This window comes from Streptomyces sp. NPDC020299, from assembly GCF_044387825.1.
Classification (GTDB): Bacteria; Actinomycetota; Actinomycetes; order Streptomycetales; family Streptomycetaceae; genus Streptomyces.
In genome coordinates, this window is the sequence record NZ_JBIRWL010000008.1 from 1 (window position 1) to 227,886 (window position 227,886).

202 protein-coding genes, 1 pseudogene and 1 riboswitch (1 of these 204 only partly in view) are annotated in these 227,886 nt (G+C 72.9%); of the genes and pseudogenes, 99 read left to right on the forward strand and 104 right to left on the reverse strand.

Annotation, left to right across the window (positions count from 1 at the left end; all coding sequences use genetic code 11):
• Positions 1-358: 358 nt before the first annotated feature.
• The 3 genes from ACH45E_RS21070 (at position 359) to ACH45E_RS21080 (ending at position 6,573) form a co-directional block, all read left to right on the forward strand.
• Positions 359-1,837, forward strand: a complete 1,479-nt coding sequence (locus ACH45E_RS21070; protein WP_361444980.1) for a glutamate--cysteine ligase — start codon at positions 359-361, stop codon at positions 1,835-1,837.
• A gap of 145 nt (positions 1,838-1,982) precedes the next feature.
• Entirely contained in the window at positions 1,983-5,453 is a 3,471-nt protein-coding gene (locus ACH45E_RS21075; protein WP_361444983.1) for a hypothetical protein, read from the forward strand.
• A 7-nt stretch (positions 5,454-5,460) separates the two neighbouring features.
• Complete coding sequence (locus ACH45E_RS21080) at positions 5,461-6,573, forward strand: HEAT repeat domain-containing protein (protein ID WP_361444986.1); 1,113 nt, start codon at positions 5,461-5,463, stop codon at positions 6,571-6,573.
• A 311-nt stretch (positions 6,574-6,884) separates the two neighbouring features.
• Here the strand turns inward: ACH45E_RS21080 and ACH45E_RS21085 are convergent, their stop codons facing one another.
• From ACH45E_RS21085 to ACH45E_RS21180, 20 genes are all read right to left on the reverse strand, one after another.
• Complete coding sequence (locus tag ACH45E_RS21085; RefSeq protein ID WP_361444989.1) at positions 6,885-9,017, reverse strand: ATP-binding protein; 2,133 nt, start codon at positions 9,015-9,017, stop codon at positions 6,885-6,887.
• 5 nt (positions 9,018-9,022) lie between these two features.
• Positions 9,023-10,744: a hypothetical protein gene (locus tag ACH45E_RS21090; RefSeq protein ID WP_361444992.1), complete on the reverse strand. Its 1,722-nt coding sequence runs from the start codon at positions 10,742-10,744 to the stop codon at positions 9,023-9,025.
• Positions 10,741-11,274, reverse strand: a complete 534-nt coding sequence (locus tag ACH45E_RS21095; RefSeq protein WP_361444995.1) for a hypothetical protein — start codon at positions 11,272-11,274, stop codon at positions 10,741-10,743. The genes ACH45E_RS21090 and ACH45E_RS21095 overlap by 4 nt, the downstream gene beginning before the upstream one ends.
• A gap of 2 nt (positions 11,275-11,276) precedes the next feature.
• Positions 11,277-12,416, reverse strand: a complete 1,140-nt coding sequence (locus ACH45E_RS21100; protein WP_361444998.1) for a hypothetical protein — start codon at positions 12,414-12,416, stop codon at positions 11,277-11,279.
• On the reverse strand, positions 12,413-14,416 hold the full coding sequence (locus ACH45E_RS21105) for a hypothetical protein (RefSeq protein ID WP_361445001.1): 2,004 nt from the start codon (positions 14,414-14,416) through the stop codon (positions 12,413-12,415). Before ACH45E_RS21105 ends, ACH45E_RS21100 begins: the two co-directional genes overlap by 4 nt.
• Positions 14,416-15,660, reverse strand: a complete 1,245-nt coding sequence (locus tag ACH45E_RS21110) for a hypothetical protein (protein ID WP_361445004.1) — start codon at positions 15,658-15,660, stop codon at positions 14,416-14,418. The genes ACH45E_RS21105 and ACH45E_RS21110 overlap by 1 nt, the downstream gene beginning before the upstream one ends.
• A gap of 11 nt (positions 15,661-15,671) precedes the next feature.
• Entirely contained in the window at positions 15,672-17,642 is a 1,971-nt protein-coding gene (locus ACH45E_RS21115; protein WP_361445007.1) for a phage tail protein I, read from the reverse strand.
• Positions 17,639-19,711 carry a putative baseplate assembly protein gene (locus ACH45E_RS21120; protein WP_361445010.1) on the reverse strand — a complete coding sequence of 691 codons (2,073 nt, stop codon included), beginning with the start codon at positions 19,709-19,711 and terminating at the stop codon, positions 17,639-17,641. The genes ACH45E_RS21115 and ACH45E_RS21120 overlap by 4 nt, the downstream gene beginning before the upstream one ends.
• Positions 19,708-21,666: a baseplate J/gp47 family protein gene (locus ACH45E_RS21125; protein WP_361445013.1), complete on the reverse strand. Its 1,959-nt coding sequence runs from the start codon at positions 21,664-21,666 to the stop codon at positions 19,708-19,710. Before ACH45E_RS21125 ends, ACH45E_RS21120 begins: the two co-directional genes overlap by 4 nt.
• Positions 21,663-22,076 carry a GPW/gp25 family protein gene (locus ACH45E_RS21130; RefSeq protein WP_361445016.1) on the reverse strand — a complete coding sequence of 138 codons (414 nt, stop codon included), beginning with the start codon at positions 22,074-22,076 and terminating at the stop codon, positions 21,663-21,665. Before ACH45E_RS21130 ends, ACH45E_RS21125 begins: the two co-directional genes overlap by 4 nt.
• Positions 22,073-22,774, reverse strand: a complete 702-nt coding sequence (locus ACH45E_RS21135) for a phage baseplate assembly protein V (RefSeq protein WP_361445019.1) — start codon at positions 22,772-22,774, stop codon at positions 22,073-22,075. The genes ACH45E_RS21130 and ACH45E_RS21135 overlap by 4 nt, the downstream gene beginning before the upstream one ends.
• A complete protein-coding gene (locus tag ACH45E_RS21140) occupies positions 22,771-23,952 on the reverse strand; it encodes a type IV secretion protein Rhs (RefSeq protein ID WP_361445022.1) in 1,182 nt (393 codons plus the stop codon). The genes ACH45E_RS21135 and ACH45E_RS21140 overlap by 4 nt, the downstream gene beginning before the upstream one ends.
• A gap of 10 nt (positions 23,953-23,962) precedes the next feature.
• Positions 23,963-24,634, reverse strand: a complete 672-nt coding sequence (locus ACH45E_RS21145) for a LysM peptidoglycan-binding domain-containing protein (protein WP_361445025.1) — start codon at positions 24,632-24,634, stop codon at positions 23,963-23,965.
• Entirely contained in the window at positions 24,631-24,816 is a 186-nt protein-coding gene (locus ACH45E_RS21150) for a putative phage tail protein (RefSeq protein WP_361445028.1), read from the reverse strand. The genes ACH45E_RS21145 and ACH45E_RS21150 overlap by 4 nt, the downstream gene beginning before the upstream one ends.
• A gap of 5 nt (positions 24,817-24,821) precedes the next feature.
• Entirely contained in the window at positions 24,822-25,340 is a 519-nt protein-coding gene (locus ACH45E_RS21155) for a phage tail protein (protein ID WP_361445031.1), read from the reverse strand.
• Complete coding sequence (locus tag ACH45E_RS21160; RefSeq protein ID WP_361445034.1) at positions 25,337-26,830, reverse strand: phage tail protein; 1,494 nt, start codon at positions 26,828-26,830, stop codon at positions 25,337-25,339. Before ACH45E_RS21160 ends, ACH45E_RS21155 begins: the two co-directional genes overlap by 4 nt.
• Position 26,831: 1 nt before the next feature.
• Complete coding sequence (locus tag ACH45E_RS21165; protein ID WP_361445037.1) at positions 26,832-27,290, reverse strand: phage tail protein; 459 nt, start codon at positions 27,288-27,290, stop codon at positions 26,832-26,834.
• Positions 27,291-27,352: 62 nt separating this feature from the next.
• Positions 27,353-29,617: a phage tail sheath C-terminal domain-containing protein gene (locus ACH45E_RS21170; RefSeq protein ID WP_361445040.1), complete on the reverse strand. Its 2,265-nt coding sequence runs from the start codon at positions 29,615-29,617 to the stop codon at positions 27,353-27,355.
• A gap of 11 nt (positions 29,618-29,628) precedes the next feature.
• On the reverse strand, positions 29,629-30,357 hold the full coding sequence (locus ACH45E_RS21175) for a carboxypeptidase regulatory-like domain-containing protein (RefSeq protein ID WP_361445043.1): 729 nt from the start codon (positions 30,355-30,357) through the stop codon (positions 29,629-29,631).
• On the reverse strand, positions 30,354-30,932 hold the full coding sequence (locus ACH45E_RS21180) for a DUF4255 domain-containing protein (RefSeq protein ID WP_361445046.1): 579 nt from the start codon (positions 30,930-30,932) through the stop codon (positions 30,354-30,356). Before ACH45E_RS21180 ends, ACH45E_RS21175 begins: the two co-directional genes overlap by 4 nt.
• Before the next feature lie 186 nt (positions 30,933-31,118).
• Here ACH45E_RS21180 and ACH45E_RS21185 point away from each other — a divergent pair, with 186 nt between their 5' ends.
• Positions 31,119-31,316, forward strand: coding sequence for a hypothetical protein (locus ACH45E_RS21185; protein WP_361445049.1), 198 nt, complete (start codon positions 31,119-31,121; stop codon positions 31,314-31,316).
• Between the two features lie 388 nt (positions 31,317-31,704).
• On the forward strand, positions 31,705-32,256 hold the full coding sequence (locus ACH45E_RS21190; RefSeq protein WP_361445052.1) for a bacterial transcriptional activator domain-containing protein: 552 nt from the start codon (positions 31,705-31,707) through the stop codon (positions 32,254-32,256).
• Here the strand turns inward: ACH45E_RS21190 and ACH45E_RS21195 are convergent.
• From ACH45E_RS21195 to ACH45E_RS21215, 5 genes are all read right to left on the reverse strand, one after another.
• Positions 32,225-32,941, reverse strand: a complete 717-nt coding sequence (locus tag ACH45E_RS21195; protein ID WP_361445055.1) for a hypothetical protein — start codon at positions 32,939-32,941, stop codon at positions 32,225-32,227. The genes ACH45E_RS21190 and ACH45E_RS21195 overlap by 32 nt on opposite strands.
• Positions 32,942-33,090: 149 nt before the next feature.
• Positions 33,091-34,443 carry a protein kinase gene (locus tag ACH45E_RS21200; protein WP_361445058.1) on the reverse strand — a complete coding sequence of 451 codons (1,353 nt, stop codon included), beginning with the start codon at positions 34,441-34,443 and terminating at the stop codon, positions 33,091-33,093.
• Positions 34,444-34,566: 123 nt separating this feature from the next.
• Complete coding sequence (locus ACH45E_RS21205; protein WP_399041203.1) at positions 34,567-35,406, reverse strand: cytochrome c oxidase assembly protein; 840 nt, start codon at positions 35,404-35,406, stop codon at positions 34,567-34,569.
• Positions 35,406-35,924, reverse strand: a complete 519-nt coding sequence (locus tag ACH45E_RS21210; RefSeq protein WP_361445064.1) for a DUF2243 domain-containing protein — start codon at positions 35,922-35,924, stop codon at positions 35,406-35,408. Before ACH45E_RS21210 ends, ACH45E_RS21205 begins: the two co-directional genes overlap by 1 nt.
• 165 nt (positions 35,925-36,089) lie before the next feature.
• Complete coding sequence (locus ACH45E_RS21215; RefSeq protein ID WP_361445067.1) at positions 36,090-36,845, reverse strand: hypothetical protein; 756 nt, start codon at positions 36,843-36,845, stop codon at positions 36,090-36,092.
• 137 nt (positions 36,846-36,982) lie between these two features.
• On the opposite strand from ACH45E_RS21215, the gene ACH45E_RS21220 reads away from it, so the two are divergent.
• Complete coding sequence (locus tag ACH45E_RS21220) at positions 36,983-38,158, forward strand: AI-2E family transporter (protein WP_361445070.1); 1,176 nt, start codon at positions 36,983-36,985, stop codon at positions 38,156-38,158.
• A gap of 69 nt (positions 38,159-38,227) precedes the next feature.
• Positions 38,228-38,623, forward strand: a complete 396-nt coding sequence (locus ACH45E_RS21225; protein ID WP_361445072.1) for an SRPBCC family protein — start codon at positions 38,228-38,230, stop codon at positions 38,621-38,623.
• On the opposite strand, the gene ACH45E_RS21230 is transcribed toward ACH45E_RS21225, so the two are convergent.
• The 3 genes from ACH45E_RS21230 to ACH45E_RS21240 form a co-directional block, all read right to left on the reverse strand.
• Positions 38,620-40,686: a SpoIIE family protein phosphatase gene (locus ACH45E_RS21230; protein WP_361445075.1), complete on the reverse strand. Its 2,067-nt coding sequence runs from the start codon at positions 40,684-40,686 to the stop codon at positions 38,620-38,622. The two genes, ACH45E_RS21225 and ACH45E_RS21230, sit on opposite strands and share 4 nt — an antisense overlap.
• 39 nt (positions 40,687-40,725) lie before the next feature.
• Complete coding sequence (locus ACH45E_RS21235; protein WP_361445078.1) at positions 40,726-43,167, reverse strand: SpoIIE family protein phosphatase; 2,442 nt, start codon at positions 43,165-43,167, stop codon at positions 40,726-40,728.
• 102 nt (positions 43,168-43,269) lie between these two features.
• Complete coding sequence (locus ACH45E_RS21240) at positions 43,270-45,663, reverse strand: glycosyl hydrolase family 65 protein (protein WP_361445081.1); 2,394 nt, start codon at positions 45,661-45,663, stop codon at positions 43,270-43,272.
• An 84-nt stretch (positions 45,664-45,747) separates the two neighbouring features.
• Here ACH45E_RS21240 and ACH45E_RS21245 point away from each other — a divergent pair, with 84 nt between their 5' ends.
• Positions 45,748-46,200, forward strand: a complete 453-nt coding sequence (locus tag ACH45E_RS21245; RefSeq protein WP_361445084.1) for a universal stress protein — start codon at positions 45,748-45,750, stop codon at positions 46,198-46,200.
• A gap of 206 nt (positions 46,201-46,406) precedes the next feature.
• Here ACH45E_RS21245 and ACH45E_RS21250 read toward each other — a convergent pair whose 3' ends face one another.
• Together ACH45E_RS21250 and ACH45E_RS21255 are read right to left on the reverse strand one after the other, a co-directional pair.
• Positions 46,407-47,054, reverse strand: a complete 648-nt coding sequence (locus ACH45E_RS21250) for a pyridoxamine 5'-phosphate oxidase family protein (RefSeq protein ID WP_361445087.1) — start codon at positions 47,052-47,054, stop codon at positions 46,407-46,409.
• 65 nt (positions 47,055-47,119) lie between these two features.
• A complete protein-coding gene (locus ACH45E_RS21255; RefSeq protein ID WP_361445090.1) occupies positions 47,120-48,049 on the reverse strand; it encodes a universal stress protein in 930 nt (309 codons plus the stop codon).
• Positions 48,050-48,357: 308 nt separating this feature from the next.
• On the opposite strand from ACH45E_RS21255, the gene ACH45E_RS21260 reads away from it, so the two are divergent.
• The 5 genes from ACH45E_RS21260 (at position 48,358) to ACH45E_RS21280 (ending at position 54,226) form a co-directional block, all read left to right on the forward strand.
• Positions 48,358-48,816 (forward strand): cyclic nucleotide-binding domain-containing protein, encoded by a 459-nt coding sequence (locus tag ACH45E_RS21260; protein ID WP_361445093.1) that lies wholly within the window; start codon positions 48,358-48,360, stop codon positions 48,814-48,816.
• A gap of 40 nt (positions 48,817-48,856) precedes the next feature.
• Positions 48,857-49,522: a CBS domain-containing protein gene (locus tag ACH45E_RS21265; RefSeq protein ID WP_361445096.1), complete on the forward strand. Its 666-nt coding sequence runs from the start codon at positions 48,857-48,859 to the stop codon at positions 49,520-49,522.
• Between the two features lie 37 nt (positions 49,523-49,559).
• A complete protein-coding gene (ppk2, locus tag ACH45E_RS21270; protein ID WP_361445099.1) occupies positions 49,560-50,363 on the forward strand; it encodes a polyphosphate kinase 2 in 804 nt (267 codons plus the stop codon).
• 29 nt (positions 50,364-50,392) lie between these two features.
• Positions 50,393-52,117, forward strand: a complete 1,725-nt coding sequence (locus tag ACH45E_RS21275) for a sulfate permease (RefSeq protein WP_361445102.1) — start codon at positions 50,393-50,395, stop codon at positions 52,115-52,117.
• 156 nt (positions 52,118-52,273) lie between these two features.
• Complete coding sequence (locus ACH45E_RS21280) at positions 52,274-54,226, forward strand: PAS domain S-box protein (RefSeq protein ID WP_361445105.1); 1,953 nt, start codon at positions 52,274-52,276, stop codon at positions 54,224-54,226.
• Between the two features lie 4 nt (positions 54,227-54,230).
• Here the strand turns inward: ACH45E_RS21280 and ACH45E_RS21285 are convergent, their stop codons facing one another.
• Positions 54,231-56,615, reverse strand: coding sequence for a phosphoketolase family protein (locus ACH45E_RS21285; RefSeq protein WP_361445108.1), 2,385 nt, complete (start codon positions 56,613-56,615; stop codon positions 54,231-54,233).
• A 206-nt stretch (positions 56,616-56,821) separates the two neighbouring features.
• Complete coding sequence (locus ACH45E_RS21290) at positions 56,822-57,262, reverse strand: pyridoxamine 5'-phosphate oxidase family protein (RefSeq protein ID WP_361445111.1); 441 nt, start codon at positions 57,260-57,262, stop codon at positions 56,822-56,824.
• Between the two features lie 329 nt (positions 57,263-57,591).
• Here ACH45E_RS21290 and ACH45E_RS21295 point away from each other — a divergent pair, with 329 nt between their 5' ends.
• The 3 genes from ACH45E_RS21295 to ACH45E_RS21305 are packed head-to-tail and all read left to right on the forward strand — an operon-like array spanning position 57,592 to position 60,438.
• On the forward strand, positions 57,592-58,353 hold the full coding sequence (locus ACH45E_RS21295; protein WP_361445114.1) for a hypothetical protein: 762 nt from the start codon (positions 57,592-57,594) through the stop codon (positions 58,351-58,353).
• Positions 58,337-59,056: a hypothetical protein gene (locus tag ACH45E_RS21300; RefSeq protein ID WP_361445117.1), complete on the forward strand. Its 720-nt coding sequence runs from the start codon at positions 58,337-58,339 to the stop codon at positions 59,054-59,056. Before ACH45E_RS21295 ends, ACH45E_RS21300 begins: the two co-directional genes overlap by 17 nt.
• On the forward strand, positions 59,053-60,438 hold the full coding sequence (locus tag ACH45E_RS21305; RefSeq protein WP_361445120.1) for a M48 family metalloprotease: 1,386 nt from the start codon (positions 59,053-59,055) through the stop codon (positions 60,436-60,438). Before ACH45E_RS21300 ends, ACH45E_RS21305 begins: the two co-directional genes overlap by 4 nt.
• 6 nt (positions 60,439-60,444) lie before the next feature.
• Here ACH45E_RS21305 and ACH45E_RS21310 read toward each other — a convergent pair whose 3' ends face one another.
• Both ACH45E_RS21310 and ACH45E_RS21315 read right to left on the reverse strand, forming a co-directional pair.
• Positions 60,445-60,900, reverse strand: a complete 456-nt coding sequence (locus tag ACH45E_RS21310; protein WP_361445123.1) for a hypothetical protein — start codon at positions 60,898-60,900, stop codon at positions 60,445-60,447.
• 23 nt (positions 60,901-60,923) lie between these two features.
• Positions 60,924-61,256, reverse strand: a complete 333-nt coding sequence (locus ACH45E_RS21315) for a hypothetical protein (protein WP_361445126.1) — start codon at positions 61,254-61,256, stop codon at positions 60,924-60,926.
• A gap of 233 nt (positions 61,257-61,489) precedes the next feature.
• Here ACH45E_RS21315 and ACH45E_RS21320 point away from each other — a divergent pair, with 233 nt between their 5' ends.
• Together ACH45E_RS21320 and ACH45E_RS21325 are read left to right on the forward strand one after the other, a co-directional pair.
• Positions 61,490-62,431 (forward strand): DUF389 domain-containing protein, encoded by a 942-nt coding sequence (locus ACH45E_RS21320; protein ID WP_361445129.1) that lies wholly within the window; start codon positions 61,490-61,492, stop codon positions 62,429-62,431.
• A gap of 47 nt (positions 62,432-62,478) precedes the next feature.
• Positions 62,479-64,317 (forward strand): glycoside hydrolase family 15 protein, encoded by a 1,839-nt coding sequence (locus ACH45E_RS21325; RefSeq protein WP_361445132.1) that lies wholly within the window; start codon positions 62,479-62,481, stop codon positions 64,315-64,317.
• A gap of 3 nt (positions 64,318-64,320) precedes the next feature.
• Here ACH45E_RS21325 and ACH45E_RS21330 read toward each other — a convergent pair whose 3' ends face one another.
• The 8 genes from ACH45E_RS21330 to ACH45E_RS21365 all read right to left on the reverse strand — a co-directional run bounded on the left by ACH45E_RS21330 (position 64,321) and on the right by ACH45E_RS21365 (position 73,032).
• Complete coding sequence (locus ACH45E_RS21330) at positions 64,321-65,370, reverse strand: cytochrome d ubiquinol oxidase subunit II (RefSeq protein ID WP_361445134.1); 1,050 nt, start codon at positions 65,368-65,370, stop codon at positions 64,321-64,323.
• Positions 65,367-66,797 (reverse strand): cytochrome ubiquinol oxidase subunit I, encoded by a 1,431-nt coding sequence (locus tag ACH45E_RS21335; protein WP_361445137.1) that lies wholly within the window; start codon positions 66,795-66,797, stop codon positions 65,367-65,369. Before ACH45E_RS21335 ends, ACH45E_RS21330 begins: the two co-directional genes overlap by 4 nt.
• 7 nt (positions 66,798-66,804) lie before the next feature.
• On the reverse strand, positions 66,805-67,644 hold the full coding sequence (locus ACH45E_RS21340; protein ID WP_361445140.1) for an SDR family oxidoreductase: 840 nt from the start codon (positions 67,642-67,644) through the stop codon (positions 66,805-66,807).
• 142 nt (positions 67,645-67,786) lie between these two features.
• On the reverse strand, positions 67,787-69,367 hold the full coding sequence (locus ACH45E_RS21345; protein ID WP_361445143.1) for a GMC family oxidoreductase: 1,581 nt from the start codon (positions 69,365-69,367) through the stop codon (positions 67,787-67,789).
• 93 nt (positions 69,368-69,460) lie between these two features.
• Positions 69,461-70,378 (reverse strand): cyclase family protein, encoded by a 918-nt coding sequence (locus ACH45E_RS21350; RefSeq protein WP_361445146.1) that lies wholly within the window; start codon positions 70,376-70,378, stop codon positions 69,461-69,463.
• 30 nt (positions 70,379-70,408) lie between these two features.
• Positions 70,409-70,711 (reverse strand): SHOCT domain-containing protein, encoded by a 303-nt coding sequence (locus ACH45E_RS21355; protein ID WP_361445149.1) that lies wholly within the window; start codon positions 70,709-70,711, stop codon positions 70,409-70,411.
• Between the two features lie 16 nt (positions 70,712-70,727).
• On the reverse strand, positions 70,728-71,189 hold the full coding sequence (locus ACH45E_RS21360) for a DUF6325 family protein (RefSeq protein ID WP_361445152.1): 462 nt from the start codon (positions 71,187-71,189) through the stop codon (positions 70,728-70,730).
• 136 nt (positions 71,190-71,325) lie between these two features.
• Entirely contained in the window at positions 71,326-73,032 is a 1,707-nt protein-coding gene (locus tag ACH45E_RS21365; RefSeq protein WP_361445155.1) for a multicopper oxidase family protein, read from the reverse strand.
• A 99-nt stretch (positions 73,033-73,131) separates the two neighbouring features.
• Here ACH45E_RS21365 and ACH45E_RS21370 point away from each other — a divergent pair, with 99 nt between their 5' ends.
• The 3 genes from ACH45E_RS21370 (at position 73,132) to ACH45E_RS21380 (ending at position 77,480) form a co-directional block, all read left to right on the forward strand.
• Entirely contained in the window at positions 73,132-74,664 is a 1,533-nt protein-coding gene (locus ACH45E_RS21370; RefSeq protein WP_361445158.1) for a M1 family metallopeptidase, read from the forward strand.
• Positions 74,665-74,889: 225 nt separating this feature from the next.
• Positions 74,890-76,824, forward strand: a complete 1,935-nt coding sequence (locus ACH45E_RS21375) for a peptidoglycan recognition family protein (protein WP_361445161.1) — start codon at positions 74,890-74,892, stop codon at positions 76,822-76,824.
• Positions 76,825-76,841: 17 nt separating this feature from the next.
• On the forward strand, positions 76,842-77,480 hold the full coding sequence (locus ACH45E_RS21380) for a hypothetical protein (protein ID WP_361445164.1): 639 nt from the start codon (positions 76,842-76,844) through the stop codon (positions 77,478-77,480).
• 3 nt (positions 77,481-77,483) lie between these two features.
• On the opposite strand, the gene ACH45E_RS21385 is transcribed toward ACH45E_RS21380, so the two are convergent.
• Positions 77,484-79,778, reverse strand: a complete 2,295-nt coding sequence (locus tag ACH45E_RS21385) for an FUSC family protein (protein WP_361445167.1) — start codon at positions 79,776-79,778, stop codon at positions 77,484-77,486.
• A gap of 78 nt (positions 79,779-79,856) precedes the next feature.
• Entirely contained in the window at positions 79,857-80,102 is a 246-nt protein-coding gene (locus ACH45E_RS21390; protein ID WP_361445170.1) for a WhiB family transcriptional regulator, read from the reverse strand.
• 77 nt (positions 80,103-80,179) lie between these two features.
• On the opposite strand from ACH45E_RS21390, the gene ACH45E_RS21395 reads away from it, so the two are divergent.
• The gene (locus tag ACH45E_RS21395) at positions 80,180-81,313 is read left to right on the forward strand and encodes an acyltransferase family protein (protein WP_361445173.1); all 1,134 of its coding nucleotides are present in this window, start codon (positions 80,180-80,182) and stop codon (positions 81,311-81,313) included.
• Positions 81,314-81,340: 27 nt separating this feature from the next.
• Entirely contained in the window at positions 81,341-81,766 is a 426-nt protein-coding gene (locus tag ACH45E_RS21400) for an ATP-binding protein (RefSeq protein ID WP_361445176.1), read from the forward strand.
• A 15-nt stretch (positions 81,767-81,781) separates the two neighbouring features.
• On the opposite strand, the gene ACH45E_RS21405 is transcribed toward ACH45E_RS21400, so the two are convergent.
• Both ACH45E_RS21405 and ACH45E_RS21410 read right to left on the reverse strand, forming a co-directional pair.
• Entirely contained in the window at positions 81,782-82,360 is a 579-nt protein-coding gene (locus ACH45E_RS21405) for a hypothetical protein (protein WP_361445179.1), read from the reverse strand.
• A gap of 121 nt (positions 82,361-82,481) precedes the next feature.
• Positions 82,482-82,658 carry a hypothetical protein gene (locus ACH45E_RS21410; RefSeq protein WP_361445182.1) on the reverse strand — a complete coding sequence of 59 codons (177 nt, stop codon included), beginning with the start codon at positions 82,656-82,658 and terminating at the stop codon, positions 82,482-82,484.
• 134 nt (positions 82,659-82,792) lie between these two features.
• Here ACH45E_RS21410 and ACH45E_RS21415 point away from each other — a divergent pair, with 134 nt between their 5' ends.
• Positions 82,793-83,695, forward strand: a complete 903-nt coding sequence (locus ACH45E_RS21415; protein WP_361445185.1) for a PhzF family phenazine biosynthesis isomerase — start codon at positions 82,793-82,795, stop codon at positions 83,693-83,695.
• Positions 83,696-83,697: 2 nt separating this feature from the next.
• Here the strand turns inward: ACH45E_RS21415 and ACH45E_RS21420 are convergent, their stop codons facing one another.
• Both ACH45E_RS21420 and ACH45E_RS21425 read right to left on the reverse strand, forming a co-directional pair.
• A complete protein-coding gene (locus ACH45E_RS21420; RefSeq protein WP_361445187.1) occupies positions 83,698-83,913 on the reverse strand; it encodes a hypothetical protein in 216 nt (71 codons plus the stop codon).
• 141 nt (positions 83,914-84,054) lie between these two features.
• The gene (locus tag ACH45E_RS21425; protein ID WP_399041218.1) at positions 84,055-85,233 is read right to left on the reverse strand and encodes a PucR family transcriptional regulator; all 1,179 of its coding nucleotides are present in this window, start codon (positions 85,231-85,233) and stop codon (positions 84,055-84,057) included.
• A 150-nt stretch (positions 85,234-85,383) separates the two neighbouring features.
• Here ACH45E_RS21425 and ACH45E_RS21430 point away from each other — a divergent pair, with 150 nt between their 5' ends.
• Positions 85,384-86,871 (forward strand): long-chain fatty acid--CoA ligase, encoded by a 1,488-nt coding sequence (locus ACH45E_RS21430; protein WP_361445190.1) that lies wholly within the window; start codon positions 85,384-85,386, stop codon positions 86,869-86,871.
• Positions 86,872-86,881: 10 nt separating this feature from the next.
• Here ACH45E_RS21430 and ACH45E_RS21435 read toward each other — a convergent pair whose 3' ends face one another.
• Both ACH45E_RS21435 and ACH45E_RS21440 read right to left on the reverse strand, forming a co-directional pair.
• A complete protein-coding gene (locus ACH45E_RS21435; protein ID WP_361445193.1) occupies positions 86,882-87,964 on the reverse strand; it encodes a substrate-binding domain-containing protein in 1,083 nt (360 codons plus the stop codon).
• Positions 87,961-90,480, reverse strand: a complete 2,520-nt coding sequence (locus ACH45E_RS21440) for a SpoIIE family protein phosphatase (protein ID WP_361445196.1) — start codon at positions 90,478-90,480, stop codon at positions 87,961-87,963. The genes ACH45E_RS21435 and ACH45E_RS21440 overlap by 4 nt, the downstream gene beginning before the upstream one ends.
• A 270-nt stretch (positions 90,481-90,750) precedes the next feature.
• On the opposite strand from ACH45E_RS21440, the gene ACH45E_RS21445 reads away from it, so the two are divergent.
• Complete coding sequence (locus ACH45E_RS21445; RefSeq protein WP_361445199.1) at positions 90,751-91,839, forward strand: substrate-binding domain-containing protein; 1,089 nt, start codon at positions 90,751-90,753, stop codon at positions 91,837-91,839.
• A 37-nt stretch (positions 91,840-91,876) separates the two neighbouring features.
• The gene (locus ACH45E_RS21450) at positions 91,877-93,139 is read left to right on the forward strand and encodes a sugar ABC transporter permease (protein ID WP_361445202.1); all 1,263 of its coding nucleotides are present in this window, start codon (positions 91,877-91,879) and stop codon (positions 93,137-93,139) included.
• Between the two features lie 37 nt (positions 93,140-93,176).
• Here ACH45E_RS21450 and ACH45E_RS21455 read toward each other — a convergent pair whose 3' ends face one another.
• Together ACH45E_RS21455 and ACH45E_RS21460 are read right to left on the reverse strand one after the other, a co-directional pair.
• Positions 93,177-94,754: a serine/threonine-protein kinase gene (locus ACH45E_RS21455; protein ID WP_361445205.1), complete on the reverse strand. Its 1,578-nt coding sequence runs from the start codon at positions 94,752-94,754 to the stop codon at positions 93,177-93,179.
• 131 nt (positions 94,755-94,885) lie between these two features.
• Complete coding sequence (locus tag ACH45E_RS21460) at positions 94,886-95,338, reverse strand: ATP-binding protein (RefSeq protein ID WP_361445208.1); 453 nt, start codon at positions 95,336-95,338, stop codon at positions 94,886-94,888.
• A gap of 166 nt (positions 95,339-95,504) precedes the next feature.
• On the opposite strand from ACH45E_RS21460, the gene ACH45E_RS21465 reads away from it, so the two are divergent.
• The 5 genes from ACH45E_RS21465 (at position 95,505) to grpE (ending at position 99,794) form a co-directional block, all read left to right on the forward strand.
• Positions 95,505-95,870 (forward strand): STAS domain-containing protein, encoded by a 366-nt coding sequence (locus ACH45E_RS21465; protein WP_361445211.1) that lies wholly within the window; start codon positions 95,505-95,507, stop codon positions 95,868-95,870.
• 55 nt (positions 95,871-95,925) lie between these two features.
• Positions 95,926-96,216 (forward strand): zinc-ribbon domain-containing protein, encoded by a 291-nt coding sequence (locus ACH45E_RS21470; protein WP_361445214.1) that lies wholly within the window; start codon positions 95,926-95,928, stop codon positions 96,214-96,216.
• A gap of 120 nt (positions 96,217-96,336) precedes the next feature.
• Positions 96,337-97,254, forward strand: coding sequence for a UTP--glucose-1-phosphate uridylyltransferase (locus tag ACH45E_RS21475; protein WP_361445217.1), 918 nt, complete (start codon positions 96,337-96,339; stop codon positions 97,252-97,254).
• Positions 97,255-97,375: 121 nt separating this feature from the next.
• A complete protein-coding gene (gene dnaK / locus ACH45E_RS21480; RefSeq protein ID WP_361445220.1) occupies positions 97,376-99,283 on the forward strand; it encodes a molecular chaperone DnaK in 1,908 nt (635 codons plus the stop codon).
• Between the two features lies 1 nt (position 99,284).
• Complete coding sequence (grpE, locus tag ACH45E_RS21485) at positions 99,285-99,794, forward strand: nucleotide exchange factor GrpE (protein WP_361445223.1); 510 nt, start codon at positions 99,285-99,287, stop codon at positions 99,792-99,794.
• Here grpE and ACH45E_RS21490 read toward each other — a convergent pair.
• Both ACH45E_RS21490 and ACH45E_RS21495 read right to left on the reverse strand, forming a co-directional pair.
• Complete coding sequence (locus ACH45E_RS21490) at positions 99,781-100,596, reverse strand: TIGR03943 family putative permease subunit (protein ID WP_361445226.1); 816 nt, start codon at positions 100,594-100,596, stop codon at positions 99,781-99,783. The two genes, grpE and ACH45E_RS21490, sit on opposite strands and share 14 nt — an antisense overlap.
• The gene (locus ACH45E_RS21495; protein WP_361445229.1) at positions 100,593-101,624 is read right to left on the reverse strand and encodes a permease; all 1,032 of its coding nucleotides are present in this window, start codon (positions 101,622-101,624) and stop codon (positions 100,593-100,595) included. The genes ACH45E_RS21490 and ACH45E_RS21495 overlap by 4 nt, the downstream gene beginning before the upstream one ends.
• Before the next feature lie 105 nt (positions 101,625-101,729).
• On the opposite strand from ACH45E_RS21495, the gene ACH45E_RS21500 reads away from it, so the two are divergent.
• Positions 101,730-104,090, forward strand: coding sequence for a helix-turn-helix domain-containing protein (locus ACH45E_RS21500; protein ID WP_361445232.1), 2,361 nt, complete (start codon positions 101,730-101,732; stop codon positions 104,088-104,090).
• Here the strand turns inward: ACH45E_RS21500 and ACH45E_RS21505 are convergent.
• The 5 genes from ACH45E_RS21505 to ACH45E_RS21525 all read right to left on the reverse strand — a co-directional run bounded on the left by ACH45E_RS21505 (position 103,978) and on the right by ACH45E_RS21525 (position 108,747).
• Entirely contained in the window at positions 103,978-104,976 is a 999-nt protein-coding gene (locus ACH45E_RS21505; protein WP_399041224.1) for a helix-turn-helix domain-containing protein, read from the reverse strand. The genes ACH45E_RS21500 and ACH45E_RS21505 overlap by 113 nt on opposite strands.
• 73 nt (positions 104,977-105,049) lie before the next feature.
• On the reverse strand, positions 105,050-106,228 hold the full coding sequence (locus ACH45E_RS21510) for a hypothetical protein (RefSeq protein ID WP_361445835.1): 1,179 nt from the start codon (positions 106,226-106,228) through the stop codon (positions 105,050-105,052).
• A 92-nt stretch (positions 106,229-106,320) separates the two neighbouring features.
• The gene (locus tag ACH45E_RS21515; protein ID WP_361445838.1) at positions 106,321-107,532 is read right to left on the reverse strand and encodes a bifunctional glycosyltransferase family 2/GtrA family protein; all 1,212 of its coding nucleotides are present in this window, start codon (positions 107,530-107,532) and stop codon (positions 106,321-106,323) included.
• A gap of 175 nt (positions 107,533-107,707) precedes the next feature.
• On the reverse strand, positions 107,708-108,232 hold the full coding sequence (locus tag ACH45E_RS21520) for a hypothetical protein (protein ID WP_361445238.1): 525 nt from the start codon (positions 108,230-108,232) through the stop codon (positions 107,708-107,710).
• Positions 108,233-108,240: 8 nt separating this feature from the next.
• Positions 108,241-108,747: a SigE family RNA polymerase sigma factor gene (locus ACH45E_RS21525; RefSeq protein WP_361445241.1), complete on the reverse strand. Its 507-nt coding sequence runs from the start codon at positions 108,745-108,747 to the stop codon at positions 108,241-108,243.
• Positions 108,748-108,986: 239 nt separating this feature from the next.
• Here ACH45E_RS21525 and ACH45E_RS21530 point away from each other — a divergent pair, with 239 nt between their 5' ends.
• From ACH45E_RS21530 to katG, 5 genes are all read left to right on the forward strand, one after another.
• The gene (locus tag ACH45E_RS21530) at positions 108,987-109,334 is read left to right on the forward strand and encodes a DUF1330 domain-containing protein (protein ID WP_361445244.1); all 348 of its coding nucleotides are present in this window, start codon (positions 108,987-108,989) and stop codon (positions 109,332-109,334) included.
• Positions 109,335-109,432: 98 nt separating this feature from the next.
• Positions 109,433-110,986, forward strand: coding sequence for a N,N-dimethylformamidase beta subunit family domain-containing protein (locus ACH45E_RS21535; RefSeq protein ID WP_361445248.1), 1,554 nt, complete (start codon positions 109,433-109,435; stop codon positions 110,984-110,986).
• Positions 110,987-111,027: 41 nt separating this feature from the next.
• Positions 111,028-111,489 (forward strand): hypothetical protein, encoded by a 462-nt coding sequence (locus ACH45E_RS21540; protein ID WP_361445251.1) that lies wholly within the window; start codon positions 111,028-111,030, stop codon positions 111,487-111,489.
• A gap of 75 nt (positions 111,490-111,564) precedes the next feature.
• The gene (locus ACH45E_RS21545) at positions 111,565-112,002 is read left to right on the forward strand and encodes a Fur family transcriptional regulator (protein ID WP_361445254.1); all 438 of its coding nucleotides are present in this window, start codon (positions 111,565-111,567) and stop codon (positions 112,000-112,002) included.
• Positions 112,003-112,035: 33 nt separating this feature from the next.
• Positions 112,036-114,258 carry a catalase/peroxidase HPI gene (gene katG / locus ACH45E_RS21550; RefSeq protein WP_361445257.1) on the forward strand — a complete coding sequence of 741 codons (2,223 nt, stop codon included), beginning with the start codon at positions 112,036-112,038 and terminating at the stop codon, positions 114,256-114,258.
• A gap of 224 nt (positions 114,259-114,482) precedes the next feature.
• On the opposite strand, the gene ACH45E_RS21555 is transcribed toward katG, so the two are convergent.
• Positions 114,483-115,340, reverse strand: coding sequence for a DMT family transporter (locus tag ACH45E_RS21555; RefSeq protein WP_361445260.1), 858 nt, complete (start codon positions 115,338-115,340; stop codon positions 114,483-114,485).
• Between the two features lie 174 nt (positions 115,341-115,514).
• On the opposite strand from ACH45E_RS21555, the gene ACH45E_RS21560 reads away from it, so the two are divergent.
• The 15 genes from ACH45E_RS21560 (at position 115,515) to ACH45E_RS21630 (ending at position 137,897) form a co-directional block, all read left to right on the forward strand.
• Entirely contained in the window at positions 115,515-116,237 is a 723-nt protein-coding gene (locus tag ACH45E_RS21560; protein ID WP_361445263.1) for an FAD binding domain-containing protein, read from the forward strand.
• A gap of 130 nt (positions 116,238-116,367) precedes the next feature.
• Positions 116,368-117,804, forward strand: coding sequence for a WGR domain-containing protein (locus ACH45E_RS21565; RefSeq protein WP_399041229.1), 1,437 nt, complete (start codon positions 116,368-116,370; stop codon positions 117,802-117,804).
• A 65-nt stretch (positions 117,805-117,869) separates the two neighbouring features.
• Positions 117,870-118,292, forward strand: a complete 423-nt coding sequence (locus ACH45E_RS21570) for a DUF6003 family protein (RefSeq protein WP_361445269.1) — start codon at positions 117,870-117,872, stop codon at positions 118,290-118,292.
• A 117-nt stretch (positions 118,293-118,409) separates the two neighbouring features.
• Positions 118,410-118,871, forward strand: coding sequence for a hypothetical protein (locus tag ACH45E_RS21575; RefSeq protein WP_361445272.1), 462 nt, complete (start codon positions 118,410-118,412; stop codon positions 118,869-118,871).
• Between the two features lie 208 nt (positions 118,872-119,079).
• The gene (locus ACH45E_RS21580; protein WP_361445275.1) at positions 119,080-120,951 is read left to right on the forward strand and encodes a M1 family aminopeptidase; all 1,872 of its coding nucleotides are present in this window, start codon (positions 119,080-119,082) and stop codon (positions 120,949-120,951) included.
• A gap of 104 nt (positions 120,952-121,055) precedes the next feature.
• Complete coding sequence (locus tag ACH45E_RS21585) at positions 121,056-121,466, forward strand: hypothetical protein (protein WP_361445278.1); 411 nt, start codon at positions 121,056-121,058, stop codon at positions 121,464-121,466.
• Entirely contained in the window at positions 121,463-123,379 is a 1,917-nt protein-coding gene (locus ACH45E_RS21590; protein ID WP_361445281.1) for a GMC oxidoreductase, read from the forward strand. Before ACH45E_RS21585 ends, ACH45E_RS21590 begins: the two co-directional genes overlap by 4 nt.
• A complete protein-coding gene (locus tag ACH45E_RS21595; RefSeq protein ID WP_361445284.1) occupies positions 123,376-125,208 on the forward strand; it encodes a peroxidase family protein in 1,833 nt (610 codons plus the stop codon). Before ACH45E_RS21590 ends, ACH45E_RS21595 begins: the two co-directional genes overlap by 4 nt.
• Position 125,209: 1 nt before the next feature.
• Positions 125,210-127,240 (forward strand): serine protease, encoded by a 2,031-nt coding sequence (locus ACH45E_RS21600; RefSeq protein WP_361445287.1) that lies wholly within the window; start codon positions 125,210-125,212, stop codon positions 127,238-127,240.
• Between the two features lie 208 nt (positions 127,241-127,448).
• On the forward strand, positions 127,449-128,975 hold the full coding sequence (locus tag ACH45E_RS21605) for an acyl-CoA carboxylase subunit beta (protein ID WP_361445290.1): 1,527 nt from the start codon (positions 127,449-127,451) through the stop codon (positions 128,973-128,975).
• An 84-nt stretch (positions 128,976-129,059) separates the two neighbouring features.
• Positions 129,060-130,808 carry a fatty acyl-AMP ligase gene (locus ACH45E_RS21610; protein WP_361445293.1) on the forward strand — a complete coding sequence of 583 codons (1,749 nt, stop codon included), beginning with the start codon at positions 129,060-129,062 and terminating at the stop codon, positions 130,806-130,808.
• Positions 130,805-134,824 carry a type I polyketide synthase gene (locus tag ACH45E_RS21615; protein ID WP_361445296.1) on the forward strand — a complete coding sequence of 1,340 codons (4,020 nt, stop codon included), beginning with the start codon at positions 130,805-130,807 and terminating at the stop codon, positions 134,822-134,824. Before ACH45E_RS21610 ends, ACH45E_RS21615 begins: the two co-directional genes overlap by 4 nt.
• 19 nt (positions 134,825-134,843) lie before the next feature.
• Positions 134,844-135,785 carry an alpha/beta hydrolase family protein gene (locus ACH45E_RS21620; RefSeq protein WP_361445299.1) on the forward strand — a complete coding sequence of 314 codons (942 nt, stop codon included), beginning with the start codon at positions 134,844-134,846 and terminating at the stop codon, positions 135,783-135,785.
• A gap of 122 nt (positions 135,786-135,907) precedes the next feature.
• Positions 135,908-137,173 carry a helix-turn-helix domain-containing protein gene (locus ACH45E_RS21625; RefSeq protein ID WP_361445302.1) on the forward strand — a complete coding sequence of 422 codons (1,266 nt, stop codon included), beginning with the start codon at positions 135,908-135,910 and terminating at the stop codon, positions 137,171-137,173.
• A gap of 82 nt (positions 137,174-137,255) precedes the next feature.
• Complete coding sequence (locus tag ACH45E_RS21630) at positions 137,256-137,897, forward strand: cutinase family protein (protein WP_361445305.1); 642 nt, start codon at positions 137,256-137,258, stop codon at positions 137,895-137,897.
• 60 nt (positions 137,898-137,957) lie between these two features.
• Here the strand turns inward: ACH45E_RS21630 and ACH45E_RS21635 are convergent, their stop codons facing one another.
• From ACH45E_RS21635 to ACH45E_RS21655, 5 genes and pseudogenes are all read right to left on the reverse strand, one after another.
• Entirely contained in the window at positions 137,958-139,628 is a 1,671-nt protein-coding gene (locus ACH45E_RS21635) for a hypothetical protein (protein WP_361445841.1), read from the reverse strand.
• Positions 139,629-139,814: 186 nt separating this feature from the next.
• Positions 139,815-140,612, reverse strand: coding sequence for a HEAT repeat domain-containing protein (locus ACH45E_RS21640; RefSeq protein ID WP_361445308.1), 798 nt, complete (start codon positions 140,610-140,612; stop codon positions 139,815-139,817).
• Between the two features lie 96 nt (positions 140,613-140,708).
• Positions 140,709-140,844 (reverse strand): annotated as a pseudogene (locus ACH45E_RS21645) (DNA gyrase subunit B); the annotation flags it as partial.
• Between the two features lie 233 nt (positions 140,845-141,077).
• The gene (locus ACH45E_RS21650; RefSeq protein WP_361445311.1) at positions 141,078-141,959 is read right to left on the reverse strand and encodes a YegS/Rv2252/BmrU family lipid kinase; all 882 of its coding nucleotides are present in this window, start codon (positions 141,957-141,959) and stop codon (positions 141,078-141,080) included.
• Positions 141,960-142,010: 51 nt separating this feature from the next.
• Positions 142,011-143,606, reverse strand: coding sequence for an FAD-binding oxidoreductase (locus ACH45E_RS21655; RefSeq protein WP_361445314.1), 1,596 nt, complete (start codon positions 143,604-143,606; stop codon positions 142,011-142,013).
• A 48-nt stretch (positions 143,607-143,654) separates the two neighbouring features.
• Here ACH45E_RS21655 and ACH45E_RS21660 point away from each other — a divergent pair, with 48 nt between their 5' ends.
• The 6 genes from ACH45E_RS21660 (at position 143,655) to ACH45E_RS21685 (ending at position 148,459) form a co-directional block, all read left to right on the forward strand.
• Positions 143,655-144,254 carry a TetR/AcrR family transcriptional regulator gene (locus tag ACH45E_RS21660; protein ID WP_361445317.1) on the forward strand — a complete coding sequence of 200 codons (600 nt, stop codon included), beginning with the start codon at positions 143,655-143,657 and terminating at the stop codon, positions 144,252-144,254.
• Positions 144,251-145,843, forward strand: coding sequence for a glycerol-3-phosphate dehydrogenase/oxidase (locus ACH45E_RS21665; RefSeq protein ID WP_361445320.1), 1,593 nt, complete (start codon positions 144,251-144,253; stop codon positions 145,841-145,843). The genes ACH45E_RS21660 and ACH45E_RS21665 overlap by 4 nt, the downstream gene beginning before the upstream one ends.
• Positions 145,844-145,926: 83 nt before the next feature.
• Positions 145,927-146,088 (forward strand): hypothetical protein, encoded by a 162-nt coding sequence (locus tag ACH45E_RS21670; protein ID WP_361445323.1) that lies wholly within the window; start codon positions 145,927-145,929, stop codon positions 146,086-146,088.
• Positions 146,089-146,091: 3 nt separating this feature from the next.
• Positions 146,092-146,367 (forward strand): DUF4190 domain-containing protein, encoded by a 276-nt coding sequence (locus ACH45E_RS21675; protein WP_361445326.1) that lies wholly within the window; start codon positions 146,092-146,094, stop codon positions 146,365-146,367.
• Positions 146,368-146,479: 112 nt separating this feature from the next.
• Positions 146,480-146,977, forward strand: a complete 498-nt coding sequence (locus ACH45E_RS21680) for a MarR family transcriptional regulator (RefSeq protein WP_361445329.1) — start codon at positions 146,480-146,482, stop codon at positions 146,975-146,977.
• Between the two features lie 195 nt (positions 146,978-147,172).
• Positions 147,173-148,459, forward strand: coding sequence for a M48 family metallopeptidase (locus ACH45E_RS21685; RefSeq protein ID WP_361445331.1), 1,287 nt, complete (start codon positions 147,173-147,175; stop codon positions 148,457-148,459).
• A 36-nt stretch (positions 148,460-148,495) separates the two neighbouring features.
• Here ACH45E_RS21685 and ACH45E_RS21690 read toward each other — a convergent pair whose 3' ends face one another.
• From ACH45E_RS21690 to ACH45E_RS21715, 6 genes are all read right to left on the reverse strand, one after another.
• Entirely contained in the window at positions 148,496-150,229 is a 1,734-nt protein-coding gene (locus tag ACH45E_RS21690; RefSeq protein ID WP_361445334.1) for a SpoIIE family protein phosphatase, read from the reverse strand.
• Positions 150,226-151,287 carry a SpoIIE family protein phosphatase gene (locus ACH45E_RS21695; protein WP_361445337.1) on the reverse strand — a complete coding sequence of 354 codons (1,062 nt, stop codon included), beginning with the start codon at positions 151,285-151,287 and terminating at the stop codon, positions 150,226-150,228. Before ACH45E_RS21695 ends, ACH45E_RS21690 begins: the two co-directional genes overlap by 4 nt.
• Positions 151,284-151,703: an ATP-binding protein gene (locus ACH45E_RS21700; RefSeq protein ID WP_361445844.1), complete on the reverse strand. Its 420-nt coding sequence runs from the start codon at positions 151,701-151,703 to the stop codon at positions 151,284-151,286. The genes ACH45E_RS21695 and ACH45E_RS21700 overlap by 4 nt, the downstream gene beginning before the upstream one ends.
• 26 nt (positions 151,704-151,729) lie before the next feature.
• Positions 151,730-152,143: an STAS domain-containing protein gene (locus tag ACH45E_RS21705; RefSeq protein WP_361445340.1), complete on the reverse strand. Its 414-nt coding sequence runs from the start codon at positions 152,141-152,143 to the stop codon at positions 151,730-151,732.
• Positions 152,140-153,033, reverse strand: a complete 894-nt coding sequence (locus ACH45E_RS21710) for an STAS domain-containing protein (RefSeq protein ID WP_361445343.1) — start codon at positions 153,031-153,033, stop codon at positions 152,140-152,142. Before ACH45E_RS21710 ends, ACH45E_RS21705 begins: the two co-directional genes overlap by 4 nt.
• A 156-nt stretch (positions 153,034-153,189) precedes the next feature.
• Complete coding sequence (locus tag ACH45E_RS21715; RefSeq protein WP_361445346.1) at positions 153,190-154,350, reverse strand: PP2C family protein-serine/threonine phosphatase; 1,161 nt, start codon at positions 154,348-154,350, stop codon at positions 153,190-153,192.
• A gap of 144 nt (positions 154,351-154,494) precedes the next feature.
• Here ACH45E_RS21715 and ACH45E_RS21720 point away from each other — a divergent pair, with 144 nt between their 5' ends.
• Positions 154,495-154,980, forward strand: coding sequence for a MarR family transcriptional regulator (locus tag ACH45E_RS21720; RefSeq protein ID WP_361445349.1), 486 nt, complete (start codon positions 154,495-154,497; stop codon positions 154,978-154,980).
• A 162-nt stretch (positions 154,981-155,142) separates the two neighbouring features.
• Here the strand turns inward: ACH45E_RS21720 and ACH45E_RS21725 are convergent, their stop codons facing one another.
• Positions 155,143-155,715, reverse strand: coding sequence for a 3'-5' exonuclease (locus tag ACH45E_RS21725; protein WP_361445352.1), 573 nt, complete (start codon positions 155,713-155,715; stop codon positions 155,143-155,145).
• A 105-nt stretch (positions 155,716-155,820) separates the two neighbouring features.
• On the opposite strand from ACH45E_RS21725, the gene ACH45E_RS21730 reads away from it, so the two are divergent.
• From ACH45E_RS21730 to ACH45E_RS21740, 3 genes are all read left to right on the forward strand, one after another.
• On the forward strand, positions 155,821-156,552 hold the full coding sequence (locus ACH45E_RS21730; protein WP_361445355.1) for a response regulator transcription factor: 732 nt from the start codon (positions 155,821-155,823) through the stop codon (positions 156,550-156,552).
• Positions 156,549-158,066: an ATP-binding protein gene (locus tag ACH45E_RS21735; RefSeq protein ID WP_361445358.1), complete on the forward strand. Its 1,518-nt coding sequence runs from the start codon at positions 156,549-156,551 to the stop codon at positions 158,064-158,066. The genes ACH45E_RS21730 and ACH45E_RS21735 overlap by 4 nt, the downstream gene beginning before the upstream one ends.
• Positions 158,067-158,298: 232 nt before the next feature.
• Positions 158,299-159,657, forward strand: a complete 1,359-nt coding sequence (locus ACH45E_RS21740; RefSeq protein WP_361445361.1) for a DUF3500 domain-containing protein — start codon at positions 158,299-158,301, stop codon at positions 159,655-159,657.
• Between the two features lie 24 nt (positions 159,658-159,681).
• On the opposite strand, the gene ACH45E_RS21745 is transcribed toward ACH45E_RS21740, so the two are convergent.
• On the reverse strand, positions 159,682-161,469 hold the full coding sequence (locus ACH45E_RS21745) for an SMI1/KNR4 family protein (protein ID WP_361445364.1): 1,788 nt from the start codon (positions 161,467-161,469) through the stop codon (positions 159,682-159,684).
• Between the two features lie 28 nt (positions 161,470-161,497).
• Positions 161,498-162,436, reverse strand: coding sequence for a helix-turn-helix domain-containing protein (locus ACH45E_RS21750; RefSeq protein WP_361445367.1), 939 nt, complete (start codon positions 162,434-162,436; stop codon positions 161,498-161,500).
• 220 nt (positions 162,437-162,656) lie between these two features.
• Here ACH45E_RS21750 and ACH45E_RS21755 point away from each other — a divergent pair, with 220 nt between their 5' ends.
• The gene (locus ACH45E_RS21755) at positions 162,657-163,073 is read left to right on the forward strand and encodes a DUF6010 family protein (RefSeq protein WP_361445370.1); all 417 of its coding nucleotides are present in this window, start codon (positions 162,657-162,659) and stop codon (positions 163,071-163,073) included.
• Here ACH45E_RS21755 and ACH45E_RS21760 read toward each other — a convergent pair.
• The 4 genes from ACH45E_RS21760 to ACH45E_RS21775 form a co-directional block, all read right to left on the reverse strand.
• Positions 163,067-164,623, reverse strand: a complete 1,557-nt coding sequence (locus tag ACH45E_RS21760) for a hypothetical protein (RefSeq protein ID WP_361445372.1) — start codon at positions 164,621-164,623, stop codon at positions 163,067-163,069. The genes ACH45E_RS21755 and ACH45E_RS21760 overlap by 7 nt on opposite strands.
• A gap of 118 nt (positions 164,624-164,741) precedes the next feature.
• Positions 164,742-165,443 (reverse strand): ferritin-like domain-containing protein, encoded by a 702-nt coding sequence (locus tag ACH45E_RS21765; RefSeq protein WP_361445375.1) that lies wholly within the window; start codon positions 165,441-165,443, stop codon positions 164,742-164,744.
• A 206-nt stretch (positions 165,444-165,649) separates the two neighbouring features.
• Positions 165,650-165,970 carry a hypothetical protein gene (locus ACH45E_RS21770; RefSeq protein ID WP_361445378.1) on the reverse strand — a complete coding sequence of 107 codons (321 nt, stop codon included), beginning with the start codon at positions 165,968-165,970 and terminating at the stop codon, positions 165,650-165,652.
• A 29-nt stretch (positions 165,971-165,999) separates the two neighbouring features.
• Positions 166,000-166,905: an NAD(P)H-binding protein gene (locus ACH45E_RS21775; protein WP_361445381.1), complete on the reverse strand. Its 906-nt coding sequence runs from the start codon at positions 166,903-166,905 to the stop codon at positions 166,000-166,002.
• A gap of 154 nt (positions 166,906-167,059) precedes the next feature.
• Between ACH45E_RS21775 and ACH45E_RS21780 the strand changes: the two genes are divergently transcribed.
• The gene (locus ACH45E_RS21780; RefSeq protein WP_361445384.1) at positions 167,060-167,932 is read left to right on the forward strand and encodes a LysR family transcriptional regulator; all 873 of its coding nucleotides are present in this window, start codon (positions 167,060-167,062) and stop codon (positions 167,930-167,932) included.
• Here the strand turns inward: ACH45E_RS21780 and ACH45E_RS21785 are convergent.
• The 3 genes from ACH45E_RS21785 to ACH45E_RS21795 form a co-directional block, all read right to left on the reverse strand.
• Positions 167,908-168,636: a VCBS repeat-containing protein gene (locus ACH45E_RS21785; RefSeq protein WP_361445387.1), complete on the reverse strand. Its 729-nt coding sequence runs from the start codon at positions 168,634-168,636 to the stop codon at positions 167,908-167,910. The two genes, ACH45E_RS21780 and ACH45E_RS21785, sit on opposite strands and share 25 nt — an antisense overlap.
• A 17-nt stretch (positions 168,637-168,653) precedes the next feature.
• Positions 168,654-169,493 carry a lysozyme gene (locus ACH45E_RS21790; protein WP_399041244.1) on the reverse strand — a complete coding sequence of 280 codons (840 nt, stop codon included), beginning with the start codon at positions 169,491-169,493 and terminating at the stop codon, positions 168,654-168,656.
• Positions 169,494-169,576: 83 nt separating this feature from the next.
• Complete coding sequence (locus ACH45E_RS21795) at positions 169,577-171,103, reverse strand: MFS transporter (RefSeq protein WP_399041247.1); 1,527 nt, start codon at positions 171,101-171,103, stop codon at positions 169,577-169,579.
• Positions 171,104-171,240: 137 nt separating this feature from the next.
• Here ACH45E_RS21795 and ACH45E_RS21800 point away from each other — a divergent pair, with 137 nt between their 5' ends.
• Genes ACH45E_RS21800 through ACH45E_RS21825 form a run of 6 tightly spaced genes read left to right on the forward strand, consistent with a single transcriptional unit; the run spans position 171,241 to position 176,666 of the window.
• A complete protein-coding gene (locus ACH45E_RS21800) occupies positions 171,241-172,821 on the forward strand; it encodes an ATP-binding protein (protein ID WP_361445392.1) in 1,581 nt (526 codons plus the stop codon).
• Positions 172,818-173,225, forward strand: a complete 408-nt coding sequence (locus ACH45E_RS21805; RefSeq protein ID WP_361445394.1) for a roadblock/LC7 domain-containing protein — start codon at positions 172,818-172,820, stop codon at positions 173,223-173,225. Before ACH45E_RS21800 ends, ACH45E_RS21805 begins: the two co-directional genes overlap by 4 nt.
• A complete protein-coding gene (locus ACH45E_RS21810; protein WP_361445396.1) occupies positions 173,222-173,569 on the forward strand; it encodes a DUF742 domain-containing protein in 348 nt (115 codons plus the stop codon). The genes ACH45E_RS21805 and ACH45E_RS21810 overlap by 4 nt, the downstream gene beginning before the upstream one ends.
• Positions 173,550-174,206: a GTP-binding protein gene (locus tag ACH45E_RS21815; protein ID WP_399041250.1), complete on the forward strand. Its 657-nt coding sequence runs from the start codon at positions 173,550-173,552 to the stop codon at positions 174,204-174,206. The genes ACH45E_RS21810 and ACH45E_RS21815 overlap by 20 nt, the downstream gene beginning before the upstream one ends.
• A complete protein-coding gene (locus ACH45E_RS21820) occupies positions 174,203-175,411 on the forward strand; it encodes a cytochrome P450 (protein WP_361445398.1) in 1,209 nt (402 codons plus the stop codon). Before ACH45E_RS21815 ends, ACH45E_RS21820 begins: the two co-directional genes overlap by 4 nt.
• A 28-nt stretch (positions 175,412-175,439) precedes the next feature.
• Entirely contained in the window at positions 175,440-176,666 is a 1,227-nt protein-coding gene (locus ACH45E_RS21825) for a cytochrome P450 (RefSeq protein WP_361445401.1), read from the forward strand.
• On the opposite strand, the gene ACH45E_RS21830 is transcribed toward ACH45E_RS21825, so the two are convergent.
• The 3 genes from ACH45E_RS21830 to pgm all read right to left on the reverse strand — a co-directional run bounded on the left by ACH45E_RS21830 (position 176,663) and on the right by pgm (position 180,693).
• The gene (locus tag ACH45E_RS21830; RefSeq protein WP_361445404.1) at positions 176,663-178,339 is read right to left on the reverse strand and encodes an FAD-dependent monooxygenase; all 1,677 of its coding nucleotides are present in this window, start codon (positions 178,337-178,339) and stop codon (positions 176,663-176,665) included. The two genes, ACH45E_RS21825 and ACH45E_RS21830, sit on opposite strands and share 4 nt — an antisense overlap.
• 215 nt (positions 178,340-178,554) lie before the next feature.
• The gene (locus ACH45E_RS21835; RefSeq protein ID WP_361445407.1) at positions 178,555-179,001 is read right to left on the reverse strand and encodes a hypothetical protein; all 447 of its coding nucleotides are present in this window, start codon (positions 178,999-179,001) and stop codon (positions 178,555-178,557) included.
• Between the two features lie 51 nt (positions 179,002-179,052).
• On the reverse strand, positions 179,053-180,693 hold the full coding sequence (pgm, locus tag ACH45E_RS21840) for a phosphoglucomutase (alpha-D-glucose-1,6-bisphosphate-dependent) (RefSeq protein WP_361445410.1): 1,641 nt from the start codon (positions 180,691-180,693) through the stop codon (positions 179,053-179,055).
• A 120-nt stretch (positions 180,694-180,813) separates the two neighbouring features.
• On the opposite strand from pgm, the gene ACH45E_RS21845 reads away from it, so the two are divergent.
• Positions 180,814-181,788 (forward strand): MerR family transcriptional regulator, encoded by a 975-nt coding sequence (locus tag ACH45E_RS21845; protein ID WP_361445413.1) that lies wholly within the window; start codon positions 180,814-180,816, stop codon positions 181,786-181,788.
• On the opposite strand, the gene ACH45E_RS21850 is transcribed toward ACH45E_RS21845, so the two are convergent.
• Complete coding sequence (locus ACH45E_RS21850; protein ID WP_361445416.1) at positions 181,730-182,521, reverse strand: hypothetical protein; 792 nt, start codon at positions 182,519-182,521, stop codon at positions 181,730-181,732. The two genes, ACH45E_RS21845 and ACH45E_RS21850, sit on opposite strands and share 59 nt — an antisense overlap.
• A gap of 131 nt (positions 182,522-182,652) precedes the next feature.
• Positions 182,653-183,534, reverse strand: a complete 882-nt coding sequence (locus tag ACH45E_RS21855; protein WP_361445419.1) for a helix-turn-helix transcriptional regulator — start codon at positions 183,532-183,534, stop codon at positions 182,653-182,655.
• A gap of 134 nt (positions 183,535-183,668) precedes the next feature.
• Between ACH45E_RS21855 and ACH45E_RS21860 the strand changes: the two genes are divergently transcribed.
• From ACH45E_RS21860 to ACH45E_RS21905, 10 genes are all read left to right on the forward strand, one after another.
• Positions 183,669-184,451: an SDR family oxidoreductase gene (locus tag ACH45E_RS21860; RefSeq protein ID WP_361445421.1), complete on the forward strand. Its 783-nt coding sequence runs from the start codon at positions 183,669-183,671 to the stop codon at positions 184,449-184,451.
• 52 nt (positions 184,452-184,503) lie between these two features.
• A complete protein-coding gene (locus ACH45E_RS21865; protein WP_361445424.1) occupies positions 184,504-184,719 on the forward strand; it encodes a tautomerase family protein in 216 nt (71 codons plus the stop codon).
• A gap of 64 nt (positions 184,720-184,783) precedes the next feature.
• The gene (locus ACH45E_RS21870) at positions 184,784-185,677 is read left to right on the forward strand and encodes a hypothetical protein (protein ID WP_361445427.1); all 894 of its coding nucleotides are present in this window, start codon (positions 184,784-184,786) and stop codon (positions 185,675-185,677) included.
• A gap of 219 nt (positions 185,678-185,896) precedes the next feature.
• The gene (locus ACH45E_RS21875) at positions 185,897-187,033 is read left to right on the forward strand and encodes a SchA/CurD-like domain-containing protein (protein WP_361445430.1); all 1,137 of its coding nucleotides are present in this window, start codon (positions 185,897-185,899) and stop codon (positions 187,031-187,033) included.
• A gap of 30 nt (positions 187,034-187,063) precedes the next feature.
• Positions 187,064-187,501, forward strand: coding sequence for a cupin domain-containing protein (locus ACH45E_RS21880; RefSeq protein ID WP_361445433.1), 438 nt, complete (start codon positions 187,064-187,066; stop codon positions 187,499-187,501).
• Positions 187,498-188,766, forward strand: coding sequence for a beta-ketoacyl-[acyl-carrier-protein] synthase family protein (locus ACH45E_RS21885; protein WP_361445436.1), 1,269 nt, complete (start codon positions 187,498-187,500; stop codon positions 188,764-188,766). Before ACH45E_RS21880 ends, ACH45E_RS21885 begins: the two co-directional genes overlap by 4 nt.
• Complete coding sequence (locus tag ACH45E_RS21890) at positions 188,763-190,013, forward strand: ketosynthase chain-length factor (RefSeq protein WP_361445438.1); 1,251 nt, start codon at positions 188,763-188,765, stop codon at positions 190,011-190,013. Before ACH45E_RS21885 ends, ACH45E_RS21890 begins: the two co-directional genes overlap by 4 nt.
• A gap of 44 nt (positions 190,014-190,057) precedes the next feature.
• Positions 190,058-190,315, forward strand: coding sequence for an acyl carrier protein (locus ACH45E_RS21895; protein ID WP_361445441.1), 258 nt, complete (start codon positions 190,058-190,060; stop codon positions 190,313-190,315).
• A gap of 1 nt (position 190,316) precedes the next feature.
• Positions 190,317-190,796, forward strand: a complete 480-nt coding sequence (locus ACH45E_RS21900; protein ID WP_361445444.1) for an SRPBCC family protein — start codon at positions 190,317-190,319, stop codon at positions 190,794-190,796.
• Between the two features lie 19 nt (positions 190,797-190,815).
• Positions 190,816-191,148, forward strand: a complete 333-nt coding sequence (locus ACH45E_RS21905; protein WP_361445447.1) for a TcmI family type II polyketide cyclase — start codon at positions 190,816-190,818, stop codon at positions 191,146-191,148.
• A 90-nt stretch (positions 191,149-191,238) separates the two neighbouring features.
• On the opposite strand, the gene ACH45E_RS21910 is transcribed toward ACH45E_RS21905, so the two are convergent.
• The 6 genes from ACH45E_RS21910 to ACH45E_RS21935 all read right to left on the reverse strand — a co-directional run bounded on the left by ACH45E_RS21910 (position 191,239) and on the right by ACH45E_RS21935 (position 197,423).
• The gene (locus ACH45E_RS21910) at positions 191,239-192,267 is read right to left on the reverse strand and encodes a methyltransferase (RefSeq protein WP_361445450.1); all 1,029 of its coding nucleotides are present in this window, start codon (positions 192,265-192,267) and stop codon (positions 191,239-191,241) included.
• A gap of 71 nt (positions 192,268-192,338) precedes the next feature.
• On the reverse strand, positions 192,339-193,403 hold the full coding sequence (locus tag ACH45E_RS21915; protein ID WP_361445453.1) for a right-handed parallel beta-helix repeat-containing protein: 1,065 nt from the start codon (positions 193,401-193,403) through the stop codon (positions 192,339-192,341).
• Between the two features lie 73 nt (positions 193,404-193,476).
• Positions 193,477-194,550: a LacI family DNA-binding transcriptional regulator gene (locus ACH45E_RS21920; protein ID WP_361445456.1), complete on the reverse strand. Its 1,074-nt coding sequence runs from the start codon at positions 194,548-194,550 to the stop codon at positions 193,477-193,479.
• 75 nt (positions 194,551-194,625) lie between these two features.
• Entirely contained in the window at positions 194,626-195,942 is a 1,317-nt protein-coding gene (locus tag ACH45E_RS21925; protein WP_361445459.1) for an MFS transporter, read from the reverse strand.
• Positions 195,943-196,025: 83 nt separating this feature from the next.
• Positions 196,026-196,235 carry a DUF6417 family protein gene (locus ACH45E_RS21930; protein ID WP_361445462.1) on the reverse strand — a complete coding sequence of 70 codons (210 nt, stop codon included), beginning with the start codon at positions 196,233-196,235 and terminating at the stop codon, positions 196,026-196,028.
• 30 nt (positions 196,236-196,265) lie between these two features.
• Positions 196,266-197,423, reverse strand: a complete 1,158-nt coding sequence (locus ACH45E_RS21935; RefSeq protein WP_361445465.1) for a low temperature requirement protein A — start codon at positions 197,421-197,423, stop codon at positions 196,266-196,268.
• 243 nt (positions 197,424-197,666) lie between these two features.
• On the opposite strand from ACH45E_RS21935, the gene ACH45E_RS21940 reads away from it, so the two are divergent.
• On the forward strand, positions 197,667-198,245 hold the full coding sequence (locus tag ACH45E_RS21940; RefSeq protein ID WP_361445468.1) for a DNA starvation/stationary phase protection protein: 579 nt from the start codon (positions 197,667-197,669) through the stop codon (positions 198,243-198,245).
• Positions 198,246-198,283: 38 nt separating this feature from the next.
• Here the strand turns inward: ACH45E_RS21940 and ACH45E_RS21945 are convergent, their stop codons facing one another.
• Positions 198,284-198,652, reverse strand: coding sequence for a MerR family transcriptional regulator (locus ACH45E_RS21945; protein WP_361445471.1), 369 nt, complete (start codon positions 198,650-198,652; stop codon positions 198,284-198,286).
• Between the two features lie 99 nt (positions 198,653-198,751).
• Here ACH45E_RS21945 and ACH45E_RS21950 point away from each other — a divergent pair, with 99 nt between their 5' ends.
• From ACH45E_RS21950 to ACH45E_RS21960, 3 genes are all read left to right on the forward strand, one after another.
• Positions 198,752-199,186 (forward strand): hypothetical protein, encoded by a 435-nt coding sequence (locus ACH45E_RS21950; protein WP_361445474.1) that lies wholly within the window; start codon positions 198,752-198,754, stop codon positions 199,184-199,186.
• Between the two features lie 132 nt (positions 199,187-199,318).
• The gene (locus tag ACH45E_RS21955) at positions 199,319-199,609 is read left to right on the forward strand and encodes a DUF3040 domain-containing protein (protein ID WP_361445477.1); all 291 of its coding nucleotides are present in this window, start codon (positions 199,319-199,321) and stop codon (positions 199,607-199,609) included.
• A 77-nt stretch (positions 199,610-199,686) separates the two neighbouring features.
• The gene (locus ACH45E_RS21960; protein WP_361445480.1) at positions 199,687-200,154 is read left to right on the forward strand and encodes a pyridoxamine 5'-phosphate oxidase family protein; all 468 of its coding nucleotides are present in this window, start codon (positions 199,687-199,689) and stop codon (positions 200,152-200,154) included.
• A 2-nt stretch (positions 200,155-200,156) separates the two neighbouring features.
• On the opposite strand, the gene ACH45E_RS21965 is transcribed toward ACH45E_RS21960, so the two are convergent.
• Positions 200,157-201,104, reverse strand: coding sequence for a DUF1731 domain-containing protein (locus ACH45E_RS21965; RefSeq protein WP_361445483.1), 948 nt, complete (start codon positions 201,102-201,104; stop codon positions 200,157-200,159).
• Positions 201,105-201,215: 111 nt separating this feature from the next.
• Between ACH45E_RS21965 and ACH45E_RS21970 the strand changes: the two genes are divergently transcribed.
• Positions 201,216-201,857: a GNAT family N-acetyltransferase gene (locus tag ACH45E_RS21970; protein ID WP_361445486.1), complete on the forward strand. Its 642-nt coding sequence runs from the start codon at positions 201,216-201,218 to the stop codon at positions 201,855-201,857.
• 45 nt (positions 201,858-201,902) lie between these two features.
• Here ACH45E_RS21970 and ACH45E_RS21975 read toward each other — a convergent pair whose 3' ends face one another.
• The 3 genes from ACH45E_RS21975 to ACH45E_RS21985 all read right to left on the reverse strand — a co-directional run bounded on the left by ACH45E_RS21975 (position 201,903) and on the right by ACH45E_RS21985 (position 203,950).
• On the reverse strand, positions 201,903-202,718 hold the full coding sequence (locus ACH45E_RS21975) for an SAM-dependent methyltransferase (RefSeq protein WP_361445489.1): 816 nt from the start codon (positions 202,716-202,718) through the stop codon (positions 201,903-201,905).
• A gap of 96 nt (positions 202,719-202,814) precedes the next feature.
• Positions 202,815-203,063 (reverse strand): DUF397 domain-containing protein, encoded by a 249-nt coding sequence (locus ACH45E_RS21980; RefSeq protein WP_361445492.1) that lies wholly within the window; start codon positions 203,061-203,063, stop codon positions 202,815-202,817.
• Positions 203,064-203,074: 11 nt separating this feature from the next.
• Positions 203,075-203,950 (reverse strand): helix-turn-helix transcriptional regulator, encoded by an 876-nt coding sequence (locus ACH45E_RS21985; RefSeq protein WP_361445495.1) that lies wholly within the window; start codon positions 203,948-203,950, stop codon positions 203,075-203,077.
• Positions 203,951-204,270: 320 nt separating this feature from the next.
• Here ACH45E_RS21985 and ACH45E_RS21990 point away from each other — a divergent pair, with 320 nt between their 5' ends.
• The 3 genes from ACH45E_RS21990 (at position 204,271) to ACH45E_RS22000 (ending at position 208,782) form a co-directional block, all read left to right on the forward strand.
• Entirely contained in the window at positions 204,271-204,867 is a 597-nt protein-coding gene (locus tag ACH45E_RS21990; protein ID WP_361445498.1) for an ATP-binding protein, read from the forward strand.
• Positions 204,868-205,084: 217 nt separating this feature from the next.
• Positions 205,085-205,705, forward strand: a complete 621-nt coding sequence (locus ACH45E_RS21995) for a DedA family protein (RefSeq protein WP_361445501.1) — start codon at positions 205,085-205,087, stop codon at positions 205,703-205,705.
• Positions 205,706-206,328: 623 nt separating this feature from the next.
• Positions 206,329-208,782, forward strand: coding sequence for a Helicase associated domain protein (locus tag ACH45E_RS22000; RefSeq protein ID WP_361445504.1), 2,454 nt, complete (start codon positions 206,329-206,331; stop codon positions 208,780-208,782).
• Between the two features lie 295 nt (positions 208,783-209,077).
• On the opposite strand, the gene ACH45E_RS22005 is transcribed toward ACH45E_RS22000, so the two are convergent.
• Both ACH45E_RS22005 and ACH45E_RS22010 read right to left on the reverse strand, forming a co-directional pair.
• Entirely contained in the window at positions 209,078-209,533 is a 456-nt protein-coding gene (locus ACH45E_RS22005) for an NAD(P)H-dependent oxidoreductase (protein WP_361445507.1), read from the reverse strand.
• A gap of 49 nt (positions 209,534-209,582) precedes the next feature.
• On the reverse strand, positions 209,583-210,908 hold the full coding sequence (locus ACH45E_RS22010; RefSeq protein ID WP_361445509.1) for a lipase family protein: 1,326 nt from the start codon (positions 210,906-210,908) through the stop codon (positions 209,583-209,585).
• 223 nt (positions 210,909-211,131) lie between these two features.
• Here ACH45E_RS22010 and ACH45E_RS22015 point away from each other — a divergent pair, with 223 nt between their 5' ends.
• Entirely contained in the window at positions 211,132-211,833 is a 702-nt protein-coding gene (locus ACH45E_RS22015) for a lipoprotein (RefSeq protein WP_399041319.1), read from the forward strand.
• Between the two features lie 16 nt (positions 211,834-211,849).
• On the opposite strand, the gene ACH45E_RS22020 is transcribed toward ACH45E_RS22015, so the two are convergent.
• The 3 genes from ACH45E_RS22020 to ACH45E_RS22030 all read right to left on the reverse strand — a co-directional run bounded on the left by ACH45E_RS22020 (position 211,850) and on the right by ACH45E_RS22030 (position 215,902).
• On the reverse strand, positions 211,850-212,473 hold the full coding sequence (locus ACH45E_RS22020) for a GNAT family N-acetyltransferase (RefSeq protein WP_361445512.1): 624 nt from the start codon (positions 212,471-212,473) through the stop codon (positions 211,850-211,852).
• Positions 212,474-212,588: 115 nt separating this feature from the next.
• Complete coding sequence (locus ACH45E_RS22025; RefSeq protein WP_361445856.1) at positions 212,589-214,604, reverse strand: DUF1996 domain-containing protein; 2,016 nt, start codon at positions 214,602-214,604, stop codon at positions 212,589-212,591.
• Between the two features lie 230 nt (positions 214,605-214,834).
• Positions 214,835-215,902, reverse strand: a complete 1,068-nt coding sequence (locus tag ACH45E_RS22030; protein WP_361445515.1) for a hypothetical protein — start codon at positions 215,900-215,902, stop codon at positions 214,835-214,837.
• A gap of 140 nt (positions 215,903-216,042) precedes the next feature.
• Between ACH45E_RS22030 and ACH45E_RS22035 the strand changes: the two genes are divergently transcribed.
• The gene (locus tag ACH45E_RS22035) at positions 216,043-217,272 is read left to right on the forward strand and encodes a SpoIIE family protein phosphatase (protein WP_361445518.1); all 1,230 of its coding nucleotides are present in this window, start codon (positions 216,043-216,045) and stop codon (positions 217,270-217,272) included.
• Positions 217,273-217,475: 203 nt separating this feature from the next.
• Positions 217,476-217,646: riboswitch (cyclic di-AMP (ydaO/yuaA leader) on the forward strand.
• 8 nt (positions 217,647-217,654) lie between these two features.
• Positions 217,655-219,733, forward strand: coding sequence for an NlpC/P60 family protein (locus ACH45E_RS22040; protein WP_361445520.1), 2,079 nt, complete (start codon positions 217,655-217,657; stop codon positions 219,731-219,733).
• Here ACH45E_RS22040 and ACH45E_RS22045 read toward each other — a convergent pair.
• Positions 219,709-220,794: an NAD-dependent epimerase/dehydratase family protein gene (locus tag ACH45E_RS22045; RefSeq protein WP_361445523.1), complete on the reverse strand. Its 1,086-nt coding sequence runs from the start codon at positions 220,792-220,794 to the stop codon at positions 219,709-219,711. The two genes, ACH45E_RS22040 and ACH45E_RS22045, sit on opposite strands and share 25 nt — an antisense overlap.
• A gap of 160 nt (positions 220,795-220,954) precedes the next feature.
• Between ACH45E_RS22045 and ACH45E_RS22050 the strand changes: the two genes are divergently transcribed.
• Together ACH45E_RS22050 and ACH45E_RS22055 are read left to right on the forward strand one after the other, a co-directional pair.
• Entirely contained in the window at positions 220,955-222,319 is a 1,365-nt protein-coding gene (locus ACH45E_RS22050) for an FAD-dependent oxidoreductase (RefSeq protein WP_361445526.1), read from the forward strand.
• A gap of 66 nt (positions 222,320-222,385) precedes the next feature.
• On the forward strand, positions 222,386-223,351 hold the full coding sequence (locus ACH45E_RS22055; RefSeq protein WP_361445529.1) for a DUF1152 domain-containing protein: 966 nt from the start codon (positions 222,386-222,388) through the stop codon (positions 223,349-223,351).
• 24 nt (positions 223,352-223,375) lie between these two features.
• Here the strand turns inward: ACH45E_RS22055 and ACH45E_RS22060 are convergent, their stop codons facing one another.
• Positions 223,376-224,137, reverse strand: a complete 762-nt coding sequence (locus tag ACH45E_RS22060; protein ID WP_361445532.1) for a DUF4097 family beta strand repeat-containing protein — start codon at positions 224,135-224,137, stop codon at positions 223,376-223,378.
• 327 nt (positions 224,138-224,464) lie between these two features.
• Here ACH45E_RS22060 and ACH45E_RS22065 point away from each other — a divergent pair, with 327 nt between their 5' ends.
• The 4 genes from ACH45E_RS22065 to ACH45E_RS22080 form a co-directional block, all read left to right on the forward strand.
• Positions 224,465-225,643 (forward strand): hypothetical protein, encoded by a 1,179-nt coding sequence (locus tag ACH45E_RS22065; protein ID WP_361445535.1) that lies wholly within the window; start codon positions 224,465-224,467, stop codon positions 225,641-225,643.
• Between the two features lie 56 nt (positions 225,644-225,699).
• A complete protein-coding gene (locus ACH45E_RS22070; protein WP_361445859.1) occupies positions 225,700-225,987 on the forward strand; it encodes a YkvA family protein in 288 nt (95 codons plus the stop codon).
• A 44-nt stretch (positions 225,988-226,031) separates the two neighbouring features.
• Positions 226,032-226,718, forward strand: a complete 687-nt coding sequence (locus ACH45E_RS22075) for a 2-phosphosulfolactate phosphatase (protein ID WP_361445538.1) — start codon at positions 226,032-226,034, stop codon at positions 226,716-226,718.
• A gap of 129 nt (positions 226,719-226,847) precedes the next feature.
• On the forward strand, positions 226,848-227,886 hold the 5' end (the start) of the coding sequence (locus ACH45E_RS22080) for a SpoIIE family protein phosphatase (RefSeq protein ID WP_361445541.1). It continues 1,472 nt past the right edge of the window; only the first 1,039 of its 2,511 coding nucleotides appear in the window; it begins with the start codon at positions 226,848-226,850; its stop codon lies beyond the right edge, outside the window.

Sequence of the window (227,886 nt, forward strand, 5' to 3'; positions counted from 1 at the left end):
GCTCCGCCCCAGACCCCGGCGGGGACTGCGTCCCCTGCACCCCTCGCGGGGCTCCGCCCCCGCACCCCGGCGGGGGCTTCGCCCCCTGCACCCCCAGGGTGCTCGCCCCTCCACCCCGGAGGGGGGCACGTCCCTCCACCCCGGAGGGGGGCACGTCCCTCCACCCCGTGGACCTCTTCAGCCCCGGCCGGCATCACTCAGCCCGTCCGGCGTTTGAGGACGAGGCCCCTTCAGGGCCGACGCGGGGGTCCGGGGGCGGCAGCCGCCGGCGGCGGTGAGCGACCTCCGCCCCGAATCCCGCCTGGTAGGGGGCGTCAGGTGGTGCGACGCTGGGGGGAGAGGTGTTCGAGGAGGACCAATGGGACGGGACGTCCCGGCGCTGGTCTTCACGCGCGAGGACCGCCGCCGGTACCGGGTCAAGATGCAGGAGTGCCTCGACGCGTTCGCGCAGATGCTGCGCGAGTCACGGTTCGAGTCCGAGCGGCCCCAGGTGGGGCTGGAGATCGAGCTGAACCTGGTCGACGACCGGGCGGAACCGGCGATGCGGAACATCGACGTGCTCGAGGCGATCGCGGATCCCGCCTGGTCCACCGAGCTGGGCCGGTTCAACCTCGAGATCAACATTCCGCCCCGCCGTCTGACGGCGGGCGGCCCCGACTCCTGGGAGTCCGAGATCCGCGCCGCGCTGAACCACGCGGAGGAACGCGCCAGGTCGGTCGGCGCCCATCTGATCATGATCGGCATCCTGCCCACCCTCGAGCACGCGGACGTGGGCGAGGCGGCCCTGTCGGAGAACCCGCGCTACCGGCTCCTCAACGACCAGATCTTCGCGGCCCGGGGCGAGGACCTGCTGATCGAGGTGGACGGCGCCGACCGGCTGCGGACCTACGCGGACACGATCACCCCCGAGGCCGCGTGCACCAGCACCCAGTTCCACCTCCAGGTCTCCCCGGAGGAGTTCGCCGGCTACTGGAACGCGGCACAGGCGATCGCCGGTATCCAGGTCGCGCTGGCGGCCAACGCGCCGTTCCTGTTCGGCAGGGAGCTGTGGCACGAGACCCGTATCCCGCTGTTCGAGCAGGCCACCGACACCCGTCCGCAGGAGATCAAGGTGCAGGGGGTACGGCCCCGGGTGTGGTTCGGCGAAGGGTGGATCAACAGCGTCTTCGACCTCTTCGAGGAGAATCTTCGCTACTTCCCGGCGCTGCTGCCCCTGTGCGACGAGCAGGACCCCGCCGAGACCCTGGACCGCGGCGACATCCCCCAACTGGCCGAGCTCACGCTGCACAACGGCACCATCTACCGCTGGAACCGACCGGTCTACGCCGTCGCCCACGACAAGCCGCACCTGAGGGTGGAGAACCGTGTACTGCCGGCCGGCCCGACCGTCGCCGACACCCTGGCCAACGGCGCCTTCTACTACGGGCTCACCCGCGCCCTGGTGGAGGAGGAGCGGCCGGTGTGGTCGCGGATGTCCTTCTCGGCCGCGGAGGACAACCTGCACGCGGCGGCCCGGCACGGCATCGAGGCGCGCCTGTACTGGCCCGGGATGGGCGAGGTCCCGGCGTCCGAACTCGTCCTGCGGCGTCTGCTGCCGCTGGCACACCGGGGACTGATGCACTCCGGCATGGACGAGGCCTGGCGGGAGCCGCTGCTCGGCGTCATCGAGCAGCGGTGCGTCACCGCCCGCAACGGAGCGGTCTGGCAGAAGGAGATGTTCCACCAGATCGACGACACCGCCCACGCCGGCCGCCACGAGGCCCTGCGGCGGATGACACGGCAGTACATCGACTACATGCACCTCAACGCCCCTGCACACACCTGGCCGGTCGACTGACTCGGGCCGCCCGCTGTGGCGGCGCAAGCATCGGGTGACACGGGGGTGACGGTCTCGTCACGGCCGTGCTGGCACCCTGCGTCAGGGTGTTCCCGGGCACCGGGTTCCCGTCGTCACCGGCGTGCCGTGGGAGGGATCGCGTCCGATGCCAGCACCGAAGGCTCTGGCACCGCGGCCGACGGTGTCGACGGCGACGGCCGGCACCGCGGCGAAGCACCGGCCGGAGGCACCCGGGCGCACGGGCGCCCAGCCGCAGTCGTCCAACGCGGCGGTGACGGCCCTGCTGGCGAGCGGACGCGTACCGGCGGTGAGCCCGCCCGTCCCGGGGCGGCCGGCATCCGCCGCGCAGGACATGTTCGGCAACGGCGCCGTCGCGGCGGCCGGCCAGGCTCAGAGCGGCCCCGCCGGACCGGTGGCCGCCGCACCGGCGACCGAAACACCGGCCCCCGCCTCGGCCGGTGGCGCGCAGGGCGCACCGGCTCGGCCCGGACCGGACGCGGCTCCGAAGTTCGCGCGGCTGAAGAAGGACGTGGGGCACAAGAAGCGGGCGCTGGCCGCCTCGCACCCGCCGCCGCGGACCGAGGCGACGGCGGCCCAGAGCGCCGCCCGGCCGCCGAAGGACGACGCCGAGGCACAGGGCAAGACCGCCAACGCCGAGAAGATGAACGAGGCCGAGCCCAAGGAGTTCGACAAGGAGGCGTTCATCAGGGCGGTCGAGAAGGCGATCGCCGACAAGGCGCCCAAGAACCTCGACGAGGCGGACAAGTTCGCCGGTTCCGGCAAGGCCGACGAGGTCCGCGCGGAGGTGCACGGCAGGGTCGGCGAGGGCAAGTCGGAGTCGGCGCAGCAGATCGCGACGACGACCGCCGCCCCGCCGGACATCGCCGCGGCCGTGCCCAAACAGGTCGTACCGATGACCGCGGACCGGCCGCCCGCGCCCCCCGGCGCACCGGACGCGGCGAACGCCGTGCCGGACCGGCTGCCGCCGTCGGCCACCGATCTGTCCGCCGGTCCGGCCGAGGTCAGCCGGCGGATGGCGGACGCACAGGTCACCGAGGCGCAGTTGCAGCGGTCCAACGAGCCCACGTTCAACCAGGCACTGGGCGAGAAGAAGGCCGTCGAGCGGCACTCCGAGGCGGCCCCCGGGCGGATGCGCGGTCACGAGAAGCAGGTGCTGAACTCCGCGACCGCGCAGGCGCGGCGGCTCGGCACCGCGGCGATGGGCGCGATGGGCGTACAGCGGGCGCTGACCGGACAGCGGGTCGACACGGGCAAGAGCGGCGCCAAGGGCCGGGACGAGGAGAAGCGGGCTCAGGTCACGACACTCCTGCAAGGTGTCTTCGACACGATGCAGAAGGACGTGCAGGGCATTCTCGGCGGTCTCGACAAGCTGGTCGACGACCAGTTCGGCAGGGGCGAGAAGCAGGCGCGCGACGCGTTCACCGCCGAGCACGGACAGAAGATGGAGGAGTACAAGGACCGCCGGTACTCGGGCGCGACAGGCAAACTGCGCTGGGTGCGCGACCTGTTCGCGGGCCTGCCGGCCGAGGCCGACAAGATCTTCGAAGAGGCCCGCGACCACTATGTCCGGCGGATGCGGCAGGTCATCTCCGATGTCGCCACCACGATCGGCGCGGAGCTGAACAGGGCGAAACGGCGTATCGCGCAGGGCCGTTCCGAGATGCGGGCGGCCGTGGACAGGCTCCCGGCCGACCTGCGGGCCATCGGGCGGGAGGCGGCCGCCGAGTTCTCCGACAGGTTCGACCAGCTCACGCAGTCCGTGGACGACAAGGGCACCCAGCTCGTCGACACGCTGGCCACGAAGTACACCGACGCGCTGAAGTCCGTCGACGACGAGATCGCCGCGGAGAAGGAGAAGAACAAGGGGCTCGTGGCCAAGGCCGTGGACGCGGTCAAGGGCGTGATCGACACGATCATCGAGCTCAAGAACCTGTTGCTGGCGGTGCTGGCCAAGGCCGCGCAGGCGGTGATGCTGATCCTCCAGGACCCGATCGGCTTCCTGCGCCACCTGGTGACGGCTGTCGGCGCGGGTCTCCGGCAGTTCCTGCGGAACATCGGCAAGCATCTGCAACAGGGCATCATGTCCTGGCTGCTGGGCAAGGCGAGCGAGGCGGGGCTCGAACTCCCCGCGAAGTTCGACGCGCAGGGCGTCGTGCGGATGCTGGCCTCGCTGCTCGGGCTGACCTGGCAGAACATCCGCGGCCGGATCGTCCGCAAGGTCCCGAGGATGGAACCGGTGATCACGACGGCGGAGACCGCGCTGCCGCTGGTCGCGGAGGTCCGCAAGCGGGGCGTCGCCGGGATGTGGGAGGACCTCAGGGCCCGGGTCGGGGACCTGAAGAAGGAGCTGCTGGACAAGGTCATCGCCTATGTGACGCCCACGGTCGTCGAGGCCGGGATCATGTGGGTGCTCTCGCTGCTCAACCCCGCGTCCGCGTTCGTCCGCGCGGTGAAGCTGATCATCGATGTCGTGCGCTTCGTGGTGACCCAGGCCCGGCAGATCTTCGAGTTCGTCAACGCCGTTCTCGACTCGGTCATCGCCATCGCCCGGGGAGGCAGCGGCGGCGTTCCCTCCCTCGTCGAAAACGCCCTCGCCCGCTCCGTCCCCGTCCTGCTCGGCTTCCTCGCCTCGCTCCTGGGCCTCGGCGGCATCGCCGCCAAGGTCAAACAGATCGTCCAGGCCCTGTCCAAGCCGGTGAACCGGGCGGTGGACTGGGTGATCGACAAGATCATCGGCCTGATCAAGAAGCTCGGCTCCAAGCTGGCGTCGAAGTTCGAGAAGAAGGACAAGCGCACCCCGCAAGAGCAGGAACAGGCTTTGGACGCCGCCCTCCGCGACGCGCACGGACTGGTGAAACCGGATTCGACCGTCGACGGCGTGCGCAAGGGACTGCCTCCGATCCGCCGCCGCCACAAGCTGGCGTCCCTCACCCTCGTCGTCGAGGGAGACCAGGGCGCCGGGGCCGGCCAGGCGGGCCGGACCACGACCATCCACTTCGAAGCAGTGATCAACCCCAGGAAGAAGAGCCCTCCGGACAAGATCAAGGGTGGTGGCCTTGGCCTCTACAAGGCGAAGAAGACCGGGCCCAACGCCTTCACGGGGGAGTACGCGAACCTCGTCCCCGCGGCCTGGAGCAGGTACGACGCCCTGCGCCCCATCGACAAGCATCCCGGCAACGCCTTCCTCGATCGGGCCGACGGCAACGTCCCGCGTCCGAAGGGCACGTACACAGTCCCGAGCGGCGGCACCAAGGGCGCCCAGTTCACGAACACCTGGCGCGCGGAGCTGACCCGCCTCAAGGAGATCGAGAAGGACGCCCTCATCGCGAAGAACCCCACGTGGATGTTGCCGGGAAAGCGGAACCTGGCGGAGAACGGCGCCAAGAACGAGGTGGCCCGGCAGTATGGAATGCATTGGATGGAGCTGTGGCTGGACGTCAGCCGCCGCTGGGAGGAGCACCACATCAACCCGGTCAACTGGGGCGGCTCCAACGACGTCCACAACCTGATCTTCATCAGGAACCAGCAGCACAGCCCGATCACGAACTACTTCGAGAACTGGCTCAAGCCCGAGATCATGAAGGACATCCCCTAGGTATCACATGAGCGGATACGAGGATCTCGTCCACGAAGCCCTCGCCGCCGAGGCGGCGGAGGACACAGCCCGCGCCGAGCGGGCCGTCCGCGCCCTGCTCGCCGCCGGCCCGGGGGCGCTGCGCCGCGTCCTCACCGTCGCCGAGGAGCGCGCGAACCGCTATCACCCCCTGCTGTACGAGGCCGTCCGCCGCAGCACCACCCCAGAGGCGGTCCCGGTGCTGCTCGCGCACACCGGCGCGGGACCCTTCGCCCTGGTCGCGGCCGTCCTGTACGCGCTGGCCCGCAGCGGCGGGGACGAGGGACCGGACCGGGTCGAGGCCGCCCTCGCCGACCGCACGGCGCCGTACAGCACCCGGGCGGCGGCGGCCGAAGCCCTCCAGGGGGCGGCCCGTCCGGCGACGGCCGAGGTCCTCCGCGCGGTCCTCGCGGAACAGCGCCGCGAGCCGGCCAACCCGGAGTGGCCCCTGCTGCTGGTCAACACGGTCGTCGCCCTCGCCACGACCGGCGACCACAGCGGAGCGGCGGCCCTGCGCCCCCTCCTCACCGACCGCCCCGAATCGGGCCGGGCCCTCGCCGTCGGCGCCTTCCAGGGAGTCCTCGACGAGGACACCCTGCACCAGCTGACGCGGGCGCTCGCCGACCCGGGCGCCGAGGTCCGCCGGGCGGCCGTCGACCCCGTCTTCCTCATCGGGTCGCCCGCAGCCGCCGCCTTGCTGCTGCGGAGCGCCCGGGAGGACCCGGACGACCAGGTCCGGTACAACGCCCTCATCCGCTTCGGCGACATCACGGGCCTCGCCCTGAGCGGCGCCCCGGAGGAGCTCATGTTCGCGGAGGAGCAGTGGCGGGAACTGCGGGACGCCCTGGACCCGGCGGTCTGCCACCGCTTCGGCGTACCCGTCGCCCTCGCCGATCTGCTGGAGGAGTTCACCGACGAGGAGTCCCTGCGCACCTCCGTCGCCGCGGAACTACGCTTCCTCACCGGCGTCGACGTGCCCACCACGTACATCCGGCACGGCCTTGACGCGGCCCTGCGCTCCGTACGCGATGTCCCGTTCGCCCCCGGCCGGATCCACAAATGGGGCCACCCCCGGCCGATGCCGGCACCGGACCGGGAGTGAGGCCCGGTGCACCCCCACCGGCCGTGTCTGCCGTCAAGGTCGACCGACCGACGGCACGACCGGTACCGTGCGCAACACCGCCTTGGCCACGGCAGCGTTACCCGTCTGATCGTGGCTCGCCAGTAGCACGGGCCCTACCGGCGCATGAGAATGCGCGGCCTGGGCCATCACGGCGTTGCTCACCGGCACAGGAGCCACGGCCGGTGTCGTCCCCCGGTGTGCGGCCGCCGCCGCTTCCGAGGCCCGCGTCGGCGGCACAGGCGTCACCAACCGGTGAAGTGAGAGCGCCGGTTCGGTAGGCAGCATCCCTGTCACCCCTGGGATCCGTCGTCGAGCAGATGGGCGTGGGGGCCGAGTTCGGCCGGACGGAGCAAGCGTGCCTCGCGTTGATACTGGCGCGCTGCACCACGGACGACATGGCGCATGCCGATCGCGGCGCTGTCGGTGTCCGCTGCCGCCAGAGCGGCCGTGCGGGCCGCGGCGGCGATGGCCGCGCCCGTCATGTCCAGGCGGGCCAGGACGTCCAGGTCGACGTCGGGGGCGAGCGGGGCTTCCGGGGGGAAGGCGAGGCGCCACAGGCGGCGGCGCTCCGGGGCTGCCGGGCGGGGGAAGTGGACGACGAAGTGGAAGCGCCGGGTGAACGCGGGGTCGATGTTGTCCTTGAGGTTGCTGGTGAGGATCACCAGGCCGTCGCTGGCCTCGAGGCGTTGCAGGAGGTAGCCGACCTCGAGGTTGGCGTAGCGGTCGGTGCCGTGTTTCACCTCGCCGCGCTTGCCGAAGAGGGAGTCGGCCTCGTCGAAGAGGAGTACCGCGTGGCTCTCCTCCGCCTGCCGGAACGCCGCTTCCATGTTCTTCTCCGTCTCCCCCACCCACTTGGAGACGACCTGGGCGAGGTCCACCTTCAGCAGTTCCAGGCCGAGCATGCCGGTGACGATCTCGGCGGACAGCGTCTTCCCGGTGCCGGGTTCGCCGGTGAAGAGCGCCTTGACCCCGCCGTGTGCCGCGCGCCGGGCGAAGCCCCAGCTCTCGGCGATCCTGGGCCAGGCGCGGAAGGCGGAGGCGATCTCCAGGATCTGGCCCAGCTGTACGGCGGGCAGGACCAGGTCCTCGACGGTGCGCCGGGGCAGGATGGAGCGGACGGAGCTGCCGCTGCGCCCCCGGGTGACGGTCGCGATGGCGGGTTCGACGTGGCCGGAGACCGGTTCGGGGCGGCCGTTGCCGGCCAGGCGTGCTCCGGCCCCGGCGACGGACGCCACGGCGCGCAGTTCGCCACCGCTCATCCGGTACCGGACGGCGAGGTCCTCCAGCAGGGGGCCGTCCAGGTCCGGGAGCGCGGCGGACCACATCGCCCGCCGGTCCCCCAGGCCCGGTACGGGCACGGTGAGTTCGGCGTACACGCGGGCGGCGAGCAGGCCCGCGGGGCGCCAGGGCTTGAGGCCGGTCAGGCACACCGGTGCACGGGAGCGCAGCAGTGCCGCGGACACCGCCTCGGCTTGCCGTCCGTGCGGCTCGCCGTGCGGGTGGTCGTGCAGGTCGTCGGTGGGGATCCACAGCACCGCGCCCAGTGCGGCGGCGGTCCGCAGGTCGGCGGCGGGGTCGGTGGTCAACCGCCGTAGCGGCGCCCCGGCGGCGCGGGCCAGGGCCTGTGCGGCGTCGAGCTGGGCGTCCGGCGGGCATCCCCACAGTCCGGCGAGGTCGATGTCGCCGGCGCCCAGTGCGCCGCCGAGCCGGGTGAGGCGGTCGCTGGACAGGTGCGGGGCGGCGACGCGTGGTTCCGGCTCCGCGACCTCGCCGGGGTCGTGGCCGAGCAGGCCGACGTCTCCGCCCCAGCCGAGCAGGAACTCCAGGACGCCCGGGCCCAGGACGAGTTCCTGGGCGAGGTCGACCGGGGCCTCGCCGTGCGGGCGCAGCAGACCGTACCGGCGCAGCGGCCCGGCCGGTTGGAGGGCGCGCCGCAGGGCGAGGCGGCTGGCCGCCCCCGGCTCGGCCTCTTCCGTCCCCGCGCACACGGTGACCAGGAGTTCCACGCTGGGCAGCCGTCGGTTCAGGTTGTCGACGATGTAGGCGTAGATCCGCTCGTATCCGCGGTCGAGTTCGGGCGCGGCGACGAGGAGCAGGGCGTCCTGTTCGGCGCGGGTCAGGGTGAACCGGGCGGCGAGCGCGTCCAGCGGCAGGGTGCCGCCGCCGGCGGAGGCGCGCCGCCTGAGCAGCCGTTCGGCCTCGGGCTCCGGGCAGTTGGGGGTGTACGGCTGTGTCATGGCCTCGGTGAAGCCGTGCACCTCGTCGAGGATGACGGCGACCTGTTCGTCGGTCACGCAGTACGGTGTGAGGTCCGGCCGGGTCAGCCTGGCGGCGATCCGCGCCTGCCGGTCGACGGCGGCGCGCAGCGCGGAGTGCAGGCCGGCCAGCCGCGTCCGCAGGTGCTCGACGGCGGGCTCGCCCATGCCGCTCACCCGCCCGAGAAGGTCAGGGTCCGGCCCCGCAGCCAGACCACGTCGTGGACGTCGGCGAGCAGCCCGCCGCGCAGCAGGTCGGCGTGGCGGCGCCCGAGCGGGACGCGCACCCGTACGGCGTCGGACTCGAACCGGACCGTGGCCTCCAGGTCAGCGAACCGGCTCAGGGCGAGCAGTGGATCCGGTGTCTCGCGCTCGCGCCAGAGCGTCCAGGCGATCGTGGACAGTCCCAGGGTCGCTGCGAGGGTCACGGTGTGCTCCAGGTCGGCGTGGGATGCGAGCGGTACCGCCCTGCGTTCTCCGGTCAGGGCGGTGACCAGGTCGGCGAGGCGTGCCGCGTGGCCGGGCAGGGCGGCGGCGAGCCGTGGGTCAGGGCGTCCCTCCCCCGCCGTCCACAGCGGGGTGCGCCAGGGCAGCCGGGTGGCGGGGTCGCCGCGCAGCGGTCGCACGGCGGTCATGAACGGCACGTCCGCGGCGGCGAGTACGCCCAGGGCGCCGGGTGGGAGCGGACCGTCGCAGACCAGGACGGGCGGCCTTCCGCAGGCCTGCCAGTGCGGCAGCAGCCGGGCGGTGTCCCGGGTCCAGGCGACGGGGAACATGCCCTGGGCGTCGACGAGGAGCAGCCCGTCGTCCGTGCCGGTGAGCAGGAGCGGGTCGGCGGGGTCGTGTCCCCGGCACACCGCGAGCGCCAGGACGCCGTCGAGGAGCGGGAGCGCGGGGCGCACGCGGTCGGCGAAGGCGGTGAGCCGTTCCTCGGGAAGGGGCGGTTCGAGACCGGCGAAGACCGCCGCGGCCTCGCCGTCCTGTCTGCCTCGACGCCAGCCGCGTACGGTCGGGCCCAGCACCTTGTACGCCAGTGCCGCCGCGAACAGCGGTGCGTCATCGGGGAGTTCGACGCCGGCCAGGGCGGGTCCGATCGCGTCCAGATAGCCGATCCGGGCCAGCGGTCCGGCGAGCAGGAAGGGCAGCGCGGAGCACACCTGTGCCTCGCCGGTCGTACGAGGCACGGCTGAGCCGCCCGCCGCCGGGGCGGGTACGGCGTCCTCGCGGGCCGTCGACGCGGCGTACTCCGAGCGGTGCCGGGACAGTTCTGCGTCCGGCGGGCTGCCGTGCTGGGGCTCGGGCGGTGCCTCGTCCGGTCCGGCCTCCAGGGCCGCGCGCCGGGCGAGTTCGGCGGACAGCTGCCCGGCCGACGGGTCGTCGGCGTCGAGCAGCGCGCGCAGGAAGACGCGGAGCGAGTCGTCCGGGAGCAGTTCGAGGAGCGCGTCCAGTTCGTTCCGCTCGGCCAGTTCGGCGAAGAGCGCGCCGGTGCCGGGCGCGGACCACGGCGCCCGGGCCGTCGCGAAGGACTCGAAGGGCTCGAAGAACTCGAAGGACTCTGCGAACGACTCGGGTTCGGCGTCCGGCGCACCCGTGGGGACCTCCACCACGGACGCCGGTACGACATGGACGTCGAAGGACACCTGGTCGTGCCCGGACCGGCCGGACGAGCCCGGCCGGACGACGATGATCACCGGCTCGGTGATCTCCACGTCCGGGCCGTCGCCCGCGAGTTGCCCGGCGAAGTGCTCCTCCAGCGCCTGCGGGACGGCGTCGACGGCCCGGCGGACCAGGCCGCGAGGGTCGGGCCCCCAGCTCCAGCCGCCGCGCCGGACCAGCGTCACGGTGCACCGGTGCACCGTGATCTCCCCGGTGGATCCGGCGGCGGGCGCGGTCACGGCACGTCCCTCCTCTCCAGGCGGCCCGCCCAGCCGGCCACCAGCGCCAGCACGCCGTACGGGGTCGCCGCGGCGAGGGGGACCGGCAGTTTCACCTGGGTGTGCCGGGCGGGCATCTCCCCGGCCAGCACATGCGTGTCCTGGTCGCCGGAGACCAGCGCGACCACTTTGAGGGGGCTGTTGGAGGCCTGTGGCACGGTGACGGTGAGGCTGTCCTTCGCCAGGGTGATTCCGCCGCTGGTCCACGACGGGAGGCGCAGCAGCGTCGGCTCGGGCTTGCCGTCGGAGCCGCGGTCGACGCCGTAGGCCAACGGCTCGGCCAGCACGCCGGGTTCGTCGTCCACGCCGGCCACGGCGAGGTTCCGGGCGTCGACCGGAAGGGTCGCTGTGCCGTGCGCGCCGAGGGAGACCCTGAACGGCAGGGCGCGCCCGACGAGCGCCGCCGGATCGGCCGGGGCGGCTTTGCCGGTCAGGGCCAGCGCCCCGACGACATGGCCGGTGCCGAGCGCGTACACCACGGAGAGAGCCATGGTCAGCCACCGCCGTTCGTCGCCGCGACCGTCGCCACGACGAGGAAGTCCGCCGCGCCGGGCCGCTCGACGACCTGGCCCGGTGCCGCCACGGGGTCGTACAGGCGGGCCCGGCACCGCACCCGCAGGTCCTCGTCCACCGTGGCCTCCACCGGGCTGTACAGGGTCGACTCCCCCAGTGCGGGTGGGGTGCGCGGGGTCAGGTGGACGTGTGCCACCACCCGGCCGTCCGCGACCTGTTGCGCGGTGATGCCGGACGGCAGCGGCAGCAGCATGCCGTCGGTGGCCGTCCCCGAGGTCACCAGGGTGCTGCCGACGGGCAGGAGGCCGTTGAAGCTGCCCGTGATCCGCAGGTTGCCGTTGGCTTCCACGGTCATCAGCGGGTCGATGGCGCCGCCGCCCTGGTAGAGGCCGAAGACCAGGCTGGGCTTGTCGCCGCCGGACAGCACGATGGCCGGTTTGCCCTCCTGGGTCGCCGGGGCCGTGCGCAGGGTCAGCGAGCCGGACTGGGCGGACACGGTGTCCGCGCGGACTCCGGAGTACCGCACCGGGACTCCGCGCGCCGTGGTCGCGACGCCGGTGAAGTGACCCTCGGTCCATTGGACGTACCCGAGCAGGATGTGCCAGAGGGCGGGTGGGTCCGCGGGGGCCGCGCCGATCGCGGGCGGTTGCGGGTCCGCGTACGCGCGTTCGTCGCCGAGCCGCCCGAAGATGATCTGGTACGACTCCTCCACGCGGGTCTTGGCGGCGCTGCCCGCGCACGACGCCGGCTGCGGGGACGTGGCCGGTTCGCGGTCGGCCGCGGCGAGGAACACCGGATAGGGCTCGGACGTCTTCCGGTCCGCGCCGTTGACCTCCTCGAAGTCGCTCTCGCGCAGTACGACCGGCTCGGTGAGGAGCACCTCACGGCCGGTCCCGTCGACGGCGAACCCCGCCGACACGCTCACCTCGACGTAACGGGCGTTGGTCAGCGGGTCGGTTCGCGGCTCGGTGACGAGGCCGAGCCCTTCGGCGACGCCCCAGTCGTGCAGGTGCCGCGCGTGCCGTGCGGAGACACCGCGCGCGTACTCCACCGTGGCCGAGAGGTCGGCGGCGGCGAGTACCTGGCCCTCGTGGAAGGCGGGACGCATCGGGCCCGTCATGGGGTCTCACCGGGCTTCCGGGAACGGGAGGGGCGGGTCCGCTTCACCGGGGGTTTCGCGGGGGCGGCCGGGTCGGCGGGATCGGTGGGCTCGGGGTCCGCGGCCCGCGGTCGCCCCTCCAGCTGTTCGAGGCGCGGTCCGAGCCGCTCCGGGAACTGGTCCGCCATCCGGCTCATCTGTTCCTGCGCACCGCCGAGTTGCGCTCGCAGCCCCTCCAACACGGCTGTCAGATCGGCCACTCGGTTTCTGAGCATGGCCAGCTCCTGCATGCTGTCGGTCACTTCGCTGGGGGTCGTGCAGACCTGCTCGTGCAGCGCCTTGGGCGGTGTCTCGCCGGGTGCCGGGGTGAGCAGCAGGGACAGCATCTCCTCCAGGTCGCCGGTGCGCGGCCAGTCGTCGAGCAGCCCCTCGGCGTACGGGCGTGCGACGGGCCCCTCGGACGGCATCTCCGGCCTCCGGTACCGCGGCAGGGGCCGGCAGCAGATCCGCTCGGCCAGTTCCCGCAGCCGGTAGAGCTTGGGCAGCCACTCGCCGTACGCCGATCCGCCCGGCAGCACCTGCTCCCTGGTGGCGGAGCAGACACGTACGACGTCACAGCCGTCCGTCTCCACGTACGCGAGCAGGACGTCGGTGTCGGCGCAGTCGCCGCACGGCGGGTTCAGCGTGGCGCACGCCGCGTCGGTGACGAACCGGCGCACCGCTGAGGCCAGAGCCGCGGCGGCCTCCGCGATCCGCCGGAGGTCGGCGACGGTCGTGCGTTCCGTGCTCCGGTCGGGCGGGGGCGGCAGCAGCGGCGGTACGTCGACGGCGGCGACCTCTGTGCGCAGCGCGCAGTCGGCGAGGCCGGCGCTCTGCTCCAGGCGGCCGAGGAGCCACTCCCGGATCAGGGCGAGGTCGGCGCGGAACTCGGTCTGCAGGGCGTGGCTGAGCGGTGTGCCCTGGGCGACCAGGCGTACTTCCAACGGCGCGTCCGGGTCGCCTCGTTCGGGTACGACCCGGGCCGCGGTCTCGGTGAGCACCGCGCGGGCGATGGTGCGGTGCAGCGGGTCCGGCCAGGCCGCTTCCATGTCGGTGCCGTTCAGCCGGTCGCAGGCCGAGCCCAGTACGCGGCGGGCCATTTGTACGGACGCGAGGTCCGGGTACTCCCTCGCGAGCTGCTCCTGCCCGGCCGGATCGTAGGTGTCGAACCGGGCGACGGCGCTCGCCAGCGCGCGGACCTGCTCGGTCATCTCGCGTGCCGTGGGCGGGGGCGGCGGTCCCTCGCCGCCCGAATTCTGCTCCAGCCAGGCGAGTCCGCCCGCGTAGCGCTTGGCGTCGGCGGCATCGAAGCGGAAGGTCAGGCCCGTGCCGAGGGCCGCGGCGAACAGGGCGTCGAGGTGGTGAGCGAGCCGCTGGTCGCGGCTGCGGGCCTGGTCGGCCCGGACCGGATCGCCGAGGGCTGCCAGCAGTCGGGTGCCGGGATTGTGGCGGTGGTCCTCGAATTCGCCGCACTTGACGAGGAACCGGTAGCCCTCCTGGACCCGGGAGGGGACGCATCCCGTGGCGGGGCAGGGTTCTTCCGTGGCGTACGGGGCGACCGGCTCGACGGGGAGTTCCCGGTAGCTCACGAAGAGGCCGTAGCGGCGTGTGCCGTCGTCCTCGCAGGGCTCCTGGCAGTCCACGCCGCGGGCGCCGACGCGTCGCTCCCGCACCAGGGCCCGTACGTCGACCCGTTCGGTGCAGGACAGCACGATGTCGTTGCCCGCGCAGTCGAGCGCGTGCCCCGGATGCACCATCACGGTGCCGCCGCCGCAGGGTTCGCAGCTGACGCCGAGTCCGCAGACGACTCCCGGCCCGGACAGGGAGCGGTTGTGGAGTCTGTTCTTGGCCGTCAGGTAGTCGACCAGCAGGCTGAGGTCGTCCTCGGTCAGCAGTTGGCCTGCGAAGAAGCGAGGACGCACGAAGGCGGAGGTGCGGGTGGCGTCGCCACCGCAGCCGCATCCGCAGTCTGTTCGCATCATCAGCGCTCCTTCACGAAGAACCAGCTCTCGAAGACGTCCCCGCCCGCGCCGGTGCCGGACGTCCACGGCCCGATGCCGGACGGCGGGAGGTCGCAGCCGCCGTGCGTGGGGACTGTCCCGGCCGTGTCGGCCGTGTCGGTGTGGGTTCGGATCAGCGGTACGCGTCCGCCGACATGGGTGCCGTCGACCGGGCGGCAGCAGCGGTCGAGGACGAACGCCGTACGGACGGTGATCAGCACCCGGTCGCCGTCCTGCAGCGTCTCCCGGGTCGTCTGCCGGTACCGGAACTCCTCGGTGAACTCGCACGGATCGCCGTCGGGCCGGGCGAAGGTGCCGCCCATGTACCAGGTGGAGGCGTTGCGGCCGCTGCCGCCCTCGATCACCTGGATCTCGACCACGCCGGGCTGGAGCGAGTCGGTCCGCACCCCGGCGGAGAACCGCACCACCAGCCCGCCGTCCTCGTGCTGGGTGCCGAGCAGGGCCTTGGCCTCGTCGATGGTGTAGGTGTGGCCGTGGATCCAGTTCACGCCGGTGATGACCGTGGGCAGGTGCCGGCCGAAGGGGCGGCGCACGTTCATGTGGATCCGGTCCTCGCGCACCGGTTCGCGGAAGTCGACGCAGTCGATCCGGGCCAGCCACAGCACCTTGTGCCCACACGGGGAGCAGCAGGTGTCGCAGCGCTCGTCCGCGGGCGGTTCGCACCCGGTGACGCGGACCGACCAGCACTCCTCCGTCCAGCCGTACTCGCAGTCGGAGGTATCGGCGCAGGCGTCGTTGTAGACGGCGCGGGTGGCCTCCACGGCCCGCTCGGCGTACTGGACGCCGACCCAGACCGTGCCGGTGTCGCGTTCGTCCGGGGGCAGCGCCTTCCACAGGTCGACGACACCGCCGCCGCGGACCACGATCTCGTTGCCGTCGGCGTCCACCGCGAGCCCGGGCGTGATCCGCACCCTGGCCCGGTGCCGGGTGCGCTCCGGCTCCTCGGCCGGGGCCGCCCCGCCGGCCGGCGGGCAGTCGTCGTCGCCCTGCGGCCCCGGTTCCACGAACAGGCCGCACACCACGCCGTAGCCGAGCAGGCAGCGCATGCGCAGCTTCAGCTTCTCGCGGTGGTACTCCTGTTCACGCTGGAAGTCCCGGGCGCCCAGCATCTGGCCGTGGAAATACCGCAGCCTGCGCAGGGGCGGCGCGTCGAACTCCGCGCACCTCTCCGTCTCCGGCTCTGCCTCTGTCTCTGTCTCCGTCATCGCCTGTCCTCTCACACAGCTCGCGTATGCACACCGACGGCGGAGACGACTCCCACGCCCACCCCTCGGCGCGCCCCTCTCGGTCCTGCCCTGAGCACCCCGTCGCGGCCCAGCCGCAGGGGACGTTCGCCGCCCAGCACGGGAGGCGGCAGCGGTACGAACGCGGTGTCCACGCCGACCGTGGACCGCGTACCGACCACGAAACCCGCGTCGCCGGTCCGCACCGACCCCACCGTGTGGGCCGGGGCCTGCCGTTCCACCAGCCGCCGCAGCGCCGTCCCGTCCGCCGGCCCCGCGGGCAGCAGCACCCGGAACCGGTGCGCGTGCGCGGTGAGCGGGTCACTGTCCGGGGCCCCGAACGCCCGCAGCGGGGCGGAGCCGAGCGCCGAGCCGCCGACCCGGAAACGGCTCGCCGACCGGCCGAACAGCCGCACGGCACCCAGGCCCGGACCGCTCCCGTGCCCGGCGGCCTCGCGCAGCCACGCCCAGCGCCGGTCCGACGCCGACTCCTCGACGACCGGGCTCACCCCGAACACGATGCGCACCGCCTCCCGCAGCGCCCACGGTGTGCCCCTGCGCCGGTACAGCGCCGGGGCCGCCGCCAGCAGCGCGCGCCGGGTCGCGGCGTCCCAGCCGGCCTCGAAGGACAGGCCGAGCAGCCCGGCCAGCCACGGCAGCACCCGCTCCGGGACACCGGCCGGGTCGAGCAGCGCCGGATAGCGCTCGACGACCCGGTCGAGGTCGGCGAGCGAGGCGTCGAACAGCGACAGGAAGCGCTCGGTGAAGTCGTCGGCCGCGGGGTCCGTGCGGTAGGCGGGCGGCAGGAGTTCGGCGCTGGTGACGCGGGGGAAGTCGAGGCGGATCCGGCGTACGACGGGTGTCGCGCCGCCGTCGCCGGAGAGCCGCAGCCGGAGCCTCAGCCGGCGGCCGGGAGGCTGGTCGACGAGGAAGTCCGTGACTCCGGGGGGCGCCGCCTGCCAGTCGGTCTCCTCGTACCGGCCGTCCTCGGTCACCACGATGTCCACCGCGACCGCCGTGCCGGCGGGCACATCGGCGTCCACGCGTACCCGGTGCCAGCGGCAGCGGGAGATGCCGCTGTCGATCAGCCCGGTGAGCAGGGTCCCGCCGGTGACGTACGGGGCGGTCGCGGCGGGCGGGGTCTGCCGCGGCCCGCCCTGCCAGGCGCGGCAGGTCGTCACCGCGCCGTCCGGGCCGTCCTCCCGCAGGCAGAACCCGTCCTCGTCGGCCGAGACGAGCGCGGACGGCGGCAGGGCCGCGGCGAGTTCGTCCAGGGTGACGACGTGGAAGCGCGCGGGCCGGCCGCTGGCGGCGCCCCGGTGGATGCTCAGCCGGCCGTCGTCCTCGGTGAGCAGCCAGACCGTCCGGTCCCCGCCGGTGCGCAGCCCGACGACCTCTCCCCGCACTCCGGTGCGCAGCACCCCGTGGGAGGCGCCCGTGGAGTCGAACCGGCGCAGGTCCGTGCTCCCCTGGCAGGCCACGAGCACCTCGTCGCCGGGTGCGAGCGCGGCCCACCGGGGCCGCTCGGCCCTGATCACACCGGCGAGCTGTTCGCCCTCGCGGCGCCACACCAGGACCCGGTCGTGGTCCACCACGGCCAGCCGGTGTCCCCGCGCGGCCACGGAGAGGGGCTCGCTCAGCTCGGCGGGGCCGCATCCGGACGGCCACACGGACGTCCAGGTCCCGGTGCAGGCGTCGCGGCGCAGCAGCCGCGGTCCGTCCGGGACGAGCAGGTACCAGGCGCACGGGCCGCACCCCGGGGCGAGGCGGGCGTCGGGGAACCACGGCAGCAGCTGCTCCCTGGTGGGACCGTCCGGCGCGGGGCCGCGGTGGGCCAGCCGGATTCCGGCCGGGTCGTCGAACCCGACGACGCCGTCCGTCCCCGGCTCGCCGCCGACGGGCTCCTCCCAGCCGACATAGGCGTCGAGGAGGCGGAAGGTGGCGGGGTGCGGGATGCACGTCATGACCGGTCTCCTACCGGGATCAGCAGCGGGCGCTCCGGCCACACGAGGGTGTGCGGCGGGATCGCGTGGTCGGTGCACGGCGGCCGGCGCATCCCGTCGACGACGAGTGAGAGCCGCGAGACGGCGAGGACACCGTCGGCCGCGAGGAGGCGCCGGACCAGCGCCGTGTGCCTGAGCGCGCCGCCGAACGGCCAGCCCGCGCCGTCCTCCCCGCCGTGCACCGGATCCAGGTAGGCGCGGACCGCGTCACCCGCCCGCGCCAGGACGGTCGCCCTGTCCTGGTCCTCGTCGAAGGTCACCCATGCCTCCACGGCGACCCTGCGGTACGTGGCCGGGGCGGCCACCACCGTGACCCCGGCGGGCGCGACCTCGCGGGTCAGGAAGCCGGTGACGGCCCGCAGCGTCGCGTCGGTGGGGACCGGCGGCTCTCCGCTGTCGTCGCCAGGCGGTACGACGAGCACCCCCACCACACCGGGGATGGGCACTCCGGGGAACCCCGGGTGCAGGCCGGCCACGCCCTGGGCGCGGGCCACCGAGGCGCCGGGCGCGTCGGGGGCGAGGAGGCCGTAGTCTGCGGGTGCCACGGCCCGGCCCCGGACCCGCAGCTGTCCCACGCCCCGGCGCATCGCGCCGGCGTCCGGCTCGGCGTCCGTTCCCCCGGCGGCCGGGAAGGGGTTGTTGACGCCGGTGACGAACGGCAGCGCGGTCACCACTGCCTTGACGGCGCCGGCCTTCACGGCGCCGGCGCTGCCACCGCCGACCCGGTAGCGCACGGCCCGGACGTTGCGGAAGCCGGGTGGTACGGCCGCGCCGTCGACGCCGTCGCCGAAGGTGACCTCTCCGGTGGCGTGGTCCACGGTGAACACCCGGTCGTCGGCGCCGTACCCGGCCAGGCTCTCCACCTCCCGCCAGCGCGAGGAGGACCGGGCGGTGGTGCCGAAGACGTCGCCGCCGGTGTCGTCGTCGACCTCGATGACGAGGGATCCGGCGAGGATGGGAACCTGACTGAGCGTCATGTGCCTTCGGCCGTCCGCTCCCGGGGTCCGCACCGGTTGCAGCGGCTCGTCCCGGACCGTTCGGGCGGCCGTGGCCGGGACCGTGTTCAGCCGCAGCCCCGAGAGCACCGGCGCGGCCCCGGTGAAGGCGCCCTGGGCGATCCGCAGGCGCAGCCAGCGCAGTCGGGGCCTCGGCCGGGGGCCGGGCGGGCTGCCGGGCTCCCAGGAGCGCGGAACCCTGAGCTCTATGGTCCCGCCGGCGCTCAGCCCGGCCGTGGAGTCGCGCATCAGCTCGGCGGGCACGAGCCGGGTGCCGTCGAGGACGTCCCAGCGCAGCAGGGGCGCGGCCGGCAGCGGCAGGGGGGTGAGGCCGCCGGAGGCGACGGGGGCGGGGGTGGCGGCGGTGACCACCAGGCCCAGGGTGAGCCGCGGGTAGGGGGCGGCGGTTCCGGCGAGACCGATCCACAGGCCGTCGCCGGGCTGGGGGTCCCGGCCGAACGGGGCGAACGGGCGGCCCGGTCCGGCCGGCCCCAGCGGCAGGTCCTCGAGGGTTCCGCCCTGCTGCACGGCGAGCGCGGCGAGGGTCGCCGGGGTGGCGTACAGATCGTCGTCCGTCTCGTAGACCACCTGGCCGTCCGGGGTGGACGCCGCGCTCTGGAAGCCGGCCGGGATCAGGACGGACGCGCCGTCCGGCGGGTTCACGGTGAACTCCAGCAGTGCGGCGGCCGCCCCGGCGGGCCGGCGTGCCACACCGGCCGTCGCCAGGTGCTCGGCGAGCAGCTTCTCCGGGAGCCGGTTGACCCGGGTGAGCACGGGTTCGGCCTGCGTGCCGAAGAGGCGTACGAGGGCGACGCCGGCGTCCTGGCGGTCGGGGTCGGTCCAGTCCGGGGTGTACCCGGCGATCCTGCCGTGTACGTCGGAGCGGACGGCCTCCGCGGTCGCCTCGACCAGCTCGGGCTGGACGCCGGACGGCCCGGGCCCCGGTACGAGCGCGCGCTCGTCCGCGGTGTCCTTCCCAGGGTCCTTCCCAGGGTCCTTCCCCGTGTCCTTCTCCCACCACACCTCGCCGGTCATGCCAGACCCTCCCCCGGTTCCACGGCCGTCACGATCCGGGTGCGGACCGAGCGCAGCACGGGCAGTTCACCGGAGCGCAGCCCCACGTCGTGGCAGTCCTCGTCCGGGTCGGCGCCGTCCAGGCCGATCGCGACTCCGGCCACGTCCGCGAGGTCCCCGAGCGCCGTCTGGGCCGCCCGCAGCAGGGCCGAGGGGCGCAGCGCCTCCCCGAACGGCCAGCCTTCCCGCGCCTCGCCGCCGACCAGCGGGTCGAGGAAGCGGCGCAGCGCGGTGGTGACCGCGGCGGACACCCGGGCGCGGTCGGCGGGACCGCCCGACAGGTCGACCCGGAGGGCGACATCGCGGTAGCGGGGCCCGCGCACGAAGACCTCGGCGGTGAGCAGCCGTGCCTGGTCGAGGCGGGCGGCGACCGCGCCGAGCATGCCCGGGTCGGGCCGGGGCGCGGCGACGAAGTCCTCCCGGGCGAGGTCGGTGCGCGGCGCCGCGGGGACGATGTGGACGCAGACCGCGCCGGGCACCGGCGCGCACGCGAATCCGGGGTGCTCGCCGGGGGACGCGTGGGCGCGGGCGACGGCGACGCCGGGCGTCGTCCGGGCGAGGGTGACGAAGTCGTCGGCGGTGACCGCCCGGGTCACCTCTCCCAGGACCGCGGCCGCGCGCTGTCGCGCGGCGGTGACGGTCTCGGGGTCCTCGCCGCCCTCGGCGCGCACGAGGTTGGCGGCGGTGACCGCGCCGAGTGCCGCCGGGGAGTCCGGGACCGGGAACCAGTTCGCGGTCAGTCCGCCGTTGCCGTCCCGGCCGCCGCCGACCACGTAGTCGACCGTGACGTCCGGGTCCGGGCGGGGGACGCGCCCGGTGAGGCCGTCACCGAAGACCACCGCGCCCTCGGTCCGGTCGAGGACGTAGACGCGGTCGGCCGGAGCGCCGAAGGTGAGGTCCGGCACCGGCTGCCAGTCCTGACCCGCCAGCCGCACCGCCGCCGCCAGGAGACGCCCGGCGGCGCCCGGCAGGAGGAGGTGCTGGCCGGGAAGTTTGAGCCAGGCGCCCGTCTGGTCCGCCAGGTCGGCGCCGTGCACCGTGTACGGCCTGCGGTGACGGGCGGCACAGACGTTGACGGCGAGCTGGAGCAGGCGGGGCGGTGCCGCGTAGGTCGCGGCGGGGGTCGACACCAGCACGCCGGTGTCCCGGGTGGACCAGCCGGCGGGCGGGTACAGCCGGACGATCCCGGACCGCCGCAGCCCGGCCGTGCCGTCTTCCACCTTCTCGAACTTCTCGAACGGGCCGGTGATGTCGGAGCCCGGCCGGAACCAGGACCAGGTCAGCTCCGCCGGGGGCGGTACGTCGGGGACCGCGCCGGGCAGCCAGGACGCCACGGCTGCGGCCGGTGTGTCCAGTTCGACGAGGAGACAGACCGGGCCGGGCGCGGGCCGGTCCCCGGTGAGGGGCAGGGTGAACCGGGCCTGGGCGGGCCCGCCGTCGGCGGCCAGGAGCGGAACGCCCCGGCGGGCCCTCAGGTCGGCCGTGCGGTCCCGGTCGGTCCACACGGTGACGTCCCGGTCCGCGGCGAGCGGGAGGACGGTGACGTCGTCGTCGAGGGTGAAGACGATGTTTCCCGCCGGGTCCCGGGTCAGTGGGGTTCCGGCGGGGACGACCGGGACCGCCGTGTCCTGCTGCCGGGCGGACAGCCGCAGCACGGTGGCCGCGGGCCGGGCGGGGCGCGGCGGGTCGACGCCGAGCAGGCGCAGTATGGCGACGACCAGCGCGTCGGGTACCTGGTCGAGCCAGTACAGCCGTTGTTCGAGGAGGTAGGCGAGGAGTTCGAGGAGGGTGACGCCCGGGTCGACGGGCGCGTGCAGGGTCCAGGTGCCGTCCGACTCGGCGGGGATCCGGCGGCGGACGGCCGCCATCATGTCGGCCCAGGTGAGGTCGTCCAGCCGGGGTGCGGGCACGGTCATGAGGCGCTCCCGGCCGGGCCGGCGAGGCCCGCGTAGAACGGGAACACCAGGTTCGCCTTGGTGTTGCTGCGCCGGACGCGGTAGACGACCGAGACGGTGACCCGTGACGCGTCGGCGGGGTCCGCCTCCGCCCGGACCTCGTCGAGCTCGACCCGGGGCTCGTACGCGCGGACGGCCTCGGCGATGGAGTTCTCCAGGTCGCGCAGGTTCTGCACACTGCCGGGCGCGAACACCAGGTCCGGTGCGCGGGTGCCGAGTTCGGGCTGCATGACGCGTTCGCCCCGGCCGGTGAGGAGCAGCGCCCGCAGACAGTGCTCGATGCTCTCCTCGCCCACGGCGTAGCCGAGCCGGCCGCTCTCGTCGGGCAGGACGGGAAACCGCCAGCCGGTGCCGAGGAAGTCCTCGCTCATGCCGTCCTCGCCTTCTTGGCCAGCACGGCCGGGGTCAGCGGCGGGGTGGGCGGTCCGGTGGGTCCGGCGGCCGACGGATGCGTGTGCGTGTTGAACGCCTGGAGCAGTGCGTTGCCGAGGACCAGGGGTTCGGTGGCGCCGGCGCCGAGTTCGACGGAGGCGGAGTCGACGGTCACCTTCGGCGCCTTGATGGTGATCTCGCCCTGCGCGGACACGGTGACGCTGCCGCCCGCGGCGGCGGTGATCCGGACCGCCTTGCCCTGGTCGTCCAGTTCCACCACATGGCCGGCGGCCGAGGTGATCCGTACGGCGGCGTGGGAGGCGGTGTCGTCCAGGAGTACCTGGTGGCCGTGCTTGGTCCGGATGAGTTTCTGGTCGCGGCCGTCGGCGCGGGCGGCGGGCGGCTTGTCCTGGCCGTTGTACAGGCCGCCCAGGACGATGGGGAACCGCATGTCGCCGTGGACGAAGGCGACGAGCACCTCGTCGCCCCTCTCGGGGACGAACACGGCGCCGTAGCCGTTTCCCGCGTAGAGCTGGCCGACCCGGCACCATTCGGTGACCGTGGTGCCGTCGAACCACGGGAACTGCAGCTTGACCCGGCCCTCGTCGTCGCCCTCGTTCTCCACGACGAGCGCTTCGACGACGCCGTAGTACCGCTTGTCGGTGCTGCGGGCCCGTGGCGTGGTCCTGGTGGTCACTGGTCCCCCTGGTGGATCCGCCGTCCGGTGAACTGGGTGAAGAAACCGCTGGTGTTGAGGGTGTGCTCGACCCGTTTGACGAAGTAGGTGCCGGAGAAGCGGCGGCCGAGGCCGTAGATCTCCAGGTTGTCGCCGGGCCGCAGTTCGGGCAGGCCCGCGACCTTGCCGGTCGCGGTGATGAACTCGTAGGCGCGCTCCCGCAGCAGGCTGATCGCCAGGTCGCGGGCCTCCTGGTCGCTGGTGACCGGCGCGTCGACCATGACCTCCTGGCGGCCCTGGAGCGTGGACTCGGCGACCTGCGGCCCGCTCTGCCCGTCGGCGGAGTTCTGCCCGGCGGGGAGGTTCTCGGCGGTCGCGGTGAACGCGATGGCCTGCTTGGTGCGGGGGTCCCAGCCGCGTACGGTGAGCTTGCTGACCTGCTGGGAGACCGTCAGCGTCGGGGTGAAGTCCAGCAGGTTGGGGATCAGTCCCGCCGGCTGGGCGGTGGGGCCGGTGGACAGGCCCGGCGCGTACGCCAGCCGGTACACCCGGATCGGGCGGCCGTCGCGGCCGTCGGTCGGTCTGGTGAAGTAGAGCGTGTCCTCGCCGGTGACCGGGTCCGGCAGGATGTAGCAGTCGAAGTCGAGCCGTTTGGCGCGTTCCAGCAGGAAGCTCGCGTCGTCCTGGTTCTTCTGCACCACGAGGTCGTGGGTCGGGCCCTCACGGGTGACCTCGATCCGCAGGTGGTTGCGCTGGGCGATCTGCTCGGCGATCCGCCAGTCGGGCAGGTCGCGGTAGACCTTGGTCTCGTTCTCGGTGGGTTTGCGGTCCTTGAGCCTGAGCAGCCCGTCGACGCCGCTGACCTGGACGGTGGGGGACGCCCCGTCGGTGAATTTGGGGCTGAGCGTGGAGATGGTGCCGGTGGCGACGGTGAGCAGCTTGTCGGCGTAGCCGAGCCGGACCGAGACCCGGCCGCCGAGCCGGAACTTCGGTGAATCGCTGTGCTTGAACCTGAGGTTGGCGTCGTCCCAGTTGTTCAGGGTGAGGTCGAAGCCGGACATCTCGTCGAGGTCCCGGTTCACCTTGATGTCGAGGATGTCGTTCTTGGTGGAGGGGTCCATCTCCAGTCCCTCGATGCGCACTTCGAACTCGGGCGCGTACCGGTCCGGGGAGGCGACCTCCGGTGTGGGAGAGCTCATCGCGCGCTCCTCACGGCAGCCGGGGCACGGTCAGCACCCGGCCCGGCCTGAGGTCGCGTGGATCGCTGATCCCGTTGGCCCGCGCCAGTTCCCGCCAGGCGTCGGGCCGCCGGTACAGCGCGGCGGAGATGGAGCTGAGGGTGTCCCCGCGGCGCACCACGTAGCTCTTCTCCACCGTGGGCGAGGAGCGCGGCCTCTCGGCGACCTGGACGGCGGCCGGGCGGAACTCCTTGAGGGAGAGGTCCAGCAGGGCCCGCACAGGCACTCCGTCCGGCCGGAACAGCTGGTAGTTGACGTCGAGTTTCTCGACGACGCCGGTGAAGACCTCCTCGTCCCACACGAACCGGACGACGGGCGGCGCGTGTTCCCGGCTGTCGGGCCTGAGCAGGCCCCGCAGGGCGGCGACGTACGCGGTGCGTACGTTCTCCAGGGTGTCGGAGGTGTCGACCAGCGCCTGTACGGTGAGTGTCTCCGTTCCGCCGCGTACGAACTGCAGGGGCGGTGTCTCCAGGCCGGGGATGGTGATCTCGGCGAAGGTGTTGGACTTGCTCAGCTTGTAGTCGGTGGGGTTGAACCGCAGCGGGATACGGCGCTGCCGTTCGTCGGCGATGACCGGCCGGACGATCTCGAGGCGGGCCAGGGCGGCGCCCTGGCGGGCGAAGGAGACGGGCGTGACGCTCACGGCTGCTCCTCCCCGTCGCCGAAGCTGCGTTCGGCCCGGGTGTGCCGCGTGCGGGCGCACTCGGTCTCGTACAGCTTCGCCCAGGCCTGGATGTGCTTGTTGAACAGCCGGGTGAACACGGCGCCGTCGTCGCCCTCCACCTGGAACCGGACTTCGAGGTGGTGAATGGTCACCTTCGGCACGCCGGTCACCTCCCTTGGCTCGGCCGCGACGCGGCGTCCGCGGCGGTGTCCTGGACGACTCTGGTCAGTCCCTCGTGCGCGATCTCCAGCGACTCGATCGCGATCGCGTTCTGTTCGGCGTGCAGGTCGGGGCCACTCCATCTGGCGGCGAGCCCGCCGTGGAACGCCCAGGCCGCGCCGGGCGTCCCGTCCGGGGCGAGCACGATCACCGCGCCGTCGCGGCGCGCGCCCAGCGAGTCGGCGAGCCCGGCCTGGTACCACGCCCACAGGCCGGCTTCGCGGACCACCCCGCGCTTGAGGGTGATCCGGTTCCACGAGTGGCGCAGCGGCAGCTGGTGGACGGAGTCGTTGCGGCCGCCCTCCGGATAGCTCGTCACCTCCAGCTGCGCGCCGAGCCCGGTGACCTCCTGGAACGCGCCGGAGGCGACCAGGGGCAGCAGCAGCGCCTGGGCGGGCGGCAGATACGCGTCTCCGGGGTCGAGCGTCACCAGGAAGCGGTATTTGGGCAGCGGGTCCTGCATCATGCCTCGATCACCTCCAGGCCGCGGTCCTGGCCGAGCACGAGGCGCAGCCGGACGAATTCCATGGGGACGGCGGGGGCGACCTCGATCTCGCAGACCAGTTGCCCCGGGTCCTGTTCCGGCGGGTTGTTGGTGTCGTCGCACACCACCTGGAAGGCCTGCTCGGGCCGTGCCCCGGCCAGGGCGCCGGTGCGGAAGGCGGCGAGGAGCACCGAGGTGACCGCGCGGACGAGGGTCAGCCGCAGCTCGGGCGAGTTGACGTCGAACACCAGCGGGCTCGCCACCCGCCGGATCGCGCGCACCAGCAGGTGCACCAGCCGGCGGTGGGCCACGTACCGGCTGCGGGGATCGGCGGACAGGGTGCGTCCGCCCCACACCGTCAGCCCCCGGCCCCGGGTGCACCGGATCAGGTCGACGCCCGCGTCGAACAGCCGGACCTGCTGTGGCTCCGGCAGGTCGGCCGCGAGGTCGACGGCCTCCAGGATCACGGCGCCCGCGGGCGTGTGGTGTGCTCCGCGCTCGCCGTCGAGCCGGGCGATCACGCCCAGGACGTGACCGGACGCCGGGACGGTGCGCAGCCCGGGGCCGTCGGGGGTGCGCAGCCCGGGGTGGTAGACGGCCGCGCAGCTCAGCAGTTCGCTGTCGCCCGTCGCGGTCAGTGACTCCACCCACCCCACCGTGTCGTCCACGCAGGACAGCCCGGGCGGCACGTCCAGGACGACGAGCCGGTCGAGCAGCGGGGACACGGTGCTCAGCAGTTCCAGGACGGCGTCCGTGTGCGCGGTCCCGGACAGGTCCGTGCCGAGGTCGGGCAGCGCCACCAGTGCCGGTTCGGGGAGTTCGGACTGCACGGTCACGGCGTCCGTGTACTCCCGCCGGGCCGGCGGGGCGTCGGTGCCGCCCGTGAGCGTCAGTTCCCAGGACATCGAGATCGGGCCGGTCGCCGCCGGGGGCGGCTCGGGGCCGTCGGGGAGCAGCCGGACGTAGCGGGACGCGGTCAGCCGGTCGGCCACCTCGGCGAGCGGCAGGCCGGGGAAGGACTCGGGGGTCTCGCCGGGCACCGTGATCCGCAGACTCATGGTGGGCGGTCCGGCGACCGTGCTGGCCTGGAAGCGGATGGCGACGCGTACGCCGTTGGCCCACGTGCCGGGGCTGGTGGCGACCACCTGGTAGCGGGTGGCCGTGAGTCCGCTCAGGTCTCCGGCCGTCCACCGGGCCTCGGCGGTGGCGGCCGGACCGGAGACCCGGAGCACCCAGGCGGTACGGCCGCCGTTCTCGAAGTAGCCGCGCAGTGCGTACGGGGTGGCCGACGCGCCGTCCGGCGGTCCGAAGGCGCCCACGACGTCGTTCCAGTTCTCCACCCGTACCGGGGAGCCGACCGGGCCGCGGCGGAACCGGCCGAGGAACGCCGCCACGTCCGTGCGCAGCGGCTCGGTGTCCGAGCGGCGCGGGGCGGACGTCAGGGATACGCCGGGAAGCGCTTCGCCGGCCATGTCAGGTCTGGATCTCCAGCTTCTCGACCGCCAGGACGAGCGTCTCCATGGCGATCTCGTTCTTGGTGGCGTTCAGCGTGGGGCCCGTGTACTTGGTCGGCCAGCCCCGGCTGAAGCTCCAGCGCATGGCGTCGTGGTGGTTCTCGTCCTCGAGCACGATCAGGCCGGAGGTGCGCTTCACCGTCCCCTGGAGCGCCAGGACCACCCAGTTCCAGAAGTCGACGTGGCCGGTGACGCCGCGCTTGAAGGTGAGGTTGGTGAACTTCTTCAGCCCCGGGATCTTGCGGACGGTGATGTCCTCGCTGCCGTTGCGGTACTCGATCGGCGGGATCTCCAGCTCCAGGCCGCTCACCTCGGTGAAGGAGCCGCTCACCGCGAGACCGTCGTTGCTGACGTCGTTCACGGTGATCCTGAAGTTGTACGACGCGTAGGGATCGTCCCTCGTCGGCAAGGGTGGCATGGTGGCCCCTCCTCGGTCGGGTGCTTGGTCGGGTGCTCGGGCAGGTGCATCGGTCGGGCGGGTCAGGCGAGTTGGGTCTCGCTGGTCTTCTGCTGGATCCGGAAGATCACGAATTCGGCCGGGAAGACCGGCGCGACGCCGATGACGCAGACGAGCCTGCCGTTCGCCAGGTCGTCCTCGGTCATCGTGGTGCGGTCGCAGGCGACGAAGAACGCCTCGGCGGCGGTGGTCCCGGCGAGCGCGCCGCTGCGCCAGACCGTGGTGAGGAAGTCGGTGACCGTCTGGCGGACCACGGCCCACAGCGCCTCGTCGTTGGGCTCGAAGACCACCCACTGGGTGCCCTCGTCGATCGACTCCTCCAGGTAGAGGAAGAGCCGCCGGACGTTGACGTACTTCCAGGAGCTGTCCGAGGACAGGGTGCGCGCCCCCCACACCCGGTGGCCGAACCCGGGGAAGAACCGCAGGGCGTTGATGCCCTTGGGGTTCAGCAGGTCCTGGTGGCGCTTGGTGATGTCCTGCGCGATGCCGTCGGTCTGCCTGATGCTCCTGATGACCACGTTGGCGGGCGCCTTGTGCACACCTCGTTCCACGTCGACCCGGGCGTAGATGCCGGCCATGTGGCCGGACGGCGGTACCTCGACGTCACGGTCGGTGGACGGGTCGCGGGTGACCAGCCAGGGGTAGTACAGCGCCGCGTACTTGGTGTCGAACGGCTCGCGGAACGCCTGGATGCCCTCCATGTCGAGTCCGTCGCGCGGGTCCAGGATCGCGAACCGGTCCTTGAGCGTCTCGCAGTGGGTGACCAGGGCCGCCTCGACGGTGCCGGACCACATGCCGGGCACCGCGCAGACGGCCACCTCGTCGATGTCCTCCAGGGCGACGATGCCGGTGCGCCGGCCGCTGCCGCCGTCCGTGCCGACGAAATCGGCGACGCTCAGGCCGTCGTACTTGTCGTCGCCGTCCGCCAGCGTCAGCCAGGAGCCGGTCGCGGGCACCGGGAACAGCGTGGGGTCGGTGGACAGTCCGGCCAGTGCCGTGGCCCGGACCAGCTGCGACCGGCTCTCCAGAGCGGTCGTCACGTTCGCGGGGCTGTCGCCGGTGAGCCGGAGACCGGGGAACGTCTCGGTGACCGACGCGCCGCCCGGGTCGGTGAACCGGGTGCGGACCTCGGCCTCGATCACATGGATCCGGTCGCCCTCGAAGAACGTTCCCGGCACGTTCCGGTCGAAGGTCACCGTGTCCTCGGCGACCGACACGACGGTCAGTACGGTCATGGTGGTGCCGTCGTCGAGCTGGGTGACCGCGCCCTCGTACAGCCGGCTCGCGCCGCCGACACGCAGGGTCGGATGTGCCGTGGTGTTGCCCCGGCGCACGCGGCGCACGGCGAGTCCGCTGTCCCAGGCCGCGTGCGTCGTGCCCGCCGGGAAGGCCAGCGTCACCTTGCCGTCGGCCGGCTGGCTCACCTGGACCTTGAACCGGCGGGCGTCGATCTGCACCCACACCTCGGCGGGCAGTTCGTCGGGGTCGAGCCCGCTCACCGCGGCCACCTCGACCGTCCCGCTGTCCTGGGGCGCGTCCGCGGCCAGGCGCGTGATGAACAGCGCGCCCTCCTGCGGATCGGGCAGCACCGGCAGCGCGGCGCCGGCCATCGGCTGGATCCGCACCTGGACGGCCGCGCCCCACGCTCCGGGGCTGACCGCGGACAGCCGCAGCGTCTTGTCGGTGCCGCGCTGCCCGATCTGGACGTAGTCGCCGCGGGCCGTCCTGACCTCGGCGGTCAGCTCCGTGTCCAGGGTGAGCCGGCGGTTGGTCATGTCGTAGCCGGAGACCACCGCGGTGTGGATGAGCTGCTGGTCGTCGCCCCGGTAGATGTCGATGTGCTGGCCGGCCCCGGTGAACCCGATCAGATGGCCGAGCTGCAGGCTGGTGGCGCCCCGCGCGGCGTCGGTGGCGACGGGGCTCACCAGGCCCCGCACCAGGGTGCCCGAGGCGGGTGCGGCGTCCGCGGCGACGACCCGTTTCACGTACAGCCGCTGTCCGCCGTTGTCGAAGAAGCCCTTGACGGCCAGCGGGAACAGCCACCAGCGGCCGCCTTCGGCGGGGTTCTGGGCCCAGGCGTCACGGACCCCCGCCTCGGGCTCGGGCAGGAAGCCGCCGAAGACGGTCTGGAACTCCAGGAAGTTCGTGACCAGTTTGGGCTTGCCGGTGGCCGGGCCGCGAGCGGTGACCCCGACCATGCCGGCCGTGCTCGTGCTCACGCCCGCGATCGGCCGTGGCCCCGCGTCGATCTCCTCGACGTAGACCCCGGGGCTCAGATACTCGGCCATGGATGGCTCCTTCACTGCTCACGGATCTCGATGACGTGTCGGCGCGAGGCGTCCTGGGGCAGGCGTACGGTCAACGCCCCCGCCCGGCCCGGCCGTTCGACGGCCTCCAGACGGAAGGTCTCCTCGGCGGGGTTGTCCGCGGCCTTCCCGCCCTCCCACCGCAGGGCGAGCCGGAAGGCGCCCGCGGCGTCGGCCAGGGTCCGTTCCCGCCACGGCGTCAGGTCGTCGCCGGTGTGCCCGGCGGCCTCCACCAGCGCGTTCGCGACGGGCGCCCGGGTGGCCGCGTCGACCACGACGCCGTGGACGGTGCGCACTCCCGGCGCGTAGGGATAGGAGACCGCCGGCAGCATCCGGACCAGCCTCGGTGTCGCTTCCACGGCCGGCGGATGGGTGTCGTCATAGGGGTGCACGAGGAACTCGACGCCGGCGAGGCCGGCCGTGAACGGCTGGTCGTCGGCCGGGTACAGCGGCAGGTAGCCGGGGGCCGTGAACAGGGCGCGGTGGCGCTCCGGCGGGACGGTCCACGGCTCGCTCCGCCTGCCGAGCCCCGGGAAGGCGAGGACTCCGCTGGGTGTGCGCACCGCCCTGTCGTCCAGTGCCTGCCAGCCGTCCGCGGCGTCGAACCGTTCGAGGCGGACCGCCACGCCCGCCAGGAGCACCCGCCGGGCATGCTCGTCGAACGGCACCAGCCAGACGGGGCTGTGGAGGGTCGACCGGGCCAGGGGCAGGAAGGCGCTCATGGCGTCGCCGTCCCCTCGATGGTCCGGCTCCGCACGGGCCGCACCGGTGTCTCGACGGCCGAGTCCAGATTGACGACGCGGATCTCGTAGTTCAGCGACAGGCGGTAGGGCTTCTGGATCGCGTACCAGACCCAGGACTTCTGGTCGAGGGTCAGCGGTGTCAGCGTCAGGTGCAGCGAGTCGGTGCTGCCCGCCAGGCTGCCGGTCAGCTGTGCGCCGTCCAGGATCGCGTCGTCGTAGAAGGTCTGCAGGGCGCGTCCGAGCATGCGGTGCTGGGTCGCCTGGTCGCCGCCCCAGGGGGTGATCAGATAGCGCAGCAGCAGGGCCATCGGCGGCTTGCGGGTGGTCGGCGGGCCGGGCGGCTGGGAACGCACCGGCGGACGGTTGCGCGAGGTGGGGTCCTCGGCGATCTCGTAGAGGAACACGGTGAGTTTGGGCGGCGGTGTCTGCACCGTCTCCGAGAGGTCGTTGAGTTCGGCGATCGGCGGTTCCACCTGACTGAGCCCGCGCAGGGCCTGGGTGAGAGCACTGACGATGCCCGACGAGACGTCGGCGATCACACCGAAGTCACCCACTCCAAGCCCCCCTCGTCCCGGCCCGCGCTGAAGACGTACGCCGGAACAATGCAGAGCCCCATGTGATCCGGCCGCGACGAACCCGTCGCACCGGCGTCACCGCGGTGTGCTCGCGGCCGGCGATGACGGCGGCGGACACGGACCGACAACGCCGGGGTGACAGCGGTGGGGAACACTTGGTCTCTCATGGAGACCCCCTCGACGCGGTCCGGCGTCCTGATACTGCGGGTATGGGTGGAAGGCGGCGGGTCCGACGGCTTCCGCGCGCGCATCATCCAGGCGGTCGGAGGGCAGCAGGAGCCCCCCACCGCGGCGAGCAAGACCACCGCCGTCCTCGACGCGGTACGCCTCTGGCTCGAGGAGCTGCTTGAGCAGGACGGGTGACGTTTCCGCGACGCGGTGGTGATTCCTTTCCGACGCCTGTCACGCTAAGAAACGACCTGCGATCATGATTTGCTCGTAACATGTGCTTCGAGCATCCCTAGAGCCGCACCGAAGATCATGAAAGCCGACATCGGTACCGGGGGCGTCGATGAACGGACAAACACACGGCCAAACACACAGCATCACCTTGAGGTTGCTCAAGGGCTTCGCATTATCCGTTGACCATACACGCGTTCCGGTTTGCTCCAGTACGCAGCGACTGCTCGCTTTTCTGGCCTTGCAGGACATGCCGCGTTCACGTACCTACGTGGCCGGAATTCTCTGGCCGGACGTCACAGCCTCGCGTGCCAATGCAAACCTGAGGTCGTCCCTCTGGAGGGCGACCCGCATGGGTCACCCCATCATCGAGGTATCGGTGCGCGATCTGGCCATCGCCAAGCACATCGCCGTGGACTTGCACGAATCGGTTGCGCGCGCACACCGACTGCTCGACAAATCACACTCCTGCGAGGACATCCTCACGATGGAGACACTGGCCGACTTGTCGGCGGACCTCCTTCCGGAATGGCCGGAACACGACTGGATGCTGATTGAACAGGAGCAATATCGTCAGCTGAGACTTTATGCCCTGGAAGCGATGACCGAACGGCTGACGGCGGCGCGACGTCATGGTGAAGCGGTCGCCGCCGGACTCACCGCGGTACGGACGGAACCCCTGCGGGAAAGCGCGCATCGCGTCCTGGTGAAGGCGCATTTGGCGGCCGGCAATAGGGGTGCGGCACTGCGCCAATATGAACAATGCCGCCGTGTCCTGCACGAGGAATTGGGACTCGAGCCCTCGCCCTCGCTGGGAGCCCTGCTGCCGGCTGACCGGTCCCGTCGCACCGCCGGATACGCGATCAGCGCGATCAGCGCTGCGGAAGCCGGTCGTAGGTCTTGAACGTGTAGACGGCGTCGTAGGTCATGAGGTTTCCGCTCGTCGCCGGCAGGCCGAGCCTTCGGTTGAGGGACGCGGTCAGGGGTCCGCAGTGTTCGGCGGCAGGGGCGGAGAAGGTGTCGTCGTACGCGGAGAACTTGATCAGCGGCGGATCCTGGGAGAGCCACTCCGAAGGGCCCGACCGCTTCAGCTGGAAGTCGACGGGACCGTCCGCCCCGATGGTGCAACTGTGCCGCAGCAGGGGGCTCAGGAGCCGGAAGCGCAGACTGAACTTCCCGGTGTAGAAGTCGGATCGGCCGCCGTACTCCGGCTGTATCGCCAAGCCCTTGGACACGGCGGTCGGTGTGGTGCGCATCGTCCCCCACACCTGCCCGTCGGTACCGTCCGGCAGCGGACCCTCGGCGTGCGTCATGGTGATCGGGGCGAGGTCCACGGTGAGCTTGCCCATCGTCAACTTCGGTGCCGCCTTGTGCACTTCGCAGCGCCAGCGGGCCGGGTCCACTCCGGACGGCAGGGGCGGGCAGTCGCTGAAGTCGGCTGCCGACGGGGTGGCGGCAGCCGGCTCGGCGTGGGCGGTACCCGGTGTGTACGCGGCCGTGATGCCCACGAGCGCGGCGACGCCGGCGGCGGACACCGCGGCGCGGCGGGCGAACGGGAGAACGGGGCGGTCAGCAGTGGAATTCGGCATGTGGATCATCCTGCCGTCCACCACTCACCGGCCACCATCGGTGACACCCCCGGCCCTACCCTGAGACGACCCTGACACCGTGTCAGGGAGGCTGTCCGCCACGAGTCGGCGACGGCGTCCTCGGCACCGCCCAGTGGCAGGGTGCTCCGTCAGTGCTTCTTCCCGTGCTTGGGGGCGCTCGGCTTCTTGGGCTTCTTGGCGTCCCACAGCGCCTTGTACTTCTTGGACGGGGACTGCGGCCCGGCTGCCTTCGCCCTCCCTGTGCCATGGGTCTCGTCCGACCCCTGGTGCGCGGTGGACGCAGAGGATGAGGAGATACCGGGATCCTGAGCGGAACGCACGGCGGGTGTCCCCGGGGCGGGGTGTGTCGTCCCGTGCTCCGGTGCCGAGGGGGTGCCGGACGGCCCGGTCGCCCGAGCCGTCGGTCCGTGGCCGTCGGCGCCCGAGGCGGTGCTGCCGTCGGAACCGGTCAGGCCCCCGATCGATCCCGTCAGGGCGACGCCGAGCAGCGTGGTCAGCGCGGCCCCGGCCGTGGCCAGGTTCCGCCTGCCGAGGCGCCGGGCGGCCGGGAGCCGGCGCGGAGCCGCCACCGTCCGCAGCGGCTCGGGATCGGCGGCGTACACCGGGGCGTCCGCCCCGCCGGTGCCGGACGTCCCGGACGAGAGGACGGTCCTGGACCCGACCAGCGCGGTCAGCGCCTCGGCGCACCCGGCCGCCTCGGGGCGGTCCCGCGCCTCCCGGGCGGTCATGGCCCGCAACAGGCGGGACAGCTCGCCGTCGAGGGAGGCCGGAATCACCGGGGCTCGGTGCAGTCGGGCGATCGCCGCTTCCAGCGGGGCGCCGTCGTACTCCAGCCGTCCCTTGAGGCACTCCAGCAGCGTCAGACCGAGGGCGTAGACGTCCGCGGCGGGCCCCACCTCGCGGCCCTCGACCTGCTCGGGAGCCAGGTATGCCGCGGTGCCCACCAGCGCGCCGTCGGCGGTGTGCGCGGTGGCGTCGATCAGCCGGGATATCCCGAAGTCGGTCAGGTGGGGGGCGCCCGCCTCGTCCATGAGGATGTTGGACGGCTTGACGTCGCGATGCACCACCCCGGCGGCGTGCACGTGCGCGAGGGCCTCCGCCAGAGCGGCGCCGAGGGCGCACACATGGGCGCGGGGCAGCATGCCCGCGGCGACGCGGGTGCGCAGCGTCGAGCCCTTGAGGAGCTGCATGACCAGGAACGGCCGGCCCCTGTCCCGTCCGTAGTCGTGGACGGTGACGAGTCCGGGATGCTCCAGCCGGGCCAGCAGCAGGGCCTCCTCGGCGAATCGTTCCTCCGTCTGCGCGCCGGTGCCCGCACGGAACACCTTCACGGCGACCGCCCGCCTCAGCTGGAGATCGAAGGCCTCGTGGACGTCGGCGGCACCGCCCCGCCCGAGCAGAGCGCCCAGGCGGTAGCGGCCGGCCAGCATCGCGCCCCGGAGGGACGATTCCGGCCCCGCGGACCATGGGCGTACTGGCATCTGCTCTCCCCAGACGGGCGTGCTGTGTTCCTGACCGGCGTATCCGGACGGAGATGTTCGCGTTCCCAGAACGGGTCGCGTTATCCCTTGCGGACGCGCTTCGACCCGAACGGAGATTTTCCGTCAGCCTGAGGGAAAGTCACCCGCGAGACGGCCGCGCGGGGCCGGGGCCCGGGTGCGGCGCTCGGGCCGCCAGGTGGCCACCAGCACGGCCGCGAGCAGGAGTTCGGCGATGTCGCCGCCGTAGTACATGATCTCGGCGCCCTGCCGGACCTGGTCGACGGGCGCGTGGATGTCGATGAGGAACCCGCCGTACATCGCCTGCGCGATCAGGGCGTGCGCGGCCACGGCGACGCCCAGGTACACCAGCCGGGTCCGGACCCCCGGCCGGGCGGGCGCCGGATCGGGGCCCGCGACGGCGTGGACGAACAGGCAGCCGGAGACCAGGAAGTGCCCCAGCATCAGCCAGTGCCCGGCGGGACGGTCCATCGCGGTGTCGTACAGCGGGGTGAAGTACAGCAGCCCCAGGGTGCCGGTGCTCAGCACCAGGGCCACGGCGGGGTGCACCGCCACCCGTGCCGGAGGGCTGTGCAGCACCGCCGTCAGGCGGCGGGCCCGGGCCGGCGGCAGCACGCGCAGCAGCAGGGTCACCGGTGCGCCCAGCACCAGCGCCGGCGGCGCGTACATCCCGACGAGCATGTGCTGGGCCATGTGCGCGCGGAAGTCGGTGTGCGCGGCCGGGCCCAGCGGCGGCAGCGACGCGACCGCCGTCAGCGCCAGTCCCGTCAGGAACGATGCCGAGCGCAGGCGGGGCCAGCCCCGCGCGGGGTTGCGGCGACGGGCCCGGCGCACGGCGAGCAGATAGGCGATGGCTGCGGCGGCGAGCAGGATCAGCACGGCCGGCACCGCGAACGGCCATCCGGCACCGGTGCCGTCGTGACGCATGTGCTCCGTGCCGTCCATCAGCCACGGCCGCCGCGCCGCAGCAGCAGGCCGCCGGCCACCAGCAGTCCGCCCAGGAGGAGGAATCCGGCGTCCCACCAGGCCTGGTACGGGCCGCCGTGCACATGGTGGATGCCCAGGATCTGGTGGTCGAGGAGGCCCTCGACGAGGTTGAACAGTCCCCAGCCGGCCAGGATCCAGCCCCACAGCGCCCGCGACGCCCACACCGCCCGCCGGTCGCGGGTGACCCGCGCGTGCAGGATGCCCAGGCCTGCGATGACCGCGACCCAGCAGACCGTGTGGAAGATTCCGTCCCACACGGTGTTCATCTCCAGCCCAGACACCGTGTGGGGGTCGTAGTACTTCACGCCGATGTGGTCGTGGTCGGTGCTGGTGAGCATGTGGTGCCACTGGAGGAGCTGGTGCAGCAGGATGCCGTCGAGGAACCCGCCGAGCCCCACCCCGAGGACGATCCCGGGCAGCCGCAGACCGTCCGGCGCACTCGCGGCCGACCGGGCCGTACCCGCCGTAGTGGCCATCTCCCGAACTCCCTCCCGCCGTCCCCGGACCCGGACGCCCCGGACGTCCCGCACACGGCTTCCCACTCCGCGCGCTCCCTCACACCCGTCGCGGCGCCCGGCCGGTTCACAGCGGTTCACCGCGGGGCCGGAACTGAGCTGTGGAACCGGCCGGCACGCACCGCGCTATCGCGGGTCGTCGTACTCGCGTGAGACCACCTCGACGCGCCCGGTCGCGTGGTCGCAGCGCACGGTGTCCAGGCCCATGGACTCCAGTTCGGCGATCGACGCTGCGTGCGTGACGGTGTTCAGCGCGAGCATGCCCACCTTGGGGTCGTCTTCGCCGAGCACCACTTCCCCGGCGAGCAGCGTCTCCATCAGCCGCTGCGCGGAGGCCGACGGAAGCTGCTCGTCGACGGCGATGTGCAGCATCAGGTGTTCGACGCCGGTGTCGGCCCACCGGGCCTGCGACACCCAGGCGGTGCGGACCGCGGGAAACTCCCGCACCCGGCGGGCCAGCGCGTCCCGGAGGGCCACCGCGACCGGGGCGGTGGACCAGGTGAGTACGAGCCGCTCACCGGCGGCCCGCCGGCCCCGCCCGCGGAGGGTCCGGTGCAGCAACGGGGCCGGTACGCGGGCCCAGCCCTGTCCGGAGTGGAGCACCAGGGCCGTGGCCCCGGTCCGCTCGACGATGTCCAGCAGCCGCAGGGCATCACAGTGGATCGCCGCGGCGGCCTCCGGCAGCCGCTCGGCGCAACACGCCTCACTGGTGTAGCCGGGCAGGGCGGGAGTGCCGTCCTCGCCGCGGAGGAACAGCACGGAGCCGTTCTCCCGGACGGGAACGAACACCCCGTGGTCGACGAGGGCGGCAAGCAGTCGCTCCGCCTCCGTCCCGGCTGCGTCGCGGTCGAGTATGTCGGCGAGGGTCACATTCGCAGTCACGTACGAAGCCTAGGGCCGGCGGACCACCGGTCCTCACGCGTCGTCTCGCGCGTTGTTTCGCCTCGTCCGCCCGGCTTGCCCTTACGGTGCTCTAGAAGTGACGGAAGGTCAGAAACGGAGGGGAGGCTCGAGAGGCCGTGGCCGATACGGGCGGTGGAGCGGCCGGGCGGAGCCGCGGGCGCCGGGCGGGCCGCGTGGTGCTGGGGAGCCGGCCGGGGCACTCCGTGCGGCTCCCCCCGCGCCCGCGTTCCGGCGCGGCGGCCCGCGGGGTGGCCGCGCGGACGGTGCCGTCCCTGCGCGTCGCCGCGGCCTACGCCTGGCGCCTCATCGTGGTCGGCATCGTCGTCTACGGTGTCTTCACCGTCCTCGGCCGCTTCCAGCTCATCGCCGTGGCCCTGTTCCTCGCGCTCATCGTCACCTCGGTCCTGCGCCCCGTCGCCGACCTGCTCGACCGCGTGCTGCCCCGGCCCCTGAGCGTGGCCGTCGCCCTCGTCGGCAGTGGGCTGCTCCTGCTCGGTCTGCTGGCCCTGGTCGGCAACGCGGTGGCGGGCGAGTCGGCGAAGCTGGCGGGTGAGTTCCAGGGCGGCGTCCACCGGGTCGAGCTGTGGCTGCGGGGTCCGCCGTTCCGGATCAGCCCCGGCAAGCTCTCCGACCTCCAGGACCAGCTGGTGCACTACCTCGACGCGCACCGGTCGAGACTGCTCAGCAGCGCCGTCAGCGGTCTCGGCCGCGTCGTCGAACTGGCCGCCGGAGGGGTGCTCGCGCTGTTCTCCTCGCTCTTCTTCATCCACTCCGGCGAGAACCTGTGGGCGTGGGCCCGCGACCAGCTGCTGCCCAGCGGCGCCCGCCCGGCGTGGGACCGGGCGGGACGCGCGGCCTGGCGGACGTTCGCCGGGTACACCCGGGGCATCATCATCGTGGCCGCCACCAACGCCGTACTCGTCGGTGTCGTCCTGCTCGTCCTGCGGGTACCGCTCGCGCTGCCGCTGACCCTGCTGGAGTTCTTCGCCGCGTTCGTGCCGCTGGTGGGCTCACCGGTCGCGCTCGGTGTGGCCACGGTGGTCGCCCTCGCCGGGCGCGGCCCCCTCACCGCCCTCGCCGTCCTCGCGCTCATCGTCGTCATCGGCCAGCTCGAGGGACATGTGCTGCACCCCCTGGTGCTGAGCTGGGCGGTCCGTCTCCACCCCCTCGTCGTGGCCGTGTCGGTCATCGCGGGCAGCATCGTCGCGGGTGTGATCGGCGCCGTCGTGGCCGTCCCGTTCATCTCGGTCGTCTGGTCGGTGCTGCGCGCCCTGCGGACGGCGCCCGCATGAGGACTTTTCGGCCGCCGCGGAAGGGGCACGCGTCCGGGGTACGTACCCGAGCGGAGGAACGGTGCCGCCATGTCTGAGTACGAACGTTCACGCACGATGCCCGCACAGCCCGACCAGGTCTTCGACCGGGCCGCCGACGTCGGCCGGCTCGACACCTGGCTGCCGGACGCCCTGCACGTACGCCCCGGGGAACCGCCCGCCGTCACCGTGCACGAGGACCGCTTGGACGAGGACACCTCGGCGCTGCTGCGCACCGAACGCGATCAGATGCGCATCGAGTGGGGCACCCGCGAGCAGGGCAGCTACGCCGGCTGGCTCCAGGTCGCCGGTATCGGCAGCGGAGCCAGCGAGGTGACCGTCCACCTGTCGTTCTTCGAGGCGGGCCACGACCCCGGCGAACGCGCGGCCTGCGAAGCCCTCGACCGCAGCCTGGAACGGCTGGAGGAGCAGGTGCGGGCAGGCTAGCGGGTCCGGGCCACCAGGAGGGCGACGTCGTCGTGGTCGTCGGGGTGGCGCAGGCCGTACAGCAGCAGGTCACAGGTCTCCTCCAGGGGCCGGTGGGGCTCCTGGAGGAAGCTGAGGAGCATGTTCAGGCGGTCGTCGATGGGGTGGTAGCGGGTCTCGACGAGACCGTCGGTGTAGAGGACGAGCAGGTCGCCGGGGTCGAGGCGGGTCGTCGTGGTCTCGAAGGCGATCCCGCCGACCCCGAGCGGCGCTCCGGCGGGCAGGTCGAGCAGCACGGGGGCCTGGCCGGGGCGGGCCAGCGCCGGGGGCATGTGTCCGGCGTTCGCGAGGTGGCAGTCGCGCGTCCGGGGGTCGTACACGGCGTAGAGGCACGTGACGATGTAGTGCTCCAGATCGCAGGTGATCTTGTCGAGGTGCTGGAGCACCGCCTCCGGGGCCAGGTCGAGGTCGGCGTAGGCACAGGTGGCGGTGCGCAGCCGGCCCATCGTGGCGGCCGCGTCGATGCCGTTGCCCATCACGTCGCCCACGACCAGCGCGGTCTTGTCGTCGGCCAGCGGGATCACGTCGTACCAGTCCCCGCCGACCTCGCTGGTGGCCTGCGCGGGCTGGTAGCGGGAGGCGAGCTCCAGCCCGGTGTGGTGCGGCGCGTGGTCGGGCAGCAGGCTGCGCTGGAGGGTCAGGGAGGTGTTGCGCACGCTCTGGAACCATCGGGCGTTGTCGATGGCGACGGCGGCGCGGCTGGCGAGCTCACTGGCCAGGACGACGTCGTCGTCGTCGAACGGGAGCGGGTTGCGGGTGCGTTTGAGGTCGAGGGCGCCGAGCACCTCGCCGTGCGCGATCAGCGGCACGGCGAGATAGGAGTGGACGCCGGCCCGGGCCAGGAGCGCGACGGCCTCGGCATCGCGTGCGATCCGCGGCAGGTCGTGCTCGCCCACGTGCCGCACCAGAACCGGCCGCCCCGTGTGGACGCACAGGGTCACCAGGCGGTCCCCGTCGTAGGCGGCCAGGTCACCGGGCGGGTCGGCGGCGCGCAGGGCCACGGTGGGGTGGGACGCCCGCAGGGCGAGCGCGCGGAAGAGTTCCGGGCCGCCCGCCGGTTTGCTGGTACGGCGGTAGGCCAGCGCCTCGTCCAGCACGTCCACGGCGACCACGTCGGCCAGATCGGGAATGGCGATGTCGGCCAGTTCGTGGGCGGTCTCCTCGACCTCCAGCGTGGTACCGACCCGGGTGGAGGCGTCGGCGATGAGCGCCAGCCGGCGCCGGGCCCGGTCGGCCTCGATGGCCGCGCGGTGCCGCTCGGTGACGTCGACGACCGAGGCGGCCGCGCCCAGGATCCGCCCGCCGGGGTCCTCCAGGCGGTAGAAGGACAGGGACCAGGCGTGGTCCTCGTCGGGGTCGGTCGGGGGACGGCCCACGTGGTACTGGTCGAGCAGCGGGGTGCCGGTGGTGAGCACCTGGCGCAGCGCGGACTCGATCGTCCCCACGTCGGAGAAGGGCAGGGTCTCGCGCAGCCGGCGCCCCACGTGGTCCTCGGCGGGTATGCCGTCGATGCGCGCCAGGGCGGGATTGACCAGGAGGTAGCGCAGCTCGGGGTCCAGCAGGGCCAGGCCGATCGGGGACTGCCTGATCAGCCGGTCGCACAGCGCCAGGTCGGTCTCGACGCGCTGGAGCAGGCTGTGGTCGGCCGCGATGCCGAGGGCGAAGAGCTCGCCCACGTCGTCGAGCAGCCGCATGGTGCGGAACTCCATCAGGCGGCTGCTGCCGTCCTTGTGCTGGACGGGGAAGGCGCCCGCCCAGCTCCGGCCGGTCTCCAGCACGTCGGTGAACAGGCTCAGGACGGACTTCAGGTGTTCCGGGCCGATCAGCAGCCGCGCGGCGTACTCGCCCAGCGCCTCGTCCGCGGTGTAGCCGAACAGGTCCTCCGCCTGCGGGGTCCAGAACACGATGCGCCCGTCAGGGTCCAGCACCACCGCGGCAACGCTCAGCACGTCCAGCAACCCGGTCGGCCGGGGCGCCTCGGGGAGGGAGACGTCGCGTCCGGTCTCGGGGGATTCGGCTGTCATCCCGGGCCCTTTCTTCCGCCGGGCCGGCGTCCGGCCAGGTCACCTGCCGTCGGGCAGTTGTTGCTCTGTCCAGATCGTCTTGCCCTCCGGTGTGTGGCGTGTGCCCCAGCGCTGGGCGACCTGGGCGACCAAAAACAGGCCCCGGCCTCCCTCGTCGGTGATGCGCGCCCCGCGCAGGTGCGGGGAGGTGTGGCTGGTGTCCGAGACCTCGCAGATCAGGGCGCGCTCGTGGATGAGCCGCAGCCTGATCGGCCCGTACGCGTGCTTGATCGCGTTGGTCACCAGTTCGCTCACGATCAGCTCCGTGGTGAACGCCACCTCGTCGAGGCCCCACTGGGCGAGCTGGCGGGCGGCGTTGTTCCGGGCCACGTGCACGGCCGAGGGGTCCGCGGGGACGTCCCAGGAGACGACGCGGTCGGGGCTGAGCGCGTGGGTCCGCGCGATGAGGAAGGCGACGTCGTCGCGCGGGCGTTCCGGCAGCAGGGTGCGGACCATGATGTCGCACAGTTCCTCGAGCGGCCGGTCGGGGTGGGCCAGGGTGAAGCACAGGCGCTCCATGCCCACGTCGACGTCCCGGTCCGAGGCCTCGATCAGCCCGTCGGTGTAGAGCGCGATGATGCTCCCCTCCTCCACCGTGATCTCGGCCGACTCGAACGGGAGGCCGCCGAGTCCCAGGGGCGGCCCGGCGGGGATGTCGGGGAACTCGACCGGCTCGCTCAGGTGGGCGATCGCCGGGCTGGGGTGCCCGGCGCGCGCCACCACGATGGTGCGGGTGACCGGGTCGTAGACGGCGTACACGCAGGTCGCGCCGACGACGAGCGGGCCCTGCGCGGCGGCTTCGGCCTCGTCCGACAGACGCATGACCAGGTCGTCCACGTGGGTCAGCAGTTCGTCCGGGGGCAGGTCCAGATCGGCCAGCGTCTGGACGGCGGCCCGTAGCCGCCCCATGCTGGCCGCGGCGTGCAGCCCGTGACCGATCACGTCTCCCACGACGAGCGCGACCCTGGCGCCGGAGAGCGGGATGACGTCGAACCAGTCGCCGCCCACCCCCGCCTCGGTGTCGGCGGGCAGATAGCGGTAGGCGACCTCGACCGCGTTGTGCCGGGGCAGATCGGGCGGCAGCAGGCTGGTCTGGAGGGTGAGCGCGGCCTGGTGCTGCCGGGCGAAACGCCGGGCGTTGTCGACACACACGGCGGCCCGCGCCACCAGTTCCTCGACGAGGAGCAGATCGTCCTCGTCGAACGGGTCGGGGTTCTTCCAGCGCAGCAGGGTCACCACCCCCATGCTGATGCCGCGGGCCCGCAGCGGGACGACCAGATGCGTGTGGACGCCGAGCCGGAGGAGTTTCGTCCACCGCTGGGAGTCGTCGACGAGCCATGTCGTCGCGGCGCTGACGGCTTCGCGGATGGGCTTGCCGGTGGCCAGGCAGCGTTCCTGCGGGGACCGGGCCGGGTAGCTGGTGGCGGCGCCGACCTGCACGACCACTTCGGGATGGTCCTCCTGGATCGACAGGTGGGCGGCCCGGTGCAGTGTCGCCTCGCCGTGCCCGGGTACTCTGGGCCGCTCCCCCCGCGTCCGTCCTTCCAGTCGTACTTCGTCCAGGAGGTCGATCGCGACGAAGTCGGCGATGCGCGGCACCACGACCTCCGCCAGCTCCTGTACCGTCCGGTCGAGGTCCAGGGTGGTCCCGATGTGTTCGCTGGCCTCGTTCAGCAGGGTCAGCCGGTCGCGTGCCGTGTCCTGGCCGGTGGCGTGGAGGGCGACGAGGCAGATGCCCAGTGTCCCGCCGTCGGCGTCCCGCACGGGAAAGAAGGAACGCAGCCTGAAGTTCCGTTCCCTGGTCCGGCGGGCCAGGTCGTGGCGGGGCGGCGCGTGGTCCAGGGTCACCTGGGGCTGCCCGGTGATGAGCGCGCGCCTGGCGTGCCGGTTGCCGAGGAACGCCGGCTCACCGGCGCCGGTGATGGTTCCGGGCGCGTCGGCGTCGTCCGGCCGGTCCCCTTCCATCTCGGCCAGCGCGCGGTTGGCCCATTTCCAGCGCAGTTCGGTGTCCAGTACGGCGATTCCGAGGGGGGACCGCACGAGCAGGCCGCGCGCGACCGCGTCGAAGAACTCGTACTCCAGCCGGTCCCTGACGTCGCAGGCGAGGACGAGCCAGCCGTGGTGGCCGTCGGCGCCGACGAGGGGGCACATGCGGATCGAGAGGTCGACGGCGTGACCGGCGCGGTGCCGGGCGGCGAGCACGCCGGTCCAGCCGCGGTCCGTGCGCCGCAGCCCGGAGACGGCGGCGGCGAGGTTCCCGTCCGCCATGACGGACGCCACGGGTTGTCCGACCACGTCACGGGCCGGGTAGCCGATCAGGCGCTCGGCTCCCGGGCTCCAGGAGACGATCAGCTGATCGGCATCGGTGACCACCACGGCCGCGGACTCGATGTCGAACGGATCGGCCGGATCTGCACTGCCGAGAGCGCCGTTGACGCCCATATGCACGTCCCATCCCAGGGCCGGGCCCCCACGTGCCCATTGTCGCACCGAGGGTCGGGCCACGCCGCGCCGGTGCACGCCCTCGGATGGCGGATGTCAGGTTCACACGGGCGTGACCAGGCGGCGTGTCTGACCGGGCGGTACCTGGACGGCGGGGCCGGCCGGGCCGGCCTGCCGGACGTCGATCGGGGAGCGGTCCGACGACGGCACGGTGATCTCCAGCAGGCCGCGTTCCAGCCGCAGCCGTACGCCCCAGTGCCCCCGGTAGCGGATGGCGAAGCCGTACGAGGAGAGCTCCGGCAGCGGCACCGGGTCGACCCAGAGCGTGCCTTCGCGGGTCTCCAGTCCGGTCAGCCCGCGCTGCACGAGGTCGAGGGTGCCGGCCATGGCGCCCAGGTGTATCCCCTCGCCGGTGGTGCCGCCCTGGAGGTCCGCGATGTCGCCGCGGAGGGCCTCCTGGCAGTACGTCCACGCGCCGGCGCGCCGGGCCCGGGCGAGGACCCAGCCGTGGACCAGGCCGCTGAGGGTGGAGCCATGGCTGGTGCGGTCCAGGTAGTAGTCCACCGTGCGCGCCCAGGTGTCCTCCTCCAGGCGGTAACCGAGGCGGCGGAAGACGGCCTGGAGTTCGGCGGGTGAGAAGAGGTAGCCGAGCATCAGCGCGTCGGCCTGCTTGGAGGCCTTGTAGCGGTTGACGGTGTCGCCCTCCGCCTCCAGGATCCGGTCCAGCCGGCGGATGTCGCCGTACCGCCTCCGGTAGTCCTCCCAGTCGAGTTCGGCGAGGTCGCGGTAGCCCTCGAACTGGCTGATGACGCCGTCGTGGAAGGGCACGTACAGCGTGTGGGAGACGTCCTGCCACCGCTGCAGCTCGGCGCCGTCCAGACCGGCGCGCTCGGCCAGTTCACGCCGGCGTGGTTCGGGCAGGCCGGCCAGCAGCTCCAGCGTGCGGGTCAGCACCCAGGCGGCCGTGACATTGGTGTAGGCGTTGTCGTCGAGACCGGCCCGCGGCGCTTCGGGGTAGGCGTCGTGGTATTCGTCGGGGCCCATCACGCCCCGGATGCGGTGCCGTCGCAGGTGTGCGTCGTAGACGGCCGAGTCGGCCCAGAACCGGGCGATCTGCAGCAGCATCTCGGCGCCCTTGGTGTGCAGGAACTCCGTGTCACCGCTGGCCTCGCAGTACTGCCACACGTTGTACGCGATCGCCGAGCCGACATGGTGCTGGAGCCAGGAGTGGTCGGGCAGCCAGCGTCCCGAGCGCGGGTTGAGGTGCAGCCGCTGGGACTCCTCGCGTCCGTCGCTGCCGCTCTGCCACGGGTACGACGCCCCGCGCCGGCCGATCGCCCGCGCGGCGGAGCAGGCCTGCTCCAGGCGGCGGTGGCGGTAGCGGAGCAGGGCGCGGGAGACCTCCGGGAAGTGCAGGTTCAGATACGGCAGGACGAACAGCTCGTCCCAGAAGACATGGCCGCGGTAGGCCTCGCCGTGCAGGCCCCGCGCCGGTACTCCCACGTCCAGGTCGGCGGTGTGCGGGGAGAGCGTCTGCAGCACGTGGAACAGGTGCAGCCGCAGAATGCCGCCCGGCTCCCCGGGGACGTCGATGCCGGCCCGGCGCCACAGCTGGTCCCAGGCCGTGCGGTGCGTCCCGAGCAGCTCGTCGAACCCGGGGGCGTGCCGCACCCGGTCGGTCGCGGCGAACAGCGGGTCGCTGATGGCGGGGTCGCGGGAGGTGTGCAGGGCGACGGTCTTGTCGACGGTGACGGCGCGGCCGGGGACCAGGGCCACGCGCATGCGCTGGACCGCCCGCAGCGGCTCGTGCTCCGCGGTGGCCGACGCTTCGGCGGCCGGCGCGTCGGCGGTCAGCCGGGCCGCCATGCCGATCCGGATGTCCGAGGTGCGGGTGCGGCAGCGCAGCCACACGGTGCCGGGGCCGGCGTCGCCGGTGTGCACATGGGTGAGGTGACGGCCGTCCAGGTCCCGGTAGCGCGCCACCCCGGCGTTCGTGACGGCGCCGTCCAGGGCCGCCTCCACGTCCAGGTCGACCGGGTGGCCCTCGACGGCGAACTCGGTGCGCAGGGCGGCCAGGTGCGGATCCGCCATGTGCACCAGCCGCTGCTGCCGTACCGCGAGCACGCACCCCTCCCCCAGGGCGTACCTGGTCCGGCGCTCCAGGATCCCGGACGCCGGACGCAGCACGAGGCGGTGCTCGGGCACCGGCGCCGTGTCCGGGGTGAGCCATGGCCCGCCCGCCCGCCGGAAGCGGAGGGGCAGCCAGTTGGGGAGGTTGACGATGTCCTCGTTCTCGACCCGGCGGCCCGCGACCTCGGAGGTGAGCCGGTTGTAGCACCCGGCCGCGTAGGTGCCCGGGTAGTGCACACCGTCGGCCGTGCATTCCGGGAGCGCCCCGCGGGTGGCGAAGTACCCGTTGCCCAGGGTGCACAGCGACTCCCTGAGCGGCTCGTCGGCGGGCTCGTAGCCGGCGTACTCCCACACCCGTTCCGTCATGGCCGGGGTCTCCCTCCGGCTGGCGCGGTCACGCGGGGCCGGGCAGCGTGGACGTAGGGACAACGACTGCTGAGCGAGGTGGCCATGGAACGCCCTGAGGCGGAACCCCGGGTGGTGGTGGGCGTGGACGGTTCCCCGTCGTCGTACGCGGCGCTGCGCTGGGCGGTGCGGTACGCGCGGACGGTCGGCGGCGTCGTGGAGGCGGTCCTCGTCTGGGACACGCCGTCGGACGTCGGCTGGAGCGGGCCCGCGATCGATCCCGACTTCGATCTGCAACAGGCACGGGAGCGGTTCGCGGACGAGCTGCGCGCGGTCTTCCCGGACGGGCGCCCCGCCGGCCTGGAGGAACGCCTGGTGGAGGGCGATCCCTCCGAGGTGCTGGTCCGGGCCTCGGAGGGCGCGGCGGTACTCGTCGTGGGTCGCCGTGGACGGGGCGGTTTCGCCCGGGCGATGCTGGGCTCGGTCACCCACCGCTGTGCCCAGCACGCGGCCTGCCCGGTCATCGTGGTCCCCCAGGGCCGCGACGCCGCGCGGTAGACGGACGAGCGGTGGACGGACGAGCGGTGGACGGACGAGGCGGAAAGGACCACATCCGCTTCTCGCGGATCCGGATTGCGCGGTGCGCGGCCCGAAGCCGCTTCCCCGCGTCTGATGGAGGCCCTTTCCGCCCTTTCCATGGAACCACCGCGGCTCGGCACGAGGGCCGAACAGCCCTCCCCGGGGAATCCGCTCGGGCCGCACGGTCACCAGACGTCGATGCGGCGGCCCGTGAGGGCGGTGATCTCGATGCGCACCCAGACGTCACGCTCGCCTCCGGCCCACGGCGTGCTGTAGGTGTGTTCGGAGAGGCGGCGTACGTCCTCGGGGTCGGTCACCGTGTCGGCGGGACCGCGCACCAGGACGCTCCAGCCCTGGCTCAGCGCGTCGTCCACGCGGTCGACCTCGAAGGCCACCTCGTGTCCGATCCCCTGGGCGGGCACGGAACCCGGCTCCGTCCGGAAGACGATGGCGTCGTCGACGACGCTGTAGTTGACGGGGACGACCACGGGCGCCTGTTCGGTGGAGACCGCGAGCCTGCCCACGCCGTGCGTCGACAGCAGCCTGCGGCACTCCTGCTCGGCCAGTTCGCTCAGGCGCGGGGCGCGCGCGGCGTGCCCGAGGCCGGCCGGCAGGTCGACGTGGCCGCCGCCGAGCTCGGTGAGGCTGGTGCGCAGCGCCCCGGCCAGCCTGAGCAGGGTGCCCGAATCCGGTGCCGCGGTGCTGTGCTCCTCCAGGTGCGCGAGGTAGCCGGGGGCCATGCCGGCCCGGAAGGCCACCTCCTCGCGGGTGAGCCCCAGTTCCGTACGCCGCTGTTCGATGCGGCGTCCGAGGTCGCCCTGCCGTTCCGCCATGGTCACTCACCTCTCGGGTCATGCTGTGGATCGGTCTCCGAGTACCCGTACCTTCGCCGCCGGTTTCATCCTGATGTGCCGCGCGTGTCGTCCGTGTCGTCCGCGGCATCCGTGGTGGACGGCCGCGGCGGTACGACCGCCACCGGGCAGTGGGCGTGGTGCAGCAGTGTGTGCGCGACCCGGCCGAGCTGGAGCCCGAAGTAGTGGTGCCGGCGGCGGGCGCCGATGACGACGAGGTCGGCGGCGGCCGAGCGGTCCACGAGCACCTTCCGGGCCGGGCCCTCCACCGTGGTGCGGCGCACCCGCAGGTCCGGGTGGCCGGCGGTCGCGTCGTCGAGCAGCGTGTCGAGCAGGTCGGAGGCCTGCTGCTCGTACTGGTGCGCGGACTCCCCGGCGAGCAGGAGGTGATCGGCGCTCCGGTGTGCGGGGCGGCGCCAGACGCGTACGGCGTCGAGGACGCAGCCGCGTGCCTCGGCCTCCTGGACGGCGAAGCGCACGGCGTCGCCGCCGGTCGCAGGGTCTGAGGCGCCGAGCAGGACGCGCCCGTGGGAGCCCGCCAGGCCGGCCCGGTCCCCGCGGACGACGATCACCGGGCAGTGGGCGCGGGCGGCCACGGTCAGACCGACCGAGCCGAGCAGCAGCCCCTTGATCCCGCCCCGGCCGCGGGTTCCCGTCACCAGGGCGAAGGCGTTGTCGCCTTCGTGCAGCAGGGCGTCCGCCGCCTCCTGGGGAAGGATGTCGGTGATCGCCTTCACGTCCGGGTCGCGCGCCCGGACCCGCTCCGCCGCCGCGGCGATGATGCGCTCGGCCATCACCTGCTCGGAGGGGCGTTCCGGGCCGCCCGCCGGCACGGTGCCCTCGTAGCGCTCCCAGAGGGAGGCGTACACCAGCCGCAGCCCGAGCCCGCGGCGGGCGGCCTCGTCCACCGCCCAGTCGACCGCCGTCAGGCTGGACCCCGATCCGTCCACGCCCACGACCACCGGCAGTTCCGTCATCGGGCTCACCGCCTTTCGCCGGGCTGCCACGGCGTGCAGCACGGGACTCTCCACTGCCACCGTCGCACGCGCCGGGGCTCGGTGGTGAGGGCCGTTCGGCCCCGCCCAATGCCCGGTCTCGACCCCGGGCACCGGGCGGACGGCCCGTACGCGGTCGCGACCGACAGCCGCGGTCCGGGCCGTTCGGCCCCGTGCCCCGGGCCGGGCGGCCCGTGGTGCCCGGTGTCGCCCCGGCGGAGGCTGGAGTCAGCAGCCCCACGACGCTCCGCCGTCCGGCCGTGGCGGCGGGAACGAAAGGAGCCGGAACGATGACCTCCACCACCACCCTGACCGCGGCCCTCCCGGCCTGCCACCGGGAACGCCTGATGCACATCGCCCGCGAAGTCTCCTTCCCCATCGGCACGCGGCTGTTCGAGGAGGGCCGGCGCGCCGACCGGTTCTGGATCCTGCGCACCGGCACCGTCACCCTCGACATGCACGTACCGGGCCGCCGTTCCGCCCTCATCGAGACCCTCGGCCACGGCGAACTCGTCGGCTGGTCCTGGCACTTCCCGCCGCACGTGTGGCATCTGGGCGGCGAGGCCACCAGCCCCGTACGCGCCTGGGAGTTCGACGCCGAAGCCGTACGCTCGATGTGCGCCGACGACCCCGAGTTCGGGCGCGCCGTCGCCGTCTGGCTCGGCCAGGTGACGGCACACCGCCTGCACTCCACCCGCATGCGGCTCCTCGACCTCTACGCCCCCTACGGAAGCGGCAGCCGGCTCTGACCGGTCCGCGCCGTGCCCTTCTCGTCCTCGGGAGGAGACCATGCCCAGCAGCCCGTACACCGTCAGCGACGTGATGACGCACACCGTCGTGGCGGTGGGCCGTGACGCCCCGTTCAAGGACATCGTCCAGCTCATGAACGAGTGGAAGGTCAGCGCCCTGCCCGTGCTGGAGGGCGAGGGCCGCGTCGTCGGCGTCGTCTCCGAGGCCGACCTGCTGCCCAAGGAGGAGTTCCGCGACAGCGACCCCGACCGGTTCACCCAGCGCCGGCGCCTCGACGACCTCGCCAAGGCCGGAGCGCTCAGCGCGGGCGAGCTGATGTCCGCGCCCGCCGTCACCGTGCACGCGCGCGCCCCACTCGCCGAGGCCGCGCGCATCATGGCTCAGCGCAGGGTCAAGCGGCTGCCCGTCATCAACGACCAGGGCCTCCTCGAAGGTGTCGTCAGCCGTGCCGATCTGCTGAAGGTCTTCCTGCGCGGCGACGAGGACATCGCCGACGAGGTGCGCCGCGAGGTGGCCGGCCGGCTCTTCCCGGCCCCCCTCGAACCGGTCCGGGTGGAGGTCCGGGACGGCGTCGTCACCCTCACCGGCCGGATCCGTGACACTTCGCTGGTGCCCGTCGCCGCCCGCATGGTGCGCGCCGTCGAGGGCGTGGTCGACGTCGAGTGCGACCTGAGCACCGGATCGGTGTGGAGCGATCGGCGGTGAGCTGCCGGGACGCGGGGCCGAGAGGAGAATGGGCCGCATGACCGAGAAGACGGCGGCGGCACTGCCCCACAAGACGTACGAGAGCGAACTGCTGCGTCTGCAGACGGAACTGGTGCGGCTCCAGGAGTGGGTACGGGCCCAGGGCGCCCGGCTGATCATCGTCTTCGAGGGACGGGACGCGGCCGGCAAGGGCGGCACGATCAAGCGGGTCACCGAGCATCTCAACCCCCGCATCGCCCGGATCGCCGCGCTGCCCAAGCCGACCGAGCGGGAGCGCACCCAGTGGTACTTCCAGCGGTACGTCGAGCATCTGCCGGCCGCCGGGGAGATCGTGCTGTTCGACCGGTCCTGGTACAACCGCGCCGGTGTCGAACACGTCATGGGCTTCTGCACCAAGGAGGAGCACCAGCTGTTCCTGCGCCAGTGCCCGATCTTCGAGCGGATGCTGGTGGAGGACGGGATCCTGCTGCGCAAGTACTGGTTCTCGGTGAGCGACGCGGTGCAGCAGGAGCGCTTCCGGCGCCGGCTGGAGGATCCGCTGCGGCGCTGGAAGCTGTCGCCGATGGACCTGGAGTCGATCAGCCACTGGGAGGCGTACTCGCGGGCCAAGGACGAGATGATGGTGCACACCGACATCGCCGAGGCGCCCTGGTACGTGGTCGAGAGCGACAACAAGCGCCGGGCGCGGCTGAACATGATGGCCCACCTGCTGGCCTCCGTCCCCTACCACGAGGTGCCGCCGCCGGTGCTCGAACTGCCCGAGCGGCCGGCGTCCACCGGGTACCAGCGTCCGCCGCGCGATCTGCAGACCTACGTCCCCGACCACACGGCCGGCCTGTGAACCCCGCCCCCGGCCGGTAGCACGTGTCCATGTCCACGAGCACGGGCGGGCGTGCCGCCCGGCTGCGCCGGCTGGCGCCCGGGATCGCGATCCTGGCCCACTACCGCCGCGCCTGGCTGCACGGTGACCTGCTGGCCGGGGTGACCGTGGCCGCGTACCTGGTGCCGCAGGTGATGGCGTACGCGGCCGTGGCCGGGCTGCCGCCGGTGACCGGGCTGTGGGCGATCCTGCCCGCGCTCGCCGTGTACGCGCCGCTGGGTTCGTCCCGGCTGCTGTCCGTGGGCCCCGAGTCGACGACCGCGCTGATGACGGCGACCGTCGTGGGCCCGCTCGCGGCCGGGGACGCGGGCCGGTACGCCACGCTGGCGGCCGCGCTCGCGGTGACCGTGGGGCTGCTGTGCCTGGTGGCCTGGGCGGCGCGGCTCGGCTTCCTCGCGGATCTGCTGTCCCGGCCGGTCCTGACGGGCTATCTGGCCGGGGTGGCGCTCATCATGATCGTGGACCAGCTGCCCAAGCTGACCCGGGTGCCGACGACGGGAACGGAGTTCTTCCCGCAGCTGTGGTCCTTCCTGCGCGCACTGCCGGACATCCACCCGGCGACGCTGCTGTTCTCCGCCGCGGCACTGGTCCTGCTGTTCACCCTGCCGCGCGTGGTCCCGGGTGTGCCGCCGCCACTGGCCGTGCTGGTGCTCGGCACGGCGGCCGTGGCCGCGTTCGACCTGGACGGGCGGTACGGCATCGCGGTGATCGGCGCCATCCCCTCGGGCCTGCCCCAGGCCTCCTGGCCGCACCTGGCCGAGCTGCCGCGGCTGGTGCTGCCGGCGCTCGGCGTGCTGCTGGTCGCCTACACGGACTTCGTGCTGACGGCCCGGGCCTTCCGCGCCCCCGACGACCCCGAGCACGACGCCGACCAGGAGTTCCTGGCGCTGGGCGCCGCCAACCTCGGCGCGGGGGTGCTGAACGGCTTCCCGGTGAGCAGCAGCGCGAGCCGCACCTCGCTCGCCTCCTCGGCCGGGGCGCGCAGTCAGCTGTACTCCCTGGTGGCCGGTGCGGTCGTGCTCGCCGTGCTGCTCTTCCTCGGCCCGCTGCTGTCCCGTACCCCGTCGGCGGTGCTCGGCGCGCTCGTCGTCTACGCCGCCGTCCGGATGACCGACCTCGCCGGGTTCCGCCGCCTCGCCGCGTTCCGCCGCCGCGAACTGCTGCTGGCCCTCGGCTGCCTGGCCGGGGTCCTCGTGCTGGGCATCCTCTACGGGGTGGTGGTCGCCGTCGGCCTGTCGGTGGCGGTGCTGCTGGTCCGGGTGGCCCGGCCGCACGACGCGGTGGAGGGCCTGGTGCCGGGCCTGGCGGGCATGCACGACGTCCGTGACTATCCGCAGGCGCGCACGATTCCCGGGCTCGTGGTCTACCGCTACGACTCGCCCCTGTTCTTCGCCAACGCCGAGGACTTCCGGCACCGGGCGCTGGCCGCGGTGGACGCCCAGGACGGCCCGGTGCACTGGTTCGTGCTCAACGCCGAGGCCAATGTCGACGTCGACATCACCGCCCTGGACGCTGTGGACGAGCTACGCCGGGAGCTGGTCCGGCGCGGCGTGGTCTTCGCCCTGGCCCGGGTCAAGCAGGACCTGCGCGAGGACCTCGACGCGTACGGGCTGACGGAGTCGGTCGGGACGGACCGTATCTTCCCCACCCTGCCGACCGCGGTGGCCGCCTACCGGCAGTGGAGTACGGATCCGGGCCCACCGGAGCAAGGGTGACCGCATCTGAACAACCGGGGACGCGCAGGGGAACGGTTCGGTCACCGGCTCGGTGATTTCCGGCCACTGCCCTGACATGACGCGACAAGTCGGGGTGGCGGGTGCCCGGATGCGTTGGGATGGCGCCAGCAACACGAGCGACCTGGCGGTGTGGGTATGAACGCATTCGTGGAGGAGCCGGCCCGGACGGCCGACCCGGCGGTGCTGGAGCGGTGCCGGTGCGGCGCCCGGTTGCCCCAGGGCGGCCCGTCCGCGGCCGAGGACCGGTTCCGCGGGCTGCTGGAGGCGGCCCCGGACGCCATGGTCATCGTCGACGACTTGGGCATCATCAAGCTGGTCAACGCCCAGACGGAGGCCCTGTTCGGCTACCGGCGCGAGGAACTGCTCGGCCGGCCGGTCGAGTTGCTCGTGCCGCACCGCTTCCGGGTCCACCACACCCGGCACCGCGACGGGTACGCCGCCAACCGGCAGGTGCGTCCGATGGGGGCGGGACTCGAACTGCACGGGCTGCGCAAGAACGGCAGCGAGTTCCCCGTGGAGATCAGCCTCAGCCCCATGGAGACGGCGGACGGGCTGCTGGTGTCGGCGGCCGTGCGCGACGTCAGCGACCGCAAGGCGGCCGAGGCCCGGATCAACGAACTCGCCGCGCTCGTGGAGTCCTCCCAGGACGCCATCCTCGCCAAGACCCTCGACGGGTACATCACCTACTGGAACGCCGCCGCCGGACGGCTGTACGGCTACACGGCCGAGGAGGCCATCGGCCGGCACGTGTCCCTGCTCGCCCCGGCCGAACTCCAGGACGACATCTGCGCGCTGCTGAAGCGGCTGCGGCACGGGGAGAAGGTCGAGCATTTCGAGACCCTGCGGGTCACCAAGAGCGGCGCGCTGCTGGACGTCGACGTCACGCTGTGGCCGACCCGGGACCCCGGGGGCAAGGTCGTCGGCGCGTGCGCGATCGTCCGCGACATCAGTGACCGCAAGCGCGCGGAGGCCGAGCTCACCGCCCTGCTGGAGCAGCAGCGGCACATCGCCCTCACCCTGCAGCGCAGCCTCATGGGAACGCCGCCCGCCCTGCCCGGCCTGGACACCGCCAGCAGGTACCGGCCCGCCACCCAGGGCGCCGGTGTCGGCGGCGACTGGTTCGACCTGATACCGCTGGGTGCCGGACGGGTCGGGGTCCTCATCGGCGATGTGATGGGCCGCGGCCTGGAGGCGGCCGCCGTGATGGGCCAGCTGCGCTCGGCCGCGCACGCGCTCGCCAAGACGGGCATGCAGCCCCGCCAGCTGATGCAGGCCCTCGACACCGTCGTCACCGACCTGGACGTCCCCGACCAGCTGGTCACCTGCTGCTACCTGATCATCGCCCCGGACGCGGGCACCGTGACGGTCTGTTCGGCCGGGCATCTGCCGACCCTGGTCGTCGGCCCCTGGGAGGGCGTCCGCGTCCTTCCCATGCCGGTCAACGCGCCGCTCGGCGTCGGCGACGTCCTCTACGAACAGTCCTGCACGGACATGGCGCCCGGCGCCACGCTCGTGCTGTACACCGACGGCCTGATCGAGACGCCCGGCAGCGACATCGAGGCGCGGATCGGTGAACTCACCACCGTCCTCGACACGTTCTTCCCGCAGGCCACCGACCTGGAGGCGGCCGCCGACCGGGTGCTCGCCGAGCTGCTCCCCGACGCCGACGGGCACAACGACGACGTGACGCTCCTGCTGGCCCAGCTCCCGGCGGCGCCGCTGGCCGCCGTCACCACCGCCCTGCCCGCGACCCCGGCCTCCGTTCCCGAGGGGCGGGCGTTCCTCAGCCGGACCCTGACCTCGTGGGAGTGCGCCGCGGCGGCAGACGACGCCCTCCTGCTGCTGTCCGAGACCCTCACCAACGCGGTGCAGCACGCCGAGGGCCCGCTGGGGCTGCGCCTGTGCCGCACCGACACCGATCTCACCGTCGAGGTCAGCGACCGCAGCCCGCACCTCCCCCAGCCCCGTCTCGCATCCGAGGACGAGGAGTCCGGCCGGGGCCTGTTCCTGGTCCGTACCCTCGCCGACAGCTGGGGGGTGCGGCCGACGGACGAGGGCAAGACGACCTGGTTCACCCTGCGGCTGTGAGGTCTCAGCCGTTCCACACCCAGTCGGCCACCTCCGGCAGGTCCGTGCCGTGCTCCCGGATCCACAGGTGATGGCGCTGCCGGGCGTCCTCCATGCGCTGGCGTACGGGTGCGGCCCGCACCGCCAGGCCGGGGACGCGGTCGATGACGTCCATCACGAGGCGGTAGCGGTCCAGGTCATTGCGGACCACCATGTCGAACGGCGTGGTCGTGGTGCCGATCTCCTTGTAGCCGCGCACGTGCAGGTTGTGGTGACCCTCGCGCCGGTAGGCCAGGCGGTGGATGAGCCACGGGTAGCCGTGGTACGCGAAGATCACCGGCTTGTCGGCGGTGAACAGCCCGTCGTACTCGAAGTCGCTCATCCCGTGCGGATGTTCATCGCTCGGCAGCAGCCGGGCGATGTCGACGACGTTCACCACCCGCACGGCCAGCCCGGGCAGGTGCCGGCGCAGCAACTGGACGGCGGCCAGCACTTCCTGGGTCGGAACGTCGCCCGCGCAGGCCAGGACCACGTCCGGTTCCCGGGTGCCGTCCTCGGTGCCGGCCCACTCCCAGATGCCGGCGCCGCGTGCGCAGTGGACCCTGGCCTCCTCCATCGACAGCCAGTCGAAGCAGGGCTGCTTGCCCGCGACGACGACATTGACGTAGTCCCGGCTGCGCAGCACGTGGTCGGCCACGGACAGCAGGGTGTTGGCGTCCGGTGGGAAGTAGACGCGGACCGCCTCGGGGCTCTTGTTCAGGATGTGGTCGACGAAGCCGGGGTCCTGGTGGGAGAAGCCGTTGTGGTCCTGGCGCCACACGTGCGAGGTGAGCAGGTAGTTGAGGGAGGCGATGGGGGCGCGCCAGGGCAGGCGGCGGGTGGTGCGCAGCCACTTGATGTGCTGGTTGACCATGGAGTCGACGATGTGCACGAACGCCTCGTAGCAGGAGAACAGCCCGTGCCGGCCGGTGAGGAGATAGCCCTCCAGCCAGCCCTGGCAGGTGTGTTCGGAGAGGATCTCCATCACGCGGCCGTGCGGGTCGAGGTGTTCGTCCACCGGCAGGGTGCCGGCCTGCCAGGCCTTGCCGCTGGCCGCGTAGACGGCCTGGAGGCGGTTGGAGGCGGTCTCGTCGGGGCCGACGAGGCGGAAGTCACGGCGGTCGGCGGTACCGGCCATGACGTCCTGGAGCATGTCTCCGAGGACGCGGGTCGGTTCGTGCAGGGTCGCGCCGTGCTTGTCGACCGGGACGGCGTAGCGCTCCAGCGGCGGCAGGGGCAGTTCGCGCAGCAGCAGGCCGCCGTTGGCGTGCGGGGTCGCGCCGAGCCGGCGGGTGCCGCTGGGGACGCAGGCCAGGACGTCGGGGCGCGGGGCGCCGTGTTCGTCGAACAGTTCCTCGGGGCGGTACGAGCGCAGCCACTGCTCCAGCTGCCGCAGGTGCTCCGGGTTGTCCCGTACGGCGGCCAGCGGCACCTGGTGGGCGCGCCAGGTGCCCTCCACGGGCAGTCCGTCGACCTCGGCCGGGCCGGTCCAGCCCTTCGGGGTGCGCATCACGATCACCGGCCAGCGGGGCCGGTCCGTGACGCCGTCCTCGCGGGCGGCGCGCTGGATGGCGGCGATCTTGTCGACGGCGGTGTCCAGGGCGTCGGCCATCGCGCGGTGCACGGCCGCCGGATCGTCGCCGGTGACATGGACCGGGTCGTGGCCGTAGCCCCTGAGGAGGTCGTCGAGTTCGCTCTCGGGCAGCCGGGACAGCACCGTAGGATTGGCGATCTTGTAGCCGTTCAGGTGGAGGACGGGCAGGACGGCGCCGTCGCACACCGGGTCGAGGAACTTGTTCGAGTGCCAGGAGGCGGCCAGCGGCCCGGTCTCCGCCTCGCCGTCGCCGATCACGCAGGCGACCAGCAGGTCCGGATGGTCGAAGGCGGCGCCGTAGGCGTGCGAGAGGGAGTAGCCCAGCTCGCCCCCCTCGTGGATCGAGCCCGGGGTCTCCGGTGCCACGTGGCTGGGCACCCCGCCGGGGAAGGAGAACTGCTTGAACAGCCGGGCCATGCCGGGCGCGTCCCGGGTGACGTCCGGATAGGTCTCGGTGTACGACCCCTCCAGCCAGGAGTTGGCCAGGACGGCGGGTCCGCCGTGGCCGGGGCCCCAGATGCACAGGGCGTCCAGGTCACGGGCCTTGATGACGCGGTTGAGGTGGGTGTGCACCAGGTTGAGGCCCGGTGACGTGCCCCAGTGGCCGAGCAGGCGCGGCTTGATGTGCTCCGGGCGCAGCGGTTCGGTCAGCAGGGGGTTGGCCATGAGGTAGATCTGGCCCACGGAGAGGTAGTTCGCGGCGCGCCAGTGGGCGTCCAGGACGGCGAGCTCCTCGTCCGTGAGCCCGGCTGACGCCTGCTGCGTGTCGACGGACATCGGGGGTTCCTTCCGGGTCGGACTGCGATCGGGGGCGTGACGCGTGCCGGGCGGGCACAGCATCCAGCCTCCGGTGGACCCCCGGGTACCCGACAGGGCCGTTCGGTCCACGTTCCCGTGCCGAGCAGCCCGTGCGGGTCCCGTCTCAGGGGTCCTTGCACTATGAGCGCCCGGTGCGACCCGGGCGCACATAGTGCAAGGACCCCTTAGGGCCCGAGGTCCACCCCGTACAGCGTCCGCCCGGCGGTGAGCTCGCGCCCGGTGACCAGCTCCGGGTGGATGCGTACGAACACCTCCCGGGGGGACGGTGCCCAGGAGCGCGGGCCGGTCCGGGTGAGCCGCCGCTGCTCGGCGGGGTCGGTCACGACCGTGGCCCGGCCGGTGACGACGACACTCCATCCCGCGCGCCTGGCCGCGTCGACCTCGTCCGCCTCGAAGGCCACCACCGCGCCGTCGACCGCACGGGCCAGCTCCGAGGCCGCCGAGGTGCGCAGCAGCACCGCGCCGTCGTCGTCCAGGCAGAAGTTGACCGGCAGCACCGCGGGCAGGGCGCGGCGCGTGTGCACGATGCGGCCGACCGGCACCTTCGTCAGCAGACGGAGGCACTCGTGCCGGTCGAGCTCGCGGAATCCGTCGTTGGCATACATGGCCGGTCCGTCTCTCGTCTTTTCTCGTCTTTTCTCATCTTTTGTCGTCTTCGCCTGTTTCGGCGATATCACTCCATCGTCTGCCGCCGACGGGCGCCGGGTGAGGGTCCTTCGGCCCTCCCCTGCCCGCGGAGCGGCCCTGAGTGGCGGGCGGTGTCCGAGCTGGAGAGATTTTCGCCTGTCTTCGCTTCGAAGATGTCATTCGTGGGATTTTCCGCTCTTTGGGGCGGGTGAAGGCTCCCTGTTCCGTATAGTCCGTTCGGCGGGTGCCCGGGCACCCGGAGGGGGGATACATGATGGTTCGTCAAAGAGGGCGAAGAGCCGCCGCGTTGGCCTTCGTACTGCTGGGCTGCCTCACGAGCCTCACCGCGTGCGGCGGTGACGGTGACGCAGGGGCGGGGGCGTCGACGGACGCGGGCCCACCCGCGACCGTGTCGACGGCCACGACCGACACACGGACGGAGACGGCGACCGCGACGCCGACCGAAACACCGACCGACGAGGAGACGGCGGCTCCGGACCCGCTGACGGCACCGGACGACACCACGCCCGCCGAGACGGACGCCGCGGACACGGACACGTCGTCCGGGGTACCGCGCGGGACATGGACCGGCACCGCGCACGTCAGCGTGGACTTCGCCGACCCCGGGTGCGCCACCGCCTCGCGGTCGTACGACCTTCCCGCGACGCTGATCATCGACGATCCGGCCGGATCGGAGAGCAACTCCTTCCACCTCTCCTGGGCCAGCGACAGCCAGACGGCGGAAGGGGCCTTCGGAGTGACCTCCGCGCTCAGCGGAACCGACACCACCGACGGCCGCGGGGTCGAGATCGAGTACTGGTCGCTGTCGGACGACGGCGCAGGGGACCTCTCCGGCCGGCTGACCGACTCCGCCGCCGCCGAGGGCGCCTCGCTCAACCTCGTCTTCGTGCCCAAGCCGCTGTTCCAGTGCGGCAGTTACACGAACTACCCGTACGGCATGGCGGTGGGTACGAGCCTGGAGGGGACCGTGTCCGGCTCCTCCGCATCCCTGACGCTCAGCGGCACCTCGGCCGACGGCACCAGGAGCTTCCGTGTCGAATGGTCCTAGCGGTACGGAGCTGCTGGACGACTGGGCCGGTCGGATCGCGTCGGCGGCCGCCCCGGACGAGATCGACTTCGCCGGTCACACCGCCCGCGTGTACACGCGCGGCGGCCGGGGACGCCGGGTGCTGCTGCGCCCGGCCCCCTCGGTCCCGGCGGGTACCGGAGGCGCCCTCGCCGCGGCCGTGCTGCCGATGCTGTGGGACGCGCTGGCGGCCTCGTACGCGCTGCTGAAGGCGGCTCTGGGGTCGTCGGTCCTCGCGAACGCCATCGCCGCGTCCACCCTGCTTCTCGCCCTGCGTGAGCGGCGCGAGGGAAGTCCGGCCCCGAACGCCACGCCCGGACCAGAGCACGGTCCCGCGCCCGGCCCCGAGGCAGGCGGCCCCGAGCCGGACGCGGACGGGGCGGCCGAGCTGGCTGTGCTGGCCGGTGCGGTGGCGGAGGTGTCGCGCTGCTTGCAGGCCCGGGGCATGCGGCGCCCGTCGGCCGACCAGGCCGCCGCCCAGGCCGTCGCGGCCCTGCACGCCGGCCGCGACGCGGGGGCCGTCGCCTTCCTCGCCCTGCTGGCGGGCGTACGGGTGCCGGACGCGGAGGAACCCGCCGCCGGGTCCGGCGCCCGGGCCGGCCTTCGCCGGCTGGCCGCCCGGTTGCCGAGGCCGCGCCGGCGGCCGGATCGCCGGGCGGACCGACGGGCGGGACGGTCCGGATGAGGCCGCGCGCCGGGGAGGGCGGCACGCCGTTGGCTCCGCCGCCGTGGCTGTGGCTGCTGCTGGCCACCTACCTGTGGCAGCTTCCCTCGGGAGTCGGCTGGTGGCGCGCGCAGATCCGGGACCTGTGGACCGACCGGGGCGCCTACAGCGCGGAGGTCGTCGCCAGCCCGGGCTTCGCCGCGCTGCGGGTGTCCACGGTGAGCCAGCTCATGCCCACGCTGGTGCTCGTCGCCGGGCTGTTCACGGTGATGGTCCCGCACATCCGTGGCCGGTACACGCGATGGCGCTACCGGCTCACCGACGCCACCGTGCTCGACGACGGCACCACCGACGGCTCCACCGACGGCACCACCGGCGCCACGGGGCAGGAAGGGCTCGCCGGCCTGCGGCGGGCGGCGCGGACCTGCGCGCCGGGTACCACGCTGACGGTGTCGATGTGGGGCAAGAGCCCGCCCGCCCGGGTGTACGCGACCGGCTGGCGCGAGCGGCGGATCGCCGTCTCCCTGGGGTTCGTCGCCCTGTGGCGGCGCAGCCCCGACCGGGCCCGGGCGTTGCTGGTCCACGAGGTGGGCCACCTCGACTGCGGTGAACACCTCATCGCCGGCCTGGGCAGCCCGTTCACCCGCGCGGTACAGGTCTGGCCCCTGGTGTTCCTGGCCTCCGGGGTCGCGCCGCTGGTCTGGCTGGCGGCGCGGCACGAACCGGCCGCGTCACTGATGTGGGCCCAGGTCGTGGTCGTCCTGTCGAAGGCGACGGTCGTGATGGTGCCGGTGGCGGCCCTGTGGTGCGCCGAACTGGCGGCCGACCGGTACGCGGTGGCGGTGAGCGGGCCCGCCGCCGTGGCACAGGCGCTGCACGAGCTGCGGCCGCCGGGCCGGCGGCACGGGTTCTGGAACGTGACCCATCCGCCCATGAGGCTGCGCCGGTGGTGTGTCGAGCGGGCCGGCCGGCCCGTGGTGCCGGTGCTGCTGACCGTCGCCGGTCCCCTGGCGCTGCTGGCGCACGCCGCCGTCGTCACCCTGCTGGGCGCCGTGGCCCTCGCCCTGGCGGGCGACCCGCTGTCGGCGGCGGTCGCGAGCAGCCTGGAGCTGGCTCACCGGGACCTGCTCACGGTGCCTTTGTGGGCGGCCGTCGTCTGCGTGGTCCTGGTGTGGCCGGAGCTGGCGGCGGCGTGGCGGCGCCTGTGGCGCGGCCGGGCCGGGGCCGCCGTCGTACCGGATGCCACGGCCGCGCCCGGAGTGTTCGCCATGGGCCACTGGACGGTGCGGGCGGCGGCCGTGGCGCTGCCCGCCCTCGTTCTCGCCGTCGCCCTGCTACCGCCCAGCGGCGCCATCGACCGCGACCCGGTGCTGCGCCCGTCCACCGCTGCACGGCAGGAGTGACCGCCCTCAGTCGCGGGGGCACGCGGTGTGGTCGGGGTGGCCCGTCGTGCGGCGGCATTCCTTCAGTTCCGCCTCGTACAGGTGGTCCCTGCCGTCGGCCAGTTCCTGCCGCGCCCCGGCTTCCAGTTCGGCGAACGGCCGGTAGTAGGTGGCGTTGTACGCCTCGACGATCTGGAACGTCCAGTGCCCCGGGATGACGTTGCGGCCCAGGATCTCCCGCTGCACGCGGTCAGCCCAGTCGTCGTGGCCGGCCGCGCGCAGCAGTCGCACCGCGCGGTCCAGCTCGAAGTCGGCGCTGCCGGTGAGCTGGTGGAAGGAGTACAGATGGCCGCGGGCACGCTCGGTCGTCTCCAGCGCCTTCGACAGCGACCCCAGGGCCTGGACCGTCTCGTCGGACAGATGCGCGGGCCGCCGGTGGTCGGCGTCGGGACGGTCCTCGGGGCCGTCAGGGTGAACAGTCATCGCGGTGGCAGGCTTTCCGGCGGTCAGTGGACGATGGTGAAGCTGCGCCACATCCCGGTGGTGCGGACCACCTGGTCCGAGGTCTGCGTGGGCAGGTAGACGCTCTGCCCGCCCGGCGGCTCGGTGCAGTCGGCCGTCTCGTACAGGATGATGTCGTTCCCCGTGTAGTTGTGGACGGCGGTCACGCCCTCGCGGAACCGGTGGCAGCCTCCGACCGACGGGTTGGAGATCTTCTCGACGGACCTGACCCCGCTGCGCGCGTCGATCGTGCCGAGCGCCTGCTCGTCGCAGGCCGTCAGCGCGAGGCCGAGCAGTGCGATGCCGGTGAGCGCGGCCAGCGACCGTGGAGCGGGCATCGGGCCTCCTGTGCCGGGGTGAGAGCTGGCTGGGTCGTCCCCACACCACTATCCGTCGCGGACGGCGCGCGCGCCCGGCGAGTACGCCCGTTGCGGGCACGCGGACGGGTCCCGCGCGCGGTGCCCGACTCGGCACGGTGGGCGATCACAGGTGATAGTGGACGGGTACGCCCGCGTGCCCCACGCCCAGGCGGGCGTCCCGGGATCGGTTCCGGGGGTTTCCGGAGGTTGGGATGGACCTGGTCCATTTCCGGATGGTCGTGCCGCCCGCGCTCACCCGGCCGGCCGTCGACCTGCTCACCTCGAACGACCGTGTCCTCAACCTCGTGATCGTGCGGTCGGTCCACGTCACGGGCGGTGACGCGGTCGAGTGCGATGTACCGAGGGGCGCCGCGAACGGCGTGCTGGAGGACCTGCGTGAGCTGGGCGTCGACCGGACGGGGTCGATCGCCGTGGACGGCGTCGACATGATGTTCTCGCGGAACGCGGAACGGATCGAGGCCGGGCAGCCGCGCGTGCTCGCCCGCGCTCCGCTGTGGGCCGCGGTCGAGGCCCACATCCGGGCGGAGGGCACCTATGTACCGTCCTTCTACCTGTTCCTGGTGATCGCCGGGCTCATCGGCGCGGTCGGCATCCTGACCAACTCGCAGATCCTCATCGTGGCGGCCATGGTGGTCGGCCCCGAGTACAGCGCGATCACCAGCATCGCCCTGGGCCTCGACCGGCACCACCGCGGCCGGGTCCGGGAGGGGACGCGTGCCCTGACGGCCGGTTTCCTGCTGGCCATCGTGGTCACGCTGGGTTTCGCGGCGCTGGTGCGGGCTGCCGGTCTCCAGTCCCGGGCGTTCGAACTGGGGCTCCGGCCGGTCTCCCACCTCATCGACACACCGGACTTCTTCTCGGTCGTCGTCGCCTTCCTCGCCGGCGTGGTCGGGATCGTCTCGCTCGCCGAGGCGCGCGGCAGCGCCCTGCTCGGTGTGTTCATCTCGGTGACGACGATCCCCGCCGCCTCCGACGTCGCCGTCTCGCTCGCCTTCGCCGACTGGCACCAGGCGTGGGGCTCGCTGGTGCAGCTGCTGCTCAACGTGGTCGTCCTCGTGGTCGTCGGGGTCCTCGCCCTCCGTGTGCAGCGACGCCTTTGGCAACGCGCGACGCGGGCCTCCGGCTTACGCTGATCTGGGGGGTGCGTTCGGGTGAATCGCATGCCGGAAGGGGCGCCCCGATGGACGACTACCCACTGATCGAGAACCACGGTCTGCTGGGCGATCTGCAGACCTCGGCACTGGTCACCACCGACGGGATGATCGACTGGTTCTGTTCCCCTCGGTTCGACTCCCCGAGTGTGTTCGGCGCACTCCTGGACAAGGAGAAGGGCGGGCACTGCACGATCCGGCCGGCGCACCCGACCCACGCGACCAAGCAGCTGTACCTCCCCGACACGGCGATCCTGGTGACCCGGTTCATGACCGAGGCGGGCGCCGGAGAGGTGATGGACTTCATGCCCGTGACCGGCACGACGGTCACGCGCCGCCACCGGCTGGTCCGCCTGGTCCGCTGTGTGCGCGGCAGCATGACGTTCGATGTGGCGATCGCCCCGCGGTTCGACTACGGGCGCACGGCCCACCGCCTGCACATCACCGAGCACGGAGCGGTGTTCGCCGCGGACGACGGCACGAAGCTCACCGTGCACCCGATCCGTGAACCCGAGGACGATCGGCTGGCGAACGTTCTCACGGCCCGGGAGTCCGACCTGCAGCTCACGCTGACCCTGCGGGCCGGCCAGCAGCGCGGCATGATTCTGGAGATGGGCGCCGAAGGGCCGCCCACCGAGGTCCGCGAGCCCGAACACCAGCGGCTCTTCGACGAGACCGCCGCGTTCTGGCGCTCCTGGCTGAGCCGGTCCCGCTACACCGGGCGCTGGAGGGAGGTCGTGGAGCGTTCCGCGATCACGCTGAAGCTCATGACCTTCGCCCCCAGCGGCGCCGTGGTGGCCGCCCCGACAGCGGCCCTGCCGGAGCAACTGGGCGGCGAGCGCAACTGGGACTACCGCTTCACCTGGATCCGTGACGCCTCCTTCTCCGTGTACGCCCTGCTGGGACTGGGCTTCACCGAGGAGGCCAGGGCGTTCATCGTCTGGCTGGGCGACCGGGTCCAGGAGCGGGCCGGCAGCGACGGGAGCACGGGCCCGCTCAACATCATGTACAAGGTCGACGGCTCCTCCGACCTGGACGAGCAGATCCTCGACCACTGGGAGGGCTATGAGCGTTCCGCGCCGGTACGGATCGGCAACGGCGCCGCCACGCAGCTCCAACTGGACATCTACGGCGAGGCTTTGGACAGCATCTACTTCGCGCAGCAGCACGGCTTCCACGTCGGGCGCAAAGGATGGACCTCGCTGCTGACGGACCTGGAGTGGCTGGCCGACCACTGGGACCAGGCGGAGGAGGGGCTGTGGGAGACCCGCGGCGGCCGCCAGGACTTCACCTACGGCCGGGTGATGTCGTGGGTGGCCTTCGACCGCGCGGTGCGACTCGCCGATTCGAACGGCTGGCCGTCCGCGGCCGCTCGCTGGAAGGCCGAGCGGGATGCCGCCTACGAGCAGGTCATGGCCAAGGGGTGGAACGAGAAGCGCGAGGCCTTCGTCCAGCACTACGGCAGTGAGGTACTGGACTCCTCGCTGCTGCGCATGGCGACGGTCGGGTTCCTCACCCCCGGCGATCCCATGTGGGCGTCGACCCTCGACGCCATGGAACAGGAACTGGTCAGCGACAGCCTGGTCTACCGCTACAACCCCGAGGCCTCGCCCGACGGTCTGCGCGGCTCGGAGGGCACCTTCTCGCTGTGCACGTTCATGTACGTCGACGCCCTGGCGCGCGCGGGACGGACCGACCGGGCGAGGCTGGTCTTCGAGAAGATGATGGGGTACGCCAACCATCTGGGCCTGTACTCCGAGGAGATCGACCCGACGGGCCGTCAACTGGGCAACTTTCCCCAGGCGTTCACCCACCTCGCCCTGATCGACTCGGCCCTCACCCTGAACGCGGCTCTCGACCGGCGCTGAAGGTCACCGCCGGCCTTCGTCAGCGGTGCCACCGCCGCCGCGCAGGTCGCTGTCGGTGAGGCCCTCCAGTTCGCCGTGGGTGTCCAGCCAGTAGAGCAGGGCGACCGCGGGGACGATGAGCACGACGGCGACGAGGATGACGAGGCCCAGCCAGCGCAGTGTGGTGTGCGCGCCCGCTCCGTCGGCGACGGTCAGCGTGGTGGGGATGAGGTACGGGCGCTGTGCCATGCCCCAGGCGAGGACGGCCGACGCGACCACGCCGACGGCGGTGACCCGGGACCAGGCGCCGGAGGGCCGGGTCAGCAGCCACGCGGTGGCGAGCGTGCCCAGCGCCGCCAGAACGACGAAGACGAGTCCCACTCCGTGCGTGAGCCCGTGCCACACGTGCGGCGCGTCCCCGTGGGTGACGGCCAGGGTGATCACGGCGAGAGCGGCGACCGTGACCAGCGCGCCCAGCGCCCGCCGCCGGAAGTAGGTGTCCAGGTCCGGTGTGCCGAAACGCCGGGCGTCCGCGGCGAGGAAGACGGCGCCGAGCAGGGCCGTGGTGGCCACCGCGAGCAGACCGAACAGGACCGATGTGGGGTTGGACCAGGCGTCCGCCGACGCCTGGGTGCCCGCCGTCACCCGGCCGGAGGCCACTCCCCCGGCCGCGGCGCCGAGGAAGAACGGCGTCAGCAGCGAGGAGACGGCGAACATGGCGCCGTACAGGCGCCGGCCGGCCAGCCGCCGGGTGGGCTTGCGCAGGGCGAAGCCGGCGCCGCGCAGCACGATGCCGACGGCGGCCAGGGCCAGCGGCAGCCACATCGCGGTGAACACCCGCTGGAAGAAGACGGGGAACCCCGTCCACATGATGACGAGTACGAAGATCAGCCAGACGTTGTTGACCTCCCACACCGGTGCCATGGCGTGGTCGATCAGCCATCGGGGGCGCTTGCCGCGTTCCGCCCCGCCGGCGGTCAGGTCCCAGAAGCCGGCTCCGAAGTCGGTGCCGCCGGCGCAGGCGTAGGCGGCGATCGCGAGCAGCAGCACGACGGCGATGACACCGGCGATCACGGCCGGCTCCCGGTGGAGCGCGGCCCGTACGGGGTGTCCGTCTCCGGTGTTGGGCCCGGTGGCTCCAGGCCGCCCTGCTCGTCGGCGAGCCGCCAGCGGGCGCGCATCTTCAGGAGCACCAGCAGGAAGGACGCGAAGACGACGACGTACACGACGACGACCAGGCCGAACATGGTCCACAGGGCGGCGGAACGCGTCGACGTGACCGCTTCGGCGACCCGCATGTTCTGGTAGACGATCCACGGCTGGCGGCCCACTTCGGTGGTGATCCAGCCGCATTCGACGGCGACGACGGAGGCGACGCCGGCCACGGCGGCACACCGGTAGAACCACGGCGAGCGGGGCAGCCCGCGGCGGCGCAGCCAGACCAGGGCGTACCACAGGGCGAGCAGGACCAGCAGGGAGCCGATCCCGACCATGGTGTCGAAGGTCCAGTGGACGATGGTGGCCTGGGTGGGCGTCGGCCGGTCGCTCGCCGGGACCGAGGTCAGCCCGGTGACCTGGGTGTCCGGGCGGAAGCCGGCCAGGATGGAGTCGAGCTGCGGGATCCTGATGCCGCCGGAGATGGTCCCGTCCGGGTGCAGCCGGCCGTAGAGGTATTCCGGCACGTGGGTGTCGGTCTTCCAGACGATCTCCGTGGCGGCGAACTTCACCGGCTGCTTGTGGAACACCTGCCGGGCGATGGAGTCGCCCAGCATGAACTGCACCGGTGTGCACACCGCGGCGAGGGTGAAGGGGATCGTGAAACCGAGCCGGTGGTACCGGTCGCGTCGGCCGCGCAGCCATCCCATGGCGTAGACGCCCGCCGTGACGTAACCGGCCGTCACGAACATCGCGAAGACGAAGTGCCAGTACTCCGGGCCGAACATCGGCGTGAAGACCGCCTTGCGGATGTTGACGTCCACGGGGTTGCCCGCGGAGTCGAGGCTGAAGCCCCGCGGGGTGTTCATCCACGAGTTGGCGGCCAGGATCCCGAAGGCGCCGAGCAGCGCGGCGAACGGCAGCGGCAGTCCGAGCAGGAAGTGGGTGCGGGAGGGGAGTCTGCGCCAGCCGTAGAGGTAGACGGCGATGAGGACGGCCTCCAGGAAGAAGGCCCACGCCTCGACACCGAACCCGATGCCGAAGACATCGCCCCACCTGCCCATCATGCCCGGCCACAGCAGCCCGAACTCGAAGGACAGCACGGTGCCGGTGACGACCCCGATCGCGAACTGGACCGCCATGACCGCCGACCACCGCCGCGCCAGCAGCAGGGCGGTCGCATCGCCGCGACGCAGGCCGTAGCCGTGCATGATGAGTGTGATCAGCGGCAGCGCCACACCCAGCGGCACCAGGATGATGTGGGAGGCGAGGGTGAAGGCCATCAGCGATCTGGCCGGGAGCGTTTGCGCCGGCACGTCCGCCAGCCAGGTGAGCGTCGTGTGCATACGTGGGTCAGCCGCCGGTGGCGAAACCGGGGAAGAGGGTCATCCCGCCGTCCACGAAGAGGGTGGTGCCCACGACGTAGTCCATGAGGTCGGAGGCGAGGCCCACCACGGCGTTGGCGATGTCGTCGGGGTCACCGACACGGGCGTAGGGGATCAGCCGCAGGAGATCCTTCTGGGCCGCGGCCGTCTCCCAGGCGCTGCGGTTGATGGGTGTCTTGATGGCTCCCGGGGCGACCGCGTTGACGCGGATCTTCTTCGGGGCGAGTTCCTGGGCGAGGGTCTCCATCATCATCTGTACGCCGCCCTTGGAAGCGGCGTAGTTGACGTGCCCCGCCCACGGGATGACCTGGTGCACCGAGCTCATGCAGATGATCTTCCCGGCGGCGCGGGAGACCTCGGGGACGACTCCGCGTCGCAGGAACTCCTTGGTCGCCTCACGCGCGCAGAGGAACTGCCCGGTGAGGTTGACGTCCAGGACCTTCTGCCACTGGGCGAGGCTCATCTCGGTGAAGGAGGCGTCGCGCTGCATTCCGGCGTTGGCGACCAGGATGTCGATCGTGCCGAACTCCTGGACCATCCGGTCCGTCATGGCGACGACCTGGTCCTCCTTGGACACGTCCGCCTCGTAGGCCGCGGCCCGCACGCCGAAGGAGGTGATCTCGTCGACCACCTTCTCCGCCTCCTCGGCGCCCGCGACATAGTTGACGACCACATCGGCGCCGGCCCGGCCGAGGGCGACGGCCGTCGCCCTGCCGATTCCGGAGTTCGCGCCGGTGACCAGCGCTTTCTGGCCCTTGAGCAGATGGGCGGGGATCACGCCCTGGGGTGCGCCCTCGGTGGAACTCACGATGACCTACTCCTCCGTCGCGGGGCCCGGGTTTGCCGGAAACCACACCATCACCGTGACCGGGCGGCGGCACCCCGGGAGGGCCCGGCTTGCGCCGACCGGCTGAGGATTTCGCCCGGCCGGGCCGCTCGTCGGACGCCGGTCAGCTCAGTCGTTCCAGAATGTGGTCTCCCACGCGCAGGGCGTTCGCGATGGCCGTCAGCGACGGGTTCACCGCCCCGATGCTCGGGAAGAAGCTCGTGTCGACGACGTACAGGTTGTCCAGGTCGTGGGCCTTGCAGTTGACGTCCAGGGCGGAGGACACCGGATCGGTGCCGAACCGCACCGTGCCCGCCTGGTGGGCGGTCGCGCCGATCGGCATGCCCTTGTGCAGATAGATGCTGTGGGACAGCAGACGGTGCTCGTGCATGCCCAGGTGGCCGAGCATGTGCTGGAGCTTGTGCCGCAGGCGTTTCAGACCGGCGATGTTGTTGTCCTCGTCGAGCGTCAGCCGGATCCGGCCGTCGCCCTCCAGGGTGACCCGGTTGTCCGGCTGCGGCAGGTCCTCCCCGCACAGCCAGAAGTCGACGGCGTGATGGGCCAGGACCTCGAAGGGCATGTCCGGTGCGACCGCTCCGGCCCAGCGCGGGGCCTCCCCGTGGATCTGCTCGGCGTCCGACTTGCCGAGCATCTGGATGCCCCCGAGGGGGTACTCCCAGTCGTCCGCGCCCAGGTACCAGTCGTGCAGGGCGAGGGTCTTCTGGAACTGGGTGTCGTTGGGCTCCTTCGAAATGGCCATCAGGGCAAGGTTGTTGTGGCGCATGTAGTGCCGGCCGACCACTCCTGAGCTGTTCGCCAGCCCGCCCGGGTGCCGGTCGTTCGCCGAAGCGAGCAGCAGCACGGCGGAGTTGACCGCCCCGCAGGCCACCACCACGATGTCCGCGGCGAATCGGGCCTCCTGCTCGCCCGGGAGCCGGGCGACGACCGTGCTGACGCTACGGCCTGCCGGATCGGTCTCCAACCTCGTCACATGGGCATGGGTCACCATGTCGACGTTCTCGTGCCGCAGTGCGGGTTCCACGCAGATCACCTGGGCGTCGGACTTGGCGCGGACCAGGCAGGGGAAGCCGTCGACCCGGTTGCAGCGGATGCACGCACTGGAGTGGGTGGCCTGCCCGTTCTCGCCCTGGGTGAGGTTGACCCCGATGGGCAGGTGGAAGGGGTGCAGTCCCTGCTTCTCCAGGTCGTAGCTCAACTGCTGGATGCGCGGCTCGTGTTCGACCGGGGGGTAGGCGTACTGTGCGCTGCACGGCCCTTCCCAGGGGTCCTCGCCGTGCCGGCCGTGCACCAGGTAGAGGTGCTCGGCCTGGGTGTAGTACGGCTCCAGGTCCTCGTAGCGGATCGGCCAGGCGGGAGAGACGCCGTCGTGGTGGCGCAGTTCCCCGAAGTCCTCCGGCCGCAGCCGGAACAGCGCCGCCCCGTAGAACTTCGTGTTGCCGCCGACGTAGTAGTTGACCTCGGGCGGGAACTCCTTGCCGTGCTTGTCGAGCCAGAACTCATCGGCCCGGTACTTGCCCTTGACGAACACGGCCGTGGAGTCCCAGTTGTCGCGTTCGCGCCGCAGGTAGTCACCGCGTTCGAGGACGAGCACCCGTTTCCCCGAGGGGGCGAGCCGGTGGGCGAGCGTCCCGCCGCCGGCGCCGGTGCCGATGATGATGATGTCGTAATGGGGGGTGTCGCCCATGGCGGCCACCGTCCTCACTTCGTCATTTTCCCACTTCGAACGTATCTGCCCTGGGGCGCTGCGGCACCTGGAGCGGACGGTGCCCGGGCGCGGTCACAGGACGGCGATCGGGTTGACCGGACAGCCGGTGGCCGCCGGCAGCCGCAGCGGGGCGACCACGCACAGGAAGTGCCAGCGGCCCAGCTGTTCGCACGCCGATGCCAGTCCCTCCAGGTCGAGCCAGTCCAGCAGCTGCAGCCCCAGGGCGTTCACGGCCAGCACGTGCACGGGGAACGGGACCTCGGCCACCGCGCTGGGCGCGCAGTCGCTGTTGCCGTCCGAGCCCAGCGCGGCCACGCGCCGCTCGGCCACCACGGTCACCGCCGCCGGGTGCAGGCCCGCCCGCGCCCGAGCCGTGTCCCAGGCACCGACGCTCCGGCGGCGACGGCGGTGCCCGACCCGCACGAACAGCAGGTCGCCCGGGCCTACCGTGACCTCCTGGGCCGCCTCGGCCGCCCTGAGATCGCCGGCGGTCACATGGTCGCCGGGGTCGAGCCACGGCACGCCCCGCAGGCGCGGGATGTCCAGCAGGACCCCGCGGCCGACGATGCCGTCCCGCACCAGGTCCAGCGTGAGCGCGCCGGCGCCGTCCGGTGTCACGCTGCTCGCCGGGACACCGCCGTACAGCTCACCGTCGAACATCACGTGGCACAGCGCGTCGAGGTGACTGTCAGCGTCCCCGTGCACGTTCATGGCGAACCGGTCGCGGGCGAAGCGCAGCCCTCGCGCGTCCTCGCCCTCGCCGTGCGCCGATGCCGTCATGCTGTGCCGGGCGGGCTCCGGGTTGTCCGGACCCGGCGTGGTCTCGATGGGGGCTGCGAGCGACACGGTACGGCCGCGGCGGACCTCGCCGGCGGCGGCCAGCACCCGCTCGGGGGTGAGGTGGCCGAGCGCGCCGCGCGACGGGTCCCCGTCGTACCGTGCCTGATCGCGCAGCCGGTGGTACAGGGAGCGGAAGTCCGCCTCGGACATCGTCCGCCGGTCACCGCACATCACGGCGGGTCAGCCGAGTACCCGGCGTTTCTGGGCCTCGAACTCCTCCTCGGTGAGCACCCCTTGGGCCTTCAGGTCGGCGAGTTGCTTCAGCTGGTCGATCTTGTCGGTCATGTCGTCGGCGACCGGTTGCGTCGCGGCGGGCGGCGGGGCGGGGGGCGGCGGGACCGCGGCCTGCTGGGCCGCGGCCTGGCGCTCGTAGTCCTGCTCGGCCCAGCGGCCCGCCTGCCGCCGGGAGACGCGGTTGGACACCGCGGTGGCCGTACCCGCGACCACCGCCGTGCGGGCGACGCCGCGAAGAAGTCCTGGCATGCTCACTCATCTCCCATCAGGCGGCCACAGGCCCGCTCGGGGGCGTCGTCGGTTCGGTCGCGTCCAGCGACGCCAGCAGCGCCTGCACGGGGATACGGCCGCCCGCCACCAACTGGGCTCCTTCGCGCCGCAGGGCACGGGCCAGCGGCGCGGCCCACACGTTCTCGTACACGAGGACCGCGGCGGAGTTGCCGGGCTCCAGCGCGGCACCCGCGTCGTCCAGGTCGCTCTGGTCCAGCACCCCGGAGGAGGCTCCCTCGAACACCGTGAGATCGATCTCGTCCCCGATCTCCTTCAGTTCCAGCGCGGTGACCGACCCGTCGGTGTCCTTGCGGACGAAGACGAGGTCGAGGATGCGGATGATGTTGCGTTCGACCAGATCGACGAGCAGGGGGAAGCCCTCCCCCGTCATGCGGTTACCGGGGAACTCGACGATCAGATAGTCGACGGGTCCCATTTCCTCGAGGTCATCGGTCATGGCCACTCCTCGGAGGCGGACGGTCCCTCCAGCCATTGCAACACCCGGCCCGGGGACCCGCACGTCCAGAAGCCCGCGTCCGGCGTCTCCGGGGGCCGCCCCGGCCGGCCGCCCGCCGGGGCGGCCGGCGCTGCGGTCACTTCCGGTAGCCGAGGATGGTCATCATTCCGGACTCGGCGTGGTACTGGTTGTGGCAGTGGAGCATCCACAGGCCCGGGTTGTCGGCGTTGAAGTCGACGACCATCTTGCGGTGCGGCAGCAGGATGGAGGTGTCCTTGCGGGCCCCGAGCCCGTCGAGGCCGCGCAGGGCGAACGTGTGGCCGTGCAGATGGACGGGATGCCACATGTCGGTGGCGTTGATGAGGGTCAGCCGGACCCGTTCGCCCTGCCGGACCGGGCGGCGCTCCTCGACGGAGTAGGGCCGGTGGTCGAAGCCCCAGTTGAAGGCCTTCATGTTGCCGGTCAGCCTGATGCGCATCTCGCGGTCCGGCTCGCGGTGGCACAGGGCGACGGACTCGTCCGGCACGAGCCGTCTGGCCGGCACGACCTTCCCCTCGAGTTCATCCGGGTGCACGGTGGACCGGGGCAGCCCCCCGCTGCCGGTGCGCAGCACCGCCAGGGCCCTGCCGTCCTTGCCCTCCGCCAGCGCGACCAGCGGGAACACCCCGTCCTTGGCGGTGATCAGCACGTCGTAGCGCTCGGCCATCCCCAGCAGCAGCGCGTCCGTCCGCTTGTGCTCGACCGGGTAGCCGTCCGTGTGCGTCACCGTCATCTCGTGGCCGCCCAGGGCGACCCGGAAGGCCGTCTCGGCGCCGGCGTTGATGATGCGCAGCCGGATGCGGTCCCCGGGGCGGGCCCTGAAGACCGAAGGCTCGTGCGCGAGGCGCCCGTTGACCAGGTAGAACGGGTAGTCGACGCTGCCGCCCTCGCTGTGCAGCATGCGGCTGTGGGAGCCGTGCAGCAGACGGGAGGGGCTCTTGGACCTGCCGGGGTCCCAGTCCCCCGCTTCGTCCCATGTCTCGTGGCCGGAGCCGCCGTGTTCCCCGTCGTGCTCCCCGTCCTCCCCCATGTCCATGCCCTTCGGCGCACGCTTGCCGTGGCGCAACTCCGCGAGCACTCCGTCCGGGGTGGAGCCGTGCACGCCGTCCAGCCAGTCGTCCAGGACGACCACCCACTCCTTGTCGTACGACAGGGGCTCCCTGGGGTCCTCGACGATGAGCGGCGCGTACAGGCCGCGGTCCAGTTGCAGCCCCGAGTGGGAGTGCAGCCAGTAGGTGCCGGGGTGGGTCACGGCGAAGCGGTAGTTGAAGTCCTCGCCGGGCTGGATGGAGTACTGGGTCAGGCCCGGTACGCCGTCCATGTCGCAGCGCATCCGCACGCCGTGCGAGTGCAGCGTGGTCGACCGGGGCAGCCGGTTGGCGAGCGTGAGATCGAGGATGTCGCCCGCGTGGATCCGTACCTCCCGGCCGGGCAGTCTGTCGTTGTACGCCCATGACCTCACCAACAGCCCGCCCAGGTCCAGGAACGTTTCGCCAGCGGTGAGCCGGAACCTGCGCACGGGTCCCTGGCCACGTTCCCGTTCGGCCTCGAGGACCTCGGGATCGGACGGGTTCACATACCCCGCGGGCCCCCTGGGGACGAACACCTCGCCGTGGTGGCCGGCCGTCCCGGTTCCGGGACGGGAGCCCGGCGCCGGGCGGGGGGCCGTGCGGGCGTGGGGGCTGCCCGCCGGGTGGGAGCCGGACTCCGAGCGGGGTGCGGACCCGGAGCATGCGGTCAGGATCCCCGAGCCGGCGGCCACGATCGAGGCACCGAGCACTGTGCGCCGTGTGTGTGTCTGCATGAATAAATAAGACACGTTTTATGACCATATGTGTGAGAACTGGCGCGGCGCGTCTCCTGAATCACGGGCACCGACGACGGTGCGGCCGATAGTGCGGTCATGCGGATCGCGATCGCCGGTACCCCCCTCACCAAGCGCCGGGGTCTCGCCCTGGCCGTCGCCGGCGCCGTCGGGATCGCCGGTGCCACCGCCGTGGTCGGCACCCTCCAGCACGGGGGCCGCCACTCCCCCGCCCCCGGCCCCGCCGCCACCTCGTCCGGCGCGGCCCCCTCCCCCGGCGCCCCCGGCATCGGCGACCCGCTGCTGCCGCTCGACGGCAACGGCGGCTACAAGGTGCGGCGCTACACCCTGGGCTTCGACTGGCGGGCGCCCCGGACCCCCTTCGACGCCGCCACCACCATCAGCGCCACCGCCACCCAGGCCCTGTCCCGCTTCGACCTCGACTTCGCGGGCAACACCCTGCGCCAGGTGACCGTGGACGGCAGGCCGGCGACCGCCGTACGCGACGGCGACGAGCTCGTCGTCACCCCCGCTAAGCCGATCGCCCGGGGCGCCGGCTTCACCGTGCGGGTCGCCTACACCGCCGACCCGACACGGCAGCGCCACCGCGGGGACGCGATCGCGGACTACGGCTGGGTGCCCACGCCCGACGGCACCGTACTGTGCCCGCAGCCCGACGGCGCCAAGATGATCTTCCCGGCGGACGACCACCCCAGCCTGCGCGCACCGGTCACCTTCCGCATCACCACTCCCCCGGGCATCAGCGCCGTCGCGAACGGCCGGCTCGTCGAACGCCTCCGGCGGCCCGGCGGACGCACCCGGTGGACGTACGACTCCGAGCAGCCCGTCGCGGCCCAGCTGGTCCAGATGGCGATCGGAAGGTTCACGGTGGTCGACACCACCGGCCCGCACGGGCTGCCCGTCCGGGACGTGGTCCCCGAAGACCTGGTCACCGGCACCGCGGCCTACCGCTCGCTCACCCCCGGCCACCTGGCCTGGCTGGAACAGCGGCTCGGCCCGTACCCCTTCGGCCGGTACGGGGTGCTGGTCGGCGACACCGGCCTGCCGGTCGCCCTGGAGACACAGTCGCTGTCCGTCCTGCCGAGCGCCGACCTGCTCGGCGACCGGGTGCACGCCGAACGCAACCTCGTGCACGAACTGACCCACCACTGGACCGGGGACAGCGTCGCCATCCGGCGCTGGTCCGACCTGTGGCTGAGCGAGGGGCACGCCCAGTTCTACGAACGCCTGTACTCCGACACGCACGGCGGCGACAGCATGGAGGACGCGATGCGGGCGGCGTACGAACGGCACGACCAGTGGCGGCACGACGACGGGGCACCCGCCGAACCCACCGAGCCGACCCTCTTCCGGCAGATCAGGTACGACGGCTCGGCACTGGTGCTGTACGCCCTGCGGGAGGAGGTCGGTGAGGAGACCTTCGGCCGGATCGAGCGGGCCTGGGTGACGCGGTACCGGGGCCGGGCCGCCGGCACCGCGGACTTCGTCACGCTCGCCTCCGAGGTCGCGGGCCGGGATCTGAAACCGTTTCTGACGCCGTGGCTGTACGGGGCGCACACCCCGCCGATGCCCGGACACCCCGACTGGCGGACCGACCCGGTCGAGGACTGAGCCGGTCGAGGAACGAGCCGGCCGAGGACCGGGCCGTCCCGCCGCCACGGCCCTCGTACTGCCGCCGACCGAGTGGCGTGTGCCGGGCGGCTGGTCCACGTGGTCGACGCTCGGCGCGACGCGGCGCGCGGGGCACGGAAACGTACAAGGGGTGGCGTAAAGGGCAACTTTCCTTGTCCTGCTTGCGCTTGTCCTGTCGCGACGAGCCCGTTGGAGACATCTGCAATGAGAAGACGCGTCGCCCCCCGTGTCCTCGTCGCCGTACGCGAGCACCGTCTGACGGCCTGTGTGGCAGCGTCGGCAGCGCTCCTGATCCCGGTACTGGCCTTCCCCCCGACCGATTCCGAGGAGGCGGCCGACCAGCACCTGCAGAACGACTTCACGGCCGCCGCGGACGAGTTCCACGTGCCGCGCGGTGTGCTGATGGGCGTGTCCTACCTCCAGTCGCGCTGGGACTCCCATCCGGGCGTCCCGAGCGTGAGCGGCGGCTACGGGCCGATGCACCTGGTGGACGCCGACGCGGGGCGGGCCGCCGGGCCGCCGGCCGCACCGCGCGACGCGGGCCGCGCCCAGCCGCCGGCCGAACTGCGCCGGGCCGCCGACCTGATCGGGGTACCGGCGAAGCGGCTGCGCACGGACACCACCGCCAACGTGCGCGGCGGGGCCGCCCTCCTGGCGGCGACCCAGCGACAGCTCGGCAAGCCGCTCAGCGACAACCCGACGGACTGGTGGGACACGGTGGCGCGGTTCTCGGGCACCAGCGACGCGGACGCGGCGGCGACCTACGCCAACGACGTGTTCGGGGTGATCCACAAGGGCGCCCACCGCATCACCGACGCGGCACAGAACGTCACGCTCCCCGCCGACCCCGAGGTGCGCCCGCACGCCTCCCGCCCGGCGGACAAGCGGCCGGAGGAGGTCGAGTGCCCGCCGGAGCTGGCCTGTTCCTGGCTCAGCGCGCCGTACGAGCAGACCGACGACGCCTACGGGAACCACGACCTGGCCGACCGGCCCTGGGACGAGAAGATCGAGTACATCGTCATCCACGACACCGAGGCGTCCCTGAAGTCCATGTTCCAGACGGTGCAGGACCCGACCGAGGCGTCGTGGCACTACTCGATCCGCTCCAGCGACGGCCACGTCACCCAGCACGTCAGGACCAAGGACTCGGCCTGGCACTCCGGCAGCCAGTTCGTCAACGCCCACTCGATCGGCATCGAGCACGAGGGCTTCCTCACCCAGCCCGACGCCTGGTACTCGGAGAAGATGTACCGGTCCTCCGCCCGCCTGGTGCGCTACCTGGCGAAGAAGTACGGCATCCCGCTCGACCGGCAGCACATCTTCGGCCACGACAACGTACCGTCGCCGACCGGTTCGTCCATTCCCGACATGCACGAGGACCCCGGCCCCTACTGGGACTGGCGGCACTACTTCGACCTCCTCGGCGCGCCCCTGCGGGCCACGGCCGGCCCGGACAGCGCCATGGTGATGGTGCTGCCGGACTACGCCACCTACAAACCGCGGTACACGGGCTGCAAGGGTGACGGGGTGCCGTGCGCGCCGCACGGCTCGAGCGCCGTCCGCCTGCACACCGAGCCGAGCGAGAACGCCCCGCTGATCCAGGACCCCGGCCGTCGCCCGGACGGCGAGGACTCCACGGAGGACGTCAGCGACCTGGGGTCGCGGGTCTCCACCGGCCAGACCTACGCGGTCGCCGGCCGCAGCGGCGACTGGACGGCGATCTGGTACCTGGGCCGCAAGGCGTGGTTCAACAACCCGAAGAAACACCCGACGGCCGTGGGCGCGAGCGGCCGGATGGTGACCCCGAAGGAAGGCCTGAGCGAGATCCCGGTGTTCGGGCGTGCCCTCCCGGAGCAGGAGGCCTACCCGGACGGGTTCCCGGAGCAGACCGAGTCACCGCTGCCGTACAGCCTCCTCGCGGGCCAGCGGTACGTGACCCAGGCCGACCTCACCGGTACCGACGTCGACAGATCGTCCTTCGTGGAGTCTCCCCAGCCGGTGATCAACGGCCAGGAGCAGTACTACGAGATCCAGTTCGGTCACCGGCTCGCCTATGTCCGGGCGAGCGACGTGGACGTCGTGACCGCGCCCGCCGCGGCGGGACCGCCGGGACACGCGACGCGCTCCGCCCGGCGGTGACGGGGGCCGGGCCCGGAGTGCCACCGCCTTCGAGGGACGCGCTCAGCACACCCCGGGCGGCGGGGCTGGCGGGCATCCTCTTCGGCCTGCTGCTGGCGGCCGCCATCGTGCTGGTCAGGCTCGCGGTGCCGGCCGATCCGGGGTCCGCCGGCCCCTGGCTGACCGGCTCGCCGCAGCGCACCGCCGTCCAGGTCGCGCTGGACCTGGTGCCGTTCGCGGGGATCGCCTTCCTGTGGTACCTCGCCGCGGTGCGGGACCTGATCGGGGAGCGCGAGGACAGGTTCTACGCCACCGTCTTCATCGGCAGCGGGCTGGTGTTCACGGCCGTTCTGCTGTGCGGGGCCGCGGCCGCCGGGGGGATGCTGGCCACCGCCGGCGACGCGAACCGGCCGCTGTGGGACTTCGGCCACAGCATCGCCTACGCCCTGCTGCTCGAGTACTCGATGCGCATGGCCGCGGTGTTCGTGCTGTGCACCACCACCATCGGAGGAAGGCTGCGCGTGCTGCCGCGCGCCCTGGTGTGGCTGGGCTGGCTGGTCGGGCTGGCACTGATGGTGGGGGCCGGCAACGTGGCCTGGCTGGAGCTGGCGTTCCCGGTGTGGAGTGTGGTCCTCGGCGGATACATGCTGACCGTGGGGGCCGGGACGGCACGGTGAGCGCTATCCGGCAGGCATCCGTGGTGTCGACAGCGAGCGCTCGATGCCGGTGAACTGGCGGTCGATGCCCGTCAGCCACACTTCGAGATCGACGACCGTGGGCAGGGCCGGACGATGCGGCGGTGGCGGGGCGTGCGGCGCACGGCCGGAAGCGGTGCTCCGGGCCCGGCCCAGGGCCTGGTGCGAAAGTCCCGTCGTCCGCCCGGCGGGCGGGCCCGGCGCCCGTCGCGATGGGGGTGCCCCCGCGCGAGTGTGTTCGAGCGTGGGGGAGGCCTGGTGTCGCAGTCGGTGCGTGCTCTGGGCGTGCCGGGCGGGTGGGGGTACCTCCTGGCCGAAGGCTGGAGGAGGGACCTTCGCAACAGGCCCAAGGAGTGCGGCGATCCGGTCGGCGTCCGCCGCTAGCTCCGCCGCCGTCCGGCGGGTCCAGGCGCACGTCGCCCCCGGCACCTCGCCCAGCGTCTCCTCGAAACGCGGCAGCCGTTGTGCCCCCAGCAGGGCCGTGTAGGCCACGACGAGGACCGCGTGCCAGTCGGCGCGCACACCTTCCCGGTTCACGGGCGGCTCACTGCAGAACTGCGCGTAGGCGGACTCCGCCAGGCGCAGACGCTGCTCGAGGGGCCAGGTCCGGGGCGGGGAGGGGCGCCGGTCCGGGGCGGGCAGCAGGGTGTCCACCGTGACGGGGATCAGCGCGCCGCACGAGCGCAGCAGACTCGCCATGGTCCGGTGGACCTCCCGGCGGGCTCCCGCGGGCCAGGCCAGCAGTCCGCACACCAGGCCGATGGCACTGCCGGTGACGACGTCGACCAGGCGTGCCTCGGACAGCCGCCAGGTGGTGGGGGCGATCTGCGCGAAGACGAGCGAGACCACCAGCGTGAACAGCCCCTGCGCGTAGGCGATGCCGAGCAGCGGGCCCAGCGTGAAGGCGATGAGCATGCCGGGCACGAGCAGGGCGGCACAGGCGTCCTGGTGCGGCCCGACCGCGAGGAGCAGCGCGCCGGCCACGACGGCCCCGACCAGGGTGCCGGCCACGGCCTGGCGTACGGCGTGCCAGGTGGCGCCGGCCGTGGTGCGCCCCAGGGTGAGGACCGCCAGGAGGACCCAGAAGCCGTGGGTGAGGTCGAGGCTTCCGGCGACGAGCCGGGCCGCCGCGAGACCGCAGGCGACCCGCGCGGCGTTCTGGAACCACACCGAGCGGGGCGTCATGTTGCCGGCGAGCCGGTACGCCCACAGCCGGGCCGTGGACCGGTCCGCGTACCAGAAGAACTCGTGCGGCGGGTGCGGCGACGGACGGCGCCCGGCGGCGATGCCCACGGCGATCACCGCGATCCAGGTGGACTCGGCCAGGGTCAGCACGATCGCCTGCCGTCGTGCGCCGGCCGTGTCGGGGCCCGGGTCCGCAGGATCCGCGGCGCGACGCGTCCGGTCCGTCTGGAACCGCCGTATCGCCTCCTCCAGCGGGCCGGCCGCCGGTGGCTGCCCGCCGGTGCGCAGGGCCGTGCCCGTGGCGGCGCACATCGAGGCGACCTTCTCCAGGAGGGCCGCCGAGGACCGGTCCGGGACGGGAGGCGTCCCGGCCGGCGCGGACGTCGTGGTGAGGGACGTGAGCTGGTCCAGCGTCCGGCGGGCGGCGGCACCGGCGTGCGACAGCGCCCGGTCCCGGCGGCCCGCGCCGGCCGGGCGTGCACCGGGCGCGATGTGCGACGGCCGCAGCGCCTCGCCGCGGTCGCTGAGGAGGGTGGGCGAGGCGTGCGCCGGTTCGGCCGCCGCCCGGGCCGCCGTCTCAAGCGCGTCGGCGAGACGCGTCCGGTAGCTCTCGGCGGGCGGCCCGGGCAGGAGGAGGGCCTGGCACAGCGCGATGAGGACGACGCCCACGGCCAGCCCGGTCAGCCGGGCGCCCAGTGTCTGCGGGGCGTAGGGCGGGAAGCACGCCAGGATGTAGAAGAGCTGGAGTGCGGGCGCGGCTCCCGCCGGACGCGGGCCGGCCACCGCGGCGAAGCTCAGCAGGAAGCCGGTGACGAGCATGCCGGCCACGGCCGCCGCGGTGCTCGCCGCGAACGCCGTGCCGAGGGCGACCAGCAGCGCCCCGAACGGCAGGGTCCGCAGCGTGACCCACGCCTGCTCGCGGCCGGTCCCGGGGATGGCGGACAGCACGCCGAGCGCGATGGGCGCGAAGAGGGCGTAGAGCGCCGCGACGGGCTGCCCGAGGCCGTAGAGGAGCACGAGGAAGCCGGTGCCCGCCGCGCAGCTGACCTGGATCGATCGCCGTACGATCACCGCCCGGTCCGGCCGACGCGCCATGCCTCCCATTCTCGGCCCGCCGTGGACCGGGCGCACGAGCTGGCGCGACCGCGGGCCGCACGTCACTGGCCGAGGGCGTCAGTGGTCGAGGGCGGTGCCTCTCGCCGGTGACAGCGAGCGTCGCTGCCCCGCGGTCAGTCCGCCCCAGACGCCCTCGTACTCGCGGTTGCGCAGCGCCCAGGCCCGGCATTCGTGCAGTACGGGGCAGCGGCGGCAGATGTCTCTGGCCTGCTCTATCTGCATCAAGGACGCGCCCTCTTCACTGACCGGGAAGAAGAGCTCGGGATCCTCGAAACGACAGGCGGCCCATGTACGCCAGTTCACGGTGGTGCCCTCCACCTGGTGTTTACGTCGTTCGGAAGCGGTGAGACGGCTGGGATGCATCCTGCGCAGGTGACCTGGTGAGCGAAACCGTACAGGCCGTATCGGTCCATGGCAGCCCCGCGCGCGAGACAAGGCCCGCACCGCGCACGCCACCCGTTGGCGTCGAGGGGCGGGACGCCTTCTTCGACAACGCCAAGTACCTGGCGATCGTGCTGGTGGCGATGGGACACGCCTGGGAGCCGCTGCGGTCCGGCAGTCGTGCCGTCACCGCGCTCTACATGGTCGTCTACGCCTTCCACATGCCCGCGTTCATCGTCGTCTCCGGCTACTTCTCACGCGGTTTCGACGCGAGTCCGGCCAAGATCAAGCGTCTGGTCACCGGGCTCGTCGTGCCGTACGTCGTCTTCGAGACGGCGTACACCCTGTTCACCAGGTGGAGCGACGGGGCCTGGGACCGGCCGGTCAGCCTGCTCGACCCGCTGTATCTGACGTGGTTCCTGGCGGCGTTGTTCATCTGGCGGCTGACCACACCCCTGTGGCTGCGGGTGCGCCATCCGCTGCCGCTCGCGCTCGGCATCGCGGCGCTGGCGACGCTGTCGCCGTCCATCGGGAGCGATCTGGACCTGCAGCGGACCCTGCAGTTCCTGCCCTACTTCGTGCTGGGGCTGTGTCTGCGGCCGGAGCACTTCCGGCTGGTGCGCCGCCGTGCGGTCCGCGTCGTGGCGGCCGTGGCCCTCGCGGGCGCGCTCGCCCTGGCCTACTGGGCGGCACCCCGGTTCGACTACGCCTGGTTCTTCCACCGCGACAGCGCCGCGGACCTGGGCGTGCCCGCCTGGTACGGGCCGGTCATGACCCTGGCCGTGTTCGGCTGCTCGCTGACCCTGGTCGCCTGCTTCCTCGCCTGGGTGCCCGGCCGCCGCACATGGTTCACCGCGCTGGGCGCGGGCACCCTCTACGGCTATCTGCTGCACGGCTTCGTCGTCCAGGCCGCGAACCACTGGAACTGGTCCCGGTTCGGCCGGCCCCATGACCCGCTCGGCGAGCTGGCCGTCACCCTCGTCGCGGGCCTGGTGGTCACCGCCCTGTGCACCGCTCCGGTACGCCGTGTCTTCCGCTGCGTGGTGGAGCCCCGGCTGGACCGGGCGTTCCGCCGGGATCCGGTCCGGGCGGCGTCCTCGCGTCAAAGCCCGGACGGTGGGTATACGCGCTGACACGGCCACGGCAGGGAGGCGACGGGTGTGAGCGATTCTTCACTGAGGGCGGTGGGCTGGGCGCGTTCGCTGCCGCTCGACAGCAGTGTCAAGACGGCGCGTGACTGGGCGCGCGGCCATCTGCGCTCGCTGGGCTGGACGGAGTCGGCGCCCGACACCGTGGACGACGTGCTGCTGACCATCTCGGAGCTGGTCACCAACGCCCATGTGCACGCGCGCAGCGCCGCGCACCTCGTACTGACGTGGGACAGCCGGTGCCTGCACGTCTCCGTCCACGACTCCTCCCCGCTGCTGCCCACTCCCCGCCCGCCCTCCGCGGAGCGCACGGGCGGGCGGGGCATGCTCCTCATCGACGCGCTGGCCGACACCTGGCAGGCCCGGCCCTGCCCCGACGGGAAGATCGTCCACGCCTGCTTCCGGCCGCCCGCCGCCGCGCCGGGGAGTCGTCGCTGACGGAAGCTGTTCCGCTCACCAGGTGTGGGCGACGTCCACCACCAGCTTGCCGGGCAGCGTCAGCACCCGGAACGGAAGCCGCGCCCGCACCCCGAGCCCGACCTGCGTGACACCCTCGAAGCTGGAGCCGAACCTGGTGTCGCGGAAGGTGCGGTAGCCCGTCAGGTCGACGCCGGGCAGTGCCTTGCCGGGCCGGCCGGGGTAGGTCACGCGGCCCGTCTGAGGGTCGTACACGGTGGCGCCGACGTGGATGTCGAGGATCGCCCCGCCGGAGACCGGTATCACCTCGTCGGACGGATCCTGGCGGAACACGTCGACGTACGCGACGGTGGAGGCCACCGGGTCGGTGCCCGAACCGACGTCGAAGACGATGCGGTCGTAGCAGTCGTGCCGCCCGGTCCGGATGTCGGTCAGCGCGTGCGGCGCCAATACGGCCGTACCGTGCTTGGACAGGCTGCCCCAGCCCGTCGGGCACGCGGTCGCGGCCGTGCCGGCGGTCCGGCCGGCGGCGGATGCCGTCGGGGCCGCCAGGCCCACGGATCCCACTGCCACCAGCACGGCCGCCGCAGCCGCCAGCTGTCGTCCCTTGCGCATGATTTCCCCCTTGCTGTGGTGGTTTCCCACGCTGTGTCACCTCTATGACTTCCGGCCCGCCCGATTGGTTGTGCGGCTGCCGGGTCGCAGATGTGAGCGCGCCGGAAACGCCGGCGGGGGGTCACCGTCTGGGGCCGCGCACGGTCCACGCGCTGCCGATGCCCGCGAGGTGCAGAGCGAGCAGGGTGAGGCCGAGAAGCATGACGTTGGTCGAGGTGAAGGTGTCGTTGGTCGAGATGTCGGCCGCGTTGATCAGGAAGGCGATGAAGAACAGAACCGCGGAGATGATGGCCAGCATGAGATGCGTCCCTTCGCCGGAAGTAGTCACCGCAGCGCGTCGCGGTGCGCGCGGTCCCGTCCCGGATGCCCGCAACTCGTCGGCGCACACGGGCGGTTCAGGCTCGCCGCCGCGACATGTGGCACCGTGGGGCCATGACCACCGACAACGACGGGGCGGGCCCCGCGAACCAGTCCGGGCCGCCGGCCGAAACCCTGCGCTACGCGGCCTTCACCCACGATCCCGCGGGCGGTAATCCGGCCGGCGTGGTGCTCGACGCCTCCGGGCTCGACGACGCCGGGATGCTCGCGATCGCCGCCGACGTGGGCTACTCCGAGACGGCCTTCGTGACCCGGCGCGACGAGGCGGCGCGGCGGTTCCAGGTCCGTTACTTCAGCCCGCTCGCCGAGGTGGCCTTCTGCGGGCACGCCACCGTGGCCCTGGCCGTCGCCCTGGCCGAGCGGCTGGGCGCGGGCGACATCGTCCTGGACACTCCGGCGGGTGAGATACCGGTGGCCACCGGCGTGGGCGACGACGGCACCGTACGGGCCACCCTGACGAGCGTTCCGACCCGTTCACGTCCCGCCACCGACGCCGAACTGGAGCCGGCGCTCAAGGCCCTGGGCTGGGCCCTGGGCGATCTCGACCCGGCGCTGCCGGCGCACGTGGCGTTCGGCGGGAACGACCATCTGGTGCTGGCCGCCGCCACCCGCGAGCGGCTCGCGGACCTGGAGTACGACTTCGACGCTCTCGCCGCACTGATGCACCAGCACGGGTGGACGACCGTCCATCTGGTCTGGCGGGAGTCGCCGGAACGCTTCCACGCCAGGGACCCCTTCCCCGTCGGCGGCGTGGTGGAGGATCCGGCGACGGGAGCGGCGGCGGCGGCCTTCGGCGGGTACCTGCGCACGCTGGGCCTGGTCACCGGACCGGCCACGATCACCGTCCGTCAGGGGGAGGACATGGGGCGCCCGAGCGACCTGCTGATCGACGTGACCCCGCAGGACGCCCGCACCCGGGTCAGCGGGCAGGCCGTGCCGATGACCGCCGGGTTCTGAGGCTATTCGGAGCGGTCTCTCATGACGCGCGCCGCCGCCTCGCTCTCGGCGGCGGCGGGCGACAGCTCGCTCAGCGTGTCGAGGTCGGTGTCGACCTCCAGCTCCGTCTCCCAGGCGGCGGCGAGTCTCTCCTGCTCCTCGCGTGACTGCTTCTGGACCAGTTCCCGGTCGTGCGGGCTCAGGGCGGCCAAGAATCGCTCGACGGTGTCGATCGGCATCCTGTTCTCCTCGGTGACGGAAACCGGTGGCGGAAACCCGGTGACGGAACCCGGACCCCAGCCGAATGGTCCGGGCCGCGGGCGGGAGCGGAGCCGGACCCAGCCGGTGATTCGCCCGCGTTCACCCGCGCGGACGAAGCGTCATGCCGTCACATGGCCGACCGGACGGGTGACCGCGAGGAGTGCGGCACGGAAGTCCGCCGCCGTCAGCGGGTCGGAGAGAGTGCGGCCGGTCAGTTCCTCGACGCGGCGCAGCCGGTAGCGGACGGTGTTGGGGTGCACGAAGAGGCTGTGGGCCGCGCCGGCCGCGGAACCGGCCGCGGCGAACCAGTGCTCCAGGGTTTCCAGGAGGCGGGCGCGTTCCGGGGCGGGCAGGTCGAGGACGGGCCCCAGGGCGACCGTGGCCAGGTGGGCCGCCTCGGCCGGGGCGGCGGCGATCACCATGGCGAGGGGGTCGTCGTCGAACCTCGCGACACCCGGTCCGGCGCCCGGCAGGCCGGCCAGGGCCAGCCGGGCGAAGCGCAGCGCCTGCGGGGTGTCGCGCAGGGAGTCGAAGCCGGGGCTGATGCCCACGCGGGCGTGCGCGCGGCGCAGGGCGCGCACGGCGGTGTTCTCCGCGGCCGGCGTGGCCAGGGCGACCAGGCCGATCTGCTGGTCGGGCAGCAACCGCCAGGCGGACGGCAGACCGGCCTGCCGCAGGGCTGCCTCCGTGCCGGCCAGGGGCTCCGTGCCCGGCGCCGCGGATTCGGCGGCGACGACCGCGTACGGTCCGCGCTCGGGCATGCCCAGCTCGCGGACGGCTTCCAGCAGGGTCGTGCGGTCGGCGATGGCGCCCGTGAGGAGCGCTTCCACCAGCGCCGAGCGCCGGGCCTGGCGTCGCAGGGACAGTTCGGCGGTGGTCTCCCGATGGGCCTGAGCCACAGCCTCGGCGTAGCGGCCGAACAGCGCCCAGATCTGGGCGGACCCGGCGACCAGCTCGGTGTCGGAGACCTCCGGATGGGCGCGTGCCTCCTCCAGGATCCGCGACCACAGGAACTCGAAGCCGATCCGGTAGGCGTGCAGGGTGTCGGCGAGCGGCATGCCGTACTCGGCGCGGATGCGGCCGGTCTCCCGGGCCGGGCCTGGGTCCGGGGCCTCGGCGGGGTGGAAGTGCCTGAGGACGAGGTCGGCGTTGGCGGTGCACGAGCGGCGCAGGGAGTCGAAGGGGATGAGCGTCTCGTCCTGGTAGGCCTCGACGTCCGAGCGGATGCGCTTCGCGAGCCGTTCGCCGAGTTCCGGCAGCCGGGCATGGACCGCCGCGACCACGTCCGAGAAATCCATTGCCGCAGTGTAGCGGCGGGTTTTTGTTCCCCGGAACAACCGGGGGCGGGGGACGCTGTCGGCCCTCCCATAGGTCGCCGGGGGCGGCGCCAGCACCATGTCGTGAACGTGAACGGCGGATTTCGACGGTGTCATGCGTGGAGGCGGGTCATGCCCAATCTGGCGGAGTTCCTGGTACGGACGGCGGCGCGGCAGCCGGAGCGCCCCGCGCTGCGGCTGGGCACGCGGGTCACCACGTACGCCGAGCTGGACGAGCGCACCGCCCGCGCCGCCGCGCTGCTGCGGGCCGAAGGGGTACGGCCGGGCGACCGGGTGGCCCTGATGCTGCCGAACGTCCCGGAGTTCGTCGTGCTGTACTACGGCGTGCTGCGGGCCGGGGCGATCGTCGTGCCGATGAACCCGCTGCTGAAGACGCGCGAGACCGAGTTCCACCTGAAGGACTCCGGGGCCGTACTGCTGTTCGAGTGGCATCAGGCGCCCGGCGAGGGTGCCCAGGGGGCGGCCGCCGCCGGGGTGCCGCACCTCCGCGTCGAGCCCGCTGCCTTCGACGCGCTGCTGGCCGGGCACGAGCCGCTGACCGGGGTGACGGACACGGCCGGCGACGACGTGGCCGTCCTGCTCTACACCTCAGGCACCACCGGGCGGCCCAAGGGCGCCGCGCTCACCCATGCCGGGCTGCGGCACAACACCGAGGTCAACACCGTCCATGTGCAGCGCATGACGCCCGATGACGTGGTGGTCGGCTGTCTGCCGCTGTTCCACATCTTCGGGCAGGTCTGCGCCATGAGCGTGACCGTGCACAGCGGCGCCTCGCTCACCCTCGTCCCCCGCTTCGATGCGGGGACCGTCCTGGAGGCCATCGCCCGGGACCGGGCCACGGTGTTCGAAGGCGTACCGACGATGTACGCGGCGCTGCTCCAGCATCCGGGGGAGGCGGACGTGTCGACGCTGCGCACGTGCGTCTCCGGTGGTGCCTCGCTGCCCGTGGAGGTGCTGCACGGGTTCGAGCGGCGCTTCGGCTGCATGGTGCTGGAGGGCTTCGGCATGTCCGAGACGAGCCCGGTGGTCTCCTTCAACCACCCCGACCGGCCGCGCAAGCCGGGATCGGTCGGCACCCCGATCCGGGACGTGGAGGTCCGGCTGCTGGACGACCGGGGCGAGGAGGTGGCTCCGGGCGAGATCGGTGAACTGGCCGTGCGCGGGCCGAATCTCATGAAGGGCTACTGGAACCTGCCCGAGGAGACCGCGGCCGCCATGCCCGACGGCTGGCTGCGCAGCGGCGACCTCGCCCGGCGGGACGAGGACGGCTATCTGTACATCGTCGACCGCAAGAAGGACATGATCATCCGCGGCGGCTACAACGTCTACCCCCGCGAGATCGAGGAGGTGCTGCACGAGCACCCGGCGGTCGCGCTGGCGGCCGTGGTGGGCATACCGCACGAGCGGCTCGGCGAGGAGATCGCCGCCGCGGTCGTGCTGCGGCCGGCCGCCCGGGCCACGCCCGCCGAACTCCAGCAGTTCGTCAAGGACAGGGTGGCGGCGTACAAGTATCCGCGCGCCGTGTGGCTCGTGGACGCGCTGCCGACCGGGCCCAGCGGCAAGATCCTCAAGCGGGAGATCGGCGCGCCGGCGGGATGAGCGGCAAAGCTCACGGGAGCAGCCCGGCCTTGTCGCAGGCGGGCCGTAGCTGCCGGGTGCAGATCTGGTCGACGGTGTAGACGCGGCCTTTGACGAGCATCCGGCCGATGTCGCGGGCCGTCACGGCCCTCGGGGTGAGCAGGACGGCCGGGATGCCCCGGGTGGTGGGGCTGTCCGTGGTCGTCGTGGCGATGTCCCGCGGATTCCCGCCGCGTCCCAGGGTGACGGCCATGGCGGCGGCCGCGTCCGCTTCCGCCTTGAAGGGTTTGTACACCGTCATGTACTGCTCGCCCTTGACGATCCGCCGTACGGCGTCGAGTTCGGCGTCCTGGCCGGTGACGGGGGGAAGGGTCCGGACCCGGGCGCTCTTGAGGGCGGAGATGACGCCCGCGGCCATGGCGTCGTTGGCGGCCAGGACGCCGCCGATCCGGTCCGGGCCCAGGGCCGCGATGGCGGCGGCCATGTTGGCGTGGGCGTTCTCCGTGTTCCAGCCCGGGGTGTCGTACGACCTGCCGATCCGCACCTTGCCGTCCAGGACGGACAGCGCGCCCTTCCGGTACCACGCGGCGTTGGGGCTGACCGGATCGCCGTTCATCATGACGACGCTTCCGCGCCTCGCGTCGTCGCCCATGGCCCTGAGGAGTGCCTTGGCCTGGAGCCTGCCGACCTGCGCGCCGTCGAAAGTGACATAGCCCGAGATCGGGCCTTCGGCGAGCCGGTCGTAGGCGACGACATGCACACCCGCCCTGCGTGCCTGCTGGATCGAGGAGCGGACCGCCCTGGTGTCGGCGGCGTCGACGATCAGGACCCGCACCCCCTTGGTGATCATGGAGATCATCTGCTGGCTCTGCCGTGTGGCGTCGTTCTCGGCGTTGGCGTACGCCACGGAGCAGTCGGGGCACAGCTGCTTCACCCGCTTCTCGATCAGCGGCTTGTCGAAGCGCTCCCAGCGGGGCAGTTCCCGGCTCGGGAGCAGCAGGCCGACGGTGAAACGGCCGCCGCCCGCCTCGCCGTCCCGGCCGCAGGCGGCCAGGGGTACCGCCACCAGCCCGGCGACGAGCGCCGCGACCACCTGCAGCATCCGGGTTCTCATGACCAGCCCCCTCGGTCCGTGCCGGATCCGGGGCCCGCGCCGGCCGGCTCGCGCCCCGGTACGACGAGTTCGCTCCACACCTGCTTGCCGTGGGCCACCGGCATCGAGCCGAAGGACTCCGACATCGCTTCGACCAGGAGCAGTCCCCGGCCGCCGGTGGACTCCCAGTCCACGATGACCGGCTTGGCGGGTGCGCGCGGAGAGGAGTCGCTGACGCTGACCCGCACCCGGTCGCCGCGCAGGATCAGGTCGACGTGGACCGGCCCCTGGGTGTGCACCAGGGCGTTGGTGACGAGTTCGGAGACGACCAGCAGCACCGCGTCGGCGACGTCCTCGACCTTCCAGCGGCGCAGGGTGCGCGCGGTGAAGCGACGGGCGTGCATGACCGCGTCGGGCAGCCGCCACACCGCCCATCCGGCCCGTATCGGCCGGGTCGTCATGCCGTCGTAGCGCAGCAGCAGCAGCGCCACGTCGTCCTCGCGCCGGCCCGCGTCGCCCAGCAGCTGATCGGCCACCCGCCCCGGATCCGACGGATCGGCCGCGGCGAGCGCGGCGCGCGTGCGGTGCATGCCCTCGTCCAGGGGCAGGTCGGCCGCTTCGACCAGACCGTCGGTGACCAGGGCGAGCATCGTGCCGGGGGCGAGCGCGACCGAGGTCATGGGGAACTCCGCGTCCGCCGAGATGCCCAGCGGGAGGGCGCCCTCGACCTGCACCTCCTCGGTGCTGCCGTCGGGATGGCGGATCAGCGGTGCGAGGTGTCCGGCCCGGACGAACAGGGTGTTGCCCTCCTCCAGGTCCAGTTCGGCGTAGCAGCAGGTGGCGAAGAGGTCGGTCTCCATGCCGACGAGGAGCCGGTTGGCGTGCGAGACGACCACGTCGGGCGGGTGCCCCTCCACCGCGTACGCCCTGACCGCGGTACGCATCTGGCCCATGATCGTGGCGGCTCCGGCGCTGTGTCCCTGCACGTCGCCGATGACCAGCGCCACCCGGTCCTCGGAGAGGGCGATGACGTCGTACCAGTCGCCGCCCACCTCGAGGCCCCGCCGGGCGGGCAGGTAGCGGGCGACGGCCGTGCCGCCGGGCAGTTCGGGCAGACGCCGGGGCAGCAGGCTGCGCTGGAGCATCGACGCGAGCTCCTGCTCGGCGTCGTGCGCGTGCGCGCGTTTGAGGGCCTGCCCGACCAGCGCCGCGGTGGCGGTCAGCAGGGACCGCTCCTCGGGGACGAACTCGTGCGCGGCGTCCCAGCCGATCAGGCACACGCCGGCGGTCCGGCCCTTGGCGGGCAGCGGCAGGACGGCCAGTCCCCCGGGGCCGATTCCCACGAGTCCGGGTTCGAGGGCCGTGCCGGCCGGACACAGACCTATCCGTCCCTCCCGCAAAACCGTCTGCAGGGTGGGCAGGGCACTGACCGGTGTGTCGGGCCAGTCGGGACGCCATGCCTCCGGCCAGGAACCGGCCTGCGGCGGGTCCAGCACGGTGATCGTGAGCCGGTCGTCCTGCAACTCGGCGAGCGCCACCCGGTCGGCGCACAGCGGCTCACGCAGTGCGGTGACCACCACCCGGCTGACGTCGGGCACACTCGCGGCATCGTCGAGCGCCGCGGTCAGCCACTGGATCCGGGAGACGTCGTCGGTGCTGCGGGGCAGGACGGAGGTCGCCGTCACCACTCCCAGCACCTGGCCCGGCCGGGCGTCGGTGCTCGCCGCCACCCGGCAGCTCAGGCTCAGCCAGCGCACCTCACCGGTGGGGCGGCGGACCCGGAACTCCAGCTCCCGGCGTCCGATCGCCTGGGCCGAGGGCTCCAGGACCGACATGAGCGCGTGCATGTCCTCGGGGAGGGCGTGGGCGAGCAAGGTGTCCGCCTTGCCGTCGAAGCCGTCGGGGGTGATGCCGACCAGGTCGAGCAGGGTCTCGTCCGCCTCGATCAGACCCGTGTCCGGCACCAGGACGAAGGAGCCGACGCGCAGGCTGCGCAGCGCGGGATCCAGCAACCGCGGCGGCGCCGGCTCCCCGGCCCGGGCGTGCAGCAGGCCGGCGACCGCGTCGGCGTAGCGCTCCAGGAAGCGCTGCTGCTCGGGTTCGAATCCGGCCACGCCGGCACTCACGACGACGAGGCAGCCCAGCCGTCCGTCCCCCGCCAGCAGGGGCAGCGCGCCGAGCGACACCTCGCCCGGCGGCGGCGCGGGGCCGCCCTCCGAGAAGCCGGACAGTGCCGCCGGGGTCAGCCACAGCGGGCGGCCGGTGTGCAGGGCGTGCGCCGCGGGTGAGCCACCGGTCGCGGTCAGACGGTCGGGCAGCCGGTACGCGGAACCGGCGGATCCGGCGGTCTCGACCAGCCGGAGCTCCTGCCCGGCGCCGGATGCGTAGACCGCGGCCAGCGCGGCTCCGGCGAACGTCAGAGCGCGCGCACTCGCGGCGGCCTCCGGCACCGGAGGCGGTGAGCCGGTGTCCGCGAGGCCGGCCTCGTACGCCCGCAGGTGCGAGACCGCGGCCCGCGCACCGCCGTCATGAGGCATGTCCGCAATCCATCTCCCGTGCAGGCCATCTCCCGTGCAGGCCGGGGCACCGGCAGGCTGAGATCCCGGCACCCCGTACCAGAATCGCATATGTGAGCTAGCCGGACAGATCGGGTATATGCCATGGGTTCGCAGATCGCTGAGGCCGGTGCCACACTGACCGTGTGGTCGTCGTTCATATGACCCGCGACCCGCACGGCCCGGCCGACTCGCAGACGATCTCCGCGCCGCCCAGCGCGCGCACCGGTCTTACTCGGGAAGGTCCCTGGCATGAAGGCCTTCATCTGGAACGCGGCCAGGATCACGGCCGCGGCCTGCGCGGCCGTCGCTCTCGCCGCCTGCGGGCCGGGGGCCGGGAACGACCCCGGCGGGGGGAACACGCGGACGATCGGCATCCTGCTGCCGGACGCCACCACGGCCCGTTGGGAGACACAGGACAGGCCTTTGCTCGAGAAGCGGATCAAGGAGCTGTGCCACGACTGCCGGGTCGAGCATGTCAACGCCAAGGGTGATGTGGCCCTCCAGCAGGAGCAGATGGACTCGTTGATCACCAAGGGGGTCGACGCCATCGTCCTGGTGGCCGTGGACGCCCGGTCGATGGGCGCCACCGTCGCCAAGGCCCATGCGGCGGGCATCCCCGTCGTCGCCTACGACCGCCTCTCCGAGGGCCCGGTCTCGGGATACGTCTCCTTCGACGGCCACGAGATCGGCAGGCTCCAGGGCAGGGCGCTGCTGAAGGCCATGGGCGACCGGGGGCCCGGCAGCCGGATCGTCATGATGAACGGCGATCCCAGCGACCCCAACGCGGTGTCGTTCAAGCAGGGCGCACTCTCCGTGCTCAAGGGGAAAGTGAAGATCGCCAAGGCCTACGACACGCTCGACTGGCGGCCGGAGACGGCGCACATGAACATGAACGGCGCCATCTCCGCGGTCGGCGCCGGCAACATCGACGGGGTCTACGCCGCCAACGACGGCCTCGCCGCCGGCAGCATCTCCGCGCTGAAGGCGAACAAGGTCAGCCCGCTGCCCCCGGTCACCGGGCAGGACGCCGAACTCGCGGCCGTGCAGCGCATCGTCGACGGTGATCAGTACATGACGGTGTACAAGCCCTTCGGCCCCGAGGCCTCCGCCGGCGGCGCGATGGCCGTGGCCGCGGCCCGCGGTGACAGCCTCGACAAGATCGCCACGGGCAAGGTGCGGATGCGCGACGGGAAGACCGTTCCGGCCGTCATGCTCAGCCCGGTCTCCGTGACCGCCGCCAACATCAGGAGCACCCTGGTCAAGGACGGCATGTACACGGTCCGGCAGATCTGCACCCCTCGGCTCGGGACCGACTGCGCGAAGGCCGGGCTGACCTGACCGGCCGGCCTCCGACCAGGCAGAAGAGACGCACGACATGGCGGACAACACGCGGGCCGGACCCGCCGAGGCCGACACCGGAAGGCGGCGGCCGCACCCCGGGCACGCGGTCGCCCGCGCCGCACGGGACTCGGCCGCCGCCTTCCGGCACAGGCTGAGCGCCGGCGAGTTCGCCCACTTCCCCGTCGTCCTCGTCCTCGCCGTGGTCTGGATCACCTTCCAGAGCCTCGACCAGAACTTCCTCTCCCCCCGGAACCTGTCCAATCTCAGCGTGGACATCGTGGGTACGGGGCTGATCGCGGTCGGCATCGTCTTCGTGCTGCTGCTCGGTGAACTCGATCTGTCGGTCGGCTCGATCAGCGGGCTCGCGGCGGCGGTCTTCGCGGTACTGAACGTCGACAACGGCGTGCCGGAATGGCTCGCGCTCGTCCTCGCGGTGCTCACGGGCACCGTGGCGGGAACCGTCCAGGGCTTCTCCTTCGCCAAAACGCGGGTGCCGGCGTTCGTCGTCACCCTCGCGGGGCTGCTGACCTGGAACGGCCTGATGCTCTCCATCCTCGGCGCGAGCGGCACCGTCAACCTCGACGAGAACGGGCTTGTCGCCATGCTGACCAGCTATTACTTCACCGATGACGCCGCCGCCTACGGGCTGGCGGCACTCGGCACGGGTGCGGTGTTCCTCGCGTCCTACCTGGACCGGCGGCGCCGCAGGGCCATCGGCATGCCGCACCGCTCGCTCCGGGAGATCGGGGTACGTACGGCGGGAATCGCGGTGGTCGCGTTCGCCGCCGCGTATGTGCTCAACCGGTTCCAGGGGCTGCCGCTCGCTCTGCTGATCTTCCTCGTGGTGGTGGCCGGCCTCGACATCATGCTCCGGCGCACCCGCCACGGACGGCAGGTCTACGCACTCGGCGGCAGCGTCGAGGCGGCCCGGCGCGCCAGCCTCGGGGTGACGCGGGTGCAGACCGCGGTGCTCGCCGTCTCGGGCACCATGGCCGCGGTCGGCGGGCTGTTCATGGCCTCGCGCATCACCTCGGTGAGTCAGAACGCGGGCTCGGGACCGCTGCTGCTCAACGCCGTCGCGGCGGCCGTCATCGGTGGTACCAGTCTGTTCGGGGGCCGTGGTACGACCTGGTCGGCGGTGCTGGGCATCCTGGTCATCCAGTCGATCGCGTCGGGCATGGCGCTCACCGACACCCCCACCGCCGTCCAGCTCGTGATCACGGGCGGGGTCCTGTTCGCCGCCGTGGTCATCGACTCCCTGTCGCGACGCTCGCAGGAGGCGCACGGGAGGGCCTGACCGGGGGGCGGTACACGTGCCGCGGGACGGCGTCCGGTCAGGAGGCGCGGGTCAGGCGGGAGGGCGCGCCGGTCGTCTGGCTTCCCTCGTCGCCGAGGGAGAGTGTGTCGGCGGCCGTCTTGGTGAGGGTGTAGAGGTTGCCCTTGAGGCAGGTCACGCTCGCCGAGGTGTCCGTCGGGGCGCTCGACGCCGCCTCGAAGACCATCCTCGTACCGTGCGTCTCCCGCAGCAGCAGCGTCTCGGTGCATCCCACGTCCCGGCCGGTTCCGGCCTCGGTGACGTGGGTGACCTGTCTGCCCACGACCTTCCCCCGGTCCGCGGCGTGGAAGGTGACGGTGACAAGGACGCGGGTGGTGCGGAAGTTGGCGACGCCGTCGGCGGAGGGATCGCCGGGGCCGGTGCCCTTCCAGGTGCCGACCCAGGAGGCGGGCAGGGCGTCCGGCGTGACGGAAGGGGACACGGAAGGTGACGCGGAGGGCGAGGTCTTCTTGCCGTCCCCGTTCCCCAGGATGCCGGGGAGCACGGTCGCGATGACGGCGACGGCCACCGCCACCGCGCCCGCGACCACAACGGCCCTCCGGGTGCGCCGCGACCGCTCCGGCACGGGCCCGGTGCCCTGGCCGGGCGGGAAGCCCGGGGCCGGCGGGACGGCGGGAGTGGCGTAACCGCTCGGCGGCCCGAACCCGGGCGGCTGCGGCGGGGCGGAGGCCGCCGGCCGGTCCAGCGCCGCTCGCAATTCCTCTTCGCGGGAGGCGAGTTCGGCCTCCAGCCCGGGCGGCAGGGCGGCGGCCCAGCCGTCGGGAGCGGCGCCGAGGCGCTCCAGCAGCGCGCCGGCGGTGGGGTGCGCCTGAGGCGTCTTGTGCAGACAGGCGGTGAGCAGCGGCAGGAGGGACGGGGGCACGCCGTCGAGCACGGGTTCCTCGTGCACGATCCGGTACAGCAGCCGCGGCACCGAAGGCTCCTCCCCCGGGCGCAGGAAGGGGCCGTGCCCGGTGGCCGCGTACGCCAGGACCGCCGCCAGGCAGAAGACGTCCCCGGACTCGGCCGCACCCCCTCCGACCGCCTGCTCGGGCGCCATGTAGCCGGGTGAGCCCACGACGCCGCCGGTCCGGGTGTGGCGGGTGTCGTCGGCCGCGCGGGCGATGCCGAAGTCGATGAGCAGCGGGTGGCGGCGGCCCAGCAGTATGTTGGACGGCTTGACGTCCCGGTGCGCCAGGCCCGCCCGGTGCACCGCCCGCAGCGCTTCGGCGAGTTCGGCCGCCAGGGCCCGTACGCCGGCTTCGGGCAGCGGTCCGTGCCGCTCGACCCAGTCGGCGAGGGAGGGGGCGGGCACGTACTCCGTGGCCAGCCACTGGGGCCGCTGCCCCGGCGGGCTGTAGTCGACCACGGACACCGTCCACGGGGAGCGGACCCGGTCGCTGCTGGCCACCTCCCGGGCGAACCGCTCCTCGAAGCCCGGTTCGAGGCAGAGCTCCGGGCGCACGGTCTTCACCGCCAGCGGGCGGCCGGACGGGGTGCGGGAGAGGTACACCTGCCCCATGCCTCCCGCCCCGAGCCGGGCGAGCAGGGGGTAGCCGCCGACGCCGGACGGATCCGCGGACTCCAGACCCCTCATGAAACGCTCCCCCTCCGCGCCGACCCGCCCCTCGCATGGGCTTATATCACGGAGGGCGCCGCAGACCGGCGGCCGGAGGGTGCCGCTCACCGGCGGCCGGAGGGTGCCGGCCGGGCTCGTCAGCGGGCTCGTCAGCCGGGCTCGTCCGGCAGGGCGATACGGGCGGTGACGCGCTTGCCGACCGGTTCCCGCTGCACCTCGAAGCCCTGGGCGACGGCCATGACGATCTCCAGTCCGTGCTGGCCGACCCGGCCCGGGTCGGCGGCCCGCGCCACCGGCAGTACCGGGTCGCTGTCCCACACCTGCACTTCCACCAGGTCCCCGGCGATGCGCAGCTCCAGCAGCAGCGGGCCGGGAGCGTACTTGCGGGCGTTGGTCACCAGCTCACTGACGACCAGCTGGGTCAGATCCACGGCGCGGGCGGACACCGGCAGCCCGTACTCGCCCTGGACACGGGCGAGGAAGCCGGCCGCGCGGTGCCGGGCCTCCGCGATGCAACTCCCGTCCTCGTCAAGGGCGATGATCTCCTGCAGGTCGGCGTCTCTCACGCCTTCACCGCCAGGGGCCGACTCCACTGGGTCCATAACTGTTCCCCCGTTCACGCGCGTGCGTCTACCCGGGGGGCGGCGTCATATGCCTCGCACGACGGAGCGGGGCACGGGGGAGGTATGTCCGCGTGGCATCGGGGCAGGCTACCGACGCGGGTACCGGCCCGGGCGGACGCCGGCGAGCAGTTCTGGTGAGGAGACTGTGACAGACACCCATGACGCGGCACGGTCCGGCCGGCCGGCGATCGGTCACTCGACCGTCGACGGCATCCGTGTCGTCACCCTCAGCGGCGAGATCGACCACACCGTCCGCGACCTTCTCGGCCGGGCTCTGCTGCCGCCGGCCGGCGCGGCGGGCCCGCGTACCGTGATCGACCTCAGCGGTGTGACCTTCATGGACTCCAGCGGCATCAACGCCCTGATCAACGCCCATCACGCCACCGAGGACGCCGACGGCTGGCTGCGCCTGGCCGGTCCCCGGGACTCCGTCGTGCGCATCATGCGCATGGTCGGCATCGACCGCCTCATCCCCTGCTACCCGGACCTGCGGCAGGCCCTGGACAACTGACCGTCGCTCCCGCCGGTACTGTACGGACAGCATCGACCCGGGAAGGACCAACGACGTGATCATCTTCGGCACCAGGGGATACCTGTACCAGCTCGCGATACTGACGCTGGTGTGCGGCCGTTGCGGCAATCCCGCCGCGCACACGCTCCGCAAGCGCGTCACGAAGTTCACGCTGTTCTTCGTGCCGCTGTTCCCGGTCTCGACGAAGTACGCCACCCAGTGCACCTTCTGCGGCGCGGAGTCGAAGCTGGCCAAGGAGCAGGCGGAGCAGCTCCAGGCGCAGGCCGCGGGCGCGCACGCCGGTCAGCAGTACGGGCAGCAGCAGCAGCAGCCGTACCAGGGCTGAGCGGTCACCGGCCGCGCCCGGCCGGAGCCTTGGGCGGGCCGGGCGACGGGGACATGCGTTGATAGCGTCGAGGTGAGCCGTGCCGCGCGGCACGGTGACCGCTCGAACGAGAGAGATCCGATGTCCCCGACGATCCGCAGGGCCGTGATCCCCGCCGCCGGACTCGGCTCCCGGCTGCTGCCCCTGACCAAGGCCACCCCGAAGGAGATGCTGCCGGTCGGCGACAAGCCGGTCATCGAGCACACGGTGCGCGAACTCGTGGACTCCGGCATCACCGACATCACCATCGTCGTCTCCGGCGGCAAGTCGCTGATCCAGGACCACTTCCGACCGAACCCCGCGCTCGTCGCCCAGCTGCGGGCCGACGGCAAGACGGCCTACGCGGACGCGGTGGAGGAGGTCGCCGAGCTGGCCCACCGGGGCCACATCACCTACCTCGACCAGCACGGCCCGTACGGCAACGGCACTCCCGTGCTGAACGCCGCCCGCAACATCGGCGACGAACCCGTACTGGTGCTCTGGCCGGACGACGTGTTCGTGGCCGAAGTACCCCGGGCCCAGCAGCTGATCCGCGCCTACGAGCAGACCGGCTGCCCGGTGCTGGCCCTGATGCCGATGGACCCGGGTGACTCCCAGCGGTACGGCGTGCCCCTGGTCAAAGAGGACCTCGGTGACGGCACGCTGCGCATCACGGGCCTGGTCGAGAAGCCGCGGCCCGCCGACGCGCCCTCCTCGTACGCGGCGATCGGCGGCTACGTCATCACCCCCGGCATCATCGACGAGCTGCGCGAGCAGACCCGCCGCTGGTACGAGCACCGGACCGGCGAGGTCTATCTGACCGACGCCATCAACGCCTACGCCGCCACCCGGGCGGTGTACGGACAGGTCATCCAGGGCCGCTGGTACGACACCGGCAACCCGGCCGACTACCTGGTCGCCCAGATGGCCTTCGCCCTCGCCCACCCCCGGTACGCGCCCCTCCTGCGCGGCCTGGTGGGCGAACTCGACGGCACGTCCGGGACGGACCAGGGAGCGTAGTCCGGGCCCGAATCCCCAGCTCGCGGCGGGCGCCGAGGCGGCGGGAGAGCCGAAGCGGCGGGACAATGGTGGCAGCGCACCCCTGCGCCAAGCGGCGAGCGGCTGGAGGAGGGCGACCCAGATGGCGCGTCCGGTCGGTATTGATCTCGGTACGACGAACTCGGTGGTCTCGGTCCTCGAGGGCGGCGAGCCCACCGTCATCACCAACACGGAAGGCGCGCGGACCACCCCGTCGGTCGTGGCCTTCGCCAAGAACGGCGAGGTGCTGGTCGGCGAGGTCGCCAAGCGGCAGGCCGTGACCAATGTGGAGCGCACCGCCCGCTCCGTGAAGCGGCACATGGGTGACCACGGCTGGCGGTTCCCGGAACACGGGGACGGCAACGGCATCGACGGCAAGCGGTACACCGCGCAGGAGATCTCCGCGCGCGTCCTGCAGAAGCTGAAGCGGGACGCGGAGGCCTATCTGGGTGAGGACGTCACCGACGCGGTGATCACGGTACCGGCGTACTTCGACGACGCCCAGCGGCAGGCCACCAAGGAGGCGGGCGAGATCGCCGGGCTGAACGTCCTCAGGATCATCAACGAGCCGACGGCGGCGGCGCTGGCGTACGGGCTGGACAAGGAGAACGACCAGACGGTGCTCGTCTTCGACCTCGGCGGCGGCACCTTCGACGTCTCCCTGCTGGAGATGGGTGAGGGCGTCATCGAGGTGAAGGCCACCAACGGCGACACCCACCTCGGCGGTGACGACTGGGACCAGCGGGTCGTCGACCACCTGGTCCAGCAGTTCAAGAACAACTACGGCGTGGACCTGAGCAAGGACAAGATGGCCGTGCAGCGGCTTCGGGAGGCCGCCGAGAAGGCCAAGATCGAGCTGTCCAGCTCCTCGGAGACCACCATCAACCTCCCGTATGTCACGGCGTCCGCCGAGGGCCCGCTGCACCTGGAGGAGAAGCTCACCCGCGCCCAGTTCCAGCAGCTGACGAGTGAGCTGCTGGAGCGCTGCAAGGGGCCGTTCCACAACGCGGTCAAGGACGCCGGCATCAAGGTGTCCGGCATCGACCACGTCGTGATGGTGGGCGGTTCGACGCGGATGCCCGCCGTGACGGAGCTGGTGCGGGAGCTGACCGGCAAGGACCCGCACAAGGGCGTCAACCCGGACGAGGTCGTGGCCGTCGGCGCGTCCCTGCAGGCCGGTGTGCTCAAGGGCGAGGTCAAGGACATCCTGCTGCTGGACGTCACCCCGCTGTCCCTGGGCATCGAGACCAAGGGCGGCATCATGACCAGGCTGATCGAGCGGAACACGACCATTCCGACCCGGCGTGCGGAGATCTTCACCACCGCCGAGGACAACCAGCCCTCGGTGACCGTGCAGGTGTACCAGGGCGAGCGGGAGATCGCCGCGTACAACAAGAAGCTCGGCATGTTCGAGCTGACCGGTCTGCCGCCGGCGCCGCGCGGCGTACCGCAGATCGAGGTCGCCTTCGACATCGACGCCAACGGCATCATGCATGTCTTCGCGAAGGACCTCGGCACGGGCAGGGAGCAGAAGATGACGGTCACCGGCGGCTCCGCGCTGCCGAGGAACGACATCGACCGCATGGTCCGCGAGGCCGAGCAGCACGCCGAGGAGGACCGCGGGCGGCGCGAGGCGGCCGAGACGCGCAACCAGGCCGAACAACTCGTCTACCAGACGGAGAAACTCCTCAGGGAGAACCCGGAAAAGGTGCCGGGAGAGGTACGTGACGAGGTCGAGGGCGCGCTCGCCGATCTGAAGGAGAAGCTCAAGGGCGAGGACCCGACGGCCGTCCGGGAATCCCTGGACCGGGCGGCGCGGGCCGCGCAGAAGATCGGTACCGCGATGTACGAGCAGTCGCGCGCCGAGCAGGCGGCGTCGGGCTCCGCGGCGGCCGGGGCGTCCGGGCAGTCCGGCTCCTCCGGGGCGTCCGCGGAGTCCGGGGCGGAGGAGGACGTCGTGGACGCCGAGATCGTCGACGACCAGGGCGAGAAGGACGACAGGGCGGGCTGAGATGAACCAGAGCCGGCCGCGGGGCACGGCGGAACTCGAGCGCCTGCTCCAGGAGCGCACCGCCGATCTCCAGCGGATCAAGGCCGAGTACGACAACTACCGCAAGCGGGTGCGGCGGGACCGGCTGGCCGTGCGGCAGATCGCGGTCGCCAATGTGCTCACCGGCCTGCTGCCGGTGCTGGACGCCGTCGACCGCGCCGTGGCGCACGAGCCGCTGACACCGGGGCTGAAGGACATCGCCGACACGCTTCAGAGCCAGGCCGGCGCCCTGGGGCTTGTGGTGTTCGGGGAGGTGGGCGACGAGTTCGACCCGACCCGCCACGAGGCCCTGACCCACCACGTCCGCGAGGACGCCGACCGCCTGGTGTGCACGGCGGTGCGCCGCCCCGGCTACCGCGTCGGCGACCAGCTGCTGCGCCCCGCCCATGTGGAGGTGACGGGCCCGCCCCCGGCACGGCCGACGCGGGCGGAGCCGCCGTTTCCGCCCCGTCCGTACCTCAGGAGGGCGTGAGCGGGAGGTCGTCCGTGTAGGCGTTGACCGGCTGGGGGACGGGCTGGACGCGGTGCACGTCGAGGGCGGCGGACGCGGACCCGGTGCCGAGCGTTCCGTGGGGGTGCCAGGTGCCGGTGACGGCCACCCAGGTGTTGGCGGGCAGCGCGGAGGGCCCGTACATCCGTACCTTGACCGACTGTGAATCGGCCGCGCAGCAGGTGAAGATGATCCGGGTCAGATACCAGCCGCCGCCCTGCCCGGCCGGGGTGACGAAGCCGGTCATGCGGACGCTGCGGCCCCTGATGTCCCGCTGCCGGTCCTGCCGCACCCGGGCGGTGAAGTCGGTGAGGGTCATGGGCAGCGGCGACGGGGTGTCCGGCAGCGGGTCGAACCGTTTCCCCGCCTGCACGGGCCTGTCGCCCGCCCGCGACGCGGTGTACGCGCCCAGGGCGGGCGGGGCGAAGAGGAGGAGGCTGAGGGCGGGCAGGAACAGCAGCCAGGCGATCCGGGGCGCCGCGGTGTGGTCGTGGCCGTGCGTGTGCCCGTGGTCCCCGCCCTCGGCGTGCCGGGTGCAGGCCCTCGTACTGGTTGTACTTGGGTCTGTGCCCGGTGCGGCGAGAGTACGTGCCGGGCGTCGCCGGGCAGCCGGGACTTTCGCAACAGGCCCGAGTCCCGCCAGCAGGAGCAGCACGCCCGACGCGATCAGCGGCAGGCGCAGGCCCTCCTTGACGTAGCGCAGGTAGAGGTCGGTGAAGAGGGTGGCGTGCAGCAGGCCGAGGCCGGTCAGGACCAGCAGGAGTGCCTGCGCGGTGCGTCTCACAGCAGTACGCCTCCGATCAGGACGCTCGCGGCCACCGCCACCACCGTCGTCGCCGCGCAGAAGCGGAGCGCGAAGGCCCGGCCGAAGGTGCCGGTCTGAAGCGCGATCAGTTTCAGGTCGACCATCGGGCCGACCACCAGGAAGGCGAGCCGGGCGGTCGGCGAGAAGCCGCTGAGCGATGCCGCGACGAAGGCGTCGGCCTCCGAGCAGACGGCGAGCAGAACGGCGAGCGCGGCGAGGAAGAGCACCGACAGCCAGGGCGAGCCGGTGAAGGTGTCGAGGACGGAGCGCGGCACGGCGACGTTGAAGGTGGCCGCGGCCATGGCCCCGAGGACCAGATAGCCGCCCGCGTGCAGGAAGTCGTGCTGGAAGCCGAGGCGGAACTCCCTCCAGCGGCTGTGGCCGGGGTGGTGGCCGCTGTGCCGGACGGCGGGCCGCAGCCATTCCTCGCGCCCCAGCCAGAGCCACAGCCAGCCCATCACGACGGCGGTGCCGAGCGAGGCGAGCAGCCGGGCCAGGACCATGGCGGGGTCGCCGGGGAAGGCGACCGCGGTGGCCGTCAGCACGATCGGGTTGATGGCGGGCGCCGAGAGGAGGAAGGCGAAGGCGGCGGCCGGGGTGACGCCACGCCGGATCAGGCTGCCGGCGACCGGTACGGAGGCGCACTCGCAGCCCGGCAGGACGGCGCCGGCGACACCGGCCACCGGGACGGCGAGCGCGGGGTGCCGCGGCAGCACCCTGGTGAACAGATCGGCCGGTACGAAGGCGTTGATGGCGCCGGAGAGGGCCGTACCCAGCAGGAGGAAGGGCAGGGCCTGCACGGTGATGGCCAGGCAGACCGTACGCCAGGCCGCCACGGCCGGATGGCCGAGCCACTGGGTGTCCCCCAGCGCCGGGACCGCCGCGAGGCCCACGACGGTCGCGAGGGCGGCGGCGTACGGCCACGGGACGGCACGGCGTGCGGGAACGCCGGGCGGCGGGCCCGCCATCCCGCCCCTCACATCAACCAGTTCATCCGTTTTTGCCATTTTTACTCCGGATGTCGGATGTTCTGCCGAAGATAAGCCCGCGTCACCGCCTACGCCCGCCGCACACGCCGCGGCCCACGAATGGCCCCGCATACACTGAGCGCCGTGAGCGAGGAGCACGGGGGAACGCGCGGCGGGGGGACGCCGTTCGGCCGGATGCTGCGGGAGCTGCGGCTGGGCCGCCGGCTGACGATCGAGGAGCTCGCCGAGGCATCGGGCGTCTCCGGGCGGGCCATCGGGGACATGGAGCGGGGCCGGAGTCTGCGGCCGCATCCCGGGACCGTCACCGCGCTCGCCCAGGGCCTCCGGCTGGACGAGGCGGCCCGTGCCGGCCTGCTGAACGCCGTCCGCGCCACCCGTCCGGGGCCGAAGGCCGCCGTCCCCGCCAAGCCGGCGCAGTACACGCTGCCGAGAGGTGTCCCGGACTTCGTCGGCAGACAGGCGGAGCTGTCCGTCCTGCGCGCCCTCGCCCAGCGGGCGGCCGACGACGCCGGACCGGCGCGGCCGGGGCCCGCGGCACCGCCGGTGGCGGTGGTGTTCGGACCGCCGGGCAGCGGCAAGACCACGCTGGCGGTGCGGCTGGCCAAGGAGTCGGCGCCCTCGTTCCCGGATGGAACGTTCCTGCTGGACATGCGGGGCCTCGACGCACAGCCGCTCCCGGCGGAGCAGGCCGTACCGCGTCTGCTGGCCGCGTGGGGCGTGGGGGACGGCGAGCTGGCGGGGCTCGGCGCCGAGGAGCGGATGGCGCGCTACTACGCGATCACGGCCGGGCTGCGCGCGGTGCTGGTCCTGGACAACGCGGGGAGCGAGACCCAGATCAGAGAGCTGCTGCCGCGCGAGGGGCGCCTGCTCGTCGTGGTGACCAGCCGCCGCACGCTCGCCGGTCTGGAGGGGGTACGGCGCCTGGAGCTCGGCACGCTGGACCCGGTGGAGTCCGCCGCCCTGCTGCGCGCGGTCGTCGGCGCCGACCGCGTCGACGCCGAGCCGGCCGCCGCGCACTTGGTCACCGAGTTGTGCGGCCACCTCCCCCTGGCCCTGCGCGTGGCCGCCAACTGGGCCGCCACCCGCACCAACTGGAGCCTGCGACGGCTCGCCGACCGGCTGGCCGACGAGGACCGCAGACTGGACGCGCTCAGCGCCGGGGATCTGCGGGTCAACTCCGCCTTCGCGCTGTCCTATTCACGCCTGGCGCCCGAGGCCGCCCGGATGTTCCGGCTGCTGTCGCTGGTCCCGGGAGGGGACTTCGGGGTGCCACTGGCGGCCGCGCTCACGGCCGCGCCGCCGATCGCCGCCGAGGACCTCCTGGAGGAACTGCTGGAAGCGGGACTGCTGATGACCTCCCGTGACGACCGCTACCGCTTCCACGACCTGCTGCGCCTGTACGCCGGGGCCCGCCACCGCGCCGAGGACGGCGCGCAGGAGTCCGCGGCCGCGCGCACCCGGCTGCGCTCCTGGCTGCTGGACACCGCCGTCCTCGCCGGCCGCTGGTACGAGCCCGGCTACGGTGCTCCGCCGCCCGATCCCGGCCGCCTGGTCGCCCTGGACGACCCCGACCAGGCGCTGCGCTGGATCAAGGCCGAGAGCGACAACTGGCTCGCGGCGTTCCGGGAGGCCGCCGACACCGGCGAGCACACCAGGGTCACCGAGGTCGCCGAGGCCATGCACTGGTTCTCGGAGCACTGGGTGTCCTGGGGCCAGTGGACCGAGATCTACGAACGCGCCGCCGAGGCCGGAGCGTCACTGGGGGACGCCGCCCTGGAGGCCACCCACCTCAACTACCTCGCCTGGGCCTACTGGGCCTGCGAACGCCGCCACGCCGAAGCGGTCGCGGCGGCCACCCGCGCGCTCGGCCTCGCCCGGGACTGCGGGGACATCGGCCAGCAGGGACATGCGCACGCCTACCTCGGCTGGCTGCAGAACGCGGTCGGCGACCTCTCGTCCGCCGCCGACAACTGCCACCGCGCCCGGGAACTGTTCGACCGGGCCGACAACATCAACGGATACCTCCAGGCCGCCAATCTGAGCATCACGCTGCTGCGCAAGACCGGGCGGGCCCCGGAAGCCATCGCGGCCTACCGGAACGTCATGGACGCTCTCGCCGATCCCCGCAACCGCGACCGCGTGCCGCCCAACGTCCGGCACATCACCGGACTGATCGCCAGATACCACGTGTCCTTCGTCCATCTCGACCAGGAGCGCTGGCAGGACGCGGCCGACGTACTGCGCTCCATCCACGGGCAGTTCGACACCCTCGGCTACCACCGGCAGGCGGGCCGGGTCCATCTGCACCTGGCCCGGGCACTCGCCCACCTCGGTGAGGGCGCCGAGGCCGCCGCCGAGTACCGCGCCGTGCTCACGATGGAAGACCGCCTCCCGGACGATCTGCTGGAAGAGGCCCGCGCGGGCCTGGACTCGCTTGCCACTCGCGAGGGCTCATCCCGTACGCCGCGCGGAACGCCCGGCTGAAGTGGCTGGGGCTGACGAAGCCCCAGCGCCGGGCGATGCCCGCCACCCCGATCTCCAGGGCTGTCGGCCTCAGCAGGTCGCGGCGGCAGCGCTCCAGACGCTGCGTCCGGATCCAGCCGGCCACCGTGGCCCCGTCCTGTTCGAACAGCTTGTGCAGCCGGCGGACCGACATGAAGTGCGCCGCGGCGATCGTGGCCGGCGACAGACCGGGGTCGGCGAGGTGGCGCATGATGTGGTCCTTCACCCGCACCAGGGTGGCCGCGGCGGTCTCCGGGGCCCGAGAGCCGGCATGACCGCGGCGTTCGTCGATCAGCAGGGTCAGCAGGTCGAGGGCGGTGGCGGCGACACGCCTTCGGACGGCGTCGTCGAAGCCCGCCGCCTCGCGTGCCATGCGCGTGAAATAGGCCGACACCAGGGCGGCGGTTCCCGTGTCACCGGTGAAGGCGGTCGCCGTCATTTCGCGCAGGTCGTCGTCCCGGACATGCAGTTCCTGGCGGGGGAAGTGGAAGGCGACGAAGGAGAATTCACCCTCGAGTCTCTTCCGGAACGGGCGGGAGGAATCCGAGAGGGAGAAGTCGCCCGGCCCCATCAGGGACTCCCGCCCGTCCTGCTCCTTCAGCGCGGTGCCCCGCTGCTGGATGCTGAGGGTGAGGTACTCGCGCCCGTCCCGGGCGATGAGCCGCCGGCTGCGCGTCACCGCCTGCGGTCCCGCCTGCACATGGGCGACCTGCACGGCACCGAGCCGCTCGCTGACGATCGTGCCGGGCGAGGGCTCCCTCTCGAGGAGGGCGACGTCGAGCGGTATGAAGGTGCGGGACACGACGTCGTGCCAGCACTCCTCCCGCTCGGAGGCGGCCAGCGGCGCCGTGGACAGCGTCTTGGTCACGGGGACCATGTCATCACCGCGGTGCCGGGCGGTCCAGGAAGAATCGGAGGAAGAATCGCGCGGCCCGGCTCGGTTACGGGACCCCCGCCTCGAAGAGCACGTACCCCGCGTACGAACCCGAGGCCACCGCGGCGATGCCGAGCACCGTGCACAGCACGGGCAGCCGCAGCCGGCGCAGTGCCAGGGCGACGGGGATGAAGAGCGGGAAGGCGGGGAGCAGGTAGCGGGAGACGTTGCCGAAGATCTGCTGGCTGCCCAGGACCAGGGCGAAGGTGAGGAGCGTGTAGACGGTCAGGACGGCCGGCGGGCGCAACTGGATCAGCAGCGGGATCAGGATCAGGCCCAGCAGCACGACGCCCACGCCGATGGTGTCCTCGAAGGGGAACGCGAAGAGGTAGTCGTAGTGGCCCACCGCGACGGAGTCGAGGACGTCGAGGGTCTGCTTCCCGTAGTCGAAGGTGTGGGCCCAGGCTCCCTTCTGGAGGGCGAAGTAGCCGCCGTAGTCGCCCATCCGGTGGCCGACCCACAGCAGGTAGCCGAAGAGCCCGAGCGGGGCGATCAGCACCGCGGTCAGCGGGCGCGCGACACCGTCCTCGCGCCGTCTCAGGGAGAGCAGCGCGGCCACGGTGAGGCCCGCGATGAGCGCGGCGGCGGTGGGGCGGTTGAGGCCGGCGAGGAAGGTGAGGATGCCGGCGGTGAGCCATCGGCGGGTCATCACGGCGTGGCAGGCCCAGACGGCGAGCGCGACGTACAGGGACTCCGAGTAGCCCGACCACTCCAGACCGGAGCCCGGCCACACCGCCCACAGTCCGGCCGCGGCCAGCCCGGCCCGTCTGCCGCCGAACCGGGCGGCGACGGCGTAGATGCCGAGGGCGGCCACGAACGAGGCGACGACGGAGACCAGCATGCCGGAGCCGTACAGGCCGAGGCCGGTGCAGTCGGAGACCACCTTCATCGCCGCGGGGTAGAGCGGGAAGAACGCCGCCGAGTTGCCTTCCAGGGTGATCAGCCCGGTCGCCCCGGGGACGTGGACGAGCGCGGGGTGGTAGCCGTGCGCGGCGATCTGCTGGTACCACCAGCCGTCCCAGCTGGCCAGGACGTCCCAGGCGTGGGCGCCGCCGCCGAAGCGCGGGTACTTCTTCCGGAAGTCCCCGGAGGAGTCCAGCAGATACATGAAGACCAGGAAGCCGATGAGCTTCAGCACGCCGTAGAGCGCGAGCACGGGACCGTGGTGACGGACCGTACGGCGCAGCGCCGCGCCGGGGTTCGAGTCGAACTCGTCGGCACCGGCGGCGGGTTCGGGTGCGTCGGTGTCGGGCCCGGTGGCCGGCGCGATGGTGTGGTTCACGCGGCCGTACCTCCCGTGCCTTCCGTGCCACTACGGCGACGGGTGGGGAACACCCAGGCCCTGAAGAGCAGGAACCGCAGGAGGGTCGCCGCCAGGTTGGCGGCGACCAGCACGGCCACCTCCGTACGGCGCCCGGCAGCGGGGGCCGCCTGGTGGAGCACGGCGAGCGCGCCGCTGGTGAGCGCCAGGCCGATCGCGAACACCATGAGGCCCTTGGCCTGGTGCCGCATCGCACCGCCGCGGCCGCGCAGCCCGAAGGTGAGCCGCCGGTTGGCGGCCGTGTTGGCGACCGCGCAGATCAGCAGGGCCAGCGCGTTGGCGGCCTGCGGTCCCGTCGCGGGACGCGACAGGGCGTACAGGAGCACGTATCCGACGGTGCTCACGGCCCCCACCGCGGCGAACCGCAGCAGTTGGCCGGCCAGCCCGGGGCCGCCCGGCGGGTCGCCCTCGGCGCTGCGGCGCAGTCCGGCCATCGGAAGAGTGCCGCGGGCCAGCGCCCGGCCGATCCTGGCGATGCCGCGCAGGTCGGCCAGCGCCGTGGAGAGGATGTCGACCCGGCTGTCGGGATCGTCCACCCAGTCGACCGGCACCTCGTGGATGCGCAGCCCCGCGCGTTCGGCGATCACCAGCAGTTCGGTGTCGAAGAACCAGCCCGAGTCCTTCACCAGGGGCAGCAGCCGCTCGGCGACATCGCGCCGCACCGCCTTGAATCCGCACTGCGCGTCGGAGAACCCGACGGCGAGCGTGGAACGCAACAGGGCGTTGTAGCAGCGGGAGATGACCTCCCGCTTGGGGCCGCGCACCACCCGTGAACCGCGTGCCAGGCGCGTGCCGATGGCGATGTCGGAGTGCCCGGAGATCAGCGGCGCCACCAGGGGGAACAGCGCCGACAGATCGGTCGACAGATCCACGTCCAGGTAGGCGAGCACCGGCGCCCGCGAGGCCGACCACGCGGCCCGCAACGCCCGGCCCCGGCCCTTCTCCGCCAGTCGCAGCCACTGGGCCTCGGGCAGCTCCGCGGCCAGCCGGGCCGCGATCCTCGGGGTCTCGTCGGTGCTGGCGTTGTCCGCGACGGTGATCCGGAACGGGTACGGGAAGGTCTCGCGCAGGTGGGCGTGGAGTCGCCGCACGCTCGGTTCGAGGTCCCGTTCCTCGTTGAACACCGGGACGACCACGTCCAGGACGGGCTCCCGCTGGTGCGCCGGCACCGGTGTGCGCAGCGGCAGTCGGTCCGGGGCGAGCGGGTCCGTCACGGCTATCGGGCCAATGTGTGTCAAGACGTGTCCAGGTTCGGGCCTGCCGCAGGGTGCGCGGGGTGACGCGGCAGCGCTGCGGTCAGGGATTTCGGATGGGGCGGTCGCGGAGCCTTGCTGGTTCTTCTCGCTATCCGGGGCCCGTCGAGACCGCCGACACCGACGGTCCGGCGGTCGAGGCTGTGCGCGACGGTGCGGCCGGTGGGCTCGGGGTCTTTGAGGTGGAGGGCACAGAGGTGGCGGGCTCAGTGGTGGTGGGAGCGTCCGGGGGCGGGGACGGTGTGTCCGAACTCCTATTGGTGGACGGTGCGTTGGGGGGCAGGGAGGTTTCGCCGGCGGGTCCGGTCGGCAGCGCGTCGACGGTCTGGCTCGGGGAGTCCTCCGGCGACGGCGCCGGGCTCGGGGAGGCCGGGCTGATCACGGGCCGTGGCAGGGGAGCCTGCGGTCTGTTCTCGACCCGGTCGTGGGGCAGCAGGAACAGGCCGATCCCGAGTCCGGCGACGGCCAGGGCGGAGCCGACGGCCCGCTGTGCCAGGCGGGTACGCCGGCGGGTGCGCACCCCGGCCCGCAGGCGCACCTGGTGTTCGGCCTCGAAGGGGGCGTGTTCCTGGGCGTCGCGCATCATGCGCGCGAGCTCCCGCTCGAAGTGATCCATGGACTCCCCTAACCCACCGGCTCGATGACATCGGCCAGAATCCGGCGCAGCCGTGCCACGCCGCGCGACGCATGGGACCGGGCGGTGCCGACCGGGCACCCCAGCACCTCCGCGACCTGTTTCTCCGGCAGGTCCTGGTAGTAGCGCAGCACCACCGCGGCCCGCTGCTTCGGCGGCAGTTGGGCGAGGGCGGCCTCCAGTCTCGAGCGCTCCGCCACGGAGGCGGACACGTCGTCCGCCTCCGCCCGGTCCGGCAGCTGCTCGACCGGGCGCTCCCCCCACCAGCGCCGCCGCGCCGAGCGGGCCGCCGCGCGCGCCAGAATTTTGCGTACGTACGCCTCCGGGGCCTCGTCCGCGATTTTGGGCCAGACGAACCAGAGCTTGACCAGCGCCTCCTGGAGCAGGTCCTCGGCCCGGTGCCGGTCGCCTCCCACGAGGAGCCGTGAGAGGTGGAACAACGCCGACCAACGGGCCGCCACGAACCCGTCGAACCCATCGGCCCGGCCCTGCTCCATCCGCACTTCCCCCGCTCCGGCCATCCCCCTACGCCCTGTGAAAGACGTTGGCGCCCGCTGTGCGATGCACTCCGGTCGTGTGATCCGGGTCACTCGACGCCGCGAGGGTGGCGCAAGGGCAGCGCGTAGGCGGCGGAACGTTCCGCCGCTTACCTGAAAGGTCATCGCGCCCGCCGTGTCCGCGTGCCACGATCATCGGCGTACGGAGCCCGCCCGACCCGACCGAACGGAAGGACGCCATGCCCGCCTACGTCATCGGCCACCTCAAGGACGCCGCGCCGCACCCGGAGATCCCCGAGTACATCGAGCGCGTCACCGCCACCTTCGAGCCGTACGGCGGCCGTTTCCTGGTGCACGCCGCCCAGCACGAGGTGAAGGAGGGCAGCTGGCCCGGGCACGTCGTGGTGATCGGCTTCCCCGGCATCGCCGAGGCACGGGCCTGGTGGGACTCACCCGCGTACCAGGAGATCGCACCACTGCGCCACCGGCACATCGAGGGCGACATCATCCTGGTCGAGGGCGTGCCCGAGGGCTACGACGCGGCTGGCACCGCGAAGGCCATGCGGGAGGGCATGTCCGCCGGGTAGCGGCCCAGGGACCGGACCGGACCGGACGGGACCGGTTGCGGGGCCATGGGGGTGCCCTGAGGCTGGGAGCGGCGGAACGGAGGGGGTGAGGAGGCGGTGTGGCTTCGGCACAGCACCCGGTGCACCCCGGCGGTTCCGGTGTCTCACGGCGGCGGTTCCTGTGCCTGTGCGCGGGCGCGGGCCTGGGCGCGGCGGCCTGCGACCACACGCGTGCCGGCCGTCCGCCCGACACGGGTGACGCCGGCCGCCTTCCGGAAGCCGAACGCGACGCGCCGGGATCGCCCGACTGGCGGATCAGGTCCGTGGGCCCGCCGGAGGCGATCGCGGGCTATGCCGACCGGGTGAGCGTGACGCCCGGCGAGGAGTGCGGGCTGTTCGTGTCGACGACGGCGGCCTCGTTCCGGGTGTCGGCGTTCCGGGTGGGCTGGTACGGCGGTGCCCTGGCCCGGCGGGTGTGGTCCTCCGCTCCCCTACGCGGGCGGGTCCAGCGGGCCCCGCGGCTGGAGCCGGAGACCCGTACCGTCCGCGCGGGCTGGCGGCGCACCCTGACGCTGGACACCACCGGCTGGCCGGAGGGCGCGTACCTGCTGCGGCTGGACGCGGACAGCGGCCATCAGCGCCACGTGCCCCTGATCGTGCGCTCGGTCCGGGGGGCGGGGCGCACGGTGCTGCTGCACGCCCCGGCCACCTGGCAGGCGTACAACCGGTGGGGCGGGGCGAGTCTCTACGCCGGTGCGTCGGGGGCGTACGCGACCCGGTCCCTGGCGGTCGGCTTCGACCGGCCCTACGACGGCGACGGTGCCGAGAAGTTCCGGGTGTACGAGTGGCCGGCGGTGGTGCTCGCGGAGCGGTTGCGCATCCCGCTCGCGTACAGCACCGGCGTCGACGTCCACGAGGACCCCGCGGTGCTGGACGGCGCGGCGTGCGTGGTCTGCCTGGGACACGACGAGTACTGGACGAACGAGCAGCGCGCGCACGTCACGCGGGCCCGTGACACGGGCTCCAACATCGCGTTCCTCGGCGCGAACACCTGTTTCCGGCGGATCCGGCTGCAGCCCGGTCCGGATCCGGCCGGCCGCACGGTGGTGTGCTACAAGTCCGACTACCGGGCCGACCCCTGCTATCCCTCCCAGCCGGCCCTGGTGACCACCGACTTCCGTGCCGGGCCGGCACCGGACCCCGAATCGTCCCTGACGGGCGTGCTCTACGAGGGATACCCGGTGGACGCTCCCTACGTCGTCCGCTCGGCCGGCCACTGGCTCCACGAGGGCACCGCCGTGCGCTCCGGCGACGCCTTCCCCCACCTGGTGGGCGTCGAGTACGACCGCGTCACGCCCACCTCCCCCACTCCGCGCACGCTCGAGATCACCGCCCACTCGCCGCTCGTCAGCGCGGGCCGGCCCAGCCACAGCGACTCCGCGTACTACACCGTCCCCAGCGGCGCGGGCGTGTTCGCGACCGGCACCATGCGCTGGGTGGAGGCCCTCGTGGCCGGCACCGGTGAGCTCGGCCGCGACCACGGCATGGACGCCCGCACCCGCGCCTTCGTGACCCGCACGACGGAGAATTTCCTGCGCGCCTTCGCCGAGGGCCCGGCCGCCCGGCACCGGCCGGCACCTCACCCCAACACGGATGAGGTTCACGCCACTTGAGCCTGCCGCAGGCTGTCGTCGGCAGCGGCTAACCTCTGGTCGTGAGCGACAACCACCTCACCGTGATCCCGACCGCACCCCACTGGCAGCCCGACAGGGCCGCGGCCGACCGCGCAGCGGCGCTCATAACGCGCCTGTGCCCCGGCATTCACTCCGGACATGTCGAGTCCCACTGGCACGACACCGTCACCCTCGTCCTGTGCGGCTCGAACCTCAAGTCGGTCGGCTGCCCCCGCTGCCACGGCCGGCCGGACCTGAGCGACTGGGCGTTCGCACGCATCGACGATGCCTACCGGACCGGCTTCGCCGACCTCGACGCCGAGACGCCCTGCTGTGGCGCCACGGTCTCGCTGAACGACTTGGACTACCGGTGGCCGTGCGGCTTCGCGCGCTTCCAGCTCGACGTGATCTACCCCGACCGAGGCTGGCTCACCGACGAGGAACTGGCCGCCGTCACCGACGCCCTCGGCCACCCGGTCCGGCAGATCCTCTCCCACTTCTGAACTTCACGACACGCCCTAAACTTGAATGGTTCGTTTTACTTCACAGCTCGTGTTCATCGGGATAGGTTGGCCGCCATGACCGCATCCCGGATCCCGACCCCCGCCGAGGAGCTGCGCGGTGCCGGCCTTCGGGTGACGGCTGCCCGCGTCGCGCTGCTCGAGACCGTCCGGGCCGGTGACCACCTCGATGTCGAGGCGATCGCCGCCGGGGTCCGCGACCGCGTGGGCCATATTTCCCTGCAAGCCGTCTACGAGGCGCTCCACGCGCTCACCGCGGCGAGCCTCATACGCCGGATCGAACCGGCCGGCAGCCCGGCCCGGTTCGAGGGACGTGTCGGGGACAACCACCACCACGTCGTGTGCCGGTCGTGCGGTGCCGTCGCCGACGTGGACTGCGCGGTCGGCGACGCCCCGTGCCTGGCCGCCTCCGACGACCACGGCTTCTCGATCGACGAGGCCGAGGTCACCTACTGGGGCCTGTGCCCCGACTGTTCCACCGCCCGCAGTTCCTGAGCATTGCGATCCAGCCAGTTCGGAAGGACTCCTATGACCGAGAACCACGATGCGATCGTCACGGACCCCAAGCCGGAGGAGGCCGGTGGCTGCCCCGTCGCGCACGGGCGTGCCCTCCACCCGACTCAGGGCGGCGGAAACCGCCAGTGGTGGCCGGAGCGGCTCAATCTGAAGATCCTCTCCAAGAACCCCGCCGAGGCGAACCCCCTCGGTGAGAAGTTCGACTACGCCGAGGCGTTCGGGGCCCTCGACCTGGCGGCCGTGAAGCAGGACATCGCCGAGGTGCTGACCACCTCGCAGGACTTCTGGCCCGCCGACTTCGGCAACTACGGCCCGCTGATGATCCGCATGGCGTGGCACAGCGCGGGCACCTACCGCATCAGCGACGGCCGCGGCGGCGCCGGCGCCGGACAGCAGCGCTTCGCCCCGCTCAACAGCTGGCCGGACAACGGCAACCTGGACAAGGCCCGCCGTCTGCTGTGGCCGGTGAAGAAGAAGTACGGCCAGAGCATCTCCTGGGCCGACCTGATGATCCTCACCGGCAACGTCGCGCTGGAGCAGATGGGCTTTTCGACCTTCGGTTTCGCCGGCGGCCGTGAGGACGTCTGGGAGGCCGAGGAGGACGTCTACTGGGGCCCCGAGACCACCTGGCTCGACGACAAGCGCTACACCGGCGACCGCGAGCTGGAGAACCCGCTCGGCGCGGTCCAGATGGGTCTGATCTACGTCAACCCCGAGGGCCCGAACGGCAACCCGGACCCGATCGCGGCGGCCCGCGACATCCGTGAGACGTTCCGCCGCATGGCGATGAACGACGAGGAGACCGTCGCGCTGATCGCCGGCGGCCACACCTTCGGCAAGACCCACGGCGCCGGCCCGGCCGACCACGTGGGCGCCGACCCCGAGGCCGCCTCGATGGCGGAGCAGGGCCTGGGCTGGAAGAGCACCTACAACACGGGTGTGGGCAAGGACGCCATCACCAGTGGCCTGGAGGTCATCTGGACGACGACCCCCACCCAGTGGAGCAACGGGTTCTTCAAGAACCTCTTCGAGTACGAGTACGAGCCCGACCGGAGCCCGGCCGGCGCGCACCAGTGGATCGCCAAGGACGCCCCGGAGATCGTGCCGGACGCCTTCGACGCGGAGAAGAAGCACCGTCCGCGGATGCTCACCACCGACCTGTCGCTGCGCTTCGACCCGATCTACGAGCCGATCTCCCGCCGCTTCTACGAGAACCCCGAGGAGTTCGCGGACGCGTTCGCCCGCGCCTGGTACAAGCTGACCCACCGCGACATGGGCCCGAAGTCGCTGTACCTCGGCCCCGAGGTCCCCGAGGAGACCCTGCTGTGGCAGGACCCGCTGCCGGAGCGCGAGGGTGAGCTGATCGACGACGCCGACGTCGCGGCCCTCAAGACCAAGCTGCTCGAGTCCGGCCTGACCGTGTCCCAGCTGGTCGGCACCGCGTGGGCGTCCGCGTCCACCTTCCGCGGCAGCGACAAGCGCGGCGGTGCCAACGGCGCCCGTATCCGTCTTCAGCCGCAGCGCGGCTGGGAGGTCAACGACCCCGACCAGCTCACGCTGGTGCTGCGCACCCTCGAGGGCATCCAGCAGGAGTTCAACGCCTCCGCCGGCGCCAAGAAGGTCTCGCTGGCCGACCTGATCGTCCTCGGCGGTGTCGCGGCCGTGGAGAAGGCCGCGAAGGAGGGCGGCTTCGAGGTCGAGGTGGCCTTCACGCCGGGCCGGGTCGACGCGGCCGAGGAGCACACCGACGCGGAGTCCTTCGAGGCGCTGGAGCCGACCGCGGACGGCTTCCGCAACTACCTGGGCAAGGGCAACCGTCTGCCGGCCGAGTTCCTGCTGGTCGACCGGGCGAACCTGCTCACGCTGAGCGCTCCCGAGATGACGGCCCTCGTCGGCGGTCTGCGCGTGCTGGGCGCGGGCCACCAGGGTTCGCAGCTCGGTGTCCTCACCAAGACGCCCGGCTCGCTGACGAACGACTTCTTCGTCAACCTGCTCGACCTGGGCACGACCTGGTCGGCGACCTCTGAGGACCAGACCACGTTCGAGGGCCGCGACGCCGCCACGGGCGAGGTCAAGTGGGCCGGCAGCCGTGCCGACCTGGTCTTCGGCTCGAACTCCGAGCTGCGGGCGCTCGCGGAGGTCTACGCGAGCGACGACGCGAAGGAGAAGTTCGTGTACGACTTCGTCGCCGCGTGGGCCAAGGTCATGGACCTCGACCGGTTCGACCTCGTCTGACCGGGGTGTAGTCACGCAAGGGCGTCCAGGCCGGTCCCGCCGACCGGTCTGGACGCGCACGCGTGCTACCCGCGCGTACGTGTGCGCGCGAGGGGCTGTCCGGCCGATCATGCCGCAGCCGCGGGGCTTGGCCCGCCCATGTGCTGCGTTGTCGTCGGTTGCCCCGCTGACCAGCGTCGATGAGGCACCGCCCGTGTCCTGCGACCTGATGCGCCGGACAGGCCCTAGTGGACGAGATCGGCGAGCTGGGGCACCACGCGCGTCAGCCTCAGGACGCCCCACAGGATCAGCAGGGCCCCGGCCAGCTCGGGCAGCAGCCACCAGCCCGTGCGGATCTGCTCGTCGTACAGCGCCACGCCCAGCGCGAGGCTCACCGTCGCGTCACCGATGGTCAGGGCGGGCTGCGAGGCGACCAGCGGGCCGGCCTGCAGGGAGTTCTCCAGCAGCAGGACCGCGCCGACGCCGACGAGCGCGAACCCGTAGGTCTGCCAGGTGGCCAGAAAGGCGGGCAGACCGTCGTCGGCGAGCCGGTCCGTGGCCGACTTCATCAGGGCCGCGGTCAGCGCGTTGCCGATCGCGGCGGCCGAGGCCAGCGCGGCCGCCCGGAACAGGGCGGAGCGCGACGGAAGCGCGAGGGCGACCGCCGCGCCCATCGCCCCCAGGCACAGCGCCAGCACCGGCACCCAGCGCTCCATGGCCGCCTGGTTCCGGGTGCCCGAGGGATCCGCCGCCACCAGGACCAGCGCAAGTCCGCCGACCACCGACCCGACCGCGTGCCAGCCGACGCCGGGCAGCCGGCGGTGCATGAGCGGAGCGGCGATCAGCAGCGCGAACGGCAGTTCCAGGATGAACAGCGGCTGGACCAGCGCCATGGGCCCGTTGATCAGTGCGATGGCCTGGAACAGGGCGGCGCCCGCGACACCGGCGATGCCGATCATCCACGCGGGGCGCCGGACGAGCGCGGCCATCAGAGGCAGGCCACCGCCCCGTGACACCGTCGAGGCGGCCTTGCGCTGGAACGCCGTACCCACGGCGTTGCTGGCGGCGCCCAGGACGGCGAAGAGCACGGCGAGCACGATCACCCCTCCACCATCCCTCGCCCCGCACGGTTCGGCCTCGTCACAAGGGGCGCACGGATCACGGGGGTGAGCCCTGTACGCGCCCCCACGGACCCGGGGAAAATGCGCCAAGTCAGCGGCTGGGCGGCCGAGATGTGCCCCTCAGCCGCCCTCTTCACAGGAAGGCAGGTCGGCGCCGTGCTTCTGCGTCTGCCCACGTCCGTGTCCGAAGCGCAGGAGTGCCTGGCGGAGGGGGCGGTGCCGGTCGGCGGCGCGACCCTGGTGTGGGCCGCCTGGCAGCGGGACGGCTTCCCCGAGCAGGCGCTGTCACTGCGCGCCCTGCCCGAAGCCAATGCCGTCGGGCGGGAGACGCTGGGCGCGGCCGTCGTCCTGAACCAGGTGGGCGACTCGGTGCCGGAGGTGCTGCGCCGGGCGGCCGGCTCGGTGGGGACGGGAGCCGTGCGCCGCGCGGCCACGGTCGGCGGCAACCTCGTCGGCAGCACCCTGCGCTGCCTGCTGCCCCCGGCGCTCGTGCTGGACGCCCGGTGCACGGTGCTCGAGCCGCAGAGCCGCTACGAGACCGACCTCGCGGAGGTGCTGGCCAAGCGTCCTGTGCTGCTCAGCCTGCACTGGCGCGAACCGCTGGTCAGCGGGTACCGCAAGCTGCCCGGCGACGCGGGCGGGCAGCCCCCGCTGGTGGTCGCCGCCGCCGTGCACGCCGAGGGCGGCGGGGCCCGCCGGCTGCGGGTCGCGGTACGTGACGGCTACGAGGTGCTCAGCGAGAGCACTCCGTGCGACACCGGTGCCGAGCAGGCCCTCGACGCCCTGCGGCACACGGACATCGGGGCGCTGCCCGCCGCGGCCCGGGACGTCGTCCGCGCGGAGGTCACCACCTTGTTGACCCGCCTCGCCGGCCGCTGAGGAACCGCCTCTCTCCCCCGCCGCCTCACGGACCGATTGTCAGTGCCCTCCCGTATGTTCCGGTCATCGAAGGCGGACGGCCGAGTCGTCGGTCCGCCGTGGGGACACATGCGTGCGGGAGGGGTCTGTCGTGGCGGAGACGACGTATCTGGAGCTGTCCGAGGACGGTGGCGGAGCGCACAAGTTCTACGAGGTGACGGTCGACGGGGTCACCGTCACGGTGCGCTACGGCCGTATCGGCGCGTCCGGCCAGGTGCAGTCGTCGTCGTTCGCGACACCGGCCAAGGCGCGGACGGCCGCGGCGAAGAAGATCGACCAGAAGGTCCGCAAGGGGTACGCGGCGGCCGTTCCCGGTGGCCGGGCCCCGCGTCCCGTGACCCGGCGTCAGGTCAGCTCCGCGCCGTCCACGGCGCGCTCCACGGCGCCCGTGCTGTGGCGCTTCCGTACCGGTTCCGCCGCGTTCGGCATCCATGTCGACGAGGAGCGCGTGTGGGTGGGCAACCAGGCGGGCGATGTCCACACGCTGGGCCACGACGGCGAGGTGCTGGCCCGTTACGGGCTCCCTGACGGCGTCAAGTGCCTGGTGGCGGACGACTTCTGGATCTACGCCGGGTGCGACGACGGCAGGGTGTACGACCTGTCCTCGAAGCTGCCGTTCGCCGCGTACGAGATCGCGGCGAACGTCGACATCTTCTGGCTGGACATCCACGAGGGCGTGCTCGACGTCTCCGACGCGGCGGGCGGTCTCACCGTGATCGACCACGAGGACGAGCACCAGTGGTCCAGGCGGTCGTCCGGCCGCCATGGCTGGATGGTGCGGGCGGACGAACGCGCCGTCTTCCACGGGCACCGCGACGGTGTGACGGCCTACGCCCCCGACGGGAGCGGCCAGTTGTGGCACACCGACACACGCGGCGGCGTGCTGTTCGGCTGGCAGGAGGCGACGGCGGTGTACGCGGGCACGGACCGCCATGTGGTGCAGCGGCTGTCGAAGGCGAGCGGGCGGGTCGAGGCCGTCTACCCGTGCGACGACGTCGTGTACTCGTGTGCCACGGCCCCGGGAGGCCGGTACGTCTTCGCCGGTGACAACGCCTCCTCCGTCTACTGCTTCGACGCCTTCGGCACCCGGCTGTGGAAGCTGCGCACGGGCAACGGCTCGGCCCTGTCCATGCAGTACTTCGACGAGCGGCTGTACCTGGTGACCACCGACGGGACGCTGGTGTGCGTCGACACGTCGGAGGCGGCCATCGCCGCCGCCCAGCAGGGTTCGCTGCCCGTCACCGTCGACGTCAAGTCGGCCGCCGCCCTGCCCACCTACAACCCCGCGACCTCGGTGTCCGCCCTGACGACGATCAGCGCCCCGCCCGCGGGTGGAGTGGTCGTCGAGTGCGTCCAGCAGGGCGGCCGGATGCGGGTCCACGTCGTCTCCGAGGGCTTCGAGCCCGGCTGGAACGTACAGTTCCCGCGCGAGGTCCGGGAGCCGGGCGCGCGCTACGTGGTGGACGCCGTCCACCCGGCGGCCGGGGGCTTCTACCGCGTGCGCGGCGAGATACGCCGGGTGCGGTGATCCGGCCGCTACGGGGTACCGGTAAGCAGTGATCAGCCGGTCAAGTCCCCCGGAGGAGGCCCGAGATGACCGACGATGCCTACCTGTTCCTGCTCACCGGGACGGCCGTGCCGCTCGGTGTCCCGCCCGCGGCCGTGGGCGAGCTCGCCTGTATGGAGACCCCGGCGGTGCGGGCGTGGCTGGACGCGCAGGGCGTGACGGCGACGTCCCCGAAGCTGCGGCTGGTGCCGCCCGAGGACACGGCGGCCATCCCCGGGGACGCGGAGCGGCTGCCGGTCCCGCTCGGGGACGAGGAACTGAGCCGGTTGCGGCAGCACAGCGGCCCGGAGAGCGTGGCCCGCGTCGAGAAGGAGCTCCTGGCCTACCGCGACTGCACCGACGGCCGGGACGCCCTGCTGGGGCGGGCCCTGGCAGCCGGTGTCCCGCTGAACCGCATCGTGGAGCTGACCGGCGAGGATCCCGCCGCCGTGGCGGCCGCCGCGAGATGAGGGGACGGGGCGGTCCGTTCCTCCGCCGCTGTTACTCCTGCGCTGTTACTTCGCCGCAGCGTGGGAACTCGGAGTCCTGCCCGTCGACCGCACCACGCGCACCAGGGGGTACCTCGGATGCGACCACTGACCAAGGGACTGCTGGCGGGGGCGGCCGGCACCGTCGCGCTGAACCTGGTGGCCTACGGCGACATGCTGCTGCGCGGCCGGCCGTCCAGTGACATGCCGGCCCAGGTCGCGGACCGGATCGCCGACCGCGTGGGGGTGGGTCTGGGAGACGACGGGGACTCAGGCGCCGGGGAGGCCCGCGAGGAGGCCGCCGGCGCTCTTCTCGGCTATGTGACCGGGCTCGGGGTGGGGGCCGCGTACGGGCTGCTGCGCGGGGGCGACGGATCGTTCCCGGCCGTGGCGGCGGGGCCGCTGATCGGGGCCGCGGCCATGGCCGGCAGCGATGTCCCGGCCACCGTGCTCGGGGTGACCGACCCCACCTCCTGGGAACTGACGTCGTGGCTGTCCGACATCGCGCCCCACCTCGCCTACGGTCTCACCACCGCCTGCGTGTACCAGGCACTGCCCTGACCGACCGGCGTTCCGCCACCGGCCCGTGCCCTTCGGCGCGGGCCGGTGGTGTGCCGGGAGGGACTTTCCCGCACGCGACCTGGCATGCCCTGGTCAAATCTGTCACGCTTCGAGCGGTACACGCAGCCCACGGCCGTCCCGGCGCACCCCAGCCGGCCGGACGGCCGCCGAGCAGGCCGGAATCCCGGCCGCCGCAAAGGAGTTTCGTGTGAGACCGACCCCCCACAGAACCGTCCGCAAGGCCCTCGCCGCGGGCGCGCTCGCCGTCGCCGCGACGGCGGCCCTCACGCTGCCGGGCACCCCCGCGGCAGCCGCGCCGGCCGCCGCCGAGCGGGCCGCAGCCTGCACCCCGGCGCAGGTGATGACCAACGGCGGCTTCGAGAGCGGTACTTCGCCGTGGAGCCAGTCCTCGACGAGCGTCATCACCAGCCGCTCCGGCCAGAGCGCCCACGGCGGGGCCTCCTTCGCCTGGCTGGACGGCGTCGGCAGTACGCACACCGACACACTGACACAGAGCGTCACGGTCCCGACGGGGTGCAGCAGCGCCACCCTCACCTTCTGGCTGCACATCGACACCGCCGAGACCACCTCGTCCACCGCGTACGACAAACTGACGGCGAAGATCGGCAGCACCACGCTGGCGACCTACTCGAACCTCGACAAGAACACCGGCTACGTCCAGAAGTCCTTCGACGTGTCGGCGTTCGCGGGCCAGACCGTGAGCGTCGCCTTCACCGGCACCGAGGACTCCAGCCTCCAGACCAGTTTCGTCGTCGACGACGTCGCACTCGCCACCTCCGGCGACACCGCCCCGCCCGCGGACTCCACCCGCACCCCGGCCGCGCCCTCGTACACCGTCAGTCTGAGCAGCAACACCAGCGGCACCGTGTGGACCGGTCACGAGAGCGCGACCTTCACCAACGCCTCCGCCACCGCGCTCAGCGAGGTGTACCTGCGGCTGTGGGACAACTACCACGGCACCTGCTCGGCCCCGCCGATCACCGTCAGCAATGTCACCGGCGGCACCGCGGGCGCCCTCTCCGTCTCCTGCACCGCCCTCCAGATCGCCCTGCCGACGCCCCTCGCGCAGGGACAGAGCACCACGATCGGCTTCGACCTGGGCATCACCGTCCCCAGCGGCGCCGACCGTTTCGGCTACGACGGGGCCTTCAGCTTCATCGGCAACGCGCTGCCCGTGCTCGCCGTCAAGGACGGGTCCGGCTGGCACCTGGACCCGTACACGAACAACGGTGAGTCGTTCTACTCGCTGGCCGCCGACTTCCGTGTGACCCTCGACCACCCCACCACCCTGCTGGTGCCCGCCACGGGTACCTCGGCCGACACCCCCGGCTCCAGCGGACGCACCGTCACCACCGCGACCGCCGCCAAGGTCCGTGACTTCGCCTGGGCCGCCGGGCCTTTCACCAAGATCTCCGGTACCTCGACGTCCGGTGTCCCGGTGAACGTCTACTCCGTCTCCGGCATCAGCTCCTCCAGCGCGCAGTCGATGCTCACCACCGCGAAGTCCGCCGTGGACGCCCACGCGGCACGGTTCGGCGCCTACCCGTACGGCGAACTGGACGCGGTGCTCGACAACAACTTCTGGTTCGGCGGCATGGAGTACCCCGGTTTCGTGCTGGACCTGGTCAGCACCACCGCGCTCACCCACGAGACCGGCCACCAGTGGTGGTACGGCATCGTCGGCGACGACGAGTACAACAGCCCCTGGCTGGACGAGGCGTTCACCGACTACGCCACCGACCTGGCGCAGGGCAAGACCGGCACCAGCTGCTGGAGCAGCGTCTCCTGGGCCTCGTCAGCGGAGAAGATCACCAACTCGATGGCCTACTGGGACGCCCACTCCTCCCGCTACTCCACCGTCGTCTACGGCTACGGCAAGTGCGCCCTGCACGACCTGCGCCGCCTCCTGGGCGACACCGCCATGGCGAAACTCCTGAAGGACTACGCCACTTCGCACTGGTACGGCGTCTCGACCACCGCCGAGTTCAAGGCCGCCGCACAGGCCGCGACGACCACCGACCTGACCTCGTTCTGGTCCACACACCGCATCGACGGCTGACCCCGGCACCGGACGGGCGCGTAGCCCGAGGTGCGAGGGAGGATTCATCACCATATCGTGGAATGTGGAGTGCTTCCAGGGTGTTCCTCTCCCCAGGAGCCGTCATGGCCACGAAATCCGCCTCCCCTCGTTCCGCCTCGGTCTACGCGCTCGCCGGTATCCGGATACTCAACGGCGCGACCGGACTGCTCGCACCCGATCTGCTGATCCGGCGCCTCGACCCCGACCGTGAGCCGCCCAGCCCGGCGGCCATCTACGCCTTCCGGCTGTTCGGGATCCGTACGATCCTGCTCGGCCTCGACCTGCTGACCAACCGCGGCGAACGGCTGCGGGAGGACCTGCGCGAGGGCATCCTCATCCACGGCAGCGACACCGCGACCGCGGCCTCCCTCGGGCTCGGCGGCAGGCTGCCGCCGCGAACGGCCGCGCTGACCACGCTCATCTCCGCCGTCAACACCGCCCTGGCCGCCACCGCCGCCGACTCCCTCGGAGATCCGAAGGGCAAGCGGAGGTGACCACTCAGCCGCTTGTCTCCGGCCCGGCCGAGACGGGCTTCGACTACGTGGTCGTCGGCGCCGGTGCGGGCGGCGGCCCGCTCGCGGCCAACCTCGCCGCCGCGGGATTCCGCACCCTGCTGCTCGACGCGGGCGGCGCCGAGGACGACGACGACTACGCCGTCCCGGCCTTCCACGCGGACGCCTCCGAGGACCCGGTCCAGTGCTGGAACTACTACGTCCGGCACTACGCCGACGAGCAGCAGCAGCGGCGCGACAGCAAACTCGTACCGGACCGGGGCATCCTCTACCCGCGCGCCGCGGCGGTCGGCGGCTGCACCGCGCACCACGCGCTGATCACCGTCTACCCGTACAACGCCGACTGGGACGCCATCGCGGAGGAGACCGGCGACGCCACCTGGCACAGCACTCCCATGCGCCGGTACTTCGAGCGGCTGGAACGGTGCACGTACCGGCCGAGGCCCAAGGAACCACCGCGCAACGCCCTGCTGGCCGCGCTGCTGAAGGCCGTGCCGGCCCTCGGCGCCCGCTATCGCAACGACGCCCGGCACGGCTTCGACGGCTGGCTGCCCACCGCACTCGCCGACCCCGAACTGGCCGTCACCGACAAGCAGTTGCTGAAAGTGGTGCTCTCCGCCGCCGAGGACGCGCTGGCCGGCTTCCTCGACCGGCCGCTGTCCCCGCTGGAGGGATTCGGGTCCTTCGTCGACCCCAACGACTGGCGGGTGCAGACGCACGCCCTGCAAGGTCTGTGGCAGATCCCCCTCTCCACGGCGGACGGCCGGCGCAGCGCCGTGCGGGAGCGTGTGCGGGCCGTACAGCGCGACCACCCCGGTCGGCTGGAGGTCCGTACGCACGCCCTCGCCGCCAGGATCGTGCTGGACGGGGACGGAGCGGCGAGGGGCGTCGACTACCTGCACGAGGCGCACGCCTACCGGGCCGATCCCTGCCGGCCCGAGGCCGCCGGACCACCGGCCCTGCACCGGGTCCTCGCCTCCCGAGAGGTGATCCTGGCCGCCGGAGCCTTCAACACCCCCCAGCTGCTGATGCTTTCGGGCATCGGACCGCGCGAGGAACTGGGGCGGCACGGCATCCCCGTACGGGTCGATCTGCAGGGCGTCGGCGCCCATCTGCAGGACCGCTACGAGGTCGGCGTGGTCAGCCGGGCGGACCGTCCGTTCCGGATCGTCGAGGGCTGCGACTTCCACGCCCCGGCGCCCGGAGCCGAGCCGGATCCCTGCTACCGGGCCTGGCGGCGCGGCGAGGGGCCCTACACGACCAACGGCGCCGTCGTCGGCATCACCCGCAAGTCCCGCCCGGAGCTGGACGCCCCCGACCTGTTCATCTTCGGCGGCCCCTTCGACTTCCGCGGCTACCGCCCCGGGTACTCCCTCGAACTGACCCGTCACCGGGACCGCTTCACCTGGGCCATCCTCAAGAGCCGCACCCACAACACCGGGGGGCGGGTGCGGCTGCGCTCCACCGACCCCCGTGACACGCCCCTGGTGAACTTCCACTCCTTCACCGAGGGCACCGACAAGGACGGTGTGGACCTCGAAGCGATGGCCGGTGCCGTGGAGTTCGTGCGCGGCATGAACCGCAGGGCCTCGCCCGTGATCCGCGAGGAGCTGTGGCCCGGCGAGCGGGTCGCGGGCCATGACGCGATCCGCCGTTTCGTCCAGGACGAGGCCTGGGGCCACCACGCGTCCTGCACCTGCCGGATGGGGCGGGCGGACGACCCGTCGGCCGTCGTCGACAGCCGTTTCCGGGTGCGCGGTGTGGACCGCCTGCGGATCGTCGACGCCTCGGTGTTCCCCCGTATTCCCGGCTTCTTCGTCGCCGCGCCCATCTACATGATCAGCGAGAAGGCGAGCGACGTGATCCTCGAATCCGCACAAGGAGTCTCACGATGAGCACGCAACGAGCCGGTTACCGTACCTCACTGCCCTGGCGGATCCTCACCACCGTCGCCGAGAAGGTCGACCGGCGCGTCGGCTGGGACAAACTGCCCGTCGTCGCGGGCCTGCTCACGCTCTTCGGCCTGCGGGTCAGGCTGCGGCAGAAGAACCTCCAGGACACCAGCCACCTGCCCGCGGTCAACCTGCCGGAGCCCGCTCCCCCGTCCACGGGCAACAAGGTCAACCGCACCGCCGACGGCAGCCACAACGACCTCGGCGAACCGCGGATGGGCATGGCGGGCAGCCGCTTCGGCCGGAACATCCCGCTCGAGAAGATCGCCCCGGCCACGCCCGCGGACGTCCTGTCCAGGCCGAACCCGCGCGAGGTCAGCCGGGCCGTGCTCACCCGTCGCGAGCTGGTCCCGGCCGAGTCGGTCAACTCGCTGGTCTCCGCCTGGCTCCAGTTCATGATCCGGGACTGGTTCAGCCACGGGACCAGCCCGGCCGACCGGCCCTGGGAAGTCCCCCTCATGGACGACGACCCGTGGCCGGAGCACCCCATGCGGATCATGCGGACCCCGGACGACCCGACCCGAGACCCCCAGGCACCGCCCGGAACGCCCGACACCCGCGTCAACGTCTCCTCCCACTGGTGGGACGCCTCCCAGATCTACGGCTCGAACGAGACGGAACAGCGGCTGATGCGCACCGGCGAGCTGGGCAGGCTGCACCTGTGGGACGACGAGCAGTCCCCCATCCCCTCGGACCCCTCCCGCGATCCCTCGCAGGTGCCCGGCTTCTGGCTGGGCCTCGCGATGATGCACGACCTGTTCACCCGGGAGCACAACGCGATCTGCGGCCATCTGCACGCCGCGTACCCGTCCTGGGGCGACGAGGAGCTGTTCCAGCGGGCCCGGCTCGTCAACGCCGCCCTCCTCGCCAAGATCCACACCGTGGAGTGGACCCCGGCCGTGATCAGCCACCCCACCACCGTCGAGGCACTGCGCACCAACTGGTGGGGCGTCGCGGGCGAACGCGTCCACAACCTGTTCGGCCGGATCAGCGACAGCGAGGTCGTCAGCGGCATACCCGGCGCCAAGACCGACCACTACGGCGTCCCCTACGCCCTCACCGAGGAGTTCGTCGCCGTCTACCGCATGCACCCGCTCATCCGCGACGAGTGGCATCTACGCTCGGCCGCCGACGACTCGACCCTGCGCCACTGCACCCTCCGCGACATCTCGGGCCCCGGGGCGCTGAAGTTCCTGGAGACCACGGAGATGACCGACCTGCTCTACAGCTTCGGCACGCTCCACCCCGGGCTGGTCACCCTGCACAACTTCCCCAGGTTCCTCCAGGAGTTCGAGCGTCCCGACGGTCATCTCCAGGACCTCGCCGCCACCGACATCCTGCGCTCCAGGGAGCTGGGCGTCCCCCGTTACAACGAGTTCCGCCGGCTGCTGCGGCTGAAGCCCGCGGCAGGCTTCACCGAGCTGACGGACAACCCGCAGTGGGCGCAGGAGATCGAGCGGCTCTACGACGGTGACGTCGAGAAGGTCGACCTGTCGGTCGGGCTGTACGCGGAGAAGCTGCCGCGCGGATTCGCCTTCAGCGACACCGCGTTCCGCATCTTCATCCTGATGGCCTCGCGCCGGCTGAACAGCGACCGCTTCTTCACCGAGTACTACACGCCCGAGGTGTACTCGAAGGCCGGTCTGGCCTGGATCGACGACAACAGCATGGTGACCGTGCTGCTGCGCCACCACCCCGAGCTGCGCACGGCCCTCGCCGGACTGGACAACGCCTTCGTGCCGTGGCACCCCGCCGCAAGGGCGGCGAGCTGACATGGGGGCCGCGGACAGGTCCCGCGAGGAGGCCCGGCGCCACATCGCGGCGGCCGCCGACCGGTACCGGGAGACCAGCGACGAGCGGCATGCGGTCGAACAGCAGCAGGACGCCGGGGTGGCGTTCCCGGACTCGCAGGAGCACCTCGCCGCGCGCGCCGCACGCCTGCTCGACCGGCAGGCGGTGCCCGCCGCCCTGGCGGTCGAGGCCGTCCGTGCCGAACCGCTGGCCCCGCCCGCCGCGTACGAACGCATCCTCGGGGCCTCCAAGGAGCTGCAGGCGTGGAGCTTCCTGCCGCGCGGCGCCCGGGCGGCGCGTACCGTCGCCCGGATCTCGGTGCGCGACGGTGGCCGCGAACTGCCGCTCGGTACCGGATTCCTGGTGTCACCGAGTCTGCTGATGACCAACCACCACGTGCTCACCGACGCGGCGGCGGCCCGGCAGTGCTTCGTGGAGTTCGACGCCCAGGTGACCGTCGACAACGCGCCACAGGCCCCGCTGCGGCTGGAACTCGACCCCGACGGGTTCTTCCTGGCGGACCAGAGCCTGGACTTCGCCCTGGTTCTGGTCACCGCGGGACCGGACGGGCGGGCGCCGGGTGAGACGTTCGGCTGGAACCGGCTCAGCGCCCAGCCGGGCAAGCTGGTCATCGGCGAGCCCGTCAATGTCGTCGGGCACCCGATGGGGCGTCTGAAGGAGATCGCCGTCCGCGACAACATGCTCCAGGTGCGGCTCGACGACTTCCTCCACTACAAGACGGACACCGAGCCCGGCAATTCCGGCTCCCCGGTCTACAACGACCAGTGGGAGGTCGTCGCGCTCCACCACAGCGGTGTGCCCAGAACCGACGACCAGGGCCGGATCCTGCGTACGGACGGACAGCTCTGGCAGCCCGGTGACGGCGACGACGCGATCGACTGGGTGTCCAACGAGGGCGTACGCGTCAGCTCGATCCTCCGGCACCTCGCCGCCCTGCCCCTGACCCCGCCGCAGCGGGCGCTGCTGACCGGGATGGGACCGGAGTCCGGCCTGCAGGCGGTCCAGGCGCCCGCCGGGCCCACGGTCACCCCTGCGGTCACCGTGCCGCCCCCGGCCCCCGAGCGGGCCGCCACGGGGGTGGCGAGCCTGCCCGCGCGGGCCGGCGCGTTCGGCGGCGACCGGCATCTGGTCTTCCTGCATGGCCGCTCCCAGGAGGGCAAGGACCCCGAGAAACTGCGCCGCGAGTGGACGGCCGGACTCAACCAGGGGCTCGTAGGCGCCGGGCTCCCGCCGGTCGATCCGGCCGACGTCTGGTTCCCCTTCTACGGCGACAGACTGGTGCAGGCCCTCGCCCCGCACGAGGCCGTCCCCCGCGCCGTGGAGGCCACGGCCCTCGCGGCCGCGGAGGCGGTCGCGCCCGCCGATCCCTACGCGCACGCGGCGTACGAGGACATCGTCGGCGAGGCCGCCACCCAGTGGGACATCCCCCGGGAGGGGCTGCCGGTCGCCGAACGGATCGGCCTGCCGGACGTGGTCGGGGCGCTGCAGCGGCAGCTCAGCTGGCTGGCCGCCAGGAGCGACCTCGACGCGCTGACCATCAGCCTGGTCTTCCATGACGTGGCCGCCTACCTGGAGGAACCGCGCGTCCGGAAGGACGTCCTGGACTGCGTGCTCGAGACGATGCCGGACGCGGGAGAGGTGGTGCTCGTCAGCCACAGCCTCGGCACGGTCGTCGGCATGGACCTCACCACCCGGCTGTCCCCCGGCGTGCGGGCGATCCACCTCACCACCGCGGGAAGTCCGCTGGGCCTGGACAGCGTGTACAGCAGGCTGCTCGTCGGCGGGCCGAAACGTCCGGACAAGGTGGTGGACTGGCTCAACGCCTGGTGTCCGACGGACGCGGTGGCCATCGGCTGCCCGCTGGCCGACGACTGGGCGGACGGCCTTATGGACCTCGCCGTCCTCAACGCCCGTGACCGGGCGCACAGCATCGTGGAGTACCTGTCGCACGCCGAGGTCGCCTCGGGGATCGGCAAACACCTTCTCGGCTGAATCGGCACATCAGGGGCCGCCGCCGGGCGGCCCCTTGTCACGCCAGGACGAACCCAGCCCCCTCGGGACTCACATCCGGCACACAGAGAGGCGTTCCTCTCGGCCAATTCCTGAGTCGCTGCCATATTCGAAAGCCACTTCGGAGGTGGCTGTGACGACCGAGGCGACGACATCCGAGGCGCGGGACACGCGGGAGACGGAGCCCCACGTGTCCGACCGCACCGCCGACCGCATCACCGAGCTGGAACACCGCCGCACGCGGGCGGTGGCGGCGGGCGGGCCGCGAAGACGGGGGGAGTTCACCGCCCGGGAGCGGATCGGCCTGCTGCTCGACGCCGGTTCCTTCACCGAGACCGGCCTGTTCGTCCGGTCCCGGCCCACCGGCGACGGGGCCCGCCGCCCGTACGGCGACGGGGTGGTCACCGGGCACGGCACGGTGGACGGGCGCCCGGTGTGCGTCTTCGCCCAGGACTCCACCGTGTTCGGCGGCAGCATGGGCGAGGCCTTCGGGGAGAAGGCCGTCGCGCTGATGGAGCTGGCGCTGAAGACCGGCTGTCCGGTCATCGGGCTCAACGACGGAGGCGGCGCCCGCATCCAGGAGGGCGTCGCCTCGCTGGCCCTGTACGCCGAGCTGGTGCGCCGCAACGTGCGGGCGTCCGGGGTGATCCCGCAGATCTCCGTCATCCTGGGACCGTGTGCGGGCGGGGCCGCGTACTCACCCGCCATCACCGACTTCACCGTGATGGTGGACGGCGCCTCGCACATGTTCGTCACCGGGCCCGACGTCATCGAGACGGTCACCGGCGAGCGCACCAGCGCCGAGGACCTGGGCGGGGCCCGCACCAGCAACACCGTCAACGGCAACGCGCACTTCCTCGCCGCCGACGAGGAGGACGCCCTCGACACCGTGCGCGAGCTGCTGTCGTACCTGCCCGCCAACAACCTCGACGCCCCACCGCGGTACGCCCCGGGCGCGGCGCCCGACGACGGGCGGCTCGACGGAATCGTCCCGGACCGGCTCGGGCGGGCCTACGACATGCGCGAGATCCTGCGCGCGGTCGTCGACGACGGCGAACTGCTCGAAGTCCAGGAGCTGTTCGCGCCGAACATCGTCTGCGCGCTGGCCCGCGTCGAGGGCGGTTCGGTCGGCGTCGTCGCCAACCAGCCGCTGCACGCCGCCGGTGTCCTCGACATCGACGCCTCCGAGAAGGCGGCGCGCTTCGTCCGGTTCTGCGACGCGTTCGGCATCCCGCTGCTGACCTTCGCGGACGTCCCCGGCTATCTGTCCGGTGTGCGCCAGGAGCAGGGCGGGATCATCCGGCGCGGCGCCAAACTGCTGTACGCCTACGCCGAGGCGACCGTACCGAAGGTCACCGTCGTGGTCCGCAAGGCGTACGGCGGCGGGTACGCGGTGATGGGTTCCAAGCACCTGGGCGCCGACATCAACCTGGCCTGGCCCACCGCCCGTATCGCCGTGATGGGCGCCGAGGGCGCGGTGGGCGTCCTGCACCGGCGGGAACTCGCCGCCGCCGAGGACCCCGAGGCGCTGCGCGACCGCCTCGTCGCCGCGTACGAGAGCACCCACGGGACGCCCTACCTCGCCGCCGAGCGCGGATACGTGGACGCCGTCATCGCCCCGCGCGAGACCCGCGCCCAGGTGTGCCGTGCGCTGCGGGCGCTGCGCGGCAAGCGTGCCCCGATGCCGGAGCGCCGGCACGGCAACATCCCGCTCTGACCGCCGTTACCGCTCCGGCCACTCCGGCCGCTCTGACCGCCCCGCCCCGCAAGCCCGTTTCCGTGACGTGAGGAGCCACGCCCGATGGACAGCCGCCGCCCCCCGCTCGCGCCCGCGTACCGGACCCTGCCGGAGTACGTGCGGCACTGGGCCGAGACCATCCCGGACCGCCGGGCGTTCACCTTCGTCGACCATCCCGTCCCGAACTCGCGGGGTGTCCACCGCACCCTGACCTGGCGGCGCCTGGACCTGCGGGTGCGGGCGCTGGCCGCCCGGCTCGCCGAGGAGGCCAGGCCCGGGTCGCGGGTCGCGCTGCTGTGCCCGCAGGGGACGGAGTACGTGACCGCCTTCCTCGCGGCGCTCGCCGCCGGCCTGGTCGCCGTACCGCTGTATCGGCCCGGTCTGCCCGGGCACGGCGACCGGCTCTCGGCGGTCCTGGCCGACGCGCGTCCGGCGGCCGTCGTGACGACGAGCGGGACCCTGGAGGAGGTACGGGAGTTCTGCGCGGGCACACCCGTGCCGATCGTCGTCGCCGACCAGGTGCCCGACGCGGCCGCCGGACAGTGGCGGCCCGGCACGCCCGACGACACGGCGGTCGCCTATCTCCAGTACACCTCCGGCTCGACGCGCACCCCGGCCGGTGTGGAGATCGGCCACGCCAACGTCGTCGCCAATGCCCGGCAGGCGCTGACCGCCTACGGTGCCGACGACCATCCGATCACCTGCGTGGGCTGGCTGCCGCTCTACCACGACATGGGGCTGGTGCTGAGCGTCGCGGCCCCGGTGGTGCGGGGTGTGCTGTCGGTGCTCATGGATCCGACCGCGTTCCTGCACGAGCCGGTGCGCTGGCTGCGGCTGCTCGGGGCGCATCGGCGTGCGGTGAGTGCCGCGCCCAACTTCGCCTACGACTACTGCGCCTCGGCCGTCACCGACGCGCAGCGGGCCGGCCTGCGGCTGGACGGCGTCGCCGCGCTGATCAACGGCAGCGAGCCGGTCCGCCCGGCCACCGCCGACCGCTTCCACGAGGCCTTCGCCGCGCAGGGGCTGGCGCCCGGGGCGCACTGTCCGTCGTACGGGCTCGCCGAGGCGACCGTCTTCGTCAGCGCCGCCCGGCCCGGGGAGCCGCTTCGCCGGTTCGCGCTGGACCGCGACGCCCTCGCCGCCGGAAAGGCGCTGCCCGCGCGGCCCGACGACGCCTCGGCCGTGCTGCTGGCCGGCTGCGGCACCCCGGCGGGCCAGCGGGTCGGCATCGCGGATCCCGTGTCCCGGGCCGCCCTGCCCGAAGGGGAGGTCGGGGAGATCTGGGTGCGGGGGCCGAACGTCGGACGCGGTTACTTCCACCAGGAGGAGCAGACCCGGCGGGTCTTCGGCGCCGCGTTCGCCGGCGAGGCGGCCGGTGAGGGCGGCTGGCTGCGTACCGGTGACCTCGGGACGTTCCTGGACGGCCAGTTGATCGTCACGGGCCGGCTGAAGGACCTGATCGTCGTCGACGGCCGCAACCACTACCCGCAGGACGTGGAGGCCACGGCCCAGGAGGCGCACCCCGTCGTGCGGCGCGACCGGCTCGCCGCCTTCGGCATACCGGGTGACGAGGGGGAGCGGGTGGTCGTGGTGGCGGAGCACGTGCGGACCGTGAGCCTCGCCGGGATCGACGTACCGGAGCTGGCACGGGCCGTGCGCGCGGCCGTCTCCGCCCGGCACGGGCTGCGGCTCGCCGACGTCGTCCTCGTCGCGCCGGGCACCGTTCCCCGGACGTCCAGCGGGAAGGTGTCGCGTGCGCTGACCCGTGCGCGGTACCTGGAGGGCGTCTACGCGGCGCGGGGCGCGCGGTGAGCACCGTCGACGCGAGCGCGCTGCGCCGCCTGATCGCGCGGCGGGTGGCCGCCTGGAACGGCGGCGCCGTCGGGGACGTCCCCATGGACCGGCCGCTGGCCGACCTCGGGATGGCCTCGCGGGACGCGGTGGTCCTGGCCGGGGAGCTGTCCCGGCTGACGGGCCGTGAGCTGCCGTCGACCCTGCTCTGGGAGGCGCCCACGGGGGATGCCCTGGTGGCACACCTGTGCGGCCCGGCAGGGCCGACAGGCCCGGCGGTTCCGGCGCAGGAGGACGCACCGGCGGTGCCCGAAGTCCCGGCCGTCCCGCCGGCCCCCGGGGAACCGGTCGCGGTCATCGGGATCGGCTGCCGGCTGCCCGGGGGTGTGCACGGCCCGGGCGACTACTGGCGGCTGCTGAGCGAGGGCGCCGACGCGATCCGGCGGGTCCCCGAGGACCGGTGGCGCGACTTCACCGCGTTCCCGCCCGCCGACGCGCCCCGCCACGGCGGCTATCTGGACGACATCGCCGGGTTCGACGCGGACTTCTTCCGCATCACCCCGCGCGAGGCGGCCGTGATGGACCCGCAGCAGCGGATCCTCCTGGAGGTCGTCCACGAGGCCCTCGACCACGCCGCCGTCCCGGCCGCCTCCCTCGCCGGCACCGCCACCGGCGTGTTCGTCGGCGTCTCGGCGCCGGAGTACGGCCGGCTCACCGCCGCCGACCCGGTCACCGTCGACCCGTGGGCCCCGGCCGGGGCGGCACTCGGTGTCACGGCGGGCCGGCTGGCGTACGTCCTCGACACGCGCGGGCCGAGCATGGCCGTCGACACCGCCTGTTCGTCGTCACTGGTCGCCCTGCACCAGGCGTGTGTGAGCCTGCGTACGGGCGAGAGCGACATGGCGATCGCCGCCGGGGTCAACGTGCTGCTCTCCCCCGCGGTCACCGTCGCGTTCCGGCGTGCGGGGGCCCTCGCTCCCGACGGACGGTGCAAGCCGTTCTCGGCGGCGGCCGACGGCATCGGACGCGGCGAGGGCTGTGCGGCCGTACTCCTCAAACGGCTGTCCGACGCCGAACGGGACGGCGACCGCGTCCTGGCCGTCGTCCGCGCCACCGCCGTCAACTCCGACGGCCGCTCCAACGGCCTGCTGGCCCCCAGCCCGGCCGCCCAGCAGGCGCTGCTGCGGACCGCGTACGCACGAGCCGGACTCGTCCCCGCGCACGTCGACCTCGTCGAGGCGCACGGCACCGGTACCCCGCTCGGCGACCCCATCGAGGCGGGCGCGCTCGGCGCCGTGCTCGGTCCGGGCCGCGACCCGGACCAGCCGCTGCTGCTCGGCTCGGTCAAGGGCAACCTCGGCCACCTGGAGTCCGCGGCGGGCATCGCCGGGCTGGTGAAGACGGTGCTGGCGCTGCACCACGACCTCGTTCCGCCGTCCCTGCACTGCGCCGAGGGCGGCTCCCCGGTCGACGCCCGGCTGCGGGTGGTGACCGAGCCGGAGCCGTGGCCCCGCTACGGCGGCACCGCCACCGCCGGGGTCTCGGGGTTCGGCTTCGGCGGCACCAACGCCCATGCGGTACTGGAGGAATGGCGGCCCGCTACCCTGTCACCCGCCCCCGCCGAGGAGCCGGCCGCCCGGCTGCACCTGCTCTCCGACCTCGACGCGGAACGGGTCCGGGACACCGCGGCCCGGCTCGCCGACTGGCTCCTCACCCCCGAGTCAGGCGCCGCGCGGCCGGCCGACGTGGCGCGCACCCTCGCGGGGCGCACCGGGCGCGGACCGGTGCGTGCCGCCGTCGTCGCCAGGGACCGGGAGGAACTCGCGGAGGGGCTGGTCGCGTTGGCGGGCGGCCGTCCCCACGCGCGGGTCGTGACCGACGACCGTGATCTCGTCGGGCGCGGGCCGGTGTGGGTGTTCTCCGGGTACGGCAGCCAGTGGCCCGGCATGGGGCGCCGGCTGCTGGCCGAGGAGCCCGCCTTCGCCGCCGCCGTGGAGAAGCTCGACGCCCAACTCGCCCCGGAATGCGGCCTGTCCCTGTACGACCAGCTGGCGTCCGGGGCGGCCCTCGACCGGCTGGAGGTGGCCCAGCCCGTCCTGTTCGGCGTCCAGGTGGCGCTCGCCGAGCTGTGGCGGTCCCACGGTGTCGAACCCGCCGCCGTCATCGGTCACTCCATGGGCGAGGTGGCCGCCGCGGTGTGCGCGGGCGCCCTGGACGTGTCGGACGCGGCCCGGGTCGTCGCCGTACGGGCCCGGCTGCTCAGCGGGCTGCGCGGGGGCGCGATGGCCGTGGTCGACCTCGACGACGCCGCACTGGACACCCTGGAACGGGACTTCCCCGGTGTGCACATCGCCGTCCACTCCTCGCCCGGCCAGAAGGTCGTCACCGGCGAGGAGCCCGCGGTGGCCCGGCTGGTGCGGCGGCTGGAGCAGGAGGGCCGGGCGGCGCGGGCCATGCGGGTCGCCGGCGCCGGACATTCACCCCAAGTAGACGGGCTGCTGCCGGAGTTGACGGAGGCGCTGGCCGACGTCCAGGGCACGGCGCCGCGCGTCCCCGTCTACTCCACCGTCCTCGACGACCCGCGCGGCACCTGCGCGTTCGACGCCGCCCACTGGGCCGCGAACCTGCGCCGGCCGGTGCACCTGGACCGGGCCGTGGCGGCAGCGGCGGCCGACGGGCACACCGCGTTCGTCGAGATCTCCCCCCATCCGGTGCTGACCCGGCCCGTCACGGACACCGCGCCGGGTGCGCTCGCCGTCGGCACACTGCGCCGCGACGCGGACGGCTCCGCCGACTTCCTGACCCGATTGGGCAGCCTGTACGCGGCGGGGGCACGCCTGCCGCTGCCGGCCGGCCGGGTCGTCGACCTGCCCGCGCCGCGCTGGCGTCATGTACGGCACTGGTGGACGGACGGCCGTCCGACCGCCCCGGCCGCCCCCGCCCCGGCGGCGCCGCTCGCGGAGGAGACCGCCTGGGCGGACGACACCTCCGTCCTCGCCCGCCTGTGCCACCACATCGCCGCCGTCACCGGTCACCCCACGGCCCGTATCACTCCCGCCACCGCGCTCGCCGACCTCGGTCTTGACTCACTCATGGCGGTCCGTGTCCGCGCTGCCGTGGAACGCGAGTTCCGGGTCGGACTCCCCCTGCGCGACCTGCTCGGCGCCACGACGGTCGAGGAGGCGGCCGGCCGTATCCAGCAGGCGCTCCACCAGGCCCTCCCTTCAGGCGCGCTCCGCCCCCTGCGCACCACCGGCTCCCGCCCCCCGCTCTTCCTCGTCCACGCCGCCGGCGGCACCACCGACGTCTACCGCGCGCTCGCCGACCGGCTCGGGGACGACCGGCCGGTGTACGGGCTGGACCGGGTCGAAGCGGCCCGGACGGTGCCGGAGAAGGCGCGGCACTACGCCGAGGCGGTCGCCGCCGCCCACCCCGACGGCCCCTGCCTGCTGGGCGGTTGGTCCTTCGGCGGCTTCGTCGCCCAGGAGACCGCGCGCCTGCTCACCGCCGCCGGACGGGAGGTGGAACTGGTGGTGCTGATCGACTCCGTACGGCCCCTCCCCCAGCCGGGCCGCACCCCGGCCGACCGGATCCGCGCCCACTTCACGGGCTTCGCCCGGCATGTCGCCGACACCTACGGGGTCCGGCTGGAGCTGCCGTACGACGAGCTCGTCGCGATGGACGACGACGGCGAGCGCATCGACGCCGTGCTGAGCGCCCTGCGCGGGGCCGCCGACGTGCCCGCCGCGGCCCTGGAGCACCAGCGCGCCTCCTACCTGGACCTGAGGACCGGCGAGGCGCACCGCCCGGGCCGCCACGACGGGCGGGTGGTGCTGTACCGGGCCACCGAGCCCGCTCCGCACACCGTGCGCGACCCGGCGTACGAGCGGGACGACGAGGCGCTCGGCTGGGACGAGGTGTGCCCGCGCCTGACCGTCGTCCCGGTCGCGGGCCACCATCTGTCGCTGCTCGACCCCCCACACGTCGACGAGCTCGCCGCCCATCTGCGGCGCGAACTCGCCGCGCAGAGCCGCTGAAACGGAACGAGGAGCCGCCATGCCCCACCCCACCACCGGAGTGTCCCGACGCGCCGTCGCCAAGGCGGCGGCCGCCGGCTCACTGGCCGTCCTGTTCGGCGCCGCGGGCACCGCGCGGGCCGAGGCCGCGACCCAGGTCGGGCCGCGCACCTTCGACCTCACCGTGTCCTCCGCCGCGCTGGGCCGCAGCGCGCCGCTACGGCTGATCCTGCCGACGGACTTCGCCACGCGGACCGGGCGGACCTACCCCGTGCTGTACCTGCTGCACGGCGCCCACGACGACTACACCTCCTGGACCCGGGAGACGGACATCGAGGCCTTCACCGAGGGCCGCGACCTGATCGTGGCGATGCCCGACGGGGGCCCCACCGGCATCCCCACCGACTGGCTCAGCGGGCCCGACTACGAGACCTTCCAGCTCACCGAGGTCCCGGCGCTGCTCGCCCGGGACTACCGGGCCTCCGGCGTGCGGGCCGTCGCCGGGGTCTCCACCGGCGGCTACGGGGCCATGGCCCACGCGGCCCGCCACCCGGGCGCGTTCACCGCGGCGGCCTCCTACAGCGGGATCCTGGACACCACCGCGCCCGGAGTTCCCCCCGTCGTGGACGCCATCGTGGCCCGCGAGAACCTGCTGCCCCTCACGCTCTGGGGGAACCCGGTCCTGAACCTGCTCACCTGGCAGGGCTACAACCCGCGCGCCCGCGCCTCGGGGCTGCGCGGCACCCCGCTGTACGTGTCCAGCGGCAGCGGACTGGCGGGCGGCACCGACGAGTTGTGGCCCGAAGCGCTGGAGAGCGCCCTGTGGCTGTCCGCGCACGCCTTCACCGACACGCTCACCCTGCTGGGCATCCCGGTCACCACCCACTACTACACCGGAGGGGCCCACAGCTGGACGTACTGGAAACGGGAGTTCACCGCGTCATGGCCGATGCTCGCCCGTGCACTGGGAGTGCCGGAGTGATGTCGGTGCCGTCGGGGCACGGAACGGAGCGCAGGGGGCGTCCGTCCAGCACGGGACATCTCCCTCGCCCCACGGGCGACGGCCCGAGGGTGAGCCGGTTCCGGGTGAAAGGAGTGTCCGCGATGGCGGTCCCCACCCCGCGCGGAGTGCCGGCCGGTCCGGTGGCCCCACCGTTGCCGCCCGGCCTGGCCGAACTGCTGCGCGCCCAGCTCGACACGGTGGCCGACGAGGTGGAGGAGGAGGTCCGCGGCCAGGTCCCCGAGTACGCGAGGCCGGCCGACGGGAACTACCGCAGGAACCTGCGGGCCGGAGTGGAGCTGGCGCTGACCCTGTTCGTCGACCACATCGCCGACCCGCGCGGCCGGGGGGACGCGATCGCGACGACGTACTACGAACTCGGGCGTGGGGAGGCCCTGGAGGGCCGCAGCCTGGACGCGCTGCAGTCCGCGCTGCGCGTCGGGGGGCTGCACGCCTGGCGGCTGATGGGCCGTACGGCCAAGGAGCTGGGGCTGGACTCCGCGGTGGTCGCCGCGCTCGGCGAGCTCGCGTTCCGGACCGTGCACGAGGTCGCGGAGGCCGCGGCGGCCGGGTACGCCGAGGCCCGGTTGCGCAGTACGGACGAACTGGAGCGGCGCCGCAGACGGCTGCTCGACCTGCTGCTGGGCGACGGGCCGGTGTCACCGGAAGCCGTGCAGGACCTGGCGCACGCCGCGCGGTGGCCGGTGCCGCGGCACGTCGCCGTCGTCGCGCTCGCGGCCACCCCGGACGAGCGCGAGGAGGACCGGCCGCTGGCGGCGGCCGGCGCACTCGTGGACATGGGATCGAGGCCACCGCGGATGCTGATGGCCGACCCGGACGGCGCGGGCCGCTTCGGCGGGCGGGCGTTCGCCCTCGCGCTGCGTGGCCGCCCGGCCGCGATCGGTCCGACGGTCCCGCTCACCGAGGCCGCTCAGTCGCTGCACTGGGCGGCCCGGGCGCTGGGGCTGATGGGGCGGGGGATCCTGCCCCGCCAGGGCGTGGTGCGCTGCGCCGACCATCTGTCGACCCTGCTGCTGCACAGCGACGAACCGCTGCTGGCCCAGCTGGAGGCGCGGGTCCTCGCTCCCCTCGACACGGTCTCCGACGGCCAGCGCGGCCGGCTCGCCGAGACGCTGCTGGCCTGGCTGCTCAGCGGCAGCAACGTGCCGGACGTCGCCGCACGGCTGCACGTCCACCCCCAGACGGTCCGCTACCGCCTGCGGCAGCTGGAGAAGCTGTTCGGTGACGCCCTGCACGACCCCGGCACCCGCCTCGACCTCATTCTGGCGCTGCGCGCCGGGGAGTTACGGGAACCCTCCGCACTCACATCGGCAACAAAAACCATGGAATCTCTGAATTCCCGTCCATAACAGCCCGTCAGTGAAAGCGAATACCTTCAGGGCATCCTTTTCCGCAGGCGCGTCGACGCGCCCCACCCCGCAAAGGATCCCCATGCGCATCCGCTTGTGCCTCGCCGCGCTCTCGCTGCTCGGCGGGGCCGGACTGACCACCCTCTCGGCACCCACGGCCTCGGCAGCCACCTGCTCGGACATCGACGTCGTCGCCGCCCGCGGCACGTTCGAGCCGGGCACTCTCGGCGCGATCGTCGGCGACCCGGTGTATTCCGCGCTCCAGAAGAAACTGACGGGCAAGACCCTGTCCAGCTACAAGGTGAATTACCCCGCGGACCTTTCGCTCACCTCGGCCGCGCAGGGCAACGCGGACGTGGTGAACCACGTCGCCGGTCAGGCCGCGGCCTGTCCGAATCAGCGTTTCATTCTCGTCGGCTATTCGCAGGGTGCGAACGTCGTCGACAACTCCATCGGCATCAGCAGCGACGGCGCGGTGGTCGGCAGCCCCATCGTGGCCACCATCCCCGCCGCGCTCGCGCCGAGGGTCGCCGCCGTGCTGCTGTTCGGCAACCCGATCCGCGCCCTCGGCAAGAGCGTCACCGGCACCTACCAGAGCCGCACCATCGACTTCTGCGCCAAGGGCGACCCCATCTGCGAGAACGGCGGCGGCGACGTGCTCGCGCACCTCGGCTACGGCGCCGACGCCGACGCGGCGGCCACGTTCGCCGCGGGCAAGGTCTGATCCGCGTAACACACCAGGGGCCCGGGAGGAGATCCTCCCGGGCCCTTCGGCGCGTGCGGGCTACTGCGGTGTCTTCGCGAACCGCGCCAGGTTGGTGGAGACCGGCTCGGGCCGTCCGTCGTTCTGCGCCGGCGCCGCGGTCAGCACGTCGAGGTGCTGGTAGCCGGCGGCGACCACGGGGTGCAGGTCGGCCGGGATCCGGCCCGCCAGCAGCCCGTCGCCCGCGAGCACCGTGAGCGTCGGGTTGGCGGTGAGTCCCTCCGGATGTGCGACGAGCCGCTTCACCTGCGGGGAGGTGGCGAGTTCCAGGTCGGTGACCAGTTTGGTCGGGAAGTACTGCTCGGTGAAGTCCAGCGGCTGCTGGGCCAGGCTGCGGGCCAGTTCCCGGATGTCGGTGACCTCCTTGCCGGCGTCGGTGAAGGGCGTGCCGTCGGCCGACCGGTACCCGGGGTCGTCCGGGTCGCCGACACGGTCGTAATTCCGCCATGTGTACAGCGGCCCGTGGGGCTGGTCCGGGATGGCCTTGTACCCGACCCCGAACAGCGCGGGCTGCTGCGAACCGCCGTTGGCGACGGGGAAGTTCTTGTCGGTGACCGGCCCGCCGTCGAAGAAGCCCACGCTGCTCTGGAGGAACGCCAGCGGTACGGAGTTGTCGTCCATCAGCGCCCCGAGCACGGCGTCGTTGGTGAGCCGGAAGTCCTTCACCGCGGGTGAGCCGGTGAGGAAGGTGGCGGCGTCCTTGGAGAACAGGAAACGGTTGGTCGCCTCGATGTCGACGTTCGCGGGCAGGTAGCCCGGCAGGTCGGCCTCGCCGTCCGGATCCTGTACGGCGCCCACGCCGGCGATGGCCAGCAGGGTCATCGTCTCGGGGTTGAGCAGGACCGGCGCGGACAGGGAGCGCGGCAGCACTCCGCTGTCGAGGCCGGCCTGTACGACGCCGTAACCGAGGCCGATGTCGGGCAGGTCGGTGTCGTCCGGGATGCTGCCGCTGAGGTCGGCGAGGGAGGTGGAGACGGTGGTGTCGAGGGCGAAGTAGCCGGCGCACTGGTTGTATCCGGCGTCGGTCGTGGTGGCGGCGTCGCCGTCGAAGTCGGCGGCCGCGAAGTACCCGGTGATCACCCCGCCGAGGGAGTGCCCGCCGCACAGCACCTTCCGCTTGCGCAGTTGCCGGCCGGGCAACTCGGCGGTGAGCAGGTCGTACTGGTCGCGGACTGTCTGCTCGATGCCGAGCTTCGCCATCCAGCCCAGTTGGTCGTTGCCGGTGAACCCGGCGAAGGTGCGGCCGTCGACCTGCTTGCCCCGGTAGTAGTAGTCGACGGCCGTGTGCTGGTCGCCGGAATCGATGCCGGTGTGGTCCTCCAGGCAGTTGGAGCGCCGGTCCAGGGCCCAGAACTCGATGTGCTCGCCCTGCCCGGCGGCGCGCGCCACGGTGTCCCGGGCGACGCTGTCGAAGGCCCCGGCGCCCTCCAGGATGCCCGGCTGGGCGACCAGGATCCGGTCGGCGTCGGCCGACGCGGCCGGACCGTCGGTGGCGCGGTAGCGCAGGTACGACAGCCAGTCGCACGCTGCCGGGCGGGTCCCGAAGGACGCCGGCAGCGGCACCTTCACCCGCACCACCGACTCCGTCACTCCGGTCACCGGGCTCGTCGACGCCACCGGCGTCTCGGTCCGCGTCACCGCTGCCCGCGCGCCGGGGGCCACCGCGGTGAGCGCCCCGGTGGTCAACAGCACCGCCAGCGCGACACGGGGCAGGGCCTTCGCGGTTCTTCCTCTGCTGTCACTCGTGTTGCTGCGACTCGTTTTGCCGCGACTCGTCTTCATAGCCGGACGGTAGGACCGCGCGGGCGGCACGCTCGGGCGATGCTCACAACAACGCAGCAGTTGAGAGCGCCTTTGTCACGCCGGGCAGGGTACGCCTCAGGCCCGGACGGCCGCCACCGCCTCGCGGACGTCCGGGTGCGGGTCGCCGGCGAGGCCGTCCAGCAGCTCGGCGACCCCGGGCGTGGACCAGCGGGCGACCGCCCACACCAGCTCCTCCCGCACACCGGGGTCGGGATGGCCGCTCAGCCGGGCCAACCGGGCGAGCGGACCCCGGCGGCGCATCCCGAACCAGTGCAGTGCCTCCCGCAGCGCGGCCGGGTCTCCCGGATCACCGGCCGCCGCGACCCGGGCCAGCAGCACCCTCGCCGAGGGCGGCGGCCCGTCCAGCGGATGCGGCAGCCGCTCGCGCAGGCGCCGCGCCCCGTACCCGCCGCGCTCCCGGCAGCCGAAGCAGGTGCACGGCCGGGTCCCGTGCGCGTCCGGCCGGTACCGCCAGCCCACCGTCTGCGGCACGGCCCTGATCCGGTGCACCTCGCGCGGCCGGATCGCCCGGGGGACGAACACCTCCCAGCCGCGCGGGTCCTCGAGCACCGAGATCCGCCGCACCGCTTCGGCGGCGGTGACGGTGACCTGGGCGTCGCGCGGGCGGTCCGCGTACCGTCCGACCAGCACCCGCTGGCCGTCGTCCAGTCGCACGTGCACGGCGACGAGCCCACCCCGGCTCCCGGAACGGGCCAGCTCGCGCAGCCATTGATGAGTGAGGGCGTACGACGGCAGCACCGGGAAGCAGTACACACCGCGCGCACCGCCCTGTCCGAGACTGCTCCCGCGGATCCCGGATCTCCGGTCGCGCGGCGTGTCGGCCGCCGAGGTCAGGTGCACGAACATCGCCATGACCCGGCATGCTAGGGCCTGTCTGACAATTCCCGCCTGCCACGCGACGCCTGGCACGCACGCTCGCCGCGTTGCCGAACCACCCACGTGGCTCCGCCACCTCGAACACCTGGTGGTGCAGCCCTCGCTCACCGGTCGAACCCACATACATCCCGGGGCGTTTCCGGATGGCTTCCCGGCCCTCCAGCACCTGAATGTGGGCGGCGGCGTACGGATTGGCGGCGTCACTCATGAAGTCCCCCTCCAACGGGTGTCCCAGCGGAACCCCAGCCTAGGCGGATACGCGGAAAACACCAGGTCAGGGCGTATTTGCCGAGGGCATCGGTGGGCGGGTGGCGGCCTGCCGGGAGTCGGACGGCCCGGGAGCCGCGCACGGCGGTCGGAGAGCACCCAGGGCCCGCTCGAACGCGCGACCGAGCCCATTTCCGGCAGACCTGAGGCCTCAGCCTCAACACCTTCCGGCCGTCAGTACAGCATCTTCAGCGCGCCGGGCAGTACTTTCGCCGTGACGGGCAGGACCGCCTCGACCTCTCCGTCGGCGCCGTAGGGCACCTCGCGGTCGGCTTCGATGCGGATCTCCCGGCCGCGCAGGATGTGGACCTCGGGCCGTTCGACGTGGGCGCCGGAGGCCAGTTCGTTCATCAGGGTGAAGAACAGCCGGCGGGGTGCCTCGCGGATCATCACGATCTCGAGCAGGCCGTCGTCCACGCGGGCGGCGGGGGCGATCATGCGTCCGGAGCCGTAGTAGGGGGAGTTGGCGGCGACGACGGTGTAGCCGCGGTGTACGTGGGGCCGGCCGTCGACGGTGACCCGGTAGTTCACCGGGCGCCAGGTGGTCACGGCCCGCAGACCGCCCGCGTAGTAGGAGGCGGCGCCGCGAAGCAGCCGGGCGTGGTTGGCGTGGCGGTTGGCCAGGGCGTCGACCCCCGCGTACACACTGCCCAGCACGACGGTCCCGGCGTGGACGGCCGACCGTAGTTCGATGGTGTCCACCGCTCGTGGTTCTCGCTCGAGCAGGAGCCGGGCGAGGGCCTCGGGATCGGCGGGCAGGCCCAGGGCCCTGGCGAAGTCGTTGCCCCGCCCGGCCGGGACGAGGCCGAGCACGGAGCCGGTGCCGCTCAACGCGCCGCCGATGCCGCCGGCGATGCCGTCGCCGCCGACCGCCAGCACCACCCGTCCCCGTTCCCCCGCTCGGCGGGCGATGTCCTGGGCGTGCGCCAGGCTGCGGCTGTACTCCGTCTCCAGTTCCGCCCCGGCCTCCCGGAGCACGTGGGCCACCCGGAGCAGGGCGGCCGCCGCGCCCGCTGAGCCCGCGGTGGGGTTGACGACGGCGGTGAACTGTCGCATGGGGTGCGCCTCCGGGGCGGGTCGTGTGCTGAGCGGGTGGGGCGGACCGGGTCAGTCCGTGGGCAGCAGGACGCCGGGGTTGAGGATGTGGCCGGGGTCCAGGCGCTGTTTGACGGCCCGGAGGGCGCCGACGCCCAGGGGGCCGGCCTCGCGGACGTACCAGTCCCGGTGGTCGGTGCCCACGCCGTGGTGGTGGCTGATCGTGCCGCCCGCGGCGAGGATCGCCTCGCCCGCCGCCCGCTTGGCCGGGGCCCAGTGGGCGACCGGGTCGTCGCCCTGGGCGGAGACGACGGTGAAGTACAGCGAGGCGCCGTTCTCGTAGACGTGCGAGATGTGGCACATGACCAGGGGTGGGGTGCCGGCGTCGGTGAGCGCGGTGGTCAGCGCGGTGCGGACGGCGGTGTACAACTCGGGGACACGCGACCAGAAGGCGGCGGTCTCCAGCGTTTCCGCGAAGGCTCCCGCGTCGAGCAGGGAGTCCCGCAGATACGGCGCGGAGTAGCGGCCGTGCGCCCAGCGTACGCCCGGCTCCGTACCGGCGTACGTGCCGCCGCACTCGCGCAGGACGGCGGCGCCCCGCTCTCGGCGCCGGGCGGTGTCCTCCTCGGTGCCCTCGTAGCCGACGATCGCCAGACATCCGGCGTCGGCCGGTGCCCCCTCGGCGCCGATCGCGTCGGGCTGGGCGAGGCCGATCAGGGTCTCGGTCTCGTCGGACAGGCGCAGCACCGTGGGGCGCGGGCCGTCCTGGGCGAGCCGCCGCAGCGCGGTGGAGCCCTCCTCGAAGGAGGCGAAGCGCCAGCCCTCGTACCGGCGGACGGCCGGCCGGGGGCGTACCCGGAGGGTGACGGAGGTGATGACGCCGAACGCGCCCTCGGAGCCGAGGATCAGCTGGCGCAGGTCGGGTCCGGCGGCGGAGCGGGGAGCGCGGCCGGTCTCGAGGGTGCCCTCGGGGGTGGCGAGGGTGAGGCCGAGCACCATCTCGTCGAAGCGCCCGTACCCGGCGGAGGCCTGTCCACTGGAGCGGGCTGCGGCGAACCCGCCGATGGTGGCCCACTCGTAGGACTGCGGGAAGTGCCCCAGCGTGAAGCCGTGTTCGGCCAGGAGTGCCTCGGCCTGGGGTGCGCGCAGGCCGGGTTGCAGGCGCGCGGTGCGGGAAACGGGGTCGACGGCGAGCAGCCGGTTCATGCGGCGCAGGTCCAGGGCGACGAACGGTTCTCGCCTTTCGGGGGCGAGGCCGCCGACGACGGAGGTGCCGCCACCGAACGGGACGGCGGCGAGGCCGTGCTCGGCGCACGCGCGCAGGACGGCGAGTACGTCGTCGTGCCCGGCGGGGAGGACGACGGCCGCGGGTACGTCGCTCACGTCCCCGGCGCGGATCCGCAGCAGGTCGGGGGTGGACTTGCCCCGGGTGTGCCGGATGCGGGTCTCCGCGTCCGTACGGACGTGCTCGTCGCCGCCCACGGCCGCGGACAGCGCCTGGCGGGCGGCGTCGTCGAGCGGTGCGGCGGGTACGGCGATGTCCTCCAGCCGAAGCGGTTCGTCCGGGCGCGGCTTGACGCCCAGCAGGTCGCGCAGCAGCCCGGTCACCGTCTCGGGCAGCGGTGCCGCCTCGGCCGGGTCGCCCCAGCCACTCCACAGCATGTCCATGACGGTTCGTCCTCATCACTCGCTTCCGGGGGCGTTACACTGTGACACATGACGCCTATTCGTCACAACGACCAGGACAGTGATCCGGTGCTCGACGCGGTGCGCGACTGCGTGCTGGCCGTCGGTGTCCGTCGTACGACCCTGACCGACGTGGCCCGCCGGGCAGGTGTCTCGCGGATGACGCTCTACCGGCGCTGGCCCGATGTCCGTTCCCTCGTGGGGGACTTGATGACACGCGAGTGGGTCGGCGTGGCCACCCGCGCCATGCCGGATCCCCGGCCGGACCGGTCCGCGCGTGACCTGGTCGTCGAGGGACTGGTGGACGGAGTGGCGGCCTTCCGCGCCCACCCGCTCTTCCGCAAGATCATCGACGTCGACCCGGAACTTCTCCTGCCGTATGTGCTGGACCGCCGCGGCGCCAGCCAGGACGCCCTGCTCGAGCTGCTGGGCGGCGCCCTGCGCGACGGGCACGCCGACGGTTCGGTGCGGGCCTGCCACCCGCAACTACAGGCCCGCTCCGTGCTGTTGACCGTCCAGTCCTTCACCCTGTCGCTGCGGACCATGACCGACGAGGACGACCCGGACCTGACCACCGCCGCCTTCCTCGCGGAGCTGCGGACCATCCTGGAGAGGACCCTCACGCCATGAGCCCCACCAGCAGCTCGTCCCTGTCCGCCGGCCGCCGCTCACGTGAGCTGGCCGAGACCGCCGGCGGCCCGGTGGTGGACGTCCTGGTGGTCGGCCTCGGTGCCACCGGCGCCGGAGCCGCTCTGGACGCCGCGGCCCGCGGACTCTCGGTCGTCGCCGTGGACGCCCACGACCTCGCCTTCGGCACCTCGCGCTGGAGTTCGAAGCTCATCCACGGCGGCCTGCGCTATCTGGCGTCCGCGCAGCTCGACGTGGCCCACGAGAGCGCCGTGGAACGGGGTGTGCTGATGCAGCGCACCGCGCCGCACCTGGTCCGGGCGCAGCCGTTCGTGCTGCCGCTCACTCCCCTGGTCTCGCGCGGCCAGGCCGCCCTCGCCCAGGCCGGTTTCCGGGCCGGCGACACCCTGCGTCTGGTGGCCCGCACGGCCCGTGCCACCCTGCCCGCGCCCCGCCGGCTGTCCGCGGTGGAGACCCGTCACCTGGCCCCGGCGCTGCGTACCGACGGCCTGCGCGGCGGCCTGCTGTCCTGGGACGGCCGGCTCACCGACGACGCCCGTCTGGTGACCGCGCTCGCCCGCACGGCGGCCGCCCACGGCGCACGCGTCCTGACCCGGGTCCGGGTGCTCGGGCTGTCCGCCGGCGGCGCCCGCGTCCGTGACGAACTCACCGGCGAGGAGGGCGAGATCAGGGCCCGCGCGGTGATCAACGCCTCCGGCGTGTGGGCGGGCGACCTGGTCGACGGCATCCGGATCCGGCCGTCCCGGGGCACCCACCTGGTGCTGCGCGCCGAGCGGCTCGGCCCCCTGCCGGCGGGGCTGCACATCCCGGTCCCCGGCGAGACCAACCGCTTCGTGCTCGTCCTGCCGCAGGGCGACGGCCGGGTGTACGTCGGTCTCACCGACGAACCCGTCGACGGTCCCGTCCCGGACGTCCCTGAGGTGCCGGAGACGGACATCGGCTTCCTGCTCGACGTACTCGGCTCCGTCCTTCACGCTCCGGTCCACCGCGCCGACGTCGTGGGCGCCTTCGCGGGTCTGCGCCCCCTGCTGGACACCGCGCCGGACCGGTCGGGCGGGGCGGAGGCGGCCAGGACCGCCGACATCTCCCGGCGGCACGCGGTACTGACCTCCCCTCAGGGCGTCGTCACGGTGGTCGGGGGCAAGCTCACCACGTACCGGCGGATGGCCGAGGACGCCGTCGACGCCGCCGTCTCGGCCCGCCGGCTGCCGGCCGGGCCCTCCCCCACCGCCGCCCTCCCCCTCGTCGGAGCCGCGGCGCCGTCGCGGCTGGGCACGCTGCCCGCGCCCCGGCGCCTGGTCCGGCGCTACGGCACCGAGGCCGTGGCGGTGCACGCCCTGGCCTCCGAGGATCGCCGGCTGGCCGAACCCGTCGTACCCGGTCATCCCGTCACCGGCGCCGAACTGCTGTGGGCCGCACGCCACGAGGGCGCGCTGGACACGGCGGACCTGCTCGACCGGCGCACCCGTATCGGCCTCGTCCCCGAGGACCGCGCCGCGGCGCTGGACGCCGCCCGACGGATTCTGGACGACGCCCGGGCCCACCTGAGTGACGGGGCCGATCGGGGGTAACCCGCGATGTCATGAACGCGTTGAGCAAACGGACGAGGAAGCGTCAGCCCCTTTCCGCCGGCCCGGCCGGAGCGAGGTAGCCCGTGCTCTTCCTGGTCGCCGCCCTGCTTCTGCTGGGCATCGTCGTGGGGGCCGCCGCGTACCTCCCCTGGCCCGTCACGGTCGTCCTGGGCACGCTGATCGCCGTCTGGCTGCTGGTCTTCGCGGCACGGGAACGGCGCCGCCGCGGGACGAGGGGGGCGTAGCCGATGCGGCTGACCGCACCTCCCTCGCGCCGGACGGGCCGGCGGGACACCGAGGGCATGGCCGTGGCCTCCTTCGTCCTCGGGCTCGTCGGCCTGCTCGTCCTCAACATCGTCCTCGGCCCGATCGCGATCGTGCTGGCCGTGATCGCGCTGCGCCGCGACACCCCGCGCCGGTTCCGGGCGCTGCTCGGTCTCGGTCTGGGCATCGCGGACCTCGTGGTCCTCGCCGTGCTGACGGCCGTGCACGGTACGGCGTCCTGGGGCTTCTGGGGCGGATAGACGCTCCCCGGCGCCGGGCCCCCTCGCCCGACGGCTTGCTCCGCCGCTCGTCGGGTAGGGCGAGGGGGTGAGGTGACACCCGTACGGCACGGAGCTGAGGGAAAGTGATGTCGTGACCCATCCCGGCGGGCCCGGCGAGGAGCGGGCAAAGGGGCCGGGCGACGGCCCGGAGGCCATCGCCCTGGAGATCTCCGACGCCGTGGAGAACCTGACGACCCTGTGGTCGCTCGCCGCTCAGGACGCGGCTCTGCGCCTGTCCCTGCACCAGTTGCGCGCGCTGCGGGCCCTCGAGGCGGCGCCGGGCGTCAACCTGACCGCTCTGGCGCAACGGCTGGACATAGGGATGCCGACCGCCAGCCGGCTGTGCGACCGGCTGGAGGCGGCCGGACTGCTCGAACGCGAACTGCATCCGCGCAGGCGACGCGAGGTCCGGCTGAGCCTCACCGCCCACGGGCGGCACGCCCTGCGCGATGTCGCGGCCCGCCGCGAACAGGCCCTGGCGGCGGCCCTGGCAGCGATGCACCCCGCCGAACGCACCGCGCTGCGGCGCGGCTTGAAGGCCTTCCTCACGAGCCGGGCCCCCGGGCGGCCCCGGCGGAGCGAGCCCTAGCGCCACCGCTTCAGGCGGTTGCACACCGCCCGGCGGTGCCGCGCCCCGGTGAGGGGGGCCGGACGGTTGCGGCGGGATCACGGTTCGCCCCCTACTGACGGCCGCGCCTTCACCGCGGCCCCGCCGTGTGATCAGATCGGCCCGTACCAGCAGGTAGCGGCTCGGGGAGGAGCCGCGAAGGAGGGGGAGACCGTGATGCCCGACATCGTCAGAGAGACGACACAGCCGTGCCCGGAATGCGGCACGGAGATCCGTGGCGACAGCCGGTTCACCGTGTGGTGCGCCGCCTGCGACTGGAACGTGAACCCCGAGGAGCCACGGCCGGACACGGGGTGGCTGGACCGGGCCGAGCGCGCCCTGGCCCGGCGACATGGCGAGCAGCTGCTCGCCGAGATGCTGAGCGGGCGGGAACTGCGCCCGAGGCGCGACGCCTCGGCGGTGACCGCCACCGCGCTCGCCCTGACCGTGCACGGCATCACCCTCGCGCTCGCCGCCGTCGGCGTCTGGTGCGTGGTGGCGGGCTGGGGCGGCCCCGGCGTGGTGGCGGGTCTGGTGTTCTTGGTCCTGGCCTGGGGGCTCGCCCCGAGGGTGAGCCGCCTGCCCGACGACGTACCCGTGCTGTTACGGTCCGACGCGCCCGAACTCTTCGCCCTGGTGGACGAGGTGGCGCGGGCGGTCGGCACCCGGAGCGTGCACGCGATCGCCGTGGACGGGGACATCAACGCCAGCGTCACGACGTACGGTGTGCGCGGCCGGCGGCTGCTGACGCTGGGCATGCCGCTGTGGGAGGTCCTCACGCCCGGGGAGCGGATCGCGCTGCTCGGCCACGAGCTGGGCCACTACGCCAACAGCGACACGCGCAACGGCCTGGTGGTGGGCACGGCGCTGCGGACCCTGTCCCTCTGGTACCACACCCTCCGGCCGATCGCGCACCCGACCGTGATCGAGATGGCCGTCAACGCCGTCTACGTGGTGCCACGCCTGCTGGTCCGGGGACTGCTGGTGCTGCTCGTCCGGCTGACGTCGCAGGGCAGGACGCGGGCCGAGTACCTCGCCGACCGGCTGGCCGCCCGCACCGCTTCCACGCAGGCGGCGGTGGGCCTCATGGACCGGTTGCTCATCATCGAGTCGGTCGGCGTCCTGCTGCGCACCGAGGCCAACCGTGCCGCCCTCGGCGGATCGAGGTCCGCCCGCCAGGCCGCGGCCCGGGCCGACGAGCTGTGGGAGCTGCTCACCGCGTACACGGCGTCCGTCCCGGAGCACGAGTACGAACGCCAGCGGCGCGCCGGAGCCCGGCGCGGGCACCAGGTCGACGCCACCCACCCGCCGACCCATCTGCGGCGCGCCTGCCTGCTCGTCGGGGAGCCCATGGCGGCGGCGGTGGTGCCGCAGGCCCGCCGGACCGAGCGGATCGCCGCGGAACTCGCCGCGGCCCGCACCCAGGTGGCCCGGCGCCTGCTGCGCGACGGCGTCGGGGGCTGAGCCCGCACGGGCAGCGCGCGGGCCGCCCCTGCCGCGTCACAGGCCCTGGCCCGCTTCGGGCGCGGTGCGGCACAGCAGGAAGCAGATGTCGTCGTCGCGTTCGGAGTCGTGCAGCATCGGTTTGAGCAGTGAGTCGGCGCAGGCGTCGAGGTCCTCCAGTTCCGCCGGGCCCAGTGCGGCCAGGGCGTGGGCGAGGCGGTCGATGCCCGGATCGATTCCCTGCGCCCGGCGCTCGACCAGTCCGTCGGTGTAGAGGGCGACGGTGGAGCCGGGCCCGACGCGGACGACGTGGTCCTCGTACTCGTAGGCGAGGGGCACCCCGAGCATGATGCCCGGCTTGGTGTCCAGCACCCGTACCTCGCCGTCGGGCGAGCGCACCACGGCCGGCGGGTGCCCGGCGGCGGCCCAGACGACCTCTGGGTCGCCGGGCCGGAACCGGGCGATGACGGCGGTGGCGTACAGCTCGGGCTGCTGGTGGCGGAGCATGTGGTGCAGCCGGGTCAGGATCCGGGCGGGGCTGTCGCCCTCGACGGCGTAGGCGCGCAGCGCGGTGCGCAGTTGGCCCATGATCACCGCGGCGCGCAGTCCGTGCCCGGTGACGTCCCCTATGACGGCGAGCACGCTGCCGTCGGGCTGGGGGAAGGCGTCGTACCAGTCGCCGCCGATGTTGAGGCCGTGGGTGGCGGGCAGATAGCGCGCGGCCAGGAACAGCCCCTCGGTGGCGGGGAGTTCGGTGAGCTGCGCGCGCTGGAGGGCCTCGGCGGTGTCCCGGTGCTGTTCGTAGCGGCGGGCGTTGTCCAGGGCGGTGGCCAGGCGCCGGGCCAGTTCCAGGAGCATGACGCAGGTGTCCGGGTCGAAACGGGGACCGGGCGCGGTCAGCGTCAGCACGCCCAGGACGCCGCGCGCGGTGAGCGGTACGCACAGCAGCGGCCGGTCCGGGGAGAGCACGGAGGGCGGGTGGTCCTCGACGCCGGGGAGGTCGCCGGGGTGGTCGGCGGCGTGCTGGGGACGGCCGGTACGGGCGGCGGTGACGGCGGCGGCCGGCCGCCCGCCGTTGTGGGGTGGCTGGTCCTCGTCGAAGATCCAGATGTCGGCGTCGTCGGCGTACTCGGGGACGAGGAGCCGGGGCAGCCGCCGCAGGATGTCCTCGTGGTCGAGCGAGGTGGTCACGACGGCGCTGGCGGTGGTCAGGAAGGTCAGCAGGCGCCGCGCGTTCTCCGCCGCGGTCCGCGCGGTCCGTTCCGCGTCGAGGAGTTCCCGCTGGGCGCGGGAGGCGGCGTCGAGTTCCGCGTGCAGGGCCAGGACGCCCTGGTTCGTCTGGTGGAGTTCCTCGCGGTGGAAGCGGACCAGTTCCTCCAGCTCGTCGAGCCTGTCGAGCGCGGCCGCGGTGTCCTCGTCGGCGGCCAGGAGGGCTTCGGCGAGCTCCGTGCCGTCCGGGCCGGCCGGGTGACCGGGCGCGGACGGCCGCAGGGGAAGGGGGCAGGTCAGTGTGAACTGCCAGGGCGGTGTCGCCTCCGCCGTCCGGCCGGCCGTACGTACGTCCACCTGTATCCGCCGGTCCGGGTCCCCGGCGGCCTGCTCGGCGGTGACGACGAGTTCCGCCCCGCCCTGGACGAGGCACTGCCGCAGCCGGTCGGTGAGGGCCGTCAGGAAGCGGGCGCGTTCGAGGGCGGGCACGCCGGTGGCCGCCGCGAGACGTGCGGCGGCGGCGCGGGCACGGGCCGCGTCGGACACGGATGCGATGTGCCAGACATCGGAGGCTGTGGTCATGGATTGCGGGTCCGGCGGTCGGGGGCGAGTACGGCCACACTGGTGTCGTCGCGTACGGGTCGGGCGGGGCTGCTGGCGTCCCGCAGGATGACCGCGGCGACCACCGCCGGGTCGTGGGTGAGGAGCCGGGGGTCGTCGGGTGGTGTCCAGCGGCTGGGCAGTCCGTCGCTGTGCAGGACGAGCAGACTGTCCTGGTGCCATGGCACCCGCCGCAGGGGCACGCCGGCCGGGAAGTGGGCGCCGACGATGCCGGGATGGGAGACGAGCGGCTGCCAGCTGCCTCCGTCGTGCAGCCGGGCACCGATGTTGCCCACGCCGGCGAAGCGGAGTTCCCCGGCGTCCTCGTCCAGTTGGGCCACCGCGACCGCCGCGCCCCGGGTGCGCCGCAGGGCGGTGTGCAGGTGCCGCAGGAGTTCGGCGGGCGGCAGGTGTGCCGTGCGGCGCAGCTCGTCGACCGCGGTGGCCGATGCCTCGGCGGCCTTGACGCCGTGGCCGAGCCCGTCGGCGAGCATCAGGGTCGTACGGGATCCGGAGCGCACCCAGCTCCAGGCGTCCCCGGAGTGTTCGGCCCGGGCGAGGGGCACGTTGATGCCCCCGGCCCTGGTACGGGGCCCGCTGCCCGCCCGCCGGCCGGTGGACCGCCCGTCGATGCGGGCCGTCACCACGGTTCCGCGGCCGTGTGCGCTGTGCAGGTCGAAGGCGCTGGACATGCGCAGGCAGGTGCCCAGGCCCGCGCCGAGCGAGGTGTCGACGGTGGTGTAGCCGTCGCGCAGGGCGGCCCCGACGTCGGCGATGCCGGGCCCGTGGTCGAGGGCGAAGAGCTGCACCGACGGTCCCCGGGCGCCGTCGTCGGCCGGCGGCGGCTCGACGAGGTTGATCAGCACCCGGCCGCCGCCCGCGTGTTTGAGCAGGTTGGTCGCCAGCTCCGTGGCGGCCAGCGCCGCGACCGCCGTGCGGTGCGCGTCGAGGCGGGCGTGCGCGCCGGCCTCCTCGGCCGCGACCCGGACGTCCCGTACCCGGGTGGAGTCGTGCACCGGGATGTCCCACACCCGGCTCATCCCGGCTCCGGGCGGGAGGCGGGCACGCCGGCGACCCAGGCGATGACGGTGACGGTGGTGCCCCGGCCCGGCTCGGTGTCGACAGTCAGCTCGTGCACCAGCCGCTTGGCTCCGCTCAGCCCGAGGCCCAGGCCGCCGCCGGTGGTGTAACCGTCGGTCATCGCCAGTTCCAGGTCCGGGATGCCGGGGCCGTTGTCGGTGAAGGACAGCCTGAGGCCGCGCGCGCGTCCGCTCTCCAGGGGCATGATCTCCGTCTGTCCCCCGCCGCCGTGGACGAGGGTGTTGCGGGCGAGTTCGCTGGCGGCGGTGACCAGTTTCGTCTGCTGCACCAGGCCGAAGCCGAGGTCGGCCGCCGTCTGGCGCACCTGCTGCCGTACCCAGGACAGATCCGCGTCCGAGCCGATGGGCAGCGTCATGGCCGCGGCGGGGCGGGAGGCCGGCGTCACGTGCCTCCCTTCCTTGCGTCGGCGGAGTTTCTCGACACGGGTACGGGCTGCCCGAGCAGCTCCATCGCGCGTTCGACGTCGAGGGCGGTGGTCAGCCCGGGCAGGGTGAGCCCCAGTTCGACCAGCGTGATCGCCACGGCGGGCCGCATCCCGGCCAGTACCGTGCGGGCCGCCAGCAGCCGGGTGATGGAGGCGATCTCGGCGAATATCCGGCCGAGGAAGGAGTCGACCATGTCCACACCGGAGACGTCGATCACCACACCGCTCGCGCTGCTGCGGGCGATCCGTTCCGTGATGTCCTGCTGGAGCTGCTCGGCCATCCCGTCGTGCAACTCCCCCTGGAGGCTCACCAGCAGAATGTCGCCCAGTGCCAGCACCGGGACCGGGGGACCGGGGTGTGCACCGCTCACCGTGCGCTCACTCCGGCGTCCGTGCTCGGGGAGATCTGGATGCCCTGCCGGCCGAGCGCGTAGGCCAGGGCGTCGGCGAGGGAGGCGCGGGTGAGCACCGAACCCAGGTCGATGCCGAGGTGCACGATGGTCTGCGCGATCGCGGGACGGATGCCGGAGACGATGCACTCGGCGCCCATCAGCCGGGCCGCGGCCACCGTCTTCATCAGGTGCTGGGCGACGAGCGAGTCGACCGTGGAGACGCCGGTGATGTCGAGGATGGCGTACCGGGCGCGCTGGTCGACGATCGCCTCCAGCAGGCTCTCCATGACCACCTGGCTGCGGGCGCTGTCCAGCATGCCTATGAGGGGCACGGCGACGACGCCCTCCCACAGCTGGATCACGGGGGTGGCCACTTCGAGCAGTTGCTGCCGCTGGCGTGAGATCAGTTCCTCGCCCGCGCTGAGGGCGGTCTCCATCACGACCAGGCGCAGGGTGTCCAGCAGCACGGTCAGGGTGAGCAGGCTCTCGGTGGCCTCGGGCCCGGACGGTTCGGTGAACTCGGCGCGCAGCAGCTCCAGGGACGGGCGGCGCAGACCGGCGACCTCGTTGGCGATGTGCGCGGGGCTGTATCCGGCGCGGGTCAAGGACCCCGACATCCGGCCGAGCTGGTCGCGCACCTGGTCGAAGCCGGTCGCCGTGACGTCCTCCGGCCTTCCGGCATGGGCCACCTCGGACAGGGCGTCCACCACGGCCCTGCCCGCCTCCACCGCCTCGTCCCGGGATACGGTGAAGACCGTACGGAACAGGGTGGCGTCCGCCCAGCGCTGGGCGATCTGCTCGCGGCGCCGCTCCAGGAAGTCGCCCACCTGGCGTGCCGTCGGCTCGTCCGCCGCATGCTGGTCCGACACTTACATCGTCTCCCTACTGCACCGGCCCGGTGTCCGCCGGTCGTCGTCCGCTCGCCCTGGCCGATTATTGCCTTATGACAAACATTAGCGCTGCGCGTACGGCGTGACCAACACGCGATCTTCACGGCCGCGCAGCCTCTCCTGTTGCTCTGCCCGTCAGCGCCCGCGCCAGTCCAGACAGACCACCAAAGCGTCATCAAGGGGCACGCTCCGGCCGCGGTGGCCGGACAGTTCGCGCAGGACGGCGCGCGGGACCTCGGCGGCGGGCAGCAGTCGCGTGGCCGTGATGGCCCGTGCCAGGGCGCTGTCCCCGTAGGCCTCTCCGCCCGGCGAGGCGACCGCGTGGACGCCGTCGCTGACGAAGACCAGGCGGTCGCCGGGCTCGACCCGGAACTCCTGTGCCACGTAGTCGGTCTCCTCGAACATACCGAGCGGCAACTGGGCGTCGAGAGGGACGCGTTCCACGCTGCCGCCGCGCAGCCGCAGCATGTGCGGAGAGCCCGCGTCGACCACCCGGGCACGTCCGGTGGCGAGCTCGAAGTCGAGCATGAGCACGGAGAGGTAGCAGCGGCCCCGGTAGTGGGCGTAGACGGCCTGGTCGGCCAGGGCCGCCTGGTCGGCGATCGGGATGCCGGCCCGCCGCGCGTTGCGCAGGGCGTTGATGGCCAGGTTCGTCAGCAGGGCGGCCTCGATGCCCTCCCCCATGCCGTTGGTGACGTACAGCGTGAGGTGGTCCGCCGTCGCCGACCAGTCGAAGTTGTCCCCGAAGATGGCGTACGCCGGTTCCAGCTGCGCGCCGAGTTCGTACTCGGGGCGCGCGCAGGCACGCCCCGGCAGCAGCTGCCACTGCATCTCGGCGGCGAGGGTGAGCCGGTCCTTGCGCCGCGCCTGGAGGTACAGGTCGGTGTCCCGTTCGGCCACGATCACCTCGTGGCCGAGCACCTCCGCGACGTCCGCCAGCTCGTCCAGGCAGTCGCGCGCGTGTGCCTCGTCCGCAAGGGTCACCGACAGCACGCCCAGCCGGTCGCCCCGTACGGTGACCGGCAGGTGCAGGCGTGCCCGGCCGTCGTGGACGGTCTCCACGTACGGCTCCTGGGCGCCGAAGGCGCGGCCGGCCGGGCTGTTGTGCACCGGGACCGGCTCGGGGTGGCACGGCGGCGCGGACACCGGCTGGAGCACGGTCCGGCCGTAGTCGGCCATGAGCAGCTCGACGGACTCCGCCGCGTACTGTTCCGTCAGTACGCGGCGGGCGGCGTCGATCAGGGCGTGGGGTGCCGCTCCGCGCAGAGCGCGCTCGGCGGCCACGAATCTGTTCACGATGGTAAACGCACCAATCCTTCACCGAACACTTACAGGCCTCGTTCCCCGTAAAGGGCCGTTCAGTTCCGCCGGACGACGATTCGGACGCCTCCGGCCGGGCGGTCCTAGTAGGCTGACGGCCGTCCCGGTGTCTGCGAGAGTGTGACAGTGACTGCCTTCCGTCCCCGTCCGGAGCCCGCCGAGGTCGCGCGGGTGACCGCGACGGCCGCGGAACTGCTGGAGGTCCTGTGGGGCCGGGCGTCGACCGCGCCCGCGTCGGCCTCGCAACTGCGGGTCCTGCTCATCCTGGAACACCAGGAGGGCATCAACCTGCGCACGCTCGCGGACTCCCTCGCCTCCACGCCGCCCTCGACCAGCCGTCTGTGCGACCGACTGGAGGCCGCGGGCCTCGTCCGGCGGGTGACGAGCCCGGCCGACCGGCGCGAGGTACGCCTGCACCTCAGCGGCCGGGGCCGTGCCTTCCTCGCCGATCTGCGGACGCGCCGGGAGAGCACCCTGGAGGCGGTACTGGAACTCATGCCCGCCGCCAAGCGGACCGCGCTGCTGGAGGGGCTGGAGGCGTTCTGCGACGCGGCCGCCGCGCAGATACACGACGAAGCCCAGGGCCCCGGCAGCCGGACCGCCTGAACCACGGACCGCGGCATCGAGCACGGAGCGGCGTGAGCCGACCGGAACATTCCAGATCCTTCCCCTCTGCGGTGTACCTGTCCGCAGTCCGCGTACCCCGGCTCCGGGCTCCTTGGCCCGATTGTGGTCAAGGTCTCGGAGATCAGAGAGGGGCCAGAGGGGTCAGCCGGTCCCCGGGTCCGGCCAGGCGCCTTGCCGGGCGAGGCCGAGGACCAGGGCGGCGATGTTCCAGGCGTCGTCCTCGCCCCGGTGGTGACGGCCCTCCAGCGGGAGACCCGCCACCCGCAGGGCCTGGGCCATGCCGGGACGCTTGCGCAGTCCGTGCGCCGCGGCGAAGGCCTCCTTGGCGTTGACGTGCCGCTGTCCGAAGGGGTACGTCACGCCCGTCGCCCGGCACTGCCGCTGGAACTGGCGGCGGTCGTACTCCCCCCAGCTGGTCCACGGCCGGATCCCGGACCGGTGTGCGGTGGCCAGCAGCCGGCATGCCTCGCCGAAGGACAGCCCCTGGTCCACTTCGGCCTGTGTCAGCCCGGTCAGCTCCGTGCAGAAGGCGCTGACGGCCGACCGGGCCGGCCGTACCAGGACGCGGTGCCGCCCGGTCCGCTCACCGGTCGCCAGATCGACGACGGTCAGCCCGATCTCGATGATCTCGCTGACCGCCCCGGCCGGCGGACGGCCCTCCCAGCAGGTCGCCTCCACATCGACGACGTTCCACAGCGTCTCCCCCTGTTCCATGCCGCCGAGCGTAGGCGGACGACGGCGCACCCCTCACCTGCATTTCCCGCACGGCGCTCGGGCCGGGCACAGCGCTCGCACAGCGAGCCGTGACAGGGTCACGGCATGTCTCGCACCCCTGTGGCCCGCGAGGACGCGGTCCGTGTACTGATCGTCGACGACGAGCCCGAGCTCACCGAGTTGCTGTCCGCGGCGGTCGCCGAGGCCGGATGGCGGCCCCTCACGGCCCGGGACGGGCGCGGCGCGCTGCGGATCGCGCGCGGCTGCGCGCCGCACGCCGTCGTCCTCGACGGGATGCTCCCCGACGTGGACGGGGTGCAGGTGCTGCGCAGTCTGCGGGGCGAGAACGCCGGCCTGCCCGTGCTCATGCTCACCGCCCGCGACGCGCTGGAGCACCGGATCGAGGGGCTGTCGGCGGGCGCGGACGACTACGTGACCAAGCCCTTCTCACTGGAGGAGGTCATGCTGCGGCTGCGCGGGCTGCTGCGCCGCGCCGGCGCCTGGGGCGCGGCCGAGGGCGAACCCGTGCGGACGCTGGGCGATCTCGTGCTCGCCGGGAGGACCCGCGAAGTGCGGCGGGGCGGCACGCTCGTCCCGCTCACCGCCAAGGAGTTCGACCTGCTGTGGTTCCTCGTGGGCCATCCGCACCAGGTGCTCAGCAAGGCGCAGCTCCTCGACCACGTCTGGAACTCCTCGTTCGACGGCGAGGGCAATCTGGTGGAGGTGTACATCTACAGTCTGCGCGCGAAGATCGACAAGGGCCGGGCTCCGATGATCCACACCGTGCGCGGGGTCGGGTACGCGATCAGGGCGGTGGACGACGGAACGCGACGATGACGGAGGCGAGGGGGGCGGGGGGCCGGCCGGGCGGGCGGTCGCTGCGGGCCCGCCTGGTGCTGTTCGTCTCCATGGCCATGGTCGTCGTCTGCGCGGCCATGGCGCTGACCACGGTCGTCGTGCAACGCGTCTATCTCCTTGGGGACCTGGACCAGCGGGTCACCGACGCCGCGGCACGCAGCCAGGGCGGACTGCAGCACCGTGCGGGCGGCGCGCGGGACCTGGGCTTCCTCAACGAACGCGGGCAGCCCGTCGGCACGCTCGCGGCCCGTTTCGCCGCCGACGGGCGGATCCTGGCCGCCGAGGTGGTCACCCAGGAAGGCGGGCAGCGGGTTCTGACGGCCCGTCAGCGCGCCGCCCTCGACGGCATCACCCCGGACGGCTCGCTGCACACCCGCACCGTCCCCGGCCTCGGCGCGTACCGTGTGACCGCGCTGGGCGGCGACGGGGTGCCCGTGCTGGCGGGGCTCCCCGTGGACCGGGTGCAGCGCATGATGAACGCCCTGGTCACGGCCGAGTCCGTGATAGCCGCCGTGGGGCTGGGTGCCGCGGCGTGCGTCTCGGCGGTCGTCGTACGGCGGCAGCTGCGCCCCCTCGGCCGGGTCGCCGCCACCGCGGCCGAGGTCGCCCGCGCGCCACTGGAACGCGGCGAGGTCACCGGGCTCACCCGGGTCCCCGCCCGGGACACCGACGCCGGCACCGAGGTCGGCCAGGTCGGTGTCGCCCTCAACCACCTCATCGACCATGTCGAGCACTCGCTCGCCGGACGCCAGCGCACCGAGGAACGCATGCGCCGCTTCCTCGCCGACGCCGGCCACGAACTGCGCACACCGCTGGCGTCGATCGCCGGATACGCCGAACTCATGGACCGCGGCTCGCGGAAGATCGAACCGGCGCTGGCCTGGCGCCGGGTGCTCGCCCAGTCGGCCCGGATGACCGGGCTGGTGGAGGATCTGCTGCTGCTCGCCCGCCTCGACGAGGGACGGCCGCTGCGGTCGGCCGAGGTGAACCTGGCGACCCTGGTCGCCGAAGCGGTGTGGGACGCGCGGGCTGCCGGGAGCGGCCACGACTGGCAGCTGGCGCTGCGCCTCGAAGGGACCGCGACGGTGCTCGGCGACCAGGCCCGGCTCCAGCAGGTGCTGGCCAACCTGCTGGCCAACGCCCGGGTGCACACTCCGGCGGGCACGAAGGTGACGGTCGTCGTGGAGGCCACGGCCACGGACGCCGTGATCCGGGTCCGGGACGACGGCCCCGGCATCCCGCCCGATGTCCTGCCCACGGTGTTCGAGCGTTTCACCCGGGCCGGCACCTCCCGCTCCCGCACCCCTGGCGGGGAGGGCGGCTCGGGGCTGGGGCTGGCCATCGCCGCGGCCATCACCCAGGCGCACGGCGGTCACATCGACGTCACCAGCGCCCCCGGCGGCACGGCATTCACGGTCATCCTCCCCACGGCCGCACCCGGCCACCCGACCGACGCGAACCCGGCCCTCGCGTCGGCCCCCGGCACCGACTGACGCGTCCCGGCCCTCGCGTCGGTCCCCAGCTCCGACCGACCCGTCCCGGCCCCCGCGAACTCCCAGCGCACACACAGAGAACCAGGTCCGACGCGGTCCGCGCAGGCGCGAGGCACCGGTTCCGGCCGGTGGGCCGGGCCGGGTTCAGGTGGGCCTCAGTTCACTGATCCACAGTGGTCGCCCGTGCGGCCGTCCACCGGGGACGCGCCCCCGACGAAGGGATTCAGCGAAGATGACCGAGCTCGACACCGGGGAGCCGACCGCCCGCGAGCCCCAGTCCGAAGCCGGCCGCGGTGCCCTCGCGAGCCGCCGGAACTTCATGCGGAAGGTGTTCTTCGCCAGCGGTGCCACGGCGGTGGTGACGATGGGCGGCGCCGGAGCCTGGACCGCGCTCGCCGACGACGGCACGGGCACCGGCGCGGCCGACGCCTCCGCCGGCCCTTCGGCCGGCGCTTCGCCCAGCGGTGCCCCCACCGGTGGCCCGGGCGGCGGCCCCGGAGGTCCCGGAAACCAGTCCATCACCGAGGAGTTCTTCGGCCTGACCACCGACGGCAAGCGCATCGACGACCTGTTCACGATCCACTCCACGGACGTGGCCACCGCACCCGTGATCTCCGCGGCGAACGCCTTCCTGGCCGGGCTCACCGACACCCAGAAGACCGCGACGCGGTTCACGGTCCACTCCACCGAGTGGCGGCTGTGGAGCAACATCGACTCCTACGCCCGCCAGGGCGTCTCCCTCGCCGACCTGACCGACGACCAGAAGGCCCTCGGCACCGCCCTGCTGAAGGCGGCCCTGAGCGCCGACGGCCTGGAGACCACCGAGAAGATCCGCCGGATCAACCAGGCGGCGGGCGAGGCGATCGGCAACACCAAGTCCTTCAACGAGGACGCCTACTACTGGACGTTGATGGGCACCCCGTCGGCCACCGAGCCCTGGGGCTTCCAGTTCGACGGCCACCACCTCGTCATCAACTACTTCGTCCTCGGCGACCAGGTCGTGATGAGCCCCTGCTTCTGGGGTTCGGAGCCGACCTCGATGGAGATCGACGGCGGGACGGTGACGGTCTGCCACGAGGAGGTCGCCGCGAGCCTCGCCTTCATCAACTCCCTCACCACGGCCCAGCAGAAGGTCGCCATCAGCTCCGCCACCAAGTCGAACGAGTCGATGAAGGCGGGCGCGTTCTGCGACAACACGGTCCAGGCGTACGAGGGCCTGCGCGGCAACGCCCTCACCGGCGCCCAGAAGAAGAAGCTGCTCGGCATCGTCGAGGCCTTCGCCGGGCGGGCGAAGGCGGACGTGGCCAGGGTGCGGATGGCCGAGGTCCGCGCGCACCTCGACGACACCCACGTCACCTGGGCCGGGGGCACCGGCGACACCGACGCCTTCTACGTCCGGGTGCACAGCCCCGTCGTATGGGTGGAGGTCGACTGCCAGGCCCCGGGCCCGCTGGCGGGCGCGTACGGCGCGTCGCAGGGCGGCACCCCGACCCAGAAGCACGTCCACTCGATCATCCGCACGCCCAACGGCAACGACTACGGAAGGGAGTTGCTGAGGCAGCACTACCTCACCTCGCCGCACCACCGGTGACGTGAGCGGCTGCGGTTCCCGCCGTCAGGCCCCCTCCAGGTCGGCGGCCAGTTCGGTCCGCCAGTGCACGGACATCCGGTGGCGGAGGATGGTGGCGGCCGCGGCGGGAACCGGCAGCCGCACGAACTCGCGGAGCGCGCGGGTGGCCTCCGCCCGGGTGGCCCAGGCATTGAAGTCGTCCTGCGCCACCGGCCCCTCGCGCCACCGTCCCGCCCCGCACACCAGCTGCCGGGCCGCCCACGTCTCGGCGTCGATGGTGCGGATGCGCAGGTCCAGGGGGCCGTCGGGCGTCAGGTCGACGTTCTCGCCGCGCCGGATCCGCGCCACGGCGCCGGCGATCTCGTCGTAGCCCTCGACGCCGGTCTCCGCCGCCAGCCGCGCCAGCTGGGCGGCCATGGCCGTGCGCAGCCGCTGCGGCGGGGTCCGCTTCACGAGCCCGGCCAGGTCGAAGTCCCGCACCTCGTCGACGTACCGGTGTGCGTCCGGGTCGATGTCCTCCAGCAGCGGCAGGAGCAGCCCACTTGTCAGCTCGGCGTCCGCGTCGTCCTCCGGCCGGTAGCGGATGCCGAAGTCCCGGTCGAGTTCGGTCAGGAAGCGGGTGTACGCCGCCGAGGACCCGGGCCACGGATCCGCGCCGCGATCCTCGCGCGGCGAGTCGGCACGGCGGTCCTCCTCAGGACGCGGGGCGCCGTCCTCGGTGACGGTGACCCGGACCTCCGGTCCCCCCTTGGCCAGGGCGACGGCCCGGGTGCCCGCGGACGCTCTGCGCAGGACCTCGGGCCGTGCGAGCTGGGGCGCGACCCCGTCCTGCGTCCGCGTCCCGTACGCGCCCTCCTGCGTCGCGTACGCCCAGCCGCCGACCGTGCCCGCACGCACCGTCGGACGGTACGCCGCCCACGGCGAGTCCGCGGACTCCCGCGCCCGCTCCCGGGTGCGGGGCCGGAGCGTCCCGGGTATCGCGCCGAGCCTGCGCAGCAGTTCGTCCGGGGTGATCCCCTCGGCGAAGACCACATCGGGCTGGACCGGCGCGGGGGCCGGCGGACCGCTGTGGCGGGTCCTGACGAAGAACAGCCGCTGCCCGTCCTCCGGCATCCCCGCGGGCGCCGGGTCCGACGCCGCCGGGGCGGGCGGCTCCGGCTCCGGTTCGGGGGTCGCGGCGGCGAGGGCGAGCGGGGAGACCGGTTCGGGGATGACGGTTCTCTCGTCGTCCCACAGCAGGACACCGTCCACGGCCAGCGGCGTACGGCCGTGGAACGTGGTGCCGTCCTCCAGCGCGTCCGCGTAGTCGGCAAGCACGTGGCGCAGGGAGGGCCACTCGGTGAAGGAGGGGGCGTACTCGTCGAAGTAGCGGCCCGGCCGGCCCCAGTTGGGCCCGGGGCGGCAGGAGAGGAAGAGACCGTCGGAGCGCTGCCGGCCGATGCCGAGGGTGATCAGCAGCCAGTCGTGGTGCCAGTACTCGTCCAGTTCGTCGTCGTCCTCGTCGTCCTCGGCGGCCTCGTCCAGGGCGTTCTCCGGTTCGATGTCCGCGCCGATGTCCCGCAGGAACCGGGTGCCGTCGACGATGTCCGCGATGCCGGACAGCGGCCCGTAGTACGCCAGCACGGGCGCCCCGTCCGCCGGTTCCACTCCGTCGTGGCAGCGGAGCGACGCCCTCAGGTCGGGGTGGAAGCGGACTCCCAGCGTGCGCTCGGCGGCCTCGATGTCGGACGCCTGGGCGGGCGGCCTCAGCCGGGCGTGGCTGACGGGGGCGTGCCGGGCCAGCCAGGCGTCGATGCGGGCCCAGGAGCCCTCGACTGCGGCGGGAATGCTCATGGTTGGACCATAGGCTCCGCCACTGACATCAGCTGAAGGTGCGGCGGTAGGTGTGCGGGCTGACGCCGGTGGTGCGTTTGAAACGGTCGCGGAAGGCGGTGGGTGAGCCGAAGCCGACCTGGCCGGCGATGCGCTCGACAGGGTGGTGCGTGGTCTCCAGGAGGTGCTGGGCCTGGCGGATCCGGGCGCGGTGCAGCCATTGCAGCGGGGTGGTGCCGGTCTGTTCGCGGAAGCGGCGGATGAGGGTCCGGGTGCTAATTCCGGCGTGGGCGGCGATGTCGGCGAGGGAGAGCTCGCGGCCGAGGTTGTCCTGGAGCCAGGTGAGCACGGGTTCGAGGGCGGAGCCCCGCGGGGTCGGCGCGTGGTCGTGGACGATGAACTGCGCCTGGCCGCCCTCACGTTCGAGCGGCATCACGGACAGCCGGGCCGCGTCGGCGGCGACGGCCGAGCCGTAGTCGCGGCGGATGAGGTGCAGGCACAGGTCCAGTCCCGCTGCGGCGCCGGCCGAGGTGAGGAACTGGCCGTTGTCGACGTACAGGACACCCGGGTCGACCTCGATCTCGGGGTGGACGGCGGCCAGCAGGTCCGCCGCGGCCCAGTGGGTGGTGGCCCGCAGTCCGTCGAGGAGTCCGGTGGCGGCCAGTGGGAAGGTGCCCGAGCAGATGGACGCGATGCGTGTGCCGTCCTCGGCCGCCGCGCGCAGGGCGTCCCGGACGGCGGGCGGGAGCGGGGCCGCGGGGTCGGCGGTTCCGGGCACGATGACCGTGTCCGCGCCCTCGAGTCCGTCCAGGCCCCAGGGTGCGCGCAGGACGAAGGACCCGGTGTCGATCTCCGGCTGCTCGGCGCACACGCGGATCTGGTAGCCGGGGCGTCCGTCCGGGAGGCGGGTGCGGGTGAAGACCTCGATCGGGGTCGACAGGTCGAAGGGAATCACCTGGTCCAGCGCGAGAACGGCGACGGTGTGCATGGTCCGAACATACCTGTCGCTATCTCGTTGGAAGGTGTCATCCATGCCACTGGGGTGCCGGGGCGACAGCTGATTGGCTTCAGGGACACCAGCCGGCCCAGGCCGGTCGTCCCCCCGTACCCGCGCTGCGACCCCCGCGCATCGCGGCACATGCCGAACTCGTCCCATTCGTCGTCCTGTTGGCAATCTCGCCACAGCACACCGAGAAAGCGACCCGGTCTTGAGCTACATCGCCCCGATCCTGATCGGCATCCTCTACGTCCTGCTGATGTCACTGGTCCGCCGTCCGGACAGTCGCCGCCGCCTCAACGCGCTGATGGTGGGCGGCGCCGGAGCCGCCTACCTCAGCGGCGGCGGCTTCGGCGGCTGGGAGTTCCTCTACACCGTCGTGGCCACGTACGTCGCCTACCGCGGCCTGGAGTCCTGGACCTTCATCGGCATCGGCTGGCTGATGCACACCTCGTGGGACCTGTTGCACCACTTCAAGGGCAATCCGATCGTGCCCTTCGAGCACGGCTCGTCCCTGGGCTGCGCGATCTGCGACCCGGTCATCGCGCTGTGGTGCTTCCGCGGCGGTCCCCGCGTCACGATTCCCTGGCGGGCGTCGCGGACGCGGGAACCGGTCGCACCTCAGTAACTGCTGCCGAGGGTCTGCTTCGTGTAGGCGCATTCCGTGTAGATGTACCCGGGGCGGAGCTTGGCGGTGTCCGAGGCCGGCGTCGCGGTGCTGTCACCGTGCGGCTTGTGCACGAAGTACGTGGTGCCGACGGGGAGACTGATCGTCCGCTGCGGATAGTTCTTGCCGCTGCTGCAGGGCTTGAACCCGATCCTGATCGTGTCGGCGAAGGAGTAGGTCTTGCAGCTGCCGCAGCCCTTGAGCGTGAAGCTGCCGGTGACCGGGCCGGTGTAGAGGACGGTGACGTCGTGCGGGCTGTCGTTCTTGACCGTGACGGAGATGCTGCCGCCGGATGCGGTGGTGGGCAGCTTCTTCCCGGCGGCCGGGAGCGTCTGGGCGACCTCGGCGGCGATGGACACCTTCTTGGCGCGGTCCCGGTTCTTGCTGTGCTTGTTGTCGGCGACGAACTGGTCCATGGTCTTCTGGGCCTCGTCGAAGTCGCCGTCCTTGTACTGGTCGACTCCGCAGGCGTACTCCCCCGCGTCACCGCTGCTCGCGGCCCGGCCGGCGGCCTTCTTGAGGCCGTCGGCCGCGTCCGTGGCCGTCGCCGACAGCTCGGTGATCCGGGTGTTCAGACTGGTCAACTGCTCGACGGCGGTGCAGGGTTCGCTCCCGCTGACGTCGTTCTCCGCCTTCTTCACCGCCGAGTCGACGGCGGGTACGACCTTGCCCGCCGGCGCGGACCGCGGGAACGTGTCCAGCAGGTCGCCGAACCGCGTGACCCAGTCCGCCTGGCCGCCCGCCAGGCTGCTCGAACCGCACTCGTACAGCGAGGTGGCCAGGCGGTCGTCGGGCCAACTCGTCAGCGAGCCGAGCTGCTTCTTCGGCATGGTGCGGGGCACCGTACGCAGGTACTTCAGCGGCTCGACCGCGGCGCAGTAGTCCTTGTGGCCGTACGCGGCGCCGACCGTCTCGTAGTAGGTCCTCATCCGGTCCGGGACCTGCCCGGCCGCGCGGGAGCCGGAGTGGTTGACCGCGAGGTCCTTGTACACGTCCAGGGCGGACCCGTAGTCGGACCTGCTGAACGTGTGCCGGCCGGCCGCCGTCACCATGCGGTCGGCCCGCTCCAGGCGGTCGAGGAGCGACTGCTCCACGGCCTCCTTGTGCGCGCCGTCGTACCCGACGGCGGCACCGGCCGGTACGGCGAGGAGCAGCACGCCCAGCAGCAGCGCCAGCGGCGCTCTCCCGGGCCAGGTCAGCCGGGTGCGCAGCCCGGCGATCGCGCCGTGCACGGCCGCCAGCAGCAGGATCACGGCGTAGCCGGCGAGCGCCGCCCCCGGGACACCGTCGGCGTCGGCGGGCAGCGCCACGAGCAGCAGTACGACGGTCGCCACGCAGCAGGCGGCCATCGGGATCCATCTTCGGATCAACGCGTACCCGAGGCCCAGGCCGCTGAGGTTGAGCAGTGCGACGGCGGCCGCCCGCAGACGGTCCGGCGGTGCCGGCGGCGGGCTCGATGGCATCGGTGGCACGGCGAACTGCTGATAAGGACCGTACGGATTGCCGGACATGGTGGCTCCCCCCATATAACTACGCCCGCATGTCTGCGGGTTGGCAGTGTACGGCCAGGGGCGCGTACCCGACAGAGGTGTCCATAACGGCGGCCCGCGACACCGTGCGGCGTCGAGATCAAGCCAAGATCGTACCAACCACGCTCTTCGACGACACCATGACGTCGGCCACGAACCGCAGGCGGCCGAGGCCGAGTTCACGCAGGGCCGCGCCATGGTCGGCGGCCACCACGAGGCAGACCGCGTACAGCAGCAGCTGCCAGCCGGCCGTCACCGGGCGCCGCAGGGGACGGGGCAGTTCGCGGAAGGAGGCGTGCAACCGCGCGCAGTGGAAGGGCACGTGACGCTGCTCGTCGGCCAGGATGTGGCCCGCCACGTCCGAGGTGAGCGGATCCGCGGCGCCGTCACGCAGGGCCCGGTAGTAGCGCAGGGCCACCACTTCCGCGATCATCAGCACCAGCAGTTCGGTGCGCAGCCCCATCATGCGCCGCAGCCGTACGAAGGCCCGGTCGCTCCAGTGGCCGGCCAGTGTCGGCATACCGCCGGCGGTCAGCAGACGGGCCAGCAGTCGGGCGTGGTTCTGCTCCTCGGCGACGAACAGCTTCACCGCGTGCGCGTAGTCGGGGTCACCGGCCTCTTCCGCCTTGGCGATGAGGTTGGCGCCGTCACCGTCCTCGCCGACCTGGAACCGCTGGATGCTCGCCCACACCGCGCGGTGGAGGGACGCCCCCTGTGCCCAGTGCGGGTCCGGCTCGGCCCGTCTGCGCCGGTCCTCCTCCTCGAACCGGTCTGTCCAGTCCGCGAATCCGCCCGTCCGCACCCGGTCTCCCCTCGCCCCCCCGGGCATGCACGGTCGCGTGCCCTGGTCGAGAAGGACGCGGACGGTGGCCGAATCGTTCCGCCGGGGCGGCGGGCAGGTTCACTCCGGCGGGCGGCGGCCCTTCGAGGGCAGAACCGCGGGTGTACGGCCCGCAGCGGCCGCGACCCCGCCGCCGGCGCCGGAGTGACGGGGACCGGACGGTGGGCTCAGCCGATGTCGGAGTCGATGCCGGTGATCACCGCGGGCCCCAGCGGCGCGCTGCCCGGATCGAGTCCCGCGTCACGCAGCGCGGAGTCCGCGAGGTCCCGGGCGCCCTCCTCGGCATGAGCGCCGCTGTCCGCCTCCACGGACAGCCTGATGGTGAAGGTGTTGTCCTCGTTGACGGTGAGGGCGTCCAGGTCCTCGGTGCTGCCCGTCCGAGTGGTGTGGGGATCGGCCGGCCGCAGTGCCCGGCTCAGCCGCGCTCGCTCGTCCTCCTCGATCCCGGTGGTGAAGGTGCCAGGAACGGTGATCAGGTACGTGGTCATGACGATCCTTTCCTCGGATGTCACACCGCCTACCCCTGAGAGCCCGTGCCCATCACGGCCGGCCGGAGTACGTCCTCGCACCACTGGCGGAATCCGGTGGGCGCGGTCTCCGGGGTACTCGGCGCGCCGGCGCCGTAGAAGCCCTGGTCACGCAGGGCGTCCACCATGTCTGCCAGCCCTTGCGCCCAGGCCTCGCTCACGCCATGGCTCAGCAGCGTCGCCCTGTAGTCCGCGCTGGTGACGGCCTGCACGCGCACCGGGCGGTCCAGTACCTCGGAGACGACCCGCGCCATGCCCTCGGGGGTCAGGTCGTCGGGTCCGACCAGCGGGACGTCGTCCTGCCCGGTCCAGGTGGCGTCGAGCAGCAGCCGGGCCGCCGTGGCGGCGATGTCACCGGTGGCGCAGGTGCGCAGCACCCGGTCCTCGGCCGCCGCCAGGAAGAACACGCCCGCGGTGCGGATCGACTCGGCCTGGCCCAGCAGGTTCTCCATCAGGAACGGCGGACACAGTGCCCGGTAGTGCACCCCCATGGCGGCGATCGCCTCGTCCATGGCGAGCGACGCCGATATCTGCCCGGCGTTCTTCGCCACCGAGCGGCCCAGCGTCGAAACGCCGACGACCCGTTCGACGCCCTGTCCCGCGGTCACCTCACGCAGCGGCTCGGTGAAGGCACGGAAGTGGCCCTCGACGCTGTCGGCCGAGGGGGTCGGGGGCACCAGCCAGAACAGGCGGTCGGCGCCGGCGCACGCCTCCTTCAGAACGGCGGGATCGGCGTGCGATCCCGGCACCACCTCCACGCGCTCGCGCACCCCCGCGGGAAGGTGAGCGGGGTCGCGGGCGATCACCCGGATCCCGGGCGCGCCTTCCGGGGCGTCGAGGAGGCGGTCGACGACCTCCCGGCCGATCTGACCGGTGGGCGTGGTGACGACGATCATGGACAACTCCAAATCAGGCTGCTTCGCCGGATGTTCAGGTGTTCCGGACGTCTTCGAGCCTGCTGCCTCACCCGCGTGAACTGAAGGACCGATCCGCTCCCGCTTGTTACCCTGACGGTAATACCGCCCGCAGAAGACCCCCGTAGGGAGAGGCGTGGATTCCCGCCTGCTGCGCTACTTCGTCGCCGTCGCCGAGGAACTCAACTTCGCCAGGGCCGCCGAGCGGCTGGGCATGTCCCCGCCGCCGCTGTCCCGCGCGATCCGGCAACTGGAGTCGGAACTGGGCGTCACCCTCCTCGAACGGACCACCCACAGCGTGACGCTGACCCCGGCCGGAACGGTGCTCCTCCAGGAGGCGAGGATCGCCCTGGACGCCCTGGAGGCCGCCGGCCGGCGGGCCCGGCGCGCGGCCGCAGCGGAGCCGAAGCTGGTCCTGGCCGTCAAGGCCGACGGGGACGGAGGGCTGCTGGAGCCGATCCTGGCGCGCTTCGCGGCCGATCCCGCGGCCGTACCGGTCGCCGTCCGGCTGTGCGGCTGGCAGGAGCAGCCGCAACTGCTGCGCCGCGGGGAAGCCGACGCGGCCCTGGTGTTCGAGCCGTTCGACCGTACGGGCCTGGACGCCGAGACGCTGGCCGCCGAACCGCGCGTCGTGGCCCTCGCCGCCGGGCACCCGCTCGCCGGCCGGGACCGCCCGGTCCTCGCCGACCTCGGACTGCGCCCCGGCGATGTGCACCGGTTCATCGACGAGACCCGTGGCGTGGGCCGCGACCTGGCCCAGTTGCTCACGCTCGTCGGTCTCGGCGACCTCACCCCGCTGCTGCCCGCGTCGGTCGCCGCGCGCTATCCACGCCCCGGCGTCGTCTACCGGCCGGTCCCGGACGCACCGCCCGTGGTGTTCGCCATCGCCTGGCCGCAGCAGTCCCGTTCGACGGCCGTGGCGGCGCTCGTCCGTGCCGCCGTGTCCGCGGCCGAGGGTGGCACCGGGACGGCACGGGAGGCGGGCTACTCCCCCGCGCACCGGGGGTAGAAGGAACTCAGCCCGGCGTACGGCATGTTCGTGGGCGTGGGGTCGTCCGTCTGTTCCGCGTCGACGACGTACTTGCCGGTGTACCTTCCGATGCCCGCGGACTTCTCGCCGAGCCGGCCCCGGGTCTGGTACACGCCGTCGCCGTCGTAGGTGTAGGCGGCGAGGTCCGGGTACCGGTCGTGGTTGTAGTCGGCGACGGCGACGCCGCGGGTCTCGCCGAGGTCCAGGTGCCGGGGGTCGTGGCCGCGGCCGGTCCGGGCGAAGGGGCCGCGTCTCAGCTCGGCGAGACGCGGCTCGATCGGGCTGTCGCCCTGCCACTTGCCCGTGGCGACCACGACGAGGTCGGCCCATCCGTCGCGGTCGAAGTCCGCAACGGCGGCCAGGTCCGTCTCCTTGGGCCTGGAGCGGCCGACCAGGTCACGGACGCCGACCCGCTTCCCGGGGCCGGACGCGGTCCCGAACGTGAGGGTCAGCCGTGCCCCGGTCCCGGAGGGGTCGGAGACCCGGTCGCGGTGGCCGTCGGCGTCCAGGTCCGCCAGGAGGTCGCCGGTCCCGGTCACACACGGCTCGATGGCGGACGGCTCCGCCGGACGCGGCGGCGCCGTTCCCTCGAAGGTGTTGAACGAGCCGGCGAAGACCGCCAGGGCCGCCGCCACGACGGCGACGATCCGGCGCGGCCGGATGGTGTGCGCTGTCAGGGGCATCCGGGCATGATGCCATGTCAGCCCTTGGCGAAGCCCCGCAGTTGGTCGACGGAGCCGTTGAACCTGTCGTGGTCGCCGACCGTCGCTCCGGTCGAGGTGTACTGCCACATGGTGTACGAGGACCAGCCGGGCGGCAGGTCGCCCACGGTCGACGCGTACCGGGCGATCCACAGCGGGTTGGCCGCGGCGAAGCCCGCGTAGTTGCCGGTGCAGGTGTTCCACCAGCTGGTGGCGGTGTAGATCACGGCGGCGCGCCCGGTGCGGGACTTGTACCGGTTCAGGAAGTCACGGATCCAGGTCACCATCGCGCTCGGTGTCTTGCCGTAGCAGGCGTCGCCGTACGGGTTCCACTCGATGTCGAGCACGCCGGGCAGGGTGATGCCGTCCCCGCTCCAGCCGCCGCCGTGGTCGACGAAGTAGTCGGCCTGGGTGGCGCCGCCCGTGGTGTCGGGGGTGGCGAAGTGGTAGCCGCCGCGGATCAGGCCGGCGCCGGCCGCACCGGTGTACTGGCCGGAGAAGTAGGGGTTGGTGTAGTAGGTGCCTTCGGTGGCCTTGGTGTAGGCCCATCTGACGCCGCTGTTCCACAAGGTGGCCCAGGCGACGTCGCCCTGGTAGCTGGCGACGTCGACGCCTTCGGTCTGGCCGGCGCGCGGGCCGCCCGGGGCGGGGCTCGAGCCGTCGTGGGCCTCGACTCCCATGCCCATGTGGGCGGAGCCGCGGGCCGGGGTGGTGTCGTCGGCGGCGGCCGGGACGGTGAACGGGGAGGTGAGCAGCGCCAGCAGGGCGGCCGGGACGGCGGCGGCGAACAGGCGGGCGCGCTTGGGGTGAAGGGCTATGAGTGGTCGCACATGCATCATCCGACCCGCAGTCGGTCCTCGCCGCACGCCAAGTACCGCCGTATGACGGCCCATCGGGCCCAGAAGGCTCCGTACGAGTGACGTCAGCCCTGGCCGGCATGGGTGTGGCTGTGCGGCACCTCGGGCTCGCGGGGGGACGCCGCCCTGCGGTCGCGCAGCCAGTCGTGGACCGCCAGACCGAAGGCGCACAGCACGGGCAGCACGCCGCAGCCGACGGCCAGGGCGACGGCGGTGCGGTAGTCGTGGGGGTGGGCGCCGAGCACCACGTAGAACAGGCCGGGCAGGGCCGCCGTACCGACCGCCCCGCCCAGCCGCTGCCCCGTCTGGAGCGCCCCGCCGGCGGCTCCGGCCATCCGTACCGGCACGTCCCGCAGGGTCATCGTCACGTTGGGCGAGATCACGCACCCGCTGCCCACACCGCCGAGGAACAGGGCGGGAAGGACGAGCCACACCGAGCCGTCGCCGGGCGCCAGGCGCAGGATCAGCGCCGTCGCGCCCAGTCCCAGGACGACGGCGGCCAGCCCGCACACGGTCAGCAGCCGGCCGAGCCGCTCCACCAGGCGGCCGGCGATCGCCGCGGCCAGGGCGGAGCCGATGGCGAACGGTGTCACCGCGAGACCGGACCGCAGCGGACTGTAGCCCTGGCCGTTCTGGAAGAAGAGGGCGAACACCAGCCACACCCCGCTGAAGCCGACGAAGTACAGCGTGGCAATGGCGGCGCCGACGGCGTAGCCGCGGGTCGCGGTCACCAGCCGCAGGTCGAGCAGCGGCCGGCCGTCACGCACCGCGACCCGCCGCTCCCACCGGGCGAACGCCGCCAGGAGGGCGAGCCCGAGGAGGAAGAGCCACCACAGCCGCCGCACCCCGCCCGATTCCGCCAGCACCAGGGGAAGCATCAGCGCCAGCACCCCGCCGCCCAGGAGCAGCACACCGCCCAGGTCGAGCCGCTCGCGCCGGCCCGGGGCCACCTTGGGCAGCAGCCGGAGGCCGAGGAGGAGCGCGAGGACGCCGACGGGTACGTTCACGTAGAAGATCCAGCGCCAGCCCTGGGGGCCCTGGGCCAGCTGGAGGATCAGCCCGCCGGCGACCGGGCCCACGGCGCTGGAGACGCCCACGGTCGCCCCGAAGAGGCCGAAGGCCTTGCCGCGGTCGGCGCCGCGGAACATCTGCTGGATGAGGGCGGAGTTCTGCGGGGCGAGACAGCCCGCCGCGACCCCCTGGGCCAGCCGGGCGGCGACGAGCAGGGTAATCGTGCCGGCCGCGCCCGCCGCGGCGCTGCACACGACGAACGCGCCGAGCGCCAGCAGGAAGACGCGGCGCCGGCCGACCGTGTCCCCGATCCGCCCGGCGGTCACCAGCACCAGGGCGAAGGCCAGGGCGTAGCCGGAGACCACCCACTGGATGGCCGGTGCCGACGCGTGCAGGTCCCGCTGCATGGAGGGCAGCGCGACCGCGACGATCGTGACGTCCAGCAGGCTCATGAACCCGGCGACCAGCGTGACCGCCAGGGCCTTCCAGCGCCTGGGATCGCGCCCGTCGTCCGCCTGTGTGCCCGGTTCCACTCGTTCGCTCCTGTGCCCTTTCGTCACGTCCTTGGGGCGAGTACCCATTTGTTTTGTGCAATGACTTCAGAACCTTTCCAATCCGATCAAGAACTCTCGTATAGTGACGCCCAGTTGAGCACCAAGCGTCACCACTCACTCACATCTGCCGGCGATCACCACGGCAGCTGCCCTAGGACCCACTGATGACCGCGCCCACGCCTGACGGCGAACGCCCCACCTTCCGCTCGATCGCCCCCGCCCTGGCGCTGACCGGCCTCCTGTCCGCGTTCGTCGTCGTCACCGTGGTCGACCTGGCGCCGCCGTCGGTCCGTACTCCGCTCGCCTGGGGGTCGAGTGCCGCGGCGCTGGTGCTGTGCGCGGCGGTGGTGTCCGCCGTGCACGCCGTGCAGGGTGAGCGGGGCGCCCGGCGCAGGCTGGAGACCGTGACCCAGGACCTCGGCCGGCTCCTTCAGCAGCAGGCCCGGGCGACCGAGGAGTCCCGGCAGGAGCAGCAGCGCCTGATCGACGAACTGGCCGAGCAGCGCGCCGAGTTGACGGCGTCCTTCGACCAGGAGCGGACCCGGGTCGAGATGGTGGCCGCCCAGGAGCTCGACCACCTCGACCAGGAGAACGCCCGCCTCGCCGCGGGGCTCGAGCGCGCCACCCGGGAGCGGGCGGCGGCGATCGCCGCGACCTCCGGCGCGGCCGGCCGTATGCAGGCCCTGGCCACCGCCACCCTCGCCGACCTGCGCGCCATGGAGGACCGCCACACCGACGAGGAGGTCCTCGCCGACCTCCTCCACCTCGACCACCGCACCGCGCAGGCCGGCCGGCTCGCCGACTCGATCGCCGTGCTGACCGGCGCGCGCTCCGGCCGGCGCTGGGCGCGGCCGATCGCGATGGAATCGATCCTGCGCGGGGCGATGGGCCGGATCAGCGGCTACCAGCGGGTGCGCGTCCACTCGGTCAGCGACGAGGCCGTCGCCGGTCACGCGGCCGAGGGCGTGATGCACGCGCTGGCCGAGCTGCTCGACAACGCCGCGAACTTCTCACCCCCGTCGGCCGAGGTCCATGTGTACGTGGAGGAGGTGCCGGCCGGCGTCATCGTGTCCGTCGAGGACAGCGGACTGGTGATGGGGGACGTCCAGCTGCGCCGCGCCGAACAGGCGGCGGCCGGTGACAGCTCCGAGCTGGGCGGTCTGACCGGCACCCGGCTGGGACTCGCCGTGGTGGGCCGGCTGGCCCGCAAGCACGGCCTGAGGGTGTCCTTCCGGCCGTCCGCGCGCGGCGGCACGGGCGTACTGATGCTCATCCCGCAGGAGATCCTGACCAGCCCGCACACGGCCGAACCGCCGGCCGCCGTCGCCGCGCCCGCCACCGAGCGGACACGTCCGGCCGAGCCGCCCGCGGCGGACCCCACCCCGGTCCACGAGGTCGCGGACAGCGACGTCGACGACCGGGCCGACCGGGAAGACCAGGCAGACCAGACCGACCAGGACGACCAGTCGGCGACGCTGCCCAAGCGGCGCAGGGGCCGCACCCTCGCCGCCGCCGAGCGGACGAGGCCCGCGCCCGGGGCCGCCGAGCCGGGCCGTACTCCCTCCGCCGACGACGCCGAGGTCCGTGCCGCCCGCTTCAGCAGCTTCCGTCAGGCCGTACGCGCACCGGCCGCGGACCACACCGCGTCCGGCATGTCCGACCACGCCGCCTCCGCCGACACCGCGCCGCCGAGCACGAACCCCTCCCACCCGCAGGCCCACCCGGAAGGCGACACCACTTCATGACCGGCAGGACCACCGCCGACGAGAAGCTCACCTGGCTCATCGAGGGTCTTCTGGAGCGCACCCCGGGCGCCCGCCACGCGCTCGTGCTCTCCCGCGACGGGCTGAAACTGTGCCGCACCCCGGAGCTGACCGTCGACCAGGCCGACCAGCTCGCGGCCATCGCGGCCGGCATCCAGTCGCTGTCGCACGGGGCGTCCGTGGAGTTCGGCGACGGCAGCGGAGGCGTGCGGTCGGCGATGACCGAGTTCTACGGGGGCGTGCTGTTCATCGTGGAGGCCGGCGAGGGTGCCCACCTCGCCGTCGTGACCACCGAGGACGCGGACCCCGGGCTGGTGGGGCACAACATGAGCGAACTGGTGGAGCAGCTCGGCGAGCACCTGAGCGCTCCGCCCCGCACCTCATGAGCCGCCCCGGCCGGGACGACGCTCCCGACCGCCTCTACACCCTCACCGGTGGACGCAGCCGGTCCGCTCCCGACAACCCCTTCGACCTGGTCACGCTCGTCGTCGCCGAGTCGGCGCCGGCCCCGGGGATGCAGTCGGAGCTCGCGGCGATCCTGCGGCTGGCCGAGTCGCCCACCTCGGTGGTGGAGATCGCCGCCGAGCTGCGGCTGCCCGTGAGCATCACCAAGGTCCTGCTGTGCGACCTGCTGGCGGCGGGCCGCGTCAGCGCCCGCCACCCCCGCAGAGCGGCCGTTTACGACCCCGACATCCTGGAGCAGGTGCTCGTTGGACTCCGTAATCTCTGAGGCGCGCACCTCCGACGCGCGAACCTCCGACTTGCGCACCCCGCTGGGTGACTCCGCCGACAACGGTCTGAAGATCGTGGTCGTGGGAGGTTTCGGCGTCGGCAAGACCACGCTGGTCCGCTCGGTCAGCGAGATCCGTCCCCTGGGCACCGAGGAGACGATGACCCAGGCGGGCGAGGCGGTCGACGACATCCGGGAGGTGCGTGGCAAGACCGCCACCACCGTCGCCTTCGACTTCGGGCGGATCACGCTGGACGCGCACAACGTGCTGTACCTGTTCGGCGCGCCCGGCCAGGAGCGGTTCTGGTTCCTGTGGGACCGGCTGTTCTCCGGCACGCTCGGCGCGGTCGTCCTCGTCGACACCCGGCGGATCGACGACTCCTGGTACGCCATCGACCGGCTCGAGCACCACGGCACGCCGTTCATCGTGGCCTGCAACGACTTCGGCGGCCCCGCGCACGCGCCGGACGCGGTCCGCGAGGCCCTCGACCTGGACCCGCACGTGCCCCTGATCGACTGCGACGCCCGCTCCCGCGAGTCGAGCAAGCACGTGCTCATCACCCTGGTCCAGCACATCCAGCAGCACTACACCGGCCGGTCCGCCCCGGCGGCCCTGCCCCGACAGGAGTTCGTGTGACCCCCGACGCCGTGCCCCTCAGCGGCCCCCGGTTCCAGACCGAGCCCGCCCGTCTGTACCGGGAGATGCGGCGCGACCACGGCGCCGTCGCCCCGGTGGTGCTCGACGGCGACGTGCCCGCCTGGCTGGTGCTCGGCTACCGCGAACTGCACCAGGTCACCGGCGACCCGGTGCTGTTCAGCCGCGACTCCGACCTGTGGAACCAGTGGGACATGATCCCCGCCGACTGGCCGCTGCTGCCGATGATCGGCCGCAAGCAGCCGTCGATCCTCTACACCGTCGGCGAGCGCCACCGGCAGCGGGCCGCGATGATCAGCAACGCCCTGGAGGCGGTGGACCCGTCCGCGCTGCGCGGCCACGCCGAGCGGTTCGCCGACGAACTCGTCGACGCCGTGTGCACCGTGGGCACGGCCGACCTGATCGGCCAGTACGCGATGCTGCTGCCGGTGCGCGTCCTGGCCCGGCTCTACGGCTTCTCCGACGAGGAGGGCCCGGGCCTCGTCACCGCCCTCAACGACATGATCGACGGCCGGGAGCGGGCCATCGCGGGCCAGACCCATCTGGCCGGCTCGATGGCACAGCTGCTCGCCGACCGCCGGGCGGCACCGGCCGCCGACGTGGTCTCCCGGATGCTCGCCGACGAAAGCGGCTTCAGCGACGAGGAGATCGCCCAGGACCTGATGGTGATGATGGCGGCCGGGCACCAGCCGACCGCCGACTGGATCGGCAACTCCCTCAGGCTGATGCTCACCGACGACCGCTTCGCCGCCTCCCTCTTCGGCGGCCGCAACAGCGTCGCCGAGGCCATGAACGAGGTGCTGTGGGAGGACACGCCCAGCCAGAACATCGCCGGCCGCTGGGCCTCCCGCGACACCCACCTCGGCGGCCGCCGCATCCGGGCCGGTGACCTGCTGCTGCTCGGCCTGCAGGGCGCCAACTCCGACCCGCAGGTCCGCACCGACGGCTCGGCCCTGACCGGCGGCAACAACGCGCACTTCTCCTTCGGCCACGGCGAGCACCGCTGCCCGTTCCCCGCGCAGGAGGTCGCCGAGGTGATCGCGCGGACCGGCATCGAGGTCGTACTCGACCGGCTGCCGGACATCGACCTGGCGGTGCCCGCCGGGTCCCTCACCCGTCGGCCCTCGCCCTGGCTGCGGGGTCTGACCGAGCTGCCCGTGCGGTTCACCCCTGTACCCGCCCTCTGATCCCCCCTGCCCTGGGAGGCATGTCACGATGACGACCGGTACCGAAGCATCCCGGATCGCCCTCGACCCCTTCGTCAGCGACCTGGACGGCGAGAGCGCGGCGCTGCGTGCGGCCGGTCCGCTCGCCGCCGTCGAGCTGCCGGGCGGCGTCCCGGTCTGGGCCGTCACCCACCACGCCGAGGCCAAGGCGCTGCTCACCGACCCGCGTCTGGTGAAGGACATCAACGTGTGGGGCGCCTGGCAGCGCGGGGAGATCCCCGCCGACTGGCCGCTGATCGGTCTGGCGAACCCGGGCCGTTCCATGCTGACCGTGGACGGCGCGGACCACCGCCGGATGCGCACACTGGTCGCGCAGGCGCTCACCCCGCGCCGGGTGGAGCAGCTGCGGGAGCGGATCACCAAGCTCACCGAGGAGCTGCTCGACCGGCTGCCCAAGGAAAGGGACGTCGTCGACCTCAAGGCGGACTTCGCCTACCCGCTCCCCATGTACGTCATCGCCGACCTCATGGGCCTGGAGGAGGCCCGGCTGCCCCGGCTGAAGGTGCTGTTCGAGAAGTTCTTCTCGACGCAGACCCCGCCGGAGGAGGTCATCGCGACCCTGACGGAGCTGGCACAGATCATGGCGGAGTCGGTGGCCGCCAAGCGGGCGGCGCCGGGCGACGATCTGACCAGCGCCCTGATCCTCGCCTCCGAGGACGGCGACCGGCTCACCGACGAGGAGATCGTCTCCACCCTCCAGCTGATGGTCGCCGCGGGCCACGAGACGACCATCTCCCTGATCGTCAACGCCGTCGTCAACCTCTCCACCCACCCCGACCAGCGCGCCCTCGTGCTGTCCGGCGGGGTGGACTGGTCGGCCGTGGTCGAGGAGACGCTGCGCTGGTCCACGCCGACCTCGCACGTCCTGATCCGCTTCGCGACCGAGGACGTGCCGGTCGGCGACCGGGTGATCCCGGCGGGCGACGCCCTGATCGTGTCGTACGGCGCGATAGGCCGGGACGAGCAGGCGCACGGGCCGACCGCGGGCGACTTCGACATCACCCGCGAGTCGGCGAACCGTCACATCTCCTTCGGCCACGGCCCGCACGTCTGCCCGGGCGCGGCCCTGTCCCGGCTGGAGGCCGCGGTGGCGCTGCCCGCGCTGTACGCCCGTTTCCCCGGCCTCGACCTGGCGGTGCCCGCGTCTCAGCTGCGCAACAAGCCGGTGGTGACGCAGAACGACCTGTTCGAGCTTCCCGTTCGGCTGAACCCCTAGGGCTTCCGGGTCCGGGCGAGGACGGTGTTCAGGACGTCCTCCAGGGTCTGAGCGGGCTCCTCGGCCGGGCCCGGCGCACGCCATGCCACGAACCCGTCGGGGCGGACGAGTACCGCGCCCCCGGGTGTCGTGCCGTGCCGCTCCGCCCAGTGCACGTCGTCCTCGGGGGCCAGCTCGGCGCCGGGTCCGGTGCCCACGCGGTACGAGGTCAGCGGGATCGCCATCTCTTCGGCGAGGCGGGTGGCGGCCTCGTGCCAGCCGCCCGTTCCGCCCCGCTCCCCCGCGTCGCTGAGCAGGACCAGGTCGCGCTCGTAGAGGTCGAGGGTGGAGACCCGCTCCCCGTCCCGCCGTACCCACATGTGCGGGGCCCTGCTGCCCGGTTCACCGGTCAGGTTCAGCGCCTCGGGGACGACCGGGGTGGTGGGATCGGCGTCGACGACGGCGCCCTGCGGGTAGCGGTAGCCCAGGGCGACGTTGAGGATGCCGCGCTGCGGGCCGCCGCTGCCCATGCCGGGCGCCGGGGCGAACCCGGGGTGGCTGTGCTCGACCGAGCGGGTGGCGGCGCGGGCGCTGGTGGCCTCCGCGACCGGGCGGCGCTCGGCGTCGTAGCTGTCCAGCAGCCCCTGGCCCGCCCAGCCGCCGAGCACCGCGGCCAGCTTCCACGCGAGGTTGTGCGCGTCCTGGATGCCGGTGTTCGAGCCGAACGCCCCGGTGGGGGACATCTCGTGCGCCGAGTCGCCGGCGAGGAAGACCCGCCCGGACTGGTAGCTCCGGGCGACGCGCTGGGCGGCGTGCCAGGGCGCCCGGCCGGTGATCTCCACGTCGAGGTCCATGTCACCGACGGCACGGCGGATGTGGTCGACGCACCGTTCGTCGGTGAACTCCTCCAGCGTTTCGCCGTGTTCGGGATGCCAGGGGGCGTGGAAGACCCAGTTCTCCCGGTTGTCCACCGGCAGCAGCGCCCCGTCGGCGTCCGGGGTGGTCAGGTAGCAGACGATGAAACGGCGGTCCCCCACGACGTCGGCGAGACGGCGGGAGCGGAAGGTCATGCTGATGTTGTGGAACAGGTCGCCGGGTCCGCTGTGCCCGATGCCGAGCTGCTCGCGGACGGGGCTGCGGGGGCCGTCGGCGGCGACGAGGTAGTCGGCGCGGATGGTGGTGTGCTCGCCGGTGTCGCGGCTCTTGACCACCGCGGTGACACCGGTGGGATCGGCGTCGAACGACATCATCTCGGTGTGGTACCGCAGGTCGCCGCCGAGGCGGACGGCGTGGTCGAGGAGGACCGGCTCCAGGTCGTTCTGGCTGCACAGGCACCAGGAGCCGGGGCTGAAGCGGGCGAGGCCACCGCCCGGGTCGATCTCCTTGAACAGCCATTCGCCGGCGTCGCCGACCAGGGTGGGCGTCTGCAGGATGCCGTGGTTGCCGGCCAGCGTGGCCGCGGCCTGCCGGATCCCGGCCTCGACGCCGGCCACCCGGAACAGCTCCATCGTCCGTACGTTGTTGCCGCGTCCACGGGGGTGGATGGACGTTCCGGCATGGCGTTCCACCAGGGTGTGCGGCACCCCCAGCCGGCCCAGGAACACCGAGGTCGACAGGCCGACCAGGGAACCGCCGACGATCAGGACGGGTACCCGGTGAGTGCCGGGGTCGGCGGAATCGGCTCTTTCCTTCATCACTCGCCTCCAGCGCGTCGTATGCACCGACTCGGCCGGATACGGCCGCAATTCTCATGCATGCCCCGCGAGGCGTGGGCGGGCTCAGGCTTCTTCACCCGCCCGGAGGGCGTCCGATCCGGGTAGTTGGTGGTTTGAGCCGCGCGTACGGCGGCACCGGGGCCGGTCACACCACCCCGGTCACCCCGGGGCCGGCCGGGACCGGCCCCGGGGTGTCAGATCCGTCCGCCGGTGAGACGTGTGAGCGGGCCCTGCGCGGGGCGGCCGGAGCGGCGGCCCACCGCGTACGACGCGGCGCTCACGGCGGTCAGGCCGGTGCCCACCGCCACGGCGACGAGCTTGCGCTGCGCGAGAACCGTCCACGCCGTTTTGGCCGTGGCCGCCACCTGGCCGGAGGCCGCGACGACCGCGCGGCGGCCCGCCTCGAGCTTCTCGGCCCCGGCCTGCACGGCCCCGGTCGTCGCCTCGGCCGCCGTGGCGGCGGCGCGCTCGGTGCCGTCCTTGGCGGCTGACGTCACGTCATCCGTCTTCGCGGCGGCCTTCTTCGCGCCCCGGGAGGCGGGAGCCGTCGCGTCGGCGGCGGTCTGCCTGGCCTTGGCCACCGTGGCGCGCTGGGCGTCGGCGTTGCGCTTCGTGTCGTTGTTCGATTCAGTCATGGACATCGCCTTGCCGGTCCGCCCTCCGGCAAACAGGACCGGCCCGCCCGAAGTGCCTCAGCCGCCGAGCGCCGCCAGGACCACGGCCTTCGCCTCCTCCTGCACCTGGGCGAGGTGGTCGGGGCCGCGGAACGACTCGGCGTACACCTTGTAGACGTCCTCCGTGCCGGAGGGCCGGGCCGCGAACCAGGCGTGCTCGGTGGTCACCTTGATGCCGCCGATGGCGGCGCCGTTGCCCGGGGCCTGGGTGAGCACGGCCGTGACCGGCTCCCCCGCCAGGGTCGTCGCGGTGACCTGAGCCGGTGACAGCTTGGCCAGCAGCGCCTTCTCCTCGCGGGAGGCGGGGGCGTCGATGCGCGCGTAGGCGGGTTCGCCGAAGCGGGCGGTCAGTCCGGCGTAGTGCTCCGAGGGTGTCCTGTCGGTGACCGCGGTGATCTCGGAGGCGAGGAGGGCCAGGAGGATGCCGTCCTTGTCCGTGGTCCACACCGAGCCGTCCCGGCGCAGGAAGGACGCGCCGGCCGACTCCTCGCCGCCGAAGCCGAGGGTGCCGCCGAGCAGTCCGTCCACGAACCACTTGAACCCGACCGGCACCTCGACCAGTTCGCGCCCGAGGTCGGCGGCGACCCGGTCGATCATCCCGGAGGACACCAGCGTCTTGCCGATCCCGGTGCCGGCGGCCCACTGCTCACGGTGCCGGTAGAGGTAGTCGATGGCGACCGCGAGGTAGTGGTTGGGGTTCATCAGGCCCGCGTCCGGGGTGACGATGCCGTGGCGGTCGGCGTCCGCGTCGTTGCCGGTGGCGATGCGGAAGCGGTCGCGCTGCTCGATGAGGGAGGCCATCGCGTACGGCGAGGAGCAGTCCATGCGGATCTGGCCGTCCCAGTCCAGCGTCATGAACCGCCAGGTGGGGTCGGTGTGCGGGTTGACCACCGTCAGGTCGAGACCGTGCTGCTCGGCGATCCGGCCCCAGTAGGCGACGGACGCCCCGCCCAGCGGGTCGGCGCCGATGCGCACACCGGCCGTCCGGATCGCGTCCAGGTCCAGGACGCTCGGGAGATCGGAGACGTAACGGCCCAGGAAGTCGTACCGCCCGGTCGTGTCCGCGGCGAGCGCCCTGGCGTAGGAGAGGCGCCGTACGTCCTTCAGGCCGCCCGCGATGATCTGGTTGGCGCGGTCCTGGATCCACGAGGTCGCGTCCGAGGCCGCCGGTCCGCCGCTCGGCGGGTTGTACTTGAATCCGCCGTCGGCGGGCGGGTTGTGCGAGGGGGTGACCACCACCCCGTCGGCGAGCCCCGAGGTACGGTCCCGGTTGTGGGCGAGGATGGCGTGCGAGACCGCCGGGGTGGGCGTGTACCCGTCGGCGCTGTCGATCAGCACGGTCACGCCGCCCGCGGCGAAGACCTCCAGCGCGGTCACCTTCGCGGGCTCCGACAGCGCGTGGGTGTCGGCACCCAGGAAGAGCGGGCCGTCGGTGCCCTGGGCTTCCCGGTACTCGCAGATGGCCTGGCTGGTGGCGGCGATGTGGTCCTCGTTGAACGCGCTCGCCGTCGACGACCCGCGGTGTCCGGACGTACCGAACGCCACCCGCTGACCGGGCTCGGCCGGGTCCGGGTGCAGCGCGTAGTACGCGGTGACCAGCCGGGCCACGTCGACAAGATCCTCGGGACCGGCCGGCGTGCCCGCTCGCTCGTGCGGCATGGGTGCGTTCCTCCGCTTCGGTTCTGATGGTGCGCTCGGCGTCCCATCTTTCCCCCTCGGGACGCCGGTACGCGAGTACCGGCTTGAGTCTCCCCCGGGGGGAGACGGGAAGGTGGGTCCATGGACGGCGACACCCTGTACTCGATCGGTGAACTGGCGCGGCGCACCGGGCTGACGGTCAAGACGATCCGCTTCTGGTCCGATCGCGGCATCGTGACGCCGGCCAGCCGTACCGGCGCCGGCTACCGCCGCTACGGCCCGGAGGCCGTGGCCCGGCTCGCCCTGGTGCGCACGCTGCGCGAACTGGGGCTCGGCCTCGACACGATCCGCCGGGTCGTGGACCGGGAGCTCTCTCTCGGCGAGGTCGCCGAGCGGCACGCCGCCGCGCTGGAGGCGCAGATCGGCGTGCTGCGCCTGCGGCACGCCCTGCTGACGGCCGTGGCCAGGCGCCGGCCCACCTGTGAGGAGTTCGAGGAGATGGAACGCGTGCACCGACTGGTCCGGCTCTCCGGGGCCGAACGTCACCGGCTGATCGAGGACTTCCTGGACAGCGTCTTCGACGGCCTCGACGGCGGCCCGGCCCACGCCGCGGCCCGCCGCTCCATGACCCCGGAGCTGCCCGACGACCCCACGGACGAGCAGGTCGAGGCATGGGTGGAGCTCGCCGAGCTGTCCCTCGACCCGGACTTCCGTGCCGGCCTGAGGCGCGGCGCCGAGGACCATGCGGCCGTCTTCTCCGGCTGCGGTGCCGCACCGCCGCGACCCGATGCCGTGGCGGTCGTCCGCGACCATGCGACGGCCGCCGTCCGGTCGGGCATCGCGCCCGGCTCGCCCGAGGCCGGTCCCGTCGTCGCGGCGCTCACCGCGCACTGCGCCCGCGTCTTCGGCCGTCCCGACGACGCCGGGCTGCGCCGGTGGCTGCTGCGGCGCCTGCCGGCCGCGCAGGACACGCGCCGCGACCGGTACTTCGAGCTGCTCGCGCTGATCAACGGCTGGCCGGCCCCGGAGAGTCCGGCCCCGGCGATCAGCTGGTCGGTCACCGCGCTGCGCGCGTCGAATGCTCGTACCCGACCCTGTGCAGGCCCGGCTGCATAGTGGTTCCGCGCGCCAGGGCGCCGGGCCGCGGCAGGGTGTGCTCGCGCAGGTGGAACAGCCCCAGGACGATCGCCATGCCCACCGCGATCAGATGCTCGCGGCCCGCCAGATTCGGCACCGCGATCGACTCCCACACCATGGAGCCGCCGGTGAGGGTGAAGACCACGGGTGCCCGCCGGACGACCGCGATGTAGGTGAACAGCCCGACCACCGCCGCCGACGGCCCGGTGTCGAGGACCCGCCCGCAGGCGGCGGGCAGGCCCAGACCGCCCCAGCCGGGTCCGATGGCGATCATCACGCGCGCGGTGAGCGTTCCGGCCAGCGTGGTGACGTAGGCGATGACGAGTGTCCTGGCCCGGCCGAGGATCAGTTCGGCCAGGGCGAAGGCGAGGAACAGCTGGGTGATCCCCGCCCACACCGGAAGGTCGAGCGCCGGCACGTACAGCGAGACCGGGGTGCGCAGCAGGGCCAGCCACAGCGGCAGGTCGGCCTTGACTCCGCCCAGCAGCCACACCAGCCGTGCGCCGCGCGGCCGTTGCGCGAGGTCATGGAGGAAGATCACGCCGAAGGTGGCCACGAAGGCCAGGGTCAGTGCGGGCACTCCCCGGCGCCCCAACTGCCGTACGGGATCCACGACGATCCCCTGCCACTCGCCCCGGACCGTCCGCCCGGCGAACGACGCGGCCCTGCGGGCCACCGAACGCGGCCGTTCACCCCCGCCTCCCACCGCCATCCCCGCGCCCCCGTTGTGGTCGCTCGTCCCCTCGTGGTGCGAGGCCGTGGTCAGGGCCTCGACTCACAGGACCGGAAAAGCGCGCGATAAGTTGCCTCACAGGGTGGTTTGTCGGGCAGAAACCAAAGAATTCACTCTCCCTGAAGGATTTCGTTCGGCAAGGACCGGTCCCCCTCGGTCAGGTCCTGGGTGCCGATGACCGAGAGCAGCTCCAGCTGGGCGGCGCCCTCGGTGCCGGGCGGGGCGGTGAACCACAGCAGGCGCCGGCGGCCGTCCTCGCTGAACAGGCAGTGGCAGTCCAGCTCGATGACGCCCAGTGCGGGATGGACGATGCGCTTGTGGTCGGTGCGGCGCAGCGCGACGTCACGGGTCTCCCACAGTGCCGTGAACTCCTCGCTGTGCCGGCGCAGCGCGGCCACCATGCGGACCACCTCGGGGTCCTTGCCGCGCCGGGCGGCGACCGCCTGGAGGTCGGCGACGAACACCCGGGAGTGATGGGGGTGGTCCTCGGCCGGGTAGACCGCGCGGGATCCGGGGTCGGTGAACCAGCGGTACACGAAGCTCGCGGTGGGGCCGGCCGTCGCCGGGGGCGGGCCGAGCAGCGCCCTGGCCAGGGGGTTCTGTACGAGCGTCTCGTGCAGGTCGGTGATCACCTGGGCGGGCGTGGTGGTGAGCCGGTCCAGCAGGCCGAGGAGGGCGGGCTGGACGTGCGCCGCCGGGCCGTGCGCCGCCGGGGGGAGGGGGCGGTCGGCGAGGTGGAAGAGGTGGTCGCGTTCGTCGCCGTTCAGCCGGAGCGCGCGGGCGAGTGCGGCCAGGACCTGGGCGGAGGGCTGGGCGCCGCGGGCGCGTTCCAGCTCGGTGTAGTAGTCGGCGGACAGCCCGGCCAGCTGTGCGACCTCCTCCCGCCGCAGTCCGGGCACCCGGCGCCGGGGGCCGGCGGGCAGGCCGACGTCGGCCGGGCGGACCCGGTCGCGCCGGGACTTCAGGAATGCGGCGAGCTCCGACTGGTTCACCCCGTCATGATCCCGCGTGCCGGTCCGCCGAGCCAGGGGCCGCCGACCCCAGGGTGAGGACAGCCGTGGCTGCCGCCGGGACACCGGGCCAGGCTGGAGGTGCAAGCCAGTCCAGCACGTTCACGGGAGTCGACATGTCCACCCAGGAAACGACCACCGGCGCCAGCGCCTCCGCCCAGGGCGCCGGCCCACGCCGCGTCGCCGTCGTCACCGGCGGTTCGCGCGGCATCGGCCGCGAGACGGTGAGCCGGCTGGCCGCCGACGGATACGCCGTGGTGGTCGGCTACGCGGGCAACCGCGATCTGGCCGAGGCCGCCGTCAAGGAGGTCACCGCCGCCGGTGGCCGGGCGGTCGCCGTCCGGGCCGACGTCGCCGACGAGGAGGACGTCGCCACGCTCTTCGCCACCGCGGAGTCGGAGTTCGGCGGGGTCGACGTGGTCGTCCACGCGGCCGGCCGCATGTATCTGTCACCGGTCGCCGAACTGGACCTGGCGGAGCTGGACGCGATGCACCGCACCAACATCCGCGGCACCTTCGTGATCGCCCGGCAGGCCGCCCGGACCCTGCGCGCCGGCGGCACGCTGATCACCTTCTCCACCTCCGTGGTGGGCCTGGCCTTCCCCGCGTACGGCGCCTACAGCGCCAGCAAGGGTGCGGTCGAGGCGCTCACGATGGTCCTCGCGCGAGAGCTGCGCGGGCGGGACGTCACCGTGAACGCCGTGGCCCCGGGGCCCACCGCGACGGACCTGTTCCTCGACGGCAAGGACGAGGAGACGGTCGCCCGGCTGGCCGCCCAGCCCCCGCTGGAGCGCCTCGGCACCCCGGCCGACATCGCCGCGGTGGTGTCCTTCCTCGCCTCGCCGGCCGGTCACTGGGTCAACGGCCAGGTGATCCGCGCCAACGGCGGCATCGTCTGACGGGCCGCCCCACCCACCTATACCCACCCGAACCCCGCAGAGGAGAACCGTCATGCCGTTCGCGAACTTCAAGGTCCCCGCCGGAAGCCTCGACGACAAGCAGAAGGAGGAGATCGTCACCCGCGCCACCCAGCTGTACGTCGACATCTACGGCGAGCGCGCCCGCGCCACCACCCTCGTACTGGTCGAGGAGGTCACCGACGGCGGCTGGGGCATCGGCGGCAACGTCCTGACCCTCGCCATGCTCCAGCAGCCCGCCGAGGACTGACGCCCCAGCCCGCCCCGGCCCGCTGCGGGTGCGCGGCGGCCGGGGCCGGCGGAGTCTGGTGGGCATGCCCCACAACGCGGTGGAGTCGGTGCTCGACGAGCTCTACACCACCCCGCCGACCCGGTTCGTCACCCGCCGGGAGGAACTGGCCGCCGCGGCCAGGGCGGACGGGCGCGCCGACGACGCCCGCCGGATCCGCGCCGCCCGCCGCCCCACCCTGGCCGCCTGGGCCGCGAACCTGCTGCTGCGCTCCCGTCCCGAGGAGAGCCGGCGGTTCCTGGAGCTCGGCCAGGCACTGCGCGAGGCGTACCGCGCACTGGACGCCGCCGGGCTCAAGGCGCTGTCCGCGGAGCGCCGTCGGGTCGTCTCCGCCCTGTCCGGGCAGGCGGCCCGGCTCGCCCGGGAGGCCGGGCACGAACTCTCGGGCGGGGTGCGGCAGGAGGTCGAGGCCACCCTGCGCGCGGTCCTCGCCGACCCCGACGCGGCCGACCGGTGGGCCGGCGGCCGCCTGGAGGGCGCGCTCACCCCGCCGTCGGAGTTCGACACCGCCCGGATGCCCGCCGTACCCCCTGCCCGGCGGACCACCGCACCGCCGACGCAGCAGCCCGAGGCGCGGGACGAACTCGCCGAGCGGCGCCGCCGACGGCGGGCCGGGCAGCTCGCCCGCGCCCGCGAGGCCGCCGACCGGGCCGTACAGCGGCTGCGCGAGAAGCACACGGAACAGACGCGGGCCGAGGCGCGCCTGAGGCAGGCCCAGGACCGGCACGCCGACGCGCTCGGCCGGCTCTCCACCGCCGAACGCGAACTGGACCGGGCGCGCGAGACGCTCCGCACGGCGGAGCGCGAGCAGCGGCGGGCGGAGGAACACCACGAGTCGGCCGCCGAAGCCGTGGCACGGGCCGAACGGGCAGCCCGCGAGGCCGCCGAGAAGGCCGACCGCCTCGCCACCGACTCCTGACGCGGCAAAACCTTCTTCCCGCCCCCGACCGGGTGAACCCGTACGGAGCACCCTTCACCCACTTACCCCGCTGCGTTCGTGGTGTGGCACGGCACGGCGCAAGATCGTGCCCATGCGACCGGCGCGCTTCCTTGCGCGGCGCACCGGTCGCTGTCCCGTTCCGTCCACCGGCCGCCCCTGGCGACAGGCGCAGGGGTCCGCGAAGGAGATGCGCGCAGGATGACCCTCACCTCCGAACGAGTATCAGAACTGTCGGCGCGACAGGTGTCGCACCATGTCTCCCAGTCCGTGTTCGACGGCTCCAGGCTCCGGGTCGTCCTGCTGGTGGACGTCTACGACGGAGCCCAGCAGCAGTTCCTGGAGGCGTACGAGCACCTGTGCGAGCAGGTCGCCTCCGTGCCCGGCCATGTCAGCGACCAGCTGTGCCAGTCGATCGAGAACCCCTCCCAATGGCTCATCACGAGTGAGTGGGAGAGCGCCCCGCCGTTCCTGTCCTGGGTGAACAGCGAGGAGCACGTACGGATGGTGGAACCGCTGCACAGCTGCGTCCGGGACACCCGGTCGCTGCGCTTCCACATCGTCCGCGAGACCGGCGGGCCGGCCACGGACGCCGCGACCGGCAGGCGCCGGCTCCAGGCGTCCCCGCGGATCGGTGACGGCGTGGTCCGCCACGCGCTCACCTTCACGGTCAAGCCGGGCAGCGAGGAGAAGGTCGCCAAGATCCTCGCCGACTACGCCTCCCCCGAGCCGCAGGTCGACGACGCCACCCGGCTGTGCCGCACCTCCCTGTTCATGCACGGCAACCGGATCGTACGGGCCATCGAGGTGCGCGGCGACCTGCTCACGGCGCTGCGCCACGTCGCACGGCAGCCCGAGGTGCGGGCCGTCGAGGAGGCCATCAACCCCTATCTGGAGCAGCACCGGGACCTCGACGACCCGGAGTCCGCCCGGGTGTTCTTCACCCGTGCGGCCCTGCCCGCCGTCCACCACGTGACGCACGCCAAGGACACCCCCGAGGCGGAGCGGCACGCCCTGTTCTACCCGGCCCGGGAGGGGCTCGGCATGCGGCTGGCCGAACTCCTCGCCCAGCAGGACGCGGTGGCGGCGAACGACTCGCGCAGCCCGATCCTGCGCAGCACCGTCTTCGAGCGCGACGACGTCGTCGTCCGGCTGATCGACGTGCGGGGGTCCCTCGAGGCGGCCGACCCCGTCGTCGTCCTCGGTCTGCCCGAGCCCTCGCAGGCGGCCGAGCTGACGACGCTCCTCGACGCCGGCGCGAAGAGCGGCGACCCCGCGCGTCTGCTGGAGTCCGCCCGCATGGCCCTCATCACCGACCGCCGGTCCCCCGAGTCCTGACCGGCCGCCGCACAGCATCGGAGGAACGTCGTGATCACACCCCGTCCCAAGATCGTGGACCTCGGCGAGGTCGAGCCGAACACCCGGCGCGGCGGCGACCTGCGCGCCATGCTCACCCCCGCCACGGTCGGCTCCACCAGCGGTTTCATGGGCGTGGCCATCGTGCAGCCCGGTGACCGCATCGGCGAGCACTACCACCCGTACTCCGAGGAGTTCGTCTACGTCGTCTGCGGGCAGCTGGAGGTGGACCTGGACGGCGAGCCCCACCCGCTGCGGCCCGAGCAGGGGCTGATGATCCCCGCCCACATGCGCCACCGCTTCCGCAACACCGGTGACGTGGAGGCCCGGATCGTCTTCCACCTCGGCCCGCTGGCCCCGCGCCCTCAGCTGGGCCACGTCGACACGGAGGAGACCGAGCCCGTCGCGGTCGCCGCCGAGCCGGCCGACACGGGCGGGAGCCGGTCATGACCAGGCGGGTGGCGGTCACCGGCATAGGCATCGTCGCGCCCGGCGGCATCGGTGTCCCGGCCTTCTGGGATCTGCTCGCCAGTGGCCGTACCGCGACCCGGGGCATCACGTTCTTCGACCCGGCCGGGTTGCGCTCCCGGATCGCCGCCGAGTGCGACTTCGACCCGGCGGCCCACGGGCTGGACGCGGAGCAGGCCACGCGGGCGGACCGGTACATCCAGTTCGCCCTGGTCGCGGGCGAGGAAGCCGTCCGCGACTCGGGCCTCGACCTCGCCGGGGAGAACCCCTGGCGGGTCGGGGTGTCCCTGGGGACCGCCGTGGGCGGCACCACCCGGCTGGAGCACGACTACGTGCTGGTCAGCCATCGCGGGGAGCGCTGGGACGTGGACCACCGGGAGGCGGAGCCGCATCTGCACCGGGCGTTCTCGCCGAGCACGCTCGCCTCGGCGGTCGCGGAACGGTTCGGGGCGTGCGGTCCGGTGCAGACCGTCTCCACGGGCTGCACCTCGGGTCTCGACGCCGTCGGGTACGCCTTCCACGCCGTCGAGGAGGGCCGGGCCGACATCTGCATAGCCGGTGCCTCGGACTCGCCGATATCGCCGATCACCATGGCGTGCTTCGACGCGATCAAGGCGACGTCCCCCAACAACGACGATCCCGCCCATGCCTCCCGTCCCTTCGACAACGACCGTGACGGGTTCGTCATGGGCGAGGGCGGGGCGGTGCTCGTCCTGGAGGAGCTGGAGCACGCCCGGGCCCGCGGGGCCCATGTGTACTGCGAGCTGAGCGGTTACGCGACCTTCGGCAACGCCTACCACATGACCGGTCTGACCAGCGAGGGCCTGGAGATGGCCCGCGCGATCGAGGACGCCCTGGACCACGCCCGGCTCGACGGCGGCGCGATCGACTACGTCAACGCGCACGGCTCGGGCACCCGGCAGAACGACCGGCACGAGACGGCCGCGGTGAAACGGGCCCTGGGGCAGCACGCCTACGACACCCCCATGAGCTCCATCAAGTCGATGGTGGGCCATTCCCTCGGCGCGATCGGGGCGATCGAGGTCGTGGCCTGTGTGCTGGCCCTGGCCCACCAGGTGGTACCGCCCACCGCGAACTACGAGACCCCCGACCCCGAGTGCGACCTGGACTACGTCCCGCGCGTCGCCCGCGAACGGAAGCTGAGCAGCGTCCTGTCCGTGGGCAGTGGGTTCGGCGGTTTCCAGTCCGCGGTGATCCTGACCCGGACTGGGGAGAGGACACCATGAGCGAACCGTATCCCCGGCGCGCGGCCGTCACCGGAATCGGTGTGGTCGCGCCCAACGGAACCACCGTGGAGGCCTTCTGGAAGTCCACCCAGGAGGGCATGAGCGTCCTGGACCGGGTCAGCCGCGAGGGCTGCGAGCACCTGCCGCTGCGGGTGGCCGGCGAGGTCCGCGGCTTCGAGCCGGCGGGTGCGGTCGAGGAGCGTTTCCTCGTCCAGACCGACCGGTTCACGCACTTCGCGATGGCCGCGGCCGATCTGGCGCTGGAGAACGCCCGTCTCGGCCAGGCCGACACCGACGACGCGCCGTTCTCGGTGGGCGTGGTCACCGCGGCCGGTTCCGGCGGCGGCGAGTTCGGCCAGCGTGAGCTCCAGCAACTGTGGGGCAAGGGCAGCCGGTTCGTCGGCCCGTACCAGTCGATCGCCTGGTTCTACGCCGCCAGCACCGGCCAGATCTCCATCCGCCGCGGCTTCAAGGGGCCCTGCTCGGTGGTCGCCGCCGACGAGGCCGGCGGCCTGGACGCCCTCGCGCACGCGGCCCGGGCCGTGCGGCGCGGCACCGAGGTGATGGTGGCCGGCTCGACCGAGGCGCCGCTGGCGCCGTACTCGATGGTCTGCCAGCTCGGTTACGAGGAGCTGAGCACCGTCGACGACCCGGCGCACGCGTACCGGCCGTTCACCGACCGGGCCTCGGGGTTCGTGCCCGCGGAGGGCGGCGCGATGCTCGTCGTGGAGGAGGTGGCCTCGGCCTGGGAGCGGGGGGTGCCCGTGCGGGCCACCCTCGCCGGGCACGCGGCGACCTTCACCGGCGCCTCGTGCTGGGAGGCGTCCCGGGAGGGGCTCGCCGAGGCGATCCGCAGGGCCCTGGACGAGGCCGGCTGCGCCCCCGAGGAGGTCGACGTCGTCTTCGCCGACGCCCTCGGGGTGCCGGCCGCGGACCGGGCCGAGGCACTGGCGATCGCCGACGCCCTCGGCGGCCACGGCAGGCGGGTACCGGTCACGGCGCCGAAGACGGGCACCGGACGGGGCTACTGCGCGGCCCCCGTGCTGGACACCGCGGCGGCGGTGCTCGCCATGGAGCACGGCCTGGTCCCGCCCACCCCGAACGTCTTCGACATCTGCCACGACCTCGACCTCGTGACCGGCCGCGCCCGCACCGCCGAGCTGCGCACGGCGCTGGTGCTCAGCCGGGGCCTCATGGGGTCGAACTCGGCGCTCGTGCTCAGGCACGGCGCCGCCGACGCCTCGTAGCGAGGCCGCCGGAGCGAAACACAGCAAGGAGAGAGAGGAACGACATGAGTGCCCAGATCACCGTCGAAGAACTGTCCGAACTCATGAAGACGGCGGCCGGGATCACCGTCAGCCCGCAGGAGCTGACGGACCGGTCCGACACCGCTTTCGGCGAGTTCGGCATCGACTCGCTCGGCCTGCTCGGCATCGTGGGCGAGCTGGAGAACCGGCACGGCACGCCGATGCCTCCCGACGCGGAGCGCTGCAAGACCCCCCGGCAGTTCCTCGACCTCGTCAACAGCACCCTTCTGGCAGGAGCCTGACATGGCCGGACACACGGAGAACGAGATCACCATCGCCGCACCGCTGGACCTGGTGTGGGACATGACCAACGACGTGGCGAACTGGCCGCAGCTGTTCAGCGAGTACGCCTCGGCCGACATCCTGTCCCAGGAGGGGAACAGGACCACGTTCCGGCTGACCATGCACCCCGACGAGAACGGCACCGTGTGGAGCTGGGTCTCGGAGCGGGAGACCGACCGCCCGTCCCTCACCGTCAAGGCCCGCCGGGTGGAGACCGGCCCCTTCGCCCACATGAACATCCGGTGGCGCTACGAGGAGGTCCCGGCCGGCACCCGGATGATCTGGACCCAGGACTTCGCGATGAAGCCCGAGGCTCCGGTCGACGACGACTGGATGACCGACAACATCAACAAGAACTCCAAGGTCCAGATGGCCCTGATCCGGGACCGGATCGAGAAGGCCGCCGCCGAGCAGGGGGCCCAGCCGGGCCTGACCGACTGAGGCCGGACGGAGCGAGCCCATGCACCAAGCCCTGATCGTGGCCCGGATGGCCCCCGGATCGGCCCCCGGCATCGCCCAGATCTTCGAGGACTCCGACCGGGGGGAACTGCCCCGCCTCGTCGGCGTGAAGCGGCGCAGCCTCTTCCAGTTCGGTGATGTGTATCTGCACCTCATCGAGTCCGAGAAGGACCCCGGCCCCGCCATCGCCAAGGTGACCGGCCACCCGGAGTTCCGGGACGTCAGCGAGCGGCTCCAGGCGTACGTCAGCGCGTACGACCCTCAGACCTGGCGCTCACCGAAGGACGCCATGGCGCAGCGCTTCTACGTCTGGGAGCGTGACTCGGCCTCCTGACCCCGCCGTCCGCCCCCGCGGACGGCCACACCGGTCGCCGGGCCCGCAGCGTCGCGGGCCCGGCGACCGGTGTTCAGGACGCGGGTGGGGTCACCCGGGGACGGTGCAGTCGAACGCGTGCAGATAGGGGTTGACCGGGCTGATGTCGTCGATGACCAGGCCCGCGGCGGTCAGCCGGCCGACCATGCTCTCGGTGGTGTGCTTGGCCCCGCCGACGTTCATGAGCAGCAGCAGGTCCATGGCGGTGCTGAACCGCATCGACGGGGTGTCGTCGACGAGGTTCTCGATCACCACGACCCGTGCCTTCGCCCCGCCCGCCTCGATGACGTTGCGCAGGCAGCGGGCGGTGCTCTCGTCGTCCCACTCCAGGATGTTCTTGATGATGTAGACGTCCGCCCGCACCGGGATGGCCTCGCGGCAGTCGCCGGGCACGATACTCACCCGGTCGGCGAGCGAGCCGCCCTCGCGCAGCCGGGGATCGGCGTTCTCCACCACGCGCGGCAGGTCGAGCAGGGTTCCCCGCATCGACGGGTACTTCTCCAGCAGACGGGCCACCACATGGCCCTGTCCGCCGCCGATGTCGGCGACCGACTTCGCCCCGGACAGGTCCAGCAGTTCGGCGACCTCCCGCGCGGACTGCTTGCTGGAGGTCGTCATGGCCCGGTTGAACACGTCGGCGGACTCGGGGGCGTCCTCGTTGAGGTAGGTGAAGAACTCCTTGCCGTACAGGTCCTCGACGACGTTCCGGCCGGTGCGCACCGCCTCGTCGAGGCGCGGCCAGGCGTCCCAGGTCCAGGGCTCGGTGCACCACAGCGAGATGTAGCGCAGGCTGTTCGGGTCGTCCTCGCGCAGCAGCCGGGACATGTCGGTGTGCGCGAACGTGCCGTCCTCGCGCTCGGCGAACACGCCGTAGCAGGACAGGGCCCGCAGCAGCCGTCCGAGCGGCTTGGGTTCGGTCTTCACCGCGGCCGCGAGGTCCGCCACGGCCATGGGGCTCTCCCCCAGCGCGTCGGCCACGCCCAGCCGGGCGGCCGCGCGGAGGGCGGCGGCACACGCCGCCCCGAAAACGAGCTCCCTCAGCCGCATGGACGGCGGTGGGGCAGTGGGTGCGGTCGTCATGTGCCGCCTCTCCTCCTCTGGTTACGGACGGACTGGTTACGGAGGTACTGGTTACGGATGGGGACGGCCGGTCAGCACAGGCCCGAGGGCTTGGACTTGACGCAGTTGTTGCGGGTGAAGGTGTTCTGGCGCTTGGCGGATTCCTGGTTGACGACGTCCGCCGGAGCGTTGCCCACCAGCCTGTTGCCGGTGACCCGGTTCCGTTCGCTGGTGGTGCCCACGAAGCTCTTGTAGACGACGACGCCGCCGGAGAGCGGGGACCTGCCCGCGTTGCCGCTGATCTCGTTCCCGGTCACCAGGGTGTCCTCGGCGCCGGTGATGACGACGCCGGAGCCCTGGAGGAAGGGCAGCCGGGCGGTCTTCTCGCAGTACTTGTTGTTCTTGACGATACGGTTCGAGGCCACGGTCACCTTGCCGGCCTTGGGCTTGTTCTCGTCGCCGACGACGAACACCCCGGCGCAGTTGCCGGTCACGTCGTTGTGCGTGACGGTGAGGTTGCGCAGGCGCCGGACGGTGACGCCGATGCGGTTGCCCGTCAGCACGTTGCCGTCGACGATCGTGCCCCTGGTGTCCTTGGCGCCCGCCTCGGTCAGGATCGTGTTGGCGAGGAACACGCCCGCGTCGCCGTTGTCGCGGACCGTGTTGGCCCGGATCAGGCTGCGCTGAGACCGCTCCTCGGCGACGCCCCACAGCTTGTTCTTCTCGGCGGTCACGTAGCGCACGGCCAGGCGGTCGGTGCCCACGGCGAACACGCCGGCCCGGGCGAAGCCGGTCACCCGCAGGTTCTCGACGGTGACGCCGTCGAGGCGACGGCTCTTCGTCCCCACGACGCAGATGCCGTTGCCGTTCTCGGCACAGGCGTTGGCGGACTTCTTCTTGCCGGGCTTGATCACCGTGCTCCGGCCCTGGCCACGCAGGATCAGCCCGCGCGTGGTCACCTTCACGCTCTCGTGGTACGTGCCGGCCATCACCAGCACGGTGTCCCCGGGCCTGGCCGCGTCCACCGCTTTCTGGATCGAGTGGCCCGGGCGCACGACATGGAGCGTGGAGCAGCCGGCTGCGGGCGAGGCCGCACTGAGTCCGACCACGGTGAGCACTGCGGTGCAGGCCGCGAAGACCGTATGACATTTCTTCATATTCCGCACGTTACGGCTCAAAAGGGGACGAATGCCCCGGATGAGCCGTCCGGCGGCGTGTCACGCGTGGCGTTCAGTCCTCGGGCGCCGGGGCCGTGCTGCGGCGGACGACGAGTTCGACGGGTACGACGGGGGCGACGGGGGTGGAGCGGGGCCCGGCGGTCCCTTCGAGGCGGTCGAGGAGGAGGCGCAGGGAGCGGGTGCCGATCTCGGCGAAGTCGGTGCGTACGGTGGTCAGCGGGGGCAGCAGGTGGGCGGCCTCGGGGATGTCGTCGTAGCCGACCACGCTGACCTCGTCGGGGACCGGCCGTCCGGCCTCGTGGAAGGCGCGCAGCACGCCCAGGGCCATCTGGTCGTTGGAGGCGAAGACGGCGGTGACCTCGGCGTCCCCGGCCAGCCGGCGGCCCAGTTCGTACCCGGAGTCGGCGCTCCAGTCGCCGAAGAGCGGCTCGGGGACATGCGCCCCGGCCGCCCGCAGGGTCGTGCGCCAGCTGTCGGCGCGCGCGTCGGCGGCCGTCCAGCCGGCCGGGCCCGCGATGTGCCGGACGGTGCGGTGGCCGAGGCCCAGGAGGTGCTCGGTGGCCAGGCGGGCCCCGGTCATGGAGTCCGCGGTGATCAGGGGCGTGCCGTCGCCGAGGTCGTTCTCCAGCACCACGAGCGGGGTGTCGAGGTGTGCCTGAGCCAGGGCGCGGCCGATCCGGCGCTGCGGGGCGATGGCGATCACACCGTCGGCGCCCTCGGCCGAGAGGCGGTCGGCGGCCCGGACCACCGTGTCCCGGTCGGCCGTGTCGAGGGCGATGGAGCTGACGAGGTAACCGGCTTCCTGCGCCGCGCGGTTGATCGCGGTCAGGATGGAGGCGGGTCCGAACCGCGCCGCGTCGAAGGAGATCACGCCGAGCATCCGGGTCCGGCCGCTGGCCAGCGAGCGGGCACTGCGGCTGGGACGGTAGCCGAGCGTGCGCATGGCGGCCTGTACGGCCTCGCGGGTCTCGGGGCGGACGGCCGGGTTGTCGTTGATCACCCGGGACACGGTCTGCTTGGAGACGCCGGCCAGCCGCGCCACGTCGTCCATCACGGGCCGCGCGCCGGCGAAGTTGCGCCGGCTGCGCCGCGGCGGGACCGGGCTGTCGGCGGTGCTGCGGGGCATGACGGGTCGCTTCCTCGGGGCCGGGCCCGGCGGTCCTTCCGCCCGGCGGATCCACAGGATAGGCCGGGCAGCCGCTCAGGTTCTCGGGCCGGTCGGGGCGCCTGCCCCGCGGGCCGGAACCGCGCCCCGGGTCCGCGTGCCGTGGATCAGCCACAGCGTGGCGGCCAGGCACACGGCGGAGACCGCGCACAGCAGCAGCGGCACCGCGCGGATCCCGGCCCCCTCGATGGCCTTGCCCAGCAGCGGGCCCGCCGCGACCCCGCCCACCATGGAGGCGGCGATGACCAGCGCGCCCGCCCGGCGGGCCCGTGGAGCCGCCCGGCGCAGCCACGGCAGACCGGTGGGGAAGATCGGCGCGATGAACAGGCCGACGCCCGCGTAGGCGTAGGGCGCGAGCCCGGGCACGGCGGCCAGCAGCAGGCACCCGGTCATGCCCGCGCAGGAGACGGTGATGAGGGACTGGGCCGTGAAGCGCAGCGCCAGCGGTGCGACGAGGAACCGGCCGACGGTCATCATCAGCCAGTACACCGAGGTGGCGGTCGCGGCGGCCCCGGCGCCGTAGCCGACGGTCTGAAGATGGGTGGGCTCCCAGCCGCCGACGCCCGCCTCGATGCCCACGTGCAGTACGTAGAGGGCGACGAACACGGCGAGCACCGACGCCAGGCTGCGGGTCAGGACTGGGGCCTGTTGCGAAGACCCCGCCGGGCCCGCCCTTCGGGCGGACGACGGGACCTTCGCAACAGGCCCCAGCCCGCCTCCGGGTTCCCCCGCCGCGCCGGCCGGCTGGGGCGCCCGGTCGCGTACGCCCTTCAGGCACAGCAGCAGCGGCAGGTTGGCGAGCGCGAAACCGAGGAAGACGGCCGGGTAGTGCGCGGCGCCGACCGCGCCGATCAGGGCCGGGCCGAGGATCGCGCCGATGCCGAAGTGCGCGTTGAGTACGTTCAGCATCGCGGTGGAACGGTGCCCGAAGCCGACCGCGAAGAGCTGGTTGAGGCCGTAGTCGATGCCGCCGAAGCCGAGTCCGGCCAGCAGCGCCGTGGCCAGCGCGGTGGGCCAGTTCGGCGCGAACGCGAAACCGGCCGCGCCGAGCGCCATCAGCAGGTGGGAGGCGGCGAGGATCCGCCGGTTGCCGATCCGGCCGTACAGCCGGTCGAAGAGCAGCACCCCGCTCACCCCGCCGACGAAGTGGGCGCTCAGTCCGAGACCGGCGGCCGAGGGGGTGAGTCCGAACTCCTCGCGGAAGGCCGGGATGGCGGGCCCGTAGAGGGCCTGGAGCGCGCCGATGAGGACGAAGCCCACGCAGGAGGCCACGACGGCGGCCGGGCTGAAGACGGGGGTGTCCGCGACCGCGCGGGCAGGGGCACGGGGCGGTCGGGTGGTCGGCTCGGTCACGCCGCTGAGTGTTACCGGTAACAAAGAGGCCGTCAAGGTCCCGGCACGCCGCCGGTTCGCTCACTGCCGCGCCGCCTCGCCCGTCAGTTGGGCGACGGGATGCGGGCGGCGATCTCCCGGGCCACGCGATGGGCCTGAGGTGACACGGGCGGGCCGCCCCGCGCCGTGCCCGCCTCCAGCAGGTCCAGCAGGTCGTGCGCCTCCTCCTGGTGCAGCTCCGCCAGCCGCTCGGCGGTGCCGTCCCCGGGCAGGAAGCCGATCTCGTCCAGGTCTGGGGGGTCGTAGCCGTCCATGACGGGGCAACGTACCCGGTACGGCCCGCCTCACGCACCCTCGACGGGCCCGGCGGCGCCCGGTGCCGACGTCACGGCGACCAGCATCGCCAGCAGGGCGCCCGCGACGAGGGCTGGGGCCGGGGACCAGGCGGCCGGCACCAGGGCGGCCGCGGTGACGGGGTACGGGAGCCACTCGGCGGCCCTCTTCTGGTGGGGGCGCAGGTGCACGGCCCACACCGTGACCAGGAAGACGGCCGCCGGTACGGTGACCGCCGCCCCGGCGGCCGGGGCCGACGCGCCGGTGTGCCGCGTGACGTGATCGGCGTACGCGGCCAGGCCCGCCCCCTCCGCGGTCGCCGCGGCGAAGACCAGGTAGTGGCCGTAGGCCCAGGGGAACCTCCTGCGGTCGGCCTGGTGCGTCGTGGCGAGCAGGGTGTGCGCGGGGCGGGCGAAGTACAGCCACCACAGGGCGTAGGCGGTGAGCAGGCCACCGGCCGCCACCGCGACGAGGGCGCCGGTGCCGTGGTGCCGGCCGAAGGCACTCCGCACGGCGACGGTGGCGGCGGCGACGGACTCGCCGAGCACGATGAGGGTGAACAGTTCGTAGCGCTCGGCGATGTGGTGCGGATGCCAGGGAGTCATCCCGGCGGACTGCGCCCACACGGGCACACAGAGCTCGGCGGCTATCAGCACGGCGATGCCGGGCAGCCGCAGCGCGGGCGGGACACCGAGCAGGCCCACCCAGCCGAGCTGGCACACCGTCACTCCCACGGCGAAGCGCAGGGCCGTCCGGCGCCGGGCGGGGTCGGACACCGCGGCCCGGAGCCACAGGGCGGCCAGGGTCGTCCGCAGGACGACGTACCCGAGCGTGACGATCCTGAGGTCGCCGTCCTGGAACGCCGGGCGCACACCGGCCGCGAGGACGAGCGAGCCGGTGATCTGGGCGAGCACCGTCAGCCGGTACGGCACGTCGTCGGGGTCGTAGGCGGAGGCGAACCAGGTGAGGTTCATCCACGCCCACCAGATGGTGAAGAAGACGAGCGCGAAGCGCAGGGCGCCGGTGGCGTACTCCCCGTGCGTGAGCGCCGTGCGCAGGCTCGCGGACGCCTGGGCCACCGCGATGACGAAGCACAGGTCGAAGAAGAGTTCCAGTGGGGTGGCGGACCGGTGTGGTTCGCCGGGGTCCCGGCCCCGCATGGTGCTCATGCCTCTCCTCGCTGCACCGGCCCTCCCCGGGCGTCGGCCGTTGCGCCGAGGCTAGGGCGGCCGGTGGACGGTCACGTGTCCGCCGGCGCACGGGCATGTGCCCGAGAGCGCACGGCCGGCGCGGTGCGCACGAGGGTGTGCACGGGCGGGCAGCACGGCGTGCGCTGCCGGGCGACACGGTGCCCGCGCGGGCCCCTAGCGTCACCGGGGTACGCACCACACGGCACCAACAGGAGGCGGAACATGACCACCAGCTCCCGGACCGGGACCGGCAGCCAGCCGTGGCTGCACCAGAAGGGCGAGGTGATCCAGGAGTTCGGGACCGTCAAGCAGTTCCCGGTCGGCCTGTCCTACGAGGCGCGGATGTACTCCTGCCAGCGCCTGAACAAGGTCCTGGCGGACACGCAGATCCTCTACGGCCTCTACAAGAAGCACCACTGGCTGATGCGCGGCGCGACCTTCTACCAGCTGCACCTGGTGCTGGACAAGCACGCGGGGGAACAGCTCGAGATCGTCGACACCGTCGCCGAACGCGTCCAGTCGCTGGGCGGGGTCGCGGTGGGCGACCCCCGGCACGTCGCCGAGATCACCTCGATCCCCCGGCCGCCGGACGGCGTCGAGGAGGTCCCGGCCATGCTGTCGCGACTGCTGGAGGCCCACGAGAGCATCCTCGTCGACGCCCACGAGGCCGCGGCGCGGGCCGCCGAGCTGGGTGACGACGGCACCAACGACCTGCTGGTGTCGCAGGTGATCAGGACCGGCGAACTGCAGGCGTGGTTCCTGGCCGAGCACCTGGTCGACACACCACTGGTCCGCACCTGACCGGGGCCGGGCTCACGGCCGCCCGGCCCGCCGGGCGGTCAGCCGGACCGACCGGCCGTCGCCCGCAGCGGGCATCCCGTGCCGACACGCTCCGCCAACTCCGACCGCAGGGCGGTGAGTTCGGCCATGCGGGCATCGACGATCCGGATCTTCTCCTCGAGCAGCGCGGACAGGGCCGCGGCGGAGTCCGGGGCGTGGAGCAGTTCCTCGCCGCGCCGTGCGATCTCCGCCAGGGAGAAGCCCAGGGTCCGCGCGGTGCGGACGTAGTCCAGCCAGGGCACCGTCTCGGGCGGGAAGTCGCGGTAGCCGTTGGGCAGTCGTCGGCCCCTGACCAGGCCGGCCTTCTCGTAGAAGCGGATGCCGTCCTTGGTCATGCCGGTCCGCTCGGCCAGCTCTCCGATCAGCATGACTCTCCGTCAGTTCACCTGTGCGGGCTTGACCTTGGACCCTACTCCACTGTTTAGCGTGACGGGCGTCGCTGTCGTGCAACCACCAGGAGCAGCACCGTGATCCGTCTCCCCGATCCCTCCCGCCCGTCCTACGCGCGTGTCGTCCGCGCCAGTGCCGGGTACGACTTCGTCGTCACCGCCGGATTCGCGACGCCCTGGACGTACGCCCTGGTACACCGTGCGCTGTCGTCGCTGGGCGGCACGCTGGGGCTCGGGGTCCTGCCCGCCCTGGATCCCGTGCAGACGCTGTACGCGAACCTGATGGGTTCGGTCGTGGTCGTCTGGGCCCTGCTGCGCCTGTTCCGGCCCCTGCCGGCGCACGGGCTGTACGACGGCGTGGCCCGCGTGCTGTTCGCGCTGTGGCAGGCGTACGCGCTCGCCCAGGGGGCCACGCGGCTGTTGTGGCTGTTCCTCGTCGTCGAGGTCTCCTTCGGCCTCGCCCAGCTCCTGCCGTGGACACGCCGCGGAGAGCTCAGGACCAGCAGGGCGTGATCAGGTCCCTGGGCAACAGGCCCTAGGGGCCCGGCGCGCTGCCGCGGGCGCTGACCTGCCAACCGTCCACCGGGACGAACAGCCCGCGGCCGGATGGGCATCGGATGGCGTTCTCGGGGAACCCGGTGTGCCATGAAAGACCGGAGCCACTCGGATGACGTCGAACTCACCACCCACGAACGACTCACCCTGTTCGGCATCGAGGCGGAGCTGCGCCGTGACCGCCGTCTCGCCCGCCGGATGAGCCCTTCACGCCCTCGGGTGTGGCTGGCCCTGGCCGCCGCGCTCCTGATGTGCGCGTCGCTGACCCTGGGCATCCTCGGCTTCCGCACCTCGGACCCGGGGCTGGTGTGGGCGTTCGCCGCGGTCTGGCCGCTCACCCTCATGGCGGCCTTCCGGCTGCTGTGCCGTGCGGCCAGGTAGTTCGTTCCGCCTCGGTCCCGAGCCGTAGGACCACCGCCCGAGGCGGCGCGGCCGCGCGGTCGGTACCGTCGCCCGGTATGAAGATCACCGAGGAGCCCCGGGACGCCGCTCGGCGTCGGCGTGATGTGCTCACGAAGCTGCGTACACGGACGGACACCTGGGTCGCCACGTCCGGCGCGGACGGTATGCCGTGTCTGGTCCCGCTGTGGTTCCGGTGGGACGCAGCCGCCCTGTGGCTGTCGACCAGGATCACCAGTCCGACGGGCCGTAACCTGCGCGACACCGGCCGGGCTCGTCTCGCGCTCGGCGACACGCGGGACGTCGTCCTGATCGACGCCGCGGTGGAGACCTTCACCGCCCAGGAGGTGCCGGCCGCCGCCGCGGACGCCTTCGCGGAGCAGTGGGGCTGGGACCCGCGCGAGGATCACCCCTCGTACGCGTACTTCAGGGCACTGCCGCGGGCGATCCAGGCCTGGAACGGCTCGCACGAGCTCAGGGGGCGGCACGTGATGCGCGACGGTGAGTGGACCGCCCCGGCGCCGTGAGGTCAGGGGCGGCGGTCGCGTACGCGTCGTACGAGGTCGGCGGCGGCTCCCGGCCAGTGCGGGTGGTCGAACGCGAAACCCGCCTCCTGAAGGCGGCCCGGGACGACGCGCCGGCTCTTGAGCAGCAGTTCGGTGTCCGAGCGCAGCACGAAGGCGCCGATCTCCGCCATCCACGCGGTGGCGGGCAGACCGACCGGCATCCCCCACGCCTTCCGCAGCGCGCGCATGAAGGCGCGCTGGGGCAAGGGGCCGGGGGCGGCGAGGTTCACGGGGCCGGCGAGGTCGTCCCGGCCGGCCAGGAACTCGACGGCGCGCACGAAGTCGCGGTCGTGGATCCAGGACACGTACTGGGCACCCCCGGCGACCGGCCCGCCGAGACCGAGACGTGCCAGCCGCAGCAGGACGTCCAGTACGCCGCCCCGGTCGGGGCTCATCACCATCGCGGAGCGCAGGGCGACCTTGCGGGTGTGCGGGGTGTCGGCCCGCTCCTGTTCGCGCTCCCAGGCCTTGGCGATGTCGACGCTGTACGACCAGTAGCCGGGCACGTCCGGCTCGCTGCCGCCGATCACACCGGTCGCCTCGTCGTTGGGCGCGTCGAGGCGGTGGGCGTAGACGGTGGCCGTGCTCATCTGGAGCCAGACGCGGGGCGGCCGGGCGGCGGCGGCGATCGCCTCGCCGACGACCCGGGCGGACTCCACCCGTGAGTCCATCATGGCTCTCAGGTTGACCGGGGTGTAGCGGCAACTCACGCTGCGTCCGGCCAGGTTGACGACGACATCGCTGCCGTCGACCGCCTCGGCCCAGGGGCCGAGGGTCCGTCCGTCCCAGGCGAGTTCACCGGGGCGGGCCGGTCGTCTGCTCAGCACCACCACCTCGTGACCGGCCGCGGTCAGCGCGCGCCTCAGGACCGTACCCACCTGGCCGGTGCCTCCGGGCAGCACGAACCTCATCGGGGCCTCCCCTCTCCCTCACTGGACACGACCCTAGCCCAGAGTTGAACATGTTCAAAACGATGTCCGGAGGAACGATGTCCGGTGGAACGACGAGGAAGGAGACGCACCATGAGCCCGACCCTGGCCGGCATCCTGGAAGCGGCCGCACAGGGGCGCTTCCCGCCGCCCGACGGCGGTACGACCGTGGTGGGGCAGCCGAGTCACCGCGACGCCGGGGTGCTCGCGTTCACCGCGCACTCGGTCGTGTTCACCGACGAGGATCCCCGGTGGGTGTACGACACCCTGGCCGCACTCGACTGCGACGCGCTGGCGGCCACGATGAACCCCCGGTTCCTCGCGGCGTTCCTGGACCGCACCGGCCGGGCGGCGGACACCGTCGACCTGCTGACCGTGGCGAGTGCCCTGCCCGGCGAACCGCCGCTTGAGCTACGCGAGTTGATGGATCCCGGTCATCCCCGGGCGACCAGCGCCCGCAAGCGCCGGGACGACGTCCGGGTCTGGGCCGCCGACGGCGGGGTGGTCGTCCTCGGACGGGGCGTGGCCGGCCGCTGGGAGACGGCGGTCGAAGTCGACGAGGACGTACGCCACCGTGGCCTGGGCCGGGCCCTGGCCACGGCCGCGCGGCACCTCGTGCCGGACGGGCGGCCGGTGTGGTCGCAGCAGGCGGCGGGCAACGCCCGCAGCGTGCGCGCCTTCCAGGCGGCCGGGTACCGGCCGGTGGGCGCCGAGGCGCTGCTGATCGCGCCGTAGACGGTGGTACTGCGGGGCCGGGGCGGCACCCCGGCCCCGCCGCGGTCACGGTTTGCGGGCGACCGCTCCGTACATCGCGATGTCCTCGTCGCGGATGTCCTGCTCGCCCGCGCCGTCCGGGTGCCACTTGTGCACCTGGACGATGCCGGGTTCGACCAGTTCCAGACCCTCGAAGAACTCGTGGGCCTCGTCGATGGTGCGCAGCCGCATCGGCATGTTGCGGGCCGCGTACTCGCGGGCGACGCGGCCCACCTCCTCGGGCGCGAACTCGGCGGTGCCGATGGACATCGCCAGGTAGCTGCCCGAGGGCAGCGGCTCCAGCAGGCGGCGCACGACACCGACCGCGTCGTCCGCGTCGAGCATGAAGTGCACGATGGCGATCACCGTGAGCGCGACCGGCTTGCCGAGGTCGAGGGTCTCACGCAGCTCGGGGGCGTCCAGGATGGCCGACGGGTCACGGAAGTCGGCCTCGATGTACGACGTCCTGCCCTCGGGCGCGCTGGACAGCAGGCCCTGGGAGAGGGTGAGGACGATGGGGTCGTTGTCGACGTAGACCACCCGGGACTCGGGAGCCACCGACTGGACGATCTCGTGCAGGTTCGGGGAGGTGGGGATCCCGGTGCCGATGTCCAGGAACTGGCGCATGCCCGCCTCCTCGGCCAGCCAGCGCACCGCGCGGTTCATCCAGTCGCGGTTGGCCCGCATGTGGATGGGGAGGGCGGGCCACTCCCGGGACATGGCGTCGCCCGCCTCCTTGTCGGCGGGGTAGTAGTCCTTGCCGCCCAGGATGTAGTCGTAGATCCGGGCGGAGTGGGCGTTCTCGGTGTCGATGCGGTCGGCCGGCCATCCGTTGTCGGGCAACGCCGTCTCCCATTCGGGTCGGAGGAAGTCATAAGGATCCGAAGCGGATCCATGATCGCGGAGAATTGGGGCAACGCTCAGCAGAACAAGGGGAGTTCACAGGAGAAAGTCCGCGTCACCCGCCTTCACACCGGACAGGAAGTCCGTCATCTCGCGCGGGGTGAAGAGCAGCGCCGGCCCGTCCGGGTCGGTCGACTGGCGGACCGCGACGCGTCCGTCGGCGAGCTTCTTCACTTCCACGCAGGCGCCTCCGGCGTCGTCGCTCCACGGCTTGGTCCAGCCGCGGGCGCCCAGGTCCCGGGACGGCATGCCGTTGCGTATGGGGTGGCGTATGGGGTGGTGCACCTCAGATCTCCTCAGATCTCCTTGCGAATCGAACCGAGGACGGCCTCGGTCTTCTTGGCGGGCGCCGCCTGGGCGCCCAGCCGGTCCAGGGCCTCGCGGTACACCACGACGTCGTCCGGCTTGTCGAGGTAGACGGCGCCGACCAGCCCGCCCAGGTAGACGATGTCGGGCAGTTCGGGAGCCCGGAACCGGAAGAGGTGGTACGCGCCCGCCCGCATCGCCGGATGCGGTCCGCCCGCGAACGGCATGATCTGCAGGGTCACATGGGGCAGCCGGTTGAGCTCGATCAGATGGTCGATCTGCGCGCGCATCACGCCGGGGCCGCCGACCGGCCAGCGCAGCACGGTCTCGTCCATCACCACCCACAGCCTCGGCGGCGCCTGTCGGGACAGCAGTTCCTGGCGGCGCATGCGCAGCGCGACCCGGCGCTCCGTGGCCTGGCCGGAGGCGTGCGGGTTGCCCGCGCCCAGCAGGGCGTGCGCGTACTCCTTGGTCTGCAACAGCCCGTGGACGAACTGGTTCTCGTAGGCCCGGATCTGCAGCGCCGCCTGCTCCAGGCTGAGATACGCGGCGAACCAGTCCGGCATCACATCGCGGTAGGTGTGCCACCAGCCGCGTTTGTTGGCCTCGCGGACCGACTGCAGGAAGGTGTCGATCTCCTGCTGGTCCGTCACTCCGTAGGTCTGGAGCAGTTTCTCGGCGTCCGCCAGCCTGAGCCGGGCGACCTTGGCGGCCTCCATCCTGCGGATCGTGGAGTGGCTGAGCCCGATCGCCGCGCCCGCCTGCTCGTAGCTGAGGCCGGCCCGGGTCCGCAGCTCCTCCAACTGCCTGCCGAGGATCATGCGCAGGACGGAAGGCGCGCCACCCCAGTCGGTCTCCGCGGTCACGCCTTACCCCCTCACCGTCGGTTGCAGGGTCACCGTCTCACGCGATCGTTCGGCAGTCTCATTCGATCACCGATTGCCGGAAGCAGCATGCACGTGACTACTTGCAAATTTCAACTTGCAGGTTGCGAGCCGTTGTTGGCAGGTGTCACAGTGGACTCACTGCTCCGGCCCAGGAAGGAGCAGGCGGAGCGGCCCAGTCGGGGGAGACCGGGCTGCGATCGGGCGCCGTGGTGCCCGGGTCGCCGTCTGCCTCCCCCAGGGCCGGCGGACGCGACACCAGCACACCCCCCACGACGCGAGCCGGACGAAAGGCGATGGCGATGCCCCCGCCCTCCCTCCCCCAGCCCCTGCACCGACTGCCCGGCGCCGGACAACTCGAGCCCCTGCCGACGGACGGGCGTCCCCACCGGCCGTCCGAGGCGGCGCGCTCCACCCGACCACCCGGAGGCGAGCACAGCGGTCGACTCCCTGGGCCCGAGGGCCCCGACCCGCTCGCCTCCGGGGCCGAACCGCCCCGCCGGACGCACGCGTTCGTCTTTCCCGCCGCCCCCGCCTCGGTCTGTCTGGCCCGTGCGGGCGTACGCGAGACGCTCATCGCCTGGGACATCGACGGGGACGCGGCCGACAGCGCCGTCCTCATCACCTCCGAGCTCGTCACCAACGCGCTCACGCACTCCGCGAGCGAGCGGATCGTGTGCCGGCTGCTCGCCACCCCCGGGCGGCTGCGCATCGAGGTCGAGGACCAGAACCGCGGACCCTTACGTCCCGTGCCCCGGCAGGCGGGCCCCGACGACCAGAGCGGCCGGGGGCTGCTGCTGGTCGAGGCGCTGAGCACCGACTGGGGCGTGGCGGGCCTCCCCCACCGGTACGGACGCGCCGTCTGGGCCGAGCTGACCACCGGCCCGCCCGCCGCCTGAGCAACCGGCCCATCCCCCACTCGGCCGAAGGACACCTGCCTGATGATCCGACCGCGCATCCCCGTCCCCCCTCACTCCCCCTCCCCCCGTGCCCGCATGGCCGACCCGTCCTGGACCCGTACCCGCCCCAGGCCGGGCGGCCCGGACCACCCGGGTTCCGCTTCCGCCCCGTGACCGTGCGTCAGGGCGTTCCGGCGGCGCGACGTACGGTGGAGTCATGGCCCCTCCGCTTCCGGGTCCGCTGGCCCATCTGGAACCGCTGCTGGGCCACTACGGGTACTGGGCCGTCGGTGCCGTGGTCTTCGTGGAGGACTTCGGGGTGCCCGCGCCGGGCGAGACGATGCTGATCGCCGCGGGCGTGTACGCCGGGGCGGGGCGGCTGAACATCGTGGCCGTGGCGGTCATCGCGTTCACCGCGGCCGTGCTCGGGGACAACGTGGGCTATCTGATCGGGCGATCCGGCGGCCGTGCCGTCGTGCACCGGTGGGGCCGGTACGTGTTCCTGACACCGAAGCGCTTCCACGCGGCCGAGGAGTTCTTCACCCGGCACGGCGGCAAGATCGTCACCATCGCCCGTTTCGTCGAGGGGCTGCGGCAGGCCAACGGCATCGTCGCGGGCACCACCGGCATGCCCTGGCGGCGCTTCCTGGCCTTCAACGCCCTCGGCGCGGCCCTGTGGGCCGGCCTCTGGGCGACCCTGGCCAACCTGGCGGGCAGCCACATCGACGAGATCTACGACGAGATCACCCGCTACCAGCTCTACGCCCTCCTCGCCCTCCTGGCCGCCACGTTCCTCACCCGCCACGTACCACGCCGCCGGCGTGACCGCCAGGTCTGAAACGGACCGCGACGGCACATCGCGCACAGGCCCGGCGCGGGGGCTGCCGCCCCGGGCCGGGCCTCACCCTCGGCAGGCTGCCCGCCGCCTGCTGCGCCCGCCCGTGCCAAGCCGCCGACACCGCCGTCAGATCTCAAACCAACTGCTGCGGCACGATCCGCCGAGCGAGCGCCGCCGGGGCAGCCGCCCCGAGCCGACCCTCGCCCTCGGCAGACTGACCGCCGCCTGCTGCGCCGCGCGACGCCAGGGTTGGACCCCGTCCAGCGCGGAAGGGCATGCCGGAGCCCGCGCCCGCCCGGCAGGCACCCCGCGCGGGCGGCGCTCGTCGCCCCGGGGACGCCGTGGGCCGCGCGCTCCGGCAGCCGGGCGGCCCGGGCCTGCCGCCGCGGGCGCCGCCACCCCGGGGCGATCCTCGCCCTCGGCAGACTGCCCGCGACCTGCTGCGCCCGCCCGTGCCAAGCCGCCGACACCGCCGTCAGACCTCAAACCGACTGCTGCGGCACGATCCGCCGAGCGAGCGCCGCCGGGGCAGCCGCCCCGAGCCGACCCTCGCCCTCGGCAGACTGCCCGCCCCGTGCCCCGCCCGCCGCGGGCGCCCGCGTGGGCGGCGCTATCGTCGTCCCGTGAGACTCCGTCCCCATCAGCGCGAGGCCGTGGACGCCGTGGTGCGCGCGCTCCAGCAGCCGGGCGGCGCGGGCCTGCCGGTGCGGGGGCTGCGGGCCCAGGTCGTCATGGCCACGGGCTCCGGCAAGACCCTCGTGGCGGTCCGCAGTGCCGAAGAACTGCGCGCGGGCCGGGTGCTGGTGCTGGTGCCGTCGCTGGACCTGCTCGCGCAGACCGAGGGCGCGTGGCGCGCGGGCGGCCGGACGGGGCCGATGATCGGGGTGTCCTCGCTGCGCGGGGACCAGGCCGCGTTCCCCAACACCACCGACGCGGGCGAGCTGGCCGAGTGGGTGCGGCCCTTCGACCGGGTCACCGTCTTCGCCACGTACGCCTCGCTCGGCCTCGGCACCCTGGAGCGGGCGCACGCCGCCGGGCTGCCGGGCTGGGACCTGATCGTCGTGGACGAGGCGCACCGGACCTCGGGACGGATCGGCAAACCGTGGGCGGTGGTGCACGACAACGCCCGGATCCCGGCGCTGCGGCGGCTGTACATGACCGCCACCCCCCGCCTGTGGCAGCCCGACGAGGAGACTGGACAGGGCGCCCCCGGCGAACTCGTCGCGTCCATGGACGACGACCCGGACGGCCCGTTCGGCGCCCGCTGCCACACCCTCACCCTGTCTGAGGCGATCGACCGCGGGATCTGCGCGCCGTACCAGGTGGTGTGCGTCGACGTCACCGACACCCAGCTGCAGGCCGCGCAGCTGCTCGGCGTCGAGGGCCGCACGGACGAGATGCGGGGCGCCCGGCTCGCCGCGTTGCAGGCCGCGCTGCTGAAGGCGGCACGGGAGGAGGGGCTGAGGCGCACGCTGGTCTTCCACCACCTGGTCCGGGAGGCGGAGGCCTTCGCGGCCGGGCTCGGCGAGGTCGCGGCACGGCTGCACGCGGCCGAACCCCGGCGGTATCCGCGGGCGGTCTGGGCCGACTGGCTGTGCGGCGACCATCCGCCCCCGCACCGGCGCAAGGTCCTGGACGCGTTCGCCCGGCTGAAGGCCGCCGACGGGACCCGGGTGCGCCGGGCGTTCCTCAGTTCGGTGCGGGTCCTCGGGGAGGGCGTCGACACCCGGCACTGCGACTCGGTGTACTTCGCCGACGTACGCGGCTCCATGCCGGACCTCGTCCAGGCGGTGGGCCGGGCCCTGCGCATCCGGCCCGGTGAGGGCAAGACGGCGTCGCTGGTGGTGCCGGTGCTGCTCGGGCCGGGCGAGACACCGGACAACATGCTCAGCAGCAGGGCGTACGCGGGCCTGGCCCGGCTGCTGGAGGCGCTGCGCGCCCACGACGCGCGCATCGTGGAGCGGCTCGCCGAACCGCAGGCGCCGAGCCGGGCCGCGAAGGGCCGTACCGTCGCCGAGGAGGAGCACGCCGAGCCGGGCCTCGCGAGCGTCAGCGCCCCGGCCCGGGCGCTGCTGAGGTTCTCCACCCCGCGCGACCCGGCGCAGCTGGCCGCGTTCGTGGAGCTGCGGGTGATCAACCCCGAGCACGCGCACTGGCGGCGCGGTGTCGAGGCCGCCGCGCTGTACGCCCGCGTCCACGGCGGTCTGCGGGTGCCGTTCACCTTCCGGGTGCCTCAGGGTGAGGCGGCCGAGGCCGACGACTGGCCCGCCGCGCTCGCGGGGTTCCCGCTCGGGCAGTGGATCGCCGACGCGCGCCGCTTCCACGCGCGCGGCACCCTCGACGCCGACCGGGTCCGCCAGTTGGAGCGGCTCGGCATGGTCTGGTCGCACTTCGACGTCGCCTGGGACGAGGGCCTCGCCGCGGCCCGCGGCTGGGCCGCCGAGCACGGCCACCTCCTCGCCCCGCACGACGCCGTCCACCGGGGCCTCAAGGTCGGTATCTGGCTGAAGAACCAGCGGGCCGCGGCCCGCAGGGCGGCTCAGGACCCGGCCGAGGCGCTGTCCGATGAGCGCCGGGAGCAGCTGGAGGAGATCGACCCCGCCTGGTGTCCGGCCTGGCCGGTGGAGTGGCAGCGCCGCTTCCACCTCACCCGGCTGCACCTGGCGGAGGGCGGCCGGCTGCCCGTCGCGCCGGGCGAGGCCGTACGCCAGGGCGAGGACCTCGGCCGGTGGGTCCGTGCGCAGCGGCTGGGCTGGGAGGGGCTCACGGCCGGGCAGCAGTGGCTGTGCGAGCACGTGCTGGGTGTCGAGCCCGCCGCCGAGGAGGAGCGGCCCCGGCCGCGTGTCTCCCACGCCGCCACATGGGCGGTCAACCTTGCCGCCGCCACCCAGTTCTACCGGCGCGAGGGCCATCTGGTCGTGCCCCGCAAGCACGTCGAGACCGTCGTCCTGCCCGACGGCGAACAGGAGCGCCCGGTCAGGCTGGGCGCCTGGATCAGCAACCAGCGTTCCCGCGCCGCCACACTGCCCCCCGAACGGGCCGCACAGCTGTCCGGCATCGGGATGCGCTGGACGTGACACGGCGGCACGACGCACGCCCGCCGGTCCGGCCGCGACCAGGAAAACCGCGGCCGGTGAGCCTGCCGAGCCGACGGCACCGGCAGCACCGGATGGTGGGGCCGCTCCTCGACACCGGCAAAACCGCTCCCGGACACCGGCGGCCGGCTGCCCGGGACCGGCCGCACCCCAGCCGTCGTGGTCCCCGCCGCCGGGGCGGCGCATCCCTCCAAGGCCCGCCCGGCAGGGCGTCGGCCGGTGGTGCCGCGGCCGGAACCCCTGCTCGGATCGCGGGCCGCTCGCGTGGGCCGGCTCCCTACACGTCCATCAGCCCCGCTGCGACCGTCGCGCCGAGTTCCCAGCAGGCCTCGATGTCGGTCTTGGCGGGCTCGCCGGTCACGGTGACGGGGTCGGTCGCCCGCCGCCAGCCGAGGCCCGTCGTGATGGTGTCGATAGCGCGGAGCGCGCCGGTGACGTCGCTGCCGCCGTGGACGTAGGTGCCGAAGGGGCGGCCGCGCGTCTCGTCCAGGCATGGGTAGTAGACCTGGTCGAAGAAATGCTTGAGCGCCCCGGAGATGTAGCCGAGGTTCGCGGGCGTGCCGAGGAGGTATCCGTCGGCGGCGAGCACGTCGGACGCGGTGGCCGCCAGCGCCGCGCGGCGGACCACTCGTACCCCTTCGATCTCCGGGGCCGTCGCCCCGGAGACGACGGCCTCGAAGAGGGCCTGGCAGTTGGGCGAGGGCGTGTGGTGGACGATCAGCAAGGTGGGCACAACCGCACCCTGCCCCGGCCCGCCGCCCGGCCGCAAGGCCGCTCGCCCGTCAGGGCTGTACGGGCAGACTCCAGCAGTTGGAGACGGCCGGCTTGCCGGAGAGGCGGTCGGTCAGCCAGGACAGGGCGTCACCCTGGTCGGCGAGCAACGGACCGAGGTGGTTGAGGAGACCGCTGCCCGTGCCGGGCACGGCGACCGGCACATACGTCACGTCCCCGCCCGCACGGCACCAGTCGACGGCGAGCCGGCGGGCCTGCCTGTGCGGTACGAGGTTGTCGTTGACGCCGGTCGCCACCCGGACCGGCCCCGCGGGCTCGGCACGGCCGATGCGCTGGTCGTCCAGGAACGCGCTCAGCGCGGGCTCGGACCGGATGATGTCGCCGAGCGATGTGCCGTCCTTCGTCCAGGCCGTGCTGTGCGCGGAGCCGTAGGCGAGGAGTGCGTCGCCGACGCACATGGTGGACAGGTCGGCGAGCGCGGCCTTGCCCGCCGCGTTGAGGTGGGCCTCGGCGATCGGTTTCAGGGCCGGGTCGGACTGCAGGAAGCCGTTGACCGCCCAGCCCAGCGCGCCCGCCAGGTCGCTGCCGTCGATGGCCTCGGTGACCTCGGTCAGGTCGGCGGGCGGCGCACCCGAGTAGGTGCCGGCGAGGACGACGTCGGGCGCGTAGGTGGGCTGGAGTTCGGCGGCCGCCGCGGTCGCTCCGCCGCCCTGGCTGTAGCCGTACAGGCCTACCCGCGAGCCCGCGGTGACCGAGGAACCGGTGAGCGCGCGGGCGGCGCGTACGGCGTCCAGCACGGCGTGGGCACCGTCGACGCGGTTGACGTAGGTGTGCAGCCGGTCCGTCGCGCCCAGGCCGACGTAGTCGGTGACGACCACGGCGACGCCCTCGGCCAGCAGCCGGTAGATCGACAGGTCCTCGTAACCGACCGACACCGTCTGGCCGTTGAGCTGGAGCGGATGCTCCAGGCCGAGGGAGGCGGCACACTGGTCGCCCTGCCCCATCGTACCGGGGGCGACGGCGACGAGCGGGCGTGCTCCGCCGCCCTTCCAGTCGGCGGCGGGTTCGATGTAGGCGCCGGTGACGGCGACCGGATCGCCGCCGGAGTCGGTGGACTTGTACATGAGGCGGGTCGCCCGGCCCGGCAGCGGGCCGGGGATGCCGGGCAGGCTCAGCGCGAGCGGCAGCGGTTCACTGCGGATGAGGGCGCCGTCGGCGGTGGGCAGCGCGGCGGGCGGGTCGTAGAAGGCGGGGATCGTGACGCCGCGGGACACCACGGTGTCCGACGCGGCGGCCGGGACGGCCGGCAGGGCCTGCGCGCCGAGGCAGGCGGCGGCGGTGACGGCGAGGGCCAGTAGACGGGTTCGGGCGGGCATGGGGGGCCTCCTGAGTGGGGTGAGGAGGAGCTGTCGTTCCGAAGCGACTGGACGGAACCGTACGTCAGAGGGTGTTACCGGTGGTAGCACCCAGGATGTTACGGTTCAGTAAGGTGACCGACCGTCAGCGAAAGCCCGGTCCGCCGACGGCTGCCCGCAATCGCGTACGCCGCTGTCAGTGCCCTCGGTTACAGTGAGCGACCTGAACAGAGGGGGTGCGGCGGTGCGCGTCGAGGTGGGGGCCGTGCGGGCCAGAGTGGCCCAGATGATGGTGCTGGCGGCGGTGTTGGGGGGCTGCGCGGGCTCTCCGGACGGGGACGACCCGAAGTCGTCCCCGAGCGCCTCGGCGGCGAGCCGGGGCACCGGAGCGGCGAACGCGCCCGCCGAGAGGGGCGGCAGCATAGGCACCGCCGGTTCGGCCTGCGAACTGCCCGTCACCTTCGACATCGCGAAGGACTGGAAGGCCAAGGCGGTCGACTCGGGTAAGTACACGAGCGCCACCGACGGGGACGGCGGGGACGGCGACCTGGCCGGCGACCTCGCCGACGCGCTGCTCCACCAGGGCCCGGTCACCCTCGCCTGCGAGGTCGACGCGAAGCCGGCCGGGAACATCGGCTTCCTGCGCGCGTGGAAGGGCGAGCCGGGCGACGCGGACGCGCGTGCCGTGCTGCGGGCCTTCGTGGCGGCGGAGGACAACACGAGCAAGGCTAAGTACCGCGCCTTCAAGACCGGCGCTCTCTCCGGCGTCGAGGTCGAGTACGTCTACACCAGCAAGCTCCTCGACGAGTCCAAGAAGGAGTGCGCGCTGGCAGTCACCACCGCGCACGGCCCGGTCGTCCTGCACCTCGGGGGGATGGACAGCGAGGAGCACGAGGAGATGCTCCCGGCGTACGAACTGGCGAAGCGGACCCTGCGCAGCGCCTGAGTCCGGCGGCCGGCCGTCACAGCGGGCGGGTGGACCGGCCCAGATAGGTGAGGGGGCCGGGGTCCGGCACCGGTATCACCTCGAAGCCGAGGCGGTCGTAGAACGCCCGGGCAGCGGTGTTCGCGGTCACCATGCCCAGATGGACGGCCGGAACCCCGCGCTCGCGCAGCGCGGAGAACAGGGCGTCCATCAGCCGGCGCCCGTGGCCGCGCCGCTGCCAGGGCGGCAGCAGGTCGATGTGCAGATGCGCGGGATGGCCGTTCAGTTCCGGCAGCAGCATCCGCTCCGGCCGGTGCAGCAGCGACACCATCTCCTCGCTCGGTGTGCGCGGCGCCGCCGAGGTTCTGGGGTAGCGGTCGGCCACTCGGGGGATCCAGATGTCGCGGAAGGCCTCGACGAACCTCGCCGTGTCCGCCGTGCCGACGACGTATCCCGCCGCCCGCCCCTGCCCGTCGTCCAGGACGAAGGCGAGGTCCGGTTCCAGGAAGCAGTAGGGCTCGACGAAGAGAGTCGGCATCAGGCGCTGGTCCGGATACAGGACCCGCGAGTCGCCGCCGTTGTGGGCGGTGCGAACGCATATGTCGGCGACGGCGGCACGGTCGGACGGGCTGTAGGGGCGGAGGTGGGGGCTGGAGTCCATGCACGACATCCTGACGCTTGTGGGAGCGCTCCCACAAGCCCGGTACCCCTGACTGTCCGGGGGCTTCGCGCCCCCGGACACCCGGCTCAGAGGTCCGGCGTCGGCCGGACCGGCGTCACCTCGCGGAGCGCCCGCTGCGGCGCAGCACCACGAAGCCCGCGATCAGGAGCACCGCACCGAGCGCGCCGGGCCACAGGTGTGACCCCGTCTCGGCGAGGCTGCCCTGCTCGGCCTGCGGCTCGGTCTGGGGCTCGGTCTGGGCTCCGGTCTGCGGTGCCGTCTGTCCGGCGGTGCCGGACGGTTCCGCCTCAGCGGTGCTCGACGGCTCGGCGGACGGGGTGGACCGGCCGGCCCCGCTGTGGTGCGAGCCGTGCCGGGGCGGGGCCGCCGAAGGGTTCCGGGTGGACGACGTCGTCGCGAAGACCCGGGGCGCCTTGGTGGTGGGGGCCGGGGCGGAGACCGTACCGGGGTCGTTCGCCGGCTGCTTGCTCGGCGCCTGAGAAGACGGCGCCTCGGAGGACGGCTGATCCGAGACCGGCGGCTGCTCCGACGACGGCGGCTGCTCCGGGGACGGCTGCTCGGTGGGCTGCTGCGCCGAGGGCTGCTGCGTGGGCTGCTGTGTGGGTTGCGCTCCCCCGCCGTCGCCCGGGTTCGCCTGGCCGCCGTCGCCGGGTGAGGCGTCGGCGCTCGGCGACGGCCGGCCGCCGGACTCCCCGCCCGCGCCGCACCTACGGCCCGAGTTGATGCAGTCGACCATCTCCCGCATCAGGCCCTCGTCGAAGACGTTGATGAAGTCGCCGTGGTCCGTGACCGGCTTGTGCTGCTGTTCCGGGAAGGAGTCCACGGCGAACAGCGAATGCGTCCGGCCGCCGTCCTGGAGGCTCGGCGCCGTCACGTCGTACACGATGCGCTGCACGAGTTGCGGGATGGCCTGGAATCCGTCCGGGCACCTGCCCTCGGCGTCGGCGAAGGCCACGTGGGTGCGGTGGTTGGCGCTGTCGATGTTCCGGCCGTCCCAGCAGCTCTGGAACCGGAAGGTGCGCACCACGTCGCTGCCGGACGGGCACAGGGGGTACTTGTCCTTCAGCTGCCGGTCCTCGAAACCGGTGCAGCTCCAGGAGGCGTTGGCGTTCGCGGGGCCGTTGACGAAGGCCTTGGCGTCCCCGGTGATGATGCGCAGCAGGCGCGGCATGGCCGTGACCTTGCCGCGGGGGCTGCCCTCGAAGGTCAGCGTGACGTCCTTCGGCGTGACGATCTGACCGGCGTTGCCCTCGGTTCCGCCGCCGGGCGCGTCCGCGTCGCGTTCCCTGGTGCCGTTCTGCAGGCGCAGCACCGGCCAGTAGTACGTGGACTTGTCGCCCTGGTCCACGCAGCTCGTGTCGGCGTTCGCGAGGTCCTCGTCGCTGGCGAAGGCGTTGTTGGACTGGTTGCCGATGTAGTCGTGGAAGTGGTGGGCGCCGTTGGTGACGCCGGGGGCGACGATCACGTTGTCGGAGTTGAACAGGCCGTTCGCGTTGACCCCGCAGCTGGAGGTGAAGGTGCCGCGCGAGGCGTCGGCCTGCGGGGCCGGAGCCTGGACGTTGGGCTGGACGGTGGTGATGTCCGTGTAGTCGGCGGCCACGGGGCCGTTGCCGCCCTGGCCGGTGCCGCCGTTGCCGCCCTGGCCGTTGGCGTTCTGGCCGTCGCCACCGGGGTTCTGGGTGCCGTTGTTCTGGCCGCCCTGCTCGGCGGGCGGGCGCAGGGTGCACGCCGCCATGTCCGCCAGCCCCTGCGGGCGTCCGCCGACACGGTCGATGGCGGTGACGATGCGCTCGATGGCCGCGCTCCGCTTCTCCTTGAGCGGGTTCATGATCGTGCCGTCGGCGGAGCCGGGGTCCTGCCTGACGGCCTGTGCGGACGCCTGGAGTTGCTGGTAGGCGGCGGACACCTGCTGGTCCAGCAGGGCGAGTTGGCGGTCGACGTCCGCCTTGGCGTCGTCCGGCACGGAGGTCAGGCGGCTGCCGACGTCCGGGCAGTCGATGGTGGCCGGCCCCGAACCCCAGCCGCCCGCCTGCAGCACCCGGGCGTCGGTGCCGCCCTCGGTCGCCGAGGCGTAGACGTTCGCCGCGACCAGTCCACCCCCGCCCAGCATCAGGGCGACCGCGGCGAAGGTCGCGCGCCGTGCACCTGTCGGGCGTCTGCGCCTGTTGCGTCCCACAGAACCACTCCCACACCTCGTGGCCGGCCCGGCATGGCAAGCCCCCGTCCCATACGGAGCCGGACACGGATGTGTTCAAGCACCTCACGGATTCATCGTGAACTCACAGGAAACCCAGGTCACGCGGGCCGGTTCCGGCCGGCTGACGGCCGGTTCCGTCCGGCTCACGGCTGGTGCGGCGCCGGACCGGGGTTGGCCGCGGCCGGCCGGCTTCCGGGACCCTTGACCTTGTCCAGCAGGGACTGGCCCTGCCGGTCGACCGCGCGCGTGACGGACTCCTGCAGAATGCCGAACGCGAAGGCCCAGGCCACGATCTGCGTCGAGGTGTTCAGGCTCGTCAGGCCGGGGAAGAACCCACCGCTCATGAGCAGCAGTCCGGCAGCCGCCACCAGAGCGCCGACAGGAAGCCGCAGGACGATCAGTCCGGTCGCCACGTGGTACGGCCCCGAGGTTCCCCTGACCTCTCTCAGCGACACCGCACCCGCTATGGCCGCCGCGCACATACCGATGAATTCGAGAAAGAAGACACTTCCCGATGTCGCCGCGTCCCCGAGGGGGCAGGCCGTCACCGGCCTGGGGCCGGGGGCGTTCTTGTCCGGCGGGAAACAGAATCGCTGGGCCACGGCGAGATCCAGTGCCGCCCACACGCCCAGACCGACCGCCATCGCCCCCAATGCGGCCGAGGCGACGACCACGATCCGGATAAAGCTGCGCACCCTGGCCCTTTCCGCCTCCTCGGCCTGATAGGCGGAGTGCAGCGTAATGGCGGCCAGTTCCCTCAACTCCCCGGCGGGCGCTTTCTCGGCGGCTTCCAGATACTGGAGGCACACGTCGTCCTTCGGCAGGTGGAGTCTCGCGTGCGACAGCGCGTACAGCCGCTTGTTCGGGAGTTCTCCGTCCGGGGCTATGCGCAGCAGAGCCACCTCGGCCTCGTGCATGTTGGCCAGGGCCCGATCCGCCGAGGCGCCCGACATCCGCCAGAACCAGCCCCTGACCCCCCGGCGTTCCAGCGCGTTCCGGGCCGCCCCGAGATGCGTTCTTATTTTCTTCACGATCTCGGCATCGGGTGCGGATATACCCTCCGGAGCCGCCTCGCGCATTTTCAGGAATTTATTGAGCTGCCCTTGGAGATGCGCAATGTGGGCATTTGTTCGTTGAAACCAAGACGATCCTGCGAATGCGACATCCCTGTCACTGTCCACGGCGGGAGATTCTTTGCTCTCGTCCACCATGAGTGAAACCTCCTCGACAGCTCCCTTTTCCCAGTTGACACCTCCCGCAGCAGTGGCGGCAACCGCTCCCGCCCCACCGCTCACGCCCGGGTTTCGTGGGAAACTGAGCCCGTACCGGTGGTCGGATTGGGCGGCGGGCCATGGCGGATACGGAGATCGACTACGCGGCGGTGTTCCAGGCCCTGCCGGGCATGGTCGCCCTGCTGACTCCGGACCTGGTGTACGCGGAAGCGAACGAGGAGTTCCTGCGGATGGCCGGGCGCAGCCGCGAGGAGGTGGTGGGCCGTCACCTGTTCGAGGTCTTCCCCGACAACCCCAACGACAACGGCGCCACGGGCATGCGGAATCTGGGCGCCTCCCTGCACCGGGTGCTGGACACCGGCGAGCGCGACACCATGGCGCTCCAGCGGTACGACGTCGAGTCCGCCGACCGGCCCGGGCACTGGGAGGAGCGCTACTGGAGCCCGGTGAACGCGCCGGTGCTGGGACCGGACGGGACGGTGGTGCTGCTGGTGCACCGGGTCGAGGAGGTCACGGAGCTGATCCGGGCCCGGAGCGGCGCGGACAGCGACCGTACCCAGGTGCTGGAGGCCGAGCTGTACCGGCGCGCACGGGAGTTGCAGGAGCTGAACGAGCAACTGCGCAGGACCCAGGCCCGTGACCGGAAGGTGGCGCTCGCCCTCCAGGAGGCGATGCTCCCCGCCCGCCGGTGGGTGGCGGGCCACCGGGCCGCCGTCCGCTACCGGCCCGCGGTGAGCGCGCTGAACGTGTGCGGGGACTGGTACGACCTGGTCGACCGGGGCGGCGGCGACTGCATCGGCGTCTCGGTCGGCGACGTGGTGGGGCACGGTCTGCGGGCCGCGTGCGTGATGGGACAGTTGCGCAGCGCGCTGAGCGCCGCCTGCCGCGTCGCCGAGGGCCCGGCGCAGGCCCTGAACGCCCTCGGGGAGTACGCTCATGTGCTCGACGGCGCGGAGTCGGCGACGGCGGTGACGGCGTTCATCGACTTCGAGCGGCACACCCTGATGTACAGCAGCGCCGGCCACCCGCCGCCCGTACTGGTCCACCGCGACGGCACCGTGGAGTTCCTCGACCGGGCCACCGACGCCCCGCTGGACGCCCGGCCCGACCCGCGGCCCCGGCCCGAGGCGCACACCGGGTTCGCCGAAGGCGCCCTCCTCGTCCTGTACACCGACGGCCTGATCGAGCGTCGACGCGAGGACATAGACGTCGGGCTGGCGCGCCTCGCCGACGCCCTCGGCCGGCACCGTGACGCGGACCCGGAGGACCTCGCCGACGCCGTCCTGCGGGAGTTGCTTCCGAGGGAGGGCGCGACCGACGACACCGCGCTCGTCATCATGCGGTTGTGAGGCGTTGTGAGGCGTCATCATGCGGCTGTGCGGCGGGGTTTCGTACGCTTCTCCGGGCATCTTCACCGGATGGTCACGAGCGCCAAGATGAATATCACAATTACGTATCGGACATTCCGCTCTTCAACCTTCACACCAGCCACACAAGTTGGTTAAGTTGGCGTTCAGACCGCACGGCTCCCCCTGGCGAACCTCGCCGGGCCGCGCGGCCTCCGCCGAATCCGGTGTCCCCGCAGGGCAACGGAACCGGGGACCCAACCGACTTGGGGTGAATCGGCCCGACCGCCCGACGGGGCAGGGCCGTAGGGCATGCCTTCCACCATCGACCGCCCGAACCCGCCAGCTAACCCGGTAGGCGGAGCACGGAAGGAGTACGTCCCCCATGGCGCGCGAAAGCCGCGACGAGGTTCGGCAGCGAATCGACAGCCTTTACGACCAGACCGAGAGCGCCACGGGGAACTTCAACGCGACCCGCGCGACATCGGGGGGATCGCCCGGTCGTGGTGTGCGCCTCCGCAGGTCGGACAGGGGGACCGATCCCGGTCTGGACAGCATCGCCCAGCAGTGGATGACCGGGGCCCGTTCCAAACTCGGCCCCACCACCCCCGCCATACTCCCGGCCGACCGGTCGTCGCAGCGTCCGGCCAGCCCCGCCGCCCTGGACAACATCGCCCGCCAGTGGATGACGGGGGCCCGCTCCAAGCTGGGACCCACCTCCCCCGCCATACTCCCGGCCGACCGGTCGTCGCAGCGTCCGGCCGGGCGGCGCGCCGACGTCCCGATCCCGAAAGAGCTGCTGGAAGCGGCCGAGCGCATCCTGCCGGAGCTGACCGGCGGGTCTTCCGGGCAGACGGGCGCCCGCGCCGTGCCGGAGCTGACGGCCCGCCCCAGGGCGGAGCTGACCGCCGGGCCCGTGGCCGCGCTGCCGGCCGTGCCGGAGCCGCGGCAGGAGACCCCCCTCGCGCTGCCCGCGGCCGGGCCGCGGCGGTCCACGCCGCTGGCCTCGAAGGAGAAGAACCAGAAGAAGCTCGCCGCGGCCCGGGACCTCCTCGCCCGCCGGATCGCCCAACCGGGCGGCACGCCCGCACCCCGCCCGGCGGCCGCGGCGGCCGAGTCCGCGCCTCCCGCCGCTCAGCCTTGGCGCGGCGACCCCGAGCAGGCCCTTCAGCCCGCGGAGCAGGAGTGGCTGCGCCAGCAGTGGTCCGGGCTCAGTGGGGGCTTGTCCGCCACAGGCAGAGCGACGGCCAGCGGAGCCGCGCCGGCCGGGAGGGGCGCGATGGCCGGTGCCGGCATGGCAGCCGCCCCGGCCATGGCCCCCGGTGCCGGGGCAGCCATCGGTACCGCCCCGTCCATGGGCGTCGCCGCCCAGGGCGCGACCCCGATGACCGCCACCGGAACCTTCAGCGTCCCCAACCCGCTGACGGACAGCGGGGCGTTCAGCGTCCCCAACCCCGTCGCGAACACCGGGACTTTCAGCGTTCCCAACCCCCTCACGGACAGCGGGGCGTTCAGCGTCCCCAACCCCGTCGCCAACACCGGGACTTTCAGCGTTCCCAACCCCCTCACGGACAGCGGGGCGTTCAGCGTCCCCAACCCCGTCGCCAACACCGGGACTTTCGCCGTCCCCAACCCCGTCGCGAACACCGGGACCTTCAGCGTCCCCAACCCCCTCACGGACAGCGGGGCGTTCGCCGTCCCCAACCCCGTCGCGAACACCGGGACCTTCAGCGTCCCCAACCCGCTGACGGACAGCGGGGCGTTCAGCGTTCCCAACCCCGGCACCTTCAGCGTGCCCAACCCCCTCACGAACGCCGGACCGGTCCCCGCCCCAGCCCCCCTCGCCAACACGGCAACCGTCACCGCTCCCACCCCCGTCACGAACACGGACATCTTCAGCGCCCCCAACCCGCTCGCGGACAGCGGCGCGTTCCCCTCGACGCCCCCCTGGGCCGCCCCCGGAGTCTTCGCCTCTGTCACCCCGCCCGTCGCGCCCAGCCCCGTACCCCCGTCACCGGCCCCCGTCGCGGCCCCGGTGCCGACTCCGGCCCCGACTCCTGCCCCTGCCCCCACTCCAGCCCCCGCCCCCGCCCCCGCCCCCTACGAGGGAAGAGCCGCGCAGGCGCTGGCGTTCGCTCGGGCTCAGGTCGGGCGGCCCTGTGTGTGGGGGGCGACCGGGCCGGACTCCTACGACTGCTCGAGTCTCACCCAGGCCGCCTGGCGAGCCGCAGGCGTGGCGCTGCCGCGGGCCGCGCGGGAGCAGGCGGAGGCCGGGACGCCCGTGGCGCTGAGTGAGGCCCGGCCCGGTGATCTCGTGATCTTCTTCCAGGACGCCGGCCATGTCGGCCTGTACTCCGGCAACGGCATGATGATCCACGCCCCGGGCCAGGGCGCGTACATCCGCGAGGAGTCGGTCTACGGTGCCGGGGAGGCGGCGATTCACCGGGTGATACGGCCCGCGTGAGACCGGCCGCGCCAGCTCTCGTAGTGGTCGAGCAGGGTCTCTTCGACCGGCCGGTAGGAGAGGCCCAGCTCGTGCACGCTGCGGCTGTTGTCCACGCGGAAGCGGATGCCGAGGTGCCCCCGGATGTAGTCCTGGGTGAGCCCGAACGCCGGGCCCAGGACGCGTACCGGCCAGTGCGGCAGCGCGGTGCGCGGGAGGCGCAGGTCACGGGGGTGGCGGGCCCGGATGACGCGGGACATCTCCAGGAAGGACGTCATCGTCTCGGCCGCGACGATGTAGCGGCCCTCGGCCGCCGGGTTCTCGGCCGCGGCGATGTGCGCGTCGGCGACGTCCCGTACGTCCGCCGTGGTGAAGCTGAAGTCCGGGGCGCCGTAGCAGAAGTAGCCCTTGAACAGTTCGTCGAGCAGGAAGAGGCTGCCGGACCCGGACGCGGGGGTGAGTGAGGGGCCGAGGATCAGTCCGGGGTTCACGGACACCATCCGCCAGCGGTCCTGGGCCAGTTCGGCCTCCCGGGCGATGCGCTCCGCGACGGTCTTCGCGTAGTGGTACGGGTTGTTCTCCACCGTGCTGGTGGTGTTGAAGTACTTCTCCGACAGCACCTGGCCGTCCATCCCGAGGACGTCGGCGTAGTCGCCGAAGACCGCGCCCACCGTGGAGGTGAGGACCAGGGTGTGCACGGACGGCGTCCGCTCCACCGCCGCCAGCACGTTGCGGGTACCCAGCACGGCCGGGTCGACCACGTCGCGGCGGCCGTCCTCGATCTGCTCCGGCATGAGGAACGGCGACGCCACGTGGAAGACCACCGTGCAGCCGCGCACCGCCTCGTCGAAGGAGCCCGACCGGAGCAAGTCAGCCTCGAACAGGCTCAGTTGCCCGGGGAAGGCCTCCTGCAGCTCCCAGAGGGGCCGCACCTTCGCGCGGTGCGCGATCCGGCGCACGGTGGTGTGCACGCGGTAGCCCCGCTCCAGCAGCCGCCGCACCAGATGACTGCCCACGAACCCGCTGCCGCCGGTCACCACGACGGTCGTGTCCCCGGTCGCGCGCTCCCCCACCCTGCCCATGCTTCAAGGTTCGGGCATGCTCATGATCGGTGTCCACACCCCCGCAAGGGCATAAGACCGGTTTATGAGCTCATAGACGGGACCCCCGTACTAACTTAGGCGTGCCTTAGTTTAGGCTTCCCGATCGAGTCGCCTGTCATCGCTCGAAGGGAACCTGATCATGCCGCGCCCGCTGCGGGTAGCCATAGTCGGAGCCGGCCCGGCCGGGATCTACGCCGCCGACGCCCTGCTCAAGTCCGAGGTGGCGGCCGAGCCCGGCGTGTCCATCGACCTCTTCGAGCGGATGCCCGCCCCGTTCGGCCTGATCCGCTACGGCGTCGCCCCCGACCACCCGCGCATCAAGGGCATCATCACGGCCCTGCACCAGGTGCTCGACAAGCCGCAGATCCGCCTGTTCGGCAACGTGGACTACCCGGCCGACATCAGCCTCGACGACCTGCGCGCCTTCTACGACGCCGTGGTCTTCTCCACCGGCGCCACGGCCGACCGGGAGCTGGCGATCCAGGGCATCGACCTCGACGGCTCCTACGGCGCCGCCGACTTCGTGTCCTGGTACGACGGCCACCCGGACGTGCCCCGCACCTGGCCGCTGGAGGCCGAGAAGGTCGCCGTCCTCGGTGTCGGCAACGTCGCGCTCGACGTGGCCCGGATCCTGGCCAAGACGGCGGACGAGCTGCTGCCGACCGAGATCCCGCCGAACGTGTACGAGGGCCTGAAGGCCAACAAGGCCCTGGAGGTCCACGTCTTCGGCCGCCGCGGCCCGGCCCAGGCGAAGTTCAGCCCGATGGAGCTGCGCGAGCTGGACCACTCCCCCAACATCGAGGTCATCGTCGACCCCGAGGACATCGACTACGACGAGGGCTCGATCGAGACCCGGCGTGGCAACAAGCAGGCCGACATGGTCGCCAAGACGCTGGAGAACTGGGCGATCCGCGACGTGGGCGACCGGCCGCACAAGCTGTTCCTGCACTTCTTCGAGTCGCCGTCCGAGATCCTCGGCGAGGACGGCAAGGTCGTCGGCCTGCGCACCGAGCGCACCGAACTGGACGGCACCGGCAACGTCAAGGGCACCGGCGAGTTCAAGGAGTGGGACGTCACGGCGGTCTACCGCGCCGTCGGCTACCTCTCCGACAAGCTGCCCAAGCTGCCCTGGGACCTCGAGTCGGGCACCGTCCCCGACGAGGGCGGCCGGGTCGTCGAGGAGGGCGGCACGCACCTTCAGTCCACGTACGTCACCGGCTGGATCCGGCGCGGTCCGGTGGGCCTGATCGGCCACACCAAGGGCGACGCCAACGAGACGGTGGCCAACCTCCTGGACGACTACACGAACGGCCGGCTGCACACGCCCGCCTCTCCGGCGCCGGAGGCCGTGGACGCCTTCCTCGCCGAGCGGAACGTCCGCTTCACCACCTGGGAGGGCTGGTACCGCCTGGACGCCGCCGAGAAGGCGCTGGGCGAGCCGCAGGGCCGGGAGCGCGTGAAGCTCGTCGAGCGCGAGGACATGCTGCGGGAGAGCGGGGCGTAAAAGGCCCCCTGGAGGGCACCGCGAAAACCCAACCTGCCAGGCCACACGGTCTGTTAGCGTCCTGCGGTGCTCTCCCTGCGTGAACCCGCTCTCTTCACCCGCCTGCGCGACGCGCGGCGGGTGCTCGTCGCCGGCGCGGGCGGTGGCTTCGACGTCTACGCCGGTCTCCCCCTGGCCCTCGCGCTCCGCGAGGCCGGCGCGGAGGTGCATCTGGCGAGCCTGTCCTTCGCCGACCTGTACGGCCTGGACCTGGACGTGTGGGTCGACCAGGACGTCGCCGCCGTACGGCCGGACACCACGCTGCGCGGGGACTACTTCCCGGAACGCACGCTCGCCGAGTGGCTCGAGGGGCAGGGGCTGCCCTCGACCGTGTACGCCTTCCCGCGCACGGGTGTCGAGCCGCTGCGGGCCGCCTACCGCAGCCTCCTCGCCCACCTGGGCGGGGTGGACGCCGTGGTGCTGGTCGACGGCGGCACCGACATCCTGATGCGCGGCGACGAGCACGGCCTCGGCACTCCGGAGGAGGACATGGCCAGCCTGGCCGCGGTGGGCGGGCTGGACGAGGTCCCGCACCGGCTGGTGGCCTGCCTCGGCTTCGGCGTGGACGCCTACCACGGCGTCAACCACTGTCTGGTCCTGGAGAACCTGGCCGCGCTGGAGCGCGACGGCGCCTATCTGGGGGCGTTCTCGCTGCCGCGGGAGAGCCGTGAGGGCGCCCTCTACCTCGACGCGGTGGAGCACGCGCAGCAGCGCACCGCGAGCCACCCCAGCATCGTCAACGGCTCCGTCGCCGCGGCCGTGCGCGGCGGCTTCGGGGACGTGCGGTTCACCGAACGCACCAGGAACAGCGAGCTGTTCGTCAACCCGCTGATGTCGGTGTACTTCTGCGTGGACGCGCCCGGTCTCGCCCGTCGCAACCTCTACCTCGACCGGCTGGAGGGCACGGCGCTGATGCGCCAGATCAGCTCGGCCATCGAACGGTTCCGGGACGAACTGCCCCGGCAGCGTCCGCCCAGGGCCTTCCCGCACTGAACCCCGGTCATCACTGAACCCCGGTCATCCGGTGGTCGCGGTGACGTCCCCGTTGACGGTGGTGAGGGTCATGCGCCGGTCGCCGGACGCGGACGCGGTGGGGACCGTGACGGAGGGGCGGCCGTTGGCCGTCGCGGCCGTGACCCGGTAGGGCGGCGCGTCGTGCGGCACCGAGACCCGGACCGAGCCGTTGGTGGTGGCGGCGGTGATGGTGTCCGGCGCGGTGACGCAGTCCAGGTCCAGGTCCCCGTTGACCGTCCCGGCCCGCAGCCGCTGCGCGCCGAGTGCGGTCGCGCGTACCGAGCCGTTGCGGGTGGCGAGCCGTACGGCGGCCCCGTCCCGGCCCGAGCGGGTCACCGTCACATCGCCGTTGACGGTCGTCAGGTCCAGCGCGCCGGGTACCCCCGCCGCGTCGATGCCGGCGTTGCGGGCGGAGACGGTGACGGCCGTGCCCGCCGGGACGTCCACCTCGGGCATGCGCGGGCACCGGCCCGCCCGGTCGCCGTGCTCCGGGCAGGACAGGTCCAGCACCCAGGTGCCGCCGTGGTGGGACCAGCGGTGGTCCACACGCCGGTCGACGTCGACCCCGATGTCGGCTCCGTCGCCGTCTGCGGGGCGCAGCCGGAGCCCGTTGTCGGTGGTGATCACCAGGCGGGCGGGAGCGGGGCCGCCCGGCAGCGCCGCGAGCGGACGCGTGTCCTGGTGGCCCCCGCCGCAGCCCGTCGCGGCGAGCAGGACCGCGAGGAGAACGGCCGGGCGCCGCACGGCTGTTGTCATGGTGTCCATGACGAACGGTTTCCCCGGCGGCGCGAGGCCATGGCGGTGGGGGGCGTGGCGGTGGGGCCGGTCCGGCCTCGCCCGGCCGGATCGCGTCGTGGGCATGACGGGCGGACGGGGTCCGCCCCAAGCGGATGGTGAGCGGACCCCGTCCGCGTCCATTGTCGTGCCCTGGACAGATCACGGGCATGTGTGAACGACCACCCCTCGCAGTGCGCCGCGCACACCCCGTGCGCGCCACGCGAGCCCCCGCGAAACGCGGGCCCCGCCCTACGTGTCGCGATCACCGACCGCGATACTGGGGGGCGCCCACCGTCCCCCTCCGCAGATTGGCTCATGTCGAACTCCGCCACCGACCGCGCCACGACCCCCCGTACCGTGTGGCTGGCCCGCGGTCGCCACACCGGGTCCATCTCCGAGGACGTCCTCCGCCGCACCCTGCGCCGGCTGAAGGTGGACGAGGTCCTCGACGACTTCACCGAACCGCCGGATCCCGAGGACACGCCCGGGCGGGTGTTCGAGGCGCGCTGGCGGGTCGACGGCGGTGTGGCGGTCAGGGCCCGCCTGACCCTGCTGCCGCCGCAGAGCCGGGAGGAGGGCCGGGAGTGGACCCTCGTCGCGGAGGCGGAACGCCCGTGGGACGACGCGTGGCCGTCGCCCGCCACGATGTTCTGGCCGGACGACCCCGACGGCACGGCCACCGCCTGGGACCACCACCACGTCGTGCCGGACCTGCGTTTCCGTCAGGTCAACCCGCTCCCCGCCGACGACAAGGAGATGCGGCGCGTCCTGCGCGACACGGCGCGCGAGTCCTGGTGCGTCAACCTCGTCGTGCACGAGGCGATGACCCCGGACGAGCACGGCAGGCTGCCGCTCACCCGGCTGCTGCCGCCCGGGCTGCGGCACCGGGTCGTGGAGCACCGGGCCGCCCCGCACCAGCTGCGCGCCGTCAACTACGCCCTGAAGGACCTCGGCGTCGAGGTGCCCCGCGGCGGCGCGGTGCTCCTCCCGCCGCAGCCGGCCCCGCCCGGGTACGACGGCCGGGACCACTCGGTGCGCAGTATCTTCCTGGACGGCTCGGAACCGGCCGAACTCATCGGCATACTGCGCCACTTCACCGCCCTTCCCCGGCCGCTCCCCGAGGGCGCCGAGGAGGCGCTGACCGGCCTGCGGGAGAAGTGGACGCTGCGGACCCTCGAGGAGGAGCTGGCCCGGCAGCGGGAGCTCGTCGCCAGGTACGCCGAGGCCCTCGAGGCGATGACGAAGTCCCGCGACCTCTACCGGGAGGCCGCCGAGCGCGCGGGCGAGGCGCTGGCCGCCTTCCGTGACGCCCCCGCCCCGCCCCCCGAGCCGCCCGCCACGCCGCCCGCCTCACCGCTGCAGCAGCTGACCCGGACCTTCGAGCGCTTCAGGACCGGCGCCAGGGCACTCCGTCCGGCGCCGGCCCTCCCCGCCGCGCGGGACCCCGACGACAGCGGGGAGGGCGACGCGGAGGAGACCGAACGGATGTCGTGACCCTTTCGGGGAAAACGTAGGGGAACTCGAGGTCGCGAGGAGGAGGCCCCGTGGACGTGGACGTGCCCACCACCTGGCTCGTGGTCGCCGCCGTCGTCGCGGCGGCCCTGCTCGCCGGAGCCCTCACCGTCCTCGTACGACTGGTGCGCACCCGGCGGACCCTGCGCCGCGCCGGCCTGCCCACCGGTTCGCGCTGGGTCTTCTGGGGCGCCGTCCTCTATCTGGTCCTGCCGGCCGACCTGCTGCCCGACCCGGTGTACCTCGACGACATCGGCGTCCTGCTCCTCGCCCTGCGCAGCATGCGTGCCGCCCGGCCGCTGCCGCCGGACGAGGCCGAATCCTGACCCCGCGGCCCCCGCCGCGCCGCGCGCCGCCTCATCATGGTGCGATGCAGTCGACGTTCACCTCCATCACCGGTGTGTCCGGGACGCCCGAGGCCGCCGTCGTCATCGACGTGATGCGCGCGTTCACCGTGGCCGCCGGGGCCCTGCGGCAGGGAGCGGAGAAGATCGTCTTCACGGAAACCACCGATGAGGCACTGGAGCTGAAGGCCCGTCACCCCGGCTGGCTGGCCTTCCAGGACGGCGCCCCGATACCCGGCTTCGACCTGGCCAACTCCCCCGCCCAGCTCCGTTCGCTCGACGTGGCGGGCCGTACCGTGGTGCAGAAGACCACCGCGGGCACCGTGGGCGCCCTGGCGGTCGCCGACGCCCCGCTCCTGCTGTGCGCGAGCTTCGCGGTGGCCGGCGCCACGGCAGAGCTCCTGCGCCGCGAGCGGCCGAGGGCGGTCACCTTCGTCGTCACCGGCGACGGCGGCCGGGCGGAGGAGGACCTGGCCTGTGCCCAGTACATCGCGGCCCGCGCCACCTCCGGCACCGCCGGCCCGGCGCCCTACGTCACCCGCGCCCGGCACTCCGACGGCGCCGCCCGGCTCGCCGACGGGGTACGGCGCGGCTGGACGGGGGTCCACCCCGAGGATATGGAGCTCTGCCTCGAGGTCGACACCTGCGCGTTCGCCATGGCGGCCGGGCGGGAGGAAGGGCGGCTCACTCTCAGGGCGGTGCCGGCCCACTGACCGCCGGCCGCGTCGCCGCCGCACGGCGGGGCTCGGACTCATAGCGTCCGCCCAGGTGCGTTTTCCGGTCGTCGTGACGCATTCTTGCTGTGTCACCCACCCGGCGGCGCACGGACGGGGCGGAGGCCGATGACTGGGAGCGGGGAGCAGGCACACCGGGCCCGCGGACGGCTTGCCCGGCTGCTCGTCGACGCCTCGATCCGGGCGCTCGGCACGACCGGCGGACACGTGAGCGGCGTCTACCTGCCCGCCGACGCGCCCGGGCTGCTGCGTCTCGCGGTGCTGGTGGGGCTGCCCGGTCCACTGTTCCGGCCCTGGTGGCAGCTGCACATGAAGCAACCCTTTCCGGTCGCCGACGCCTACCGGCTCGGCATCCAGGTGGTGCTGCCGAACGCCACGGAGACGGTGCGCCGCTATCCCCAGCTCGCGGCGGGTCTGCCGTTCCAGTTCGGGTCGCTCTACGCGCCCGTGCCGGGGGCGAAGTCGGCTCTCGGCGTACTGACCGTGCTGCGGCCGGCCGCGACGGACGCTGGAGACGAGCTGCCCGAGCCCGACGGGCTGGCCGCCCTGGCCGAGAAACTGGGCGCCGAGCTGCGCGCGCTGGCGGAAGACGAGGAGGACGCGGTCGTCTGGGACGGAGAACCGCTGTGCGTGCGCCCGCCCGCGGCCCGCCCGGTGCCCTGGCCCGTCGGACGGTTCACCTGGGACCCGGCGACCTCCGCGGTGACCGCGGACGGCCGGCTGCACGACCTGCTGGGCGCGCTTCCCGAGGAGTTCGCCGCGACGGGGGAAGCGCTCGCTCAGGCGCTGGCCCCGGCCGACGACCACCAGATCATGGCGGCGCTCGACGACACGGCCGCCGGAACACCTCCGCCGCTGCCGCTGCACGTCCGGGCGGCCGACGGGACCGCGCGGCTGCTGGAGCTGTGGCCCCCGGCGGACCAGGCCGGCACGCCCCTGGTCCGGGGCCTCGTCCTTGATCCCGGCCCCGCCGCGTCCGCCGCCGCGGCGGCCGACCCGCTGCCGCAGGGGGTGTTCTGCCTGGACCGGCTGGGTGTGGTCGTGTACGCCAATCCGGCCGCGGCACGCCTGCTGGGCCAGGACCGGGAGCGGCTGCTCGGGCGGGCTTTCGGGGAGGCCTTGCCGTGGCTGAGCCGGCCGCCGTACG

Excerpts from the sequence above, each read along its gene's own strand:
- ACH45E_RS21835 (WP_361445407.1), bottom strand. The coding sequence starts at position 179,001 with ATGTCCATGACTGAATCGAACAACGACACGAAGCGCAACGCCGACGCC.
- ACH45E_RS21895 (WP_361445441.1), top strand. The coding sequence starts at position 190,058 with ATGAGTGCCCAGATCACCGTCGAAGAACTGTCCGAACTCATGAAGACG.
- ACH45E_RS21360 (WP_361445152.1), bottom strand. The coding sequence starts at position 71,189 with ATGACCGATGACCTCGAGGAAATGGGACCCGTCGACTATCTGATCGTC.
- ACH45E_RS21370 (WP_361445158.1), top strand. The coding sequence starts at position 73,132 with ATGCGGATCGCGATCGCCGGTACCCCCCTCACCAAGCGCCGGGGTCTC.
- ACH45E_RS22040 (WP_361445520.1), top strand. The coding sequence starts at position 217,655 with ATGGCGCGCGAAAGCCGCGACGAGGTTCGGCAGCGAATCGACAGCCTT.
- ACH45E_RS21850 (WP_361445416.1), bottom strand. The coding sequence starts at position 182,521 with ATGGCGGTGGGAGGCGGGGGTGAACGGCCGCGTTCGGTGGCCCGCAGG.
- ACH45E_RS21990 (WP_361445498.1), top strand. The coding sequence starts at position 204,271 with ATGCCCCCGCCCTCCCTCCCCCAGCCCCTGCACCGACTGCCCGGCGCC.
- ACH45E_RS21260 (WP_361445093.1), top strand. The coding sequence starts at position 48,358 with ATGACCTCCACCACCACCCTGACCGCGGCCCTCCCGGCCTGCCACCGG.
- ACH45E_RS22050 (WP_361445526.1), top strand. The coding sequence starts at position 220,955 with ATGCCGCGCCCGCTGCGGGTAGCCATAGTCGGAGCCGGCCCGGCCGGG.
- ACH45E_RS21165 (WP_361445037.1), bottom strand. The coding sequence starts at position 27,290 with ATGCCACCCTTGCCGACGAGGGACGATCCCTACGCGTCGTACAACTTC.
- ACH45E_RS21405 (WP_361445179.1), bottom strand. The coding sequence starts at position 82,360 with ATGCGCAAGGGACGACAGCTGGCGGCTGCGGCGGCCGTGCTGGTGGCA.
- ACH45E_RS21460 (WP_361445208.1), bottom strand. The coding sequence starts at position 95,338 with ATGGACCCAGTGGAGTCGGCCCCTGGCGGTGAAGGCGTGAGAGACGCC.
- ACH45E_RS21130 (WP_361445016.1), bottom strand. The coding sequence starts at position 22,076 with ATGAGCGAGGACTTCCTCGGCACCGGCTGGCGGTTTCCCGTCCTGCCC.
- ACH45E_RS21105 (WP_361445001.1), bottom strand. The coding sequence starts at position 14,416 with ATGATGCGAACAGACTGCGGATGCGGCTGCGGTGGCGACGCCACCCGC.
- ACH45E_RS21890 (WP_361445438.1), top strand. The coding sequence starts at position 188,763 with ATGAGCGAACCGTATCCCCGGCGCGCGGCCGTCACCGGAATCGGTGTG.
- ACH45E_RS21830 (WP_361445404.1), bottom strand. The coding sequence starts at position 178,339 with ATGAAGGAAAGAGCCGATTCCGCCGACCCCGGCACTCACCGGGTACCC.
- ACH45E_RS21365 (WP_361445155.1), bottom strand. The coding sequence starts at position 73,032 with ATGCAGACACACACACGGCGCACAGTGCTCGGTGCCTCGATCGTGGCC.
- ACH45E_RS21930 (WP_361445462.1), bottom strand. The coding sequence starts at position 196,235 with ATGGACGGCTACGACCCCCCAGACCTGGACGAGATCGGCTTCCTGCCC.
- ACH45E_RS21845 (WP_361445413.1), top strand. The coding sequence starts at position 180,814 with ATGGACGGCGACACCCTGTACTCGATCGGTGAACTGGCGCGGCGCACC.
- ACH45E_RS21650 (WP_361445311.1), bottom strand. The coding sequence starts at position 141,959 with ATGCGACAGTTCACCGCCGTCGTCAACCCCACCGCGGGCTCAGCGGGC.
- ACH45E_RS21415 (WP_361445185.1), top strand. The coding sequence starts at position 82,793 with ATGACCACCGACAACGACGGGGCGGGCCCCGCGAACCAGTCCGGGCCG.
- ACH45E_RS21760 (WP_361445372.1), bottom strand. The coding sequence starts at position 164,623 with ATGTCCGGCAATCCGTACGGTCCTTATCAGCAGTTCGCCGTGCCACCG.
- ACH45E_RS22025 (WP_361445856.1), bottom strand. The coding sequence starts at position 214,604 with ATGCTGGGCGGGGGTGGACTGGTCGCGGCGAACGTCTACGCCTCGGCG.
- ACH45E_RS21315 (WP_361445126.1), bottom strand. The coding sequence starts at position 61,256 with ATGCCCGCTCCACGGTCGCTGGCCGCGCTCACCGGCATCGCACTGCTC.
- ACH45E_RS21750 (WP_361445367.1), bottom strand. The coding sequence starts at position 162,436 with ATGCACACCGTCGCCGTTCTCGCGCTGGACCAGGTGATTCCCTTCGAC.
- ACH45E_RS22010 (WP_361445509.1), bottom strand. The coding sequence starts at position 210,908 with ATGCCCGCCCGAACCCGTCTACTGGCCCTCGCCGTCACCGCCGCCGCC.
- ACH45E_RS21570 (WP_361445269.1), top strand. The coding sequence starts at position 117,870 with ATGACCGACGATGCCTACCTGTTCCTGCTCACCGGGACGGCCGTGCCG.
- ACH45E_RS21265 (WP_361445096.1), top strand. The coding sequence starts at position 48,857 with ATGCCCAGCAGCCCGTACACCGTCAGCGACGTGATGACGCACACCGTC.
- ACH45E_RS21140 (WP_361445022.1), bottom strand. The coding sequence starts at position 23,952 with ATGAGCTCTCCCACACCGGAGGTCGCCTCCCCGGACCGGTACGCGCCC.
- ACH45E_RS21825 (WP_361445401.1), top strand. The coding sequence starts at position 175,440 with ATGACGACCGGTACCGAAGCATCCCGGATCGCCCTCGACCCCTTCGTC.
- ACH45E_RS21445 (WP_361445199.1), top strand. The coding sequence starts at position 90,751 with ATGAAGGCCTTCATCTGGAACGCGGCCAGGATCACGGCCGCGGCCTGC.
- ACH45E_RS21655 (WP_361445314.1), bottom strand. The coding sequence starts at position 143,606 with ATGGACATGCTGTGGAGTGGCTGGGGCGACCCGGCCGAGGCGGCACCG.
- ACH45E_RS22065 (WP_361445535.1), top strand. The coding sequence starts at position 224,465 with ATGTCGAACTCCGCCACCGACCGCGCCACGACCCCCCGTACCGTGTGG.
- ACH45E_RS21475 (WP_361445217.1), top strand. The coding sequence starts at position 96,337 with ATGTCCCCGACGATCCGCAGGGCCGTGATCCCCGCCGCCGGACTCGGC.
- ACH45E_RS21730 (WP_361445355.1), top strand. The coding sequence starts at position 155,821 with ATGTCTCGCACCCCTGTGGCCCGCGAGGACGCGGTCCGTGTACTGATC.
- ACH45E_RS21810 (WP_361445396.1), top strand. The coding sequence starts at position 173,222 with ATGAGCCGCCCCGGCCGGGACGACGCTCCCGACCGCCTCTACACCCTC.
- ACH45E_RS21785 (WP_361445387.1), bottom strand. The coding sequence starts at position 168,636 with ATGCCCCTGACAGCGCACACCATCCGGCCGCGCCGGATCGTCGCCGTC.
- ACH45E_RS21355 (WP_361445149.1), bottom strand. The coding sequence starts at position 70,711 with ATGCCAGGACTTCTTCGCGGCGTCGCCCGCACGGCGGTGGTCGCGGGT.
- ACH45E_RS21920 (WP_361445456.1), bottom strand. The coding sequence starts at position 194,550 with ATGCCCCGCAGCACCGCCGACAGCCCGGTCCCGCCGCGGCGCAGCCGG.
- ACH45E_RS21525 (WP_361445241.1), bottom strand. The coding sequence starts at position 108,747 with ATGGAGCAGGGCCGGGCCGATGGGTTCGACGGGTTCGTGGCGGCCCGT.
- ACH45E_RS21875 (WP_361445430.1), top strand. The coding sequence starts at position 185,897 with ATGACCCTCACCTCCGAACGAGTATCAGAACTGTCGGCGCGACAGGTG.
- ACH45E_RS21250 (WP_361445087.1), bottom strand. The coding sequence starts at position 47,054 with ATGGCGGAACGGCAGGGCGACCTCGGACGCCGCATCGAACAGCGGCGT.
- ACH45E_RS21080 (WP_361444986.1), top strand. The coding sequence starts at position 5,461 with ATGAGCGGATACGAGGATCTCGTCCACGAAGCCCTCGCCGCCGAGGCG.
- ACH45E_RS21255 (WP_361445090.1), bottom strand. The coding sequence starts at position 48,049 with ATGACGGAACTGCCGGTGGTCGTGGGCGTGGACGGATCGGGGTCCAGC.
- ACH45E_RS21745 (WP_361445364.1), bottom strand. The coding sequence starts at position 161,469 with ATGAGCATTCCCGCCGCAGTCGAGGGCTCCTGGGCCCGCATCGACGCC.
- ACH45E_RS21280 (WP_361445105.1), top strand. The coding sequence starts at position 52,274 with ATGAACGCATTCGTGGAGGAGCCGGCCCGGACGGCCGACCCGGCGGTG.
- ACH45E_RS21970 (WP_361445486.1), top strand. The coding sequence starts at position 201,216 with ATGAGCCCGACCCTGGCCGGCATCCTGGAAGCGGCCGCACAGGGGCGC.
- ACH45E_RS22045 (WP_361445523.1), bottom strand. The coding sequence starts at position 220,794 with ATGGGCAGGGTGGGGGAGCGCGCGACCGGGGACACGACCGTCGTGGTG.
- ACH45E_RS21420 (WP_361445187.1), bottom strand. The coding sequence starts at position 83,913 with ATGCCGATCGACACCGTCGAGCGATTCTTGGCCGCCCTGAGCCCGCAC.
- ACH45E_RS21320 (WP_361445129.1), top strand. The coding sequence starts at position 61,490 with ATGGACCTGGTCCATTTCCGGATGGTCGTGCCGCCCGCGCTCACCCGG.
- ACH45E_RS22030 (WP_361445515.1), bottom strand. The coding sequence starts at position 215,902 with ATGGTGGACGAGAGCAAAGAATCTCCCGCCGTGGACAGTGACAGGGAT.
- ACH45E_RS21665 (WP_361445320.1), top strand. The coding sequence starts at position 144,251 with ATGAGCCCCACCAGCAGCTCGTCCCTGTCCGCCGGCCGCCGCTCACGT.
- ACH45E_RS21915 (WP_361445453.1), bottom strand. The coding sequence starts at position 193,403 with ATGAAGAAATGTCATACGGTCTTCGCGGCCTGCACCGCAGTGCTCACC.
- ACH45E_RS22075 (WP_361445538.1), top strand. The coding sequence starts at position 226,032 with ATGCAGTCGACGTTCACCTCCATCACCGGTGTGTCCGGGACGCCCGAG.
- ACH45E_RS21235 (WP_361445078.1), bottom strand. The coding sequence starts at position 43,167 with ATGGGCGTCAACGGCGCTCTCGGCAGTGCAGATCCGGCCGATCCGTTC.
- ACH45E_RS21910 (WP_361445450.1), bottom strand. The coding sequence starts at position 192,267 with ATGACGACCGCACCCACTGCCCCACCGCCGTCCATGCGGCTGAGGGAG.
- ACH45E_RS21085 (WP_361444989.1), bottom strand. The coding sequence starts at position 9,017 with ATGGGCGAGCCCGCCGTCGAGCACCTGCGGACGCGGCTGGCCGGCCTG.
- katG (WP_361445257.1), top strand. The coding sequence starts at position 112,036 with ATGACCGAGAACCACGATGCGATCGTCACGGACCCCAAGCCGGAGGAG.
- ACH45E_RS21865 (WP_361445424.1), top strand. The coding sequence starts at position 184,504 with ATGCCGTTCGCGAACTTCAAGGTCCCCGCCGGAAGCCTCGACGACAAG.
- ACH45E_RS21725 (WP_361445352.1), bottom strand. The coding sequence starts at position 155,715 with ATGGAACAGGGGGAGACGCTGTGGAACGTCGTCGATGTGGAGGCGACC.
- ACH45E_RS21575 (WP_361445272.1), top strand. The coding sequence starts at position 118,410 with ATGCGACCACTGACCAAGGGACTGCTGGCGGGGGCGGCCGGCACCGTC.
- ACH45E_RS21170 (WP_361445040.1), bottom strand. The coding sequence starts at position 29,617 with ATGGCCGAGTATCTGAGCCCCGGGGTCTACGTCGAGGAGATCGACGCG.
- pgm (WP_361445410.1), bottom strand. The coding sequence starts at position 180,693 with ATGCCGCACGAGCGAGCGGGCACGCCGGCCGGTCCCGAGGATCTTGTC.
- ACH45E_RS21160 (WP_361445034.1), bottom strand. The coding sequence starts at position 26,830 with ATGGCCGGCGAAGCGCTTCCCGGCGTATCCCTGACGTCCGCCCCGCGC.
- ACH45E_RS21800 (WP_361445392.1), top strand. The coding sequence starts at position 171,241 with ATGACCGCGCCCACGCCTGACGGCGAACGCCCCACCTTCCGCTCGATC.
- ACH45E_RS21385 (WP_361445167.1), bottom strand. The coding sequence starts at position 79,778 with ATGGCGCGTCGGCCGGACCGGGCGGTGATCGTACGGCGATCGATCCAG.
- ACH45E_RS21175 (WP_361445043.1), bottom strand. The coding sequence starts at position 30,357 with ATGAGCGCCTTCCTGCCCCTGGCCCGGTCGACCCTCCACAGCCCCGTC.
- ACH45E_RS21190 (WP_361445052.1), top strand. The coding sequence starts at position 31,705 with ATGGGTCACCCCATCATCGAGGTATCGGTGCGCGATCTGGCCATCGCC.
- ACH45E_RS21770 (WP_361445378.1), bottom strand. The coding sequence starts at position 165,970 with ATGACCACGTACCTGATCACCGTTCCTGGCACCTTCACCACCGGGATC.
- ACH45E_RS21965 (WP_361445483.1), bottom strand. The coding sequence starts at position 201,104 with ATGAGGTTCGTGCTGCCCGGAGGCACCGGCCAGGTGGGTACGGTCCTG.
- ACH45E_RS21245 (WP_361445084.1), top strand. The coding sequence starts at position 45,748 with ATGGAACGCCCTGAGGCGGAACCCCGGGTGGTGGTGGGCGTGGACGGT.
- ACH45E_RS21795 (WP_399041247.1), bottom strand. The coding sequence starts at position 171,103 with ATGGGTACTCGCCCCAAGGACGTGACGAAAGGGCACAGGAGCGAACGA.
- ACH45E_RS21425 (WP_399041218.1), bottom strand. The coding sequence starts at position 85,233 with ATGGATTTCTCGGACGTGGTCGCGGCGGTCCATGCCCGGCTGCCGGAA.
- ACH45E_RS21600 (WP_361445287.1), top strand. The coding sequence starts at position 125,210 with ATGGGGGCCGCGGACAGGTCCCGCGAGGAGGCCCGGCGCCACATCGCG.
- ACH45E_RS21695 (WP_361445337.1), bottom strand. The coding sequence starts at position 151,287 with ATGAGCCGGGTGTGGGACATCCCGGTGCACGACTCCACCCGGGTACGG.
- ACH45E_RS21205 (WP_399041203.1), bottom strand. The coding sequence starts at position 35,406 with ATGGACGGCACGGAGCACATGCGTCACGACGGCACCGGTGCCGGATGG.
- ACH45E_RS21410 (WP_361445182.1), bottom strand. The coding sequence starts at position 82,658 with ATGCTGGCCATCATCTCCGCGGTTCTGTTCTTCATCGCCTTCCTGATC.
- ACH45E_RS21125 (WP_361445013.1), bottom strand. The coding sequence starts at position 21,666 with ATGACCGTGCCCGCACCCCGGCTGGACGACCTCACCTGGGCCGACATG.
- ACH45E_RS21595 (WP_361445284.1), top strand. The coding sequence starts at position 123,376 with ATGAGCACGCAACGAGCCGGTTACCGTACCTCACTGCCCTGGCGGATC.
- ACH45E_RS21660 (WP_361445317.1), top strand. The coding sequence starts at position 143,655 with ATGACGCCTATTCGTCACAACGACCAGGACAGTGATCCGGTGCTCGAC.
- ACH45E_RS21155 (WP_361445031.1), bottom strand. The coding sequence starts at position 25,340 with ATGATGCAGGACCCGCTGCCCAAATACCGCTTCCTGGTGACGCTCGAC.
- ACH45E_RS21310 (WP_361445123.1), bottom strand. The coding sequence starts at position 60,900 with ATGACTGTTCACCCTGACGGCCCCGAGGACCGTCCCGACGCCGACCAC.
- ACH45E_RS21870 (WP_361445427.1), top strand. The coding sequence starts at position 184,784 with ATGCCCCACAACGCGGTGGAGTCGGTGCTCGACGAGCTCTACACCACC.
- ACH45E_RS21960 (WP_361445480.1), top strand. The coding sequence starts at position 199,687 with ATGAAGATCACCGAGGAGCCCCGGGACGCCGCTCGGCGTCGGCGTGAT.
- ACH45E_RS22020 (WP_361445512.1), bottom strand. The coding sequence starts at position 212,473 with ATGGACTCCAGCCCCCACCTCCGCCCCTACAGCCCGTCCGACCGTGCC.
- ACH45E_RS21210 (WP_361445064.1), bottom strand. The coding sequence starts at position 35,924 with ATGGCCACTACGGCGGGTACGGCCCGGTCGGCCGCGAGTGCGCCGGAC.
- ACH45E_RS21430 (WP_361445190.1), top strand. The coding sequence starts at position 85,384 with ATGCCCAATCTGGCGGAGTTCCTGGTACGGACGGCGGCGCGGCAGCCG.
- ACH45E_RS21620 (WP_361445299.1), top strand. The coding sequence starts at position 134,844 with ATGCCCCACCCCACCACCGGAGTGTCCCGACGCGCCGTCGCCAAGGCG.
- ACH45E_RS21520 (WP_361445238.1), bottom strand. The coding sequence starts at position 108,232 with ATGGATCACTTCGAGCGGGAGCTCGCGCGCATGATGCGCGACGCCCAG.
- ACH45E_RS21100 (WP_361444998.1), bottom strand. The coding sequence starts at position 12,416 with ATGACGGGCCCGATGCGTCCCGCCTTCCACGAGGGCCAGGTACTCGCC.
- ACH45E_RS21860 (WP_361445421.1), top strand. The coding sequence starts at position 183,669 with ATGTCCACCCAGGAAACGACCACCGGCGCCAGCGCCTCCGCCCAGGGC.
- ACH45E_RS21690 (WP_361445334.1), bottom strand. The coding sequence starts at position 150,229 with ATGACCACAGCCTCCGATGTCTGGCACATCGCATCCGTGTCCGACGCG.
- ACH45E_RS21995 (WP_361445501.1), top strand. The coding sequence starts at position 205,085 with ATGGCCCCTCCGCTTCCGGGTCCGCTGGCCCATCTGGAACCGCTGCTG.
- ACH45E_RS21290 (WP_361445111.1), bottom strand. The coding sequence starts at position 57,262 with ATGTATGCCAACGACGGATTCCGCGAGCTCGACCGGCACGAGTGCCTC.
- ACH45E_RS21640 (WP_361445308.1), bottom strand. The coding sequence starts at position 140,612 with ATGGCGATGTTCGTGCACCTGACCTCGGCGGCCGACACGCCGCGCGAC.
- ACH45E_RS21885 (WP_361445436.1), top strand. The coding sequence starts at position 187,498 with ATGACCAGGCGGGTGGCGGTCACCGGCATAGGCATCGTCGCGCCCGGC.
- ACH45E_RS21790 (WP_399041244.1), bottom strand. The coding sequence starts at position 169,493 with ATGATGCATGTGCGACCACTCATAGCCCTTCACCCCAAGCGCGCCCGC.
- ACH45E_RS21945 (WP_361445471.1), bottom strand. The coding sequence starts at position 198,652 with ATGCTGATCGGAGAGCTGGCCGAGCGGACCGGCATGACCAAGGACGGC.
- ACH45E_RS21675 (WP_361445326.1), top strand. The coding sequence starts at position 146,092 with ATGCGGCTGACCGCACCTCCCTCGCGCCGGACGGGCCGGCGGGACACC.
- ACH45E_RS21070 (WP_361444980.1), top strand. The coding sequence starts at position 359 with ATGGGACGGGACGTCCCGGCGCTGGTCTTCACGCGCGAGGACCGCCGC.
- ACH45E_RS21335 (WP_361445137.1), bottom strand. The coding sequence starts at position 66,797 with ATGCACACGACGCTCACCTGGCTGGCGGACGTGCCGGCGCAAACGCTC.
- ACH45E_RS21435 (WP_361445193.1), bottom strand. The coding sequence starts at position 87,964 with ATGAGAACCCGGATGCTGCAGGTGGTCGCGGCGCTCGTCGCCGGGCTG.
- ACH45E_RS21095 (WP_361444995.1), bottom strand. The coding sequence starts at position 11,274 with ATGGCTCTCTCCGTGGTGTACGCGCTCGGCACCGGCCATGTCGTCGGG.
- ACH45E_RS21075 (WP_361444983.1), top strand. The coding sequence starts at position 1,983 with ATGCCAGCACCGAAGGCTCTGGCACCGCGGCCGACGGTGTCGACGGCG.
- ACH45E_RS21115 (WP_361445007.1), bottom strand. The coding sequence starts at position 17,642 with ATGACGTGCATCCCGCACCCCGCCACCTTCCGCCTCCTCGACGCCTAT.
- ACH45E_RS21740 (WP_361445361.1), top strand. The coding sequence starts at position 158,299 with ATGACCGAGCTCGACACCGGGGAGCCGACCGCCCGCGAGCCCCAGTCC.
- ACH45E_RS21110 (WP_361445004.1), bottom strand. The coding sequence starts at position 15,660 with ATGACGGAGACAGAGACAGAGGCAGAGCCGGAGACGGAGAGGTGCGCG.
- ACH45E_RS21775 (WP_361445381.1), bottom strand. The coding sequence starts at position 166,905 with ATGATCGTCGTCACCACGCCCACCGGTCAGATCGGCCGGGAGGTCGTC.
- ACH45E_RS21585 (WP_361445278.1), top strand. The coding sequence starts at position 121,056 with ATGGCCACGAAATCCGCCTCCCCTCGTTCCGCCTCGGTCTACGCGCTC.
- ACH45E_RS21530 (WP_361445244.1), top strand. The coding sequence starts at position 108,987 with ATGCCCGCCTACGTCATCGGCCACCTCAAGGACGCCGCGCCGCACCCG.
- ACH45E_RS21735 (WP_361445358.1), top strand. The coding sequence starts at position 156,549 with ATGACGGAGGCGAGGGGGGCGGGGGGCCGGCCGGGCGGGCGGTCGCTG.
- ACH45E_RS21905 (WP_361445447.1), top strand. The coding sequence starts at position 190,816 with ATGCACCAAGCCCTGATCGTGGCCCGGATGGCCCCCGGATCGGCCCCC.
- ACH45E_RS22060 (WP_361445532.1), bottom strand. The coding sequence starts at position 224,137 with ATGGACACCATGACAACAGCCGTGCGGCGCCCGGCCGTTCTCCTCGCG.
- ACH45E_RS21440 (WP_361445196.1), bottom strand. The coding sequence starts at position 90,480 with ATGCCTCATGACGGCGGTGCGCGGGCCGCGGTCTCGCACCTGCGGGCG.
- ACH45E_RS21325 (WP_361445132.1), top strand. The coding sequence starts at position 62,479 with ATGGACGACTACCCACTGATCGAGAACCACGGTCTGCTGGGCGATCTG.
- ACH45E_RS21955 (WP_361445477.1), top strand. The coding sequence starts at position 199,319 with ATGAAAGACCGGAGCCACTCGGATGACGTCGAACTCACCACCCACGAA.
- ACH45E_RS21805 (WP_361445394.1), top strand. The coding sequence starts at position 172,818 with ATGACCGGCAGGACCACCGCCGACGAGAAGCTCACCTGGCTCATCGAG.
- ACH45E_RS21350 (WP_361445146.1), bottom strand. The coding sequence starts at position 70,378 with ATGTCCGAGGCGGACTTCCGCTCCCTGTACCACCGGCTGCGCGATCAG.
- ACH45E_RS21625 (WP_361445302.1), top strand. The coding sequence starts at position 135,908 with ATGGCGGTCCCCACCCCGCGCGGAGTGCCGGCCGGTCCGGTGGCCCCA.
- ACH45E_RS21375 (WP_361445161.1), top strand. The coding sequence starts at position 74,890 with ATGAGAAGACGCGTCGCCCCCCGTGTCCTCGTCGCCGTACGCGAGCAC.
- ACH45E_RS21545 (WP_361445254.1), top strand. The coding sequence starts at position 111,565 with ATGACCGCATCCCGGATCCCGACCCCCGCCGAGGAGCTGCGCGGTGCC.
- ACH45E_RS21275 (WP_361445102.1), top strand. The coding sequence starts at position 50,393 with ATGTCCACGAGCACGGGCGGGCGTGCCGCCCGGCTGCGCCGGCTGGCG.
- grpE (WP_361445223.1), top strand. The coding sequence starts at position 99,285 with ATGAACCAGAGCCGGCCGCGGGGCACGGCGGAACTCGAGCGCCTGCTC.
- ACH45E_RS21195 (WP_361445055.1), bottom strand. The coding sequence starts at position 32,941 with ATGCCGAATTCCACTGCTGACCGCCCCGTTCTCCCGTTCGCCCGCCGC.
- ACH45E_RS21120 (WP_361445010.1), bottom strand. The coding sequence starts at position 19,711 with ATGACCGGCGAGGTGTGGTGGGAGAAGGACACGGGGAAGGACCCTGGG.
- ACH45E_RS21305 (WP_361445120.1), top strand. The coding sequence starts at position 59,053 with ATGAGGCCGCGCGCCGGGGAGGGCGGCACGCCGTTGGCTCCGCCGCCG.
- ACH45E_RS21700 (WP_361445844.1), bottom strand. The coding sequence starts at position 151,703 with ATGACGCTGCCCATCGGCTCGGACGCGGATCTGTCCTGGGTACGGCAG.
- ACH45E_RS21185 (WP_361445049.1), top strand. The coding sequence starts at position 31,119 with ATGGAGACCCCCTCGACGCGGTCCGGCGTCCTGATACTGCGGGTATGG.
- ACH45E_RS21685 (WP_361445331.1), top strand. The coding sequence starts at position 147,173 with ATGCCCGACATCGTCAGAGAGACGACACAGCCGTGCCCGGAATGCGGC.
- ACH45E_RS21230 (WP_361445075.1), bottom strand. The coding sequence starts at position 40,686 with ATGACAGCCGAATCCCCCGAGACCGGACGCGACGTCTCCCTCCCCGAG.
- dnaK (WP_361445220.1), top strand. The coding sequence starts at position 97,376 with ATGGCGCGTCCGGTCGGTATTGATCTCGGTACGACGAACTCGGTGGTC.
- ACH45E_RS21285 (WP_361445108.1), bottom strand. The coding sequence starts at position 56,615 with ATGTCCGTCGACACGCAGCAGGCGTCAGCCGGGCTCACGGACGAGGAG.
- ACH45E_RS21630 (WP_361445305.1), top strand. The coding sequence starts at position 137,256 with ATGCGCATCCGCTTGTGCCTCGCCGCGCTCTCGCTGCTCGGCGGGGCC.
- ACH45E_RS21240 (WP_361445081.1), bottom strand. The coding sequence starts at position 45,663 with ATGACGGAACGGGTGTGGGAGTACGCCGGCTACGAGCCCGCCGACGAG.
- ACH45E_RS21900 (WP_361445444.1), top strand. The coding sequence starts at position 190,317 with ATGGCCGGACACACGGAGAACGAGATCACCATCGCCGCACCGCTGGAC.
- ppk2 (WP_361445099.1), top strand. The coding sequence starts at position 49,560 with ATGACCGAGAAGACGGCGGCGGCACTGCCCCACAAGACGTACGAGAGC.
- ACH45E_RS21450 (WP_361445202.1), top strand. The coding sequence starts at position 91,877 with ATGGCGGACAACACGCGGGCCGGACCCGCCGAGGCCGACACCGGAAGG.
- ACH45E_RS21610 (WP_361445293.1), top strand. The coding sequence starts at position 129,060 with ATGGACAGCCGCCGCCCCCCGCTCGCGCCCGCGTACCGGACCCTGCCG.
- ACH45E_RS22035 (WP_361445518.1), top strand. The coding sequence starts at position 216,043 with ATGGCGGATACGGAGATCGACTACGCGGCGGTGTTCCAGGCCCTGCCG.
- ACH45E_RS21345 (WP_361445143.1), bottom strand. The coding sequence starts at position 69,367 with ATGGGCGACACCCCCCATTACGACATCATCATCATCGGCACCGGCGCC.
- ACH45E_RS21495 (WP_361445229.1), bottom strand. The coding sequence starts at position 101,624 with ATGGCAAAAACGGATGAACTGGTTGATGTGAGGGGCGGGATGGCGGGC.
- ACH45E_RS21225 (WP_361445072.1), top strand. The coding sequence starts at position 38,228 with ATGTCTGAGTACGAACGTTCACGCACGATGCCCGCACAGCCCGACCAG.
- ACH45E_RS21455 (WP_361445205.1), bottom strand. The coding sequence starts at position 94,754 with ATGAGGGGTCTGGAGTCCGCGGATCCGTCCGGCGTCGGCGGCTACCCC.
- ACH45E_RS21940 (WP_361445468.1), top strand. The coding sequence starts at position 197,667 with ATGACCACCAGCTCCCGGACCGGGACCGGCAGCCAGCCGTGGCTGCAC.
- ACH45E_RS21200 (WP_361445058.1), bottom strand. The coding sequence starts at position 34,443 with ATGCCAGTACGCCCATGGTCCGCGGGGCCGGAATCGTCCCTCCGGGGC.
- ACH45E_RS21935 (WP_361445465.1), bottom strand. The coding sequence starts at position 197,423 with ATGAGCACCATGCGGGGCCGGGACCCCGGCGAACCACACCGGTCCGCC.